This is a genomic window from Pseudochelatococcus lubricantis (genome assembly GCF_011762225.1).
Taxonomy (GTDB): Bacteria; Pseudomonadota; Alphaproteobacteria; order Rhizobiales; family Beijerinckiaceae; genus Pseudochelatococcus; species Pseudochelatococcus lubricantis.
The window spans coordinates 342,129-568,737 of sequence record NZ_JAASQI010000003.1; the positions used below are offsets into that span (position 1 = coordinate 342,129).

General features: G+C 66.3%; 190 protein-coding genes, 1 tRNA gene, 2 pseudogenes and 1 riboswitch (1 of these 194 running past the window's edge). Of the genes and pseudogenes, 104 read left to right on the plus strand and 89 right to left on the minus strand.

Annotated features, from left to right (window positions below):
• The 8 genes from FHS82_RS08420 to FHS82_RS08455 form a co-directional block, all read right to left on the minus strand.
• Positions 1–1,360 carry the 5' portion of a tetratricopeptide repeat protein gene (locus tag FHS82_RS08420; protein WP_166950884.1) on the minus strand. Its footprint begins 1,331 nt before the window's first position, so the window shows 1,360 of its 2,691 coding nt (coding positions 1–1,360); the start codon lies at positions 1,358–1,360; the stop codon falls past the left edge of the window.
• Positions 1,357–2,493 carry an alginate lyase family protein gene (locus FHS82_RS08425; RefSeq protein ID WP_166950887.1) on the minus strand — a complete coding sequence of 379 codons (1,137 nt, stop codon included), beginning with the start codon at positions 2,491–2,493 and terminating at the stop codon, positions 1,357–1,359. Before FHS82_RS08425 ends, FHS82_RS08420 begins: the two co-directional genes overlap by 4 nt.
• Positions 2,486–6,022 (minus strand): right-handed parallel beta-helix repeat-containing protein, encoded by a 3,537-nt coding sequence (locus tag FHS82_RS08430; RefSeq protein WP_166950890.1) that lies wholly within the window; start codon positions 6,020–6,022, stop codon positions 2,486–2,488. The genes FHS82_RS08425 and FHS82_RS08430 overlap by 8 nt, the downstream gene beginning before the upstream one ends.
• The gene (locus FHS82_RS08435; protein ID WP_166950893.1) at positions 6,019–7,449 is read right to left on the minus strand and encodes a mannose-1-phosphate guanylyltransferase/mannose-6-phosphate isomerase; all 1,431 of its coding nucleotides are present in this window, start codon (positions 7,447–7,449) and stop codon (positions 6,019–6,021) included. The genes FHS82_RS08430 and FHS82_RS08435 overlap by 4 nt, the downstream gene beginning before the upstream one ends.
• A 1-nt stretch (position 7,450) precedes the next feature.
• Positions 7,451–8,569 carry a PilZ domain-containing protein gene (locus FHS82_RS08440; RefSeq protein WP_166950896.1) on the minus strand — a complete coding sequence of 373 codons (1,119 nt, stop codon included), beginning with the start codon at positions 8,567–8,569 and terminating at the stop codon, positions 7,451–7,453.
• A gap of 36 nt (positions 8,570–8,605) precedes the next feature.
• Positions 8,606–10,108, minus strand: a complete 1,503-nt coding sequence (locus tag FHS82_RS08445) for a glycosyltransferase (protein ID WP_166950899.1) — start codon at positions 10,106–10,108, stop codon at positions 8,606–8,608.
• Positions 10,092–11,402, minus strand: a complete 1,311-nt coding sequence (locus tag FHS82_RS08450; RefSeq protein ID WP_166950903.1) for a nucleotide sugar dehydrogenase — start codon at positions 11,400–11,402, stop codon at positions 10,092–10,094. Before FHS82_RS08450 ends, FHS82_RS08445 begins: the two co-directional genes overlap by 17 nt.
• Positions 11,403–11,575: 173 nt before the next feature.
• Entirely contained in the window at positions 11,576–12,220 is a 645-nt protein-coding gene (locus FHS82_RS08455; RefSeq protein ID WP_166950906.1) for a Crp/Fnr family transcriptional regulator, read from the minus strand.
• A gap of 470 nt (positions 12,221–12,690) precedes the next feature.
• On the opposite strand from FHS82_RS08455, the gene FHS82_RS08460 reads away from it, so the two are divergent.
• Both FHS82_RS08460 and FHS82_RS08465 read left to right on the plus strand, forming a co-directional pair.
• A complete protein-coding gene (locus FHS82_RS08460; protein ID WP_166950910.1) occupies positions 12,691–13,932 on the plus strand; it encodes an AGE family epimerase/isomerase in 1,242 nt (413 codons plus the stop codon).
• A 192-nt stretch (positions 13,933–14,124) separates the two neighbouring features.
• Complete coding sequence (locus FHS82_RS08465; RefSeq protein ID WP_166950913.1) at positions 14,125–14,901, plus strand: polysaccharide lyase family 7 protein; 777 nt, start codon at positions 14,125–14,127, stop codon at positions 14,899–14,901.
• 320 nt (positions 14,902–15,221) lie between these two features.
• On the opposite strand, the gene FHS82_RS08470 is transcribed toward FHS82_RS08465, so the two are convergent.
• The 4 genes from FHS82_RS08470 to FHS82_RS08485 all read right to left on the minus strand — a co-directional run bounded on the left by FHS82_RS08470 (position 15,222) and on the right by FHS82_RS08485 (position 18,933).
• Positions 15,222–15,884 carry a phosphoribosyltransferase gene (locus FHS82_RS08470; RefSeq protein WP_166950916.1) on the minus strand — a complete coding sequence of 221 codons (663 nt, stop codon included), beginning with the start codon at positions 15,882–15,884 and terminating at the stop codon, positions 15,222–15,224.
• 427 nt (positions 15,885–16,311) lie between these two features.
• Positions 16,312–17,514 carry a 3-oxoadipyl-CoA thiolase gene (gene pcaF, locus FHS82_RS08475; RefSeq protein WP_166950919.1) on the minus strand — a complete coding sequence of 401 codons (1,203 nt, stop codon included), beginning with the start codon at positions 17,512–17,514 and terminating at the stop codon, positions 16,312–16,314.
• Positions 17,515–17,524: 10 nt separating this feature from the next.
• Positions 17,525–18,214 (minus strand): 3-oxoacid CoA-transferase subunit B, encoded by a 690-nt coding sequence (locus FHS82_RS08480; protein WP_166950922.1) that lies wholly within the window; start codon positions 18,212–18,214, stop codon positions 17,525–17,527.
• Complete coding sequence (locus FHS82_RS08485; protein ID WP_166950925.1) at positions 18,211–18,933, minus strand: 3-oxoacid CoA-transferase subunit A; 723 nt, start codon at positions 18,931–18,933, stop codon at positions 18,211–18,213. Before FHS82_RS08485 ends, FHS82_RS08480 begins: the two co-directional genes overlap by 4 nt.
• A gap of 132 nt (positions 18,934–19,065) precedes the next feature.
• Here FHS82_RS08485 and FHS82_RS08490 point away from each other — a divergent pair, with 132 nt between their 5' ends.
• The 3 genes from FHS82_RS08490 to FHS82_RS08500 all read left to right on the plus strand — a co-directional run bounded on the left by FHS82_RS08490 (position 19,066) and on the right by FHS82_RS08500 (position 23,615).
• Positions 19,066–19,827 (plus strand): IclR family transcriptional regulator domain-containing protein, encoded by a 762-nt coding sequence (locus FHS82_RS08490; RefSeq protein ID WP_166950928.1) that lies wholly within the window; start codon positions 19,066–19,068, stop codon positions 19,825–19,827.
• A 213-nt stretch (positions 19,828–20,040) separates the two neighbouring features.
• Positions 20,041–21,729 (plus strand): ABC transporter ATP-binding protein, encoded by a 1,689-nt coding sequence (locus FHS82_RS08495; RefSeq protein ID WP_281351109.1) that lies wholly within the window; start codon positions 20,041–20,043, stop codon positions 21,727–21,729.
• Positions 21,726–23,615 carry an ABC transporter transmembrane domain-containing protein gene (locus FHS82_RS08500; protein ID WP_208394152.1) on the plus strand — a complete coding sequence of 630 codons (1,890 nt, stop codon included), beginning with the start codon at positions 21,726–21,728 and terminating at the stop codon, positions 23,613–23,615. The genes FHS82_RS08495 and FHS82_RS08500 overlap by 4 nt, the downstream gene beginning before the upstream one ends.
• A gap of 148 nt (positions 23,616–23,763) precedes the next feature.
• Here the strand turns inward: FHS82_RS08500 and FHS82_RS08505 are convergent, their stop codons facing one another.
• Both FHS82_RS08505 and cobD read right to left on the minus strand, forming a co-directional pair.
• The gene (locus tag FHS82_RS08505) at positions 23,764–24,282 is read right to left on the minus strand and encodes a tyrosine phosphatase family protein (protein WP_343042532.1); all 519 of its coding nucleotides are present in this window, start codon (positions 24,280–24,282) and stop codon (positions 23,764–23,766) included.
• Complete coding sequence (cobD, locus tag FHS82_RS08510; RefSeq protein WP_343042542.1) at positions 24,279–25,319, minus strand: threonine-phosphate decarboxylase CobD; 1,041 nt, start codon at positions 25,317–25,319, stop codon at positions 24,279–24,281. The genes FHS82_RS08505 and cobD overlap by 4 nt, the downstream gene beginning before the upstream one ends.
• Positions 25,320–25,388: 69 nt before the next feature.
• Between cobD and cbiB the strand changes: the two genes are divergently transcribed.
• A complete protein-coding gene (gene cbiB / locus FHS82_RS08515) occupies positions 25,389–26,366 on the plus strand; it encodes an adenosylcobinamide-phosphate synthase CbiB (RefSeq protein ID WP_166950307.1) in 978 nt (325 codons plus the stop codon).
• Here cbiB and FHS82_RS08520 read toward each other — a convergent pair.
• From FHS82_RS08520 to cobU, 3 genes are read right to left on the minus strand one after another with little or no spacing between them, the layout of a single operon-like run.
• On the minus strand, positions 26,350–27,792 hold the full coding sequence (locus tag FHS82_RS08520) for a cobyric acid synthase (protein WP_166951448.1): 1,443 nt from the start codon (positions 27,790–27,792) through the stop codon (positions 26,350–26,352). The genes cbiB and FHS82_RS08520 overlap by 17 nt on opposite strands.
• A gap of 27 nt (positions 27,793–27,819) precedes the next feature.
• On the minus strand, positions 27,820–28,434 hold the full coding sequence (gene cobO, locus FHS82_RS08525; protein ID WP_166950934.1) for a cob(I)yrinic acid a,c-diamide adenosyltransferase: 615 nt from the start codon (positions 28,432–28,434) through the stop codon (positions 27,820–27,822).
• 31 nt (positions 28,435–28,465) lie between these two features.
• Entirely contained in the window at positions 28,466–28,987 is a 522-nt protein-coding gene (gene cobU / locus FHS82_RS08530) for a bifunctional adenosylcobinamide kinase/adenosylcobinamide-phosphate guanylyltransferase (RefSeq protein WP_208394153.1), read from the minus strand.
• A 196-nt stretch (positions 28,988–29,183) separates the two neighbouring features.
• Positions 29,184–29,491: riboswitch (cobalamin riboswitch) on the plus strand.
• A gap of 39 nt (positions 29,492–29,530) precedes the next feature.
• Here cobU and cobW point away from each other — a divergent pair.
• Genes cobW through FHS82_RS08555 form a run of 6 tightly spaced genes read left to right on the plus strand, consistent with a single transcriptional unit; the run spans position 29,531 to position 37,361 of the window.
• Positions 29,531–30,583 carry a cobalamin biosynthesis protein CobW gene (cobW, locus tag FHS82_RS08535; RefSeq protein ID WP_166950937.1) on the plus strand — a complete coding sequence of 351 codons (1,053 nt, stop codon included), beginning with the start codon at positions 29,531–29,533 and terminating at the stop codon, positions 30,581–30,583.
• A 35-nt stretch (positions 30,584–30,618) separates the two neighbouring features.
• Positions 30,619–33,981 (plus strand): cobaltochelatase subunit CobN, encoded by a 3,363-nt coding sequence (cobN, locus tag FHS82_RS08540; RefSeq protein WP_166950939.1) that lies wholly within the window; start codon positions 30,619–30,621, stop codon positions 33,979–33,981.
• Positions 33,978–35,216 carry a precorrin-3B synthase gene (cobG, locus tag FHS82_RS08545; protein ID WP_166950942.1) on the plus strand — a complete coding sequence of 413 codons (1,239 nt, stop codon included), beginning with the start codon at positions 33,978–33,980 and terminating at the stop codon, positions 35,214–35,216. The genes cobN and cobG overlap by 4 nt, the downstream gene beginning before the upstream one ends.
• A complete protein-coding gene (locus FHS82_RS21110) occupies positions 35,213–35,863 on the plus strand; it encodes a precorrin-8X methylmutase (RefSeq protein WP_246225195.1) in 651 nt (216 codons plus the stop codon). The genes cobG and FHS82_RS21110 overlap by 4 nt, the downstream gene beginning before the upstream one ends.
• Complete coding sequence (locus FHS82_RS21115; protein WP_343042543.1) at positions 35,857–36,603, plus strand: precorrin-2 C(20)-methyltransferase; 747 nt, start codon at positions 35,857–35,859, stop codon at positions 36,601–36,603. Before FHS82_RS21110 ends, FHS82_RS21115 begins: the two co-directional genes overlap by 7 nt.
• Positions 36,600–37,361, plus strand: coding sequence for a precorrin-3B C(17)-methyltransferase (locus tag FHS82_RS08555; RefSeq protein WP_166950947.1), 762 nt, complete (start codon positions 36,600–36,602; stop codon positions 37,359–37,361). Before FHS82_RS21115 ends, FHS82_RS08555 begins: the two co-directional genes overlap by 4 nt.
• Here FHS82_RS08555 and FHS82_RS08560 read toward each other — a convergent pair.
• Positions 37,328–38,149 (minus strand): cobalt-precorrin-6A reductase, encoded by an 822-nt coding sequence (locus FHS82_RS08560; RefSeq protein ID WP_377700214.1) that lies wholly within the window; start codon positions 38,147–38,149, stop codon positions 37,328–37,330. The two genes, FHS82_RS08555 and FHS82_RS08560, sit on opposite strands and share 34 nt — an antisense overlap.
• Here FHS82_RS08560 and cbiE point away from each other — a divergent pair.
• Genes cbiE through cobF form a run of 6 tightly spaced genes read left to right on the plus strand, consistent with a single transcriptional unit; the run spans position 38,148 to position 43,455 of the window.
• A complete protein-coding gene (cbiE, locus tag FHS82_RS08565; RefSeq protein WP_208394154.1) occupies positions 38,148–39,389 on the plus strand; it encodes a precorrin-6y C5,15-methyltransferase (decarboxylating) subunit CbiE in 1,242 nt (413 codons plus the stop codon). The genes FHS82_RS08560 and cbiE overlap by 2 nt on opposite strands.
• The gene (locus FHS82_RS08570) at positions 39,386–39,805 is read left to right on the plus strand and encodes a cobalamin biosynthesis protein (protein WP_343042533.1); all 420 of its coding nucleotides are present in this window, start codon (positions 39,386–39,388) and stop codon (positions 39,803–39,805) included. Before cbiE ends, FHS82_RS08570 begins: the two co-directional genes overlap by 4 nt.
• Positions 39,802–40,581 carry a precorrin-4 C(11)-methyltransferase gene (gene cobM, locus FHS82_RS08575; protein ID WP_166950953.1) on the plus strand — a complete coding sequence of 260 codons (780 nt, stop codon included), beginning with the start codon at positions 39,802–39,804 and terminating at the stop codon, positions 40,579–40,581. The genes FHS82_RS08570 and cobM overlap by 4 nt, the downstream gene beginning before the upstream one ends.
• On the plus strand, positions 40,578–41,903 hold the full coding sequence (locus FHS82_RS08580) for a cobyrinic acid a,c-diamide synthase CobB (RefSeq protein ID WP_166950956.1): 1,326 nt from the start codon (positions 40,578–40,580) through the stop codon (positions 41,901–41,903). Before cobM ends, FHS82_RS08580 begins: the two co-directional genes overlap by 4 nt.
• A 3-nt stretch (positions 41,904–41,906) precedes the next feature.
• The gene (locus tag FHS82_RS08585; protein WP_166950958.1) at positions 41,907–42,674 is read left to right on the plus strand and encodes an adenosylcobinamide-GDP ribazoletransferase; all 768 of its coding nucleotides are present in this window, start codon (positions 41,907–41,909) and stop codon (positions 42,672–42,674) included.
• Between the two features lie 22 nt (positions 42,675–42,696).
• The gene (gene cobF / locus FHS82_RS08590; protein ID WP_166950961.1) at positions 42,697–43,455 is read left to right on the plus strand and encodes a precorrin-6A synthase (deacetylating); all 759 of its coding nucleotides are present in this window, start codon (positions 42,697–42,699) and stop codon (positions 43,453–43,455) included.
• Positions 43,456–43,463: 8 nt separating this feature from the next.
• Here cobF and cobT read toward each other — a convergent pair whose 3' ends face one another.
• A complete protein-coding gene (gene cobT, locus FHS82_RS08595; RefSeq protein WP_343042534.1) occupies positions 43,464–44,468 on the minus strand; it encodes a nicotinate-nucleotide--dimethylbenzimidazole phosphoribosyltransferase in 1,005 nt (334 codons plus the stop codon).
• A gap of 179 nt (positions 44,469–44,647) precedes the next feature.
• Between cobT and bluB the strand changes: the two genes are divergently transcribed.
• Positions 44,648–45,274 carry a 5,6-dimethylbenzimidazole synthase gene (bluB, locus tag FHS82_RS08600; protein ID WP_166950964.1) on the plus strand — a complete coding sequence of 209 codons (627 nt, stop codon included), beginning with the start codon at positions 44,648–44,650 and terminating at the stop codon, positions 45,272–45,274.
• Between the two features lie 240 nt (positions 45,275–45,514).
• On the opposite strand, the gene aztC is transcribed toward bluB, so the two are convergent.
• A complete protein-coding gene (aztC, locus tag FHS82_RS08605; protein WP_166950969.1) occupies positions 45,515–46,468 on the minus strand; it encodes a zinc ABC transporter substrate-binding protein AztC in 954 nt (317 codons plus the stop codon).
• Between aztC and FHS82_RS08610 the strand changes: the two genes are divergently transcribed.
• Entirely contained in the window at positions 46,467–46,673 is a 207-nt protein-coding gene (locus tag FHS82_RS08610; protein WP_166950973.1) for a hypothetical protein, read from the plus strand. The genes aztC and FHS82_RS08610 overlap by 2 nt on opposite strands.
• Positions 46,674–46,760: 87 nt before the next feature.
• A complete protein-coding gene (gene aztD, locus FHS82_RS08615) occupies positions 46,761–47,996 on the plus strand; it encodes a zinc metallochaperone AztD (protein ID WP_166950991.1) in 1,236 nt (411 codons plus the stop codon).
• A gap of 188 nt (positions 47,997–48,184) precedes the next feature.
• Here aztD and FHS82_RS08620 read toward each other — a convergent pair whose 3' ends face one another.
• Together FHS82_RS08620 and FHS82_RS08625 are read right to left on the minus strand one after the other, a co-directional pair.
• Complete coding sequence (locus FHS82_RS08620) at positions 48,185–48,505, minus strand: AzlD domain-containing protein (protein WP_166950995.1); 321 nt, start codon at positions 48,503–48,505, stop codon at positions 48,185–48,187.
• The gene (locus FHS82_RS08625; protein ID WP_166950998.1) at positions 48,502–49,263 is read right to left on the minus strand and encodes an AzlC family ABC transporter permease; all 762 of its coding nucleotides are present in this window, start codon (positions 49,261–49,263) and stop codon (positions 48,502–48,504) included. The genes FHS82_RS08620 and FHS82_RS08625 overlap by 4 nt, the downstream gene beginning before the upstream one ends.
• Positions 49,264–49,373: 110 nt before the next feature.
• Between FHS82_RS08625 and FHS82_RS08630 the strand changes: the two genes are divergently transcribed.
• Positions 49,374–50,204 carry a helix-turn-helix transcriptional regulator gene (locus tag FHS82_RS08630; protein ID WP_166951000.1) on the plus strand — a complete coding sequence of 277 codons (831 nt, stop codon included), beginning with the start codon at positions 49,374–49,376 and terminating at the stop codon, positions 50,202–50,204.
• An 87-nt stretch (positions 50,205–50,291) separates the two neighbouring features.
• On the opposite strand, the gene FHS82_RS08635 is transcribed toward FHS82_RS08630, so the two are convergent.
• Entirely contained in the window at positions 50,292–50,729 is a 438-nt protein-coding gene (locus FHS82_RS08635; protein ID WP_166951003.1) for an Lrp/AsnC family transcriptional regulator, read from the minus strand.
• Positions 50,730–50,862: 133 nt separating this feature from the next.
• Here FHS82_RS08635 and FHS82_RS08640 point away from each other — a divergent pair, with 133 nt between their 5' ends.
• The 3 genes from FHS82_RS08640 to FHS82_RS08650 all read left to right on the plus strand — a co-directional run bounded on the left by FHS82_RS08640 (position 50,863) and on the right by FHS82_RS08650 (position 53,230).
• Positions 50,863–51,810, plus strand: a complete 948-nt coding sequence (locus FHS82_RS08640; RefSeq protein ID WP_166951005.1) for a DMT family transporter — start codon at positions 50,863–50,865, stop codon at positions 51,808–51,810.
• A 147-nt stretch (positions 51,811–51,957) separates the two neighbouring features.
• Entirely contained in the window at positions 51,958–52,812 is an 855-nt protein-coding gene (locus tag FHS82_RS08645; protein WP_166951008.1) for a prephenate dehydrogenase, read from the plus strand.
• Positions 52,813–52,909: 97 nt separating this feature from the next.
• Positions 52,910–53,230, plus strand: a complete 321-nt coding sequence (locus FHS82_RS08650) for a 4a-hydroxytetrahydrobiopterin dehydratase (RefSeq protein WP_166951010.1) — start codon at positions 52,910–52,912, stop codon at positions 53,228–53,230.
• A gap of 13 nt (positions 53,231–53,243) precedes the next feature.
• On the opposite strand, the gene FHS82_RS08655 is transcribed toward FHS82_RS08650, so the two are convergent.
• Positions 53,244–54,875: an MFS transporter gene (locus tag FHS82_RS08655; protein ID WP_166951012.1), complete on the minus strand. Its 1,632-nt coding sequence runs from the start codon at positions 54,873–54,875 to the stop codon at positions 53,244–53,246.
• Positions 54,876–55,338: 463 nt separating this feature from the next.
• Between FHS82_RS08655 and FHS82_RS08660 the strand changes: the two genes are divergently transcribed.
• Entirely contained in the window at positions 55,339–56,406 is a 1,068-nt protein-coding gene (locus tag FHS82_RS08660) for a cytochrome-c peroxidase (RefSeq protein ID WP_166951014.1), read from the plus strand.
• 272 nt (positions 56,407–56,678) lie between these two features.
• Positions 56,679–57,599 carry a PHP domain-containing protein gene (locus FHS82_RS08665; RefSeq protein ID WP_166951016.1) on the plus strand — a complete coding sequence of 307 codons (921 nt, stop codon included), beginning with the start codon at positions 56,679–56,681 and terminating at the stop codon, positions 57,597–57,599.
• A 69-nt stretch (positions 57,600–57,668) separates the two neighbouring features.
• On the opposite strand, the gene FHS82_RS08670 is transcribed toward FHS82_RS08665, so the two are convergent.
• Genes FHS82_RS08670 through FHS82_RS08680 form a run of 3 tightly spaced genes read right to left on the minus strand, consistent with a single transcriptional unit; the run spans position 57,669 to position 60,110 of the window.
• Entirely contained in the window at positions 57,669–58,463 is a 795-nt protein-coding gene (locus FHS82_RS08670; protein ID WP_166951018.1) for an ABC transporter permease, read from the minus strand.
• Between the two features lie 4 nt (positions 58,464–58,467).
• Positions 58,468–59,286: an ABC transporter permease gene (locus tag FHS82_RS08675; protein ID WP_166951020.1), complete on the minus strand. Its 819-nt coding sequence runs from the start codon at positions 59,284–59,286 to the stop codon at positions 58,468–58,470.
• Entirely contained in the window at positions 59,286–60,110 is an 825-nt protein-coding gene (locus FHS82_RS08680; RefSeq protein ID WP_166951023.1) for an ABC transporter ATP-binding protein, read from the minus strand. The genes FHS82_RS08675 and FHS82_RS08680 overlap by 1 nt, the downstream gene beginning before the upstream one ends.
• Before the next feature lie 171 nt (positions 60,111–60,281).
• Between FHS82_RS08680 and FHS82_RS08685 the strand changes: the two genes are divergently transcribed.
• From FHS82_RS08685 to FHS82_RS08695, 3 genes are read left to right on the plus strand one after another with little or no spacing between them, the layout of a single operon-like run.
• Positions 60,282–61,682 carry an LLM class flavin-dependent oxidoreductase gene (locus FHS82_RS08685; RefSeq protein WP_166951026.1) on the plus strand — a complete coding sequence of 467 codons (1,401 nt, stop codon included), beginning with the start codon at positions 60,282–60,284 and terminating at the stop codon, positions 61,680–61,682.
• Positions 61,683–61,688: 6 nt separating this feature from the next.
• Positions 61,689–63,044: an LLM class flavin-dependent oxidoreductase gene (locus FHS82_RS08690; RefSeq protein ID WP_166951028.1), complete on the plus strand. Its 1,356-nt coding sequence runs from the start codon at positions 61,689–61,691 to the stop codon at positions 63,042–63,044.
• 42 nt (positions 63,045–63,086) lie between these two features.
• Positions 63,087–64,154, plus strand: a complete 1,068-nt coding sequence (locus FHS82_RS08695) for an ABC transporter substrate-binding protein (protein ID WP_166951031.1) — start codon at positions 63,087–63,089, stop codon at positions 64,152–64,154.
• A 122-nt stretch (positions 64,155–64,276) separates the two neighbouring features.
• Here the strand turns inward: FHS82_RS08695 and FHS82_RS08700 are convergent, their stop codons facing one another.
• Complete coding sequence (locus FHS82_RS08700) at positions 64,277–64,915, minus strand: TetR/AcrR family transcriptional regulator (RefSeq protein WP_166951033.1); 639 nt, start codon at positions 64,913–64,915, stop codon at positions 64,277–64,279.
• An 80-nt stretch (positions 64,916–64,995) separates the two neighbouring features.
• On the opposite strand from FHS82_RS08700, the gene FHS82_RS08705 reads away from it, so the two are divergent.
• The 9 genes from FHS82_RS08705 to pehA all read left to right on the plus strand — a co-directional run bounded on the left by FHS82_RS08705 (position 64,996) and on the right by pehA (position 74,560).
• Complete coding sequence (locus FHS82_RS08705) at positions 64,996–65,601, plus strand: NAD(P)H-dependent oxidoreductase (RefSeq protein WP_166951036.1); 606 nt, start codon at positions 64,996–64,998, stop codon at positions 65,599–65,601.
• 191 nt (positions 65,602–65,792) lie between these two features.
• Positions 65,793–66,509, plus strand: coding sequence for a GntR family transcriptional regulator (locus FHS82_RS08710; RefSeq protein ID WP_166951039.1), 717 nt, complete (start codon positions 65,793–65,795; stop codon positions 66,507–66,509).
• A gap of 142 nt (positions 66,510–66,651) precedes the next feature.
• On the plus strand, positions 66,652–67,311 hold the full coding sequence (locus tag FHS82_RS08715) for an LbetaH domain-containing protein (RefSeq protein ID WP_166951041.1): 660 nt from the start codon (positions 66,652–66,654) through the stop codon (positions 67,309–67,311).
• 66 nt (positions 67,312–67,377) lie between these two features.
• Complete coding sequence (locus tag FHS82_RS08720) at positions 67,378–68,946, plus strand: ABC transporter substrate-binding protein (protein WP_166951044.1); 1,569 nt, start codon at positions 67,378–67,380, stop codon at positions 68,944–68,946.
• 19 nt (positions 68,947–68,965) lie between these two features.
• Positions 68,966–69,982, plus strand: coding sequence for an ABC transporter ATP-binding protein (locus tag FHS82_RS08725; RefSeq protein WP_343042536.1), 1,017 nt, complete (start codon positions 68,966–68,968; stop codon positions 69,980–69,982).
• Positions 69,969–70,952 carry an ABC transporter ATP-binding protein gene (locus tag FHS82_RS08730; protein ID WP_166951049.1) on the plus strand — a complete coding sequence of 328 codons (984 nt, stop codon included), beginning with the start codon at positions 69,969–69,971 and terminating at the stop codon, positions 70,950–70,952. The genes FHS82_RS08725 and FHS82_RS08730 overlap by 14 nt, the downstream gene beginning before the upstream one ends.
• 78 nt (positions 70,953–71,030) lie before the next feature.
• On the plus strand, positions 71,031–71,963 hold the full coding sequence (locus FHS82_RS08735) for an ABC transporter permease (RefSeq protein WP_208394173.1): 933 nt from the start codon (positions 71,031–71,033) through the stop codon (positions 71,961–71,963).
• 70 nt (positions 71,964–72,033) lie between these two features.
• Positions 72,034–72,849, plus strand: coding sequence for an ABC transporter permease (locus tag FHS82_RS08740; RefSeq protein ID WP_343042544.1), 816 nt, complete (start codon positions 72,034–72,036; stop codon positions 72,847–72,849).
• Between the two features lie 166 nt (positions 72,850–73,015).
• Positions 73,016–74,560 carry a phosphoric/sulfuric ester hydrolase PehA gene (gene pehA, locus FHS82_RS08745; protein WP_166951056.1) on the plus strand — a complete coding sequence of 515 codons (1,545 nt, stop codon included), beginning with the start codon at positions 73,016–73,018 and terminating at the stop codon, positions 74,558–74,560.
• A gap of 96 nt (positions 74,561–74,656) precedes the next feature.
• Here the strand turns inward: pehA and FHS82_RS08750 are convergent, their stop codons facing one another.
• Positions 74,657–75,544: a LysR substrate-binding domain-containing protein gene (locus FHS82_RS08750; RefSeq protein ID WP_246225201.1), complete on the minus strand. Its 888-nt coding sequence runs from the start codon at positions 75,542–75,544 to the stop codon at positions 74,657–74,659.
• Positions 75,545–75,650: 106 nt separating this feature from the next.
• On the opposite strand from FHS82_RS08750, the gene FHS82_RS08755 reads away from it, so the two are divergent.
• The 4 genes from FHS82_RS08755 to FHS82_RS08770 are packed head-to-tail and all read left to right on the plus strand — an operon-like array spanning position 75,651 to position 81,131.
• Positions 75,651–76,607, plus strand: coding sequence for an extracellular solute-binding protein (locus FHS82_RS08755; RefSeq protein ID WP_166951059.1), 957 nt, complete (start codon positions 75,651–75,653; stop codon positions 76,605–76,607).
• Positions 76,604–77,722: an ABC transporter ATP-binding protein gene (locus FHS82_RS08760; protein ID WP_166951062.1), complete on the plus strand. Its 1,119-nt coding sequence runs from the start codon at positions 76,604–76,606 to the stop codon at positions 77,720–77,722. The genes FHS82_RS08755 and FHS82_RS08760 overlap by 4 nt, the downstream gene beginning before the upstream one ends.
• On the plus strand, positions 77,719–79,857 hold the full coding sequence (locus tag FHS82_RS08765; RefSeq protein ID WP_166951064.1) for an ABC transporter permease: 2,139 nt from the start codon (positions 77,719–77,721) through the stop codon (positions 79,855–79,857). The genes FHS82_RS08760 and FHS82_RS08765 overlap by 4 nt, the downstream gene beginning before the upstream one ends.
• Positions 79,854–81,131 (plus strand): aminotransferase class III-fold pyridoxal phosphate-dependent enzyme, encoded by a 1,278-nt coding sequence (locus FHS82_RS08770; protein ID WP_166951065.1) that lies wholly within the window; start codon positions 79,854–79,856, stop codon positions 81,129–81,131. Before FHS82_RS08765 ends, FHS82_RS08770 begins: the two co-directional genes overlap by 4 nt.
• 7 nt (positions 81,132–81,138) lie before the next feature.
• Here the strand turns inward: FHS82_RS08770 and FHS82_RS08775 are convergent, their stop codons facing one another.
• The 5 genes from FHS82_RS08775 to FHS82_RS08795 all read right to left on the minus strand — a co-directional run bounded on the left by FHS82_RS08775 (position 81,139) and on the right by FHS82_RS08795 (position 88,463).
• On the minus strand, positions 81,139–82,581 hold the full coding sequence (locus FHS82_RS08775) for a hypothetical protein (protein WP_166951067.1): 1,443 nt from the start codon (positions 82,579–82,581) through the stop codon (positions 81,139–81,141).
• Positions 82,582–82,638: 57 nt separating this feature from the next.
• Positions 82,639–83,796: an acyl-CoA dehydrogenase family protein gene (locus FHS82_RS08780; protein WP_166951070.1), complete on the minus strand. Its 1,158-nt coding sequence runs from the start codon at positions 83,794–83,796 to the stop codon at positions 82,639–82,641.
• Positions 83,797–83,820: 24 nt separating this feature from the next.
• Positions 83,821–85,083: an acyl-CoA dehydrogenase family protein gene (locus FHS82_RS08785; RefSeq protein ID WP_166951072.1), complete on the minus strand. Its 1,263-nt coding sequence runs from the start codon at positions 85,081–85,083 to the stop codon at positions 83,821–83,823.
• Complete coding sequence (locus tag FHS82_RS08790) at positions 85,083–86,276, minus strand: acetyl-CoA C-acyltransferase (RefSeq protein ID WP_166951075.1); 1,194 nt, start codon at positions 86,274–86,276, stop codon at positions 85,083–85,085. The genes FHS82_RS08785 and FHS82_RS08790 overlap by 1 nt, the downstream gene beginning before the upstream one ends.
• A gap of 108 nt (positions 86,277–86,384) precedes the next feature.
• Positions 86,385–88,463, minus strand: coding sequence for a 3-hydroxyacyl-CoA dehydrogenase NAD-binding domain-containing protein (locus tag FHS82_RS08795; protein WP_166951077.1), 2,079 nt, complete (start codon positions 88,461–88,463; stop codon positions 86,385–86,387).
• 500 nt (positions 88,464–88,963) lie between these two features.
• Here FHS82_RS08795 and FHS82_RS08800 point away from each other — a divergent pair, with 500 nt between their 5' ends.
• The 9 genes from FHS82_RS08800 to FHS82_RS08840 all read left to right on the plus strand — a co-directional run bounded on the left by FHS82_RS08800 (position 88,964) and on the right by FHS82_RS08840 (position 97,393).
• Positions 88,964–90,130: an ABC transporter substrate-binding protein gene (locus FHS82_RS08800; protein ID WP_166951079.1), complete on the plus strand. Its 1,167-nt coding sequence runs from the start codon at positions 88,964–88,966 to the stop codon at positions 90,128–90,130.
• Between the two features lie 147 nt (positions 90,131–90,277).
• A complete protein-coding gene (locus FHS82_RS08805; RefSeq protein ID WP_166951082.1) occupies positions 90,278–91,150 on the plus strand; it encodes a branched-chain amino acid ABC transporter permease in 873 nt (290 codons plus the stop codon).
• Between the two features lie 9 nt (positions 91,151–91,159).
• Positions 91,160–92,152, plus strand: a complete 993-nt coding sequence (locus FHS82_RS08810; RefSeq protein ID WP_166951085.1) for a branched-chain amino acid ABC transporter permease — start codon at positions 91,160–91,162, stop codon at positions 92,150–92,152.
• On the plus strand, positions 92,139–92,849 hold the full coding sequence (locus FHS82_RS08815; protein WP_166951087.1) for an ABC transporter ATP-binding protein: 711 nt from the start codon (positions 92,139–92,141) through the stop codon (positions 92,847–92,849). The genes FHS82_RS08810 and FHS82_RS08815 overlap by 14 nt, the downstream gene beginning before the upstream one ends.
• The gene (locus FHS82_RS08820) at positions 92,842–93,552 is read left to right on the plus strand and encodes an ABC transporter ATP-binding protein (protein WP_166951089.1); all 711 of its coding nucleotides are present in this window, start codon (positions 92,842–92,844) and stop codon (positions 93,550–93,552) included. Before FHS82_RS08815 ends, FHS82_RS08820 begins: the two co-directional genes overlap by 8 nt.
• Positions 93,549–94,607: an NAD(P)H-dependent flavin oxidoreductase gene (locus FHS82_RS08825; protein WP_166951091.1), complete on the plus strand. Its 1,059-nt coding sequence runs from the start codon at positions 93,549–93,551 to the stop codon at positions 94,605–94,607. Before FHS82_RS08820 ends, FHS82_RS08825 begins: the two co-directional genes overlap by 4 nt.
• A complete protein-coding gene (locus FHS82_RS08830) occupies positions 94,604–95,380 on the plus strand; it encodes an enoyl-CoA hydratase/isomerase family protein (protein ID WP_166951093.1) in 777 nt (258 codons plus the stop codon). Before FHS82_RS08825 ends, FHS82_RS08830 begins: the two co-directional genes overlap by 4 nt.
• A 23-nt stretch (positions 95,381–95,403) precedes the next feature.
• Positions 95,404–96,201, plus strand: a complete 798-nt coding sequence (locus FHS82_RS08835) for an IclR family transcriptional regulator (protein WP_166951094.1) — start codon at positions 95,404–95,406, stop codon at positions 96,199–96,201.
• Between the two features lie 49 nt (positions 96,202–96,250).
• Complete coding sequence (locus tag FHS82_RS08840; protein ID WP_166951096.1) at positions 96,251–97,393, plus strand: CaiB/BaiF CoA transferase family protein; 1,143 nt, start codon at positions 96,251–96,253, stop codon at positions 97,391–97,393.
• Between the two features lie 47 nt (positions 97,394–97,440).
• Here the strand turns inward: FHS82_RS08840 and FHS82_RS08845 are convergent, their stop codons facing one another.
• Positions 97,441–98,712, minus strand: coding sequence for a glycerate kinase type-2 family protein (locus FHS82_RS08845; protein ID WP_166951097.1), 1,272 nt, complete (start codon positions 98,710–98,712; stop codon positions 97,441–97,443).
• Positions 98,713–99,397: 685 nt separating this feature from the next.
• Here FHS82_RS08845 and FHS82_RS21120 point away from each other — a divergent pair.
• A pseudogene (locus FHS82_RS21120) lies at positions 99,398–99,696 on the plus strand (conjugal transfer protein TrbE); the annotation flags it as partial.
• 134 nt (positions 99,697–99,830) lie between these two features.
• Here the strand turns inward: FHS82_RS21120 and FHS82_RS08850 are convergent.
• Positions 99,831–101,204 (minus strand): DUF262 domain-containing protein, encoded by a 1,374-nt coding sequence (locus FHS82_RS08850; protein WP_166951099.1) that lies wholly within the window; start codon positions 101,202–101,204, stop codon positions 99,831–99,833.
• Positions 101,205–101,498: 294 nt separating this feature from the next.
• Between FHS82_RS08850 and FHS82_RS08855 the strand changes: the two are divergent.
• Positions 101,499–101,669 (plus strand): annotated as a pseudogene (locus FHS82_RS08855) (DUF2274 domain-containing protein); the annotation flags it as partial.
• Between the two features lie 6 nt (positions 101,670–101,675).
• Here FHS82_RS08855 and FHS82_RS08860 read toward each other — a convergent pair.
• Positions 101,676–102,119 (minus strand): MarR family winged helix-turn-helix transcriptional regulator, encoded by a 444-nt coding sequence (locus FHS82_RS08860; protein WP_166951101.1) that lies wholly within the window; start codon positions 102,117–102,119, stop codon positions 101,676–101,678.
• Positions 102,120–102,237: 118 nt separating this feature from the next.
• On the opposite strand from FHS82_RS08860, the gene FHS82_RS08865 reads away from it, so the two are divergent.
• Positions 102,238–102,663 (plus strand): organic hydroperoxide resistance protein, encoded by a 426-nt coding sequence (locus FHS82_RS08865; protein WP_166951472.1) that lies wholly within the window; start codon positions 102,238–102,240, stop codon positions 102,661–102,663.
• A 137-nt stretch (positions 102,664–102,800) separates the two neighbouring features.
• A complete protein-coding gene (locus tag FHS82_RS08870) occupies positions 102,801–103,298 on the plus strand; it encodes a hypothetical protein (protein ID WP_166951104.1) in 498 nt (165 codons plus the stop codon).
• 228 nt (positions 103,299–103,526) lie between these two features.
• Here FHS82_RS08870 and FHS82_RS08875 read toward each other — a convergent pair.
• Together FHS82_RS08875 and irrA are read right to left on the minus strand one after the other, a co-directional pair.
• Positions 103,527–103,616 (minus strand) — tRNA-Ser (locus FHS82_RS08875).
• Between the two features lie 263 nt (positions 103,617–103,879).
• Positions 103,880–104,299, minus strand: a complete 420-nt coding sequence (gene irrA / locus FHS82_RS08880) for an iron response transcriptional regulator IrrA (protein ID WP_166951475.1) — start codon at positions 104,297–104,299, stop codon at positions 103,880–103,882.
• 355 nt (positions 104,300–104,654) lie between these two features.
• Between irrA and pncA the strand changes: the two genes are divergently transcribed.
• From pncA to FHS82_RS08900, 4 genes are all read left to right on the plus strand, one after another.
• Entirely contained in the window at positions 104,655–105,320 is a 666-nt protein-coding gene (gene pncA, locus FHS82_RS08885) for a bifunctional nicotinamidase/pyrazinamidase (protein ID WP_166951106.1), read from the plus strand.
• A 197-nt stretch (positions 105,321–105,517) separates the two neighbouring features.
• Entirely contained in the window at positions 105,518–106,045 is a 528-nt protein-coding gene (locus FHS82_RS08890) for a SixA phosphatase family protein (protein ID WP_166951108.1), read from the plus strand.
• Between the two features lie 80 nt (positions 106,046–106,125).
• A complete protein-coding gene (locus FHS82_RS08895; RefSeq protein WP_166951111.1) occupies positions 106,126–107,580 on the plus strand; it encodes a YcjX family GTP-binding protein in 1,455 nt (484 codons plus the stop codon).
• A gap of 22 nt (positions 107,581–107,602) precedes the next feature.
• Positions 107,603–108,643, plus strand: coding sequence for a YcjF family protein (locus tag FHS82_RS08900; RefSeq protein WP_166951113.1), 1,041 nt, complete (start codon positions 107,603–107,605; stop codon positions 108,641–108,643).
• A 355-nt stretch (positions 108,644–108,998) separates the two neighbouring features.
• Here the strand turns inward: FHS82_RS08900 and FHS82_RS08905 are convergent, their stop codons facing one another.
• The 3 genes from FHS82_RS08905 to FHS82_RS08915 form a co-directional block, all read right to left on the minus strand.
• Positions 108,999–109,262, minus strand: a complete 264-nt coding sequence (locus FHS82_RS08905; RefSeq protein WP_166951115.1) for a YMGG-like glycine zipper-containing protein — start codon at positions 109,260–109,262, stop codon at positions 108,999–109,001.
• A gap of 182 nt (positions 109,263–109,444) precedes the next feature.
• Positions 109,445–109,834 (minus strand): hypothetical protein, encoded by a 390-nt coding sequence (locus tag FHS82_RS08910; protein ID WP_166951117.1) that lies wholly within the window; start codon positions 109,832–109,834, stop codon positions 109,445–109,447.
• A gap of 768 nt (positions 109,835–110,602) precedes the next feature.
• Entirely contained in the window at positions 110,603–111,094 is a 492-nt protein-coding gene (locus FHS82_RS08915) for a MucR family transcriptional regulator (protein WP_166951119.1), read from the minus strand.
• A 646-nt stretch (positions 111,095–111,740) separates the two neighbouring features.
• Between FHS82_RS08915 and FHS82_RS08920 the strand changes: the two genes are divergently transcribed.
• Positions 111,741–112,040 carry a GNAT family N-acetyltransferase gene (locus FHS82_RS08920; RefSeq protein ID WP_166951121.1) on the plus strand — a complete coding sequence of 100 codons (300 nt, stop codon included), beginning with the start codon at positions 111,741–111,743 and terminating at the stop codon, positions 112,038–112,040.
• A gap of 200 nt (positions 112,041–112,240) precedes the next feature.
• On the plus strand, positions 112,241–113,239 hold the full coding sequence (locus FHS82_RS08925; protein ID WP_166951123.1) for a complex I NDUFA9 subunit family protein: 999 nt from the start codon (positions 112,241–112,243) through the stop codon (positions 113,237–113,239).
• Here the strand turns inward: FHS82_RS08925 and FHS82_RS08930 are convergent, their stop codons facing one another.
• Positions 113,240–113,983: a sulfate transporter family protein gene (locus FHS82_RS08930; protein ID WP_166951125.1), complete on the minus strand. Its 744-nt coding sequence runs from the start codon at positions 113,981–113,983 to the stop codon at positions 113,240–113,242.
• A 780-nt stretch (positions 113,984–114,763) separates the two neighbouring features.
• On the opposite strand from FHS82_RS08930, the gene FHS82_RS08935 reads away from it, so the two are divergent.
• Positions 114,764–116,053: a methyl-accepting chemotaxis protein gene (locus FHS82_RS08935; protein WP_166951127.1), complete on the plus strand. Its 1,290-nt coding sequence runs from the start codon at positions 114,764–114,766 to the stop codon at positions 116,051–116,053.
• A 98-nt stretch (positions 116,054–116,151) separates the two neighbouring features.
• Here FHS82_RS08935 and FHS82_RS08940 read toward each other — a convergent pair whose 3' ends face one another.
• Positions 116,152–117,147, minus strand: coding sequence for a 2-hydroxyacid dehydrogenase (locus tag FHS82_RS08940; protein ID WP_166951130.1), 996 nt, complete (start codon positions 117,145–117,147; stop codon positions 116,152–116,154).
• Positions 117,148–117,459: 312 nt separating this feature from the next.
• Between FHS82_RS08940 and FHS82_RS08945 the strand changes: the two genes are divergently transcribed.
• Positions 117,460–118,011 carry an SH3 domain-containing protein gene (locus tag FHS82_RS08945; RefSeq protein WP_166951132.1) on the plus strand — a complete coding sequence of 184 codons (552 nt, stop codon included), beginning with the start codon at positions 117,460–117,462 and terminating at the stop codon, positions 118,009–118,011.
• Here FHS82_RS08945 and FHS82_RS08950 read toward each other — a convergent pair.
• The 5 genes from FHS82_RS08950 to glpD form a co-directional block, all read right to left on the minus strand.
• Entirely contained in the window at positions 118,001–120,577 is a 2,577-nt protein-coding gene (locus FHS82_RS08950) for a glycosyltransferase (RefSeq protein ID WP_166951135.1), read from the minus strand. The genes FHS82_RS08945 and FHS82_RS08950 overlap by 11 nt on opposite strands.
• Positions 120,578–120,798: 221 nt before the next feature.
• A complete protein-coding gene (locus tag FHS82_RS08955; protein WP_166951138.1) occupies positions 120,799–121,842 on the minus strand; it encodes a glycosyltransferase in 1,044 nt (347 codons plus the stop codon).
• A gap of 344 nt (positions 121,843–122,186) precedes the next feature.
• A complete protein-coding gene (locus FHS82_RS08960) occupies positions 122,187–123,287 on the minus strand; it encodes a glycosyltransferase family 4 protein (protein ID WP_166951140.1) in 1,101 nt (366 codons plus the stop codon).
• 210 nt (positions 123,288–123,497) lie between these two features.
• Positions 123,498–124,145: a hypothetical protein gene (locus tag FHS82_RS08965; protein WP_166951142.1), complete on the minus strand. Its 648-nt coding sequence runs from the start codon at positions 124,143–124,145 to the stop codon at positions 123,498–123,500.
• Positions 124,146–124,756: 611 nt separating this feature from the next.
• Positions 124,757–126,262, minus strand: coding sequence for a glycerol-3-phosphate dehydrogenase (gene glpD / locus FHS82_RS08970; RefSeq protein ID WP_166951144.1), 1,506 nt, complete (start codon positions 126,260–126,262; stop codon positions 124,757–124,759).
• A 447-nt stretch (positions 126,263–126,709) separates the two neighbouring features.
• Here glpD and FHS82_RS08975 point away from each other — a divergent pair, with 447 nt between their 5' ends.
• From FHS82_RS08975 to FHS82_RS08990, 4 genes are all read left to right on the plus strand, one after another.
• Positions 126,710–128,161 (plus strand): efflux transporter outer membrane subunit, encoded by a 1,452-nt coding sequence (locus FHS82_RS08975; RefSeq protein ID WP_208394156.1) that lies wholly within the window; start codon positions 126,710–126,712, stop codon positions 128,159–128,161.
• Between the two features lie 140 nt (positions 128,162–128,301).
• Positions 128,302–129,240, plus strand: coding sequence for an aldo/keto reductase (locus FHS82_RS08980; RefSeq protein ID WP_166951148.1), 939 nt, complete (start codon positions 128,302–128,304; stop codon positions 129,238–129,240).
• Between the two features lie 101 nt (positions 129,241–129,341).
• Positions 129,342–131,216, plus strand: coding sequence for a PHA/PHB synthase family protein (locus FHS82_RS08985; RefSeq protein WP_166951150.1), 1,875 nt, complete (start codon positions 129,342–129,344; stop codon positions 131,214–131,216).
• A 6-nt stretch (positions 131,217–131,222) separates the two neighbouring features.
• Positions 131,223–132,647, plus strand: coding sequence for a bifunctional enoyl-CoA hydratase/phosphate acetyltransferase (locus FHS82_RS08990; RefSeq protein WP_166951152.1), 1,425 nt, complete (start codon positions 131,223–131,225; stop codon positions 132,645–132,647).
• A gap of 113 nt (positions 132,648–132,760) precedes the next feature.
• Here the strand turns inward: FHS82_RS08990 and FHS82_RS08995 are convergent, their stop codons facing one another.
• From FHS82_RS08995 to FHS82_RS09060, 14 genes are all read right to left on the minus strand, one after another.
• Complete coding sequence (locus FHS82_RS08995; protein ID WP_166951154.1) at positions 132,761–133,201, minus strand: cupin domain-containing protein; 441 nt, start codon at positions 133,199–133,201, stop codon at positions 132,761–132,763.
• 49 nt (positions 133,202–133,250) lie between these two features.
• Positions 133,251–134,489: a flavin-dependent oxidoreductase gene (locus FHS82_RS09000; RefSeq protein ID WP_166951156.1), complete on the minus strand. Its 1,239-nt coding sequence runs from the start codon at positions 134,487–134,489 to the stop codon at positions 133,251–133,253.
• Positions 134,486–135,373, minus strand: a complete 888-nt coding sequence (locus tag FHS82_RS09005) for an alpha/beta hydrolase (protein WP_246225203.1) — start codon at positions 135,371–135,373, stop codon at positions 134,486–134,488. The genes FHS82_RS09000 and FHS82_RS09005 overlap by 4 nt, the downstream gene beginning before the upstream one ends.
• Entirely contained in the window at positions 135,370–137,046 is a 1,677-nt protein-coding gene (locus FHS82_RS09010) for a benzoate-CoA ligase family protein (protein WP_166951159.1), read from the minus strand. The genes FHS82_RS09005 and FHS82_RS09010 overlap by 4 nt, the downstream gene beginning before the upstream one ends.
• A gap of 198 nt (positions 137,047–137,244) precedes the next feature.
• Positions 137,245–137,958, minus strand: a complete 714-nt coding sequence (locus tag FHS82_RS09015) for an ABC transporter ATP-binding protein (protein WP_166951161.1) — start codon at positions 137,956–137,958, stop codon at positions 137,245–137,247.
• A 3-nt stretch (positions 137,959–137,961) separates the two neighbouring features.
• Positions 137,962–138,759, minus strand: a complete 798-nt coding sequence (locus tag FHS82_RS09020; RefSeq protein WP_166951163.1) for an ABC transporter ATP-binding protein — start codon at positions 138,757–138,759, stop codon at positions 137,962–137,964.
• Complete coding sequence (locus FHS82_RS09025) at positions 138,752–139,756, minus strand: branched-chain amino acid ABC transporter permease (protein ID WP_166951165.1); 1,005 nt, start codon at positions 139,754–139,756, stop codon at positions 138,752–138,754. Before FHS82_RS09025 ends, FHS82_RS09020 begins: the two co-directional genes overlap by 8 nt.
• Positions 139,753–140,679, minus strand: a complete 927-nt coding sequence (locus FHS82_RS09030; RefSeq protein WP_166951167.1) for a branched-chain amino acid ABC transporter permease — start codon at positions 140,677–140,679, stop codon at positions 139,753–139,755. The genes FHS82_RS09025 and FHS82_RS09030 overlap by 4 nt, the downstream gene beginning before the upstream one ends.
• Before the next feature lie 160 nt (positions 140,680–140,839).
• The gene (locus FHS82_RS09035; protein WP_166951169.1) at positions 140,840–142,027 is read right to left on the minus strand and encodes an ABC transporter substrate-binding protein; all 1,188 of its coding nucleotides are present in this window, start codon (positions 142,025–142,027) and stop codon (positions 140,840–140,842) included.
• Between the two features lie 535 nt (positions 142,028–142,562).
• A complete protein-coding gene (locus tag FHS82_RS09040) occupies positions 142,563–143,063 on the minus strand; it encodes a GNAT family N-acetyltransferase (RefSeq protein ID WP_166951171.1) in 501 nt (166 codons plus the stop codon).
• Positions 143,064–143,126: 63 nt separating this feature from the next.
• Complete coding sequence (locus FHS82_RS09045; protein WP_246225205.1) at positions 143,127–143,993, minus strand: GNAT family N-acetyltransferase; 867 nt, start codon at positions 143,991–143,993, stop codon at positions 143,127–143,129.
• A gap of 55 nt (positions 143,994–144,048) precedes the next feature.
• Positions 144,049–145,371 (minus strand): NAD(P)/FAD-dependent oxidoreductase, encoded by a 1,323-nt coding sequence (locus FHS82_RS09050; protein WP_377700220.1) that lies wholly within the window; start codon positions 145,369–145,371, stop codon positions 144,049–144,051.
• Between the two features lie 25 nt (positions 145,372–145,396).
• The gene (locus FHS82_RS09055) at positions 145,397–146,671 is read right to left on the minus strand and encodes an NAD(P)/FAD-dependent oxidoreductase (protein ID WP_166951175.1); all 1,275 of its coding nucleotides are present in this window, start codon (positions 146,669–146,671) and stop codon (positions 145,397–145,399) included.
• A 162-nt stretch (positions 146,672–146,833) separates the two neighbouring features.
• Positions 146,834–147,877 (minus strand): tartrate dehydrogenase, encoded by a 1,044-nt coding sequence (locus FHS82_RS09060; RefSeq protein WP_166951178.1) that lies wholly within the window; start codon positions 147,875–147,877, stop codon positions 146,834–146,836.
• Between the two features lie 214 nt (positions 147,878–148,091).
• Between FHS82_RS09060 and FHS82_RS09065 the strand changes: the two genes are divergently transcribed.
• On the plus strand, positions 148,092–149,552 hold the full coding sequence (locus FHS82_RS09065; protein ID WP_166951180.1) for an NAD-dependent succinate-semialdehyde dehydrogenase: 1,461 nt from the start codon (positions 148,092–148,094) through the stop codon (positions 149,550–149,552).
• Positions 149,553–149,636: 84 nt separating this feature from the next.
• Here the strand turns inward: FHS82_RS09065 and FHS82_RS09070 are convergent, their stop codons facing one another.
• Entirely contained in the window at positions 149,637–151,100 is a 1,464-nt protein-coding gene (locus FHS82_RS09070; RefSeq protein WP_166951182.1) for an aldehyde dehydrogenase family protein, read from the minus strand.
• A gap of 257 nt (positions 151,101–151,357) precedes the next feature.
• On the opposite strand from FHS82_RS09070, the gene FHS82_RS09075 reads away from it, so the two are divergent.
• Positions 151,358–152,284, plus strand: a complete 927-nt coding sequence (locus tag FHS82_RS09075; protein ID WP_166951185.1) for a 2-hydroxyacid dehydrogenase — start codon at positions 151,358–151,360, stop codon at positions 152,282–152,284.
• A 102-nt stretch (positions 152,285–152,386) separates the two neighbouring features.
• Positions 152,387–152,740 carry a cupin domain-containing protein gene (locus FHS82_RS09080; protein WP_166951187.1) on the plus strand — a complete coding sequence of 118 codons (354 nt, stop codon included), beginning with the start codon at positions 152,387–152,389 and terminating at the stop codon, positions 152,738–152,740.
• Positions 152,741–152,856: 116 nt separating this feature from the next.
• Here FHS82_RS09080 and FHS82_RS09085 read toward each other — a convergent pair whose 3' ends face one another.
• The 3 genes from FHS82_RS09085 to FHS82_RS09095 form a co-directional block, all read right to left on the minus strand.
• Positions 152,857–153,525: a haloacid dehalogenase type II gene (locus tag FHS82_RS09085; protein ID WP_166951189.1), complete on the minus strand. Its 669-nt coding sequence runs from the start codon at positions 153,523–153,525 to the stop codon at positions 152,857–152,859.
• Between the two features lie 170 nt (positions 153,526–153,695).
• The gene (locus tag FHS82_RS09090; RefSeq protein WP_166951191.1) at positions 153,696–155,690 is read right to left on the minus strand and encodes a hydantoinase B/oxoprolinase family protein; all 1,995 of its coding nucleotides are present in this window, start codon (positions 155,688–155,690) and stop codon (positions 153,696–153,698) included.
• 3 nt (positions 155,691–155,693) lie between these two features.
• Complete coding sequence (locus FHS82_RS09095; RefSeq protein ID WP_166951195.1) at positions 155,694–157,745, minus strand: hydantoinase/oxoprolinase family protein; 2,052 nt, start codon at positions 157,743–157,745, stop codon at positions 155,694–155,696.
• A 290-nt stretch (positions 157,746–158,035) separates the two neighbouring features.
• Here FHS82_RS09095 and argE point away from each other — a divergent pair, with 290 nt between their 5' ends.
• The 10 genes from argE (at position 158,036) to FHS82_RS09145 (ending at position 169,774) form a co-directional block, all read left to right on the plus strand.
• A complete protein-coding gene (argE, locus tag FHS82_RS09100; RefSeq protein ID WP_166951197.1) occupies positions 158,036–159,184 on the plus strand; it encodes an acetylornithine deacetylase in 1,149 nt (382 codons plus the stop codon).
• 143 nt (positions 159,185–159,327) lie between these two features.
• Positions 159,328–160,710: an aminotransferase class III-fold pyridoxal phosphate-dependent enzyme gene (locus FHS82_RS09105; protein ID WP_166951200.1), complete on the plus strand. Its 1,383-nt coding sequence runs from the start codon at positions 159,328–159,330 to the stop codon at positions 160,708–160,710.
• A gap of 160 nt (positions 160,711–160,870) precedes the next feature.
• A complete protein-coding gene (locus FHS82_RS09110) occupies positions 160,871–161,362 on the plus strand; it encodes an Lrp/AsnC family transcriptional regulator (protein WP_166951202.1) in 492 nt (163 codons plus the stop codon).
• A 71-nt stretch (positions 161,363–161,433) separates the two neighbouring features.
• Positions 161,434–161,688 carry a hypothetical protein gene (locus FHS82_RS09115; protein WP_166951205.1) on the plus strand — a complete coding sequence of 85 codons (255 nt, stop codon included), beginning with the start codon at positions 161,434–161,436 and terminating at the stop codon, positions 161,686–161,688.
• A gap of 257 nt (positions 161,689–161,945) precedes the next feature.
• A complete protein-coding gene (locus FHS82_RS09120) occupies positions 161,946–162,647 on the plus strand; it encodes an HAD-IA family hydrolase (RefSeq protein ID WP_166951207.1) in 702 nt (233 codons plus the stop codon).
• Positions 162,648–162,732: 85 nt separating this feature from the next.
• Complete coding sequence (locus tag FHS82_RS09125) at positions 162,733–164,343, plus strand: ABC transporter substrate-binding protein (RefSeq protein ID WP_166951214.1); 1,611 nt, start codon at positions 162,733–162,735, stop codon at positions 164,341–164,343.
• 157 nt (positions 164,344–164,500) lie between these two features.
• Positions 164,501–165,454, plus strand: a complete 954-nt coding sequence (locus FHS82_RS09130) for an ABC transporter permease (protein WP_166951220.1) — start codon at positions 164,501–164,503, stop codon at positions 165,452–165,454.
• Complete coding sequence (locus FHS82_RS09135; protein WP_166951226.1) at positions 165,451–166,305, plus strand: ABC transporter permease; 855 nt, start codon at positions 165,451–165,453, stop codon at positions 166,303–166,305. The genes FHS82_RS09130 and FHS82_RS09135 overlap by 4 nt, the downstream gene beginning before the upstream one ends.
• Positions 166,305–167,960 (plus strand): ABC transporter ATP-binding protein, encoded by a 1,656-nt coding sequence (locus FHS82_RS09140; protein ID WP_166951231.1) that lies wholly within the window; start codon positions 166,305–166,307, stop codon positions 167,958–167,960. The genes FHS82_RS09135 and FHS82_RS09140 overlap by 1 nt, the downstream gene beginning before the upstream one ends.
• A gap of 32 nt (positions 167,961–167,992) precedes the next feature.
• A complete protein-coding gene (locus FHS82_RS09145; RefSeq protein ID WP_166951236.1) occupies positions 167,993–169,774 on the plus strand; it encodes a gamma-glutamyltransferase family protein in 1,782 nt (593 codons plus the stop codon).
• Positions 169,775–169,787: 13 nt separating this feature from the next.
• Here FHS82_RS09145 and FHS82_RS09150 read toward each other — a convergent pair whose 3' ends face one another.
• Positions 169,788–171,038: an MFS transporter gene (locus tag FHS82_RS09150; RefSeq protein WP_166951238.1), complete on the minus strand. Its 1,251-nt coding sequence runs from the start codon at positions 171,036–171,038 to the stop codon at positions 169,788–169,790.
• A 307-nt stretch (positions 171,039–171,345) separates the two neighbouring features.
• Between FHS82_RS09150 and ada the strand changes: the two genes are divergently transcribed.
• A complete protein-coding gene (ada, locus tag FHS82_RS09155; RefSeq protein WP_246225207.1) occupies positions 171,346–172,434 on the plus strand; it encodes a bifunctional DNA-binding transcriptional regulator/O6-methylguanine-DNA methyltransferase Ada in 1,089 nt (362 codons plus the stop codon).
• 4 nt (positions 172,435–172,438) lie between these two features.
• Here ada and FHS82_RS09160 read toward each other — a convergent pair whose 3' ends face one another.
• The 4 genes from FHS82_RS09160 to ptsP all read right to left on the minus strand — a co-directional run bounded on the left by FHS82_RS09160 (position 172,439) and on the right by ptsP (position 180,214).
• The gene (locus tag FHS82_RS09160; RefSeq protein WP_166951241.1) at positions 172,439–174,886 is read right to left on the minus strand and encodes a DUF3772 domain-containing protein; all 2,448 of its coding nucleotides are present in this window, start codon (positions 174,884–174,886) and stop codon (positions 172,439–172,441) included.
• 116 nt (positions 174,887–175,002) lie between these two features.
• On the minus strand, positions 175,003–176,739 hold the full coding sequence (locus FHS82_RS09165) for a PTS fructose transporter subunit IIC (protein ID WP_166951244.1): 1,737 nt from the start codon (positions 176,737–176,739) through the stop codon (positions 175,003–175,005).
• Positions 176,736–177,692 carry a 1-phosphofructokinase gene (gene pfkB / locus FHS82_RS09170; protein ID WP_166951246.1) on the minus strand — a complete coding sequence of 319 codons (957 nt, stop codon included), beginning with the start codon at positions 177,690–177,692 and terminating at the stop codon, positions 176,736–176,738. The genes FHS82_RS09165 and pfkB overlap by 4 nt, the downstream gene beginning before the upstream one ends.
• A complete protein-coding gene (ptsP, locus tag FHS82_RS09175) occupies positions 177,689–180,214 on the minus strand; it encodes a phosphoenolpyruvate--protein phosphotransferase (protein WP_166951248.1) in 2,526 nt (841 codons plus the stop codon). Before ptsP ends, pfkB begins: the two co-directional genes overlap by 4 nt.
• 172 nt (positions 180,215–180,386) lie before the next feature.
• Between ptsP and FHS82_RS09180 the strand changes: the two genes are divergently transcribed.
• The 3 genes from FHS82_RS09180 to FHS82_RS09190 all read left to right on the plus strand — a co-directional run bounded on the left by FHS82_RS09180 (position 180,387) and on the right by FHS82_RS09190 (position 183,509).
• Positions 180,387–181,388 (plus strand): LacI family DNA-binding transcriptional regulator, encoded by a 1,002-nt coding sequence (locus FHS82_RS09180; RefSeq protein WP_166951251.1) that lies wholly within the window; start codon positions 180,387–180,389, stop codon positions 181,386–181,388.
• A 171-nt stretch (positions 181,389–181,559) separates the two neighbouring features.
• Positions 181,560–182,081: a class I SAM-dependent methyltransferase gene (locus FHS82_RS09185; RefSeq protein WP_166951254.1), complete on the plus strand. Its 522-nt coding sequence runs from the start codon at positions 181,560–181,562 to the stop codon at positions 182,079–182,081.
• A gap of 297 nt (positions 182,082–182,378) precedes the next feature.
• Positions 182,379–183,509 carry a polyamine ABC transporter substrate-binding protein gene (locus FHS82_RS09190; RefSeq protein WP_166951257.1) on the plus strand — a complete coding sequence of 377 codons (1,131 nt, stop codon included), beginning with the start codon at positions 182,379–182,381 and terminating at the stop codon, positions 183,507–183,509.
• A gap of 59 nt (positions 183,510–183,568) precedes the next feature.
• Here the strand turns inward: FHS82_RS09190 and FHS82_RS09195 are convergent, their stop codons facing one another.
• Positions 183,569–184,000: a cupin domain-containing protein gene (locus FHS82_RS09195; RefSeq protein ID WP_166951260.1), complete on the minus strand. Its 432-nt coding sequence runs from the start codon at positions 183,998–184,000 to the stop codon at positions 183,569–183,571.
• Between the two features lie 118 nt (positions 184,001–184,118).
• Positions 184,119–185,618 (minus strand): CoA-acylating methylmalonate-semialdehyde dehydrogenase, encoded by a 1,500-nt coding sequence (locus FHS82_RS09200; protein ID WP_166951262.1) that lies wholly within the window; start codon positions 185,616–185,618, stop codon positions 184,119–184,121.
• Positions 185,619–185,786: 168 nt separating this feature from the next.
• Between FHS82_RS09200 and FHS82_RS09205 the strand changes: the two genes are divergently transcribed.
• The gene (locus FHS82_RS09205; protein ID WP_166951265.1) at positions 185,787–186,671 is read left to right on the plus strand and encodes a LysR family transcriptional regulator; all 885 of its coding nucleotides are present in this window, start codon (positions 185,787–185,789) and stop codon (positions 186,669–186,671) included.
• A gap of 48 nt (positions 186,672–186,719) precedes the next feature.
• On the opposite strand, the gene FHS82_RS09210 is transcribed toward FHS82_RS09205, so the two are convergent.
• The 9 genes from FHS82_RS09210 to FHS82_RS09250 form a co-directional block, all read right to left on the minus strand.
• Positions 186,720–187,745 carry an ABC transporter permease gene (locus FHS82_RS09210; RefSeq protein ID WP_166951268.1) on the minus strand — a complete coding sequence of 342 codons (1,026 nt, stop codon included), beginning with the start codon at positions 187,743–187,745 and terminating at the stop codon, positions 186,720–186,722.
• Positions 187,746–187,786: 41 nt separating this feature from the next.
• Entirely contained in the window at positions 187,787–189,322 is a 1,536-nt protein-coding gene (locus FHS82_RS09215) for a sugar ABC transporter ATP-binding protein (RefSeq protein ID WP_166951271.1), read from the minus strand.
• 60 nt (positions 189,323–189,382) lie between these two features.
• A complete protein-coding gene (locus FHS82_RS09220) occupies positions 189,383–190,312 on the minus strand; it encodes a sugar ABC transporter substrate-binding protein (RefSeq protein WP_166951274.1) in 930 nt (309 codons plus the stop codon).
• Between the two features lie 263 nt (positions 190,313–190,575).
• Positions 190,576–192,327, minus strand: coding sequence for an L-arabinonate dehydratase (gene araD / locus FHS82_RS09225; RefSeq protein ID WP_166951275.1), 1,752 nt, complete (start codon positions 192,325–192,327; stop codon positions 190,576–190,578).
• A 13-nt stretch (positions 192,328–192,340) separates the two neighbouring features.
• A complete protein-coding gene (locus tag FHS82_RS09230) occupies positions 192,341–193,468 on the minus strand; it encodes a Gfo/Idh/MocA family protein (RefSeq protein WP_166951277.1) in 1,128 nt (375 codons plus the stop codon).
• Between the two features lie 15 nt (positions 193,469–193,483).
• On the minus strand, positions 193,484–194,479 hold the full coding sequence (iolG, locus tag FHS82_RS09235) for an inositol 2-dehydrogenase (RefSeq protein ID WP_166951281.1): 996 nt from the start codon (positions 194,477–194,479) through the stop codon (positions 193,484–193,486).
• Positions 194,480–194,530: 51 nt separating this feature from the next.
• Positions 194,531–195,520, minus strand: a complete 990-nt coding sequence (locus FHS82_RS09240) for a hydroxyacid dehydrogenase (RefSeq protein ID WP_166951283.1) — start codon at positions 195,518–195,520, stop codon at positions 194,531–194,533.
• A 1-nt stretch (position 195,521) separates the two neighbouring features.
• On the minus strand, positions 195,522–196,340 hold the full coding sequence (locus FHS82_RS09245; RefSeq protein WP_166951285.1) for an HpcH/HpaI aldolase family protein: 819 nt from the start codon (positions 196,338–196,340) through the stop codon (positions 195,522–195,524).
• Between the two features lie 11 nt (positions 196,341–196,351).
• On the minus strand, positions 196,352–197,788 hold the full coding sequence (locus tag FHS82_RS09250) for an NAD-dependent succinate-semialdehyde dehydrogenase (RefSeq protein ID WP_166951287.1): 1,437 nt from the start codon (positions 197,786–197,788) through the stop codon (positions 196,352–196,354).
• Positions 197,789–198,161: 373 nt separating this feature from the next.
• Between FHS82_RS09250 and FHS82_RS09255 the strand changes: the two genes are divergently transcribed.
• From FHS82_RS09255 to FHS82_RS09285, 7 genes are all read left to right on the plus strand, one after another.
• Complete coding sequence (locus tag FHS82_RS09255; protein ID WP_166951290.1) at positions 198,162–199,073, plus strand: MurR/RpiR family transcriptional regulator; 912 nt, start codon at positions 198,162–198,164, stop codon at positions 199,071–199,073.
• Between the two features lie 137 nt (positions 199,074–199,210).
• On the plus strand, positions 199,211–201,052 hold the full coding sequence (gene iolD / locus FHS82_RS09260) for a 3D-(3,5/4)-trihydroxycyclohexane-1,2-dione acylhydrolase (decyclizing) (RefSeq protein WP_166951293.1): 1,842 nt from the start codon (positions 199,211–199,213) through the stop codon (positions 201,050–201,052).
• Between the two features lie 81 nt (positions 201,053–201,133).
• A complete protein-coding gene (gene iolE, locus FHS82_RS09265; protein ID WP_166951296.1) occupies positions 201,134–202,048 on the plus strand; it encodes a myo-inosose-2 dehydratase in 915 nt (304 codons plus the stop codon).
• The gene (locus FHS82_RS09270; protein ID WP_166951299.1) at positions 202,045–202,854 is read left to right on the plus strand and encodes an SDR family oxidoreductase; all 810 of its coding nucleotides are present in this window, start codon (positions 202,045–202,047) and stop codon (positions 202,852–202,854) included. Before iolE ends, FHS82_RS09270 begins: the two co-directional genes overlap by 4 nt.
• 17 nt (positions 202,855–202,871) lie before the next feature.
• Positions 202,872–204,074, plus strand: a complete 1,203-nt coding sequence (locus FHS82_RS09275; RefSeq protein WP_166951302.1) for an MFS transporter — start codon at positions 202,872–202,874, stop codon at positions 204,072–204,074.
• 21 nt (positions 204,075–204,095) lie between these two features.
• Positions 204,096–205,148, plus strand: a complete 1,053-nt coding sequence (locus FHS82_RS09280; RefSeq protein WP_166951306.1) for a sugar phosphate isomerase/epimerase family protein — start codon at positions 204,096–204,098, stop codon at positions 205,146–205,148.
• 18 nt (positions 205,149–205,166) lie between these two features.
• On the plus strand, positions 205,167–206,336 hold the full coding sequence (locus tag FHS82_RS09285; RefSeq protein ID WP_246225208.1) for a Gfo/Idh/MocA family protein: 1,170 nt from the start codon (positions 205,167–205,169) through the stop codon (positions 206,334–206,336).
• A gap of 36 nt (positions 206,337–206,372) precedes the next feature.
• Here FHS82_RS09285 and FHS82_RS09290 read toward each other — a convergent pair whose 3' ends face one another.
• Positions 206,373–207,134, minus strand: coding sequence for a N5-glutamine methyltransferase family protein (locus FHS82_RS09290; RefSeq protein WP_246225210.1), 762 nt, complete (start codon positions 207,132–207,134; stop codon positions 206,373–206,375).
• A 247-nt stretch (positions 207,135–207,381) separates the two neighbouring features.
• Here FHS82_RS09290 and asnB point away from each other — a divergent pair, with 247 nt between their 5' ends.
• The 9 genes from asnB (at position 207,382) to FHS82_RS09335 (ending at position 219,494) form a co-directional block, all read left to right on the plus strand.
• The gene (gene asnB / locus FHS82_RS09295) at positions 207,382–209,397 is read left to right on the plus strand and encodes an asparagine synthase (glutamine-hydrolyzing) (protein ID WP_166951309.1); all 2,016 of its coding nucleotides are present in this window, start codon (positions 207,382–207,384) and stop codon (positions 209,395–209,397) included.
• Positions 209,327–209,608, plus strand: coding sequence for an acyl carrier protein (locus FHS82_RS09300; protein ID WP_166951312.1), 282 nt, complete (start codon positions 209,327–209,329; stop codon positions 209,606–209,608). Before asnB ends, FHS82_RS09300 begins: the two co-directional genes overlap by 71 nt.
• A 12-nt stretch (positions 209,609–209,620) precedes the next feature.
• Positions 209,621–211,192: a class I adenylate-forming enzyme family protein gene (locus FHS82_RS09305; RefSeq protein WP_166951315.1), complete on the plus strand. Its 1,572-nt coding sequence runs from the start codon at positions 209,621–209,623 to the stop codon at positions 211,190–211,192.
• Positions 211,189–212,181 (plus strand): NAD(+) synthase, encoded by a 993-nt coding sequence (gene nadE, locus FHS82_RS09310; RefSeq protein ID WP_166951318.1) that lies wholly within the window; start codon positions 211,189–211,191, stop codon positions 212,179–212,181. The genes FHS82_RS09305 and nadE overlap by 4 nt, the downstream gene beginning before the upstream one ends.
• Before the next feature lie 63 nt (positions 212,182–212,244).
• Positions 212,245–213,258, plus strand: a complete 1,014-nt coding sequence (locus FHS82_RS09315) for a thioesterase domain-containing protein (protein ID WP_208394158.1) — start codon at positions 212,245–212,247, stop codon at positions 213,256–213,258.
• Positions 213,259–213,278: 20 nt separating this feature from the next.
• Complete coding sequence (locus FHS82_RS09320; protein WP_166951324.1) at positions 213,279–214,667, plus strand: GumC family protein; 1,389 nt, start codon at positions 213,279–213,281, stop codon at positions 214,665–214,667.
• Positions 214,664–216,127 carry an O-antigen ligase family protein gene (locus FHS82_RS09325; protein WP_166951327.1) on the plus strand — a complete coding sequence of 488 codons (1,464 nt, stop codon included), beginning with the start codon at positions 214,664–214,666 and terminating at the stop codon, positions 216,125–216,127. The genes FHS82_RS09320 and FHS82_RS09325 overlap by 4 nt, the downstream gene beginning before the upstream one ends.
• Positions 216,124–217,251, plus strand: coding sequence for a glycosyltransferase family 2 protein (locus tag FHS82_RS09330; RefSeq protein ID WP_166951330.1), 1,128 nt, complete (start codon positions 216,124–216,126; stop codon positions 217,249–217,251). Before FHS82_RS09325 ends, FHS82_RS09330 begins: the two co-directional genes overlap by 4 nt.
• Complete coding sequence (locus FHS82_RS09335; RefSeq protein ID WP_166951333.1) at positions 217,248–219,494, plus strand: family 16 glycosylhydrolase; 2,247 nt, start codon at positions 217,248–217,250, stop codon at positions 219,492–219,494. The genes FHS82_RS09330 and FHS82_RS09335 overlap by 4 nt, the downstream gene beginning before the upstream one ends.
• A gap of 9 nt (positions 219,495–219,503) precedes the next feature.
• On the opposite strand, the gene FHS82_RS09340 is transcribed toward FHS82_RS09335, so the two are convergent.
• The 5 genes from FHS82_RS09340 to FHS82_RS09360 all read right to left on the minus strand — a co-directional run bounded on the left by FHS82_RS09340 (position 219,504) and on the right by FHS82_RS09360 (position 223,886).
• Positions 219,504–219,731, minus strand: coding sequence for a hypothetical protein (locus tag FHS82_RS09340; protein WP_166951336.1), 228 nt, complete (start codon positions 219,729–219,731; stop codon positions 219,504–219,506).
• A gap of 139 nt (positions 219,732–219,870) precedes the next feature.
• Entirely contained in the window at positions 219,871–220,968 is a 1,098-nt protein-coding gene (locus FHS82_RS09345) for a polysaccharide deacetylase family protein (RefSeq protein WP_166951339.1), read from the minus strand.
• A gap of 25 nt (positions 220,969–220,993) precedes the next feature.
• A complete protein-coding gene (locus FHS82_RS09350; protein ID WP_166951341.1) occupies positions 220,994–222,271 on the minus strand; it encodes a polysaccharide biosynthesis/export family protein in 1,278 nt (425 codons plus the stop codon).
• 53 nt (positions 222,272–222,324) lie between these two features.
• A complete protein-coding gene (locus FHS82_RS09355; RefSeq protein ID WP_246225213.1) occupies positions 222,325–223,191 on the minus strand; it encodes a glycosyltransferase in 867 nt (288 codons plus the stop codon).
• On the minus strand, positions 223,191–223,886 hold the full coding sequence (locus FHS82_RS09360; RefSeq protein WP_166951344.1) for a sugar transferase: 696 nt from the start codon (positions 223,884–223,886) through the stop codon (positions 223,191–223,193). The genes FHS82_RS09355 and FHS82_RS09360 overlap by 1 nt, the downstream gene beginning before the upstream one ends.
• Positions 223,887–224,709: 823 nt before the next feature.
• Here FHS82_RS09360 and FHS82_RS21430 point away from each other — a divergent pair.
• Complete coding sequence (locus tag FHS82_RS21430; RefSeq protein WP_166951347.1) at positions 224,710–225,231, plus strand: LuxR C-terminal-related transcriptional regulator; 522 nt, start codon at positions 224,710–224,712, stop codon at positions 225,229–225,231.
• 284 nt (positions 225,232–225,515) lie between these two features.
• Positions 225,516–226,568 carry a UDP-glucose 4-epimerase GalE gene (gene galE / locus FHS82_RS09370; RefSeq protein ID WP_166951349.1) on the plus strand — a complete coding sequence of 351 codons (1,053 nt, stop codon included), beginning with the start codon at positions 225,516–225,518 and terminating at the stop codon, positions 226,566–226,568.
• The last annotated feature ends 41 nt before the right edge of the window (positions 226,569–226,609 follow it).

Sequence of the window (226,609 nt, forward strand, 5' to 3'; positions counted from 1 at the left end):
GATTCGGGAGGCTGCCATGGGCATACATGCGCGCGATGCGCAGCATCGCCTCGCCGATGCCGTTGTCGGCGGCAGCGAACAGCCGCTCGACCGCCTCCCCCGTCCCCACCGCTTCGCCCAGGCGGCCGTCGAGCGACAGCGCGGCCAGCGCGAGGCCGGCGCGCGGGTCCGTGGCTTCCGCCCGGCGCAAGGCGTCCGCGAGCGCACCGGCGACATCCGCCGGCAGCACCTGTCGCGCGGCGCGCAGCCACGCATCGAGGGCCAGCCCGGCGCTGACGTTGCCGGTCAGCGCCGCGTCGCGCAGCAGGGGCAGCAGCACGGGCGCGACCTGCGGCGCGGCTTCCCTGTCCAGCGCGCGGCCGGCGAGTTTCGTCAGCGCCTCGGGATCGGCGGCGATCGGCTCCAGCGCCCGCCCTATGCGTGCCTGACGTTCCGCCGTATCGCCCCGGAAGGCGAGCGCGGCGGCGAGGTCGAGCGTGTGCAGTTCGAGCCCCGCGCGGCTGTTGCCCGCCTCTGCGGCGCGCGCCAGCCACAGGCGTTTCTCGTCCGTCTGCGCCGTGCGGCCGAGGGCGAGCGCGGCATCGACGCTGCCGGCGTCCGCCGCCTTCCGCAGCATGTCCAGTGCCCGCGCCGGATCGGTAGCGACGTTCTCGCCGCGCTGCAGATGCCCGGCGTAGCGAACCATGGCCGGCAAGCTGCCGGCCTCCGCCGCGCGGTGCAGCCAGTCCAGCGCCGCAATCGGATCGGCGGGGACGAGCCTGCCCTCGCGATGGATGTTGGCGAGTGCCAGCATGGCGCGCGGCGAGCCGGCCTCCGCCCGCGCCCGCAGGGGCGGCAGCGCCGCCTTCTCGCCGCTTTCCGCAAGGTCGGTCAGCGCCCCGACGCTGCCCATCACCGCCGCCGATTCCAGCAGCTGGCGCGCTTCGCCCGGATCGTGCCCCGCACCCTGACCGGCGGCGAGCGCCAGCACGTGGGCGGCCTCGCCGTTGCCCTGAAACATGAGCCTGCGCAGCAGTCCCTCAAGCTCGCGGAAGCCCGGCCCCGACGCGGCCAGCCGCAGCCGCGCCAGCGCGACCGCCGTTTCGGCGGTGCGGTCGCCGCGCGCGAAGGCGGCGCCGTAGGCCGCCTTCGCGGCCTCGCGGTCCGGGCGGCGCAGCGGGTTGTCCGGTCCGGTCATCAGCCCCGCGAGCAGCATCGCGCCCAGCTGGCGCCTGTCGGCGGCCGCATTGCTCGCCGACAGGCGTTCCACGGTCTGCCGCTCGGCGGCATAACGCTCCGCAAGCGCCGCATCGCCGGCAATGGCCACGCCGTGCGGCAGGGCGAGTATCAGGCTCAGGATGAAAAGGCAGGCGCGGATCATGGTCGCCCCCAGAAGCAGGTGGCGTTGCCGCCGATGAACTCGTCGACGAGCGGCCGCTCGCGGGCGATGCGGCGCTCGAACAGGCCGCGCAGCCGCGCGGTGGACAGGTCCTCGTCGGCCCCGTCCATATCCGCAGGATTTACGTCCGCGCGGTTCACGACGGCCTCCAGCCAGGCCATGTAGTGGCGGCCATGGCCGCGCCTCGTGAGAAAGCCGAGATCCGGCTTGAGATAGTCGTTCTCCGGCCCGGGGATGTAGTTTTCGGCGCTGTAGGCGACCACCGTCAGCGGCGCGGACAGGCCGTTCAGCAGCCCCCCTGCGAGCGCCGCGAAGCCGCGCCCTTCGGCGGAGGCGCTTTCATAGAGGTTCAGGCCCCGCCCGCGCGCGGCTTCAGCGATGACCGTGAGGCTGGAGAGAGTCTGGCGCTGATACCACAGCGCCCGCGCACCCCTGCGCGCCTCAAGCGGCAGCGTGCCGTCGGCGCGGGCATCGTCGAGGGTGGCCGCGTAGCGCACGATGCCCTTGTCCAGGAGTTGCCGGTCGTCGATGATCGCGCCCCATGCCGCCAGCACGCTGTCGGCGAGGATGCGGTGGTTGTTGCGGTCGACCTCGCCGTCGAACAGCCTGTCGACGCGCCTCACCAGCGGATCGAGCCATCCGCGCAGCAGATCCGCGTCCGCCGCATCGAGCGAGGGCAGCAGGATCGCATAGGCGACGGTCAGCGGCAGGAGCTGGCGCTTCAACGAATAGTAGGCGTCGTGGACGGTCTGCGTGTCGTTGAAGGCGCCGCTGGCTGCCCATTTGCGCATCAAATCCCGCAGCATGGCCGTGGCGCGGGCGTCGCCGGCGAGCGAACGGCCGGACAGCACCATCACCGCCCACGAAAAATCTTCCGCCGACCGGTCGCTGCCATAGCCCTCCGTCGCGGAAAGCCCGGCGACCGGCTGCAGCGTGGGCCAGCCGGTATCGACCGGAATGGCGAGGCAGAACCGGCGGAACTCCGCGAATTTCGGCGTCTTCAGCTCGGCCGACCTTGCCGCCACGTCGAACAGGCCGTTCCAGCGCGCCTGTTGGGCGGCGCCCGCGCCGGGAAACAGGAGCAGGCCGGCAATCAGAAGCAGGATCCTAGCCATCGCGCGATCCTTTCGCGGTGCTCGCGTCCGTGCAGGCTGGCACCGGCTCCTCCGCCTGCGGCCATGCACCGAAGCGGCAGGTGGCGGAGGGGCGCGGCGGCTGGCAGACGCGGCTGACGAGCATGTCCGACCTGTCGCCGATCTGGAGCAGGAAGGGCGTGAGCGGCAACAGGTCGCCCGTGAAGATGCGTCCACGCTGGCCCTCGAACCGGTTGCCGTCGAGGATCAGTTCGGAAACGTCGGTGACATCGATGGCGCTGCGGTTGGCGATGAAGGCATTGCCCGTGAGCGCCGCCGTCGACACCGGCTGGACGTCGCCCGCCTCGCTGTCGCCGTCCGGCACGGAGCGCGGGGCCGCGGCATAGATGCGCGCGCCACTGTCCTTGTTGTCGGCGATGCGGTTGTCGTAGAGGCCGACGAAGCTGCTGTTGCGCACCCGCACGCCGGCCCGGCGGTTGCCGGAGATGTCGTTCGCCACCGCGAGGTTGCAGCCGCTCTCATAGATGGCGAGGCCGTCGCCCGCGTTGCGCAGCGCCGAATTCGCCACGATGACGTTGTCCCTGCTGGCGCGTTCGAGCACGATTCCGGACCCTGCGTTGGCGAGGGCGACGTTGCCGACGACGAGCGTGTCGCGCACATCGCGGGACACGAAAATACCGTGCTTTTCCTGCGTGCCGTGGGCGGTGTTGAAGGCCAGCAGCATGCCGCGAGAACCGTCGTGGGGGTTGACGCCGTAGGCGGCGCTGTCGCGGAACTCGTTGCCGACGACGTCCATGCCCCCGGCCTCGCGGCTGTAGAGACCGTAGCGCAGGTTCTCGAAACTGTTGTCGACGATCCGGCCGGTGGATGCGGCCGGGCCGCCCGCGAACGACAGCCCGGCCGTCCTGCCCTGATCGTAGCCCAGCATCGCGAGGCGGCTGCCGGCGATGCGGATGTCGCCGCCGCCCCATGCCGTGATGTAGGGGCGGAAACGGGCGCGGTTGTCGCCCGTCGCGGCGATGGGCTCACCGGTCGCCTCGTCGTGGCTGGCGATCTCCGCATCCTGCACGATGAGCCGGCCCGCGACCGCGATGAAGGCGCCCGCGTCGGCGCTGAGGCGGTACCGGGCGAATTCCGCGCCCGACATGACCAGCGTCGCGCCGGGCAGCACGACCACCGGCGCGCGGACCAGCACGCGGTCGCCGGTGATGCGCAGCATGTCGCGGGCACTCGCTTCCGGCAGATCGCGTGCGATCTGCCCCAGCGTGAGCGTGCCGGATTCGACCGCGAGATAAAAGGGCCAGGCGGTATTCGCCGGCGCGTCGGCCTGCTGCCCGCCGATGCCCCCGAGGGCGTCGGGGTCGAGCGGGCTGAAGCGTATGCTGGCGGCGCGGGCGCTGCCGCCGCCCGGATAGGGCACGGCCGCGCGCTGGCTCGCAGCGTTCAGCGCGGCGATGTCGGGCATGCGGATGTCATGGGCGATCGCCGTGACAGGCGCCGGCGCCCGCACCACATGCCCGCCGGACACGAAGCGGATGTCGCGCGGCCGGTAGGCGCGGGAGGCGGCCTTGAGCGGCTCGGCCGGCGTCTTGTCCAGCCAGCCGAAGCGGTCGAGCGCGCCGGCGCGCCGTTCCGCCACCTGGCGCATCGCCGCCACGCGCGGGCGATAGGCAAGGGTACGCACCTCGGCGACGAAGCGTTCGAGATCGCCGTCCTTCTCGTGGGCGGCGACGGCCGTCTCGGCGAGGACCGCGTCACGAACGGCAGGGAGCGGCGCGAGCGCGGCCTGCGCGCGTGCTGCATCCAGCGCCCCCTTTCCGAGCAGCCTGCGGGCGATGCGGGCATGCGCCTCGCTGCGGGCCTGACCGTCCGTGACGCCCTGCAATATCGCGTTGGCGCGCGCTTGCTCGCCGACGCCGGCGAAGGCCACGGCGATATCGGCGCGCTCCTGCGGGGCCGGGCTGTCGCCGAGGCTGTCAAGCGCCAGTTCGAGGGCGTGGATCGCGCCGTCCCGGTTTGCCTCGCCGAGCCGCGCGGCGAGTGCCGCGAAGGTGCGGGCACGTGCGGCCGCGTCCGGGATAGCTGCCGCGACCTCCCCCGCCTCGCCGAACCGGCCGGCATTCGCAAGGGCGCGGCCGATGGCCTCGCTGACGCGCACGCGGTCTTCGTCAGTGAAAACGGGATCGAGGAGCGCCGTGGCGCCGCCTATATCGCCCGTCTTCGCGAGGGCACGGGCGATGCCGGCGCGGGCGAAGGAGGCGTCCTGCGGGCGCGTCGCCAGGTCCAGCATCCCGCGGGCCTCACCGATGTCGCCGGCCTCCGCGAGGCGCCGCGCCAGGCGTGAGAAGGCGTAGGAGCGGTCGTCCGCGTTGTCGATGGTCTCCGAGAGCGCCCTCGCCTCGTCGAAGCGCGAGAAGTCGGCGAACGCGACGGCCAGCGCCGCCGCCGCCTTCGTTTCCTGCGCGGGAACGCGCGTTGCCGCGAGCACGCCGAGGCCGGCGTCCCGGTATCCCAGCTCGTTCAGCTTCCGCGCGATGGCGGCGGCCGTGCTGGCGCGCGCTCCCGGGCGCACTGTCAGCGCGGCGATGTCGGCGGCGCGCAGCGGCGCATCCCTGTCGAGCATGAGGCTCACGATGCGCGCGACAGCGTCGTCCTGCGCCTTGTCGCCGTCCATGGATTTCGCCGCCCGCAGCGCCGTTGCCTCGTCGCCCTCGGCGAGCGCGCCGTCGAAGATGCGCTTCAACGCCTCCTGCCTGCGCGGTTCGTTCTGGCTCATGGCCTGCGCGGCGAACAACGCCTCGGCCGGGCGCTTTTCCGCGAGATGCTTCGCCGATGCCGCCGCCAGTTCGCCGTCGTCGGGCGCCGCCCCGGCAGGCTGCAGCCGGGCGCGGGCGATCCGCCGGAAAATGTCGGCCCGCGCGCGCGCGGCGGACATCGCGTCGGTCGCCGCCGTGAGCAGCGCCGCCGGCGGATTCGCTGCGTCAAAGACGAAGACGGCGCCGCCGAGGGCTCCATCGCGGGTCTGCGGCCTGTCGATGCGGCGGGCGTCCTCGATGGCGCGCGCGGCGAGACGCTCCGCCTCGCCGTTCTGCCCGAGCGCGCGCATGCGGCGTGCGAGGGCGGTCCAGCCCGCGGCGCGGTACGCCGGATCTCCGATCGCGAGCAGCACGGCCTTCGTCTCGATCTCCGCATCGAGGGTCTCGTCTGTCTTCGAGACCGCATCGATCAGCGCCTCGACGAAAGCGAGGCGCAGGATGTCGGCGGTCACCGCCTGCGCGGCGAGTGCCGCCGCCGCCCGTGCCGCGCCGGCCGAGTTCGCCTTGTCCGCGAGCGCGGTCAACACGTCGAACGCTTCTATCGCCGGCCGCAGCAGCGCCGCGCGCCGGCGGGGATTCGTCTCCCCGTCGAGCGCCAGCACGCCGTCGCGCACGATCGCCGCCGCCCTGTCGGCCTCGCCGTCCAGCGACGCCGTCGCAGGCGCGGAGAGGACGGCGCCCGCCACGAGCGCCGCTCCGAGGAGACTGCGGTTCAGCCGGCGCCGGCGGGTCAAGATACGTTCCTCCGGGCAGGATAGTGTATCTCTCGCGAGGTGCGGGGCAGGAAGCTGCAGACGAGCAGACTGGCCTCGGCATCGTCGAGATTGGCGAAGGTCAGCGGCTCGGCATTCGGCCACGCGAAGCTCTGGCCGGCGGAAAGCACCGCCTTTCCGGTTCCGGAGCGGATGGCGACGTTGCCCTCCAGCACCAGGATGTGCCGCGCTTCCGCCTCGCCGTCGCCGGCGATGTCGAGCACGCGGCCCGCACCGACCGAAATCCGCGCCACGCTGCCGTAGTCCCCGGTGTCGACGACGCGGGAGCTGCCGCAGGCGCGCACGTCGAGGGCATGGCGGTCGGCGGCGGCGTGGCCTTCCGTCGTCAGCCGCTGGGCGATGAGCTTGACGTCCTGCGACAGCGCGCGGGAGGCGACCAGCACGGCATCCTCGGTCTCGACGACCACGACGTTGGAGAGGCCGACCACGGCGACCACGCGGCGCCCGGCACGGACATACGAGCGGCGCACGCCGGCGAGCATGACCTCGCCCATGACGACGTTCTCGTCCCTGTCCTGCACGCTCGTGCGCCACAGCGCCTCGAAGGAGCCGAGATCGTCCCAGGCGGGCGCGACGGGGATGACGCCGAGCCGGGACGACTTCTCCATCACGGCGTTGTCGATGGAAACCGACTCCGCCCGCGCGAAAGCCTCGCCGAGGCGCACGGCGCCGTTTTCCCGTCCGGCGGTGAGCAGCGCTTCCCGCACGGCGGCGAGCACGGCAGGCGCGTGGATTTCCATCTCGGCCACGATGGTGCTGGCGCGGAACATGAACATGCCGCTGTTCCAGCTATGGCGCCCGTCCTCCACCAGCGCGCGGGCGTGCTCGATGTCCGGCTTCTCGACGAAGGCCTCGACGGGATGCACGGCGCCGATCCGGGTGCTGCCGGAGCGGATGTAGCCGAAGCCGGTTTCCGGCGCCGTGGGCGTGATGCCGAAAAGTACGATGCCGCCGTCGAGCGCGAACGCCAGTCCCGCCTCGACGGCAGAGACGAGCAGGCCGGGCTTGCCGACGCTGTGGTCGCTCGGCGCGACCAGAATGACCGGATCGGCATCCTCCTCCAGCATGACGAGCGCCGCCGCCGCGATGGCCGGCGCGGTGGAGCGGATGGCCGGTTCCACGACGATGCGCGGAGAGCCGGCGCCGAAGTCCAGGCCCTCCAGATCCACCTGCACGCGCTCCTCATGGTCGCGGTTCGTCAGGATCACAGGGCGGCCGAAGGAAGCGCCCGAGAAGCGCTCCAGCGTCTCCTGGAAGAGCGACCTGTCGCCGACCAGCTTCTGGAACTGCTTCGGCTCGAAGCGCCGCGACAGCGGCCAGAGGCGGGTGCCCGAACCGCCGCACAGGATGACGGGCCTGATGGGGATGTTCTTGTTCACACCATGCATCTCACCGACTCCTGTCCGGCAGCGTCGCGGCGACCGACGTGCTCTGCTCCCTGAATGACGCGACGACGCGGCCGATCGTGCTGTCGCTGAAAAGGTCGAAACGTACGGTCACGGGCTGGCCCAGCATGTCGGCCGTCAGCTCGCGCCCGGTGTCGATGACCACGGTGGAAGGGCTGCGCGGCAGCTCCGTCTGGCCGTCGCCCTTGCCCGGCAACCAGAGGATGCCGGCGTTGTCGACACGGCTGCCGTCGGCGAACTCGACCGCCGCGCTGCGCAGGCCGTAAAGGCTCATCAGCCTGTCGTCCGGAACGGTCGCCGTGACGACGATCGGCGCGTCGGCGCGCATCAGCGTGACGACCGTATCGCCAGCGCGGACGAAATCGCCGCCCGCAAGCTTCTGCTCCACCTGTATGCAGTCGCAGGGTGACTGCACCGTGATCGGGTCGCCTTCCGGCGGCGCGATCGTCATCAGCGGCTCGCCGAGCTGTAGCCGGCGGCGGGGATTGAGATAGTCGATGCGGCCGACGGCGGGCGACGCGAGATTGATGATCTTCGCCGCCACGGCGGCGCTCTCGGCACGCACCACGAAGAGCCTGTCGTAGACGTTCGTCCACAGGAAGGCCGCGAGCGCTATGCCGAGCGCCGCCACCGCGCCGGTGGTGACGACACGTCGCCCGATGTTCGTCAGGCGCCCCAGCGGCCCGGGCGTGGGTGGCGGCGGCACGTCGCGTGCACGGACGGTTTCGTTGCGGCGCGCGACGTCGAGCACATCGCCGACCGCGACGACCTCGCCCGCCAGCACCGCGTCGGTGATGTAGCGCAGCAGGCTCGCCTGACGCTCGTCGAGGCCGGTGAAGGCAAGGCTCGCACGCTGCTTCTCCGGGGAAGCGTTGACGACGACCGCGTGGACGCTGAGGCCGAACTGGTAGCCATGGAACGGCAGCGCCAGCGATGCATCCACAACGTCACCGGGAGCGAGGGGGAAATCGCCGGCGATGTCGAAACCCGCCATCGACCATTCCGGCACATCATAGGTGCGCCCCTGGATGACGGCGAACATGGGCAGCCGGTAGCGCGGATGCTGCCGATTCAACTCCGCTTCAAACAATACAGAACCCATGTTTCTGTCTCCATAAGCATAATGGCATTGTAAATTTCACAGAACTGAAAAAGATGTGATGCCCATCAACAAGGAACAGACCACGACAAGCAGAAGAACGCTGACCGCATGATAGAGCTTCGACTCCATCAGCCGGAATCGCGCGAGACGGGTTATCTTCCCCTTGGCGAGTGTTGTTTTCTGGCGCGTCCATTTCTGCTTGTCGAGGCGGAAGAAGACATAAACCTTCATCAGCGAGCCGTATATCTGGTTGAAATACAACAAGATCGGGAAAAATATCGACACGCGCCGCCGCGCCGAAAGCAGAAGCAACGTCAGGACATAGCGGGAGGACAGTATCCATATCGCGTAAACCACGATGGCGAACGGCGATATGAACAAGGTCGCCAGCAGCGCGATCGTCACGCCGATCAGGCACGTCCACATCGACATGCGCTGGTCTAGGATCGCCCACCAGGTGAAGAGGCCGATCCGGCGCGGGCCGAGCGCCAGCGCCCGGCCGTTCGTGCGCAGCATGTTGCCGTACCAGCGCACCATCAACTGCGACGCGGAGTCGATGAAGCTGTCGGAGGGCGGATCTTCCACGGTCTCGACCATGACGTCCGGCAGGTAAAGCATGTAGTAGCCGTTGCGCAGCAGGTAGAACCAGCTCGACTTGTCGTCGCCGGTCAGGAACTTGAAACGGCCGAGACGGTGATGATCGATGTAGTCCAGTTCCACCTGCGCAACGAAGCGCGGGTCGCAGATGATCGAGGCGCGGAACATCGACATGCGCCCCGTGAGCGTCAGCACGCGCCGCGACAGCCCCATCGACGACATCAGGATATGGCGCTGCGCGAAACGCAGGTCGTACCAGTGGACGAACAGGCGTGAGCCGTTGACGCGCGCCATCTCGTCCGTGGTCAGCGCGCCGACCTTCTGATCGTGGAAGAAGGGCGCGCAGCGCGCGACGAGATCAGGCGGCACGATGCTGTCGCCGTCGATCACCGCCACCATGGCGTCGTCGGGCGGCGAAAGCCGGGCGATGGCACGGAAGCCGAAGGCGAGCGCGTCGCGCTTGCCGGTGCCGGCGATGCGCACGATGAGCAGGTCGACGCGGTCCTCCGGCTTCACCATCCTGTGGTAGAGCTGCTTGATCAGCCGCTGGTCCACCATGTCGACGATCGAGGCGACCACGACTGAGGGGCCGGGCGCGTTGAGCGCGGCGAGAAACGCCGCGCGATAGACTTCGATCGTCGTCTCCGTCGGGATGCGGAAGGAGGTCACGAGGAGGTAGGACGGGACGGAGCCCGCCTCGCCCGCTTCCGCCGCCCGCCGCTTCATCGCCGGATACACCCGGAAACGGTAGATGAGGCTGCGGATGAAATGGAGCAGCCCCCAGCCGTAGCGCCACGCCCCGATCGCGCCGATCGCCAGACCGGTCCGCGTATCGATGATGGCGTAGGCTTCGTTCGGCAACGACGTCGCGACCGCCGCAAGCGCGAGCACCGCGAGGACGTGCACCCAGGGCCGTTCCGAGATATCACCAGCAGATGCCATGGTAGTTTCCCTGGGTCCGGCGCGATCCCTCGACCCGCACGAGGTCGATGATTGGCGTCGTCGGCGCGACCTTGCGGATCGATCCGTTCATCTCCGCGCGGTTGCCGACGACGATGACGTCGGATTCGCTGATGACCGTATCGATGTCCTCCTTGAGCAGCCCGGCGAGGTGCGGCAGGCGGGCCTTGATGAAGGAGGCATTGGCGCCGGTCAGGCGCGCCAGACGGATGTTCGGGTCGTAGATGTTCAGTTCGTAGCCACGGCCATAGAGGCGTTCGGCAAGCTCCACCAGCGGGCTTTCGCGCAGGTCGTCCGTGTCCGGCTTGAAGGACAGGCCGACGATGCCGATGCGGCGCTGGCCGCGCTCCACGATCATATTGTAGGCGCGGTTGATCTGCGCCTCGTTGGCGGAGAGCGTGGCCTCCAGCAACGGTGCCGGCGTGCCCTGCCGGCGGGAAAGGCTGATCAGCGCCCGCAAGTCCTTGGGCAGGCAGGAACCGCCGAAGGCGAAGCCGGGCATCAGATAGGCGCGGGAAATATTCAGCCGGTCGTCGCTGCACAGGATGTTGAGCGCGATATGGCTGTCGATGCCGGCCGTGCTGAGGACGTTGCCCATCTCGTTGGAGAAGCTGATCTTCACAGCGTGCCAGGCGTTGTTGGCGTATTTGATGCCTTCCGCCGTGCGGATATCGACGATGAACTTCGGCCGCGCCAGATGCTCGTGAATCTCCTGCAGACGCTCCAGCGTAGTGCCGTCGCGGTAGCCGAAGACGATGACGCCGGGATCGTAGTAATCCTTGATCGCGGTGCTTTCGCGCAGGAATTCCGGCAGGTAGGCGATGCCGAAACCTTCGCCTGCCTTGAGGCCGGAGGCGGCTTCCAACGCCGGCACGACGATCTCGTCCGTGGTGCCTGGCAGGCAGGTCGAACGCACGACGATGGAATGGAACACATTCTTGGTGCGGATCGCGGCGCCGATTTCCTCCGACACGCGCTTCAGATATTCCGTGTTGAGACTGCCATCGGACCGCGAGGGCGTGCCGACGCAGATCAGCGACAGTTCGCTTTCCGCGATGGCGGCGCCGGCATCCGACGTCGCCTTCAGGCGGCCGCTCGTGACGGCCGCCCGGATCAGATCCGGCAGGCCCGGCTCGATGATGGGCGATTCACCCGCCAGCAGTGGTCTGATCTTGTTGGGATCAGGATCGACCGCAACAACGTGATGTCCTTCCTGCGCAAGACAGGCAGCGGATACTGCGCCAACATAGCCAGCGCCAAAGATGCTGATCTTCATGTGCTACCCCCAGAAATAAAAATCTAGGACGATAACTACAAAATAGATTTTTTTTCATCATTAATGTAAGTTAATTATCTTTTATCTTTAGTCTGATTTCCGTAAATTAACGCTGAAACACCTTCATATGTTGCAAAAATGCCAAACGTTGTTTGACGTAAAGGGGGCTTATATTAATATGTTGCCATCTCCGAAAGTGCTTCCGTGTCGCTGACGAAGATCGTGCCGCGCCGCGTCGTCAATATCTGCATCTTGCCCAGCTCATTGATGACGCGGTTGAAATGGATTGGCGTCACGCCCACCGCATCCGCCAGAAGAGACTGCGTGATCGGAATGGGGACCGGCAAGGACTCCTCGCCGCTTTCGCGCAGGCGTTGAACCAGTTCCCGCAGCAGGATGGCGACGCGCCGCCGGGCGTCGCAACGGCCGAGACTGGTGATCCAGTCGCGCATGATCGCTTCTTGCCGACTCGCCATCAGCCACAGCGCCTGGTTGACCTCGGGATAGTCCTTCACCAGCGCGAGCATGGGGCTATACTCGATGCGGTCGATGCGCACCGGCGTTACCGCCGCGACAGCATAGTCTAGCGGCGCGACGTTATAGAAATTGGTGTTGCAGGCGTCGCCGGGCATTAGAAACATAATAATCTGCCGCCCGCCGTCGCTCAGCAGGCGGTAGCGCATCGCAATGCCGTCGCCCACCACCGCGAACTGCCGGCTGACTGAACCCACCGCCTGTATCTCTGCGCCCTTCGGGAAGTAGATGCTCTTCACCGGGAGGTCGCCAAGGGAATCGCGGCGGATGTCAAAGGGTTGCATCAACCCTTGCAGGCGGCTGATAAACGGTGAAATACATGCGCACATCTTAAAGCCTCCGGTTACAGCGCATGCTCCTGACCCTCGAACCGGCGACACGACGACGATTATCGGCGACGATGCTATCGCAGCCCTTCTTCTGCTTCCGCAGAGCAGCGTCGAACGTTTTCTCCCAACAATCTCTGTTATTTAGGGTTCGAAAGCTGCCAGTCAGTTCATCTGAAAACCAACCCGGAGTTAACAATGGGCCGGCTTCTCTACACGTTCTGTGAGCAGCTTTATTCTAGATAAGCACGTTCAGGCAGGTGCATTCAAGATTATAATTAACTTTTTTTAATAAAATATTGTGACGAATTATTTCAAGAATGTTGCTTAACATATGTTAATGACTGAATACATAATGTGTAAGTATGTTGTTATAGAGAGATATGCCATAGACGCAAGCAACTGGCTGTCGCGGGAGTTGAGATCACATGAATGTTACCTACAGTGACATGAAACCCGACACGGCGTCCGTTGCCAACGGCTCTCTCATTGCCGGTGAAGAACTGCGGGATACAACAGAGCTGAAGGAAACGCTTGGCCTTTACCGCAAGGTTCTGTTCGAGCAGATCCTGCCGCTTTGGTCGACCGTCGGCGCCGACCATGCGCGCGGCGGCTACGCCGAGACGCTGTCCGCCCGCGGCCGGGGCGCGCCCGGCCCGCGGCGGGTGCGTGTCACCGCGCGCCAGGTCTACGCGATGTGCGAGGCGGCCGAACTGGGCTGGAACAGGTTGGCCGCGGAGGCCGGCGTCCGCCATGGCTGCCGCTTCCTCGCGCTCCACACCAGCGCCGGCGGTTTCCTGTTCCATACGCTCGCCGCCGACGACAGCGTGTCCGATATCGGCTTCGACCTCTACGACCAGGCCTTCCTGCTCTTTGCCCATGCGCATGCCTGGCGCCTGCTGCGCGATCCCGATATCGTGGAGCGCGCGCGGCTGCTGCGGCAGTCGGTCGTGGAACGCTTCGCCCACGCTGATGGCGGCTTCGTCGACCGCCTCGACAAGCCCTTCCCGCTGCGCTCCAACCCGCACATGCATCTTCTGGAGGCGTCGCTCGCCTGGCTTCCGCTCGATCCCGATCCCCGCTGGCGCGAACTCGCGGACACGGTCGTGGCGCTGTTCCTGTCGCGTTTCGTCGACAGGGAGCGCGGAATACTGCGCGAGACATTCGGCGCGGACTGGACGCCCGTCGAGGACGCCGGGCGGTGCCGTGTCGAGCCCGGACACAACTACGAATGGGCGTGGCTGCTGATGCGCTGGGAAGCGCTGACCGGCGGCGACGCCGGCGCGTTCCCTCTGGGCATGGTCGGCTTTGCCGAGACGCACGGCTACGACCCGTTGCGCCGGGTCGCGGTCAACGAGGTGTGGTCGGACGGTTCGGCTTCCGACGGCAAGGCCCGCCTCTGGCCGCAGACCGAGCGCCTCAAGGCCTGGCTCGCCGTGGCACGGCGCTCGCAGGGGCCGGACAGGTGGCGCGCGGAGAAATTCGCGCTCGATGCCGCCGGCACCCTGATGTCCTATCTGCAAACGCCGGTGGCCGGGTTGTGGCACGACGTGATGCTGGAGGACGGCAGCTTCGCCGCCGGCGATGCGCCCGGCAGTTCCCTCTATCACATCATCTGCGCGATCGGCGAACTGCAGCGCTATGTCGATAGCAGGGAAGAATATGCCTGAATTGGCCTAAATGTAAGGAAATTAAACTTTCTTGCTTTCAAACGAAAAAATGAAAAGCCAAATTGACAGATAATACATTATTTGTCATGCAAATATAATATTTATATGATATAATACAACGTGCGATTCTTTATTTGAATTGCACAGCGAAGATGTAACGCTGTGTTACTTCCCGAAAAGGGGTGAATATATATGAGCTTGATTCCCGACGTGGCGCCCGGCGTCAACTTCGATCTTACCGACTGGAAAATCACATTGCCCGTCAACAGCAAGGGCTCCGCCAGCGGCAAGGCTTATGAGGTCAAGAACCTCGTCAACTATGAGAACTCCAAATACTTCTATACCGCCGACGACGGTGCGATGGTGTTCTACGCGCCGGTCAAGGGTGCGACCACCAGCGGCTCCAAATATGTGCGCTCGGAACTGCGTGAAATGGACAACGGCCGCGTTGCCGGCTGGACGACCGACGAGGGCGGCCATATGGCTGCGACGCTGGAAGTCGATCAGGCGCCGATCAAGACCAACGGCGATGCCGGCCGGCTGATCGTCGGTCAGGTCCACGGCGAGGACGACGAGCTTGTCCGGATCTACTGGGACAACGAGGATATTTATTTCATCAACGACCGTGCCGGTTCCAAGAACAAGGAAACGAAGTTCCAGCTTCGGGACGAGAACGGGGATACCCCCGACGTGTCGCTGAACGAGCGCTTCTCCTACCGGATCGACGTCTCCGGCGATGTGCTCGACGTGCGCGTCTACGCCGACGGCAAGGAATACAAGTCCATCACCAAGATCAACAAGGTGTGGCAAGACGACGAGCTTTACTTCAAGGCCGGCGCCTATCTCGGCGTCAACTCGGATTCCGGCCGCGGCGCGGGGCAGGTTTCCTTCTACCAGCTCGACATCAGCCATGATGCCAACAAGATCCCGGAACTGATCGGCGTTCCCGAGGGCGACTTTCCCGCCTGATACCCAAGCCCGATGAGCGTGGCTCATCGGCAACCGGCCACGCCCGTGCAGTGTCCAGAGGCTGTTAGAGCGCGTTCCGATCAAATTGAATCATTTGATCGATCAGAATTCGCTCAAAATCAAAGATTTAGATCATGTAAGCGTTTCGTTGAAATGCTGACATGATCTAGTGACTATTTATACGTTTCGTTGAAACGCAAAAATGGGCTATGTTTTTGTTTCTAAACACTTTCGGATACAAAAACGGCGCCCGTTCTTGCCGGAATTGTTTTAAGCAAAGCCTGCACGGGACCGCCGCGTTCGCGGTTCCGGGGTTCGTTTCAGCCGGCGGCCGCGGGCGGCGCGGCGGGGTGCTCGGCAAGCAATCTGATGACCTCCTCGTCGGACACCTGGTCGAAGTTTCTGTAGAAATAGCCGATTGCGCCGAAATCCTCGTGATCTTCCAGGCAGACGACCTCGTCCGCCTCGGAGCGCAGCTGTGCCAGCACGTCCGTCGGCGCGACCGGCACGGCCAGCACGACCATGGCGGGATGGCGCGCCTGCACGGCCTGCAGCGCAGCGCGCGTAGTCGCCCCCGTCGCGATGCCGTCGTCGACGACGATGGCTGTGCGTCCCCTTGTTTCCGCGCGCGTGCGCCGGCCGAGATAGCGTTCGCGGCGGCGCACGATTTCCGCCAGCTCGCGGTCGCGCACCTCGTTGAACTCCCGCTCGCTCACGCCGTTCGCGAGGATGACGTCTTCGTTACGCACGGTCAGGGGCGCCGGGCCGTCCACCACAGCGCCCATGGCGAGTTCGGGCTGGAAGGGCGTGCCGATCTTGCGCACGAGAATAAGGTCGAGCGGCGCGTCGAGCGCGGTGGCTATTTCGGCGGCGACGGGCACGCCTCCGCGCGGCAGGGCCAGCACGACCGGCTTTTGCGCCTTGAAGCGCGCTAGCGCCCGGGCGAGTTTCCGGCCGGCGTCGATGCGATCGATGAACGGCATGGCGGTATCCGGGTTATGCGCCACCGGGCGCGAGAGCTGCGAGATGGGCCCTGAACCGGTCGGCGGCGAGCGCGATCACCGCTTCCATATCGGCGGAGATGGCCCTCTCCTGTTCGCATCTTCAAGATATAGCGCCCCGGAACGGCATACCTTGACCGGCATCAACTGCCGTTGCGCGCCCTATTCCACCCGGTTCCCGGCATTCAGCCTGTCGAGGAAACTGTCGCACTTACATCATCGAGTACAGATGACCTGTTCCATTTGATCGAAGTAGCACGGAATCGAAACCGCCCCAAAAAGGGGCGGCAAGATGGTTTGCAGCATCAGGGGAGCTTCCGTTTCGTCGGCGCCCTCCCGCCGCTCGGGTGCGCGGCGGGGGAGCCTGTTCATGGGCGCGGCTTCGCCATTGACCGGTGGACGGTGATGGTCACACCCGCTCCAGAGCGATGGCAATGCCCTGCCCCACGCCGATGCACATGGTGGACAGCGAGCGCCGGCCGCCGTTGAGCGACAGCTCCAGCGCCGCCGTGCCGGTGATGCGCGCGCCGGACATGCCGAGCGGATGGCCGAGCGCGATGGCGCCGCCGTTCGGGTTCACCCGCACGTCGTCGTCGGCGATGCCGAGGTCGCGCAGCGTCGCGAGCCCCTGGCTGGCGAACGCCTCGTTCAGCTCGATCACATCGAAATCCGCCACGGAAAGGCCGAGCCGCGCCAGCAGCTTCTTCGAGGCCGGCGCCGGGCCGATGCCCATGATGCGCGGCGGCACACCCGCCGTGGCGCCGCCCAGAACGCGCGCGACGGGCGTAAGGCCATACCGGGCCGCCGCCTCCGCGCTGGCGATGATCAGCGCTGCTGCCCCGTCGTTCACACCGGAGGCGTTGCCCGCCGTCACCGAGCCGCCCTTGCGGAACGGCGTAGACAGCTTCGCCAACGCCTCCAGCGTCGTGGCGCGCGGATGCTCGTCCTTCGCCACCACGATCGGCTCGCCCTTGCGCTGCGGGATCGTCACCGGCACGATTTCCCTCGCCAGGCGGCCGTTCTCCTGCGCCGCCGCCGCCTTGGCCTGCGAGCGCACCGCGAACGCATCCTGATCCACGCGGCTCACCGAAAAGTCCTCCGCGACGTTCTCGCCGGTCTCGGGCATGGAATCGACGCCGTACTGCGCTTTCATCAACGGGTTGACGAAGCGCCAGCCGATGGTGGTGTCGTGGATTTCCGCGTGGCGGGAAAAAGCGGTCTCGGCCTTCGGCAGCACGAAGGGCGCGCGCGACATGCTTTCCACGCCGCCGGCGATCAGCAGTTCCGCCTCGCCCGCCTTGATGGCCCGGGCCGCCGCTGTCACCGCATCCATGCCGGAGCCGCAGAGCCGGTTTATGGTGGTGCCGGGCACGGCGACCGGCAGCCCCGCCAGCAGCAGCGCCATGCGGGCGACGTTGCGGTTGTCCTCGCCCGCCTGGTTGGCGCAGCCGAAGATGACGTCGTCGACGGCTTCCCAGTCCACCTGCGGGTGGCGCTCGACCAGCGCCCTGAGCGGGACAGCCCCGAGATCGTCGGCGCGCACAGTGGACAGCGCCCCGCCGAAACGGCCGATGGGCGTGCGGATGTAGTCACAGATAAATGCCTCGCTCATCGCGATCTCCTCAAAATTCCGGTACGATCAGATCAGCCACCGTCCCGTCGACGGCAAGTTCCGCGCCGGTCAGCGACTGCAGCTCCTCAAGGCCGATGGCCGGCAGCTTCTCGCGCAGCATAAAGCGGCCGTTCTCGATGTCGATCACCGCGAGGCTCGTATAGACGCGCGTCACGCAGCCCACGCCGGTCAGCGGCAGGGCGCAGCGCTCCACGAGCTTGGGCTCGCCCTTCTTCGTGACGTGTTCGGTCAGGACCGCCACGCGCTTGGCGCCGTGCACGAGGTCCATCGCGCCGCCCACGGCGGGCACGCCCCTGGCGCCGACGCTCCAGTTCGCGAGGTCGCCGTTCTGCGCCACCTGATAGGCGCCGAGGATGGCGACGTCCAGATGCCCGCCACGCACCATGGCGAAGCTGTCGGCGTGGTGGAAGAAGGCCGCGCCGGGCTTCAGCGTCACGGCCTTCTTGCCGGCGTTGATCAGGTCCCAGTCCTCCTGCCCCTCCGGCGGCGCCTCGCCGAAGTTCAGGATGCCGTTCTCGGTGTGGAAGATCGCCTCGCGGCCCGGCGGCTGGTAGCGGGCAACCGCCTCCGGCAGGCCGATGCCGAGGTTCACATAGGCGCCGTCGGCGATGTCCTGCGCCGCGCGCCAGGCGATCTGCGCGTTGGAAAGCTTGATGTCGTCGTGTGTCGTTCCGGTCATGGGTAGGTCGCTCCGGCGCGGTTGAGCAGTTCTTCCTGTTGCGGTTCCGGCACCTCGACCACGCGGTTCACGAAGATGCCGGGCGTGACGACGTGTTCCGGGTCGATCCCGCCAGCCGGCACGACCTGCGCCGCCTGGACGATCGTCTCGCGCGCCGCCATGCACATCAGCGGATTGAAGTTGCGCGCCGCCTTGTTGTAGGTGAGGTTGCCGTGCCGGTCGGCGACATGCGCCTTGATCAGCGCGAAATCGGCCTTGAGCCAGCGCTCCTGCACGTAGGGGCGCCCCTCGAACTCCGCCACCGGCTTGCCCTGCGCGAGCTGCGTGCCGTAGGAGGTCGGCGTGTAGAAGGCCGGGATGCCCGCCCCGCCCGCGCGGATGCGCTCGGCGAGCGTGCCCTGCGGCACCAGCTCCAGCTCTATCTCGCCCGCGAGATACTTTTCGGTGAAGACCCGCGGGTCGGCCGAACGGGGAAAGGAGCAGACGAGCTTGGCCACCATCCCCGCCTCGATCAGTGCTGCGAGGCCGACATGGCCATTGCCGGCGTTGTTGTTGACGACCGTGAGCCCCTTCGGACTGCCGGTCTGCCTGTGGCGGTCGATCAGGGCGTGCATCAGCTCGATCGGCGCGCCCGAACCGCCGAAGCCGCCGATCATCACCACAGCCCCGTCGCCGATGCCGGCCACGGCCTCGGCGACGCTCTCGATTGTCTTGTCCATCCGAACTCCTCCGCGCCGCCCGGGCCAGACGCCGGGCGGTTGCCGGCAACAAGGATTAGGCGCGGCCGGACTGGACGGCAATGCCATTCGTGCGATATACGTTATTTGTTCGTATATCGCACAGAGCCCGCCATGACCATCAGCCAGCGCGACACCATGGGCGGCCTCGCCAAGGGGCTTGCCGTCATCGAGACCTTCACGACGGACCTGCCCCGCCAGTCCATCGCCGGGGTTGCGGCGGCGAGCGGCCTTGACAGGGCCACGGCGCGCCGCTGCCTGCTGACGCTGGTTCAGCTCGGCTACGCGGACTATGACGGGAAGTTCTTCACGCTCACGCCGCGCGTGCTGCGGCTGGGCACCGCGTGCCTTGCGGCGATGCCGCTGCCGCAGGTCGTGCAGCCGTGGCTCGACAGGCTCTCCGACGAACTCGGGGAAAGCACCTCCGTTTCGATTCTCGACGGGGACGAGATCGTCTATGTCGCCCGCGCGGCGCAGCGGAAGGTGATGTCGATCTCGCTGATGCCCGGTTCGCGCCTTCCCGCCTATTGCACCTCGATGGGCCGGGTGCTGCTCGCCGCGCTGCCGGAGGACGAGGCGCGGCGGCGGCTCGCGGCCCGGCCGCTCCCGGCCCGCACGCCGCTGACCGCGACCGGTATCGCGGAAGTGATGGCACGGGTCGCTTTGGCGCGCGAGCAGGGCTATGCCGCCATCGATCAGGAGGTGGAAATGGGGCTGCGCTCCCTCGCCGTTCCGCTGCTCAACGCGCGCGGCATCACCGTGGCGGCCGTCAACCTCGGCCTGCCCGCCCTCGCCGAGGGCGTCGACGGCCTCGTGACACGCTACCTGCCGGCCCTGCGGCGCCTTCAGGCCGAAATCCGGAAAGTCCTGCGCTGACAACGGAGGCGGCGCGGGAAGACGCCGCCCCGCCCCACTTGACGAGCGTGCCGGGACGATCGTACGTGATGAAACGGCAGCGGCGTCGTTGGCGCATGGGTTCCGTGGATTTCATGGGCTCCGTGGATTTCAGGAAGAGGCGGCAAGATCACGAACCGGGTCGCACCATGGCTTGAGCTTCTGGCTCCCTATCGGGGGGCAGCGCTGCTGCTTCTGCTTTGTCAGGTCGGGCAGTCCGTCGCCGTCCTGCTGTTGCCGAGCCTCAGCGCCGACATCATCGATCGCGGCATCCTCAGCGGCGACCACGCCTACATCCTGCGCATGAGCGTCGTGATGCTGGGCGCGGCGGCGGTACAGATCCTGTTCGCCACCGGTACGGCATGGCTCGGCGCGCGCATCGCCATCGGCTTCGGCCGGGATCTGCGCTCGGCGGTATTCGCCCGCGTGCAGAATTTCTCGCTCACGGAGCTGCGCGCCTTCGGCGCACCATCGCTCATCACGCGCACCACCAACGACGTGCAGCAGTTGCAGGCCATGCTGGTGATGCTGTTGACGATGGTGATGACCGCGCCGATCATGGGCGTCGGCGCGGTCGTCATGGCGATCCGTCAGGACACGCATCTCTCGCTGTTGCTGCTGGTGAGCGTGCCCGTGCTCGGGATCGTCGTCGGCGTGCTGACGGTGCGCAGCGTGCCGCTGTTCTCCCGCATGCAGGTGCAGATCGACCGGGTGAACCAGATCCTGCGCGAGCAGATCACGGGGCTGCGCGTCATCCGCGCCTTCGTGCGCGACACGCATGAGCGCGAGCGCTTCGCCGGCGCCAACGACGCGCTGACCGACACCGCGTTGCGGGTCGGGCGGCTGATGGCGCTCAACATGCCGGCGGCCAACATCGTCATGCAGCTTTCCAGCATCGCGATGGTGTGGTTCGCGGCGCACCGCATCGCCGCCGGCGCCATGGAGGTCGGCTCGCTGGTCGCCTTCATCTCCTACATCGCGCAGGTGCTGATATCGGTGATGATCGCGTCGATGCTGTTCGCCATGGCGCCGCGCGCGCTCGTCAGCGGGCGGCGCATCCGCGAGGTGTTGCAGACCGTGCCGTCGGTGGCCGAGCCAGCCGTGCCGAAGCCGCTCGCCGCGCCCGCGCTGCAGCGGGGCGAGATCGCGTTCGTCGACGTAAGCTTCGCCTATCCGGGAGCGCAGGCGCCGGTGCTCCGGGATGTCAGCTTCCGGATCGGTCCAGGCGAGACAGTCGCGGTGATCGGCGCCACCGGCGCCGGCAAGAGCACGCTCGTCAATCTCATTCCCCGCCTGTTCGACGTCAGCGCCGGCAGCGTGCTGGTCAACGGGGTCGACGTGCGCGATCTCGAACTCGCGACGCTCTGGAGCCTGATCGGCCTGGTGCCGCAGGAGAGCTTCCTCTTCTCGGGCACCGTCGCGGACAATCTGCGCTATGGCCGCGCGGAGGCTGACGACGGCGACCTCTGGCACGCGCTGGAGATCGCGCAGGCGAAGGACTTCGTGGCCGCGCTGCCGCAGGGCCTGCAGGCCCCCGTGGCGCAGGGCGGCGGCAATTTCTCCGGCGGCCAGCGGCAGCGCCTCACCATCGCGCGGGCGCTGGTGCGCCGGCCGTCCATCTATCTCTTCGACGACAGCTTCTCCGCGCTCGACTACACGACCGACGCCCGGCTGCGCGCGGCGCTGGCGCGGGAGACAGGCCCGGAAGCGGCGACGCTGATCGTCGGCCAGCGCGTCAGCTCGCTACGGCACGCGAACCGCATTCTCGTGCTCGACCGCGGCACGATCATCGGCACGGGAAGCCACGATGAGCTGATGGCCGATTGCGCGGCCTATCGCGAGATCGTCGCCTCGCAGCAGCGCGCCGGCGAGGCCTCGTCGTGACGGCGGCCGGACGCCACACGGACCTGTCGCGCGCCACCACCCCGGGGGCCGATGCCGCGCCCGGGCAGCGGATGGGGCCGCGCATGGGCCCCGGCGCAGCCGCGCAGGCAGGCGCGGGCGCGCGGGCGCAGGATTTCGCCGGCTCGATCCGCCGTCTCGGCCGCCTCCTGCTCGATGGCGACCGGCTGAGGCTCGCCGTCATCCTCGCCTGCACCGCCGTCAGCGTCCTGTTCGGCGTGCTGGGTCCGTGGCTGCTGGGGCGCGCGACCGATCTCGTCGTCAACGCCATCTCCGCCTCGGCGGAAATCGACTTCCTCCGTCTGGCGCAACTGCTCGGCATCACCACGTTGCTACAGATCGCGGCGGCGGCGGCCAACTGGCGGCAGGCGTGGCTCACGAACGCCGTGGTGCAGAAACTGAGCCGGGCGCTGCGCCAGCAGGCGGAGGAAAAGCTCGGCCGGCTGCCGCTCGCGTGGTTCGACCGCCAGCCCCACGGCGAGGTGCTGAGCCGTGTCACCAACGACATCGACAACGTCAGCCAAAGCCTGCAGCAGCTTCTCAGCCAGTTACTGATGTCTGTGCTGCATGTGATCGGCGTGCTCGCGATGATGCTTGTGCTCTCGCCGCTGCTCACGCTCGCCGCCGTGACCAGCCTCACCGTGTCGCTGGTGATCGCCCGCTGGCTGGCGCGCCTGTCGCAGCCGCATTTCGTGGCCCAATGGCGCTGGACCGGCGTGCTGAACGGCGAGGTCGAGGAAAACTACACCGGCCACACGCTGATGAAGGTGTTCGGGCACCGGCAGCAGGCGCGCGAGCGGTTCGAAACAAGTAACGGGGCGCTGCGCGACAACGCCTTCCTTGCGCAGTTCCTGTCCGGCGTGATCCAGCCGGCGATCATGTTCATGGGCAACCTGACGTTCATCGCCGTTGTCATCGGCGGTGCGCTGCGGGTGGCCGCGGGCGCGCTGACCATCGGCGCGCTGCAATCCTTCATCCAGTATACGCGCCAGCTCAACCAGCCCATGTCGCAGGTTTCCGGCATGGCCTCCATCCTGCAATCGGCCGCCGCCTCGGCAGAGCGCGTCTTCGAGCTTCTGGACGCGCCGGAACTCGCCCCCGATCCCGCTACACCCGCGGAGATCGAGGGCGCGAAGGGGCATGTCGTGTTCGATCGCGTCCGTTTCCGCTACGATCCGTCCGTGCCGCTTTTCGAGAACGTCAGCCTGGAGGCGTTGCCGGGCCAGACCGTGGCCATCGTCGGACCGACCGGCGCCGGCAAGACGACGCTGGTCAACCTGCTGATGCGCTTCTACGAGATCGACGCCGGCACCATCACGCTCGACGGCGTCGACATCCGCGCCATGAGCCGGGAGGGCCTGCGCCGGCACTTCGGCATGGTGTTGCAGGACGCCTGGCTGTTCAGCGGCACGATCCGAGAGAACATCGCCTACGGCCGGGAGGGCGCCACCGAGGACGAGATTCTCGAAGCCGCGCGCACCTGCCATGTCGATGATTTCGTCCGCACGCTGCCGCAGGGCTACGACACGTCCATCGACGAGAACGGCAGCGGCCTCAGCGTCGGTCAGCGCCAGCTTCTCACGATCGCCCGCGCCTTTCTCGCGAAGCCCGTCGTGCTCATTCTCGACGAGGCCACCAGTTCCGTCGATACCCGCACGGAGCTGCTGGTGCAGCGGGCAATGGCGCGGCTGCGGAGCGGCCGTACCAGCTTCGTGATCGCGCACCGCCTCTCGACCATCCGCGACGCGGATCTGATCGTCTACATGGAAAACGGCGACGTCCTTGAACAGGGCACGCACGACGCGCTCATCGCCCGCCGTGGTCATTACTGGCGGCTCGACCGGTCACAGACGCAGCCGGTCGACTGATCCACGGCATCCGCCTTCTCCTAAAGCGTTTTCAAGCAAAGTGGATACCAGTTTTCGTGAAGAAAGCGCGTAATATCAAAAACTTATAGAATTTCGGCGTTTCAATGAAATGTCGAAATGCTATAGCGCCGCTTCGGCGCGGATTTGCTCATGCATCGTGTGGAAACGTGAAGGGCTCGCCCTCGAAGGCGTCCACGCCGCGCCCGATGGCGCGGATGGCGGCGGTCATGCGGCCGTTCCGTTGCAGCAGCGCATCCGCGAGTTCCACCAGCCGCGCGTTCGGTGTCGCCGCCGGCGCGCGCCGGCGCAACGCCATCGCAAGCTCCGCCTCGTCGCGGCCAGGCTGCAGCGCCGCCGCGACGATGAAGGCGGCGGTGGGCGAGCGGCTGATGCCGGCATAGCAGTTGATCACCAGCGCCCCCCGGCCCGCCCACTGTCGCGCGAAATCCAGCAGGGCGGCGACATCGCCTTCCGTCGGCGCGACGAGCCCCGGCCGCTCCTCCGCGATGTCGTGGAAGACGAGCCTCAGCACCTGTCCGGACCCACGATCAGCCTCGCGGGACGCGGCGGCATCCGGCGAGGCCATCGAGACCCGATACACCGCCCCCGAATGCCGCAGCGTCTCGGACAATCGCGATAGCGGCGTTACGTGGATCAACGGCGTCATATGGACCGCGTCCCCTCCCGCCATGCGCGCAGGGCGTCCGCCAGCCGCAAGAAGGCCGAGTCGTCTGCGGGAAGGCCGAGACGCAGGGCGCGCGGCCGCGCCTCGAAGGCACGCACGAGGATGCCGCGCCGCCCCAGCGCGGTGAATATCTCCTGCGCCGGAACGTCGTCCAGATAGCGGAACAGGCTGGTGCCGCCGGCGACCGGCAGGCCGGTCTCCGCCAGCAGCGTGTCGAGGCGCTGCGCCTCGCCGCCGAGGCGCGCGCGCATCTCCGCCTGCCAGTCCGCGTCGCCCAGCGCCGCGAGGCCGTATTCCAGCGCCGGGCTGGAGACGGCCCACGGCCCAAGGCGTGCCGAAAGCCGCCGCGCAAGCTCACGCGGCGCGAGGGCGAAGCCGAGCCGCACACCGGCGAGGCCGAAGAACTTGCCGAAGGAGCGCAGCGCGACGATTCCCGCCGCCTCCACGTCGCCCGCGACGCTCGCCCCCGACGGGCCGACATCCATGAACGCCTCGTCCACGACCAGCAGCCCGCCGCGCGCCGAAAGCCGCCTGCCCAGCGCGGCGAGGTCCTCGCGCGCCGCCACCCGCCCGTCGGGATTATTGGGGTTGACGACGATGGCGAGGTCCGCCGTCTCCAGCTCCGCGAGCGTCTCCGCTTCCGTCACCGCGTGGCCGGCGAGGCGCGCCGCGCGGGCGTGTTCCGCGTAGGAGGTCGACAGCACGGCCGCGCGGCCCGGCGGCACAAGCCCCGCGACCAGCGGCAGCAGCAGTTGCGTGCCCGCCGCCGGCACGGTCTGCGCGGCACCCGGCGCGCCGTAGGCAGTGGCGGCCAACGCCGCGAGTTCCCGGCAGCGGGCTTCCTCCGGCAGGCGCGCGAACACCTCGGCGCCGAGCGCCCGGAGCGGATAATGATGCGGGTTGATGCCGGTCGACAGGTCGAGCCACGGCGCGGGCGTATCGGGGAACAGCGCCCGCGCCCGCGCGAGGTTGCCGCCGTGGTCGGCCACGGCATCGGCAAACGCGGCCGTTTCCTTTATGCCGGGCGAGTGCCCGTCGATCGGCTGATTCTCCGCGATCGGCGGGCGCGCCGGTGGTTGGAGCGTCACGTGCAAGTCTCCCTGTTCATTCTCGCCTTCCTGTCGCTCGCCATCGAGGCCGCCGCCGGCTATCCGGATCGCCTCTACCGCGCCATCGGCCATCCGGTGACGTGGATCGGCGCACTGATAAGCCTGCTCGACCGGCATCTCAACCATGACGGTGCCGCGCCCGGCATCCGCAAGGCGGCCGGCGTCGCCGCGCTGCTGGCGCTCATCGCGGTGAGCGGCGCCGCAGGTTTCACCGTCCAGCGCCTGTGCGGCGACGGCGTGGGCCTGCTCGTCACCGCGCTCGCCGCCAGTACGCTCCTCGCCCAGCGGAGCCTGCACGGCCACGTCGCCGCAGTCGCCGACGCGCTCGACCGCGAGGGCCTTGCCGGCGGACGCCGGGCCGTGGCGCACATCGTCGGCCGCGATCCCGAAAGCCTCGACGAGGCCGCCGTGGCGCGTGCCGCCATCGAGAGCCTCGCCGAGAATTTTTCGGACGGCGTCATCGCGCCCGCCTTCTGGCTCGCCGCCGCCGGGCTGCCGGGGGCAGCCGTCTACAAGGCGATCAACACCGCCGACAGCATGATCGGCCACCGCACCCCGCGCCACGGCGCCTTCGGCTGGGCCTCCGCCCGGCTGGACGATCTCGTCAACCTGCCCGCCTCGCGCCTCACGGCACTGCTCCTCGTCGCGGCCGCCGCCCTCTCGCCCGGCGCCTCGGCCCGCGATGCATGGCGGGCTGTGCTGCGCGACGCCCGCCACCACCGTTCACCCAACGCTGGCTGGCCGGAGGCCGCGATGGCCGGCGCGCTCGGCGTGTCTCTGGCAGGGCCGCGCCACTACGGCGGCGTGCGCGTGGAAGACGCGCGGATGAACGCCGGCGGCAGGCAGCACGCCACAGCCGGCGACATCCGCCGCGCGCTTGCCCTCTATCGCCTCGCGGATGCGCTGTTCATCGCTGCCCTCGCGCTGGCCGCCGCGCTGCTCATGCTGCATGGCTGAGCAGCCCGTCGATGTCGAGATGCGCCTCCAGATGCGCCGCGAGCCCGTCGAGCACCCGCTCGACGCCCGCCGCGTAGTCCTCGCCGGCGCTCGTGCCGCCAAGCCGTGCCAGCCATGCGGCGCGCTGGGCATCGTGCGCGAACAGCCCATGCACATAGCTGCCGAAGATGCGCCCGTCCGCCGACACCGCTCCGTCCGGGCGCCCGTCGTCCAGACGCGCGAAGGGCCGCGTGGCGTCGGGCCCCTCGCTCACGCCCATATGCATCTCGTAACCGCCGAGCCGCACGCCGTCGCGGCTTTCACCGGCCACGAGGCCGAGCTGCTTCTGCGGCGCGAGACGGGTGGCGACGTCGAGCAGGCCCAGCCCCGCGATCCGTTCCGGCGGCCCCTCGATTCCCGGATCGTCAATGACGCGCCCGAGCATCTGGTAGCCGCCGCATAGGCCGAGCACGAAGCCGCCCCGGCGCGCATGGGCGGCGATATCGATGTCGAAGCCCGCCGCGCGCAGCGCCCGCAACCCGGCGACCGTGGCCTTCGACCCGGGCAGCAGCACCAGCCGCGCGTCGCCGGGAATGGCGGAACCGGGAAACACGCGCACGAGATCGACGTCCGGCTCCGCCTCCAGCGGGTCGAGGTCGTCAAAATTGGAGACGTGCGGCAGGATCGGCACGGCGATCCTGATGCGCCCGCCGCCGGCCCGTGCGCCCTCGCCCCGCTCCAGCGCAAGCGCATCCTCCGCCGGCAGCCGCCGCGCATCGGCGAAGTGGGGCACGAGCCCGAACGCCCGCCAGCCGGTGCGCGCCGCGATCAGGTCCATGCCCGCCGCGAACAGCGCCGGATCGCCGCGAAACCGATTGACGATGAAGCCCCGGATCAGCGCGGCATCCGCCGGATCAAGCACCGCCCGCGTGCCGACGAGGCTTGCGATGACGCCACCCCGGTCGATATCGCCGATCAACACCACCGGCGTTTCCGTGGCCGCAGCGAAGCCCATGTTGGCGATGTCGTTCGCGCGCAGGTTGACCTCGGAAGCACTGCCCGCCCCCTCCACCAGCACGATGTCCGCCTCGCCCGCCAGCCGCCGGAAGCTGTCGAGCACATAGGGCAGCAACGTCGCCTTGAGCCCCTGATAGCGCCGCGCGTCGGCGCTGGCGAACACCTGCCCCTGCACGATGACCTGCGAGCCGGTCTCGCTCTGCGGCTTCAGCAACACCGGATTCATGTGGACGCCCGGCGGCACGCGGGCGGCGCGCGCCTGCAGCGCCTGCGCGCGGCCGATCTCGCCGCCGTCGGCCGTCACCGCCGCGTTGTTCGACATGTTCTGCGGCTTGAACGGCCTCACGCTCAGTCCGCGATTGGCAAGCGCCCGCGCCAGCCCGGCGACGATGAGCGATTTGCCCACGTCCGACCCCGTGCCCTGAAACATCAACGCGCGGGCCTGCCTCGCCATCCGTCAGAACTCGATTCCTGGCTGCGCTTTCACACCGGCGGCGAAATGGTGCTTGACGGCGCCCATCTCCGTCACCAGATCGGCAGCCGCTATCAGCTCGGGCTTGGCGTTGCGTCCCGTCACGACGACATGCAGATCGTCCCGCCGGTTCCGCAGCGTGTCGACCACCTCGGCGAGGTCCAGATAGTCGTAGCGAAGCGCGATGTTCAGTTCATCCAGAACGACAAGGCTGAGCGCGGGATCGCCGATGAGTTCGCGCGCCTTGTCCCACGCCCGGCGCGCGGCGGTGATGTCGCGCTCCAGGTCCTGCGTTTCCCAGGTGAAGCCCTCGCCCATCGTATGCCAGACGACGCGCTCGCCGAACGCGGAGAACGCCTCGCGCTCGCCCGTCTGCCACACGCCCTTGATGAACTGTACCACGCCGACCCGCCTGCCGTGTCCCAGCATGCGCAGCGCCAGCCCGAAGGCCGCTGTCGACTTGCCCTTGCCGGGTCCGGTGTTGACGATCAGCAGCCCCTTTTCCACCGTCTTTGCGGCGACTTCCGCATCCTGCACCGCCTTGCGGTTCTGCATCCGTGCCTTGTGGCGCTGCGCCCGTTCCTCGCTGATATCCGTCATTCCCACCTCGTCCGATCCGTCATGCCGCCACTCATTTCACCTGCATCGCGAGCCCAGCAACCATGAACACCACGCGATCCGCCCGCGCCGCGACCATCTGGTTGAGCCGTCCGGCGGCATCGCGGAAGCGGCGTGCCAGAGCGTTGTCCGGCACGATGCCGAGGCCCACCTCGTTGGAGACCACGACCCACGGCCCGCGCGGGCGGCCGAGCGCCTCCGCGAGCCCCTGGCTTGCCGTCTCCACATCCGGTCCGTCCGGCGACAGCATGACGTTGGTCAGCCACAAAGTCAGGCAGTCCACCAGCACCGGCATGCCTTCCGGCGTGGCGGCCAGTGCCCCGGCGACGTCGAGCGGCGCCTCCCGGGTGTTCCAGCCCGCCGGCCGCCTGGCCGCATGGGCGGCGATACGCGCATGCATCTCCTCGTCGTAGGCCTGCGCGGTCGCGATATAGCGCCACGGCGCGGGCTGCTCCATGATCAGCCGTTCCGCGTGGCTGCTCTTGCCGGAGCGCGCGCCACCCAGCACGAATGTCAGAGACGAACGGTGCGCCAAGAAACTACCCGATCCTTAGAGAAACTACCCGATCCTTAGAGAAACTGCCCGATCCGCAAAGAAACTGCCCCAGTCCGAAACCAGCCGCCGGAGCCTGAAACAGAGGGGCGCGCCCGGGCCGATTCTCCGGGAGCATAGGGCCGAACCCGCTTGCAACCAACGCAAATTTGCGCCGTTGACAGGCTCCGCTCCCCGGCCCTAGATGACGTATGACGGTCTTTCCCCGCATGAGCAATGCCGGGGAAAGCTAAGAGGGAATGCGGTGCGCAAACGTTCGTCCGCCGGACTTTCGTTTGTTATGCCGCAGCTGTTCCCGCAACTGTAGCCGGATAGCTCTTCCGCGTTGAGCGCTCTCCGATCGGAAAGCGCTCAAAGCACACAATCGCGGAGCCTGTTACGATTTCGCAAAATCGGAACACGCTCCCACGCCACTGAGTACTCGGGAAGGCGGTGGACGAGCGAGAATCCGGGAGCCAGGAGACCTGCCGTCACCCGATTCACTCTGACCGTCCGGCGGGAGAACCGGACAGGGAGCGCATTTCGATGGCTGATTCCGCCCTTTCCGCCACTCGCGGCCGCGTGCCTTGCACCATCATCACCGGCTTCCTCGGTGCGGGCAAGACGACCCTCATCCGCAACCTGCTCGAACAGACCGGCGGCAGCCGCCTCGCCATCGTCGTCAACGAATTCGGCGATGTGGGTATCGACGGCGAAATCCTGCGCAGCTGCGGCGTCGAGAACTGCCCGCAGGACAACATCGTCGAACTCGCCAACGGCTGCATCTGCTGCACCGTCGCCGACGACTTCGCCCCCGCTCTCGACCGCATTCTGGCGCTGGAGCCGAAGGTCGATCATATCCTGATCGAGACCTCCGGCCTGGCGCTGCCCAAGCCGCTGGTGCAGGCGTTCCAGTGGCCGGCGATTCGCGGGCGCGTCACGGTTGACGGCGTCATCGCCGTCGTCGACGGCCCCGCTCTCGCCGAAGGCCGTGTCGCCGCCGATCCCGCCGCGCTGGAGACGCAGCGTGCCGCCGATGCCTCCATCGACCACGACGATCCCGTCGAGGAAGTGTTCGAGGATCAGATCGCCTGCGCCGATCTCGTCATCGTTTCCAAGACCGACCTGCTCGGTGAGGCGGATCGCGCCCGTGTCGAGGAAACCCTGCGCCCGCACCTGCCGCCGGCGGTCAGGATCGTGGCCGGCGTCAACGGCAAGGTCGATGCTGCCGTGGCGCTGGGACTGGGGCTCGGCGTCGAGGACGACATCGAAAACCGCCGCACGCATCACGACGACGAGGCAGACCACGAGCACGACGAGTTCGACAGCTTCGTTGTCGAACTGCCCGCCGTCGCCCGGCCGGAAGATCTGGCGCGGCGCATCAGTGCCGCTGTCGAGGCCGAGAACATCCTGCGCCTCAAGGGCTTCGCCCACGTCGAGGGCAAGCCGCTGCGCCTGCTCGTGCAGGCGGCGGGTCCGCGTGTCGACCACTATTTCGACCGCCCGTGGAGCGCGGACGAAACGCCGCGCACGCGCCTCGTCGTCATCGGCCTCAAGGGCATCGACCGCGCGGCGATCGAGCGAATCCTCGCCGCATGAGCGCCCCGCGCCAGTGATCCGCGAAAGCACGGACCATGCATCTGCTCGCCACCACCACCGCCTCGCTGGATGACCTGATCGAGCCTGTCGATCTCGGCCAATCCCCGGCGCCGCTGGCGGCGCTGTCCTTCACGGACAGCGATCTCGCCGGCCTCGCCGCGGCCTGGCGGGAAGACCGGCGGCGGGCGGAAGACGCCATCCCGGACCTGCGGCTCGCGCATCTGCGCGACCTGCGCCATCCGATGTCCGTCGATCTGTGGATAGACCGCGTCGCGCGCCACGCGCGCGTCATCGTGGCGCGCGTGCTCGGGGGTTACGACTGGTGGCGCTATGGCTGCGACCGGCTGGCCGCCGTCGCCCGCCGCGACGCCATCGCCCTCGCGCTGCTGCCCGGCGAATGTCGCGCCGACGACGAGCGGCTCGCCGCGCTGTCAACCATCGGGACGGAAGAACGCGCCGCGCTGCTGGACTGTTTCCGCGAGGGCGGGCCGGACAATCTGCGCGCGGCCGTGCATCGCATGGCGGCGCTTGCCGGCGCGGCGGTGGTGCCGGAAGCGGCACGGCCCGTCGCGAAGGCGGGCTTCTACCTGCCCGGCGAAGGCATCGTGCCCCTCGCCCGGTTCCGTGAGACGCCGGATGCCGCGGCCTGCGTGCCGATCGTCTTCTACCGCTCGCTGCTGCTCGCTGCCGACGTCGCTCCCGTCGACGCCCTGTTCCATGCCCTGCGCGCGCAAGGCATCGCCGCCGTCCCGCTGTTCGTGCGCAGCCTTCGCGATCCGGAGGCGGTCGCCGCCATCGAGGCGGCGGCGAACAGTCTGCATCCGGCCGCCCTCGTCACCACCACCGCCTTCGCCCTCGGCGATCACGGCGGCGGCCAGCCGCTGTTCGATCGTCTCGGCGTGCCGGTGTTCCAGGCCATCGTCGCCACCACCGGCCGCGAAGCCTGGCGAGACGGTCAGCGCGGCCTTGCACCCGCAGACCTCGCCATGCACGTCGTGCTGCCGGAACTCGACGGGCGCATCATGGCCGGCGCGATCTCCTTCAAGGATGTCGGCGGCGCCGACGATGCCCTCGCCTTCACCGCCCGCGTCAACCGGCCCGAGCCCGCACTCGTCGAACAGACGGCACGCCGCATCGCCGCCCATATCCGCCTGCAGGGCACGCCGCGCCGGGAGCGGCACATCCTCATCCTCCTGCCGGATTATCCCAACGCACCCGGCCGCGCGGGCTACGCCGTGGGGCTGGACGTGCCGGCCAGCGTGCTCGCCATCCTCCACGATCTGCGCGAGGCCGGCTATGCGGTGGACGACATCCCGCCCACACCGCGCGACCTGATGCGGCGGCTGGAGACGGCCCGCGAGGCCTGGCCGCCGGGGATGTACAGCGCCTTTCTGGACAGGCAGACACCAGAAATTCGCGAGGCGATGGCGCGGGAGTGGGGCCCGCCCGACGGCGACGCGCCGGACGGCACCTTCGCCTTCCGCCATGCGCATTTCGGCGCGGCGACGGTGGCCTTCGCGCCCGATCGGGGCCGCGAGGCGGACCGACGGGCGGATTATCACGACCCGGTCCGCGCCCCCCGCCACGCGCTGCTGGCCTTCGGCGGATGGCTGCAGGAGGCGCTCGGCTGCCATGCGATCATCCATGTCGGCGCGCACGGCACGCTCGAATGGCTGCCCGGCAAGACGGTGGCGCTCGGCCCTTCCTGCTTTCCGGCGGCGGTCACGGGGGGCATCCCCGTGCTGTATCCCTTCATCGTCAGCAATCCGGGCGAGGCCGCGCAGGCGAAGCGGCGCATCGGCGCGGTTACGCTCGGCCACCTCACCCCGCCTTTGTCCATGGCCGGGTTGAGCGAGGAATATCAGGCACTTGAGCGTCTCGTCGACGAATACGCCCAGGCCGAGGGCCTCGACCGCCGCCGCCGGGAGCGACTCGCGCAGCTCATCGTCGACAGCGCGAAAAAATCCGGCCTTGCCGTGGAAGCCGGCGTCGCGGAAGGTGACGACGAGGCCTCCGCGTTGCGGCGCATCGATGCATGGCTTTGCGATATCAAGGATTTCTCCATCAAGGACGGCCTGCACATTTACGGCCGCGCGCCGGCGGGCGAAGCCGATCCGCAGCGGCTGCGCAGCGCGGATAACGAACGGGCGGCGCTGCTCGCCGCGCTCGACGGGCGCCATGTTCCCCCGGGTCCGTCCGGGGCGCCGTCACGCGGGCGCGCCGATGTGCTGCCCACCGGGCGCAATCTCTTCACCAGCGATCCGCGCACGCTGCCAACCCCGACCGCGCAGGCGCTGGGCGAACGGGCGGCGGATGAAATCGTGCGTATCTATTTGCAGGATAACGGCGAATGGCCGCGCACGCTGGTCATGGACCTGTGGGGCAGCGCCAGCCTGCGCACCGGCGGCGAGGAAATCGCCCAAGGCCTCGCGCTGATGGGCTGCCGCCCGCAATGGGACGCCGCGACCGGCCGCGTCACCGGCATCGAGGTGCTGCCGCCCGCCCGCCTGGGCCGCCCACGGGTCGACGTCACATGGCGCATCTCCGGCCTGTTCCGCGACATGTTCGCGGCCCAGATCGCGCTTCTCGACGCCGCCACGCGCGCCGTGGCACTGCGGGCGGACGAGGGCCGCGACAACCCCCTCGCGGCGGAAGCGCGGCGAAGCGATGGCGTACCTGGCCGGATTTTCGGTTCAGTGCCAGGAAGTTACGGAGCCGGCACGGAAGAGCGGCTGGCCAGCGGAGACTGGCGCGACCGAACCGAGCTGGGGCAGGCCTACCTCGACGCGGCATCCCACGTTTTCGGCGGCGCGGAGGGAGAGGGCAAGCCCGCCCCGGGCGCCTTCGCCGAGCGGGTGGCGGCCGCGCAGATGCTGGTGCACGCGGCTGACGATGCTGGCCGCGACATTCTGGAAGGCTCGGCCGATGTGGCCTTCATCGGCGGTTTTTCCGCCGCCGTAGCGGCGCTCGGCGGCAAGGCCGATCTCGTGGTGCTCGACACGCGCGACCCCGCCCGCCCCCGCGCCCGCTCGCTGCTGGAGGCGGTGACGCTCACCGCGCGCGCCCGCGCCGTCAACCCGCGCTTCATCGCCGGCCAGATGCGCCACGGCCCGCGCGGCGCGGCCGAACTGCTGGAAACGGTGGACCGGCTGGCGGGTTTCGCGGAAACCACGAACCTCATTCCGGACGACCTGATCGAAGCACTTTACGACGCCTATCTCGCCGATGAGACGGTGCGCGGCTTCCTGTTGCGGGAAAATCCGGCGGCCGCGCAAGTCATGGCGCAGCGCTTCCGCGCGTTGATTCAGCGCGGCCTCTGGCATCCGCGCCGCAACAGCGTGGGCGAGAGCCTGAGCCGCCTCACGGAAGAGGCACAGCTGCGGGAGCTTCCGGCATGAATGCGGCCGTGCTCTCCGGCTCCCCCGAACCGTGGCGGCGGCGTGGCGCCTGCCCCTCGCTCGCGCGCCCCATGCAGACGGGCGACGGCCTGCTGGCGCGCCTCAATCCGGCCGGCGGGGAATTGTCGGCGGCGCAGCTTGCGGGCATCGCGCAAGCCGCCCTCGCGCACGGCAATGGCCTCGTCGAGATCACAGCGCGCGCCAGCCTGCAGGTCCGTGGCCTGACGGACGCAGGCGCAGCGGCATTCGCCGGGGCCATCGCCGCGCTCGGCCTGCCAATGCGGGACGGCCCGCCGGTGGAAACCGGGCCGCTCGCCGGTCTCGACGCCTCGGCCCTTGTCGATCCCCGGCCGCTTGCACGCGAGTTGCAGGACCGCGCGGCGGCGGTGCGTCTGGCGGAAAAGCTGGGGCCGAAAGTCTCCGTCTCCATTGATGACGGCGGCATGCTGCCGCCCGGCGCAACCGGCGCGGATATCGGTCTGGAGGCCCGCGCGACGGAAAGCGGCCACCCCTGTTGGCGCATGCGGACGCGGGGCCGGCAGATCGAGGGTCTGGAGCCGGGGCGCGCCGCAACGCTCACGCTGTCGCTTCTGCAAGCCATCGCCGCGAAAGGGCGAACGGCCCGCGCCCGCGATCTGGCCGACAGCGATCTTGCAGCCATCGCCGGCGACTTCGTCAGCGACGGCGCGTGTGAGGAGCGTCCGTCGCCGCCGCCCGTCGGTGTCTTTCCGCTGGCCGGCGGCCTGTCCGCGCACGGCGTCGCCCTGCCGTTCGGCCAGACCCGCGCCGAAAATCTGCTGGCCGTTGCGCAGGCGGCGGATGCCGCTATCCCGATGCGTCTGGCGCCCGGAGGCGTGCTCGCCATCGGCCTGCCGGACATCGAGGCCGTCCGGTGGCTGGAAGCCGCCGGGAGGCACGGTCTCGTCGTCGGGCCTCACGACCCGCGCCTCTTCATCCATGCCTGCGCCGGCGCGCCCGCCTGCGCGGCGGCGCATCTCGACACGAAGGCGCTGGCTGAGGCCATCGCCCGCCAGCCCGGCCTTGCCGGAGATGACGTTCGCGTGCATCTGTTCGGCTGCGAGAAACGATGCGCCCGCCCGGCAGGCGCGGTCGTCACGCTGACCGGCCATGCCGACGGTTGCGACATCGCGGCCAACGGCATTCCACTGGGCGACAGCAGGAAGGCAACGCTTCTCGACATGGCTTCACTCCACAGGACGACGGCACCCGCATGAGCGTACCCACGACCGGCGATTTTCCCGACTATCTCAAGGACGGCGACGCCATTTACGAGCGCTCGTTCCGCATCATCCGGGAAGAGGCGGACCTCTCGCGCTTTTCCGACGAGGAGGCGGAAACCGCGGTGCGCATGATCCACGCCTGCGGACTGGTGGAAGCGGCGGCGCATTTCGTCTTCTCGCCGGGCGTGGTCGCGGCCGCGCGCCGGGCGCTGCAGGCGGGGGCGCCGATTTTCTGCGATGCGGAAATGGTGGCCCACGGCATCACCCGCGCCCGCCTGCCCGCCGGCAACGACGTGATTTGCACCCTGCGCGATCCGCGCACGGCGGAACACGCCCGCGCCATCGGCAACACCCGCTCTGCCGCCGCCATAGATCTGTGGGGGGAGCGGCTCGCTGGCGCCGTCGTCGCTATTGGCAACGCACCGACGGCGCTGTTTCACCTGCTCGACAGGATCAGTGCCGGCGGCGCGAGGCCTGCGGCCATTGTCGGCATTCCCGTGGGTTTCGTCGGCGCGGCGGAGTCGAAACAGGCGCTGGCCAGCAACCGCCAGGGCATTCCCTTCATCACCATGGCCGGCCGCATGGGTGGCAGCGCCATGACGGCGGCAGCGGTCAACGCCCTGAGCAGGAGCGGATCGTGAGCGGAAAACTGATCGGCGTCGGCACGGGCCCCGGCGACCCGGAACTCCTGACGTTGAAAGCCGTGCGGGTCCTAAACGAAGCCGATGTCGTGGCGCATTTCGCCAAGCGCCGGGAGGACCACCTGCGCGGCAGCCGCAGCAATGCGCGGCGCGCGGCGGCGGTCCATCTGCGCCCCGGTGTTACCGAGCTTCCCCTGCTCTATCCCGTCACGACCGAGATCGACAGGGCGCATCCCGACTACACCGCCGCGATCACGGGATTTTATGACCAGTCGGCGGACGACATCGCCGCCCACCTCGACGAAGGGCGGACGGTCGCCGTGCTGAGCGAGGGCGACCCGTTCCTCTACGGATCGTACATGCATCTGCATGTACGCCTTGCGCATCGCTACTCGACGGAAGTGGTGGCTGGCATTTCCGCGATGTCCGGCTGCTGGTCGGCGGCGGGATTGCCGTTCGTGCAGGGCGACGACGTGCTGACGGTGCTGCCCGGCACGCTGCCGGAGGCCGAGCTGACGCGGCGGCTGGCGGACACGCAGGCCGCCGTCATCATGAAAGTGGGGCGCAACATGCCCGCCGTCCGCCGCGCCCTCGCCCGAACCGGCACGCTGGAAAAGGCGCTTTATGTCGAGCGCGGCACCATGAGCAACGGCATGACGATGCCGCTCAGCGAGAAGGCCGACGACGACGCGCCCTACTTCTCGCTGATCCTCGTGCCCGGCTGGGAGAGGCGGCGATGAGCGGAAAGCTGCACGTCATCGGCATCGGCCCCGGCCACCCGGACCAGATCACGCCCGAGGCGCAGGAGGCCATCGCCGTCTCGACGGACCTTTTCGGCTACGGCCCCTATCTCGACCGTCTGCCACCCGCCGCCGGCCAGCAGCGGCATGCGTCGGACAACCGCGAGGAACTGGCGCGGGCGAGAGCGGCCCTCGATCTCGCGGCATCGGGAAAACGGGTGGCAGTGATATCGGGGGGCGATGCGGGCGTGTTCGCCATGGCGGCGGCGGTCTGCGAGGCGGTCGAGCACGGTCCCGCCGCGTGGCGCGCGCTCGACATCGCGGTCGTTCCCGGCCTCACCGCCATGCTCGCGGTTGCGGCGCGGGCGGGGGCGCCGCTGGGGCACGATTTCTGCGCGCTCTCGCTGTCCGACAACCTGAAGCCGTGGCCGGTGATCGCCGGGCGATTGCGCGCCGCCGCGGCTGCCGGCTTCGTCATCGCGCTTTACAATCCGATCAGCCGCGCCCGGCCCTGGCAGCTCGGGGAGGCGTTCGCGATCCTGCGGGAGCAACTGCCGCCGGCGACGCCCGTCATCTTCGGGCGCGCGGTGGGGCGGGCAGCGGAGCGCGTCACGATCACGGCCCTCGCCAGCGCCGATCCCGCCCTTGCCGACATGGCGACCTGCGTGATCGTGGGCTCGCCCGGAACGCGGGTCGTCGAGCGCCCGGGCCTGCCGCCCCTGGTCTATTCGCCGCGGTCGTCGGGAGCGGACATATGAGGCAGCAGCACGCGCAGCGCCGGGAGTGCCGCATCGGCATCGGGCACGGTCATGTCGGGCGCATGTCCGGCCGCGTCAACGGACGGGCGTTGCACCATGACGACCGGCAGATCGAGCCCGCGCGCCGCCGCGATCTTGCCATAGGTCGCCGCGCCGCCGCTGTTCTTGGCGACGATGACCGTCACCCCGTGCGTCTCAAACAGGCGCCGCTCCTCCGCCTCCGCGAAGGGGCCGCGTGCCAGCACGGCTGTCGCGCCGGGCGGCAGCGCGTCCTGCGCAACGGGCTCGATGCTGCGGACAATATAGCGATGCTGCGGTGCCCGCCGGAACGGCGCGACCTCCTGCCGGCCGATGGCAAGGAACACCGTCTGCGGCGCCTCGCCCAGCGCGGCGGCGGCGCCGGCCATGTCGGGCACCTCGATCCAGCGGTCGCCAGACTCGCGCGGCCAGGCCGGGCGATCGATGGCGAGCAGCGGCACGTCCGCGAGGCGGGCGGCGAGAATGGCATGGGCGGACATGCGCGCCGCGAAGGGATGGGTCGCGTCGATCAGCACGCGCACGCCATGGCGGCGCAGATGGTCCGACAGCCCTTCCACGCCCCCGAAACCACCGGTGCGGACATGCAGCCGCCCGCCCTGCGGCAGTTGCGGCTGCGCGGTGCGCCCGGCGAGCGACAGCGTGACCGCGAGCGCCGGCCAGGTGTCCAGCTGTTGCGCCAGTTGCCGCGCCTCGCCCGTGCCGCCAAGGATGAGGATGGGGACCTGTTTGCGATGATCGGCCGTCATCATGGCATCTAATGGTCTCCGCTCGCCCGCAGCAATGGAAAAGTGGCTTGCCGTGGTCGGCATCGGCGAGGACGGCGTGGCGGGCCTCGGCCAGGAGGCGCGCGGGCTGATCGCCGGCGCCGCCCATGTGTTCGGCGGCGCGCGGCATCTCGCGCTGGCGCAATCCCTCATCCGCGGCGCGGTACATCCGTGGCCGGCGCCCTTCGACACCGCCGCGCGGGCCGTGCTGGAGCTGCGGGGGCAGGCGGTCTGCGTGCTGGCATCCGGCGATCCGTTTCTGTACGGCGTCGGTGCGACGCTGTCGCGCCATGTCCCGCCCGGCGAAATGCGCGTCGTCCCGGCGCCGTCGGCCTTCAGCCTGGCGGCGGCGCGCCTCGGCTGGGCGCTGCAGGATGTCGGGACCGTTTCGCTGCACGGGCGGCCGATCACGCTCATCCTGCCGCTGCTGCATCCGGGGCGGCGCGTTCTCGCCCTCACTTCGGACGGGCAGGCGCCCGCCGCCATCGCGGCCCTGCTGACGGAAGCGGGCTTCGGCGCATCGGACTTCCACGTGCTCGAAGCGCTGGGCGGCGCGGAGGAAGCCGTGCGCGCCAGCCGCGCGGATGCCGTCGGCGATGCGGTTTTCCACCCGCTCAATGTCGTGGCCGTCATGGTTATCGCCGGAGAGGCAGCGCGCATTCTGCCGCGCGCGCCGGGACTGGATGACGGCCTGTTCGCCCATGACGGCCAGATCACCAGGCGTGAGGTACGCGCGCTCACGCTGTCCGCGCTTCAGCCCCGGCGCGGGGAACTGCTGTGGGATATCGGCGCGGGCGCGGGTTCCGTCGCCATCGAATGGATGCTGGCGGACCCTTCCCTGCGCGCCGTCGCCATCGAGGAGAACGAGACGCGCGCCGCCCGCATCCGCGAGAACGCCGCCCGCCTCGGCGTTCCGGGCCTGCGGATCGTTACCGGCGCCGCGCCCGCCGCGCTCGACGGTCTGCCGCAGCCGGATGCCGTCTTCATCGGCGGCGGAGGAACCGACGCGGGTGTCGTGCCGGGCGCCATCGAGGCGCTGCCGCACGGCGGCAGGATGGTCGCGAATGCGGTGACGCTGGCGATGGAAACGCTGCTGCTGGATCTGCATCGGCGGCACGGCGGCGAGCTGACACGCATCGCCCTCGCCCGCGCCGCGCCGCTCGGCGGCATGACCGGCTGGCGGCCCGCGATGCCCGTCACGCAATGGCGATGGGTGAAACCGTGAGCGCCGCACGGACGGAAAAAGCGGCGGGCATCGGCTGCCGAAGGGACGCGCCGCTTGCGGACGTGCTCGCGGCCATCGACGCGGCTCTCGCCGTTCAGCAACTCAGTCGCGGCGATCTCGATGCGCTGGCCACCATCGCGCCGAAGCGACATGAGCCCGCCATCTCGGCGGCGGCGGAAACGCTGGGCGTGCCGCTCGTCATCGTCTCCGCCGCCGCCGCGCGGGACGCCTCCGGCCGCTGCCTGACGCTGAGCGCCGCCTCGCTTGCCGCCACCGGTGTCGCCTGCGTATCCGAGGCGGCAGCGCTTGCCGCCATCGGGCCGCGCGGACGGCTCGCGCATCCACGCGCCATCCGCGGGGCCGCCGCCTGTGCGATTGCCACCACACCGCCATCTGTTCGGGAGGCACGGTCATGACCGTTCATTTCATCGGCGCGGGTCCGGGCGCCGCCGATCTCATCACCGTGCGCGGTCGGGACCTGATCGCGCGCTGCCCTGTCTGCCTTCACGCGGGCTCGCTGGTGCCACCTGCCCTGCTGGACTACTGCCCCGAAGGCGCGCGCATCGTCGATACCGCGCCGCTGACCCTTGACGAGATCGAGGCGGAATACGCGCGCGCCCATGCCGCCGGGCACGACGTGGCGCGGCTGCATTCGGGCGATCTTTCCGTGTGGAGCGCGGTGGCCGAGCAGATTCGGCGGCTTGAGGCGCGCGGCATTCCCTATACGCTCACGCCCGGCGTACCTGCCTTCGCGGCGGCGGCTGCAGCGCTGGGGCGCGAACTGACTTTGCCGGGCATCGTCCAGAGCCTCGTGCTGACCCGCGTTTCCGGCCGTGCATCACCGGTGCCGGCGGGCGAGACGCTGGAGGCCTTCGCCCGCACCGGCGCGACGCTCGCCATTCACCTCGCCATCCATCGCCTCGCCGACATCGCGGCGGCGCTCACGCCCGTCTGCGGCGCGGATTGCCCGGTGGCCGTGGTGGTGCGCGCCTCGTGGCCGGACGAGCGGATCATCCGCGCGACGCTCGCCACCGTCGTGGACGCCGTCGCTGCCGATCCCGTGGAACGCACGGCGCTCATCCTCGTGGGGCGCGGTCTGGCGGCGGGCGACTTTCAGGACAGCGCGCTTTACAGCGCGGATTATCAACGGCGTTTCAGGGGGCGCGACGGCAAGGGGAGCCACAGCTTGTGACCACGAAAGGCATCATCATCGGCGCGGCGCGTTCGGGCGCGGGCAAGACGAGCGTCACCATCGGCCTGATGCGCGCGTTAGGGCGGCGCGGCCTTGCCGTGCGCGGGGCAAAATCCGGCCCGGACTACATCGACCCCGGCTTCCACCATGCGGCGACCGGCGCGCCGGGCGTCAATCTGGATAGCTGGGCGATGGCTCCCGGCTTCCTCGACCATCTGGCGCACGCGCAGATCGGGGGCGCTGACGTGCTGGTCGTCGAAAGCGCCATGGGTCTGTTCGACGGCATCGCATCCGACGCCGGGCGCAGCGGCGCGGCGGCGGATCTCGCACGCCGGTTCGGGTTGCCGACGCTGCTCGTGCTCGACATCTCGGGCCAGTCGCAGACGGCCGCCGCCATCGCGCGCGGCTTCGCGGCCCATGATGCGGAGGTGCGCATAGGCGGCATCGTGCTCAACCAGGTCGCGAGCGAGCGGCACGAACGGCTGGCGCGCCAGGCCATCGAGGCGCTCGGGCTGCCGGTCGTCGGCGCGGTCTATCGCAATGCGGACATGGCCCTGCCGGAACGTCACCTCGGCCTCGTGCAGGCCAGCGAACACGCGGCGCTCGAAGCGTTCATCGAGCGGCTGGCGGACAGGATGGAAGCCTCGCTCGACCTCGACGCCGTGCTCGCCATGGCGGCTCCCCTGTCGCCGGCGCCGGGCAGTGCGGCGTTGGCGCTGCCGCCGCCCGGCCAGCGGATCGCCGTCGCGCTCGACGGCGCCTTCAGCTTCATTTATCCGCATGTCACGCGGCTGTGGCGAGAGGCGGGCGCGGAAGTCCTGCCTTTTTCGCCGCTTGCGGATCAGGGGCCGGACGCCTCCTGCGACATCTGCTGGCTACCCGGCGGCTATCCCGAGCTGCATGCGGGAAACCTCTCGGCCGCGCGCATCTTCCGCGACACCCTCGCCCGCTTCGCTGAAACCCGCCCGGTGCATGGCGAATGCGGCGGCTTCATGGTGCTTGGGCAGGCACTGGAGGATGCGGACGGCGTCACCCATCCGATGACGGGGCTGTTGAGCCATGTGACGAGCTTCGCGAAGCGCAAGATGAATCTGGGCTATCGGCAGGCGGCGCTGCTCGCCGACAGTCCCATCGGCCGCAAGGGAGACAGCGTGCGCGGACACGAATTCCACTACTCCCGCGTCATCGCCACCGGAAGCGACGCCACCCTCGCCGACCTGTTCGACGGACAGGGCAACAGCCTCGGCCCTTCCGGCGCGCGGCGCGGGCTGGTGAGCGGCACGTTCTTCCACGCCATCGCGCGTCATTCCGCAGGGACCTGAAGCGTGAAAGCCGATTGCCCCGCGCCGCTGGCCGATTTCCTGCACTGCGTGGGCTTCTACACCCGCATTCCCGTGCCGACCCTGCCGCAGACGGACCGCTCCTTCGCGGCCCGGCAATGGGCGGCGCCGCTCGCCGGGCTGGTGCCGGGCGCGGCGGGCACGGGCGTGCTGTGGCTGGCGCTCGCCGTGCACCTGCCGATCGAGGCCGCTGCCGCGATTGCGCTGGCCGGCACGGTGCTTGTCACCGGTGCGCTCCACGAGGACGGCCTGGCGGATGTCGCGGACGGTTTCGGCGGCGGGCATGACCGCGAGCGCAAGCTTGCGATCATGAAGGACAGCCGCATCGGCACCTATGGCGTGCTGGCGCTGGTGCTCGGTTGCCTGGCCCGCTGGTCGGCGCTCGTGGCGCTGGCGTCCGCCGGCATGGCTGCCGCCGCGCCGGCCCTTGTCGCCGCTCACGTCGCGTCGCGCGCCCTGATGCCCGCCTTCATGAACGCCGTGCCGCCCGCCCGCGCCACGGGCCTGTCGGCCGGCATGGGGCGTGTCGGCGGGAAAACCGCCGCCGCCGCCCTGGCGATAGGCGCGGTGGCATTGCTTCCCGGCGGCCTTTCCTTCACGCTCGCGGCGTCGATGCTCCTCGCCCTATGGTTTCTGGCGCTCAAGCGCCTGTGCGAGCGCCAGATCGGTGGCCAGACGGGCGACGTGGTGGGCGCGCTGCAGCAGGGAGCGGAGATCGTCCTGCTGCTGTCCGCCTGCGTCTTCCTGTCCTGAGAAGCGTCCCGGAGCCATATCCATGCGCCATATCGTCGTCATCGGCATCGGCAGCGGCAATCCCGAGCACATGACCGTGCAGGGCATCAACGCCCTGAACCGCGCCGATATCGTGCTGATCCCGCAGAAGGGCGAAGAAAAGGCGGAACTGGCCAGCCTGCGCCGCGCGATCTGCGCCCGCTACCTCACCAATCCGCGAACGCGCCTCGTGCCTTTCGACCTGCCCGTGCGCGACGCCGCGCGTGCCGATTATCGGGAGGGCGTCGACGACTGGCACGCCGCCATCGCCGCAACCTACCGCACGCTGCTCGCCGCGCATCTGGCGGAAGACGGCACGGCGGCCCTGCTGGTGTGGGGCGACCCGTCACTCTACGACAGTACCCTGCGCATCATCGAGCGCCTGCGGGCGGGCGCGGATTTCGCCATCGACCACACCGTCATTCCCGGCATCGCCAGCCCGCAGGCGCTCGCGGCCAGCTTCCGCATGCCGCTCAACACCATCGGCGGCGCGGTTCATGTTACCACCGGACGCAGGCTGGCGCGGGAGGGGTTTCCGGACAACGCCGACACGGCGCTCGTGATGCTCGACGGCGACATGAGTTTCCGCCATCTCGCGGGCGATGACTTCGATATCTTCTGGGGCGCATATCTCGGCATGGCGGACGAGACCGTCATCAGCGGCCGGCTCGCCGATGTCGCGGAAACAATCGCCGCGACCCGCGCCGGGCTGCGCGGGCGCAACGGCTGGATCATGGATATCTATCTGCTGCGACGGCGCTGAACGCCGCGTCAGTCTTCGGATATGCCCGCTTCGGCGAAGGTGGCCATCTGGTTGTGGCATGCGAGCGCGGCGCGCAGGATGCCCAGCGCCAGCGCCCCGCCGGAGCCTTCGCCCAGACGCAGGTCGAGGTCCAGAATGGCCTGCTTGCCGAGCGCCGCCAGAAGACGGCGGTGGCCGGGTTCGGCGGAGACGTGGCCAGCAAGGCAATGATCGAGCAACCGGCGGTCCAGCCCATGCAGCACCGATGCGGCGGCAGTACAGATGAACCCGTCGAGCAGCACCGGGATGCGTGCGGCCCGCGCCGCGAGAATCGCGCCGCAAATGGCCGCCTGTTCGCGCCCGCCGAAAGCCGCGAGGACGTGCAGCGGCTCAAGCCCCCGATGCCGCGCGAGGCCCTTTTCGACGACGTCCGCCTTGCGTCGCACGCCCTCGGCGTCCGCCCCCGTGCCGGGTCCGACCCACTCCGCCGCCGGGCCGCCGAAGAGCGCCGCCGCCAGCGCGGCCGCAACGGTACTGTTGCCGATACCCATCTCGCCGAGAATGAGCACATCCGCACCGGCATCGACAGCCGCGGCACCCCGGTTGAGCGCGGATAGCGTCTCGCCCTCCGTCATCGCGAATCCGGCGGTGAAATCGGCCGTGGGGCGGTCGAGATCGAGCGGGATCACTTCCATGTGCGCATCGGCCGCGTGGCAAAGCCGGTTTATCGCCGCGCCGCCCGCGCGGAAGTTGGCGACCATCTGCGCCGTCACTTCCTGCGGATACGGACTGACGCCCTGCGCGCAGACGCCGTGATTGCCGGCGAAGATCAGCGCCTGTGCTTGCCCTATCTGTGGGCACGGGTTCGCCCGCCAGCCGGCCATGAACAGCGCCAGCTCCTCCAGCCGCCCGAGCGAGCCTGCAGACTTCGTCAGCCTGCGCTGGCGCAGCGCCGCCGCGTCGCATGCCGCCTCGTCGAAACCGGGAAGCGCCGACGTCAGCGATGCGATATCGGACAGCGTGGCGAAAGGCACCCTGTCACGTCCGCCGCATCGCGGCGGCAACGCGCCTGATTCGGTAAGAAACACCGTCGCCTGTCCTCATCTGGCGCGTGGCGCGCCTCTTGTTCTTCGGCCCGCCGCAAAGCATAAGGAGAGGGATCGGGAAAGAAAATTGGGAACCTCGCAACAGCCCGGCGAAAAGGCACAGTGCAATGACCGTTTTTTCCGCTGACGACGCCGGGACGCTGCTTCGCATCCTGCGCTGGCGGCGCGACGTCCGTCATTTCCATCCGGATCCGATTCCCGAGCCGGTGCTCGACAGGCTATGCGCGGCAATGGACTGCTCCCCATCTGTCGGCAATGCGCGGCCGTGGCGGGTGATCCGTGTCGAGGACCCTGCCCTGCGTGCCGCCTTGCGCGCCAATTTCGAAGCCGCCAATGCGGAGGCCCGCGAAAGCTATCGTGGCGCACGCGCCGAAGCCTACGGACGGCTCAAGCTCGCCGGACTCGACAAGGCGCCGGTGCTGCTGGCGGTCTTCACCGATATGGCGCCAGAAGCGGGTGAGCGCCTCGGGCGCGCAACCATGTCCGAGACGCTGCGCCAGTCCACCGCCATGGCGATCCATACGCTATGGCTTGCCGCGCGGGTGGAAAATCTGGGCCTCGGGATGGTCTCGATACTGGAGCCGCAGAAGGTGAAGGCGCTGTTCGGCGCGCCCGATTGCTGGGAGTTCTCGGCGCTTCTGTGCATCGGCCGGTCCGAATTCGATGATGACACGCCACTTCTGCATCGCACGGGCTGGCAGGAGAACAGTGCCACCTGCTGGCAGCGGCGTTAAAGAGATTCCGGAAAAATGGAGACTATTCTAGTATAATTTGATACATTAACAATAATATATATAAAATCCGATGCGTTTTTAATATAATTTGCTTCAGGCCCATTCCGACTATATTGGATAAGCTTATTAAACTGAACTCTCTCAAAATTAGAAACCTGAAAACCATCCCGCCTCAATCTGAACAGGATAGTTTCCAGGATCTGTCCTGCAACGCTCGGGAGCCGTGCGGGTCGTGTCCGTTCAGCTTGCGGGAATGGCCGCCTTCAGCGTCCGGATGTTGTAGCGGAACAGGTCGACATAGGTGGAGGCCGGGCCGTCCTTGCCCGAAAGCGCGTCCGAATAGAGCGTGCCGCCCACCTTCAGGCCCGTTTCCGTCGCTATCTGCTCGATAAGCCTCGGGTTGGTGATGTTTTCGAGGAAGATGGCGGAAGCCTTGTCCTCCTTCACCTGCTCGATGAGTTTCGCCACGTCCGAAGCTGACGCTTCCGACTCTGTCGAAACCCCTTCCGGCGCGATGAATCTCAGCCCGTAGTCGCGCTCGAAGTATCCGAAGGCGTCATGCGACGTGATGATGGTACGCCGGCCGGCCGGGATCGCGCCGATGGCGTCCCGCACCTCCTTGTCGAGATCGGCAAGCCTCGCGGTGTAGGCCGCGGCATTGGCCGTGTAGATCGGACATCCCGCCTTGTCCGCCTTGCAGAAGGCATCCGCGATGTTCTTCACATAAATTTCGGCGTTGCGGACCGATTGCCAGGCGTGCGGATCGAACTCGCCGTGATGATGATGGCCAGCGTGGTCATGGCCCTCATGCCCCCCGGCCTCATGGTGGTGTTCGTCCTCGCTCGCCTTCAGCGGCGTGATGCCCTGGCTCACCTCCACGACAGATGCCTTCGCGCCGCTCGCCTCAACGAGCCGCCCGATGAAACCCTCGAAACCGAGACCGTTGACGAGGATGACGTCTGCGCGCTGCAGCGCGGCGGCGTCGGCAGGGCGTGGCTCGTAGACATGGGCATCACCGTCCGGGCCGACGAGCGTCGTGATGGCCACGCGGTCCCCGCCGACATTCCGGGCAAAATCGCCGATGATCGAGAAACTCGCCACGATATCCAGTTCGGCCGCCGAGACAGTCGTCGAGAAACCGGCGGAAAACGTGAGCAGGCCGGCACAGGTCGCAACGCGCAACATCCTGAACATGAAGGAACTCCTTTCGTTCGTCAGGCTGTCCGGTGGCGGCTCGATCAAGGCCGGCGCAGCTGAAGGCGAGATCGTCGAAACGCAGGCAAACGTCGGTCGTCGCAGCTTTGCAAACGGGCAACCCGGCAAGGGATTGACAACTCCTGCATATGTAATGTTATTACACACGTCAATGAAAAGTTATGTAATAACGTTTCAAATATGATGCGCGACCGCAGTCTCCGCCAGGGAGCGTCCGGAGCCGCCGCCGCGCAAGGTGTTTCAACAGCTCATGATGGAAGGATCGAACCCGATGAATCCGAAAAGCAATCGCGCGCGCCTGCTGGCTGCCGCAGCCGCCGGCGTCGTGCTGGCCGGCCAGATGGCGTTTGCCGGCGAGACGGGCGAGACGAGGGAAGCGTGGCGGCTGTTTGTCGCCGACCACACCCGACCCGTCGTCCGCGTGCTCGATTTCGATGACGGCAAGGAACTCGCCCGCTACGACATCAAGGGATACGCGACGCTCACCGCCAGTGCGTCCGGGCAAACTGTATTCGCCACGCAGTCGGATTCGGACATCGTGCACGTCATCGGTACCGGCATCGCGCTCTCCGACCACGGCGAGCATCGCGATCTCGATGTCTCCGACCCTGCCCTCCTGCCGGTGACGTTCGCGGGCAAACGGCCCTTCCACGTCGTGCCTCACGACGACCATCTGATCCTGTTCTACGACCGGGGCGGCAAGGCGGAGATCATCGACGAGGCGGCGCTTCTCGACGGCACGGCAAAGGTGCGCGAGATCGACACGACGGCCCCGCACCACGGTGTCGCGGTGACGATGGGTCGGTTCGTGCTCGTCTCGGTGCCCGACACGAGTGCCGAAACGAAGCCGGATACGTTGCCGCCGCGCATCGGCCTGCGGGTCATCGACGGGAGCGGCAAGCAGGTCGGCGACATCGCGAAATGCACCGATCTGCATGGGGAAGCCACGTCGGCCCGGCTCGTGGCCGTGGGCTGCAAGGAGGGCGTGCTGGTCGCCCGCCCCGGCAAGGAAGGGCCGGAACTCAAGCTGCTGCCGTATCCGGAGACGCTGCCGAAAGGCTACGTCGGCACCCTGCTCGGCGGCAAGGCGCTGCAGTTCTTTCTCGGCAACTACGGCGAAGACAAGGTCGTGCTGATCGATCCCGACAGCGACGAGCCCTATCGCCTCGTCGAACTGCCGACGCGGCGTGTGGACTTCATTCTCGATCCGGCAGACGTGCGCAACGCCTATATCCTCACCGAGGACGGCGACCTGCATGTGCTCGATGTCGTCAAGGGCGAGATCGTCCGCAAGGCAAAGGTCACCGAGCCCTACAGCAAGGATGGCCACTGGCGGGATCCGCGCCCGCGTCTTGCCGTGGCGGATGGCCAGATCGCCATCACGGATCCCCGGCACGCGCTCGTCCGGATCGTCGATTCCGGAACGCTGAAGGAGAGCCGCACGATCCCGGTCGACGGGCAGCCCTTCTCCATCGTCGCCGTCGGCGGGTCCGGCGCGTCGCACTGATAGGGATATCCGTCCCGTTGGGGGCGGCGCGATCCCGGCGTTTCCGTTCCGGATTGGTCACCGTCGGACAAGGGTCGCGTCCGCGCGGAATGCATTCAACCTGAATCGGAAGTCGCTGAAGAAATCAAATCTGGAAGCCGTCCTGTCTTGATGTAAGCAGGGCAGCTTCCAGACACCGGCCGTTCCCGTCACATGAGCAGCGCCTGCAGGACCAGGAATGCGGCGACGCCGGCGACGATGGTCGCGAAAAGGCTGCGGGAAACGGCGCCGGCAGCCGCCGCGACGATGGTGGCCACGAGGGAGATGCTGATCCCCGACGGCGTCATTGCCGGCCGGCCGACGACCTCGGCGGTGACGAGGGCCGCCATGATCGCCGAAGGAACGAAGCCGAGCCAGTCGAGCAGCACGGCGGGCATGCGCATCCGCGACAGGAAAACGATGGGCAGCGCGCGGACCAGCAGCGTCAGGGCGGCGCAGACCGCTATGGTGGATAATATTTCGCCATTCATGATTCTCTCCCGCCGGAGCGGCCTAGACGCAGCAGCACGGTCGCAACTGTCGCTGCCAGAACCGTTGCGGCGAGAATCGCGACGCTGGGATCGATCCTGCCGACGCTCACAGCGGTGGCGGCGACGGCGACCGCGATGGTGAGCGTTTCGAGCTTGCGGTTGCGGCTCGCGAACCAGATCATCATCAGCAGGCCGATGAACATGGTGACAAGGCTGAAGCCGAGGCCACTGGTGAGGGCAGGCGGCAGCGACGAGGCCAGCAACGCGCCGGCGATGTTGGCGACAATCCAGTTGATCCACGCCGAAAGGTTGAGGCCCAGCAGCCAGGCGAAGGGCAGCGCGCCGTGACGCCGGCCGTACTGGGCCGCCACGCCGAAGGTTTCGTCCGTCAGCAGCGCGCCGCCGATGACCTTCTCGAAGGTCCGCGCGTTGCCGAAATAGATCGCCATGGCGCTGCTCATCAGCAGATAGCGCATGTTGACCAGCAGCACGGCCAGCACGATCGGCAGCATGCCGTCGCCGGTGCCGTGCATCGAATAGAACAGAAACTGGGCCGAACCGGCATAGAGCAGGCCGGCCAGCGCACAGATCTCCCCGAGCGAAAAGCCCGCGAGCGTGCCGATCGCGCCGGCGGCAAAGCCGATGCTCCAGTAGCCCAGAACCGTCGGCCCACAGGCGACAACGCCTTTGCGGAACAGGGCGGCGGCACTATATTTTTCGTTTCCGACGTCATATGTCGAACTGTTTTGCGTAACCATGCTTCCCAACCTCGCGCGGAGAGCGTTTGTTACCGCGCCAACAATTCAGGAATATTGGAAAATCCTGCGCCTGCACGGCGCGGCGGACATGAGGCCTATTCGGAAAAGGCATGATGGGACGAAACGACATGCGGCTGTGGCGCGATTCGAGCCTCTTCGGCGGGCTCGAACTCCTGCGCGCTTCGTGTTTCGACCATCGCTATTCGCCTCATTTCCATGACGAGTTCGTGGTCGCCGCTTTCAGGCGCGGCGCACAGCGGCATCGGGTGGCGCGGCACGAGGGCGTCGCCCACGCGGGTACGGTGATGATCATCCATCCCGGTGAGGTACATAGCGCCGAGGCGGCGGAGCGGAACGGCATCTGGGAGCACTGTGCCTTCTATCCCTCCACGGATACGATGGAAACGATCGCCGCCGACATGCTGGGCGGTCGCGGCGCGCTGGATTTCGGGCGCGCGACTCTGCGAACCGAGCCCGGTCTCGCGCGCAGCCTGCTCGCCGCTCATCGCGTCGTCGAAGCGACGCCGGATGCGGTGGAGAAGCAGAGCGCGGTTTATGAGGCGCTCGCCTTGCTGATCCGGCGCTATGGCCAGCGGGCGGGCCGGGCCTCGCGCCCGCAGTCGCCCGCTGCGGACATGAGCCGCGCCGTCGCCTTCATGAACGACTGCCACGACCGCAGGCTGACGGTGGACGAAATCGCCCGGGTCGCGGGCCTCAGCGAATACCATTTCATGCGCGCGTTCCGGGCGCAGTCCGGCCTCACCGTCCACCGCTATCTGACGCAGGTGCGGCTCGGCCGTGCCAAGGCGCTGCTGGAACGCGGCGTGGGCCCGGCGGAGGCCGCCGTAGCCGTCGGCTTTTTCGACCAGAGCCATCTCACCAATCAGTTCCGCAACTGGTTCGGCGTGACGCCCCGCGCCTTCGCGCTGGCGTGCTGCTAGAGCGTATTCCGATCAGAATTCGCTCAAAATAAGGAATCTGGAATCTGTCCTGTTTCAACGTAAACAGGACAGATTCCAGATGTGAGGTTACGCCAAAGGCGGCAGGCGGCGCATGACAGGCTGCGTCTTGACGATGGCGGTGTTTGTCTCCGCCTTGTCCGCAATCCGGTCGAGGATCGCGTCGAGCTGTTCGATGGAGCGGACATGCAGGCGGGCGATGAAGCAATCGTCGCCGGTAACCTTGTCGCATTCGGTAACTTCCGGAACCTCCACGATGAGTTGCTGGACGACGTGCAGCTTGCCCGGCAGCGGCCGGATGCGCACGATGGCCTGCAGCGTGTAACCGATCCGGGCAGGATCCACCTCGACGGTGAAGCCGCGAATGACGCCCTGCTCCTCAAGCCGCTTCAACCGTTCAGACGTACTTGGAGACGACAGGCCCACATGCCCGGCAAGGTCCTTGAGCGACATGCGCGCATCGCTTGCCAGAAGCGCGATGATGCGGCGGTCCAGATCGTCCGGCATTTCGTTCTCTCAGGCAACGTCCGCGTGCAGCCTAACAAGATTAGGAGTGATGACCATATCACCTTTCCCTGCATATAGATACCGGCCGTTTTGCCCGTTATAGTGAGGTATGTATCGGGAGGGAGCGGCAGCGATGAACGAGAAGATGCGCGGCACGGTGGAAATGACCGCCGCCATGGTAATTTCGGGGACCATCGGCCTGTTCGTCGTCCTTTCCGGCCAGCCGGTCGCGGATGTGGTGTTCTGGCGCTGTGTTTTCGCCGCCGCGACCTTGCTGGCGATCTGCGCGGGCATGGGGCTGTTCCGGCCGGGCACCATGTCCGGGCGCCAGATCGGCCTTGCCGTCCTCGGCGGTATCGCGATCGTGACCAACTGGCTGTTGCTGTTCGCCGCCTTTCCCCGTGCCTCAATCTCCATCGCGACGGCCGTCTACAACACGCAACCCTTCATGCTGGTGACGATGGGGGCGCTGTTCCTTTCCGAGCGGCTGACGCTATCCGGGCTTCTCTGGCTCGCGGTCGCCTTCTGCGGGATGCTGGCGATCGTCTGGGCGAAACCCGGCGCCGGCTATGGCGGAGAGGATTATCTCACCGGCATCCTCTTCTCGCTGGGCGCCGCCTTCTGCTATGCGCTGGCCGCGGTCATCATCAGAAAGCTCCGCGGCATTCCCCCGCATCTGATTGCGCTCATTCAGGTGTCGGTCGGCATCCTGATGCTTGCTCCTTTCGCCAGCTTTTCGCCCCTGCCCGCCGATCCCGCGGCGTGGGCGTTCCTGATCGCGCTCGGCGTGGTCCATACGGGCCTGATGTACATCCTGCTCTACGGGGCGATCCAGAAGTTGCCGACCAACCTCACCGGAGCGCTGTCCTTCATCTATCCGGTCATGGCGATCGTCGTCGATTTCCTCGCCTTCGGCCATCGTCTGCATCCGCTGCAACTGGCCGGCGCCACGGCCATCCTGCTCTCCGCTGCCGGTACCACGCTCGGATGGTCCCTCGACTGGCGCAGCCGCAGAGGCGTGGCGGCCGTTTCGCGCGAATCCCGAAACCGGCGGTTGACATCGCGGGCGAACCGGCAGTAGGTGAACGCATGAACAAGGCCCGCAACAACACCGTCTATTACGTGCCGCACAGGTAGCGGCGGGAAGGCTTGTTCACTTTTCCAACCGCTGTTCAGGCCAGCGGTTGGACGAGACGACCTCTGGCGTGCATCTCCAGGAGGTCGCTTCATGCACCCGTCGCAGTTCGCAGTTCTCCCGGCCCTGGGTCTGATCGGTTTCGGGGCGTTCGGCCGCCTCATGGCCGAGCATCTGCATCCGTATTTCCGCCTGCGCTGCCACGATCCCAGATACAGTCCCGGCGACCGGATGGCGGGCGACATCGGGCGCTTCGTGGGGCTCGCGGAAGCCGCCCGCTGTCCCTTCGTCGTGCTCGCCGTTCCCGTCGCCGCCCTCGCGGAGGCTGTCGAGGGCATCGCCCCGCATCTGTCGCGGGGAACGCTGGTGCTCGACGTGGGATCCGTCAAGACGCTTCCCGCTCGCATCATGGCGAAGGGATTGCCCGATCATGTCGCCATCGTCGGGACGCATCCGCTTTTCGGGCCGCAGAGTGCGAGGAACGGCATCGCCGGCCTCAAGGTTGCCGTGTGTCCCGTTCGCGGCCACCGCGGTGGCGGCGTATACGCCTTCCTGCGCAAGCGGCTTGGCCTCGAAGTGATCGTGACCACGCCGGAAGCGCACGACCGCGAGGCAGCCACCGTGCAAGGGCTGACGCACCTGATCGCGAAGGTGCTCGTGCAGATGGAGCCCCTGCCCTCCCGGATGACGACACGCAGCTTCGACCTGCTCATGGAGAGCATCGGTATGGTCCGCCACGATGCACCGGAAGTGTTCGACGCCATCGAGCGGCTGAATCCGTTCGTTCCGGAGGTGCGGGAGAGGTTCTTCAGACTGGCGGCAGCCCTCGACAGCGACATGGCGTACCGTGACATGGCGTACCGTGACATGGCGTCCGGCGAACTGGCGTCCGGCGAACTGGCGCAAGAGCGGCGCGGAGCGCTCGAAACGCCGTCCGTTGCCGGGTGACGAAGCCCTCGACGGCAGATGCTCCCACGGTTCATAATTGGCGCAGCCGGGGCGGAACGTCCGATCCCGGACCTCAGGAACGACGAGAGGACAAGCCATGACAGCTTCCCCCCTGCCTCTGAGGCCCGGGCAGGTCGCCGGGCTGGCAGAGACCTTGCCGCTGTGGCGGGTGACCGACGACGGCAAGGCTATCCGGCGTGAACTCAGGTTCCGCGATTTCAGGCAGGCCTTCGACCTCATGTCCGCGATCGCCGCCGCGGCCGACGAGCAGGATCATCATCCCGACTGGTCCAACAGCTACAACCGCGTCGCCATTCGCCTGACGACCCATGACGCGGGTGGCATCAGCGCGCGCGACATCCGTCTGGCGGAAGCCATAGACGCCGCAGCCGCCAGTTTCGGCGCAAAACCCGCGTAGATGCGGCCCGGTCTCAATGGGTATGGAACTGGTCCTTGAGCGGCGTGTCGTCGAAGGCGGGGACCACGTGGTACTCCAGCATGCGATGAACGCGCGGGCGTTCCTCGCCCCGGTGCAACGCCTGCAGGCGCTCGGCGACAGCGGCGTCGGCCTGCGTGCGGCGCATGTTGTGGCGCACGTAGTCCACCCACGTCGGCACGTGATAGCTTTCGGTCCAGACATCGGGATTTTCCAGATCGCGCAGCAGCGCCCATTGCTGCGCGCCGTCGCGCAGGCGGATACGGCGGCGGTCCGCCATGGCGGCCAGAAAATCCGGGACGTTGGAACGGTCGACCTCATAGTCGATCATCACCATGATGGGGCCGCTCTGGGGCTTCACTACAAGGCGCAGTTCGGGCTCGCGGAACTGGTTGAGGGGATTGAGATCGAGCGAGCCGAATTCGGCCAGCCCGAAACGCAGCCCCATCAGCGCGCCGGCGACCAGGACCACCGTGGCATAGAGCAGCGCCTGCGCCGGCCCGTAGAATTCGGCCACGGCACCCCAGACCCAACTACCGATGGCCATGCCGCCGAAGGTCGCCGTCTGATACAACGACAGCGACCTGCCCACGACCCAGCGCGGCGTCGACAGTTGCATGGACGTGTTGAACAGCGACAGCGCCAGCACCCAGCACGCGCCCGCCGGCAGCAGGAACAGGCAGCCAAGCCACACGGATTTGCTCAGCGCCAGCCCGACGACGCTCAGCGCGAACATCACGAAAGCCCAGCGCACGATATGCTCGGTGCTGAACCGCTCCCGCAGGCGCGCGTTCGCCAGCGCGCCGCCGATGGCACCCAGCCCGAAGCAGCCGAGCATCAGGCCATAGGTCAGCGCACCGCCGCCGACGAGATCGCGCACCACCAGCGGCAGCAGCGCCAGCACCACGATGGCCGCGAAGCCGAAGACGAGGCCGCGTGCCATGACACGCAGCAGGTTGGGCGTCATCAGCACATAGCGCATGCCCGCCCCGATGGCGCTGACGAACTCCTCGCGCGGCAGGGTATCGGGGGTTTCCCGGTGTTTCCAGCGCGCCAGCGCCGCGATCAGCGGCAAATAGCTGCAGGCATTGATGGCGAAGGCGAAGGCGCCGCCGGCCACGGCAACGATCACGCCGCCGACAGCCGGGCCGACACTGCGCATCAGGTTGAAGCCCATGCTGTTCAGTGCGACGGCGGACGGCAGGTCGGCGCGCGGTACGAGATCGCCCATGGAAGCCTGCCACGAGGGATTGTGCAGCGCCGTGCCGCAACCGATGAGAAAGGTGAAGGTCAGCAGCAGCCACGGTGTCAACAATCCGCTGAACGCACAGACCGCGAGCGCGATCGACACTGCCATCATCGTGGCCTGGGCGATGAGCATGATGCGCCGCCGGTCGAAGCTGTCCGCAAGCGCGCCGCCTACCAGCGAAAACAGCATGATCGGCAGCGTCGTCGACGCCTGCACGAGCGCCACCATGCTGCTGGAGTCGGAGATCATCGTCATGACCCAGCCCGCCCCGACGGCCTGGATGAGCCCGCCGAGATTGGACGCCAGCGTGGCCGTCCACAGATTCCGGAAATCGCCATGCCGAAACGGCGCCAATACCGATAACCTCGTCTGCAGCATGTCGTCCCCGTATTCTTGTTTGCAGCGGCGCTGGCACACCGGATGTCGCCCGGCCGGGCGCGGATGGGACAATGCGCAAACGAAAGGCCGCGCGCAAGATGGAGATACCCGCCCGCGCCATGCACAGGGAGACGGGCTCCCCGTAACTGTCTGACAGCACTTCCGGTTACGGCATCTGTGACGAAACGGCGACGGACAGCAGACGGCCCCTATAGAATCGTTTTCCGAAAAGGCCGGTGCAGGAAGCCTTATGTTTCTCTATGCCTTTGTTTTCGAACAATATTTATCAAATAAACAGAGTCCTATCTATTTTGAAACAGCAGTATTGCGTCATTCCGCCGCGGATACCGAGCGACTGGAAGCAATATGTCGCAGGAGGTTAAAGCGGTGTTTTTTGACCTAACGCAATTCCCCGGCAGCAGAATAAATTTATTTTATAATAATTCAATTGGGGAGAGCTATCATGCGCACCCGTATAGTATTTTTGCTGTCTTTCACTTTCCTGACCGGCGTTCCCGCATTTGCTGAGGAGCCCATCGTGGAAGACGAGCTGCGCGCCACGGCGCAGAGCCTGTTCCAGCCCATTCCGACGGCCGAGGAAGTGATTGCGGCGCGCAAGGTCAGCAAGGATCAGATACAGCTCGGCCAGTGGCTGTTCTTCGAGCCGCGTCTGTCGTCGAGCCAGATCATCACGTGCAACACCTGCCATAGCGTGGGCACCGGCGGCGCGGACAACATTCCGACCTCGATCGGCCATGGCTGGCAGGCCGGCCCACGCAATTCGCCCACGGTGCTCAACGCGGTCTTCAACGTCGCCCAGTTCTGGGACGGCCGCGCCGACGACCTGGCCGCCCAGGCCAAGGGGCCGGTGCAGGCCAGCGTGGAGATGAACAACACGCCCGGCAAGGTGGAAACCGCGCTGAAGAGTATCCCGGAATATGGAGAGCTGTTCAGGAAAGCCTTCCCCGGGCAGGATGAGCCGGTAACCTTCGACAACATGGCCCGCGCCCTTGAGGCGTTCGAGGTCACGCTGGTCACGCCCAATTCGCGCTTCGACCGGTTTCTCAAGGGTGAATCCTCGCTCGACGCGCAGGAGATGGCTGGCCTCGACCTGTTCATCAACAAGGGCTGTGTCTCCTGCCACGGTGGCCAGAACATTGGCGGGGAAGGCTACTTCCCGTTCGGCGTCGTGGAGAAACCCGGCGGCAACATCCTGCCCGCCGGCGACAAGGGCCGCTTCGCGGTGACCGAGACGGCGACGGACGAATATGTCTTCCGCGCCGGTCCGCTGCGCAACATCGCGCTCACCGCGCCCTATTTCCACAGCGGCCAGGTGTGGGATCTCGAACAGGCCGTGGCCATCATGGGCGTCAGCCAGCTCGGCGAGGAGTTGAACGACACCGAGGTCAAGGCGATCACCGCCTTCCTGCGCACCCTGACCGGCGAGCAGCCGCAAGTTCTCTATCCGACATTGCCGCCGAGCACGCAGGACACGCCGCGCCCCATCCAACCGGCCAGCCGCCCGGGCTGAGCCGCGCCGCACACAGAGCCGCCGTCAAGAACCCGCCGATGGTTTCGGCGGGTTTTTTCGCGATCCGACGCTGCCACGGCGATTCCCGCCGGGGACCGGGCGCGCCAACCGCATGACGGCGCGTGGGGGAGAAGTTTGTGGCGGAGAAGTTTCATGCTTGCTCACGCCCGGCAGAAGCCATTGTCACAGACTTCCGGCCTCTGGCAGCTATGCTGCCGGTGAGAAACCTGACGGCGATGACGGATTCTCACCGAGCCGCAAAGGAACGCGCGATGACCACTCTTCCCTTGTTCACAGCGCCCGGCCGCTTTCTGCGGGGCAATCTGCATACGCACACGACACGCTCCGACGGCAAACTGCCGACCGAGCAGGTGATTGGCCTCTATCGTGACGCGGGCTACGACTTTCTCGCGATCACGGATCACTTTCTGGCCCGATACGACTGGCCGCTCGTCGATACGCGCAGCTTTCGGGACCAGCGGTTCACGACCCTGCTGGGCGCGGAACTCCATGCGCCGCGAACGGAAATGAGCGACCTGTGGCACATCGTGGCGGTCGGCCTGCCGCCCGACTTCGCGCCCCCGACGCCGGAGGAAACGGGTCCCGCGCTGGCGCGGCGGGCGCGGGAGGCCGGCGCCTTCGTGGGCATGCCGCACCCGGCCTGGTACAGCCTCTCGCTCGCCGACGCCGAAACGCTCGACGCCGCTCACGCCGTCGAAATCTACAACCATGGCTGCCAGCAGATGCACGACAAGGGCGATGGCGCCTATCTGCTGGACGGCATGCTCGACAAGGGGCACCGCCTGCTCGCCTATGCCTGTGACGACGCGCATTTCCGCTCGCCCGATTTCGGTGGCGCGTGGATCGAGCTGAAGGCGGGCGCGAACGAGCCGGACGACATTCTGGAAGCGCTGAAAGCCGGCCAGTTCTACTCGACCCAGGGTCCCCGCATCGAGGCCATCGCCGTAACCGGCGATTCGATCGAGGTTTCCTGCTCGCCTGTCAAAGGGGTTCTCGCGGTCGGCTGCGGCTTCAAGATGAGCTACAAGTTCGCGGACTCCATGACGCGGGCGGTCCTGCCCCTCGAACCGCTGACTGCCAGCCCTTGGTTCCGGATCGTGATCACCGGTGAGGACGGCAGGCGGGCATGGTCGAACCCCGTCTGGATGGCCTCCCTCGCCACACCCGTCTGAACCGCGCCCGCGCGACGGGCCCCGCGCCCGTCGTCTGGGGCGGTTCCATGCCGTCATCGGCAACCGGCATCATCCGTCTCTCCAGCGTAGAAGACGGGCTTCCACGGTTTCGGCGATCTTGTTCAGGCTGTACCCGATAAGGCCGAGCAGGAGCACGCCCAGCATGACGACGTCCATCTCAAAGTGCTCGCGCCCCGAGATGATCAGTCCGCCAAGTCCGGGCCCCACCGCCATGAAGTATTCAGCACCGACTGTCGCCAGCCATGAATAGATCAGGGCGAGGTGAATGCCCGTCATGATCGAGGGAAGTGCCGACGGCAGGCGGGCGCGCAGGAATATCTGCCGCCGGGTGAAGCAGAGGGAGCGCCCCACCTCGATGATTTGAGGCGAGATGGACTGCATGCCCTCGATCGTGTTCAGCGCCACCGGCAGAAAGGCTGCGAGCGTGACGAAGGCGATCTTCGCGCTCTCCGCGAAGCCGAACCACACGGAGATGATCGGGATCCAGGCAAGCACCGCGATCTGCTTGAGGCCGTGGAAGGTGGGGCCGATAAAGCGGTCGGCGATCTTCGAAATGCCGAGAAGCGTGCCGAAGGCGACGCCGGCGATGCTGCCCATGACGAAGCCGGCGATATCGCGGCCCAGACTGGCGGCGATATGCACGAGCAGATCGCCCTCCGTCAATTCCTTCCAGCCCGCGGCGACGATATCCTGCAAGGGGGGAAGGAAGCGGCGGTCGATCAGGCTGAACTCGCTCGATACCTGCCAGAGAATCAGCAGCAGGATCGGCAATCGCCATCCGCGCGGGATGTTGAGCGATTTGCGGCCGGCGTGACGATCGGGGGCGTTGAGTGTGTCGGTCATCGGTTCAGTCGGTCAGTTTCCAGCGCTGCAGCCGGACTTCGATGCGGGCCAGGATATGGTCCATGACGAAACCGACAAGGCCAATGAGGATCATCGAAAAGATCATGGTGTCGAGCCAGAACATCTGGCGCGCCCAGTTGAGCTGATAACCGAGCCCTTCCGACGAGGCGAGCAGCTCGACGGCGACGAGAGCGGTCCACGCCTTGGTCAGGCCATAGCGGATGCCGGTGAACACCGGCGGAACCGTGGCGGGGAGAATGACGAGGCGCAGGCGCTGGAGCTTGTTGAAGCGGAAAATTCTGGCGACCTCAAGGTATCCGGGCGGTATGGAGCGCAACGCCGCGGACGAGTTCATCACGATGGGTATGAACGCCGCCTTGGCGATGATGACGATCTTGAGTGCCTCGCCGAGGCCGAGAAAGAGCATCAGCAGCGGGATCCATCCGATGGTGGGAACCTGCGAAATCGCCGTGAAAAGTGGCCGGACGTGATCGTCGAGCCAGTGCCAGAAACCCATGGCGAACCCGAGGACGAGGCCAGCCACGGCGCCGGCGATGAAGCCGGCCGTGACGCGGCCGGCACTGAAGCTGATCTGCTTCAGAAGATCTCCGCCGACGATGGCATCGACCGCCGCGTCCCAGACGTAAGCCGGATACGGCAGGATCTGTTCGGGCATCAGCTCGTAGGTCGAGGCCAGATGCCACAGCAGGACCAGAACTGCCGGGAACGCGAGCGGTATCGCAAACGCTGTCACGACACGCTGCACGCGCTCCAGCCACGGAACCGAGGGCGTGGATATCGGCGAAGATACAATATCGGTCATCAGGCGGGCACCTTGATGTCGCGGGCTTTTCCCGTCACCGGCCTGGGGCCGCGAATGACATCCAGCTCGTCGAGTATCTGGTTGCGGAAGTAGATAAGATCGGGAGAACGCCTGTCGCGCGGATATGCCAGCGGAATGTCGATAACTCTGGCGATGCGCCCCGGCCGCGGCGACATGACAACGACGCGGTTGCCGAGCAGGACGGCCTCATCGACATCGTGCGTGACCAGCAGCGCGGTGAGGTGTTCGTGCTCCCAGATGTGTTGCAGCTCGTCCTGCAGGTGGGCACGGGTGAAGGCGTCGAGGGCACCGAAGGGCTCGTCGAGGAGCAGAAGCCCGGGACGGTTGACGATCCCCCGGGCGATGGCGACCCGTTGCGCCATGCCGCCGGAAAGCTGCCGGGGATAGGCTTTGGCGAAGTCGGTCAGCGAGACGAGTTCAAGATGTTCCCGTACGAGCCGCTCTCTGGTCCTGGCATCGGCAGATGCGTTCTCAAGGCCGAGGGCGACATTCTGCTCGACGGTGAGCCACGGAAAGAGCCTGGCCTCCTGAAAGACGAGACCGCGATTCAGGCTGGGTTCCTCCACAGGCTTGCCATCGTGGATGACGGTCCCCTCCCCGGTTTCAAGTCCGGCAACGATGCGTAGCAGGGTCGACTTGCCGCAGCCGCTGGCGCCGACGATCGTGACGAAGCTGCCCTGTTCGACATCGAGGTTGATGTCGAGAAGCGCCTGCAGGCGTCTGTCGTTGACCCGGAAGACTTTGTTGAGATGCCTGATCGACAGGTATCCGGGCCGGGCGGAGGGATCTGGCGAGCCTGGCATGACAATCTCCCCTGTCGGTGTGCTGGGACCCTGGTGTCACCGATTGATTTCATCACGGATGGTAGGCTTGATATTTCATAATGTCTATAGATAATATCGTGATTTCCGGGATGACGGCGGTTCGGGAACCGTCTGGTCGAGGTAACGAGGTAACCCGGATGGAGTTCGATCATGACTGATGGAAATGGAACGGGCCTTCGAGCGGGCCGACAATTGAGTCTCGGGGCGTTTCTGCTGGAGTCGGGGCACCACATCGCTGCCTGGCGCGATCCCGCGTCGCCGCGGGCCGCCGGCCTCGATTTCAGGCACTACGTGCGCGCGGCCAAAGCGGCGGAAGCAGCGAAGTTCGATCTGGTTTTTCTGGCGGATTCCGCATCCATCCGGGGTTTTGACAGCCCGTCGTTTCCCTTCGAGGAACGCGGCGTCCGGCTTGAGCCGTTGACGCTCCTGTCGGCGCTGGCGGCGGTGACGGAAAGGATCGGTCTGGTCGGCACCGCGTCGACGACATATAATGATCCATTCAACATCGCGCGCCGGTTCGCCTCTCTCGATCTCCTGAGCGGCGGGCGTGCGGGATGGAACCTTGTCACGTCCTCGAACGAGTCCGACCCGGGCAACTTCGGGCAGCACGGACCGGTTCCGCATGCGGAGAGGTACCGCCGGGCGGCGGAGTTCGCCGAGGTCGTCGACGGACTGTGGGGCAGCCTCGATGCATCGGCCTTGCGCTACGACAAGGCTTCCGGCGTTCTTTTCGACAAGGAGGGCCTCCACCCGCTGCACCATGAGGGGCATTATTTCAACGTGCGCGGGCCGCTCAACGTGCCGCCCTCGCCGCAGGGGCGGCCGGTGCTGGTGCAGGCGGGCTCCTCCGACGACGGGCGCGAGACGGCGGCCCGTACGGCCGAAGCCGTGTTTGTCGCCTACCAGAGCTTTTCCGAGGCGCGGGACTATTATGGCGACGTGAAGGGCAGGCTCGGAAAGTACGGCCGCCATCCCGATGAACTGAAAATCCTGCCCGGCGTCTTTCCTGTCGTCGGACGCACCGAGGCGGAGGCCCGGGAAAAATTCGAATCCCTGCAGAATCTGGTCGATCCGGTGGTCGGCCTGGGGCTTCTGAAGACCGTTGCGGGCGGGATCGATCTGTCGGCCTATCCGCTGGACGGGCCGCTGCCGGAGGTTCCCGAAACCAACTCCGGCAAGAGCCGCCAGAAGCTGCTGCTCGAACTCGCGCGCCGCGAGAATTATTCCATCCGGCAGCTTTATCTGCATATCGCCGGCGCGCGCGGGCATTGGCAACTGGTCGGCACCGCTGCCGAAATCGCCGATCAGCTTGAGTATTACTTCCGCAACGAGGCGGCGGACGGCTTCAATGTCATGGCACCGCAACTGGAGTGGGGCCTCGACGACTTCATCGAACTGGTGATCCCCGAACTGCGCAGGCGCGGACTGTTCCGGACCGAATACGGTGGCCGGACGTTGCGGGACCATCTCGGCCTTGCCCGCCCGTCGGGGCGGCGGCGGTTCGCGCCGATCGCGGCAGGATCGTCCTATTCCGAAGCGGCAGCGGAGTAACAGAACATGACGAACAGAGACGGCAAAAAGATTTCGCTCGGCGCGTTCCTCCATCCTTCGGGCCATCATGTGGCCGCGTGGCGGCATCCGGATGCGCAGCCGGACGCGGGCGTCAATCTGGCGAATTACACGCGGCTGGCGAGGCTTGCCGAATCCGCAAGCTTCGATCTGATCTTCTTCGCCGATCAGGCGGCGCTTCCGTCGGAGAACTACGACTATATCAGCCGCACAACGCGAGCCACGCTTCTTGAGCCACTGACGCTGCTGTCGGCGCTGGCGGCGGTGACGGAGCGAATCGGGCTTGTGGCGACGGTGTCGACTAGTTTCAACGAGCCATACAATCTGGCGCGCTATTTCGCATCGCTCGATCATATCAGCGGCGGCCGTGCGGGCTGGAATCTCGTCACCTCCGGCACGCGGCTCGAAGGCGAGAACTTCAGCAATCCGCCGGGCTACAGCCAGCATGACGAGCGTTATGCACGGGCACGCGAATACGCGGAAGTCGTGCAGAAGCTGTGGGACAGCTGGGAAGTCGACGCCATTCTCGGCGACAAGGCAAGTGGCCGGTTCGTCGATCGCAGCAAGGTTCACCGCATCGACCACAGCGGGCAATACTACAGCGTCGACGGGCCGCTGTCGGTGGCGCGGTCGCCTCAGGGCCGTCCCGTGTTGATTCAGGCCGGCTCCTCCGCGTCGGGCCGGGAGCTTGCCGCGCTGACGGCAGAAGCCGTGTTCACGGCCCAGCGGACGTTGGCCGAGGCGCAGGAATTCTACGGCGACGTGAAGGAAAAGGCGCGCTCCTACGGGCGTGACGAGGACGACATCAAGATTCTCCCCGGCATATTTCCCGTGATCGGCCGCACTGAATCCGAAGCGCGGGAGAAGTTCCAGGTTCTGCAGGATCTGGTTCATCCGGTCGTCGGACTGAACTACATCCAGTCGCATCTGGGCGGGATCGACCTGTCCGGATATCCGCTCGACGGCCCGTTGCCGGACATCGCGCCCGAGACGGAGGCGAACCGCAGCCGGCGGGTGCTGCTGCTCGATCTGGCGAGAAAGCGCAACCTGACGATCCGCGAGCTTTATCTGGAGATAGCCGGCGCGCGCGGACATTGGCAGCTGGTCGGCACGCCGAACGAAATCGCGGATGCGCTGGAGAGCTACTTCCACGAGCGCGGAGCCGACGGCTTCAACATCATGCCGCCATCACCTCATGGTCTCGACGATTTCATCGAACTGGTCGTGCCCGAGTTGCGGCGCCGCGGCCTGTTCCGGGAGGCCTACGAGGGCCGGACCCTGCGGGACCATCTCGGCCTGAAAACGCCGCCGAACCGCATCGCGGCGGCAGCGACAGCCGCCTGAACCGACGTTGATGGCGTTTTCATGAGCGAAAGGAAAATGACAATGGATCGCAGGCAGTTTCTCGGAGGCGTGGCAGGGGCGACGCTGGTGGCGGTGACGGGCGCGGTGCACGCGCAGAACCCGCTGGTGGTCAGGATCGGATTCGCGAGCATCGGTGTCGATAACCGGCCGTTCTCCCAGGGCAGCTCGCTGTCGGTCTCGCATTCACTCGGCCTCGCGGAGAAGGAATTCAGCGATACGCCGAACGTCAAGATCGAGTGGTACTTCTTCCGGGGCGCAGGCCCGGCGGTGAACGAGGCCGTGGTCAACCGGCAGCTCGACCTGTACACGCAGGGAGACCTGCCCTCCATCGTGGGCCGCGCAAACGGGATCAAGAGCAAGATCCTGCTGGTCAGCAGCACGCGCACGCCGGTTTATCTGGCCGTGCCCACGGGATCGGACATCACGAAGATCGAGCAGTTACGCGGCAAGCGGGTAGCCGTGTTTCTGGGAACGAACGGGCATCTGTCCGTCGCCGAAGTGTTTGCCGCACATGGCCTGAAGTGGAGCGACGTGAATATCGTCAATCTGGATAACGCATCGACGAATGCAGCATTGGCGACCAAGGATATCGATGGGGCATTCGGCAGCGTGACATTCCTGCAGCTTGAAGATCAGGGGCTCGTGAAGGTTGTTTACAACAGCAACGACGATACGCCCTCGGCTGCCCGCATAGGGTCGATTTTCGTCACCAGCGAATTCGAGCAGGCACAGCCGGAAATCGTTGCCCGCCTGGTGAAGGCGTTCACCCGTGGTGCGCATTTCGCGTCCCTGGAGGAGAACCGGCAGGCCATCCTCGACGAATGGGAAAAGTCGGGGACGGCACGTTCGATTCTCGAACGGGACATTCAGGGCGTCAGCCTGAAAGCGCGCCACTCGCCGTTGCTCGATCCGTTCACACGCGCGCTTTATGCAAGGAAGGCGGAGAAGTCGAAGGAGTTCGGGCTTATCCGCCGGGCGGTCGAAACCGAAAGCTGGTTCGAGCCGAAATACCTGGAAGCCGCGATCAAGGAACTGGGGCTTGAAGGAGTCTGGACACCCTTCGATCCGGACGGAAAGCCGCTCGGCTGAACCCCTGCCGACAGGTTTCCCACCGGGGGCCGCAGGATGAGGGCCATCGGTCACAGGTTTCGGCGACGGGGAGGAGCCGCTTCGTGTCAGTCATGAAAGCCTGCCGTCATGCGGGCAGGCGTTCACGGCAGGCGAGGTGTCTGCCCGGCGTTCCGGTTGACCATGGCAACGATGATTTCGAAAAGCTCCTCCTGCGCCTGCTGCGGCGTGATCTCGCCGGTCGCCGCAGCTTCGGACAAGGCGTCGGCCGCCCCGAGCATCGCCCAGAATCTCGCCGGCGCGATGTCCTGTCGCCCGGCGAACGGCGCAAGCACGCCTCGGCACTTCCGGATGAAGGCCAACCGGTATTCCCGCTTGATCCGCTCCAGCTCCGGGGCGCCCGCCAGCGCGGCGAGTACGCCGGATATCTCGCGGCCCTGCGTGAGCACGCAGTTCACGTAGGAAGAGGCGATGACGGCGGCCTTGCCTTCCAGGGTCGGTACGCTCCTCTCAAGCGCCGCGTCGATGACGGCCGTCTGGCGTACGTCGAAATCCTCATAGAGCGCCGCCAGCAAGCCATTGCGCGTGCCGAAGTGGTCGTACACGACGGGCTTGGTGACGCCCGCCTGCTCGGCGAGCCGCCCCAGCGTCAAGGCGTCCGTGCCCTCGTCCCGGACCAGACGCCAGGAGACATCCAGCAGCTGTCGCAGCCGTTCTTCCCGCGGCAGGCGACGACGGGATGGCGAAGGGAGTTCCGGCATTTTCCGCGGTGCGCTTGACATATCTATATACCAAAGGTAGGTTACCGAAAGTATATAAGACTCACCCGCCAAACGCAACCAGCCAGCCGGAGCCTCTGCATATGCGCGCGCTCATCGTTGTCTCGCATCCTGATCCCAACTCCCTGACGCACGCCGTTGCCGCGCGGATAGCAGAGGGCGTCGTCTCCTCCGGCACCTCGCATTCCTGCGAAATCGCGGACCTCACCGCCGAAAAATTCGACCCGCGCTTCATCCGCGCCGATATCGCCCTTCATCTCCGGGAAGCGCCGCCACCGCCAGACGTCGCCGCCGAACAGGCGAGAATCGAGCGCGCGGATGCGCTCGTGCTGGTCTATCCCGTCTATTGGTGGTCGATGCCCGGACTGCTCAAGGGCTGGATCGACCGGGTATTCACCAACGGCTGGGCCTATGACGATGGCCCCGGCGGACTGGTGAAAAAGCTGCATCGCCTGCAGGTTCATCTGGTCGCCCTTGGCGGCGCCAACCAGCACACCTATGTGCGGCACGGTTATTTCGATGCCATGAAGGCGCAGATAGAACACGGCATTTTCGGCTACTGCGGCGCACCCGTCGCGAGGTCGGAGTTCCTGCTTCCGTCGGACTCCGGTTTTCCGGAGTCCTCTCTCGATACCGCACACACGATCGGACGTGCCATCTTCGGCGTCGAACCGGAAAGCCGGACATAGCGCGCAGATGGCCACTAGAATCTGTCCTGTTTACGTTGAAACAGGACAGATTCTGGTTTCCTTATGTTGAGCGAATTCTGATCGCTCAGATGATTCCATCTGATCGGAACGCGCTCCAACAACCTCTAAGGTGTTGACAGGCAAGTACCTGCTCTCCAAAACACCCTGGTCTGCTTACCGATGGAGACGGGATGAAACCCCAGTGGCAAAAAGTCTATGACGCGCTCGCCAGCGACATCGGGGCCGGCATCTACAGCCCGGGGGAGCGTCTGCCGTCGGAGCACGATCTTTCGGCTTCTCTCGGCGTCAGCCGCAACACCGTCCGCCGGGCGTTCCTCTCCCTTTCGCAGGACGGCTTTATCCGCATCGTCAACGGACGCGGCAGCTATGTCACGCCGCACGGTGTCACCTACGAGATCGACGCGACCTCCCGCTTCAGGCAAACGCTTGAATCGCTGGGCATCAAGCGGGATCAGACCGTCATCGAGAACACCGTCGTGGCGGCAGATGGGGACGTCGCGGCGGCGCTCGGTCTGTCGCCGGGCGATGATGCCGTCCGGCACGTTTCCGTCATATGGGGTGACGGCACGCCTTTCCTGCTGTCGCGGCGCTACTTCCCGGCAAGCCTCGTTCCGCATCTCGCGGAAGAGATAGCCCGCGAACATTCCTTCACGCGCGTCCTGCAACTGCACAATCTCGGCGACCTCCACCGCGACACCACCACCGTGTCGACGCGCCTGCCCGATCAGGAGGAGGCAAGGCTGCTGTCCTGCCCCCTCAACGCACCCGTGCTGGAAGTGTTGGCGCTGGGGCGCCTGGCGGACGGGCGCATCGCGGAATGGCAGAATGCGCTCATGCCCGGATCGCTCGTCCGGCTCACCTTCAAAAGCGCGTTGCAAGCGCTCTGATGGCCGCTGCTCGGACAAAGCTGTAGGTACAGCCGTCATTCTCTCTACATAATATTCGTCTACCACGAGGCACGCCGCGATTGCGGCCCTGCGGAGACAAGGCATCGGTATCGGATCGCTCCGCGCAACTTCCGGATTTGCCATGCGTGAGGATTCTATTGAGAACGGCAGCGATGCTCCTGCGGCCGTCAAGGAACTGGGCGAGACGCCGCTGATTCACCCGGGCGCCTCCATCACGCGCTCCACCCTCGGCCGCTATGTGGAGATTGGCGAGGGCAGCGTGCTGAACGAGGTCGATTTCGGCGACTACAGCTACACCGCCGCCTGGGCCGATATCGCCTATACGACGGTGGGCAAGTTCTGCTCCATCGCCGCGATGACGCGCATCAACCCCGGCAACCACGCCACGTGGCGTGCCAGCCAGCATCATTTCACCTATCGCTCGCGCATGTATGGCTTGGGCGACAGCGACGACGCTGCGTTCTTCGACTGGCGGCGCGACCACCATGTCACGCTCGGGCACGACGTGTGGCTGGGACATGGCGCCATCGTGCTTCCCGGCAATGATGTCGGCATCGGTGCCGTCGTCGCGGCCGGGGCCGTGGTGAGCAAGCCGGTCGACCCCTATACCATCGTCGCCGGCGTACCCGCCCGCCCAATCAAGCGGCGTTTTCCGCCAACGGTTGCCGAGCGCCTGATGGCGCTTGCCTGGTGGGACTGGCCGCACGAGCGGCTGAAATCGGCGCTGCAGGATTTCCGCGACCTTCCCATCGAAGCCTTCATCGAGAAATACGGCGCGTGACGGGCGGCGCAACGCCCCGTCCCGCGCTTTCAACCCATTGGCCAGTCTTCCCATAGGGAAACGATCATGACCTTCATCAACCGACGTCAAGCACTGCAGGGGCTTGCGCTCACCGGCGCCGCCGCTGCCCTTCCCTTCCCGCGCGCGCTGGCGCAGGGACAGGATCCCCGGCCGGAGCTTCGCATTGCGGTGCAGGGCCTTGCCCCGACCCTGGAGCCGGTCAACGCCATCAGCAATGTCGGCAACCGCGTCACGAACGCCCTGTTCGACACGCTGATCCGCCGCGACTTCTTCAGCAACGACAGTGGTTCGGGCACGGAACTGGTGCCCGCCATCGCCAAGAGCTGGAAGCGTGAGGACGAGCGTACGGTCGTCGTCTCCATCGCCGACAACGTCAGGTTCCACAACGGCGACGCCGTGAGCGCGGCGGACGTCGCCTACAGCCTGTCGGCGGAACGGCTGTGGGGCGACAAGCCCCTCGTGCCGCGCGGCCCGCTGTTCTCCGCCGCCTTCGAGAGCGTGGAGGCCATCGACGGCCGAACCGTCCGCTTCCGCACGAAGGCGCCGGATTTCTCGCTGGAGAAGCGGCTCGCCTCGTGGATCGCGTGGGTCGTGCCGGAGAAGCTCTATCGCGCGCTCGGGCCGGAACAGTTCGGTCTCAAGCCGGTCGGCACCGGGCCGTATAAGCTGGTCGAGTTCCACCCGGGCGACCGCGTGGTGCTGGAGGCGTTCGACGACTATTATCTCGGCAAGCCCACGGCCCGGCGCATCACCTTTCAGGTGGTGCCGGAGGTTGCGACCCGCGCGGCCGGGCTCATCAGCGGCGAGTACGACATCGCCTGCGCACTGACCCCTGACAACCTCGTCCAGCTCGAAGGCCAGCCTGATGTCGAGGCGCGCTCGTCGGTGATCGAGAACGTGCATCTGCTCGTCTATCAGGGCGATGCGAGGTGGCTGTCGGACAAGCGCATCCGTCAGGCCCTCAATCTCGCCATCGACCGCAAGCTGATCGTCGACGCCCTCTGGGCCGGCAAGGCCGTCATTCCCAACGGTTTCCAGATTCCGGCCTACGGCGCGGATTTCGATCCCGGGCGCCCGCCCTTCCGGTACGATCCGGAAAAGGCTCGCGCGCTCGTCAAGGAAGCGGGATACGACGGGGAGCCGATCAGCTACCGCACCCTCAACGACTACTACGTCAACTCGGTCGCTGCCGCGCAGATGATGCAGGAGATGTGGAAGGCGATCGGCCTCAACGTCCGGCTCGACATCCTCGAAAACTGGGGACAGGTGCTGGCCCCCGGCATGCAGATCCGCAACTGGTCGAACGGCTTCCAGTTCCCGGATGCCTCCATCCCGCTCACCAGCGACTGGGGGCCGAACGGCTCGCCGCAGCAGACCCATGGCTGGAAGGCGTCGGCGGAGTACAATGCGCTTGCCGCGAAGGTCCGCAGCCTTGCGCCGGGCGAGGAACGCCACAAGCTGTTCCAGCAACTGGCCGACCTGTGGGAAGAGGAAGCGCCGGGCGCCGTTCTCTACCGGCCCGTGGAGATCTACGGCGTGCGCAAGACCATCGGCTGGAAGCCGGTTTCGTTCGAGTTCATGGACCTGCGTCCCTACAACCTGCGTTTTGCGTGAGATGAGAGACGGGTCGCGGGTGCCGCCGGCCGACCTGTCGGCGGTGGAGGATGGCCGGCTCGCGGTGCGCGATCTCACGATCGCCGCCCGCGACAGCGGCGGCATCCTCGTCTCGGGAGTGGCATTTTCTGTCGTTCCGGGCGAGACGGTTGCGCTGGTGGGCGAGAGCGGCTCCGGCAAGAGCCTCACCATCCTGGCCATGCTGGGGCTGCTGCCGGGAGGCGTGGTACAAACCGCCGGCGACGTGCGGCTCGGCGGCAGCGACATCACCGGCTTCGCGGGCGACAGTATCCGTCTGCGCGGCCGCGTGATCGCCGCGATCTTTCAGGACCCGCAGGCATCGCTCGACCCGCGCTGGACCGTGGGGCGATACCTGCGGGACCAGCTGTTCCGCCATCGCCGCCTGAGGGGCGCCGCGGCGGACCGGGAGGCTGCCGCCCTGCTCGACGGGGTTGGCTTGCCGCAGCCGGAACGGCTGATGAAGAGCTATCCGCACGAACTTTCCGGCGGCATGGCACAGCGTGTAATGATCGCTGGTGCGCTGGCAGCCCGCCCGCGTTTCCTGCTCGCGGACGAACCGACCACAGCCCTCGACGTGACGACGCAGGCGCAGATTCTCGACCTCCTCGCCGATCTTCAGAAGCGGGAGGGACTGGGCGTGCTGCTGGTGACGCATGACCTGGGCGTCGTGGCCGAGATCGCGCATCGCGTCGTCGTGCTCTACGGCGGGCGGATCATGGAGACGGGCGACGCCGCCCGCGTGCTCGGCCATCCCCGTCACCCCTATACGGCCGCCCTGCTCGCGGCCATGCCTGATATCACTGACGACATGCCGCCGGTAGCCATTCCGGGCCACCCCGGGGAAAGACCCGCCAGCGGTTGCCCGTTTCATCCCCGCTGCGGTCTTGCGACCTCTGCCTGCGAGACGGCTCCGCCATCGCTGCGCGAAATCGGCCCGGAACAGGGCGTCGCCTGCTACCATCCGCTGCCTTCCGCCGCCATGACGCAGGGGTTGATCCGCTATGCCGTTGGTTGAGGCCCAGGGAGTGACGAAGCATTTTCGCGTCGGCGGAAGCGCGTTCGCCACGATCTCCCGCGCGACCGTCAAGGCGGTGGCGGGAGCCGATCTTGCTGTCGACCGGGGTGAAACGCTGGCCGTCGTCGGTGAGAGCGGCTGCGGCAAGAGCACCCTCGGCCGCCTGCTGCTCGGCCTGATGCCGCCCTCGTCCGGCAGGGTCATGTTCGACGGGCACGATCTCGCGGGGCTGGGCAGTCCCGCACTGCGCCGCCTGCGCGCACGCATGCAACTCGTCTTCCAGAACCCGCTGCAGGCGCTCGATCCGCGCATGAGCGTCGGCGAGCAGATCGTCGAGCCGACCGTGATCCATCCGGCGGCGGGCAATCGCCTGCCGGTGGCTGACCTGCTGGCGCAGGTGGGCCTCGACCCCGCCCTTGCCGGTCGCTTTCCGCATCAGCTTTCCGGCGGGCAGCGCCAGCGTGTGGTGATCGCGCGGGCCATGGCGACGCAGCCGGACTTCATCGTCTTCGACGAACCGGTATCCGCGCTCGATGTTTCCGTCCAGGCCCAGATCATCCGCCTGATCCGTGACCTGCAGACGGCGCGCGGCTTCGCCTCGGTGTTCATCTCGCACGATCTGCGCGTGGTGCGTCACGTCGCCGACCGCGTCGCCGTCATGTATCTCGGCCGCATCGTCGAGGAAGGGCCGGTACGCGCCGTCTTCGCCGAACCGCTCCATCCGTACACGCAGGCGTTGATTGCCGCCGTGCCGCGTCTGGCGCCGGGCATGCGGCGTGTCCGCGTCGTCCTGAAGGGCGAGCCGCCCAATCCGGCCGCGATCCCGTCCGGCTGTCCGTTCCATCCCCGCTGCCCGGTCGCGGAGTACGACTGCCGGACACACGCACCTGCGCGTGTCGCCGCCGGCCCCGCGCGAAGCGTCGCCTGCATCCGCGTCGCCAGCGGGTCGACGTTCCTCCCGGCTGCCTGAGGAGCCATATCCATGGACACGCTCCCCCTCCAGCACGACGGCAGGCCCGGTCCTCACCTCGGCCGGCGCCTCGCCGCGCTGGCGCGTTTCTGCCTCCTCAAGCTGGCGCGCACGCTCGCCACCTTGTGGATCGTCGTCACCTTCACCTTCGTCATTCTGCGGCTCACGGGGGACCCCGCGCTCTCGTTGCTGCCGGACAACGCGCCGCCCGACATCGCCGCCGCGTTCCGCAGCCGCTGGGGGCTGGATCGGCCCGTCTGGACGCAATACGCGCTCTATTTCCGCAACATGCTCGACGGCAATCTCGGCTATTCCCTCGCCAACGGCCGGGATGCGGTGGCGGTGGTGCTGGAGCGCGTTCCCGCCACGCTGCGGCTCACCGTCAGCGCCTTCGCGCTCACCCTCGCCGTCGGCTTGCCGGTCGGCGTATTCGCCGCGCTGCGGCATGGCCGTATGGCGGACCGGGCGCTGATGATGCTCGCGACCGTGAAGTACAGCTTGCCCAACTTCGTCATCGGCATCGGGCTTATCTACGCCTTTGCCATCTGGCTGCGGCTGCTGCCGAGTTCCGGCAGCGCCACGGCCGCGCACTTGATCCTGCCCGTCGTCACTCTCGGCCTCAGCGGGGCCGCCGTCATCGCGCGTTTCACCCGCTCCGCCGCGCTCGAAACGCTTGGCCAGCCCTATGTAAGGGCGGCGATGGCGGCGGGCGAGACGCGCACGCAGGCGATCGTCCGGCATGTTCTGCCGAACGCCGCCGTCCCCATCCTGACCGTGATCGGCTTCACCATCGGCGGGCTCGTGGGCGGCTCGATCATCGTCGAGCAGGTATTCGCATGGCCCGGCATCGGGCGGCTGCTGGTCGACGCCGTCGCCGTGCGCGATCTCGCGGTGGCGCAGGTGATCGTCATTCTCCTCGCCGTTGCCATGGTCACGGCGAACCTCGCCATCGATCTAGCCTACGGCCTCGTCAATCCCCGGTTCTGGAACAACGACGATGACATCCGCTGAAACCGCCGCCGGTACCGCGCCCGGGACAGTTGCGGCGAACCGGCGCCGGAAACGTTCCGCATTCCGCTCCATGCCGTTCAGCGTCTGTCTCGGCGCATGCTGGATGGCCCTGATGTTCGCTGCCGCCATCGCCGCGCCTTGGCTCGCGCCCTACGGCTATGCGGAGCAGCAGCCGCTGCTGCGCCTGAAGCCTCCGGCTCTGTTCGGCTACGAAACGCCCTTCTGGCTCGGCTCGGACCACCTCGGGCGCGACGTGCTGAGCCGCGTCATTCACGCCATCCGCCTCTCCATCGTGATCGCAGTCGCGGGTACCCTGATCGGCGCATGCGTCGGCACGGCGGTCGGCATGCTGGCGGCGCGGCTGAGGGGCTGGTGGGAGGAGGCGTTGATGATGCTGGTGGATGTGCAGGCATCGCTGCCCTTCATGATCTTCGCGCTGACGATCGTCGCCTTCTTCGGCAACAATTTCTGGCTGCTCGTCATCATCGTCGGCCTCGCCGGCTGGGAGCGCTACGCGCGGCTCGTGCGCGGGCTGGTGGTGGAGGCGGAGACCACCGGCTACGCGGCCGCGCTCCGGGCCGTCGGCGCGGATTCCTGGCGCATTTACCGCCACCACATCCTGCGCAACATCACGGGTGCGCTGCTCGTGCAGATGACATTGAACTTTCCCGAAACCATCATGATCGAGACGGGCCTGAGCTTCCTGGGGCTCGGCGTGCAGCCGCCGTTGACGTCGCTCGGCCTGCTCATCAGCGAGAGCCGCAACTACATCGCCATCGCCTGGTGGATCGCGCTTGCCCCGAGCATCGTGGCCGCGTTCACGACGCTCTCGGTCTGCGTCGTGGGCGACTGGCTGCGCGACGTCAGCGATGTCCGGTTGCGCTGACCGGCGGCACCGCTGTCATCCGTGTGTCGCAGCCATTCCTTAGAGCGCGTTCCTATCAAGTAACTTCATTTGATCGGAACGCGCTCAATATCAAACAGTTAGATTATTCCTTCGTTTTCATGGAACGATGAGATGATCTACCTCCCTGCGTGAAGGAGAAATCGCTATGGCGCGCAAAAATGTCCTGTTGATCGTGGTCGACCAGTGGCGGGCCGATTTCGTGCCCCATCTCATGCGGGCAGCCGGCCGGGAGCCGTTCCTGCGGACGCCGAACCTCGACCGCCTGTGCCGGGAGGGCGTCACCTTCCGCAACCACGTCACCACCTGCGTGCCGTGCGGCCCGGCCCGCGCCAGCCTGCTGACCGGCCTCTACCTGATGAACCACCGCGCCGTGCAGAACACGGTGCCGCTCGACGCGCGCCATTTCAATCTCGGCAAGGCGCTGCGCGGCATCGGCTACGATCCCGCGCTCGTCGGCTACACCACCACGACGCCCGATCCCCGCGCCACCTCGCCGCGCGATCCGCGCTTCCTCGGTCTCGGCGACCTCATGGACGGCTTCCGTTCCGTCGGCGCGTTCGAGCCCAGCATGGACGGCTATTTTGGCTGGGTGGCGCAGCAGGGCTTCACGCTGCCGGAGAAGCGGGAGGACATCTGGCTGCCCGATGGCGTCGACGCCGTGCCGGGCGCGACCGCCCTGCCCTCGCGCATCCCGCATGAGTTCTCGGATTCGGCCTATTTCACCGAGCGCGCGCTCACCTACCTCAAGGGGCGCAACGGCAAGCCGTTCTTCCTGCATCTCGGCTATTACCGCCCGCATCCGCCCTTCGTGGCCTCCGCTCCCTATCACGCCATGTATGCGCCGCAGGACATGCCGGCGCCCGTGCGGGCCGAGAGCCCTGAGCGCGAGGCCGCGCAGCATCCGCTGCTGAAATTCTATATCGACAGCATCTCGCGCGGCTCGTTCTTCCATGGGGCCGAGGGATCGGGCGCCACGCTGGACGAGGCGGACATCCGCCAGATGCGCGCCACCTATTGCGGCCTGATGACGGAGATCGACGACTGTCTCGGCGAGGTGTTCGCCTATCTCGATGAAACCGGCCAGTGGGACGACACCCTGATCATCTTCACCAGCGATCACGGCGAGCAGCTTGGCGACCATCACCTCCTCGGCAAGATCGGCTACTTCGACGAGAGCTTCCGCATTCCGCTCGTGATCAGGGACCCGGGGATGCGCGAACGCGCCGGTGCCGTCGACGCGGCCTTCACGGAGAGCATCGACGTGATGCCGACCATCCTGCAATGGCTCGGCGGCGACATTCCGCCCGCCTGCGATGGCCGCTCGCTGTTGCCGCTCGTCGCGGGCGAGCGCCCCGCGGACTGGCGCACGGAGATGCATTACGAATACGACTATCGCGACATCTTCTATTCCCGCCCGCAGGATCAGCTCGGCGTCGGCATGAACGAAAGCAGCCTCTGCGTGGTGCAGGACGAGGACTACAAATACGTCCACTTCGCTGCCCTGCCGCCGCTGTTCTTCGATCTCAAGGACGATCCGCACGAGTTCGTCAACCGCGCCGACGACCCCGCCTATGCCATGCGCGTGCGCGACTATGCCCAGAAGGCCCTGTCGTGGCGGCTCGTCCATGCCGACCGTACGCTCACCCGCTATCGCGCCAGTCCCCAAGGCCTGCACATGCAGGAAAATTAGAGCAAGCCTCGGCTCAGGTTGAATGCATCTTGCTTCAGGAAGGCGCGATCGCCTCGCGCCGCCACCCGATGCGGCGGAGGATGCCGCCTTGCCGTGTCACCCCGCCATCACGGCGCTTGCCACGTTCATGAATTCGCGGATCGCGCCCTTCTCGCCAAACCTGGGCAGCGCGACGGCGTATTCGCCCGCCGCGAACCCGACGCCGTCAAGCGGAATGCCGCGCAGGCGGCTGTCGAAGCCGAGTTCGCGGCTCAGGACGATGCCGACGCCGAGGCCCGCCGCCGCCGCCTCCTTCACCGCCTCGCGGCTGCCCAGCACCAGATATGGGGACACGGCTTGCGAGGCCTCGCTCAACGCGCGCTCGAAAAGATGGCGCGTCATGGAACCTTCCTCACGCAAGATGAAGCGCTGGCCGCCAAGCTCGCCGATGGAGACGCTTTCGCGCTCCCACCACGGGTGCCCCTCGTTGACCAGCAGAAGTACCTCCTGATCGACAAGATACCGGCACATGAACGCGGGATGAGGCTCCGTCAGCGTGACCAGCGCCACGTCGGCGCGGCTGCTGGCCACGAGATCCAACAGGCGGTTCGAGTTCTCCAGCCGGATCTCGATATGAACGCCGGGCAGTTGCGTCAGGAAACGTTCCAGAATCGGCATCGCCATACAGGGCGAGCATACGCCCAGCGTGAGATATCCCAGACGTAGCGAGCGCCCGCTTTCCACGCTTGCCTCGATATCCTCGATGGTGAGCATGACGTCGCGCACTTTCGGCAGCAGATGCATGGCGTTCGCCGTCAGCTCGATCGCCCCGCCGCTGCGGACGAAAAGGCGCGCGCCCACGCTCTCCTCAAGCGATTTTATGTGCTGGGTAATCGCCGGCTGGCTGACGCCCAGTACCTGCGCGGCGCCCGAAAACGTTCCCGTCACCGCGACAGCGTGAAATGCCCGTAGCTGCGCAAAGTTCATCGGATGTGCTTTCGTCATAAGTTTTACTTCATAATGATGTCATGACATTAAGTGATAGTTATATGGCTTTCAACCATTCCCTGCGCGATTCCGCGAGGAACGACGGGAGAAGAAAGAGGCTATCATGGCATTCGACAAGGGTTTTATCGCGCTGGCGGTTGCATCGCTGGCAATGTCCGCTACGTCCGCTGTCGCGAAGGAGCTTGTGCTCTATAACGCCTCGGACAGCGTCAACACCGCTCTGGTAACGGCGTTCAAGGCGAAGCATCCGGATATCGAGGTCAAGTTCGTATCCGGCTCCACCGGGCCCATCGTGGAGCGGGCCATCGCGGAGAAGGCCAATCCGCAGGCGGACGTCGTCTATCTCGTCAACAACATCGCGCTGGAGCAGCTCGTTGACGCCGGCGTGTTCGAGCCTTACGAGCCGAAGAATTCGCTGATCGGCGAGCAGTTCCGGCATCCGGACCACTTCTATAACAAGCACTTCGCCACGACGATGTGCATGATCGTCAACACGGAGCGTCTGGCCGAGAAGAAGCTGCCGATGCCCGCGGCGTGGGAAGACCTGATCAAGCCGGTCTATGACAACGAAATCTCGCTTCCGTCTCCGCTGAAGTCGGGCACGGGCGGCGCCATCCTGACGACGTTCGTCGACGCTTTCGGCTGGCCGTTCGTTGAAAACCTCAACGAAAACGTCTTCCGCTATTCCGATGGCGGCTCCGGCGGCGCGGATCTGGCGGCGTCCGGCGAGGTCACCATCGGCCTAAGCTTCGATACGACGTGCTTCGAGCGCAAGTCGTCCGGCCGTCCGGTCGAGGTCGTGTATGGCCGCATCACGCCGAACGTCACCGAGGGCGGCGGACTGGTCGCCGGCGCCCCGCACCCGGAAGAAGCCCGGCTTTTCCTTGACTTCATGGCCGGCAAGGATGCCGCCGAGGTACTGGGCAAGGTCGTCGGCGCGACCGCCGTGCCCGGCTACGGCCTCGTCGACCTGAACACCATCACGTTGTGGAACATGCGCCGTCCCGTCAATATCGATGAGTTCCGCGCGGAGTTCACCGCCCGTATCCTGAAGCAATGAGCAGTCTGGCATTTGAAACGCCCGAGCGGCTGGTCCCCGTTGCGGACCAGCCGCATATTCGCGTGAGCGGCGTCGGCAAGCGCTTCTCCGGCAACGTTGCCGTGGACGGCGTGAGCCTCGACCTCGCCAGGGGCGAATTCGTGACGCTGCTTGGTGCCTCAGGCTGCGGCAAGACCACCTTGCTGCGGATCATCGCCGGTTTCGTGGCCGCCGATACGGGGCGGGTCCACTGCGGCGGCAGGGATGTCACCGGGCAGCCGCCGGCGCAGCGACGCATGGGTCTCGTCTTCCAGTCCTATGCGCTGTTCCCCACGAAAACCGTTGCGCAGAACATCGGCTTTTCCAGCCATATCCGCTCCGTGCCCCGGGTCGAGGCGCAGGCGCGGGTGCGGGAACTCGCCGCGCTGGTCGAGCTTGACCAGTTGCTTGACCGTTATCCCCACGAACTTTCCGGCGGGCAGCAGCAGCGCGTCGCGCTGGCACGGGCGCTTGCCTGCGATCCCGAGGTGCTGCTGCTGGACGAGCCGATGTCGGCGCTCGACGCGCGCATCCGCGCGAAGCTGCGGATCGATCTGCGCAGGCTTGTCAGCCGTCTGGGCATCACGACGCTTTATGTCACGCACGATCAGGAAGAGGCGTTTGCGCTGTCCGACCGTGTCGCCGTCATGTCGCGGGGACGGATCGAGCAAATCGGCACGCCAGCGGAAATCTATCATCGGCCCGCCACACGCTTCATTGCAGAATTCGTCGGCATGTCCAATCTGGTGACCGGCAGGGCGACGGAACACGGCGTTGCCGTCGACGGCGGCTTCTGGCCGGCGAACTTGCCGCGCACGATAGAAAAAGGGCGGACTGTCACGCTGCTCTATCGCCCCGAGCACCTGGGCCTGGTGGCGCCTGCCCGGGCCGCAGTCGCGGCCGGCATGCCCGGCCGGGTCGAGATGACGACGTTCTGCGGCGCTCACGTCCGCGTGCAGGTCCGGCTGGAAACAGGAGAGGACGTGGTCGCCGACGTGCCTTCCGCCCTGCATGCGGACTACAGGAAGGGCCAGCCCGTCTGTGTCGTGCCGGACGCCGACAACGCCTGGATCCTGCCGGACGGGAGCCGCCCATGACATTGACGGCAAGGAACCTCCCGGCTGTCGCGCTCTCCGCCCTGGTGGCAGCGGTGCTCGTGCTTTTCATTGCCTATCCGCTTGCCACCGTGCTGGTGGAAAGCTTCGTTGTCCGCGGGCCGATGACGCCCGAACGGATGGCCACCGTGACGCGCGAAGCGCTCGACACCCTGCCCGCCGGGGAGCGTGACGCAACGGTTGCGCGTTGGGCCGCCGCGGCGACGGAGAAGGAGCGGGTGGACGCGACCGCCGCCGCGTTCGGGCTTCTGGATATCCCGGTCGCGTGGGACAGGAAGGCGGCCTACAATGTCCAGAAGCGCAATGCGGATGCCGCGGTCGCCGCGCTGCCGCCCGGCGAGGCCGGTGCCTTTCGCGAGACCTGGCCCCTCGCTCATGTCATGCTGCACAAGCGCGCCGCGCTGGCGTTCAAGGTTAAGGACGCGCTGGGGCAGAAGAAGTTCGACGAGTTACGCAACGGCACGGAACGGCGGCTCGGCATCGACCATTACCTTGAGGTCGCACGCAAGGCTCACCTGCGTTTCGCCGCCTTCAACAGCCTTGTCCTCGCGGCCTGCGCGGCGGTGACCACGACTGTGCTGGCGTTCGCGCTGGCCTATGGCGTCAACTACGGCGGCGTCCGCAGGCCGCAGTTCACCCGTGCCGTGCTGCTGACGCCGCTGGTTGCGCCGCCGGTGCTCATCGCGACCGCCATGCTCATGCTTTTCGGACGGCGCGGTCTCGTGACGCACAGCCTTCTGGACCAGGGGCTGGGCCTCATCGACGCCGAGCACGCGAATCTGTATGGCTTCGGGGGCATATTGCTGGCCCAGACGCTTTCCTTCATGCCTGCGGCTTTCATCGTGTTCGACAACGTCATGCGCAAGCACGATGCCGATCTGGACGAGGCCGCGGTCAATCTGGGCGCCCGCCCATGGCAGAGTTTCACGCAGGTGACGCTCTCCATGAACTGGCCGGCCCTCAAGCGCGCCTTCATGTTGGTTTTCATTCTCAGCCTAACGGATTTCGGCAACCCGGCGCTGCTCGGGCGCGACATGCCGGTATTGGCGGGCGTGATCTACGACCAGATCACCGCCTATCAGAACACGCCGCTGGCGGCGGCCATCTGCATCTGGCTGCTGGCCCCGTCGTTGCTGCTCTATCTGGCGCTTGAGGCGGTCGGCCGCCGGAAGCGCTACGCCAGCGGCGGCGGCGGCCGCAAGTCGGAGATCGCCCTTCCCGGCGTCTGGCGCGCGGGCCTGTCGTCTCTCGCCGCGGTCGTGATGCTGGTGATCCTGACGATCTACGCGACGATGGCGCTCGGCGCGGTGACGCGCGTCTGGGGCGTGGACTGGAGTGTCACGCTCGGCTACTTCACGCCGGAAGGCGTGAACGTCGGCCTTGGCGGCTCGGGATATGGCAGCTCGGATCGCGGCCTTGGCCTTGTCTGGGACAGCCTTGCCATCGCCGGCATGGCCGCGCCGCTCGGCGGGCTGCTCGGCATTCTGGTGGGCTACGTGATCGAGAAGCTGCGCCCGCCCGGCGCCGATCTCATCTTCTTCATCGCCATCGCGCCCGCCATCGTGCCGGGGATCATCTTCGGCATCGGCTACATCGTCGCCTTTAATTTTCCATTCGGCATCAGGGAGCTGGCGCTGACGGGAACCTCGGCGATCCTCGTCATCAACATTCTGTTCTCGAACCTCTTCGTCGGCGTCCTGGCGGCACGCGCGGCACTGCAGGGGCTCGACCCCGCGGTGGACGAGGCGGCGGAAAGCCTTGGCGCCGGCCTCGCGTCGCGGTTCTTCGGCGTCACCCTGCCCATGCTCAAGCCTGCGCTGCTGCTCGGCACGCTCTATGTCTTCATCGATGGCCTGACCACGCTTTCCTCGGTCATCTTTCTCGTTTCCGGCAATCACAAGCTTGCTTCCGTCGCCATCTTCAACCATGCAGCCTCAGGCGACTTCGGCTATGCCGGCGCGAAGAGCCTGGTACTGCTCGCTCTGGCGCTCGCGGCCATCGCGTTGATCCGGCTGATCGAGCAGCAGCCGCGCTACGCACGGCAATGGAAACGCATGACGCGCACATTAGCGGCGCGGTCGCGCGGCTTTACGGCGCAGGCGGAGAACACACCATGACAGAGACACTGACGGCGCGCGACAGCCGCGCCTTCTTCCATCAAAGCGGGTCGTCGCCGTGTCGGTCGGCCCTGCGGGCCGCGCATGGAATCTGGCTTGAGGAAACGGACGGCCATCGCCTGATCGACCTGCACGGCAACACGGCGCATCATATCGGCTACGCCCATCCGGTGCTCGCCGCCGCCCTCAAGGCGCAGATCGACGAACTGCCGTTCAGCCCCAGGCGCTTCACGAACGCACCTGCCGTCGCGCTGGCGGAAAAGCTGCTCGCGCTCTGGCCGGGGGCGGCGGCGAAAGTGCTCTTCGCGAACAGCGGTTCGGACGCCATCGAAATCGCCCTGAAGCTCGCCCGCGTGGCGACCGGGCGGCATGAAACCGTTTCGCTGCGCGGCAGCTATCACGGGCACGGCTTTGGCGCCTTCGGCCTGTCCCGACCGGACATCGATCCCCGCCTCGGCCCCATGCTGGCGGGGCGCCATCACGTGACGCCCTATTGGGCGGCGGGCGGCGCAGCGCGGATGCTGGCCGAGATCGAGCAGATCCTGTCCACGTCGCAGGAGGGTATCGCCTGCGTGATCGCCGAACCCATCAGGAGCAATTGTCACCTGCCGCCGGAGGGGCTCTGGCTTGAGGTGCGGCGCCTGTGCGACCGGCACGGCGCGCTGCTGATCTTCGACGAAATTCCCTCGGGCCTGGGCAAGACCGGAAAGTTTTTCGCTTTCGAGCATGTCGGCGCGGTCCCTGACGCGATCGTTCTCGGCAAGGCACTCGGCGGCGCCATGCTGCCGATTGCCGCCGTCATCGCGGACACGAGGCTCGATGTGGCCCCGGAACTCGACCTCGGCCATTATACGCACGAAAAGAACCCGCTGACCGCCCGGGCAGCCCTGACCACTCTTGAGATCATCGAAAGCGAGGGTCTCGTCGACCGCGCCGCCAGAGGCGAGGAACAGCTTGCCCGACTGGTGGCGGCTTCGTCGCAGACTGCGCCGGGGATCGCGGGCGTGCGCGGCAGGGGCCTGCTGCAGGCCGTCATGCTCGATCCCGCGGCCCTCGGCTTCGAGCCGGGCGAGCGGTTCGCCGACCTCATGCTGGATGCGCTGCGGCAGCAGGGTGTCTCCACCGTGTTCAAGGACGACAGGAGCATAGGCTTCTCGCCGCCGCTGATCATAACGGATGCGGAACTCGCCGATGTCGTGGACCGCATCGGGCGGGCGGCCAATGCGGTTTCCGCGCTGACGGGCCGGCAGGTTCCGGCCCTGGACGAGGGCTGAGCCGCCGCTACAACGGCAGGAGCAGCAGGATGGCAACCCAGATCAGGCTGGCCGCCAGCGTAAAGCGGCCGTTCCAGCGCAGGCCGACCTCTGCCGGCGAGCGGCCGATCGCGTTGGCCACGATGACGAGCGTCGAGACCATCGGCCCCGCCCCGACAATGCAGGCCCAGCCGCCCGCGAGCGCGAGCACGACCGCCGTCAGCGGCAGGCCGGGGAGTTCGAGCCGCGCCATCACCGTGGCCAGGATCGATGCGGAAATCATCGGGTTGATGCCGATGAAACCCAGAACGATCACCGCGGACGCAAGCACCCCCAGAATCGCGCCCGGCGGCAGCGCCGTCGAGGCGAATGCGTGCTCGATGAGTTCGCGCGGCGCAAGATCGGCAAGCAGGATGCCGAGCAGGCCGGAGGCGGAAAAGATGCCGATCTCGTTCGCGTAGTCGGGCCAGCGGGCGACGCCGTCGTTGCGCAGGACGCGGGCGGCGAAGCGCGGGGGCGACACGCCGCCGTTTTCCCGGCCGATGGCCAGCAGCCAGCAGAAGGCGTAGATCGGGACGACATTGATCAGGATGGCCTGAAACGGCAGGTGAGTGAAGGTCTCAACGATCATCGTCAGGCACGACAGGGCCACGATGTGCGCCAGCATCCACAGCAACGCCCGTCCGCCTTCCGGGTCCGGCGCGCGGACGAAGGGGCGTGATGCGCGCGGGCTTTCGAGATGATCGAACAGCAATCCCAGCAGGGCGAAGCCGACCGTCGCCGCGATGCCCCAGGGCGCGACGTCGATCCACGCGACCTGCGGCGTCGCCGCGAGCAGCAGGTTGATCGCCAGCCCCAGCGGAGACCACAGCGCGACGCAGGCGAAGCCGCGCATTACCGCCAACGTCATGCGCCGCTGCCGCAACTCGACGATGGCCGGGTCGCCGTTGCCCGCCTCAAGCGTGTTGGCCCGCCGCGTCATGTCGATGAGCAGCGCTAGGCCGCCGATGTTCAGCAGGATGCCGAAGATATGCCCGCCGAGCGTCAGCGACGCATAGCGCCGCGCCGGCGGCTGGTTGACGAGCAGCCGCCCCGCCAGAAACGTCGTCCGCGACGCGCCCGCCGCCGCCCGCAGCAGCGCGAGCATGGCCAGAAACGCGGGCAGCAGCGTCGTCGGCCCCATGGCACGGACCAGCGTCCCGATGCCGCCGTCCCTGAACAGCGTGAACGCGACAAGGCCGACGCAGACCAGCAGCAGCACCCGCACGACGGGCAGGAGATGCCGCCAGCACAGGATCAGATAGCCGCAGAGAAACGCGGCCGCGACGACGGCTCCGGCGTCCCATCCGAACAACGCCCTCGCGTCTGCGCCCGGCAGCATGAGCAGCATGCAAAGCGACGCGGCGGCACGCGGGCCGAAGCCGCCGGCGGATATCATTTCGGAAAAGCGTTGCGGCCGGTCGGCGGTCACTGTCGGAAACCTCGGGCAAGCCCCGCGGGAGCGGGCGCGGCGGGAAGCGGGCGCCGTTCAGCCCGCCTGCACGAGGCCTTCCGACTGCGCCACCCGCCGCAAATGGTGCGTCGTATCCCCGAACTGGGTTTCGAGCAATGCCAGCCGGCGGAAATAGTGCGCGCCGAGATATTCCATGGTCATCCCGATGCCGCCGTGCAACTGGACGGCTTTCTGACCCACGAGCCGCGCCGAACGGTTGATCTGCACCTTCGCCGACGACAGCGCCAGACTGCGAGCGCCGGCATCCGGCTCGTCCAGCATCATGGCGGCGAAATACGACATGGAACGGGCCTGCTCGGTGGCAATCAGGATATCCACGGTCTGGTGCTGCAGGGCCTGGAAGGAGCCGATGGTCGCGCCGAACTGTCTGCGCGTCTTCAGGTAGTCGACGGTCAGCGCCTGCAGCGCTTCCATGATGCCGACCGCCTCCGCCGCGACGGCGGCAATGGCGACGCCGTTCACCCATTCGATCACCGCAAGCCCGGCGTCGCGCTCTCCGATCAGGGCATCGGCAGGAACCGTCACGCCGGCAAGAAACACGTTCCCTGCCCGCCCGCCATCATGAGTCGGGTAGGCTTCGACGGAGAGGCCGGGCGCGTCGGCCGGCACCAGAAACAGGCTGATGCCTTCCTCGTCGCGCCGCGCCCCCGCGGTGCGGGCGCTCACGACAAACCACCGGGCCGTGTCGGCACTAAGCACGACGCTCTTGTGGCCGTCGAGGCGGTAGCTGCCGTCCGGCTGCCGGACGGCCTGCGTGGCCACGTCGTGCAGGTCGTAGCGGGCGCGCGGCTCCGTGTGGGCGAAGGCGAGGCGCAGTGTGCCGTCGATAATGCCGGGAATGATGCTCTGGCGCTGCGCGTCGGTGCCCGCGCGCCGCAGCACGCCGCCGCCCAGCAGCACGGTGGGCAGATAAGGCTCCGGCGCAAGGCCGCGACCCAGCGCCTCCATCACGATCTGGGTTTCGACGGGGCCGCCGTTGAAGCCGCCGTCCGCCTCGCTGAAGGGCAGGCCGAGCAGCCCCAGTTCCGCCAGCCGCTGCCAGCCTTCCTCGCGGAAGCCGCCGGGAGCGGCGCGGTGGGCGGTGATCTGTTCAAGCGTGCCGTAATTGTCGGCGACCAGACGGTCGACCGTTTCCTTCAGCAGATTCTGCTCGTCCGTGAGATCGAAATCCATGATCAGTCCTCGCAAATCCGCAAATCAAAGGCCCAGGATCGCCTTGGCGATGACATTGCGCTGCACCTCGTTCGAGCCGCCGTAGATGGAAACCTTGCGGTTGTTGAAGTAGACGGGAGCTGCCGTTTCCGCCCAGGTGAAGTCGTCCCGAGTGAAATCGTCCAGAGTGAAATCGCCCTCACGCGCGACATCACCTTCCGGCGCCAGATCGCCTTCGTGAACATTGCGCAGCAGCTCCGGCCGGCTGGCGGCCAAGGCATTGGGCCCCGCGAGTTCGAGCAGCAGCTCGGTCGTGGCCTGCTGCAGCTCCGATCCCTTGATCTTGAGAATCGAGGACGCGGGATCGGGCCTGGTGTTGTCGCGCCGGCTGCGCGCCGAGACGACACGCATCTGGGTGATTTCCAGCGCCTTCAGTTCGATCTCGACCTGAGCGACGCGGGCACGGAAGTCCGCGTCGTCCCACATCACCCCCTCGCCCGCCGGCGTTTCGCGCGCCAGCCGCTTGACCCGCGCGATCCGCTCCTTCGACATGCCGATGCGCGCGATGCCGGTGCGTTCGTTGGCCAGCAGGAACTTGGCGTAATCCCAGCCCTTGTTCTCCTCGCCCACCAGGCAGTCGACAGGGACGCGGACGTTGTCGAGGAACACCTCGTTGACCTCGTGACGGCCGTCGATGGTGATGATCGGGCGCACGGAAACACCCGGCAGGGACATGTCGATGAGAATGAACGAAATGCCCGCCTGCTTCTTCACGGTCGGGTCCGTGCGCGCGAGGCAGAACATCCAGTTGGCGTATTGGCCGAGCGTCGTCCAGGTCTTCTGGCCGTTGATGATGTAATGGTCGCCGTCACGCTCCGCCCGCGTCTTGAGCGAGGCGAGATCCGAGCCGGCGTCGGGCTCGGAAAAGCCCTGGCACCACCAGTCGTCGAGCCGCGCGATTCGGGGCAGCAGGCGTTCCTTCTGCTCCGTCGATCCGAAGGTGGCGATGACCGGCCCCACCATGAAGCAATTGAACTGCAGCGGCAGCGGCACCGCCGCCTGCATCAGCTCCTCCATGAAGATGTAGCTCTGGATCGCGGTCCACGGCTGCCCGCCGTATTCCACCGGCCAGTGCGGCACGGCCCACCCCCTGTCGTAGAGGATGCGCTGCGAGGTAATGTAATCCTCGCGCGACAGTGAACGCCCCTGCGAGACCTTGTTGCGGATCTCCTGCGGGATTTCAGTGCGGAAAAACGAACGGACTTCCTCGCGAAAGGCCGTTTCCTCGGGTGTGAAGCGCAGATCCATCAGATCGTTCCGTTTGTTATCTCAAGCAATCCCGCAGCGCCCATTCCGCCTGCGATGCACATCGTGACGACGACATGGCGGACACCCTGCCGGCGCCCCTCCAGCAGGGCGTGGCCGACGAGCCGGGCGCCGCTCATGCCAAAGGGGTGGCCGACGGCAATCGCGCCGCCGTTGACATTGACGCGCGCCGGCTCAAGGCCGAGCCTGTCGATGCAGTAGAGCGACTGCGACGCGAACGCCTCGTTCAGTTCCCACAATCCGATGTCGGAGACCTTGAGGCCGTTGCGTTCCAGCAGACGCGGCACGGCGAACACCGGCCCGATGCCCATCTCGTCCGGCTCGCATCCGGCGGTCGCGTAGCCGCGGAAGATGCCGAGCGGCTCAAGCCCCCGTCGCGCCGCCTCCTGCGCCGACATCAGGACGCACGCGGAGGCACCGTCCGACAACTGGCTGGCGTTGCCGGCGGTGATGAACCGGTCGTCACCGCGCACCGGCTTCAGCCGGGCCAGTGCCTCCACCGTGGTGTCGGGGCGGTTGCCCTCGTCCTTCGCGAGTGTCACCACCTCGTGGCGCGTCTCGCCGGTTTCCTTATCCGTCACCGCGCGGGTAACGGTGATCGGCACGATCTCGTCGTCGAACAGGCCCATGTGCTGTGCCGACGCGGTGCGGCGCTGGCTCTCGACGGAGAACGCATCCTGCGCCTCGCGGCTGATTCCATAGCGCTCGGCCACGTTGTCGGCGGTCTCTATCATCGAGGTGTAGATTTCAGGTTTGTTCGCCAGCAGCCAGTCGTTCAGGAACAGCTCCCGCTTCACCTGAGGCTGGACCAGCGAGATCGATTCGACACCGCCCGCGATGGCGACGGGAACGCCGTCCAGCGCGATGCGCCGGGCCGCCGCAGCGATCGCTTCCAGGCCGGAGGCGCAGAAGCGGCTGACGGTGACGCCGCTGGCCGTGACCGGCAATCCCGCGACGAGGCCGGCGTGGCGGGCGACGTTGCCGCCCGTCGCGGCTTCGGGATAGCCGCAGCCGAGCACCACTTCCTCCACCTCCTCCGGCGCGGCGCCGGAGCGCGCGAGGGCGTAGCGGATGGCGTGCGCAGCCAGATCGGCGCCCTTCGTCAGATTGAGGCTGCCGCGATGCGCCTTGCCGATCGGCGTGCGCGCGGTCGAGACAATTACAGCTTCCGTCATGATGAACCCTTCGGGTGATTCGACGCCGGTCCGGAATCCGGCCGGCGAGAGACCGACCTCAGCCGGCGGATCGGTGTTCGTCTGGAAAGCGCGGCAGCGCGGATGGGCTTATGCCCCTTCCGCCCACTGCCGGAAGGTGAGGCCGGCCTCCGCGAGTTCCGCAAGCAGCGGCGCGGGACGCAGGGTCTCATCCCCCTCCCTGTCCGCGAAGGCGGTGAGCTGCCCGGCGATCACGCCGAGGCCGACGGCGTCCGCCCAGTACATCGGCCCGCCGCGCCACGCCGGCCAGTTGTAGCCGTTGACCCAGATCACATCGATGTCGCCGGGACGGGCCGCGATCTTCTCGGCGAGGATGCGCGCGCCCTCGTTGACCATGGGATAAAGCAGGCGGGCGACGATTTCCTCCGTGCTGAACGACCGGCGCTCGACGCCCTCGCGCTGCGCTATCTCGGCGATCAAGGCCTCGACCTCCGGATCGCGCTCGCCCTTGCGCGCGTTTTCGGGATAGCGGTAGAAGCCGCGGCCCGATTTCTGGCCGAAGCGGCCCAGTTCGCACAGGGTGTCCGCCACCGGCGCGCGCGTGCCCTGTGCCTTGCGCGTGCGCCAGCCGATATCGAGGCCGGCGAGGTCGCCCATCGCCAGCGGCCCCATCCTGAAGCCGAAGCCCGTGATGGCGTCGTCGATCTCGTGCGGCAAGGCGCCGGCGAGCAGCAGCCGCTCCGTCGCCGCCGTGCGCCGCGCGAGCATACGGTTGCCGACGAAGCCGAAACAGACGCCGACGGTGACGGCAACCTTGCCGAGCTTGCGCCCGAGATCGCCGCACGTCGCCACGACATCGGCGGCGGTCGCCTCTGGCCGCACGATTTCCAGCAGGCGCATCACATTGGCCGGACTGAAGAAATGCAGGCCGATGACATCCTGCGGCCGTTGCGTGGCGGCGGCGATGGCGTTGACGTCCAGGTAGGAGGTATTCGTGGCGAGGATGGCGCCCGGTTTGGCGATCCTGTCAAGGCTCGCGAAGATCTCCTGCTTGACGCCCATATCCTCGAAAGCCGCCTCGACGACGATATCGGCGTCCGCCACCGCGTCGTAGCCCACCGCGCCGTCGATGAGGGCGGTGCGCCTGTCCGCCTCCTCCCGCGACAGGGAGCCGCGCCCCACCGACGATTCATAGAGCGCCGCGACGCGGCCGATGCCGCGCCTCAGCGCATCCTCGGCGACCTCCACCACCGTGACCGGAATGCCGGCGTTGGCAAAACACATGGCGATGCCGCCGCCCATGGTGCCGGCGCCGATGACCGCCGCGCGGGCAATCTCCCGGCGCGGCGTCTCGCGGCCGATACCGGGAACCTGCCCGGCCTTGCGCTCGGCAAAGAACGAGTAGCGCAGCGCCTGCGCGCGCGGATCGTCGACGAGGGTGCGGAACCGGCTGCGTTCGAGCGCCAGCCCTTCCGCGAACGGAAGCTCGAAAACGCCGCGCACGGCCTCCATGAGCGCCGCCACGTTGGGGGCATCGGGCTGACGGCGCAACGCCTCGCGCGCCCGCTCCTCGAAGTCTTCCCGCGCCTGTTCCGTCAGCGTCGCCGATGCGTCGCCGGTGCGCCGCCACGCACCCGCCCTGGCCAGCGCCAGCGCCTTGTCGCGTGCGGTTTCCAGCAGATCGCCGGGCGCGACGACGTCGACGAATCCCAGTTCGAGCGCCCGCGCAGCCTCGACCGGCTCGCCGTCGAGCATCAGCGCGAAGGCGGCCGCCGGGGCGATCAGCCTTGGCAGGCGCTGTGTGCCGCCCGCGCCGGGAATGAGGCCCAGCTTGACTTCCGGCAGGCCCAGCCGTGCGCTGGCGGAAGCGACCCGGGCGTGGCCCGCGAGCGCGACTTCCAGGCCGCCGCCCAGCGCCAGGCCATTGATGGCCGCGACCACGGGCTTCGCGCTGTTCTCGATCGCATCGAGAACCTCCGGCAGGGCGGGCGGCAACGGCGGCTTGCCGAACTCGCTGATATCGGCGCCGGCGATGAAGACCTTCCCCTCGCCCGTGATGATGATGGCCTCGACGGCGGCGTCGTCCTGCGCGCGCGTGATGAGATCGAGAAGCTGTTCGCGAACCGCCTGGCCAAGCGCGTTGACCGGTGGATTGCTGATGCGCAGCACGGCCACCCCGCCTGCCACGTCGGAATGGATTTTCGGCATGATCTCTCCCTCATCTTCCGCAAGCACGATGTTCTGCACTGCAGAATTAAATTCTTCATTTCGATCTATATCATTGAGGGCAGCACAGAGTGTCAAGCGATTTCGATGAACGGCGCGCCCGACATCCTGATTAAAATAATTCTGCAATGCAGAATGTTGTATCGCATTATTGACACGGATATGGCGTTGTGGCATCCATGCACACGCTTCGCCGGCCGGCGTGCGACCTTGCAATCCATCTTGCAGGCGCCGCTTTTAAAAGGGGCGAAGTGCATCTCGACAGGACCTGGGGCGCGTAGTCGCGGCCGGATCCCGGCATGCCGGGCGCATGCGGGGATTTCGGCGGATGGCATATTCCGCGCCATCGCCCGGCGTTCTGGACAATCAGGAACGCGGATGCCCCTACCGGGACTTTCGCCAAGAAAATCAGGGCAATCGTCCCTGTTCACTGACAAAAGGTCCGCGCCCGATCCGGTCGGGTGCCCATGGGGAGGACTTTCATGATCCGCAAGAGTATCGTGTCGTTGTCGCTCGCGCTGGCGATGGCGGTGGGGACGGCGGCTGCTTCCGCCGAGGAACTCCTGATCGGCGCGCACATGCCGCTGACGGGGTCGCTCGCGCGCTCGGGCCAGACCTTTACCGAAGGCATGCAGATTGCCGTCCGGCAGTTCAACGAGAGGTCGGACAAGTACAAGTTCAAGGTCGAGGTGATCGACGACGAGAGCACGCCGGCGAAGGCGGTCTCGGCGGTTGAGAAGCTCGTGAACGACGGCGCGGTGGCTGTCATCGGCGGCTATGGCTCCAACATCATCGGCCCGGCGTCGGCCGCTTCCAACAACCTCGGCAAGGTGTACATCACCGCCGGCGCCGTGAGCGACGAGCTGACCGCCCGCGGACTGAAGACGTTCTTCCGGATCAACAACAACGCCGGCTACCAGCGCGGCGTCGAAAACCTGGTCGCCGAGTTGAAGCCTTCGGCCGTGTCCATCATCGCCTCCACGCGCGAGGCGCCTGCCTTGCTGGCGAAGGGGCTGGAGCAGTCGCTCGCGGAAAAGGGCGTCAAGGTCACCGTCCACAGCTTCGATCCCGCCATCACGGACTTCAAGCCGATCATCAACAAGGTGAAACTGCGCGACAAGGCGGACATGATCGTCATGTCCGCCTATGAGAACGACTATGTCGGCATCATCCGCGCTGCGAAGGTTCTGAAGCCCGACGTCAAGCTCATCGTCGGCGTGTGGTCACTCGCGACGCCGAAGATGTACAGCGAGTTCCCGGACCTCATGAACAATGTGGTCGGCACGTCGTTCGTGCCCTTCCCGGTCGAGGTCAACGACCCCGAGGGCAAGCGTTTCGCGGACCTTTACCGGGAAGTGTACAACAAGGACATCGAGTATCTCGCCACGCTCAGCTTCGTGGAAACCACGATCCTGCTGGAGGCCATCTCCCGCGCGGCGGAGGCAGGCACGCTCGACAAGGGCGGCCTCCCCGACGAGATGCGCAAGACCGACCGGCAGACGCTGCTCGGCCGTGTCAAGTTCGACGAGACGGGCGACAACCCCTTCTTCTCGCTGAGCATGGGCCAGCACCGCGACGGCAAGATCGTCCTCGTATCGCCGCAGGCCAACGCGAACGGCTCCATCGTCTACCCCGGCCTGCCCTGGTAAGAGCGGCCCGCGCATGAACGCCGGCACGCCGTGCGGCCACCGTCCGCGCGGCTGAGGCGGGCAGTTCCAGAAACAGCATGTCGGGCGCGGGGCCGGACCGGCGACGGTTCGACACCTCCGATCGTTCGCCCGATCTCAGGAGCCGAAATGATAGAACTCGTTCTTCAGGCGATATTTTCCGGAATCCTCGTCGGCAGCGTGTATGCGCTCGTGGCGCTGGGCCTCGCCATTGCGTTCGGAACCATGCGCATCATCAATCTGGCGCATGGCGAACTGGTGCTGCTCGCCGCATATACCGCCTATTTCGTCGAGACGAACACGGGGCTCAATCCATATGCCGCGATACCGCTGGCGCTTGTGCTGGTAGGCGGCCTGAGCGCGGTATTGTTCCTGATGATCAACCGGATCCGCGAACATCGGGAGCTGAACTCGCTGATTCTGACCTTCGCGGTCGGCATCATCATTACCAACGCCATCCTGCTCGCTTTCGCCAGCGATGTGCGCACGACGACCTCGCCCCTGCTGCAGGACGCCGTCTCCATCGGCCCGCTGTTCGCCATGAACGGCGAGGTCGTCGCCTTCGCCGTCAGCCTGCTGCTGATGGGGGGCCTGTGGTGGTGGCTGAAGGGAAGCTGGTACGGACAGGCGGTGCGCGCCGTTTCGTCGAACCGCGACGCCGCCCGGCTGATGGGCATCAACCCCGTGCGCACGGAATACGTCGCCTTCATCGCGGCAGGCGTTCTCGCCAGCGTCGCCGGCGTCGCGCTCTACACCATGAGCGTCGTGCAGCCGTCCATCGGCCATGCGTTCACGGTCAAGGCCTTCATCGTCACCGTGCTGGCGGGTGTGGGCTCCATTCCGGGCGTGTTCCTCGGCGCCATCCTGCTCGGCGTCACGGAGGCGCTGACCGTCACCCTCGCGAGTTCCGCGCTGCAGGAGCTTGCCGGCATGGCGCTGTTCCTGCTCGTCCTCTTTTTCCTGCCGACCGGTCTGTTCGGCGCGCGCGCCCGTCGGGGTTAGGAAACATCGATGTCATCACACGTTCCATCCGTTTCCCGGCCGTCTTCCTGGCCCTCGTCCATCGTGTTCGTCGGCATCGCTCTCGTCCTCGCCGCACTGCCGCTCGCGGCCGGTGCCGGCAACTACTTCCTGGGGCTGCTGATCTCCGCCCTCATCCTGGCGGGCATCTCGCTGGCGTGGGCGCTGCTCGGCAACCTCGGCGGCATGGTGTCCTTCGGGCATGCGGCATTCTTCGGCGTCGGCTCCTATGCCTCGGCGCTGCTGTCGGCGAAGCTCGGCCTGCCGGTGCTGCTGAGCGTACCGCTGGCTGGCGTGATCGCCGTCGGCGCGTCGCTACTGATGATACCGGCGCTGCGGCTTTCGGGGCCCTATTTTGCCCTCGCCATCCTCGCCTATTCGCAGATCTTCCGCATCCTCGCCACGGAGTTGTCCTGGCTGACGGGCGGCGCTGCCGGCTTTCAAGCCATTCCCCAGCTTCCGACGGTCCTTGGGCTCGATCTTGCCAGCCGCAGCGGCAGCTACGTCCTGCTGGTGGTGGTCGTGGCGCTGTGCGCGCTCGTCTATGCGCTCGTGCGCCGGAGCCTCGTCGGCACGGCCCTGCGGGCGATCGCCGACAGCGAGGACGCAACCCGCGTCGTCGGCGTGAACAGCATGCTGCTGAAAGCGTGGATGCTGGCGCTGTCCGCCTTCATCACCGGCGTGTTCGGCGCGCTAAACGCGCACATCATCGGCTTTCTGGAACCCGATTACGCCTTCTCCGGCGTGTGGAGCGTGCTGCCGATCATCGCGGCCATCTTCGGCGGCTACCGGACGACCTTCGGGCCGATCGGCGGCGCGGTGATCATTTACCTGTTCGATCAGGTGGTCGCGAAATCCATCATTGCCGTCGGGCACCAGATCCTGCTCGGTTTCCTGCTCGCCGCCATGATCCTGCTGGCGCCCAACGGGCTGCTGGGGCTGGCGGAACGTTTCCTGAAGGGGCGGCGCGATGCTGAAGCTTGAAGGCGTTACCGTTCGTTTCGGCGGTCTCACCGCCCTGCGCGACGTGTCGTTCTCCCTTGCGGAGGGGGAGATTCTCGGGCTGGTCGGACCTAACGGCGCCGGCAAGACGACACTGTTCAACACCATCTCCGGCCTCATTCAGCCGCAGGGACGCATCCTGCTGAAGGGTGTGGACGTCAACCGCCTGCCGTTGCACAAGCGCGCGCGGGCGGGCATCGGCCGCACGTTCCAGATTCCGCAGCCGATGCACCATCTGACCGTGCGGGAGAATCTCGTCGTCGCGCAGGCGTTCGGCGCGGGGCGTCACGATCCCGGCCGGATCGACGAAATCCTCTCGTTCATGGAACTGGCCCGGCAGGCCGAGCGCAACGCTGCGACGGAACTCGCGCTGCAGGAGCTGAAGCGGCTTGAGATCGCCAAGGCGCTGGCCATCGAGCCCAAGCTGCTGCTGCTCGACGAGGTGCTCGCCGGCCTCGAAAGCCAGGCCAAGCGCCAGTTCATGCTCAAGCTGAAAGAGCTTCATTCGCACTTCGGCCTCACCATCGTGATCGTGGAACACGATATCGAGACGATCATGAACCTCTGCACGCGCGCGGTCGTGCTGAATTTCGGCCAGCTCATCGCCAACGGCACGCCGGAGGAAGTGTTCCGCGACCCGGCGGTGATCGAAAGTTACACGGGAGCCGCCCATGCTTGAAATCAGACACCTGCGCTCCGGCTACGGCCGCGTCACGGTGCTGTGGGACGTCTCGCTGACGTTCCGTGAAGGCACGTTGACCACGATCGTCGGGCCGAACGGAGCGGGCAAGACCACGCTGCTCAAGACGCTCGCCGGGCTCATCCCCTACGAGGGCGACATCCGGCTGGGCGGAGAGCCGCTGCGTGGCAAGGCCTGGGACCTCGCCGAACGCGGCATCATCCTCGTGCCGGAGGGGCGCATGGTTTTCCGCGACATGTCCGTGGAGGAAAACCTCAGCCTCGGCGCCTATCCGCGCCGCTGCCGGGCGGCGTTCGCCAGCAATCTCGAACGGGTCTACTCGCTGTTTCCGCGCCTGAAGGAGCGCCACGGCCAGCTCGCCGGATCGCTTTCCGGCGGCGAGGCGCAGATGCTCGCCATCGGGCGGGGGTTGATGTCGATGCCACGCATCCTGCTGATCGACGAACCCTCCCTCGGCCTGGCGCCGGTGATCGTGAAGGAGGTGTTCGACATCATCCGCCGCCTGAAGGAGGAAGCGATCACCATCGTTCTCGTCGAGCAGAACACGCATATCGCGGTCGGCGTCGCCGACGACGTGCATCTGATGCGGTCGGGCCGCGTGCTGCTCAGCGAGCCGGCGGCGAACGTCGACCTCGACCGGCTGCACGATCTGTATCTGGCGCGGGAGGCTCAATCGGCATGACGGGGCCCTCTTCTCTTCCCCACGCCGCCGGCAGCCGGTTGCCCGCCGCGCTGCGCGGCCGCCTGTCGCTGCCCGTGATCGCCTCGCCCATGTTCATCGTGTCGAACCCGGACCTTGTGATCGCCCAGTGCCTCGCCGGCATCGTCGGCTCGTTCCCGGCCCTCAACGCGCGGCCGACCGAGACGCTCGACGGCTGGATCGTCCGGATCACGGAGGCGCTGGAGGCGGCGCGGGCGGCCGATCCCGCCCGCCCGGTTGCCCCCTTCGCCGTCAACCAGATCGTGCACGGCTCGAACAGCCGTCTGGAGCACGATCTTGAGGTCTGCGTGCGCCGCCGGGTGCCGATCATCATCACCTCGTTGCGCCCGCCCGGCGACCTCGTGCGGCAGGTTCACGCCTACGGCGGTCTGGTTTTTCACGACGTCACCACCGTCCGCCACGCCGAGAAGGCGCTTGAGGAAGGCGTCGACGGTCTCATCCTCGTCTGCGCGGGCGCGGGCGGTCATGCGGGCACGCTCAGCCCCTTCGCCCTCGTCGGCGAGGTGCGCCGCTTCTACGACGGGCCGCTCGCCCTGTCGGGGGCAATCACCTCCGGCGCGGCCATTCTGGCGGCGCAGGCCATGGGCGCCGATCTCGCCTACATGGGTACGCGCTTCATCGCCACCCGCGAGGCCAACGCGGCCGATGACTACAAGGCGATGATCACCCGGTCGAGTGCGCAGGACATCGTCTACACGCCGTTCTTCACCGGCGTTCCGGGCAATTATCTGCGGCCCAGCATCGTCGCGCAGGGTCTCGACCCCGATGACCTGCCCGCTTCCGACAAGAGCCGGATGGACTTCGGTCCCGGCCGCAGCGCCAAGGCGTGGCGTGACATCTGGGGCGCGGGACAGGGTGTCGGCACGATAGACGACGTCCCGCCCGCCGCCGATGTCGTGGCGCGGCTGCGGCGCGAGTACGCGGCGGCGCTCCGGCAGGTGCACGGCGCCGCGGCCTCCTATGTCGATGCCGCCGATCATCCGGCCGGCAACGGAGAATTTCAGGAGCCTTCATGACAGCTACCGTTCTCGCCAGCGCTCCCGCGAGCGGCGTCCGCCTGCTCACCATCTCCCGTCCGGAGCGCCGCAACGCGCTCGACCGCTCAACCTATGCCCTGCTCGGCGCGTCGCTGGCGGAGGCTGACCGTGATGCGTCGGTTGCCGCCATCGTCCTCACCGGAGCCGGCAATTGCTTCACCAGCGGCAACGACATCGCGGATTTCCGGACCGACGACACGCAGGACGCGGAAGCGCCGACGGAGCCGGCTGCCGCCGTTTCCAGTCCCGGCCTGTCGTTCCTGCGCGATCTCGTCGGCGTGTCGAAGCCGGTCATCGCGGCGGTAGAGGGTTTCGCTGTCGGAATCGGCACGACGTTGCTCCTGCATTGCGATCTCGCCTATGCGGGGCAAGGCGCGCGGTTCCGGCTGCCGTTCGTGCGCCTGGGCCTCTGCCCGGAAGGATCGTCCACCTATCTGCTGCCGTTGCTCGCCGGGCAGAAGCTGGCGTCGGAACTGCTGCTGATCGGGGACGAGTTCCCGGCCCGGGTCGCGGCGCAGGCGGGCATCGTCAACGCCGTCACCGAGGACGGGCAATCGCTGGAAACCGCCATCGAGAAAGCCGCACGCATCGCCGCACTCTCCCCGGAGGCTGTCCTGGCAACCAAGAAACTGTTGAGACGCGGATACGCAACCGCTATCTCTGAAACGCTCGAAGAGGAAGCGCGCCATTTCCATGCCTTGCGGCGGAGCGAAGCGGCACAGCAAGCTTTCAGGGCATTTCTGTCACGATGAGAACCTCTCTTTCCGCGACCAACATGACTGAACCCGACGACATCGACGCCCCGGAAACAAAGGGCGACAGGCATTTCGTCACCGCGCTGGCGCGCGGCCTCGACGTGATCGCGTGCTTTCGCCGCGGTGAGACGTTTCTGGGCAACAACGATATCGCCGAACGCTGCAAGCTGCCGCGCTCCACGGTCTCGCGGCTGACCTATACGCTGACGAAGCTCGGCTATCTGCATTACAAGGAGGATATCGGCAAGTACCGTCTGGGTACAGCGCTGATGGCCATCGGCTCGACGGCGCTCGGCGGCCTCGATGTGCGCCGCGTCGCCCGCGAATCGCTGACCGATCTCGCCAATTTCTCCAATGCCTCGGTCGGTCTGGGCGTGCGCGAGCGCCTGACGATGCGCTACGTGGAAAGCATGCGCGGCCCCGCCGCCATCTCGTTGAACATCGACGTCGGCTACCGGCATTCGATCGCCCGCAGCTCGATGGGGCGCGCCTATATCGCGGTGTGCTCCGAGCGCGAGCGGCGGCAGATATTCGAGGAACTGCAGGATTACGATCCTGAAACATGGCCGCGCAAGCGGGAAGGCATTGAACGGGCGCTGCAGGAGTACCAGGAACTCGGTTGCTGCTGCTCCTTCGGCGACTGGCTGAAGGAAGTCAGCGCCATCGCGGTCGGCTTTCGTCCGGGCGGCGGGTTGCCGCCGATGGCGATCAACTGCGGCGGCCCCACCATCCTGGTACCGCGCGAATTTCTGCTGAGCGAGGTGCGCCCGCGCCTGATCGAGGTTGCCCGCAACCTCGAAGGCGTAATGGGCGCCTGACGGCAGCCCGAAAGCAGCGGCCACAACATATATTCAAGGAAACGCCACGATGACGCATTCACCAGCCCTTCCGCTCAATGGCATCCGGGTGCTCGATATGTCGCGCGTGCTCGCCGGGCCCTGGTGCAGCATGATCCTCGGCGACCTTGGCGCGGACGTGACCAAGATCGAGCATCCCGTGCGCGGCGACGACACGCGCGACTGGGGCCTGCGGACGGGCGAGACGACGACGGCGTATTTCGACAGCGTGAACCGCAACAAGACGTCCATCAGCATCGATCTCGCCACGCCCGAAGGCCGCGACACGGTGCTGGCGCTCGCCGCGCAGGCCGACGTGGTCGTGCAGAACTTCAAGACAGGCGGCGCCGACAGGCTCGGACTGGGATACGAGGCGCTGCGCGCCGTCAACCCGCGCATCGTCTATTGCACCATCTCGGGCTATCCTTCGGACGGCCCCGAGGCGGAGCGCCCGGGCTACGATCTCGTCGTGCAGGGCGAAGCCGGACTGATGGCCATGAACGGGGAGCCGGATCAGGAACGCCTTAAGTTCGGCGTCGCCATCGTCGATATCACGACCGGCCAATACGCGGCGCAGGCGGTTCTAGCCGCCCTGTACGAGCGCGAGAAAACCGGCCGCGGGCGGCATATCTCGCTCAACCTCTTCGATTGCGGCACGTCGCTGACGTCCTACTACGGACTTGAGGCGCTGGCCATGCAGAAGGACCCGCCCCGCTACGGCAACGCCCATCCCTCCATCATGCCCTACGGCGTCTTTTCCGCCGCCGACGGCCCGATCGTCATCACCGTCGGCAACAACGCCCAGTTCCAGCGGTTCTGCGATCACGTCATCCACCGGCCGGACATCGCCGCCGATCCGCGTTTCGCCACCAATCTCGACCGCGCCCGAAACCGCGAGGAACTCGCCCCGCTGCTCAAGGCGGAAATCGCCAGCCACACCCGTGGGGAACTGACCGGGCGGCTGCGCGCGCAGGGCATCCCCTGCGGAGAGGTGCTCGGGCTTCTGGAGGCGTTGACGTCTCCCCGGGCCGAAAACGCCGGCGTTGTCGCCAGCCGGGACAATCCGGACGGCACGGTCTCCCGCGTGCTGGCGCCTCCCTTCCGCCTCGACGGCAAGCGGGTGCCCGTCAGACACATGCCGCCGCCGCTGTCGCGGGAAGATCACGGGATCTGAGAGAGCCGGGCGGATCAAGAGACGCGACGATCCGCCGGTTTTCGGCCTCAGCCTGCGATGAGGATCGCGCGCAGGTCGTTGACGTTCGTCAGTGTCGGCCCTGTCACGACGAGGTCGCCGACCGCCTCGAAAAGGCTGTAGCTGTCGTGCCGTGCCAGAACGGCGGCGGGGTCGAGCCCGGCGGCGAGCGCGCGCTGCCATGAATCGGGCGCAACGATCGCACCGGCGGCATCCTCCGTGCCATCGATGCCGTCGGTGTCGCCGGCAAGCGCCCAGATGCCGGGATCGCCCTTCAGGGCAATCAGCATACCCAGCAGAAACGCGGTGTTGCGGCCGCCCCGGCCCGCAGGCCCGTTGCCGATACTCACCGTCGTTTCCCCGCCCGAGAGCAGCACGGCGGGTGGCGCCGCCGGCTCGCCGTGGCGTCGCACGGACCGGGCGATGCCGGCCATGGCGGTCCCCAGTTCACGCGCTTCGCCCTCCAGCGCGTCGCCCAGAATGACCGGCGTCAGGCCCTCCGCGCGCGCTGCCTCCGCCGCCGCGCGCAACGCCAGAACGGGCGTTGCGATGAGCCGGTAATCCAGCCGCCCGCCCTCCCGTGGCGTGCCGCCGCCGCTTCCGGCGAGCAAAGGCACCAGATGCGCCGGCAGATCGCCCGCCACACGCGCCACGAACGCGCCGATATCCGGCTCTTCTGCACCCACAGGCACTGTTGGCCCCGAGGCGATGGTGAGCGGATCGTCGCCGGGCACGTCGGAAATGGCGAGCGTCACCAACCGCGCCGGCGCAGCTGCCGCGGCAAGCTTGCCGCCCTTGATGGCGGAAAGGCGGCGGCGCACGGCATTCATCAGGCCGATATCGGCGCCGGAAGCCAGCAGCAGGCGGTTGACCGCGCGCTTGTCGGCGAGCGTCACGCCCTCCACCGGCAACGCCAGCAGGGACGAGCCGCCCCCCGAAATCAGCGCGAGGACGAGATCGTCCGGACCCAGACCCTGCACAGCCGCAAGAATACGCCGCGCGGCACGTTCGCTATTCTCGTCCGGCACCGGATGCGCGGCCTCGACAACCTCGACCTGCCGCGTCGCCGCGGCGTGGCCGTAGCGCGTCACCACGACGCCGCTCAACGGCACATCGGGCCATGCCTCCTCGACGGCCTGCGCCATCAGGGCAGACGCCTTGCCCGCGCCGACCACCACGCAACGGCCCTTCGGACGCTCCGGCAGATGCGCGGCCAGAACACGCCGCGGATCGGCGCTGGAGACACCGGCATCGAAAAGCCTGCGAAGGACGCGGCGCGCCCGTGTGTCGGTCCATTCCATGAAAACTCCCCCTCTCTTGCCTGCATTTGCCGGCAGTATTCTCCGGTTCTCGATGTCCCATTCGCCGGTATATGTGGCATCCATAATCAAAATCGATGCCGTCGGCCGACGTATTCTGCCCGCCCGCCAGAGAAACGGCTGGCCGCCAAGGTCCGCCGTTCACCCTCCACCTGCCTGCGCCAGGTCGGGATGCTGGCTACAGAATGGCCATTTCTTTCCCCGGCCAGGTGGCAGATACATCGAATCGCTCTTTGCGCACTGTATCGAACGGTGTAAGCGTTTGACAGAACAGCCGCAATGAGAACCGGCGCGACTATCGGCGGCAACCAGCAGATGGCGGACAGTTCCCGACGGAGATAATCACGGCAAGATTTCCATAAGGTTTTGATATGCTTTCGGACTTTTGAGCCTTCTCGGCAATTGGTGGGTTCGGGCGTCCTTAGCGGGAGACTGGGGGCTATCTCTGACTATAGAGTGCTGCTTTCGTGCGCATCGCGCCCGCAACCGCGAAGTTCATCTTGAAGCGAAGCGCGTCGGTTGCCGACGCACTTTGCTCACAAATATTAATCCTTCACTGCGGTGCCTCGCCATCAGGTTCCAGGAACTAGCCGGAATCTTCGCCGCTGAGAACATACCGAACGGGAAGTCGCCGGCCCTCTTCGCGGGCATGACGCCATCTGGCTTGGCTCTCCCCGGACACGCCTATACGAACGCCCCACAATCGCCAGTCTCGACGCTCAATCTCACCCACCTGATTCCGCTTTCAGCGGTTTGGGCGGGACCGGAACAGGGTGAGCATTTCAGCGCGCTCCCGCTATTTTCGGCGAGATCGAAGGCTCGACCCGGTTCCGCTTTAGCCGCCACGTCGGCAACGTGGGCCAGACTCTCGTCGTCGGCCCGACGGTGGGGGCAAGTTGGTGCTGCTCGCCCTCATGGCACCGCAGAGCCGCCGCGCAGGTCTTAGCTTTCGATTTCGGCGGCAGTAATATCTCACCTACTATCATCGAAAACTGCCCGACGCGGCTCCCGCTGTCGAAGGAGTAGGCCATCAAACTGCAGCCCACCGCCGAATATTGACGGTTTTGCCAAATCCATACAGGCCAAACCGTGCTCTAAACTCACTGCGAACTATGATTCATACCTCCTTTTTTTAAATTACAAAGACGGTGAACTAACTGTGCATTTTCAGGAATTGTACGTCCGCCTCTCCAATACGCTAAATCATGATCAAGAGCCGCGTCGTCAATCATCGATATCTTTTGATTACAAATTCTGCATGTTTGATCTGCATCAAACATTTCTTTCTTTAGTTGGCGGGAAAACAGCCGTTTATCTGTGGGAGTGACCTTTTCGGACATGATTTCAGCGAGACGTTTATTCCAAGTATCAAAAGTATAAAATAAACGAGTTGTTTCACCAGTAGCTCGCCGAACTCTATCAACCCACAGTTCATCACTGCTTATCATGTCAAGATATTCTTCATATATTGCGTCTGAATTCTTCGTAATTGATGCCAAATCATACTTAGCAAAAGAAGTTGCGATGACTTGAAAAATTGCAGCATTTGGTCGAGTTGACCACTCACCCGAACTTTTTGAATTTAGTTTCGCAACATCGCTTTTAAGCCTGTATGATGCATCCCCGAATACAGTTAAACATGCTTTCATACATTTTGAAAAAATTTTTCTATACTCTTCTATCTTTTCTATGTTTGCATTCCGATATACATCTAAAAATTCATTTAAAAATTTCTTTAAGCCTTTTTCGCATTTATAGTGCGTTCTTTCATAAAAAGCAAGAAAACGCAAAACAAGCGCGCGATCTTGCATCCTGTCTTTACTTCCTTTCTGATTTAAACTTTTCTTCATATCTGAATTATCTGACAGTTCCTTTAGCAGATTGTTTAGAGGCCCCCTATATAAGCAATTGCGTATTTCCATATCGTTTAATTTCACACTGCCAGTATTAATCCTTTCGAATACAATAAAATGCATATCGCCGGATGTGCTTGCCATCTCAAACGATCTAAGAAGCGAGTCTTCTAATTTATTTTGATATTCATATCCTATATCTCTAAAATACTTTCCTGATATATTTGGTATTAACTCCATTTCTTGTAGTTTAAATTCGTTATCGAGAAACTTAAAAACTGTAGTTAGGCGCTGCAAACCATCAATAACCTCATATTTACCATCTTCTCTCTTTGCAAGGTAAATTACTGGAACTGGAATATCTATCAAGAAAGATTCTATGAGTTTTGATGCTCTGTTCTTGTCCCACACGTAATTTCTTTGCCACTCTGGGTCGACTATTATGCGTCCATTCTTATGCCATCTATGAAGTTCGGACAGGCTTCTGTCCGCTTTTTCAAGTATAAATTTTCTATCTCCTGAAATAACCAAACTTCCTTCATCTGAACCGTCGAATTCTTCTTTATCATTATCTATTTCATCAAGATAATTTTCAGATTCAGTTAATGTCTTTTTCGTCATTTCTGAAGTTCCATCCTGCATTTTCGCTTGCCCATTCAAATTCTATAGAAAGTACTCTATAGATTTTACTTTTATCAAAAATAGAGGCTGTCTCTCTCGTTTTATTAAACTTGCCGACTCCAGAGTGAGGAAAATGTATCAGTTCTTATAAGCCTCTGACACAATTTTCCACACAGCTGACCTCATGCGTGCCGGCAAGGTGGTGTGGAGCGGCCTCGCCGCTGGCCGCCCACTGCTCGGCTCCATTTCCAACCTGTTAGGCGACTGCAACTTTTAGAGAATTCCATCCAGATCGCTTATACTGAGGCGCCGGCCCGCGAGAGCGGCCAGCCTGCCGCCGATCCCGTCAGGCTCATCGTGCCGATGCCGGAACGGTTCATCGCCATGGACCGCGGCTTCGCCAAGGCGCGGCGGGGCGCATCATATCCCGCAGTGTGTCGTGCTCCGCCGTTGCCCGAACGCTGACCCGCCTTACAATGCGCTTTCCTTACCCGTCAGCGCCTGATGCAAACGCCGAACCTCCCGGTTAAGGGCGATCATCTCTTCCGCCGCCATCCCGGCGTGGGCGAAAAGTGCTTCGCCAAGGCAGCGGCTTTCGGTCCGGAGATCGCGGCCGCGCGCTGTCAGCGCCACCAGAACCCCACGTTCATCATCCTGCCGCCGCGTCCTCGTGACCAGCCCGGCCGCCTCCAGCCGCTTGACCAGCGGTGTGATCGTGCTTGGCTCCAGATCCAGCCGGGTCGCGATCGCGCCGATACTGCGGCCGTCTTCCTCCCACAACACGTTCAGCACCAGATACTGCGGATAGGTGATCCCCAGCTGATCCAGCAGCGGCTTGTAGAGGCGGTTGATCGCCATGGAAGTCGCATAGAGCGAGAAGCACAGCTGATCTTCAAGGGTCGGATTATAGCTCATGGCTGTGCTTATCACGGAATTTGTTATCGCGACAACAAAAAGCTGGACATGCCGCACCGATGCCTATACAAAGAAAATTATCGCAGCAATGTTTATCCTGATAAATAAGGAAATGACCATGTCAGTCCAGGTTCTCTACAGCACCAAGGCCACAGCAGCCGGGGGCCGCGACGGCCAGGCCCGTAGTGAGGATGGCCGTCTTGAAGTCGGACTCTCCACCCCTCAGGAACTGGGTGGCGCCGGTGGCGCGGGCACCAATCCCGAACAGCTCTTCGCAGCCGGTTACGCCGCCTGCTTTCTCGGCGCGCTCAAACTCGTGGCACAACGGCAGAAAGTGAAGATCCCTGCCGAGACCGCAATCACAGCGACGGTGGGCATCGGGCCGCGCTCCGAGGGCGGTTTCGGCATCACAGCCGATCTTGAGATCAGCCTGCCAGGCATTGCGCGCGAGGAGGCGCAGAGGCTGGTCGAGGCGGCGCATCAGACCTGCCCTTATTCGAATGCCACCCGCAACAATGTCGCTGTCGGCCTGACCGTCCTGTGAAGCCGATCTCGCAGGCGCAGTCTGAGAGAACCTGAGCTGCGATGGTCAGTAACGGGCCATCGCAGGCGCCGGATACAGCCGGGGCCGCCTAGCAGGCCACAGTCAGCCATTCATTGATAACAGTAAAGGAAGCAAAGATGTTCGGGATCTCTCCCCTGGGCTGGGTGCATACGCTTGGAAGCCTGCCAGCCATCCCGCTCGCAATCTGGATGCTGGCCCGCCATGGGCGGATCGTGCCCCGATCCACGGCAGGTGCGGCCTATTTCATTTCTATGCTGATCGGCGGACTTACCGTTTTCCTGGTTGCGAAGCAGCCGGCGAGTAACGTCGCTGCGGCTGTAACCCTGGTGTTGCTCGTTGCCGGTTTCACCGTTGGTCGCCTGTCGGGACTGGGGCGTGCGGCCCGCTATCTGGAGACCATCCTCCTGACCGTGACCGTCTTTCTGCTGCTGGTGCCATCGGTGTCCGAAACGCTGAGGCGCGTGCCGGAGGGGAACCCGATCGCGGCTGCTCCCGGCTCGCCGATCCTGTTGGGGGCGCTCGGCACACTGTTCGCGATGCTGATCGTCGCGCTGGTTGCGCAGGTCATATATCTGCGCAGGACAGACCGGCGAGCCAACACCCTTACGGGCTGACTTGTGAAGCGGTCTTCGGTTCAGATAGTCCGGGTTGCCGCCAGCGCCCGGACGCGAGGGCTGCTCGACCCGGAGCGGATCGCGGGACCGACTGTGCTGCGGGACTACGCCCAGGCCATGCATCTCGAATCGAAGCCATGACCGCAAGTTGTACACATCAGCCCCTGACCGGCGGACGCTGATAGCTACGAAACGAGAGAAATCCGCGTTCCCGGTTTTATACCGAAATGGCGGATGGGGTGGGATTCGAACCCACGGACGGCTTGCACCGTCGCCGGTTTTCAAGACCGGTGCCTTAAACCGCTCGGCCACCCATCCGCTGATTCATCAAACCCGGGAATGGGGTGCTTTTTTCCGGTTAGGTTTGATGCATAAACAAAGAGATAGAACAAAATGGCGATTCAGATGCAATGCATTTTGCTCCAGCGTCGCGACGGTAGTGGAGTGCTCTTCAGGAATCAAGAGAGGGAAGCCAGACGGCATCGCAGGAAGCAGGCTTTTCACCAGCCTGATCCGGCGCTGTCCGCGCAGCACCTGACTGAAGCAGCATCTGGCTGAAAAGACGTACCGCGCTGGCGGAATTATGCCTTGCGGCGGAGCCGGACGATGACGTCGACGCGCGCGACTTCCATGCCTTCCGGAAGGTCGGGCAGATCCGCGACCGAAAGCCCGGAGTCCGGAATGTCCACGAGGTCGTCATCCCCTTCGATGAAGAAATGATGATGGTCCGAGACGTTGGTGTCGAAATATGTCTTCGAGCCGTCGACCGCCAGCTCGCGCAGCAGACCCGCCTCGGTGAACTGATGCAGTGTGTTGTAGACCGTCGCGAGCGACACCGGCACGCGCGCCCGCGTCGCCTCCTCATAGAGCATTTCCGCCGTCACGTGGCGGTCGCCCTTCGCGAACAGAAGCCAGCCGAGCGAGATGCGCTGGCGGGTGGGGCGAAGACCGACGCGACGCAGCTCCTCGCGAAGCTGATGGACCGGGCACCCTTTGTGCATGCCCTGCGGCACGTTCGCGGCAACGAGCACCTCCGGCACCGGCGCTTCCTTCTCCGCCTGCCTCACCGTGATCGCCCTCACCTGTACATTGGCCATTCTCGTCAACTTCCGCTCGTCATCCAACAGAAACATACTTTATCATAAGAATGGTTTGCAATCAGTGCAAGCCGTTGCGCGACAAGGCGACCCGTTTCCCGCCTGCATTGGCCGCATGGCTTCGCCGCGGTTCCAGACCGGAATCCGCCATCATTATCCCGGCAACGGCGCGCCAACGCAAATCACGCTTTCGCCATAACGCTCCGGAAACCGCGCCACGTGCTTGATCGACCGTCCGGCTCGACATAAATATTGCGCGATGTCGTGGCACCTTACGGGAAGCATCATGGCGGCGAACCGGTCTGAACCCCTGTTGCTCGTGGTAGACGTGCAGAACGACTTTACGGCCGGCGGCAGCCTCGCTGTCAGCGACGGCGAAGCCGTAATCCCCGTCATCAACCGCGTTGCCCGGCATTTTGCCCACGTCGTCCTGACGCAGGACTGGCATCCGGTGGGGCACATCTCCTTCGCCTCGTCCCATCCCGGCAGGATGCCCTTCGACCGAATCGACATGCCCTACGGGCCGCAGACCCTGTGGCCCGACCATTGCGTGCAGGGCACACCAGGCGCTGCCTTCCATCCGGACCTCGACATTCCCCACGCGCAGCTCATCATCCGCAAGGGCTACCAGCCGGATGTCGACAGCTATTCGACGTTCTTCGCCGCAGACCGCACCACACCCACCGGGCTTGCCGGCTACCTGCACGAGCGCGGAATCAAGAAACTGATGCTGGCCGGCCTCGCCACGGATTTCTGCGTTGCCTGGAGCGCCATCGACGCCCGCAGGCTCGGTTTCGAGGTCGACGTGCTGGAGGAAGGCTGCCGCGGCATCGACATCGGCGGCTCGCTCGAAAAGGCCTGGCGGGACATGGCCGCAGCAGGCGTCGCGCGGCTGCCACCCGGCTCCACCGTTCCCGCCGCATGAGAGAATGCCGACGGATGACGACAAAGCGCGATCACACGGAAATATCCTGCAGTGGATGCGACATAATTTACATCTTGCCGCATGAAACGGAGAGCGGTTAACTGAATCGTCACTTCGTGCCGAAATACTGTACGCATTCGGCTTCGCCAGCCTTCGCCGCATCTACCCGCCCGCGCACACTGGATTGGTCCTGAAACATGTCCCGACGCCTCATTCTGCTTCGTCACACCAAATCGGACTGGCCGGATGGCATCGCCGATCACGAGCGCCCGTTGGGGCGGCGCGGCCTTGCCGATGCCCCGCGTATCGGCAGCTATATCGAAACGCACGGGCTGATTCCCGATTTCGCGGTCGTCTCGACGGCGCGGCGTACACGCGAGACGTGGGATCTGGTGGAGCAGGAGTTCAGCCGCTCCGTGCCGACCCGTTTCGACCGCCGCATCTACGAGGCCAAGCCCGGGGCGCTGCTCTATGTCGCACGCGAGACCGAGCCGTCCGTCGGCACGCTGCTGCTCGTCGGCCATAATCCGGGCTTCGAGGACCTCGCGCGCTTCCTGATCGGCAGCGGCAGCGAGGAGGCACGCGAGCGGCTTGCGCAGAAATACCCGACGGGTGGGCTTGCGGTGATCGATTTCGACATCGGCGACTGGCGCGACATCGAGACACGTTCGGGCTCCCTCAACCGCTTCGTCACCCCGCGCAGCCTTGCGGATGAAGAAGACTGAGCTTATGTCTGCGGCCGACACCTGTTTCGCTTTGCGGGCGGGCTGACAGAGAGGCAACAGACAGACAAACCGCCGGGCGCATGGCCGTGACAGTCACTTCGTCGTTCGACAGCGCGCTCGACATGCTGCGCAATCTAGGTGCGTTCGCGGCCAACGCCGTTGCGCCGCGCGTGCGTCTGGGCGTAACGGGGCTGTCGCGGTCCGGCAAGACCGTGTTCACCACCGCGCTGGTGCATCATCTCATCGGGGTGACGCCGATGCCGGTGTTTCGCGCCTCGGCCGAAGGCCGCATCCGGCGCGCAATCCTCGACGACCAGCCGGACGACGCCGTGCCGCGTTTCCCCTACGAGGAACATCTCGCCACGCTCGGCGAGCCGCTGCGCCGCTGGCCGGAATCGACGACCCGCATCGCCGAGCTGCGCGTCGCCATCGACTACGAGCGCCGCGCCGGCTGGCGCACCGGGCCGGCCAGCCTCGCCGTGGATATCGTGGACTATCCAGGTGAGTGGCTCGTCGACCTCGCGCTCATCGACAAGAGCTTCGCGGAATGGTCGCGGGAAACGCTGGCCATGAGCCGGGCGGAGGACCGTGCCATGATTGCCGCGCCCTGGCACGTGGCGCTGGCAGCGGTCGACCCGCAAAAGCCCGCCAGCGAGACCGAGATCGCGCGGCTTGCCGATCTGTTCAAGGCCTATCTCTCGGCCCTGCGCGAGGGCCCGGAGCGCGTCGCCACCACGCCGCCGGGGCGGTTTCTCATGCCCGGCGATCTCGCGGGCTCACCCGCCCTCACCTTCTCCCCGCTCGATCTCGCACCGGGCGCCGCGCCGGCGCCGCGTAGCGTGCATGCGCAGATGGAACGGCGCTACGACGCCTACCGCACACATGTTGTGCGGCCGTTCTTCCGGGATCACTTCGCGCAGCTAGACCGGCAGATCGTGCTCGTCGACGTGCTTTCGGCGCTGGATTCGGGGCCGCGCGCCGTCGCCGAGCTGGAGGAGGCGCTCGATCAGGTGCTCATCGCCTTCCGCGCGGGCAGCAATACGTTGCTGAGCAGCCTGGTCGCGCCACGCATTGACAAGGTGCTGTTCGCCGCCACCAAGGCAGACCACCTGCACCGCAGCGACCATACGCGGCTGGAGGCGATCCTGCGGCTTCTCGTCGACCGCGCCTTGCGCCGCACCCGAGGCGCCGGCGCGCGCGTCGAGACCCTTGCGCTGGCCTCGGTGCGTGCCACGCGGGAGGCAAGCGTGCGCTCGGGCCGCGACACTCTCCCCGCCATCGTCGGCACGCCGGAAGCGGGTGAGCGAATCGGGGACGAGCTTTTCGACGGTCAGACGGAGGCCGCAATTTTCCCGGGCGAACTGCCGGAGGATCCGCAGGCCGTGTTCAGCGGCGCCATCACGCCCGGCGCACTGCGCTTTCCGCGTTTTCGGCCGCCGCTCCGCATTCCCGATGCCGCCGGCCGGTTGCCGCCACTACCCCACATCCGCCTCGATCGCGCGCTGGAATTCCTGATCGGCGATCGGCTTTCGTAAATTCCTGCCCGGCTATGTTGCGATGACCAAAGCACCCCGCGCCTTCCGCCTCGACGCTCACACCGGCCAGGAAACACCCGCGCCGGACGCCGGCGAAATCCGTGAAACGCTGCTGTCGCAGGGCGACGTGCTGATGGAGGAACCCGAGAAGCCCGAGGGGGCGGAACCGGTTGCGCCGCCGCCGGCGCGCGGATGGCGCACGCCCTGGCTCGGCCTGCTGCTGTCGGCGCTGGGTGGGCTCGCGACCCTGTGGATCGTGCTCGGAATCGAGCAGATGGTGTCACGGCTTATCGTCTCCGCGCCGGCGCTGGGATGGTTCGCGCTGGCGCTGGCGCTCGTCGCGTTGATCGCCTTCGCCGCTGTCGTCATCCGGGAGGCGTGGGGCGTGTTCCGCGAGAGGCGAATCGAATCGCTACGCCGCAAGGCCGTGACAGCCCGTGAAACCGATGACGAGGCCGCCGCCGCCGCCGTGGTGCGGGATCTCGTTTCGCTCTACGATTCGCGCCCCGAGACAGCCCGCGCCCGCGCCAACCTCGCCGCGCCCGGCGCTGACGCGATCATCGATGCAGCAGACCGCCTGACCATCGCGGAACAGGAACTGCTCGCGCCGCTGGACCGCGCCGCTCGGCGCATCGTCGCCAATCAGGCCAAACAGGTGTCGATGGTGACCGCCGTCAGCCCGCGCGCCATCGTTGACGTCGCCTTCGTCCTCTACGCCTCCGCGAAGATGGTGCGCCAGATCGCGGCGCTTTACGGCGGGCGACCTGGCCTGTTCGGCTTTGTGCGCCTGTCCGGCAACGTGCTGTCGCATCTTGCGGTGACGGGGGGAATCGCGGTCGGCGACGATGTCATTCAGCAGGTGGTGGGGCTCGGCCTCGCCGCACGCCTTTCCGCGAAGCTGGGCGAGGGCGTGCTGAACGGCCTGCTCACGGCCCGTGTGGGCCTTGCCGCCATCGAGGTTTGCCGCCCGCTGCCCTTCATGTCCGTGGAACCGCCCCGCTTCGGCGACGTCGCATCCGGACTTTTCGACCGCAACAGGCCAAAAGAGGAACAGGCCGACTGAAGCGTTTTCAAGCAAAGTGGATACCGGTTTGCGTGAAGAAAGCGCGTAATATCAAAAACTTATAGCATTTCGGCGTTTCAATGAAATGTCGAAATTCTATAGACACTTTCAGCATCAAGCCACTGCTCTATCCAATTGTTGACGCATCGGAGTTATGCAGAAGCGGCACCCAACTTCCGGCTTGATGCGACCAGAGCGCCTGGCGAAAACTCACGAAAATCGATTGGCCGATGATTTTGGCCTGCAGCAGGGGCCGATTCCCTGTTTTCTGCCCTGACCATTCGCCGGCACCTTCCCGGGGATTGAAGCCTCATGCGGCCGGAAGGAACTCCGGCCGCATGAGCGGTAAGCCCGGTCAGTTGCAGCGCTGATAGCGACGGCCGCGATACCAGTATTCCTCGCAACGCGGCGCCGTCGCGGCACCGATGATCGCACCGCCGGCCGCGCCGATCGCGCCGCCAGCCAGCGCGCCGCCTGCCCTGCCGGTGGCAAGGCCGCCAACGAGCGCGCCCGTGCCGCCGCCGATCAGCGCACCGCCAACCGCGCGATCCGTGGGGTTGGTCGTGTTGCAGGCCGCAAGCCCGAGCGCCATCATAGAAACGATCAGAATCTTTTTCATGCTGCATCCTCCAAAAACAATTCTCAGCCCCTCACCATGCCATCGCCCGGGGCGTCCGGCGCCTGTCATACATCATGTGAACGACAGGCGCGAGACCAAGGGGCAAGGCACCCCGGGGCATCATCAGGCCGGGCACGGCCGTCCTGCAGGACGCGCGACACCCGGTGCGCCACCGGCAAGCGTCACGCGCCGGGCGCGGGCCTCGCCGCGGGACCGGAAGTCGGCGCGGAAGGCGTGCCAGCGCGGTAACGCTTCGACAACAGGTTGACGTCCTGCCCGATGCTGTCGAGCAGATCGATCAACCAGACGTTGTCCTTGCCGACCGTGTCGGAGATGCTCTGGCGGATGATCTCGATCTTGGCCGCAACCTCGAATTCGTTGCGCGCGGCAAGGCCACCGACGGCACGTTCAATGGACTTCAGTTCGCGCAGCAGCTCGTCCCGGAGAGAACGCTGGTCGTCCGCATTGATGAGCGGGGAATCGAGCATGCCGCGCAGAGCCGCCCAGCGCAACCCGAAGGAAGACACCGAGTTCTGCTGTTCAGGCTCGGAATGCGAGGTAAGAGAAGTCATTCTGATGCTCCGGTTTTCAATACAGCCCATAGGAAAAGGCGTATTCAGGTCGAATTATGTTCGGATAAGGTCAGACATTGGCATCATCGCGGCAATCGCACCACTTCCGAGTGAATGAACGGGAAATGACCTGAACAAACTTTTAATGAAAGACCCTTGCACGACGATTTTCCACGCGCCGGCGACATGCGCCCATCTCATAACTGCCGTTTCACCGCAGCGTGCACCGCTGGCGCGACGGGCTGAAAAGCCTGTTCATATCGCCGCTCCATGTTTCCCGTTTATATTCCAAAGCTATCAAAAACTGTTTTCTGGATTATCGCTCCAGATTGGGGACGTTTTGCTAAGGCACCACCGCGATTCAGTCATCCAAGCAGGCATAAGCTAGTTTATAGGCTGTATCCACTTTTCGAAACCATGCTTCGGAATTACCGCGCCGTGAAAACCGCTGAAAGGCACACATCGGCTGCAGGCGCGCAGCTCGTTCAGCATTCACGGCAGATGATTCGCATGCCGGATGCAACCGGAGGAAGCATACCGTCACACAAACGCACGGGATCGACAGAAGTTCCCGTGCATCGAAAAAATGGAAACACGATTCGTCTTGTCGTCACGCGGCAATAACCGGACGCGCGCGTGAGACTGTATAGCGGCGATGGCGCGCCGCAGCCTGGATTGAGAAAAAAGCCGCGCGGATGGGTGCACCCGCGCGGCATTACACTGCAGTCATCCGCATTCGCGGCGCATCGACCACCCCGATTTCCGACATCAGTCGGCGGCAGCGGCCTTGCGGCGCGACCTCTTCGCGGGCGCTGCTGCAGTCGGCGCGGGCTGGACTGCATCACGCTTGCGCTGCTGCCCGAGCCCCATTTCCTTTGCAAGCTGGGAGCGGGCAAGAGCATAGTTGGGCGCAACCATAGGATAGTCAGGCGCAAGGCCCCACTTTTCCCTGTATTGCTCGGGCGTCAAGTCGTATTGCGTCCGCAGATGGCGCTTGAGCGACTTGAATTTCTTCCCGTCTTCCAGGCAAACAATATAGTCCGGCGTGATGGATTTCTTGATGGCAACCGCCGGCTTCGGCGGTTCTGCTGCTACCTCGCTGGCGCTCACCGACACGCGCCGCAGCGCCGAGTGCACTTCGTTGATGAGAGCCGGCAATTCCACCGCCGCGACAGAGTTGTTTGCGACATAGGCAGAAACAATGTCGGCAGCGAGCTCGACATAGTTCACCTTATCTGCTTGCTGTGCGTCGTCAGTCACTTCTGAGCCTCAATAAAAAGAGAATAAATCACCCCGTTTCCAAGACTTCTTAGTTCATAAGTTTTAATCGTGCAACACCAAAATATACCCATTTGAGGCAATTCGCGGAGGTTTTCGAACATTTTCCGCCTCCGCCGGTCTCTCCGCACGATTTTGCAACGCAGCGAAACGGCTCTACGGTGGCATTTACTTTCATACCCGACAAAATTGTCACCTGATCCCCTTCATATCAGCCTGCCACATCGCTGTCGGCGCTGTCGATCGGGACTATCATTGTCCGACTGTTTCATGAACTCGCGTTAATGTATGAACGAACCATGGCGACATCAACCGTTATGGCTTAATTTTACTCTGTATTTTATGCTATTGCATCCGTCCCCATGAAACGGACGATGTCCCCCATACACGAATCTGTGAATAACTATGCCTTTACGGCACACATCTTGTATAGCAAGACGCTAAACTGAAGCTCAAGCGTAACCAAAACAGGCCTGGTTCTGTGCCAAGCCCCTGCCCAAACCGCTGATGACGGGGAACTTTTGTCATGGCGGCGCGGTTTCGATTGGAATACGCTGCGCGGGTCGCGTTTGCGCCCGGACGGGGCGGATATCTTAATCGCAGATGCTTCCGACATGGAGTTATGGTCATGACACAAGCCGTTGCTGATAATAAAGACGCCCGTCGCTTCGAACTGCCTGTCGACGGCCATGTCGCCTTCATCGATTACCGGATTGAAACTGCCGGAGACGACGCCGACAACCCGGTATACGTGCTCGAACACACCGAGGTGCCGGAAGAGCTGGGCGGCCGGGGCGTGGGCAGCCAGCTCGCCGCCGGCGCGCTCGATATCATCCGCCAGTCGGGCGGGCGTGTGCGCTCTGAATGCTCGTTCATCTCGCGCTATCTCAGCCGCCACAGCGACTACAGCGATATCGTCGCCCCCTGAACGGGCCGGCATGAGATTGCGGAGGCGGCGTTTTTCACTCCCCGGCGCCGCCGGCCGGCAGATTTGAATCATTCCGGCGATCTGTACAGAAGCGCTGCAATTGGGTATGCAACACGCATTGTGTGGCAGGCGGGGACCATGGCTCCCGCCCATTTGTCAGTGGCGCCGCCGGCGGCCGGCGGAATTGCGGGAGAGGACCGATGACAACCGGTACGGCTTTGCCTTCATCGCAACTCGTGACGATCTTCGGAGGGTCCGGCTTCCTTGGCCGCCATGTGGTGCGGGCGCTGGCGCGCCGCGGATACCGTATCCGTGTCGCGGTACGCCGGCCGGACCTCGTCGGCCACCTCCAGCCACTCGGCGTGGTGGGGCAGATCACCGCAGTCCAGGCCAACGTCCGCTTCCGCGATTCCGTTACCCGGGCGGCGGCCGGCTCTGATGTGGTCATCAACCTCGTGGGCATCCTGCAGGAGACCGGGCGCCAGAATTTTTCGCCCGTCCAGCACCAGGGAGCGCAGGCCATCGCGGAGGCAGCCGTGGCCCAGGGCGCGCGGCTGATCCATGTCTCGGCCATCGGTGCTGACAAGGCATCGCCGTCTCTCTATGCGCGCACCAAGGCGCTGGGCGAGGAGGCGGTGCTCACCGCCGTGCCTGACGCCGTGATCTTCCGCCCATCCATCGTTTTCGGCCAGGAGGACGGCTTCTTCAACCGTTTCGCGGCGCTGGCGCGGGCTTTCCCGGTGTTGCCGCTCGTCGGCGCGGAAACGAAGTTCCAGCCGGTTTTCGTGGGTGACGTGGCCGAGGCCATCGCCCGGGCAGTCGACGGCACGGTGCGTGGCGGCGTCTACGAACTCGGCGGCCCCGAAGTGCGGACGCTCCGTCAGCTTGTGGACGAGGTGCAGGCGATCACCGGCCGCAACCGGCCCGTGATCGCGCTGCCTTTCGGCATTGCCCGCCTTCAGGCTGCGGTGATCGAAACTCTGGACAAGCTCACCTTCGGGCTGCTGCCGGATCTCATCGTCATCACGCGCGATCAGGTGAAGCTGCTGGCGCTCGACAATGTCGTCTCCGGGGCGGCGAAGGCGGAAGGGCGCACGCTTGAGGGAATCGGCATCATCCCGACCGCCCATCAGGCGATCCTGCCCGGTTATCTGTGGCGTTTCCGCAAGTCAGGCCAGTTCGACGAGGTGCGGGTCTGATCAGCCCCGTGCCGCCGTGCCGCGGGCAACGGCCTTGTGGATCCGTACCATCAGCGCTGCACCGAAGAGGGGCGTGACAAGGTTCACCACCGGCACCATGACCACGAGCGCCGTCACCAGCCCGCCGAGCAGCACCGTCCCGCTGTGCCGGCGGCGCAATTCCTTCGCCTCCGCCACGGGCAGATAGCGCGTGGCGGCGAGTTCAAAATACTCCCGGCCGAACAGATAGGCGTTCGCCCCCACAAAGGCGAACAGGTTGACGACGGGCACCAGCAGCAGCATCAGCGCGAGCAAGTTGACGCCAGCGGAAATCGCGGCGAAGCGCAGACCCGCGAGCAACGCCTGCCCCACCGGCATTGCCTTTCCCGGCGTGCCGTAAGGGTCGCAGCGCCTCTCGACGATCTCCGCCACATCGTCGAGGAAGTAGCTCGCGACGATGGCCGAGACGGGCGGGATGAGGAACACGAGACCGACAAACACTCCCACCCCTGCGAGCACAACCGCAAGCGTGCCGACAAGCGGGTAGTTCGCCAGCCAGACCCATTGCTCCGAAAGCCACCGGATAAGCTGCGCGAGCCCTGTGCCTATCGCCAGCAGGAGCAGCAGCGTCAGCCCGAGCGAACGCCACAGCACCCTGCGCAGCGGCGGCGAAAACACATCGCGCGCCGCCTCCACTGCCGCCTTCAGCACAAGGCCAATTTCGGGCGGCTCCCGCCGCTGTTCAGGAATAACGTCGTTCGCCATTCGTCCAGAATCATTTGACCGACAGGGTTGCACTCAACGGACGATAACGGCGCAGGGCCAATCCTCGCAACGAGTCACACCCGTCAAGAGCCGGTATAAGCAGATTTTGCCCGTCCGATCAATGGACGCCTCGGGTTACTTCTTCGCAGGCCGTGCAGGCCGTCACGCCGGGCTCGACAAAATTGTCGCGCACTGTTTATTTATGACGCATAATGCCGTATGAAACGACACGGCGGGAAGCGCGGCTTGTCGTGTGACAATCCGAGGAAAATCTTCCCCTCCGGCATGGCGAGTTCTTGCATTTATGGGGCAACGGTGGATTTAAGCTATATGCATATAAAAATTACAGACAAGTTGAATATTTGCAATTGGCGACACACTGTTTCGCTTTATCGTTTAGTTAATTTTAATTTACCAAACAAATTCAGATATATTTCTACGGTAAATAAAAATTATTTGCAAAATAACATATTAAATTACTTATAAAATTTATAATTAATGCTAGTAATAATTTACTATAATTATCTTTGATGAGCAATGTCTGAAATGAACACTTTAATCGGCAAGCACCCTCCCCCCAATCCTGGAAAAGCGGCCTTGACTGACACTATTCGCGCCATTCTCTCAGCGGAAACATCCCCCGAAGCCGCCCTCCAATCGCTGGTCGGAGCGGACGTTCCTGCTGAAACGATAATCGAGGCGCTGCTTGAAGCGTCCGTGGCCTTGTCCCGGCATCATGGCCTGTGGTCCTCACTCCGGTCCGACGGGATATCCGGCGAAATGGCCGGACGCCTTCAGGCGTCGCTTGCTGTCCTTCTGCATTTTGCATGCGCGCGAGCGGTGGAAATCGCGCTCGCGGGCTATGCGGAGGAGAACGATCTGAACAATCTGCGCCGGCTCGCAGCCACTGTCGTCGATATCAATGGCGTGGCAAGCGAAATCGTTTCGCTGACGCATAACTCGCACAGGGCCAGTCTTGGCGCGCGCTCCGTTGCGGCGGCGGCCACGGAACTCGTCGCGTCGATCAACGTTATCGAGCAATCCAGCAATCAGGTGCTGCAGGAGGTGCGCGATGTAAGCCGGACGGCGACCGACGTCCGCGATAATGTCGACAACCTGCGCGCGGCCATGTCGGATATAACCGCCACGACGGACGAGACCCAGGCGACGGTGAAGGGCGTCGAAGGAGCGTTCGTGCAGATCGCCAATACGCTGGGCGCGATCGACGCCATCGCCCGGCAGACGAACCTGCTGGCGCTCAACGCGACCATCGAGGCGGCGCGCGCGGGCGAAGCCGGCCGCGGCTTCGCCGTCGTCGCTTCGGAGGTGAAAGCCCTCGCCGGGCAGACGGCCAACGCCACGAGGGATATCGGGCAGAGCATCGCCGGCATGCGAGCCGTCATCGGCACGTTGACCGATACGCTTGCGCGGTCGCAAAAGGCAGTGCACTTCGGGCGGGCAGCCATCGATGGCGTCGCCGAGACGGTTGAGCGAACGTCGACAACGGTCGCGTCCGTCATCGATCATATGGGGGAGATCGCGCACGTCCTCTCGCAGCAGAGCGAAGCCAGCAGCGAGATCGCGACCACCATCGAGGCCGAGGCGCGGCTTACGACGGAGAATGAGGCGTCGCTCGACCGCATGGCCGGCAAGCTGCAGCTCGGCAATGACCATCTCTCCGCCAGCGCGCAAAACTGGTTTCAGGCCTCGTCGACGCAGGCCCTTTGCGAGATGGCCAAGATCGACCACGTGCTGTTCAAGAAGCGTGTCATCGACAGCCTCACCGGCCGGCAGGCGTGGCGATCTGGCGACGTGCCCGATCACAACGGCTGCCGTCTCGGCAAATGGTACAACGGCTTGAACAACGATTGCATTTGCAGCCTGCCCGCGTTCAGAAACCTCGTGGAGCCGCACAGGCGCGTGCATGAGGCCGCCCGCACCGCACTGGCGTGCCATGAAACCGGCCGCACGGACGAAGCCATCCGCCAGCTTTCGGAAATGGATCAGGCCAGCCAGGAAGTCATCCAGCTGCTGGACGACTTGTCGGCAACCATCAAGGAACGCTGCTGAGGCGACTCGACGGCGGACTTTCCGGCGGGCTGGACAGGACGACCGGCCGGGGCCGGGAGCGGGCTCGACTTCCGGCCCGACGTACGAGCCGAAAGGCGCTACACCATGCTCGGCAGAACGCGGTTCGGCGCGCGGTGACCGTCCAGGAACGCCTTGATGTTGACGATGACTTTCTCGCCCATCTCGGTGCGCCCTTCCAGCGTCGCGGAGCCCATGTGCGGCAGCAGGACGACGGCATTGTTGCGGGCGAGTTTCACGAGGCGCGGATCGATGGCGGGCTCTTCCTCGAACACGTCGAGCCCTGCCCCGCCCAGTTCCCGCGCCTCCAGCATCTGGATGAGCCCTTCCTCATCGATGATTTCGCCGCGCGCCGTGTTGATCAGGATGGCGTCGCGCTTGAGGAGCCGCAGCCGGCGCGCCGAAAGCAGATGATAGGTCGCGGGCGTGTGCGGGCAGTTGACGGACACGATGTCCATGCGTGCCAGCATCTGGTCGAGCGATTCCCAGTAGGTCGCCTCCAGCTCGGCCTCGATCTCGGGCGCCACGTGGCGGCGATTGTGATAGTGAATCGACAGCCCGAACGACTTCGCCCGACGCGCCAGCGCCTGCCCGATGCGCCCCATGCCGACGATACCCAGGCGCTTGCCGGTGATGCGCCGCCCCAGCATCCACGTGGGCGCCCAGCCGGCCCACTGCTCCGCGCCGATCAGCTTCTGCGCGCCTTCCGGCAGCCGCCGCGCCACGGCGAGGATCAGCGCCATGGTCATGTCGGCGGTGTCCTCGGTCAGCACGCCGGGCGTGTTGGTCACGGTGATTCCCTGTGCCAGCGCCGCGCCGACATCGATGTTGTCCACACCGTTGCCGAAATTGGCGATCAGCCGCAACTGCGGCCCCGCCTGCGCGATCAGTTCGGCGTCGACCCTGTCCGTTATGGTCGGCACGAGCACGTCTGCGATCTTGACCGCCTCGACGAGTTGCTCGGCGGTCAGCGGCTTGTCATCCATATTGAGGCGGGCGTCGAACAACTCGCGCATGCGCGTTTCAACGCTTTCCGGCAGGGTGCGGGTAACGACGACAAGGGGCTTCTTCTTCATGGACGAAAGTTCCGATCCCGGCGCTCGATTTCACGCCACGTTAAGAACCAGGGAGGCACAACTGCAAGAGGTATCACACAATCCCGATGCAAGATCGACTCCGACGAACCCCGCTTCAACCGAAAACATGATATCGCACCGTATCACAATACAGCCCGATCACGACTTTGCGCAGAAGCCGCATCCCGCATGCAGCAGCAGCCGGTTCTCTGTTAGAGCATGATGGCCGGCCAATGCAACAGCAGCCGGCGCCCGTCCCCGCCGAAGCCGCATCGTGAGTCCGATCAGAAAAGTCCGCACGGAAAGTCCGCCATGTCCAAGACCGTCGCCCCGTCCGCCCTCGCAGCCCTTGTCGTCCTTGCCCTTTTACCGGGCGTGGCGGCCCATGCCCAGCAGCAGCCGGCTGCCGGGCAAACGATCGGCTCGAACAGCAAACTGCCGGTGCCACGCTATGTGAGCCTGAAATCGGACAGGGTCAATCTGCGCGCCGGCCCGGCCAAGGACCATCGCACGTTGTGGGTGTTCCAGCGCGCGGGACTGCCGGTGGAGATCACGGCGGAGTTCGCGACATGGCGACGCATCCGCGACTCGGAGGGCGCGGAAGGATGGGTTCTGCACAGCCTTCTCTCGGGCCGGCGCACCGCGCTCGTCACGCCCTGGGACAAGGACAAGGGTAAGGAGCCCACCCCGCTGCTCGCCCGCGCTTCCGACAGCGCCAACATGAAAGCCCGGCTGGAGCCGGGCGTGATCGTCAGCATAGAGACCTGCGACGGCACCTGGTGTCATGTCACCATCCGCAATCTGGACGGGTATATACAGCAGGGGCGCCTGTGGGGGGTCTACCCCGACGAGATCATCGAGTAGGCTGCACCGTCTGCACGCTCTGCGCGCGCCGTTCCGCCGCCTCGTCCTCGCTGTCGAGGTGATGGCCGACGGCGGCAAGAGCCGACGAGTGCTGGCGCAGTACGAGGCGCGCAGCGCGCAACACCTCCTCTGCCTCGGCCGACAGCGCCTCGCCGTTGGCCGCCCCCTGCGCGGGGCCGCGCGCCGGCACCTTGTCGAGCACCGCGCCGATGCGCGTATCAAGCGCCTCGATGCGCGCATCGATTTCCCGGAGGCGCTCGGTGGTTTCGTGCCGCAGATCGCTGAGCGCCTGATGGATGGCGTCCACCTTCTGATCGACAGGACGCACGCGCCCCTCGATCCGCGCCCAGATTCGCCGCCAGACAGGCCGCACGGTCCACGAGATCGAACGGCGCAGGCTGTTGCGCAGGCTCGCATCCCGCAGCTCGACATGCAGCGCGGGCGCGGGGGCATGGACGACCTGAGCCGATTCGACAGGGTGCGCCGGCGCATCCGCAGCACCGACGCCCGCGCCCAGCAGGCCGGTGTAGGTGATGCCGGCGTTGTCGTGCATGATCTGGCGCACGGGCTCGGGCACATTCACCCCGTGCAGCTCGACGCCCTTGAGGAAGTAGTCCCAGAAATGGGGGTTATGTACCCACTGTACCTCCCGCAGCAGCAGATCGGCATATCTGTCCGGGTGCTTGCGCAGCAGGATGGCGTCATTGAGGAAGAATTTCGAGCGGACTTCAAGCGACTCGCGCTCGACGGAACGCGGATGTGGCGGATGATAAACCCACGCACCGCGCGAGAACGGAACCTCGCCGACCTCCTGAAGACGCCAGCCGAGATCGGTATCCTCGCGAAAGTGCGGCTTCTCCAGCGCGATGTCGAAGCCGTTGATGGCGTGGAAGACATCGGCACGGACGAACAGGTTCGCCGTCATGAAGCCGATGCCCTCGAAGCCGTCGTTGGTAACGCCTCGCCAGTTGGGATCGCCGGCGCGGCCGGACGTGATCAACCCTTCGAGCCCGACGATATCGGAGGTGGAGAAGCACTCGTGAGCGTTGGCGAGCCAGCCCTCATGCGGCTCGCAGTCGTCATCCGTGAACGCGATCACACGCCCGCGCGCGAGCGCCGCGCCGGTGTTGCGCGCCGTCACCGCACCCTTGCGGTCGGTGTGGATATAGAGCAGGTCAAAACCGAAATCCCTGTCGCGGTCCGGCCACGGCTCCGCGCTCTGGTCGACCATGATGACCTCGAAATCGCGCCATGTCTGCAGCGCGAGATAGCCCGCGAGCTTCGTCAGCAGCGTATGGCGCTCGTAGGTCGGCACGATCACGGAGAAAAACGGCGGCTCTCGCCCCTCCCGCTTGGGCACGGCCCAGCGGGCGAGCAGCGCGCCGAGGCTGTCGGATATACGTTCCCAGGAATAGAAGCGGTCAGCCTGCACCCGCGCCCCCTCGCCGAGCGCCGCCATGTCGGCGGGATTGTCGAGCAGGGTGCGGATGGTCTGGGCGAAATTCTCCGCGTGCGCGATGGCGAAGGCCCGCTCCGACGTCTCGATGCCGCGCGCGCCGATTTCGGTGGAGACGATCGGCAGTCCGGCCGCCATGAAATCCAGCATCTTGATATTGGTGCCGGACCCGCTGAACATCGGGTTGACCGCGACGTTCGACGCCTGCAGCCACGCGATCTTGTCTTCCTCGGAAATCTGTCCCGTCACGCGGACGTTGGCGGGCAGAGTCATGTCCTCCAGCCCATCGCCGACACCGCCGGCGATGACGAACAGCACGCCCGGCAACGCGGGCGCCAGCGCCTCGGCGATGAACCGCGCCGCGGCGACGTTGGGGCCATACTTGCTGCCGAGGAAGAACGCCACCGGACGCCCTTCCGCGCCGAGCCGCTGGCGGACGGCGTGTTTTTCCTCGATCGACGGCGGCACGATCTGGCGCGTGAACGTGCCGTTGGGGACGACGCGGATGCGTCCCGCGCTGACGCCATAGAGATTCGCGAAGGCTTCCCTGTCCTCGTGGGAGCAGGCCAGAATGAGATCCGCTGCGCGGCAGACCGCACTCTCCACCTCGACAACGCCCCGCGCCACCGCCGACCCCGCGCCGCCGTCGTCGAGCAGTTCGGTGCGCAGCAGACCTTCGACGTTGTGCGCGTCATAGACGATGAGCTGCCTGTCAGGCTGCAGGACGTCGCGCACGAGGGGATAAATCCACGGGTGAGAAAAGACGACAACATCCGCCTCGCGTGCGGCGCGGCGCGCCGCCTCGACATAATCGGGCGACAGATGCGCCATGGTGTGAAAGGCGGTGTCGATGACGCCCTTGCCGCCAAGGTCCTGCGCGCGCCTGTCGGAGGCGGTGAAATGCGCCTCTGTCAGCGGCACCAGCTCTTCAAGCAGGGTCGGTGTGAGTTGCTGCTTGCGCGCGCCGGGTCCACGCCAGTCATAAGTGCCGACGTAATGCGCCCGATGACCGTGGCCAAGACCGTGGTAAAGACCGAGAAGGCGGAGCCGCCCTCCCCCGACCGGCGGATCGATGGGCTGCATATCCAGTACAGTCGTCCGCAACGTCATTGCCGCAGCCCTTTCGCTCGGTTACTCTCGCCGCTCCAACACACGAAAGGTTCTAATTTCCGCGCTTGTTCAAGGCCACGATAATAATAGTGCGTGACACTCATGGGGCGGTTTTTATTTTCTTTCACCCTTGCCGTCAACGGTGAGGACAGCATGGGTGTTAAGCGCTCATCACAGAAAAAAGACAGCTTTTCTGGCCGTTTGCCGCCATGGAGACTCGCTTACACTGAATCGATCAGGGCGGAAACCTGTTCGGCGAAATTGTGTTCGCTGAACCGGGCGGCGTTCCTGTAGCCGGCCCGCCTGAGCGTGTCGCACAGGTCGTCATCATCGAGCAGCTTGCGGATGCCCGTCGCGATCTCCTCGATATTATAGGGATCGTCGATAAGATAGGCGGAATCCGCCACCACCTCCGGCAGCGAGGCGACGTTGGACGTCAGCACGGGACAGCCGAAGGTCTGCGCCTCAAGCGGCGGGATGCCGAAGCCTTCGTTGAGAGACGGGAACAGCAGCGCGCGGGCGTTCCTGATGAGGCACAGCTTTTCAAGCTCGGTGATATAGCCCACGTAACGGACGGAATCGCGCCGCTGCGGACGCCCGGCATCCTCACCGCTGTTCCGCTTTGCGAAATACTGTTCAAGATGCCGGTCCCGGACATACTCCTGATCGACAATGCCGCCGAGAACCAGCGGCACGTCCAGCCCCTTCGCTGCGATCGTGTAGGCGGAGACGAGACGGTCGATATTCTTGCGTGCCTCTATGGCGCCGACATAGAAACAGTACTGGCCTGCCAGCAGCCCGAACTTCTCCAGCACAGACTGCTGGACGACAGGCAGTGCGCTGAGGCCGATCAGGTATTTGTCCGCCGGGACCGGCTGATACACCACCTTTACGCGGTCCGCAGCCGACGGAAAAAACTTGAGGAGCTGGTTCCGCGAGTACTCCGAAACAGCCAGGATGGCATCCGAATGGTCGTTGAGCGCTTTCAGGCGCTTGTAAAACAGGCCAGGGTCTTCCCGGTGCATGGACGCGGACAAGGGAATCAGATCGTGCAGCGTCTGCACGATCTTGATTTTTTTTCCGCGACTCTCGACGCTCATGGGAGACGTGGTGAAAAACACGCCGCCGTCCAGTTCAGCGGGAAGGTGCAGCGGAAACGGCCGCCTCAGGAGCGGTAGACGGTCGTGGACGGCCATGAGCCGGTAGCCGTCGGGGATGTTGTAGAAAAAATCGACGTCATCGAGATATCTGATGGCTTCTTCCACCACGATATCCCGCGGATTCTCGACAAGGGCAGCCCTGGGGCGCCCAAGGAAGCGTCTCTCGATATATTTCCTGAGCCACTTGACCTTTGAAATAGGCCCCGATGCGTGGACCGGATTGTCGAATTCCTTGAATATGCTTGCGGTAAGCGCCTCGCAAGGACCGTTATGGGAGGCATTGCTTAATATACCGGTCTCGAAGCCCTTCGATTTGACAGCGTGGATCAGGGCCTTTGCAAACAGATATATGCCACGCTGTTCTTTATCCCGAAAACACTGCCCGGCGAAAAGGACTTTCCTTGTCATAAAAACTCTCGCGTGATCGGGCGCGCCCGAAAAAATGTGTTTCAGGCGGATGCAGCCGACGGGCGGGCGTCCGCTCCCGATCCATCCGTTTCCGGCGCGTCGCCCGACGGCCTCCGGAACGGCAGTCCGAGCGCCGTGGCCAGCGCCACGGCCACTTTTTCCCAGGTAACCTCGGCGGCAACCTGCTTGCCCTTCTGCCCCATGGTCCCGGCGAGCGCCGGGTTTGCCGCGAGCTGATCGATCCGCGCCGCGATCGCCGCCGGATCGGCCTCCGTGACGAAGCCGGTCACGCCGTCCTCGACCACACGCGAAGGCTCGCCGCTGTCGGCGCAGGTGAGGACGGGTTTGCCGCTCAGGAACGCCTCGTAAGTGATCAACCCCAGGTCCTCGTTGCGGGGCATGAACAGGACGGCCAGCGAGTCGCGATAGTAGCCGATCAGATCCTCGTCGCTCACCCAGCCCGTGAAGCGAATGCGCGGATCGCCGGCCGCGCGCTCCTTGAAACGCTCCGCGTCCTCGCCCGTGCCGGAAATGATCAGTTCCACCGGCGCCTTGACGTGGCGCATCGCGTCGATGGCAAGATCGACCCGCTTCCAGCGGTGCAGGCGCCCCGGCATGAACAGATGGCGGAACGGCCCCTCGCGGAAACCCGACAGGCTGGTGGGATGCCGGATGACCTCGGCGTCCAGACCGTTGAACTGACGCAGGCGCTGCGCCACCTCCTCGCCGATGGCGAAGATCTTGCGCGTCCGCGGCGCGCGCAGCGCCGCCGTATCGAGCGTATGGATCAGCGCGCGCTGTTCGAACAGTTCCTCGGAACCCTTGCCGAACTCGACCTCGAACATGTCGTAGAACACGCGCATCGTGTGCTGCAGGTAGCAGACGTGATTCGGATGACGCACGAGGTAGGACGGCGCCTTCGACGTGATCACACCGTCATACGCGCTCAGGTCGAGATCGTAGAAGCGCAGGTACGATTCCTTGACGGCGTCGAAGTCGGACTCGTTGGAGGGGGTGTAGAGCAGCGTGACGTCGAGATCGAGTGCCTGCAGCGCATCCCGCAGTCCCACGAAAAAGCGTTCCGCACCGCCCGTCTCGCCCGACCCCGATCCCGCCGCGACGATCGCTACTTTCGGCTTCATGGCCGCTCCTGTCTCTTGTCTGCACCCGTCCGCCCCACGCTCCGGGTGCCGCCTCGCGCATGTCTTGCCGGCATGCGAGCGGCGAAGAAGGCTCCGACGGCGCTGTCCGCATGCCGGGGCAGCAGCGTCGGGGATGCCCGCAAAGTCATTCTCTGGCTGATCCGGATATAGTGCGGAAACGATGGAGGCCCATCCTCGCACTTGCACGCCTTACCTTGATGGGACATCTCCGCCCAAATGTCTTTCAAGTTCACTAATTTTCTGCGTCAGGACCTCGATCTGCCGGCTGAATTGCGCCTCGGACTCCGTCTTTGCCTTGTGCTCTTCTTCAAGACGGCGCTCCAGCTGCTGCGCCTTGCGCTCCGCCGTATCGACGCGCGCCGCCAGCCGCCGCACCTCGCTCGCAAGACGGGGAATGCTGCGCGCGAGACTTGCCAGCGCCACGATCTTGCGGCCGAGCCTGGAGCGGCGGATGCGGTCCAGAAAGCGCTCGCGCCGGAGGCCCGAGATGCGCGCGCCCCGCGCCTGCGCCTCATCGGTGGCGGCGAGAGCGTCGATAAGGTCTATCCGGCTGATCTGCCCGAGCCGCAACTGCTGCAGGAAGCGCGCCGCATCCTCGCCGGCCGGCTCACGCCCGAGCAGGGAGAGGTACGCGGCCCGCATGAACACCACATCATAATGCGCCAGGATTTCCGTCGCGGTGTAGCGAAGCTGGGCGGGATCGAGGGGCGGCGGAGCGACTTCCGCACCATTGCCTCCGACGATCCGGGCGTCGGCCCGCGCCTTGCGGGCCTCCACATCGGCACGCACCCGCTGCATCAGCGCATCGAGATCGTCCAGCCGCACCAATTCACTCACGTCGCCATATCTCCAGAACAACGAGGCCGCTCCTCTGGGAAGCAACCCTGGCCTCTTCAGACGCTGCACCAGCAACGATGCATACCAATCATCGTCGGGACCACCGCAAGGTCTCCGGAGCGCGCGGCGATGCGGTGAACACCCGCAAGGCCGGCTAGCCCGACCCCCTGCAGGATAGCGCCTCTTACCCTACATCGAGAATCATAACAACCTGTCAATTCGACGATCCGATGGCAGGATAGCCGGACGTTCGGCAACGTCTTCCCAAGGCCGGATTCGCCTGTCGCCACGGGCTCGTCAGGCGCGCGTCGTTCGCGGATACGAGAACGCGCGCGGACCGATCCGCGTCAGTTTCCCGCTTACACGAGACAGGGCGGCGAGACAATACCTCTGTACAATCGCCCCAGTGATCCGCCGTCAGGGCCGCAGCTCTCCAATGTTTAGCAAAAGCTTAATTCACTAATTTCTACATGATAATTATCAGAATTTCTATGTGCAATTCCGTTGAATAAAACTCAATGATCATATACGGCTGTTTTTGGATTTCATATTTTTCTACACATTCATTCATTTGCGTGAACGGCTTCGTCGTGCCGTTATCCTGCGCGTGGTCAGGCGTTCGACGTGGCGCCTCCCGCCGTCCGCAGGAAGTCCTCCAAAGCTGCCGTCTCCTGCGCTGTGAAGCGCAGGCCGAGCTTCGTGCGACGCCACAGCACGTCCTCGGCCGTCAATGCCCATTCGTTTTCGACGAGATGGCGCACCTCGTTCTCACCGAGGTCCGCGCCGATGATGCGCCCCAGCGAGCCGCTCGCGACGATGGGCAGCGCCAGCATTCCGTAGTGGCGCGCCAACCGTTTCAGCGTGGTCTCCGCCACGGCGGGAGCGCGCGCCTTCAGCGTCTTCATCAGTGCCGGCAGGCCATCGACGGGGAAATTTCCGCCCGGCAGAGCGCTTGCCGCCGTCCAGGCCGGCGCGCGTTTGCCGAGCACCGCCTCCACCTTGTCCATCGCCGCCTCGGCCAGCCTGCGATAGGTGGTGATCTTGCCGCCGTAGACGTGGATTGCGACGCCCGATGTGCTGTCGCCTTCCTGCTCCAGCACATAGTCGCGGGTCGCCGCCTGCGCGGAGGAGGCATGGTCGTCGTAGAGGGGGCGCACGCCCGCGTAAGTCCACACCACGTCTGCCGGCGTCACGGCCTTGCGGAAATAGCCGCTCACCGCCTCGCAGAGATAGGCGGTCTCTTCCGGCGTGATGCGCACGGCGGCGGGGTTTCCGGCATAGTCGCGGTCCGTGGTGCCGATCAGCGTGAAGTCGCTTTCATAGGGAATCGCGAAGACGATGCGGCCATCGGCATTCTGAAAGATGTAGCAACGGTCGTGGTCGAAGAGCTTCGGCACGACGATATGGCTGCCCTGCACCAGCCGCACGTGCGGTGCGCCGGTGGCGCCGTCAAGCAGGCGCCGCACGCCTTCCACCCACGGCCCGGCCGCGTTGATCACCATGGCGGCCGACAGGTTCCTGTCCGCGCCCGTCGTCCCGTCGCGCAGGTCGACACGGAAACGGCCGCCCTCGCGCCGGATGCCCGTCACGCGCGTGCGCGTGTGGATGCGCGCGCCCCTGTTGCTGGCATCGCGGGCGTTAAGCGCGACGAGGCGGGCATCCTGCACCCAGGCGTCGGAATACTCGAACGCCCGGACGAATCCGTTCCGCAACGGCTTGCCTGCCTCGTCCTGCCGCAGGTCGAGCACGCGGGTCGGCGGCAGCAGTTTGCGGCCGCCGATGTGATCGTAGATGAACAGGCCGAGACGCAGCAGCCACGCCGGGCGCAGCGCGCCGTGGTGGGGCAGCACGAAGCGTAGCGGCCAGACGATGTGCGGCGCCATGCGCCACAATATCTCTCGCTCCGTGAGCGCCTCACGCACCAGGCGGAACTCGTAGTATTCCAGATACCGCAGCCCGCCATGAATCAGCTTGGTGGAGGCCGACGACGTACCGCTCGCCAGATCGGCCTGCTCCGCCAGCACGACGTCGAAGCCCCGGCCGGCGGCGTCGCGCGCGATACCGCAGCCGTTGATGCCACCGCCGATGACGAGAATATCGCAATCGTTTCCGGACATTTCTTACGCTCTCCGACCCTGCGCAGGTCGGACGCAGCCGCTCCCGCGCGCGAAACCCGCCACAAAGCGCCTCTGCGACGCAGAACATGGCGAGATTCTTACACCCTGGGCATGTAGCATCTTTGACAGACGGTGGCTTTGAAACATTACGAATACGACAGAATCCGTTGCATCGAATCCGCACCTATCCGGCACGGCAGGCTTTATGCCCCCTTATCGACGCGGCCGGGATGGAAACGATCACAATCTCATGCCAATGATCGCTCACGCAAATTTCATGCGGTTCGGCTTCCGGCGGCGTGCTGCACGGAAGAATGGCGTCTTGCAAAGGTACTTCTGGCCATGGTCCGCAAACTGATATCCGGGAACGGCGGCCACGGCGCGCGGACGCATGCAGCCCCCCTTTTCCCGAGGCCCCTGCTGCGCCGACTCGCTTCGCGAGGTGGCATGGCGCTCATGCTTTGCGGCGCGCTCGGCGCCTGTTCCGTCGGGCCGGACTATGAAAAGCCGCCGCTGGCCGTGCCGGCGAAATGGAGCAATAACGCAGGCGCGACAACGGCGAAGCCCGCTGAGTTCGGGCAGTGGTGGAAGCGCCTGAACGACCCGACACTGAACAACATCGTCGAGCAGGCGGCTTCCGGCAATCTCGACGTCGCCTCCGCCAAGGCCCGCATCCGCGAGGCGCGCGCGACCTACGACCAGGCGGTGGGCGGCTTGTTCCCCTCGGTCAGCGGCACCTCCTCCGCCACGCGCGGCAAGAGCGGCGGGGCGGGTTCCTCCGGCAGCGTGTCGAACACCCTGCGCGCGGGCCTCGACGCCAGCTGGGAGGTCGACCTCTTCGGCGCCAACCGTCGCACCGTCGAAGCGGCCCGCTATGGGCTCGACGCCGCGGAAGAGGACTTGCGCGCCACGCTGGTGACGCTGGTCGGCGACATCGCCACCAACTATATCGATGTGCGCAGCTATCAGGCCCGGCTTGCGCTCGCGCGCAGAACGGCGGCCACGCAGAGCGAGACCGCCGCCCTCACGCGGGCGCAGTTCAACGCGGGCGCGGCTTCCGGCGTCGATCTCGCCAACGCCACCGGACAGGTCGCGACCACGGAGGCCGGCATCCCGACGCTGGAGGCCTCGCTGGCGCAGTCCATGCACCGCCTCGGCGTGCTGACGGGACAGGCGCCGACGGCGCTCTCCGCCCTGTTGCGCAAGGGCGGCGCGGTGCCCGCACCCCGGCTGCCGCTGCCTGTCGGCGTGCCCGCCGACGTCCTGCTCTCCCGTCCGGACGTGCGCCTCGCAGAACGCCAGCTCGCGCAGGCGACGGCGCGCATCGGCGCGGCGGAGGCGGACCGCTATCCCGCCATCAGTCTCACCGGCAGCGTCTCGACATCCGGTGTGCGGCTCGGCGACCTCGCGAAGAATTCGTCGATAAGCTGGTCGTTCGGGCCCAGCCTGAGCGTGCCGGTGTTCAACGCCGGCCAGTTGCAGGCGGCGGTCGAGGCAGCTCAGGCGCAGCGCGACCAGCAGTTCCTCAACCTGCGCGCTACGGTGCTGACAGCGCTGGAGGAAGTGGAGAACGCCGTCGTCGCGCTGGCGCAGGAGCGCGTGCGCCATGAGAAGCTGGCGCAGTCGGTGGCAAGCTACCGCGAATCCGCGCGGCTCGCCCGCACCCTGTTCGAGAGCGGCTCGACGAGCTTCATCGAGGTGCTCGATGCCGAGCGTTCGCTGTATTCGGCGGAGGACTCCCTCATCCAGAGCCGTGTGAACATCACCACGCAGTACATCGCCCTCAACAAGGCGCTCGGCGGCGGGTGGAACGGCGCGGTGAACGCCGGAAAGCCCGAGATCGTCGACAGGATGGGCCCACGTCCCGCCGCCTTCCTGCGCGGCGACGGCAAGAACTGAGGCGGGCGGGGTGAATTCGGTTTTGTATATATACATATAGCCAATTCTATATATCATATCGGCTGAAGCCTCGGCGAGCCCCGCCCCGCGAACGTGCAACCGCGCGATGCATTCTCGCGCCCAACCGGATGGAAGCCTTCATGACCCGCCGCCTCGGACAAACCGACATCGAAATCGCGCCGCTCGTCTTCGGCGGCAATGTTCTCGGCTGGACGGCCGACGAGCCCACGTCCTTCACGCTGCTCGACGCCTTCGTCGCCGAGGGTTTCACCGCCATCGACACGGCGGACGTGTATTCGCGCTGGGCGCCAGGCAACGACAGCGAGAGTGAGCGCATCATCGGGCGCTGGCTGAAGGCGCGCGGCAATCGCGACAGGGTGCACATCTTCACCAAGGTGGGATCGGACGTCGGACAAGGCAAAAAAGACCTTTCAGCCAAATGGATAGAGCATGCAATTGAAGCGTCTCTTCAACGCTTGCAGACCGACTACATCGACCTCTACCAGAGCCATTGGCCGGATCCCACCGTGTCGCAGGAGGAAACGCTCGCCGCCTACGACCGCCTGATCAAGGCTGGCAAGGTGCGCTTCATCGGCGCCTCGAACTACGATGCCGCGCTGTTGTCGGAAGCCCTTACGACCTCGAAGGAAAAGGGTCTGCCGCGCTACCAGACCCTGCAGAACGAGTACAACCTTCACAAGCGGGACGCCTTCGAGGGTGAGGTGCAGGATCTCGTGCTGCGGGAAGGGCTTGGCGTTATTTCCTACTACGCGCTGGCAGCCGGCTTCCTCACGGGCAAGTATCGCACGGAGGCCGATCTCAAGGGCGCGCGCGGCGAAAGCGTCCGGCGCTATCTCAACGAGCGCGGCCTGCGCATCCTGGCGGCTCTCGACACCGTGGCGGAACGGACGGGCGCGGCCCATTCGGAAATCGCGGTGGCGTGGGTCATCGCCCAGCCGGGCATCACCGCCCCCATCTCCTCCGCCACATCGCTCGCGCAGCTCGCGAGCCTGATACGCGGTGCGCGGCTCACCCTGGCGCGGGAGGATATCGAGCTGCTGACCGACGCGGGGCGCTGAGACGCCTTCCGAAACGCTGCCTTGACCAAAAGAGGGCTAGTCGGCGCGCGGCATGCGATGTAAAAGGCGCACTTGCATGCCGCAGGAGGGTTTCAGTCACGATGGCCAAGCCGACCGAAACGGAGACCAGCACCGCTTCTCCTTCCAAACTGCCTGTTGCCGCAGACACCGGCCACGCGACAGCGGCGGCCTCTCCCGCGCCGAAGCCGGAGCTGGAGTTGTTCTCGCTGCCGAGTGCCGAGGAAGTGGTGGGACAGGAAGGCTTCAAGGCTTTCGACCGCATGCGGGAGGCGCTGACCGCGCAGTTTTCCGGTGGCCTGTCCCCGGCGGCGCTGTCGCTGGCTTATTACGACTGGGCGATTCACCTCTCGCACGCGCCGGGAAAGCGGACGGAACTGGCCTACAAGGCTGTCCGCAAGGGCGTGCGCTTCCTGAACTACCTGACGGCGAGTGTCGTCGAGCCGTCGACGCCCCCCTGCATCGCGCCATTGCCGGGCGACAACCGGTTTACCAGCGAGGCGTGGCAGCACGCGCCTTTCAATTTCATCGCGCAGGCCTTCCTGCTTCAGCAGCAGTGGTGGCACAATATCACCCACGAGGTGCCGGGCGTCACCCCGCACCACGAGGACGTCATCAGCTTCTGCGCCCGCCAGATTCTCGATGTCGCCGCTCCCTCGAACAACCCGTTCACGAATCCGGAAGTGATCAACAAGGCGTTGGAAACCGGCGGCGCTAACTTTGTGGAAGGCTGGTGGAACTGGCTTGAGGACACGAGCCGCACCATCACCGGCCAGCCGCCTGTGGGTTCGGAGAATTTCGTCGTCGGCCGCGATGTTGCGGTGACGCCGGGCAAGGTGGTCTATCGCAACCACCTGATCGAGCTGATCCAGTATTCGCCCACGACGGAAAACGTCCACGCCGAGCCGGTGCTGATCGTGCCGGCGTGGATCATGAAGTATTACATTCTCGATCTGTCGCCGCACAATTCCCTGATCCGCTATCTGGTGGAGCAGGGATACACGGTCTTCTGCATTTCGTGGCGCAACCCGAATGCCGACGACCGCAATCTTTCTCTCAACGATTACGGCAGGCTCGGCGTGAATGCCGCGCTCGACGCGGTGGCGGCCATCGTCCCCGGCCGCAAGGTGCATGCCACGGGCTATTGTCTCGGCGGCACGCTGCTTGCCCTCGTTGCCGCCGCCATGGCCCGCACGGGCGACGGTCGGCTCGCCACCATGACGTTGCTCGCCGCGCAGACCGACTTCACGGAGCCGGGAGAACTCGCCCTCTTCATCGATCACAGCCAGGTGCATTTCCTGGAAAGTATCATGTGGAACCGCGGCTATCTCGACTCCAGCCAGATGGCCAGCGCCTTCCAGTTGCTGCGCTCGAACGACCTGATCTGGTCGCGGCTCGTGCGCGACTACATGCTCGGCGAGCGCACCTCGCTGATCGACCTGATGGCATGGAACGCCGACTCGACGCGCATGCCCTACCGGATGCATACCGAGTACCTCAAGCGGCTCTACCTCGACAACGAACTGGCCGCCGGCCGCCTTCTCGTCAACGGCCAGCCGGCCGCGCTGCAGAACATCCGCACGCCGCTCTTCGTCGTCGGCACGGAGCGCGATCACGTTGCGCCGTGGCAGTCCGTCTACAAAATTCATTATATCACCGACACCGAAGTGACCTTCCTGCTCACCAGCGGCGGGCATAACGCCGGCATCGTCAGCGAGCCCGGCAAGGCACGGCGGCGCTACCGCATCGCCCGCAAAACGGCCGTCGACACCTGCCTCAGCCCGCAGGAATGGTTCGCGGCGGCGGCGCAGCGTCAGGGTTCGTGGTGGCCCGCGTGGGTGGAATGGCTCGACAGCCACTCGTCGCCGGAGCGCGTCGCCCCGCCCGCCATCGGCGCGCCGGAGCACGGCTTCCCCGTCCTTGAGGATGCCCCCGGCACCTATGTCCTGCAAAGGTGAGACCTCATGACCAGCGCACAAGGGAACGGCCAGACGCCGCGGAACGGCCACGTTCTGCGTAACCGCACTTTCGACGAAATCGCGGTGGGTGATGAAGCATCGCTGACGCGCACCGTGGGGCGCGACGATATAGACCTGTTCGCCGCCGTTTCGGGAGACGTCAACCCCGCCCACCTCGACAGCGCCTTCGCAGCCACAGGGCTGTTCGGCCACGTGGTCGCGCACGGCATGTGGACGGCGGCGCTGATCTCGGCGCTGCTCGGCACGCGGCTCCCCGGCCCGGGCACGGTCTATCTCGGCCAGAACCTGCGGTTCGTGAAGCCGGTGAGCCTCGGCGACACCATCACCGCGACCGTGGTGGTGACCGAGAAGCGGCCCGACAAGCACTTCGTCATTCTCGACACGCGCTGCTTCAACCAGCATGGCGACGAGGTGCTGACCGGCACGGCGACGGTCATCGCGCCCGACCGCAAGGTGGAATGGCCTCAGAAGCCGTTGCCGGAAATTTCGGTGCAGCGGCACGACCTGTTCGAGAGCTTCGTCGCGCGCGCGAAGCAGGGAACGGCGCTGCGCACCGCCATCGTGCATCCGTGCACGGCGGATTCGCTCGCCGCCGCGGTGGAGGTGCGCGCGGAAGGGATCATCGAGCCCGTGCTTGTCGGACCGGAGGCGCGCATCCGCCAGATCGCGGAAGCCGCCGGCATCGTGCTCGACGGCCTGCCGATCGAGTCCGCGCCCCACAGCCACGCCGCCGCCGCCCGGGCCGTGGAACTCGTGGCCGCCGGCAGGGTGGATGCGCTGATGAAGGGCAGCCTGCATACCGACGAGTTGCTTACCGTCGTGCTGGCGCACGGCAGCAACCTGCGGACGGAACGGCGCGTCAGCCACGTCTACGCCATGGACGTGCCCGCCTACGACAAGCCGCTGATCGTCACCGACGCCGCCATCAACATCCGGCCGACGCTCGCGCACAAGCGCGACATCTGCCAGAACGCCATCGACTTCCTGCATTCCGTCGGTGTGGAGGAACCGCTGGTGGCGGCACTGGCAGCCGTCGAGAAGGTCAACGACAAGATGCCGGCCACGCTGGAGGCGGCGGCGCTGACCGTGATGGCGCTGCGCGGGCAGATCGTCGGCGGCAAGGTTGACGGGCCGCTCGCGTTCGACAACGCCATCAACCGCGACGCCGCGAGCGCCAAGGGCATCGTCTCCCCCGTCGCAGGACAGGCGGACATTCTGCTGGTGCCCGATCTCGAAGCCGGCAACATGCTGGCGCGGCAACTCGTCTATTTCGCCCATGCGGACGCCGCCGGGCTCGTGCTCGGCGCGCGGGTGCCGATCATCCTGACAAGCCGCGCGGATTCGCTGCGCGCACGAATCGCCTCCGCGGCACTCGCCAAGCTGACATTCACGCATTCCATCGCGCGATAGAGCCTGTCAGCGCTTCACGGAAACGGTTTGCGTTTTCCGGTGCGACGCCAGCGTGCCTCCGTTGAAAGCGGAAGCACGCCGGCGTTTACTTTTGGTGGAAGGGCTCAGCCGCGTCACGCAGGCGGCAGGAAATTCACCTCGTGCCGGGCGGCGATGCGCACGACTTCTTCGGGGTCGGCAACGTTGTGGATTTGCGTGAACAGTTCCCACAGCCGGGCCGTCGGTGAAACCCAGAACAGGGCCTTCGCCGTCTGCCCCGACTTGTTGAAGATGCCATGCGGAACGTTGCGGGGCAGCCGGATCAGGTCGCCGGCGGTCGCGGCCGCCGGTTGACCGTCGAGCACGATGTCGTAGCGGCCCTCCAGCACGTAGATGAACTCGTCCTGCGTGGTATGAATGTGCGGCGGCACGAAAGTGCCGGCCGGAAACGTCGCATGCCAGGAGAACGACTCGTCCGTCCGGGTCTTGGGCACGTAGGTCTGGCCCAGAATGTTCCACACGATATCGTCGATGGACTCGTCCGCCTTCGTCACGCCTGCTGTCAGTATCGTCATGTCTGTCTCCGTGCTGGGGTTGAGGTGAGGAAAACTTGTCCGGCGCCGCTCACTTGGCGCGGTTGACCTGCGTTCTGTCGAAGCCGGCCGTCGTCGCGTAGCCGCGCACGATGGCGCGCCGCTCCTCCAGGCTGATGAGGGTGTCGAGATCGTCGCAGCCCTCGGGCGCACGGCGTTCCACCTCGTCGATGACACCCTCGGGGCCGCCCTGGCGGTTGAGCCGCACGATCTCCGCCGTCGCGGGCAGGCGCGCTTCGGCATATGACACCAGCGCCTCACGCGGATCGGTGGCCGCCGCCAGCGCATCCGCGAGCACGCGCGCGTCGATGATGGCCTGGCTCGCGCCGTTCGAACCCACGGGATACATGGGATGGGCGGCGTCACCCAGCAGCGTCACGCGGCCCTGCGTCCAGAAGGGCAGCGGATCGCGGTCGCACATGGGATATTTATAGAAGGCAGGCGTCGCACGCACGAGCGCCTCAAGGTCGGTGACCGCCACACCGAAACGGCGCACATGCGGCATCAGCTCCTCGTGGGTGCCCTGCTGGTTCCAGTCCTCGCGCGGCGGTGTCGGGGTGCCGTCGCTCGCAGTGCGGTAGTTGACGACCCAGTTGATGAGAACCTTGCCGGGCGTGGCGCTCCTCGCGATCGGATAGAGCACCAGCTTGTAGGTGAAGCCGCCGGCGATCAGCATCGTACGCCCGTCGAGGAAGGCGTCGCTCTCCACGGCACCGCGCCACATCAACACGCCGTTCCAGCGAATGCCGGCCTCACCCGGATGCAGTTGCCGGCGAATGGCCGAATGAATGCCATCTGCGGCGATCAACACGTCAGCGCGCGCCGAGGGAATGGCGGCAGAGGGCGCGAAATGGGCGGTAACCCCTTCCGCATCCTGCGAGAAGCCCGTGCAGGGCTGGCCGACATGCACAGCGTCCGCGCCCAGCCGCGCGACGACCGCATCATAAAGCAACTTCTGCAGATGTCCCCGATGGATCGAGAACTGCGGCACGTCGTAGCCCGCATCGATGCCGCGCGGCTCGCGCCAGATCTCCTGTCCGGTCCGCGTGGTGTAGATCAGCTCGCGCGTGCGAATGCCTACGCTGTCGAGCGCAGGCAGAAGACCCAGTTCGGCAAGCTGGCTGATGGCATGCGGCAACACGTTGATGCCCACGCCCAGTTCGCGTATCTGCGATGCGGCCTCGTGTACCTCGCACTCGATGCCGCGCGCGTGCAACATCAGGGCTGTCGTCAACCCGCCAATGCCGCCTCCGATGATGAGAGCTTTCATGTCTGGTTCCCCGTTATTGAAGGCTGATCGTTTGCCGCCAGCCAGTTGAAGGGCGCGCCCGCCGGATCGAGCAGCGCCTCGATAACGTCGAAGTGGTGCCGGCCCGCGATCTCGACGGCTTCCGTCCAGGCGCCGAGCCCGTGCCAGATATTGGCGAGCAGCAGGTTCTGGCGCCGGAACTCAGGCAGTTCGCCGCCACCCGCGCAGCACATCAGCCGCGCCCCCGGCCGGGGTGCGAGCAGCGCCGGGCTTTCGGTAGCAGCTTCGCCGGCGTCGAGCCGCAGGGCGGCATTCATGTGGGTGTTGACGAGCGGCCGCAAGTCGTGCACGCCGCTGATCGACAACACGCGCGTAATGCGCGCGGCCGTTGCGGGAGCAATCGGCGCATCCGCGCACAGCATGCGCGTGACGAGATGCCCGCCCGCCGAGTGGCCGCAAAGGCGGATAGGCCCTTCGCAAGTCCCGGCCAGATGATCGACGAAACGGGCGATCTCGCGGGTGATGCCGGCGATGCGCGCCCCCGGGCAGAGCGTGTAGCTCGGCAAGGCGACACGGAAGCCCGCCGCGACGAGCGCCGCCGCGAGATGCGACCACACGGACTTGTCGAAGGCCCTCCAGTATCCGCCATGCACGAAAACGGCGGTGCCACGGGCCGTCCGCCCCTCGGGAAGGAAGAGATCGTAGCGGTGGCGGGGGCCGTCGGCATAGGCGATGTCGAGCTGCGCGCGCCCGCTCGCCGCCATGCCGGCGCGAAACGTTTCCGCCTGTTCCTGCCAGCGCGCCGCCCAACGCGGTGCGTCGCCGATGGCAAGCACATTGTCGTAGGCCGCATCGATATCCGCAAGGGGGCCGCCGCCCGGTTGCCAGAGCGGGGCGTTCGTCATTCCCGCGTATCCTTCGCGGTTTCGGCTGCAAGCTTGCGCAGCGAGAAACGTTGCAGCTTGCCCGATTCCGTTTTCGGCAGCGTGTCGACGAATTCGATGGCGCGCGGATACTTGTAGGGAGCGAGATCCTGTTTGACGTGGTCCTGCAGGGTCTTGCGCAGCGTGTCGTCGCCGACATGGCCCTCGCGCAGGACGACGTAGGCCTTGACGACGCTGCCGCGTTCGGGATCCGGCGCGGCGACGACGCCGCATTCCAGCACGGCCTCGTGTGCCAGCAGGCTCGCCTCGACTTCCGGCCCACCGATATTGTAGCCGGCGGAGACGATCATGTCGTCGCTGCGCGCCTGGTACCGGAAGTAGCCGTCCTCGTCGCGAATGTAGGTATCCCCGGTAATGTTCCAGCCGTGCTGGACGTAGTTCACCTGGCGCGGATCGTCGAGATAGCGGCAGCCGATGGGGCCGCGCACCGCGAGGCGGCCGGGCGTACCGTTCGGCACGGGGCCGCCCGCGTCGTCGACCACCTGCGCCTCATAGCCCGGAACGGGCTTGCCGGTGCAGCCGGGGCGAACGCCCTCCTCGCGCGCGGAGATGAAGATGTGCAGCAGCTCGGTGCTGCCGATGCCGTCGAGCAGCGTCAGGCCGGTCGCTTCCTTCCATGCATTGAAGGTCGGCAGCGGCAACGCCTCACCGGCGGAGACACACTTGCGCAGCGACGACAGGTCGTATTCCCCGATCCGGGCGAGGATCGCGCGGTAAGCGGTGGGCGCGGTGAAGCAGACGGTCGGCCGGTACTCGCCGATCGCACGCGCCAGGTCGTCGGGCGCGGTCTTCGCCGGCAGCACGGTGGAGGCGCCGATGCGGAAGGGAAACAGCACCAGCCCGCCGAGGCCGAAGGTGAACGCCAGCGGCGGGGAGCCGATGAAGCTGTCGTCCGGATCGGCGCGCAGGATCTCCTTCGCGTAGCAGTCGCAGATGACAAGCAGGTCGCGCTGGTAATGGATGGTGGCCTTCGGCACGCCGGTGGTGCCGGAGGTGAAGCCGAGCAGGCAGGGATCGTCGGCGAAAGTGTTCACGGCCTCGAATGCATCCGGGACGCCATCGAGCAGGCTGCCGAGTTCGCCGCCCAGGTTGCCCGACCACGTCACCACCCGCTTGAGAAAGGCATTGCCGCTCGCCGCCGCGGCCAGTTCCGTGATCAGCGTTTCGTCGGAGAACGCCAGCGCGATCTGCGCCTTGTCGATGATCGGCACGAGTTCCTTAGCGCGCAGCAGCGGCATGGTGGCGACGACGATGCCGCCCGCCTTGATGACGGCGAGGTAGAGCGCCACCATGGTAGGCGTGTTGGCCGCGCGCAGCAGCACCCGGTTGCCCGGCACGAGGCCGAGCTTGCCCACGAGCACGTTGGCCAGACGGTTGATGATGCGCGCGAGGTCGTCGTAGCTCCAGTGGACGCCCGGCCCGCGGACGGCGAGCCGCCCTCCCCGGCCCTCGCGCACATGCTTGTCGACGATTTCGGCGACGGCATTGAGGCGCTCGGGATAGTTCAGCCGGTCGAGATTGATGAATGCCGGCTGCAGTTCCGGCGGCGGCAGACGGTCGAGAACGAAGGTATCGACATGAGACGTGGGGCGGGAAGTGGCGCGCCCGCCCGGCGCGGCATCGGCTTGTGACATCTCAATCTCCTCTGGTATCTGTCGGCCATGCGGCCCGGGCGCCCGTCGCGCACCCCCTGCTCCGCATCGCTCCCCGTTTCACGCTTTCCCCGCTCCGTTCCACGATCTGCCGGGCAGTTGCGGTCATCCCCTGCGTCGCCATTTTATTTTATAGTTGAAGCATTTCGACATGACTGTGCTCCGCTCTCCCGCCATGGGTCATACTTGCAGGAACTGCTCCTTGATCTTCGGTGTGCAGCGCAGCTCGTCGCTGGTGCCCGTCCAGACGATGCGGCCCTTCTCGATCACGACGTGGCGGTCGGCGAAGCGGCTCAACGCATCGACATTCTTGTCGATGACGAGGATGGCCTCGCCCGCGTCCCGGATGGCGCGCAGGCAGGCCCAGATTTCATCCCGGATCAGCGGCGCGAGGCCCTCGGTCGCCTCGTCCAGCACAACGAGGCGCGGATTCGTCATCAATGCCCTGCCGATGGCGAGCATCTGCTGCTCGCCGCCGGAGAGCTGGTTGCCCATGTTGCGCCGCCGCTCCTTGAGGCGCGGGAACAGGGCGTAGACCTTCTCCAGCGTCCAGCGCGGCGCGCGCCCCGCGCCGCCATTGGCCGCGCCGCGCGCGGTCGCGACCAGGTTTTCCTCCACGCTGAGCGTGGGAAATATCTGCCGCCCCTCCGGCACCAGCCCGAGACCCCGCCGCGCGATCTGGAACGGCGGCTTGCCGGCGACGTCCTCACCATCGATGAGGATGCGCCCCGCCTTCGGCGGCAGCAGGCCGAAGATCGACTTGATCGTCGTCGTCTTTCCCATGCCGTTGCGTCCGAGCAGCGTCACGACCTCGCCCGCGTTGACGCTGAACGCGACGCCGAACAGGATGCGGGAATCGCCGTAGGCGTTTTCCAGCCCTTCGATTCTCAACATCGCCTATCTCCCCCCGCCTGCTGCAGCGGCTTCCGGTGCCTTGTCCGCCTGTTCGTCGCCAAGGTATGCGGCGCGCACCTCCGGATGCGCCCGCACCTCGGCGGGCGGCCCGGAAGCGATGACCTTGCCGTAAACCAGCACGCTGATACGATCCGCGAGCGAGAAGACGGCATCCATGTCGTGCTCGATGAGGATCAGCGTGTGCGTCTGTTTCAATGCGCGCATCAGCTCGACCAGTACCGCGGATTCCTCGTGGCTGGTGCCCGCAAGCGGTTCGTCGAGCAGCAGCATCCGCGCGCCGGTGGCAAGCGCCACCGCGATTTCGAGCTGGCGCTTCTCGCCGTGCGACAGCGTGCCCGCCCGCCGATGGGCGCGGTCCTCCAGGCCGAGACGCGCGAGCACGGCCATGGCTTCGTCGTTCAGCTTCCGGTCGCGCGCGACGGGGGCGAAGAACCGGAAGCTCGATCCCGACCGCGCCTGCACGGCAATGGCGACGTTTTCCAGCGCCGTGAAGCCGTCGAGCAGCGCCGTGATCTGGAAGGAGCGTGCCAGCCCCCGCCGCACCCGCTGATGCATGGGCAGGCGCGTGATATCCTCCCCGGCGAAGACGACCTTGCCGCCGTTGCTCGGCAACCGGCCGGAAAGCTGGTGAATGAGCGTCGTCTTGCCGGCGCCATTGGGGCCGATGATGACGTGCAGCTCCCGCTCGGGAATATCGAGACTGACGTTGTCCGTCACGACGAGCGCGCCGTAGGTCTTCGACAGGTTGCGGACGGAAAGCAGGGCGCCGGTTTCAGCCATGATGCGCGCCCCCCAGCAGCCGCTTCACAAGCCCGCCCACGCCGCCCTTGCTGAACAGCACGACGAGCAGCAAAATCAGGCCGAAGCCGAGCTTCCAGTGCTGCGAGAACGACGACAGCCATTCCTCCAGCAGGATGAAGGCGGCGGCGCCCGCGATCGGCCCGGCGAGCGTCCCCATGCCGCCGAGCACCACCATGACGATCAGCTCGCCCGAACGCTGCCAGCTCATGTAGGCGGGCGAGACGAACTCCACCTGGTTGGCAAGCAGCACGCCCGCCAGCGCCGCGATCGAGCCGGCGATGACATAGGCCGTGAGCTGATACGGAGAGGGCGAGAAGCCGATGGCCTGCATGCGGACCGCGTTATCGCGCGTGCCGCGCAGCACCCGCCCGAAGCGCGAGGCGATCAGCATGCGCGCCAGCAGGAACGCCCCCACCAGTACCGCGAGTACCGTATAGAACATCACGAGATTATTTTCGAGCAGCGGCATCCCCAGCACGGTCGAGCGGGCGGGAAGCGTATAGCCGTCGTCACCGCCAAAAGCCGACAGCGAGATCATCAGGAAGTACAGCATCTGCCCGAAGGCCAGCGTGATCATGATGAAATAGACCCCGCGCGTGCGCAGGCTGATCGCCCCCGTCACCAGCGCGAACAACGCGGCGACCGCTACCGCGACGAGGCTCTGCACCAGCAGATCGTTCACGCCATAGGCATTCAGGATTGCGACCGCATAGGCGCCGATGCCGACGAACGCGGCGTGGCCGAAGGATACCAGCGCCCCGAAGCCCAGGATGAGATCGAGCGACAGCGCGGCCAAGGCGAAGATCATGATGCGCGTCGCGACCACCAGCACGAAGGCATCGCCCGTGACGAGGGTCAGCAGCGGCAACGCGGCAAGGATGGCGAACATGGCGAGCGCGGCGAAGCCCGCCGTGCGGAACGACACCCTGACTTCCGCGAGATGGGCCGGCGCGATGTTGGTCGTCGAGCTGTTCATCGCACCGCCCCCCGCACAGGAAACAGGCCCATGGGCCGGAAGAGCAGCACCGCCGCCATCAGGATGTAGATCAGCATCGGTGCCAGCGCGCGCCCGGTTTGCGAGGCCGCCGAGGGATCGAGCATCGTGCGCAGCAGGATCGGCCCGAAGGTGCGCCCCACCGTATCGACCACACCGACGAGGATGGCGGCGATAAACGCCCCGCGCACAGACCCGACGCCGCCGATGACGATGACGACGAAGGTGAGGATCAGCACGGAATCGCCCATACCCGGCTCAACGGACAGGATCGGCGCGACCAGCGCCCCCGCGAGCCCCGCCAGCATCGCACCGAGGCCAAAGACGACCGTGAACAGCCGGCGGATGTCGACACCCAGCGCCGAGACCATCGGCGCGTTGGACGCCCCCGCCCGCAGCAGCATGCCGACCCGGGTGAAGTTGACCAGTACATACAGGCCCGCCGCCGTCGCGAGCCCCGCCGCGATGATGACGAGGCGGTACAGCGGATAGCGCACGTTGCCGAACAACTGCACCGATCCGGTCAGCGCCTCCGGCACGGGCACGCTGAGGGGCGCCGCCCCCCAGATGACCTTGACGCTTTCGTTGAGGATGAGGATCAGGCCGAACGTCGCCAGCACCTGATCGAGATGGTCGCGCTCGTACAGCCGGCGGAACACCAGCAGTTCCAGAACGATGCCAAGCAGAAGCGCGGCCGGCAGCGCCAGCAGCAGCCCGAGCACGAAGGAGCCGGTGAGCGCCACGAAGGTCGCGGCGAAATAGGCGCCGACCATGTAAAGAACGCCGTGCGACAGGTTGATCAGATCCATGATGCCAAAGATCAGCGTCAACCCTGCTGCCACAAGGAACAGCATGATGCCGAACTGCACGCCGTTAAGCGCCTGAAGCAGAAAGAGATTCAACATTTCGGATAACAGGCCTCTCATCATGGCCCTGCTGCCAGCGCAATCTGTGGGCTGGAAGGGCGAGACGCGAACGCCGGTTCGTCTGCAGCGCGCTGCGCGAATACAGGCAACCCGGCAGCCGGGGCACGGCATCAGCCGCAGCCCGGCACCCGAAATACCGTTACATCTTGCAGCGGGATGCGTAGTTATCCTGATAATCGTCGAATATCTTCTCAACGACCTCGGTTGCATACTTTCCGTCCGGCCGCTTGACCACCTTCACCAGATAGAAATCCTGGATCGGGAAATGGTTGGGGCCGAACCGGAAATCGCCGCGCAGGGACTCGAACGGTGTTTTTTCGAGCGCCTCCCGCAGCTTGGCCTTGTCGGTTACGTTGCCGCCGGTGGCTTTCACGGCCGCATCGATGAGCAGCGCGGCGTCGTAGGCCTGAATGGCGTAAGTCGCGGGAACGTTGCCGAACTTCGCCTCGTACGCCTTCACGAAGTCGCGCGACTGCGCATTGTCGTAGTTCTGCGCCCAGTTCGCGCCGCCGAGGAAGCCGAGAGCGGCGTCCTGCTGGGCGGGCAGCGTGCTCTCATCCACGGTAAAGGCAGACAGGAACGGAATGCCTTCGAGGCCGGCCTGCCGGTACTGCTTCACGAGATTGACGCCCATGCCCCCCGGCATGAACGCATAGACGGCATCGGGCTGATCGGCGGCGATCTGCGCCAGCTCCGCCGAAAAATCGAGCTGCCCCAGCGGTGTGAAGATCTCGTTTGTCACCTCACCCTTGTAGGAGTGCTTGAAGCCTGCGAGCGCATCCTTGCCGGCCTGATAGTTGGGCGCTATCAGGAACAGGCGCTTGTAGCCCTGGTTCTCGGCATACTTGCCAAGCACTTCGTGGATCTGGTCATTCTGGTAGGAAGTGACGAAGAGATCGGGATTGCATTCGGCGCCCGCGAGGTTGGACGTGCCCGCATTGGTGCTGATGAGGAATGCGCCGCCTGCGGTGACGGGTTTGACGATCGCGCCGAGGACGTTGGAAAAGATCGGCCCGACGACGAAATCCACCTTCTCCCGCTCGACAAGCTCGCGCGCCTTGCTGACCGCCACGTCCGGCTTCTGCTCATCGTCGACGACGATGATCTCCGCATCGAGCCCGCCGAACTTGTTCCCCAGCTTCTCGGCCGCCAGCAGGAAGCCGTCGCGCGATTGCTCGCCGAGCACGGCAGCAGGGCCGCTCAGCGTGTAGAGCAGGCCGATCTTGATCTTGCCCTCCGCTGCCCAGGCAGCCGGGGACACAATGCATGATGTGGCTACACAGGCGGAGGCAACCAGCCCCGCAGTCCTTTTCCGGATTGACAACATTCCCGTTCCCCTGACTGGGGACGACCTCCGGCTGAGACCGGAATACCGTTGGCACCGCCCGGGTGCCGGAAAGCCGCCCTCGTTCTCTTCTGGCTTGGTGCGCACACCGTCCGGAAACCCCACCCGCGGCGGCGGCGCTGTTTTTTCGAGGCTCTCTTTGTGCCCTTAGAAATTATTTTACACATAAACCATTTGGCCGCAACAGCCCATTTCCTGCCATTGCGCGATTTCCGCCCAAAGCTGCGCCATACTGTGCACGATGTTGCTTCAACGGCCGCCGCCGACGCATGAGATGGTATGCAACCATATGGAATATCGACGTTTCCTGTTGCATAGCATAAATGCATTGTCTCGTTCCGGCGGCGGATTTTCCGCTTCGTCGACACGGCCGACGGCCCGCGCCAGCAGCAGATTTGCATCATATGCGGCGGGGTACAAGCGCAGGGTTTCCAGCACCCCTCATCCGGAGGGACCGGGCGGCAGCGCTTATACCGCGACATCCACGCCTGCCGTCAGTTGAAGGTTCTCGCCGCCGTCATTCCGGACGGGTGATGGTGGAGGCAGGCGCGGTTCGTTGCCTGAACGGCGTTCGCGGCAACTTCAGCGTCATGTAGGATTGCGGTTCATCGGTGACGGTGAAGCCGAGACGGGCGTAGACGCCATGGGCATCCACAGTGCGCAGCAGCCAGTTGCCGACATTCGCGAGATCGGGATGGCCGACCGCCCGGCGCGCCAGTTCGACGCCCAGTCCCTGGCCGCGATGGCGCGATGTGATGAACACATCCCGCAGGTAGGCGAACATGGCGCCGTCCGTCACCACGCGGCAGAACCCCACCAGAGTGCCCGCGGCGTCATAGGCGCCGAAGGGAAGCGAACAGCGCACGGCCTGCGTGAGGCGCCCGATTTCGAGATCGCGCGCCCAGTAGGCCTCCTGCCGCATCGCCTCGTGCAGTATCTCTATATCCAGATACTGCCGGTCGGTGCTAATCCGGTAATCGCCGAAATTCCACGTATAGACGTCCGTTTCATAAGGCATGAGCTGCATTGTCGTCCCCGCGGTCTTGCGCACTCACGGCTTGTGGAAAGGAGTGCGCGGGCCTCACCCGAGCGCCTGGCTGGCGAGCGCGTAGGTGATCGCCTTTCCTGCCGCCACGCCCGGAGCCGGGTTGCGGCGCATGGCGAGGCCGCTGTCGACGCGGACAAGCCCCCAGCCCGCCAGTGCGGCGGAAAGGCCGCTCGTTTCGGGAACATCGAGGCGGATGAAATCACCGGGCGCGTCGTGGCATAGCCCCCCGATCAGCGCCAGCGCATCTTCATGTCGCGTTGCAACAACGGGGCCGACGACGAGCCCCCGGCCGAACGCACGGCGCACGGCAAAGCCCGTGACGCTGCCATGGCGCTCCAAGACGTTCACCTGCCCGCATGCAAACAGGGCGCCGATCAGCGCCGCGCGCATGGCGCCGAACGCCTGCGCGTCGAGCGCCGCGATCGCCGCCATGTCGCCGGTGCAGGCCGGACGAAGCCCCTCGCCCACCGGCGCGAAATCGTCCGGCGGCGATACGTTGCCCTGATGCTGGAAGATGGTGCCCGTAGCGGTGAAGCCCAGCTTCTCGTAGAGCGGGCGGCCATCCGGCGTGGCGACGAGGCGCAGTTCCCGCCCGGCCGCAAGGGCCATCGCCGCTTCCATGACCTTGCGGCCCACGCCGCGCCCGCGCATGGCGGCGTCGACGATGATCATGTTGACCGTGGCCACGCTCTCGCCGAACGGCGTCACGCAGGTCGTGCCGACAACCGCCTCGCCGGAAAGCGCCACCTTGCCCGATCCGAGTTGCAGGACGAAGCGCCAGTCCTCCAGCCGGTGCGGCCAGCCCGCCGCGCGAGAGAGCCGCAGCGCCTCCGGCAGGTGCGCTTCCGTCATATCGGCGATGCGAAGGAGGTCGGCAGTGGAATCGGCGGTCGTGGACATGGTGGCCATCTGCTCGGGTTGCCTGTGTTCTCGGTCCGGATAAGAAATCGCCGGATCAGAAATCGCCGGGTCTGGCGCGGCCGGCGGCGAATCGGTCGAGGCGGAACTGCATCGGGTCCTCGCTGGTCCGGCTGCCCGTCACCAGCTCGGCCATGAAGGCGCCCGCGCCCGTGCCGAGCCCGAAGCCGTGGCCGCTGAAGCCGGCGGCGACGTAGAAGCCGGGCAGCGCGTCAACCGCCGACATCACGGGAATGCCGTCCGGCGTACTGTCGACATACCCCGCCCAGGTGCTGCCGACTGGTACGTCCGCCAGCGGCGGCAACAGGCGGCGCGCCCGCTCCAGAATGGTCGCCACCGCGCGCCCGTCCGGCTTGGGGTCGAGAATGCGGGTATGCTCCATCGGCGTTGGCGCGTCCATGCGCCACAGACGGCGGCTTTCGTGACCCGCGCGCCAGCCCTGCAGCGACCCCAGCGACAACACGCGCCGGTTCTTGACGAACATCGGGATGAAGTGCCGCGCATAATGCAGCGCCTGCGGCGTCGGATCGACGGCGGCATAGCCTGATATCGCCAGCGTACGGCCGCCGTCGCCGCGCTCCGTCAACGAGATCATGGACGTGTGCATGGCGGGTGGCAACGCGCCGCCGCCGGGTTCCAGCCGCACGATCGGCACCCGCACCGTCGCCTGCGGCATGTCGATGCCGTGCTGCAGGCAGAAGGATGAGGCCCACGCGCCCCCGGCCAATACGACAGTGGAGGTGCGGATGACGCCCTTTTCCGTAATGACGCCGCTCACGCGCCCGGCCGTGCGCTCCAGCCCCCGCGCGGCGCAGCCCTGCACGACATGCCCGCCCAGCTTCATGACGCCGCGCGCGATGACGGGCGCGGCCCGCGCCGTGTCGGCGATGCCGTCGTGGGGCGAGAACACGCCGCCCTTCCATGTCCGCCCGGTGGCGCTGCCGCGCGCGGTCGCCGCCGCGCTGTCGAGCATAAAGGTCTCGACATCGCGCGTGACGGCGAAGTCGCGCCACCGTGCCCACCTGTCCAGTTCTTCCTCGTCGTTGGACAGGTACAGCAGGCCGCAGCGGCGGAAGCCCACGCTTTCGCCGATATCTTCCGCCAGCGCGTCCCACAGCGCCAGGCTGCGGACCGCCATCGGCAGCTCGCGCGCATCGCGGTTCTGCTGGCGGCACCAGCCCCAGTTGCGGCTGGACTGCTCGGCGCCGACAAGGCCCTTTTCCAGCACGCAGACGGATATCCCGCGCCGTGCCAGATGATAGGCGGTGCAGACGCCGATGATGCCCCCGCCGATCACCACGACATCGGCCGTTTCGGGCAGGCGGTTCGGGGTGTCGACCCCGATCAGCGGCACGGACAGCATGCTTTCCCTCCTGCCGCGCACGTCACTGGATGCGATCCAGAAAACGGTAATACGCCCCGACGATCGGCAGGAACCACGGCTTGCCGAAGTAGCCGGGAATGGCGTTCCAGGGCAATCCCTTCATGGGGTTGCGGTCGCCCTGGCCGAGAATTGTCTCGGCGAGAATCGTGCCCATCAGCGACGACATCTGAGCCCCGTGACCGGAATAGCCCATCGCGAACAGCAGGCCTTCGGCCTCCCCGGCGCGCGGAAAGCGATCCTGCGTCATGTCGACGAGGCCGCCCCAGCAGTAGTCGATGCCGACGTTCGCCAGATGGGGAAAGTAGCGCACCATGGATTCGCGCAGTATTTCGCCCGCCCGGGCATCCGCCTTCGCGTCGGAGCCGCTGAACTGCGCGCGGCCGCCGAAGATCAGCCGATTGTCGGGAGACAGGCGGAAATAGTTGCCGATGTTGAGCGAGGTGACATAGGTGCGCAGACCCGGCAGCGTCGCCGCCGCCTCCGCCTCGCTCAGCGGACGGGTGGCGACGATGAAGCTGCCCATGGGCACGATGCGCCGGCGGAACCAGCCGAACGGGCCGGAGGTGTAGGCCCCCGTCGCCAGAATGACCTTGTTCGCCGTTAGCTCGCCGCGCGGCGTCGTCAACGCCCAGCCTTCGCCCGCCCGCTTGCGCGCGGTGACGGGCGCCCGCTCGAAAACCTGCGCGCCGTGGCGGGCGGCGGCATCGGCGAGCCCGTTGACGTAACGGCCCATGTGCACCATGGCGCTCTTCTTCTGCAGCATGCCGCCGAAGAAGGCGTCCGAGCCGATCTCGCGCGCCAGATCGCCGCGCGACAGCAGTTCGGTATCCGGATCGACGCTGCCGTGCAGCACTTCGTAGTTTCTGGCGATGCTCTCGTAATGGGCTGGCTTCGAGGCGAGCTTCAGCTTGCCGGAGCGCCGAAAGTCGCAGTCGATCCTCTCCTCCTGCACGATGTGCCCGATGAGATCGACGGAAGCGTCGAACGCTTTGTAGAGCGCCGCCGCCCGCTCCGCGCCCAGATGCTCCTTAGCGGCGATGAAGCTGTGTGCGATGCCGTTGTTGAGATGGCCGCCGTTGCGGCCGGAGCCGCCGTAACCCACGTGCTGCGCCTCCAGCACGGCGACGCTGCGGCCGGCCTTCGCCAGCACGCGAGCCGCCGCCAGCCCCGTGAAGCCACCGCCTATGACGGCGACGTCGAACTGACCCGCGACCGGCCCCTTCGCTCCGGCGTCGAACGGCGGAGCGGTATCATGCCAGTACGATTTGAGCTGCATTGCGTTCAACCTTTCCTGCAACCGGCCCCGTCCGTGTCGGCTGCGGTCATTTCCTGCGCGAACCAGAGTACGCGCCCCGCATCGCGATGATTGCCGCAATGCCTCCCGGAATCGCAGAATGTTGTGTTTCGGGAGGCGGGTTCGGCATGGCGTTGCGGAAGGTCAATCCAGCGCGTTCAACACGGCGGCTGTGATCTCCTCCGTGCGGTGCCGGCCGGGAACCGCGCCGATGCCGGCGGCCGTCGTCCGCTCGATGGCGGCGATCACGCGCTCCGCCGCTTCCGTCTCGCCCAGATGCTCCAGCAACATCGCCCCGGACCAGATGGCCGCGACGGGATTGGCGATGCCGAGGTGGGCGATGTCCGGCGCGGAGCCGTGGACCGGCTCGAACATGGACGGCGCCGTGCGCGCGGGATTGATGTTGGCGGAGGCCGCAAAGCCGAGCCCGCCCTGGATGGCCGCGCCGAGATCGGTGAGGATGTCGCCAAACAGGTTCGATGCCACCACGACGTCCAGCGTTTCCGGCGCCATCACGAAACGGGCGGCGATGGCGTCGATGTGGTAGCTCGTGACCTCTACATCGGGATACTCCGCCGCGAGTTCCCGTGTCACCTCGTCCCAGAACACCATCGAGTATTTCTGCGCGTTCGACTTGGTGACGGACGCGAGCCTGCCGCGCCGCCGCCGCGCCTGCTCGAAGCCGAAGCGCAGGATGCGCTCGACGCCGCGGCGCGTGAAGATGGCGGTCTCCACGGCGACCTCGGCATCCGTGCCCTGATGCACGCGCCCGCCGGCGCCGCTGTACTCGCCCTCGGTGTTCTCGCGAATGCAGAGGATGTCGAAGCCTTCCTTGCGCAGCGGCCCCTCCACGCCCGGCAGCAGGCGGTGCGGGCGGATGTTGGCGTACTGGTCGAAGGCCTTGCGGATCGGCAACAGCAGCCCGTGCAGCGACACCGAGTCCGGCACCTTCGCCGGCCAGCCCACCGCCCCGAGCAGGATGGCGTCGAACCGGCGCAGGGTCTCTATGCCGTCCTCCGGCATCATGCGGCCGGTTTCGAGATACCTGTCGCACGACCAGTCGAAAATTTCGCTATCGAGCCCGAAACCGCCCTGTCCGGCGGCCCGCTGCAGCACCTGCCACGCGGCTTCGGTCACGGCCACGCCAATCCCGTCTCCGGGCACGAGTGCGACAGAATGGGTCTTCATCCGTTGTTTCCCTGTGGTTACGGCGGTTACGCGACCGCGGCGAGCGCCGCGGGAGGCGCTTTCGGTTGTGATTCCAGCATGGCACGCGCCATCGTGCGGAATCGTCCGAACATGCCGCGTTCTCGAAATAATGTGCGGCGGGAGGCCGTTAAAATGGCGTCATCTCTCCTCCCGCGCCGTTAACGTTGCAGGCAGCAGGATGAAGGGACAATCCATGGACATGTTGAAAGACAAATCGTTGTTCGTCGAGGCCGCGCTGGTGGGCGGCCAGTGGATCGCCGCCGGCGAGGGAGAGACGGTCGCGGTCTCGAACCCGGCGACCGGCCGGCAGCTCGGCGTCGTGCCCGCCCTTGGCACGGCGCAGACGCGCGCCGCCATCGCGGCCGCCGCCCGCGCCTTTCCGGCCTGGCGGCGTCGCACCAGTGCCGAGCGTGCCGCCGTCCTGGAGCGCTGGCACGCGCTCGTCGCGGAAAACGCCGACGACCTGGCCCGCATCCTGACGCTGGAACAGGGCAAGCCGCTGGCGGAGGCGCGCGGGGAAATCGGCTATGGCAACAGCTTCATCAAGTGGTTCGCGGAGGAAGCGCGCCGCGTCGGCGGACAGACGATTCCCTCCCCCACCGCTGACCGGCGAATCGTGGTCACCAAAGAGCCGGTGGGCGTTTGCGCCATCATCACCCCGTGGAATTTCCCCACCGCGATGATTACCCGCAAGGTGGCGCCCGCGCTCGCGGCGGGCTGCACGGTGGTGATCAAGCCGTCGGAGTTCACGCCCTACTCGGCGCTGGCGCTGGCCGTGCTGGCGGAACGCGCCGGCGTGCCCGCGGGCGTCATCAACGTCGTTACCGGCCTGCCGCAGGAGATCGGCTCGGAACTCACCGCGAGCCCGTTGGTGCGCAAGCTTTCCTTCACCGGCTCCACGCGGGTCGGCTCCTTCCTGATGCGCGAATGCGCCGGCACGGTGAAGCGGCTGAGCCTCGAACTCGGCGGCAACGCGCCCCTGATCGTGTTCGACGATGCCGATCTCGATCTGGCCGTCGAAGGGGCAATGGCCTCGAAGTTCCGCAATGGTGGCCAGACCTGCGTCTGCGCCAACCGCATTCTGGTGCAGGCCGGCGTCTACGACGCCTTCAGCGAGAAGCTTGCCGCCCGCGCTTCCGCGCTGAAGGTCGGCGACGGCCTCGATGCCGCGACGGACATCGGCCCCATGATCAATACGGCGGCGGTCACCAAGATTCGCCAGCACATCGCCGATGCGCTGGAAAAGGGAGCCTCCATCGCCTCGAACGCAGCGGAACCGCCGCAGGGCGAGCAGTATGTCGTGCCCGTCGTGCTGCGCAACGCCACCACCGACATGCTGCTGGCGCAGGAGGAAACCTTCGGCCCCGTGGCGCCGCTTTTCCGCTTCGAGACCGAGGAGGAGGCCGTCGCCGTCGCCAACGGCACGCCCTTCGGCCTCGCCTCCTACTTCTTCACGCGCGATCTCGCCCGCGCGTGGCGGGTGTCGGAGGCGCTGGAGTTCGGTATGGTGGGGCTGAACACGGGCATGATATCGACCGAGGTCGCCCCCTTCGGCGGCGTGAAGCAGTCGGGTCTTGGCCGCGAGGGCGCACAGGTCGGCATCGAGGAATATCTGGAGCTGAAGACGCTGCACATCGGCGGGCTGTCGGCATAAGCCCACCCGCGCTCAAAACAAGCAAAGGAGAATCTGTCCTGTTTCACCGTAAACAGGACAGATTCCAGACCTTGCGCTGCGATATCAAAGCGCGATCAGCACGCTTTTCTGACGGCGGTTCGCCTTGTAGGCCTCGCGGCCCAGATCCTTGCCGACACCGGAGTTCCTGTAGCCGCCCGTCGGCAGGATGTGGTCGCGGCTGCGTCCGTAGCGGTTGACCCACACGGTGCCCGCCTCGATCTGCTTCGTGATGCGCAGCGCGCGCGACAGATCGCGCGTGAACAGGCCCGAGGCCAGCCCGTAGGTGGGATGGTTGGCGAGCGCCAGCGCCTCCTCCTCGCTGTCGAAGATCTGCACGGTCAGCACCGGGCCGAAGATCTCCTCGGTCACGGCGGGGGATGTCTCCGTCACGCCGGTCAGCACCGTGGGCTGGAAATAGTAGCCGTCCCCGTCGAAGCGCCGTCCACCGACGATCACCTCGGCCCCCTGCGCGACGGCGGCGGCAACGATGCTCTCGATGCGGTTGAGCTGCCGTTCGGAGATGATCGGGGAATAGGTCGCCGCCTCGTCCCACGTCGCCTGCGGTTTGGCGTGGGCCATTGCGCGGCTTAGCGCCTCGGTCAGCGCGGGTGCCACGGAGCGCTCCACCAGCAGGCGGGAACCCGCGACGCAGACCTGCCCGGCGTTGTAGGTGATGCCGCGCGCGATGCAATCGGCGGCGAGCGCGAGGTCGGCGTCCGCGAAGACGATCTGCGGGCTCTTGCCGCCCAACTCCAGCGTCATGGGCTTGACGCCGCCCCGCGAGACGTTGGCCATGATCGCCTGCCCGGCGGCCGTGGAACCGGTGAAGCTGATCTTGGCGATGTCCGGGTGGCCTGTGATGGCGTTGCCGGTGGTCGGCCCGTCACCCAGCACCACGTTGACGACGCCCGCCGGCACCCCGGCCTGCTCGGCGAGTTCCACCAGCTGGAGCGTGGCGAATGGCGTCATTTCGGATGGCTTCAGCACCACGGCGTTGCCCGCCGCCAACGCCGGCGCGAGCTTCCACACCGCGATCGACAGTGGAAAGTTCCACGGCGTGATCGCGCCGACGACGCCGTAAGGCTCCGTCAGGATCATGCCGAGATGGTCGCTGGCGGTGGGGACGACGTCGCCCCCTTCCTTGTCAGCCAGTTCCGCGAAGAAACGGATCTGCTCCGCGCTGACGGCGACGTCCGCCGTCACGGCCTGCCCCACGGGGCGGGTGGAGGCGACGGCCTCCAGCCGGGCGAGCCGGGTGGCATGCTGCTCGACCAGCGCCGCCCAGCGATGCAGGACATTGACCCGGTCGCGCGGGCGCACATCGGCCCAGCCGCTTGCCTTCAGCGCCGCGCGGGCCGTCTGCACCGCCTCGTCCACCACCGTGGCGTCGGCGACGGGGCAGTCCGCGAAGGCGCGGCCGTCGCTGGGGCGGCGCAGCGCGAGCCCCCCTTCGGTTGCGCGGTAGCGGCCGCCGATGTAATGACCGTGAGGCAGGGCGAGGGCTGCGGGATCGAAACTCAGCGTCATCGGGCGTCTTTCAGCATGGAGATGCGAGCGGGGCGGCGGCAGGCGCGCGGCCGGAAGGCGGGCTCTCTTTCGGCCCTTCCGTCATCGTAGATGCGGAAAGCAGCAAAATCTGCGCAAGCCAGCCCCCAAAACAAACGATCCGTGTGTTCTCGCCCCTCCTTTCAGCGGTTCTTTCCGGCACGGACGGACAAGTCTGTCCGCCAATGTCGGCACTGCCGCCGGGACGTCACCGTTCAGGCATCGACCGGAGAGGGACCATGACCTTTTTCTGCAACACGGACGCCGGGCGCGGCGACCTTTTCCGCCGCCTGTTCGGCGAGGCCCTGCCCGACCTGCCCTTCGCCGTTCCTGGTGATGACGTCGATGCCGCCGAGGTGCGCTACCTGCTCACCTGGACGGCGCCTCCGAACCTGCGCGACGCCTATCCGGCGCTTGAGGTGCTGTTTTCGACGGGCGCGGGCGTCGACCAGTTCCGTTTCGACGACCTGCCGCCGCAGACGCAGCTCGTGCGCATGATCGAGCCGGGCATCACAGCCATGATGCAGGAATACGTGGTCATGGGGGTGCTGGCCCTGCACCGCGGCTTGCCGGCCTATCTGGGTCAGCAGGCGCGGGAGGAATGGAAGGTCCTGCCCGCCGTCCCTGCCGCCGGGCGGCGCGTGGGCGTCATGGGGCTCGGCGAACTCGGCAAGGCGGTGCTGGAGGCCCTGCGTCCGTTCGACTTTCCGCTGGCCGGCTGGAGCCGCTCGGCACGCGACATCCCGGGCGTCGTCTGCCACAGCGGCGCAAGCGGCTTGCAGGACTTTCTCGCCGCCACGGACATCCTCATCTGCCTGCTGCCGCTGACGGACGAGACTCGCGGCATCCTCTCGGCTGATCTCTTCGCCCGCCTGCCGCAGGGCGCGGGGCTGGTGCACGCGGGACGCGGACAGCAGCTCGACGCGGCGGCGCTGATCGCCGCGCTCGACAGCGGCCATCTGGAAGCTGCCGTGATCGACGTCTGCGATCCGGAACCCCTGCCGCCCGGCCATCCCCTCTGGCACCATCCGCGCATTCTGCTGACGCCGCACGTGGCGAGCCAGACCAACGCGGAAACCGCCGCGCAGGTCGTCATCGACAACATCCGCCGCCATCGCCGTGGCGAGCCCATGGTCGGGCTCGTCACGCGCGAGCGCGGCTACTGATACCGGCGCCCCCGGTTTCCGACCGCCCGCGTGCGGGTTTTGCTTAAGCGCCGCAAGGGGTTGACCGCCACTCGGCATGACTTCTCAACAAGGAACGACACCATGAGCCTGCTTGTATCTATCGACCCTGACAACCTCGGCGAGGCGAAGGAAACGAAAGCCGCGCCGGACCGACTGCTCGCCGGCGATCCGTCATTCAGAACGTGGGAGCTGGACGACTCGCGCAGCGGCGAAGTGTCCACCGGCATCTGGGAAGCAACGCCGGGGACGACGCGCTCCATCAAGGGTGAAACCTTCGAATTCTGCCATATCCTCAGCGGCGTCGTCGAGATCACGCCGGAAGGCGGGGCTCCCGTTGTCTACCGCGCCGGAGACAGCTTCGTGATGAAGCCCGGCCTCGTCAGCACCTGGCGCACGATCGAGACGGTGCGCAAGATTTTCGTCGTCGTCGGCTGAACATCGCAGCAGAAAGGCGGCCTCGGGCAATCGCCGAAGGCCGCCTTTTCGGCATCGCGCCGCGCGGGGTTGCGCAAAACCCGCACGCGAGCGGTCAAGTACCGGGAGCGCCGGTATCAGAGGCCCACGACACCCGGCAGGCCGCGAATGTCCCGAATCTCGGTATAGCCGTAATAGGGGTTTTCCGGCTCGTGCCGCCGGTTGACCCAGACCTTGTTCGTGATGCCGAGATCGTGCGCCGACATCAGGTCATAGCGGAACGACGACGAAACGTGCAGGATGTCCTCCGGCGCGCAGCCAAGGGTGTCGAACATGTATTCGAACGCCTGGAAGCGCGGCTTGTAGGCGTTGGCCTGCTGCGCCGTCAGCACCTTGTGGAAGGGCGCGCCCAGCTTTTCGACGTTCGACATGATCTGCTCGTCCATCGCGTTGGAGAGGATCACCAGCGGGAACTCCCTCGCGACCCGCGCGAGCCCTTCCGGCACGTCCGCATGCGGCCCCCAGGTTGGCACGGCCCGATAGAACTGCGCCGCCTCTTCCTCGACGAATGGCACCTGATTGCGTTTGCAGGCGCGCTCCACCGCGTTGCGCAGAACCTGATCGTAAGGCTTCCAGTCTCCCAGTATCTCGTCCAGGCGATAGGCGGCGAAATTCCTGATGAAGGCCTGCATCCGCGGCTCTTCGAGGCGCGCACCGTAGATTTCGCGCGCCTTCTCGGCCATCTGGAAGTTGGTCAGGGTTCCATAACAATCGAAGGTAATATACTTCGGCCGAAAGACGGTCATTGAAACATCTCCTCTGGTTTTGCGCCTGCAACTGGCTGGCGGTTCGCGACCAGCCGGCGGCGGCATCCTGTCATTCTAGGGGCATCCGGCTGCGCGGGTTGCTGCCGCCCGCCCCCGCGAACGCATGAAATTGCGTTTTGCCGCAGGCGGGACAGCAGGCTGTGCCGCCGTCAGGCGGAAGCCGCCGCCGGCAGGCCGTATTGCGCGCGCAGCCTCGCGAAGATTGCGGCCATCTGCTCCCGCACCGCGCCGTCCTGCCCCGCCTGCGCGACGGTGTCGAAGATGCGGTGCTTCAGGAAGAAGCGCCAGCCGACGGGCACGGAAGCCAGAAATTCCGTCAGCAAATCGTACCGCTCGCGCGTCCACACGCTTTCAAAAGCCACCCGCTCCCGGCCGAACGTGAACATGCCGCTGGCGGCGGTACCGGTTGCGGCACGCAGAGCCGCCGTCGCGGCCTCGTCCACCTGCGCCCGCACGCCCTCGCCGGCGATCGCCACACCGTAGTCGGCCCGTGCGCTCCCCGGCGAGACATAGCCGCAGCGCACGTCCGCCAGCACGGCCTCCGGCGCGCGCCGGAACGGATCGCCATAGCCGCCCGCGCCGGGACCGATAACGCGGATGACGTCGCCGGGGTCGCAATGCACCACGTCGGTGTTGCCCAGTTCCGCCTCTCCCGCCGTGCCGGGGTTTCTGACGAAGTGCGACACGACGCCCGCGTGCGCCCCCTGCACACCCCACGAGGGCATCAGCGAACGGTTGCGGTTGCGCGCCGTCACCACCGTCTCGGGCGACGACACCCGGAATTCCATCACCGCAGACAGCCCGCCGCGATAGCGCCCCGGCGCGCCCGTATCGGGATGGAGGCCGTAGCGCAGGAAATGCACGGGCACCTCCGCCTCGCTGATTTCCACGGGCGTGTTGCGCAGGAAGCCCGTCGCACCGCCCGCGCCGTCGCTGCCGTCGCAGAACGGGGTGCCGCCGCCGCCGCCGCCGACCGGACCGATCGACGCCATCACGGGCCGCCCGGCGCGGTCGGCGGTCTTGACGTTCAGGATCGCGTTGCCGCCCGGCGACGCCGCCGGCATCAGGTGTGGCAACGCCTGCGCGAAGGCGCCCACGGTCACGATCTGCGTCATGGCGCAGGTCAGCGAGCGCATGCCCACAGCCGCCGGCCGTTGCGCGTTGACGACGGTGCCCTCCGGCAGAATGGCCCGCGCCGGGCGCAGGGTGCCCGCGTTCAGCAGGATGTCGTTGTTCAGCGTGTAGAGCACATAGGTGAGCCCCACCATGACGAGCGGATGGCGCTCGCGCCCACCCGTCGGCATGTTCAGTGAGGAGGCGAGTTGCGGGTCGCTGCCGGTGTAGTCCAGCTCGGCCTCGTCGCCCCGGATGCGCAGCGTCAGCGCCACCCGGCAGGGCCTGCCGCCGACGGAGTCCTCGTCGGCATAATCGGCGAAGAAGTAATCGCCGTCCGGCACCTTGCGCAGCACTGCCCGCGCCTGCCTGTCGGCGTAGTCCAGCAGCATGCCGACACCCTCGATGAAGGCATCGAAACCGAAGCGGCGGATGATCTCCCGGATCTTGCGCTCGCCCACGTTGACGCAGGCAAGCTGGGCATGCAGGTCCCCGCCGTTCTGGTCCGGCGAGCGCACGTTGGCGCGCAGCACCTCCACGACGAAGTCGTTGAGCACCCCGCCCGCCACCAGCTTGACCGGGGGAATGCGCACCCCCTCCTGCTCGATCTCCGTCAGCGAGCGCGACAGCGACGCCGGCACCGCGCCGCCCACATCGGTGTTGTGAATGTGCCCGACGACGAAGCACGCGATGCGGCCCTCGTGGAACACCGGCTTCCAGATGTGGAGATCCGGCGAGTGCGTGGCGACGAAACCGCTGTAGGGATCGTTGGTGACGCAGATGTCGCCTTCCGCATAGCTGTCGAACATGTCGAGCAGCGGGCGATAGTCGATGCCGCTGTACCACGGCGCGCCAAAATGGCGCGGGCTCGTGAAGGCGAGGCCCTCCCGCGTGACGATCTGGCAGGAGAAATCCTCGGTTTCCTTCACGAAGGCCGAATGCGCCGTGCGCATCAGCGTGAAGGCCATCGCATCGGCCGCCGCGGCACAGAAGTTTGCCAGAACCTGAAGGTTGCGCTCATCGACGGCCATGACTCAAGCTTCCTTCCGCTGCGGCGTGATCAGGAGGTTGCCGAAGCCGTCGACGTTGACGCTGAACCCCGGCGGGATGACGGTGGTGGTGTCGTCCTGCGCCACGATGGCGGGCGCGCCGAAGCAATGGCCCGCGCGCAACTGCATCCGCGCATAGACAGGCGTCTCAAGCTGCACGCCGTCGAACCACGCGGCAACCGTCTTCAGCGGCACGGCCGCGTCCGTGGCGGCGGGCAGCGGCAGCAGCGGAGGCTTGGGCGTGTGCCCCGCGACCACCAGCCGCAGGTTCACGAGTTGCACGGCGCCGTGCGCGTCCGCATGGCCGAAAAGGCGTTCGTGCTCGGCATGAAATGCCGCGACGATGGCCCGTGTGTCGCCATTCTCCAGCCAGGCAGGCTCAAGCTGCGTCTCGATCTCGTAGGACTGGCCCTGGTAGCGCATGTCGGCGGAAACGGTGAGCCGCGCCTCGCCCGTGTAGCCTTGGCCGTCGCGAAGCCAGCCGAGCGCCCTCTCGCGCAGCGCGGCATAGGGCGCGGCGAGGCCCGCGACGCCGGCGTCGTCCACGTTGATGTAGAGGGTGCGGATGAAGTCGTTCTTCAGGTCCGCGATCAGCCCGCCCAGCGCCGAAACGACCCCCGGCGTCGGCGGCACCACGACGCCCTTGATGTCGAGTTCGCGCGCAAGAAAGCAGGCCAGCATCGCGCCCGCCCCGCCGAAGGCGAACAGGTGGAACTCGCGCGGATCGATGCCGAAACGCGAGATGAGGCCGCTGACCTCCGCATACATGCCCGACACCGAAACCGCGACGATGTTGCCCGCTACCTCCTCCACCGAAACGCCGAGCGCCTGTGCGAGAGGCGCGATGGCTGTGCGCGCCGCCGCCCGGTTGACTACGACGGCGTCGTAGCCGAGCGGCGCATGTCCCAGCAGGTTGCTCGCCGCCATCGCGTCCGTGACGGTGGGGCGCACGCCGCCGCGCCCGTAGCAGGCCGGCCCCGGCGTGGAGCCGGCGCTGTCCGGCCCCACCCGCAGCACATTCATCTCGTCGACCCAGGCCACGGAGCCCCCGCCCTGCCCCACCGAACTGACCGAAACCGAGGGCACGTAAATCTGGAAATCGCCGATCAGTTCGCCCACGCCGTATTGCGGTTGCCCGTCGACGATCACGGCGACGTCCGCGCTGGTGCCACCGATATCGAGGCTCAGCACTTTCGGGAAGCCGCTGGCGGCGGCGATGTAGCCCGCACCGATCACGCCCGATGCCGTGCCGGAAAGGATCATCTGCACGCATTCGGCTCGCGCCTGATCGATGCTCATCACACCGCCGTTGGACTTGGTGATGTGCAGCGGGCACGCCACGCCCCGCTCGCGCAGCACGCGCTCGAAGGAATCGAGATAACGAGCCACGCGCGGCTGCACATAGCCGCTGATGGTGGCGGTGATGGTGCGCTCGTATTCGCGGATGATCGGCCATGTCTCGCTGGAGCAGAACACGGGCAGCTCCGGCGCGACCTCCCCGATCAAGGCCTTGACGGCCTTCTCGTTTTCCGGGTTACGATAGGAATGGAGGAAGGAGATGACGATACCCGCGCAGCCCGCCGCCCGTGCGCTCTCGATCGCGGCCAGCACATCCGCGCGCTGCGGCGCGAGCAGCACCTGCCCGCGCGCATCCATGCGCTCCGCGATGCCGAAGACGCGGTAGCGTGGCACGAGCGGCGCGGGGCGCGCCGAGTAGAGATCGTGGATGCGCGGAATTTTCAGCCGCCCGAGCTGCAGCACGTCCTCGAAACAGCGTGTCGTGAACAGGGCGATATCGTCGCCGTTGCGCTGGATGACCGCGTTCACGCCGACGGTGGTGCCGTGCGTGAAATAGGTGATGCCACTGGCCGCGATGCCATGGCGCGCCTCAAGCGCCTCAAGCCCGGCGACAATCTCCGCGCCGGGCGCGTCGGGCCGCGAAAACACCTTCAGCGTCGCGATGGAGGCGTCGGCTTCGTTGAACACCGCGAAATCGGTGAACGACCCGCCCACATCCACGCCAACACGATATCCCATTTAAACCCGCCTCCGGACGATTGTCTTTTCCCGTTTCCGGAGTGCCACACCCGCCCGTCGCCGGGCCAATTCCATCTTGAGCGGACGACCAAACCGCAGGTTATGCGGCGCGGCGAAAGATCGTGCCGCATTTTTCCGATGGAACAGCGCACGAGATAGGCAGGGAATGATGATTTTGGCCGCTTATTCGAAAGGTTCTTCGCCGTGCTTTCCGGTCAAATTGAATGGTTTCCGAACGCCGGACATCGGGAACGATTGTCCGGCGGCGGTTCGGGCAAGGGAGGGCAGACATGCAGGCGAGCGCCATTCTTTCCGATCTCGTGGGCTTCCCCTCGGTCTGTGGCACGCCGAACGGGCCGATCGTCGACTATGTGCGCGGCTATCTGGCCTTCCACGGCATCCCGAGCCAGATCGTCAGCGGACCGGAGGGCGACCGCTTCAATCTCTTCGCCACCATCGGCCCGGCGGACCAGCCGGGCTACATCCTTTCCGGCCACATGGACGTGGTGTCGGCGGAGGGGCAGGCGTGGAGCACCGACCCCTTCCGGCTGAGCCTCGACAACGGCCGCTACTTCGGGCGAGGCGCGACGGACATGAAGGGCTTTCTCGCCTGCGTGCTGGCGACGGTGCCCGAATACGCGGCCATGGACCTCGCCCGGCCCGTCCACATCGCCTTTTCCTACGACGAGGAAAGCGGCTGCCGTGGCGTCAAGCACCTGTTGCGCAGTCTGGGGCCGCTGTGCCATCCGCCCGCCGGCTGCATCGTCGGCGAGCCGAGCGACATGCGCCCCGTGCTCTCGCACAAGGGCAAGATATCGCTCGCTCTCTCGTTTCAGGGCCGGGCCGGGCATTCGTCCAACCCGGCGCAGGGCGAGAACGCCATCTATCCGGCCGCGGAGCTGATCGGCTTCGTGCGCGCGCAGGCCGACAGGCTGGCGCAGGAAGGACCGTTCGACGCCACGTTCGAGCCCGCCTTCTCCACCATGCAGGTCGGCACGGTGCTCGGCGGTACGGCGGTGAACATCATCCCCGACCGCTGCGTCGTGGAACTGGAAATCCGCGCCATCCCCGGCCACGATCCGGTGCAGGCAGGCGCGACGGTGCTGGCCTTCGCCGACAGCCTTGCGGAAGCCGCCCATGCGCGCGGCGGTACGCTCCAGATCCGGCACGAGGAAACCAGCAGCTATCCGCCGCTGGCGCCGAATCCCGACCCGGCGCTTGCCGAGCTGCTCACGCGGCTCACCGGCCTCGCGCCGCAGCAGTCCGTCAGCTATGGCACGGAAGCCGGGCTGTACCAGCAGGCCGGCATTCCGGCCATCATCTGCGGGCCGGGCTCCATCACCCGCGCGCACCGTGCCAACGAATACATTCTGGACAGCGAACTCGACGCCTGCACCGCCATGCTGCGCGGCCTAGGCATCCATCTGCAACGCCACTGACCAGCGCGCCGCACCAACTGGCAGCATATTATGCCGCAAGTCCCGCCAAAATGCATCGCAACCGCTTCCAGTGACGCCCGACAAAGAGCCAACTGCCTGCAGGATCAGCGAAGTATATCGAAGCAAGCTAACGGAGTCCCTGCATGATCTCGAACTCACTCATCGAACTTGACCGGCGCCATCTCGTGCATCCGGTTACCGCCTACCGGGAGCACGAGAAGCGCGGTGCCACGGTGCTGACGTCGGCCTCCGGCATTCACGTGCAGGACAGTACCGGCAAGCGCTATCTCGACGGCTTCGCCGGCCTGTGGTGCGTCAACGCCGGTTACGGCCAGCAGTCCATCGTGGACGCAGCCGCAAAGCAGATGGCCGAACTGCCTTATGCAACCGGCTATTTCGGCTTCTCGAACGAGCCCGCCATCCTGCTCGCCAGCCAACTGGCGGAACTGGCGCCCGGCACGCTGAACCATGTCTATTTCGCGCTGGGCGGCTCGGATTCCGTCGACAGCGCCGTCCGCTTCACGCAATACTACTGCAACGCCATCGGCAAGCCGGAGAAACGGCACTTCATCTCGCTGGAGATGGGTTATCACGGATCGAGCACGACCGGCGCCGGTCTCACCGCCCTGCCCGCCTTCCATGCGGGCTTCAACGTGCCGCTTCCCAATCAGCACAAGATTCCGTCGCATTATTCCTATCGCAACCCGGTCGGCGAGGACCCGCAGGCCATCATCGCCGCCTCCGTGCAGGCCCTGCGCGACAAGGTGACCGCGCTCGGCGGGCCGGATCATGTCGCCGCCTTCATCTGCGAGCCGGTGCAGGGCTCGGGCGGCGTTCTGGTGCCGCCGAAGGGCTGGCTGCCCGCCATGCAGGCCGCCTGCCGCGAACTGGACATCCTGTTCATCATCGACGAGGTCATCACCGGATTCGGGCGGATCGGCCCGTTGTTCGGCAGCGAGGTGGAGAGCCTCGAACCCGATCTCATGACGGTGGCAAAGGGCCTCACCTCCGGCTACGCGCCGATGGGCGCCGTATTCCTCAGCGACAGGATCTACGACACCATCGCCGACCATGCCGGGAAAAACGCTGTGGGGCATGGCTTTACCTACTCCGCCCACCCCGTCAGCGCTGCCGTGGGCCTCGCGACGCTTCGTCTTTACACCGAGGGCGGCCTGCTCGAAAGCGGCCAGCACGCCGGCGCGCGGCTGATGTCGCGCCTTGCCGAACTCGCTGGCCATCCGCTGGTGGGCGAGGTGCGCGGCATCTCGATGCTGGCCGGTATAGAGGTCGTCGCCAGCAAGGAAACGCGGGAGCTGTTCGCGCCCGATGTCGCGATCGGCGCGCGCCTCGCGACCGCCAGCCTCGATAACGGTGTCATTTTCCGCGCCTTCGCCAACGGCACCATCGGCCTCGCACCCAGCCTGAACTACACGCCGGACGACATTGACGAGCTGGTGGCGCGTGTGAAAAAGTCTCTCGACGATGTGCTCGAACAGCCGGAAGTGCGTTCGGCTCTGGTGTCCTGAAGCTGAAATTCGCCCAGGTTTTATATCAGCTGAGGAGTGAACCTGGAAATCGCGACACTGGCGTGACGCGAAATAATGTGCTGTATTTTCTGGCCCGGACGACAGTCCGGGCCAGAGGGAACGATTCACAGCACAAGCGTTACGCCGAAAGCGCATCTCGATGAGATTACCCAAGCTCGACCGTATAGATCTCAAGATTCTGTCGGAACTGCAGAAAAACGGACGCATCACCAACGTCAAGCTCGCGGACGCCGTGGGCCTTTCGCCCAGCCCCTGCCTCATGCGGGTTCGCAGGCTGGAAAAAGCCGGCTACATCGGCGGCTATGGCGCCACCATCAATATGGCGAAGCTTGGCGAGGTGATCTCGGTCTTTACCGAAATAACACTTTCAGATCATCGGCATGGCGATTTCTTCCGTTTCGAGTCGGCGATCCGGAATCTCGATGAGGTGGTGGAGTGCCATCTGGTCAGCGGCGGCTATGATTATCTGCTGAAGTTCGTCGCGCGTGGCATCGTCCATTACCAGGAAACAATCGAACAGTTGCTGCAACGCGATATCGGCATCGACAAATACTTCAGTTATGTCGTGATCAAATCGCCCTTCATCAAAGCGCACTACCCGCTGACCGCGCTTTTCGACGAGTCCCACTGACACACCCGGCCGTCGATGCAGCAAGGCCGCTCACGTTGCCGCGCCCTGCATCGAATTTTTGCACGGTGCCCATGGCCGCGCCAGATGCGGCGGCATGCGTGATTGCGGGCGGTTATCGACTCCAAACCGCAGGTTATGCCGCGGCGACGCCCCGTGAAAGACGACGGTTCTGCGTGATCCGGCAGATTCCCGCGCCGCTGGCCGACCTCGCCGGCGGGCTGCGCGTTTCTGCCGCGACGGCATTCTTTTTCGGAAATATCTGCCGCAAGGGGGTGGCATTTCAGTGCATCTGCCAGTGCCGGGCCTTGCAGAATCGACATTGGTAGAAGGCAGCAGGAATTCTCGTTTCAAGCGCCAGCTCAACAGGTTACGCCCAAAATACGCATGAGGGGATGCGAGGGGAGTAAAAATTCGTTCCTGGCATAACAATTGCTTGATGTCGTCATAAGAGCGAGCGGCAACGGCAGGATTTTCCGCCGCCGTGATACGTGAACAATTATCCATGCCAGATCGTGTGTCTTGCGCACGGGTGCGCCCGTCATGGCGATCGCGTTTCTAATCTTCCTTCCGGAGAGGAATAACAGTGTCAAAGCCTCTATCTGCATTCAAGGTCATGACATTCGACGTCGTCGGCACGCTGATCGACTTCGAAAACGGACTGACGGGTAGCCTCGCCGCCATCGCGGCGGAAAATGGCAAGGCGTTCGACGCCGAAACCGCGCTGACGCTCTATCGCAACGCGCGCTACGAGCCGGAGGCACTGCGTTTTCCCGATGACCTGCCGCGCGTCTACGGCCGCATCGCGCCCGTACTCGGCCTGCCCGCCGACGCGGCGACGGGCGAGCGGCTGCGCAACGACGTGCGGCTATGGAAGGGCTTCCCCGACAGCCGCGCGGCGCTGGCCGCGCTCGCCGCGCGCTACAGGCTCGTCGCCATGACGAACGCGCAGCGCTGGGCCTTTTCGCTGTTCGAGAAGGAACTGGGCAGCCCCTTCCACGCCAGCTTCACGGTCGACGACACCGGTGTCGAGAAGCCGGACCCGGCATTCTTCGAGCAGGTACTGGCGGACCTCGCCGCCCGGGGCTACGGCAAGGACGACGTGCTGCACGTGGCGCAGAGCCAGTACCACGACATCGGCGTGTCGCGCGCGCTCGGCATCGCCAATTGCTGGATCGAGCGCCGTCACGCGCAGGCCGGTTACGGCGGCACCATCGCGCCGCAGGCGTTCACCCAGCCGGACTATCATTTCACCAGCATGGCGGCGTTGGCGGAAGCCGCCCTGTGATCGCGGGCCGACAGCACCGCCACCTGACGAGAAGTGCGACAAACGCAACTGACAGCTTCCAATCAACGACAGACGGGGAATTCAGATGACCAACAATATCACGAACTGGACGAAAGCCGACGATGCGCGCGTGCTCGATGCCATCCGGCGCGGCGCCTCGCGGCGCGAGCTTCTTGCCTTCCTGATGGCGGGCGGGGTGTCGCTCGCGGCCGGCGGCGCGGTGCTGGGCAGCGCGGGCCGCGCCCATGCCGCCACGCCGCGCAAGGGCGGCAAGGTGCGCGCCGCAGGATGGACCACGTCGACCGCCGATACGCTCGACCCCGCCATCGCCTCGCACTCCACGGACTACGTGCGCCTGTGCAGTTTCTACAACCGCCTCACCTTCCTCGACGCGGACCTGGCGCCGCAAATGGAACTCGCCGAAAGTATCGAGACCGGCGACGCGAAGACCTGGACCGTGAAGCTGCGCTCCGGCGTCACGTTCCACAGCGGCAAGACGCTCGACGCGAACGACGTCGTCTTCTCGCTCAAGCGCCACCTCGACCCCGCCGTCGGCTCCAAGGTCAACGCCATCGCCAAGCAGATGACGGAGATCAAGGCCGTCGATCCGACCACGGTCACGATCACGCTGGCCTCGCCCAACGCGGACCTGCCTACGTTGCTCGGCATCCACCAGTTCATGATCATCGCCGACGGCACCAAGGACTTCACCACCGCCAACGGCACCGGGCCTTTCCTCTGCAAGGAATTCAAGCCGGGCGTGCGCTCCATCGCGGTGCGCAATCCCAACTACTGGAGGTCCAGCGGGCCGTGGGTCGACGAGATCGAGTTCATCGGCATTCCGGACGACAACGCGCGCGTCAACGCCCTGCTCTCCGGCGATGTGCAGATCGTCGGCTCGATGAACCCGCGCGCCATCCGCCAGATCGAGGCGCAACCCGGCTTCGAGATGATGATCACGCCCTCGGGCGGCTACACAAACCTCAACATGCGGCTGGACATGTCTCCCGGCGATGCGGAAGGCTTCGTCACCGGTATCCGCCATCTGATCAACCGCGAGCAGATCCTGAAGGCCGTGGCGCGGGGCATCGGCGATATCGCCAACGACCAGCCCCTGCCGCTCACCAACCGCTATCATAACGCCGCGCTGAAGCCGGCCGCGTTCGATCCGGAAAAGGCGAAGTTCCACCTGTCGAAATCCGGCCTGCTGAACCAGACCATTCCGGTCGTCGCCTCGGACGCCGCGACGCTGTCCGTGGAAATGGCCTCGGTGCTGCAGCAGGAGGGCGCGAGGATCGGCATGAAGTTCGACATCAAGCGCGTGCCGGCGGATGGCTACTGGTCTAACTACTGGCTGAAAGCGCCGATGCACTTCGGCAACATCAACGCGCGCCCGACCGCGGACTCCTACTTCTCGCTGCTCTATGCCAGCGACGCAGCCTGGAACGAGAGCCGGTTCAAGAGCGCCGCATTCGATGAGCTGCTGGTCAAGGCGCGCGGCGAGCTGGATGAGGCGAAGCGCAAGGAACTCTACGGCGAGATGCAGGTTATGGTCGCGCAGCAGGCGGGCACCGTCATCCCGCTGTTCATGGCCAACCTCGATGCGCTAAACAGCAAGGTGCGGGGCATGAAGCCCAACCCGCTGGGCAACCTGATGGGATTCGCCTTCCCCGAGTACATCTGGCTTGCCGAATGATGCCGCGCCGCGGGCACGGCCGGCCGCCGGCGCCCGCGGCACGCCGCACACGACGCGGACGGCCGCCATGCCGCATCTGCCCGGACGGGCGCGCTCCCGACCCGGGCCGACGGCGTGGCGCCGGCCGCCGCCCCGAGGGGCCGACAGGGGAACATCCATGAGCAATACGATGACCGCGATGGTGCTTCACCGTCTGTGGGTCTCCTTTCTGACGTTTATATTCGTATCCTTTGTTGTCTTCGCCATCACGAACATGCTGCCCGGCGACATCGCGGAGATCATGCTGGGTCAGGCCGCGACGCCGGAAGCGGTCGCGGGCCTGCGCGAGGCCATGCATCTCGACGAGCCGGCGATCCTGCGGTTCCTGCGCTGGCTGGGCGGGCTCTTCGTCGGCGATCTCGGCACGTCGCTGGTCAACCGCCTGCCGGTGTCGGAGATGATTTCGGGAAGGCTCGGCAACTCCCTGAAGCTCGCGGCCGTCACCACGCTGCTGTCCGTGCCCGTCGCGCTGCTGCTCGGCATCGCCTCGGCCATCTGGCGCAACTCGTGGTTCGACAGGGTCGTCAGCACCCTGTCCATCGCGGTGATCTCCGTGCCAGAGTTCATGGTGGCGACGGGCGCCGTGCTGGTTTTCGCGGTCTATCTCCAGTGGCTGCCGGCGCTGTCCTTCGCCAACGAGGTGACTTCCTTCACGCAGATGCTGCGCGTCTATGCAATGCCGGTCGTGGCGTTGTCCTTCGTGATTTCGGCGCAGATGATCCGCATGACGCGCGCGGCGGTGATCGATACGCTGCGGACGCCCTATGTGGAGATGGCGCTGCTCAAGGGCGCCTCCCGGTCGCGCATCGTGCTGCGCCATGCCCTGCCCAACGCGCTCGGACCCATCGCCAACGCCGTCGCGCTGAGCCTGTCCTATCTGCTCGGCGGCGTGATCATCGTCGAGACGATCTTCAACTACCCCGGTCTGTCCAAGCTGATGCTGGACGCAGTCGCCACGCGCGACATGCCGCTGATCCAGTCCTGCGCGATGATCTTCTGCTTGAGCTATCTGCTGCTGATCACCATCGCGGACGTTATCGCCATCGTTTCGAACCCGAGGTTGCGCAAATGACTGAGGACATCGCTTCCCGCCGCGCGGCGCGCGGGCGGCTCGGCTGGCGCATCAACGCCGTGGGGCTCATCGGCCTCGCCGTCGTCGTCTTCTGGGCGTTCGTGGCGATCTTCGGGCCGATGCTCGCGCCCTATCCGGTGAGCGAGATCGTCGACTTCGACTACTTCGGCGGGATGTCGGCGCAGTTCTGGCTGGGCACCGACTACCTCGGCCGGGACATGCTGACGCGCATCCTGTACGGCGCACGCTACACGGTGGGCATCTCGCTCGCGGCCGTCATGCTGGCCTGTTTCATCGGCGTGACGATGGGCATGGTGGCGGCGACCGTCGGCGGATGGTTCGACGCGGTGCTGAGCCGCGCGATCGACGCGCTCGGCTGCGTTCCGAACCTGCTGCTCAGCCTCGTCATCGTCGCCGCCGTCGGCTCGTCCATTCCGGTGCTGATCCTGACGCTGGCCGCCATCTACTCGTGCGGCGCCTTCCGCTTCGCGCGGGCGCTCGCCGTCAACGTCAACACGGCGGACTACGTCAAGGTGGCGCGGGCGCGCGGCGAGCGCCTGCCCTACCTGATCCGCGAGGAGATCTTTCCCAACATCATCGGCCCGGTCATGGCCGATTTCGGCCTGCGCTTCGTCTTCATCGTGCTGCTGCTTTCCGGCCTGAGCTTCCTCGGTCTCGGCGTGCAGCCGCCCAACGCCGACTGGGGCGGGCTGGTGCGGGAGAACATTTCCGGCCTCGCGCTCGGCGCGCCGGCGGTGCTGATGCCCTCCATAGCCATCGCCAGCCTCACGATCAGCGTGAACATGCTGATCGATAACCTCCCCACCCGCATCCGCGACCGGAGTGAGTGATGAAGAACCTCGTTGAAGTGATGAATCTGCATGTCGGGGCGGTGACGGACAGCGGGCGCAAGGTCGAGATCATCCGGGGCATTTCCTTCAGCATCGCGCCGGACGAGATCGTGGCGCTGATCGGGGAATCGGGCTCGGGCAAGACCACGACGGCGCTCACCCTGATGGGCTACACGCGGGACGGCTGCGCGATCACCGGCGGCCACGTCTTCGTCGACGGCTACGAGGTTTCGGCACAGACGGAGCACGAGCGGGCAAACCTGCGCGGCAAGCTCGTAAGCTATGTGCCGCAAAGCGCGGCGGCCGCCTTCAACCCCTCGCAGACGATCCTGACGCAGGTCATCGAGATCGCGCAGATCCACAAGCTCGGCAGCCGGGACGAGGCGCGGCGGAAGGCGATCGAGCTGTTCCGCGCGCTCGCCCTGCCCAACCCGGAAACCATCGGCGACCGTTATCCGCATCAGGTTTCGGGCGGGCAGCTTCAGCGCCTCGCGGCGGCCATGGCGCTCATCGGCGAGCCGAAGGTCGTCATCTTCGACGAACCGACGACGGCGCTCGACGTCACCACCCAGATCGAGGTGCTGCGCGCCTTCAAGAAGGTGATGCAAGGCAAGCGGATCGCCGGTGTCTATGTCTCCCACGACCTCGCCGTGGTGGCGCAGATCGCCGACCGCATCCTCGTGCTGCGCAACGGTGAGGTGCAGGAGGCGGGCGATACCCGGCAGATCCTCCATGCGCCCGCGCATCCCTACACGAAAACCCTGATCGCCGCTTATGAGCCGGTGCGCCACGACCGCGCGGCCGCCGACAGCGCCGACGCGCCGGTGCTCGAAGCGCGGAACCTCAGCGCCGGCTACGGCGCACCGGGGCAGGACGGTCTGCCCGTCATGCTGGCGGTGAACGACGTAAGCTTCACCCTGAAGCGCGGCAGCAATCTGGGCGTGATCGGGGAATCGGGCTGCGGCAAGAGCACGCTCGCGCGCGTGATCGCCGGCCTGCTGCCACCCGCGCGCGGCGAGGTGCTGTTCAACGGCAAGGCGCTGCCCGGGCTCGCCAGCAAGCGCAGCAAGGAGGAATTGCGCCATGTGCAGATCGTGTTCCAGCTCGCCGACACGGCGCTGAACCCCGCGCGCTCCGTCAGCGACATTCTGGGACGGCCGCTGACCTTTTACCACGGCACGCGCGGCGCGGCGCGCAACAGGCGCATCGATGAGCTGATGGACATGGTCCGCCTGCCGCGCGCGCTGAAGAACCGCCTGCCGGGGGAACTGTCCGGCGGGCAGAAGCAGCGCGTCAACTTCGCCCGCGCGCTGGCGGCCGACCCGTCCGTGGTGCTCTGCGACGAGATTACCTCGGCGCTCGACACCGTGGTGGCGGCGGCCGTGACGGAGCTGCTTCAGGAGCTTCAGCGGGAACTCGGCCTGTCGTACATCTTCATCAGCCACGACCTCAACACCGTGCGCGCCATCTGCGACGAGGTCGTCGTCATGTACGGCGGGCGCAAGGTGGAGCAGCTGCTGCCAGGCCAGCTTGACGGCGGCGCGCGGCATCCCTATTCGCAGCTCCTGATATCGTCCGTACCGCAGCTTGATCCGGGCTGGCTGGACAATCTGAAGCAGAATGCGAAGATCGTGGAACAATTCGCCCACGAATGACGCCTCCGCATCGGCGGGAAAGGGAAAGCGCAATGGCCACATTCACCACTCGCCCCGAAATCCTCGGCCGTTTCGGCGTGGTGACATCGACGCACTGGATCGCGTCGGCTGTCGGCATGAGCATTCTCGAACGCGGCGGCAATGCCTTCGACGCCGCCATCGCCACCGGCCTGACACTGCAGGTGGTGGAGCCGCATCTGAACGGCCCCGGCGGCGATCTGCCCGCCATCTTCTACTCCCGCAAGCGCGACAGGGTGGAGGTTCTCTGCGCGCAGGGCACCGCCCCCGCCGGCGCCACCATGGACCACTACCGCGCGCAGGGATTGTCGCTGATTCCCGGCGACGGCCTGCTCGCCACCGTGATTCCGGGCTCCTTCGACGGATGGATGCTGATGCTGCGCGACTACGGCACCATGACCGTGCGCGACGTGCTGGAGCCCGCCATCTATTATGCCGGCCAGGGCCATCCCGTGCTGCCGCAGGTCAGCGCCGCCATTGCGCAACTGGGCGACTTCTTCCGGCGGGAATGGCCGACCTCTTACGAAACGTGGCTGCCTGGCGGCAACGCGCCCGCGCCGCGATCCGACTTCCGCAATCCGGCGCTCGCGGCCACGTGGCGGCGCATCGTCGCCGAGGCCGAGGCCCGGCCCGGACGCGAGGCGGGCATCGAGGCCGCGCGAGACGCCTTCTATCGCGGCTTCGTCGCCGAGGCGATACAGGCCTATCTGGCCACCGCCGAGGTCATGGACGCGAGCGGCGCGCGTCATAAGGGCGTTCTGAACGCTGACGATCTCGCCGGCTGGCGCGCGACCGTCGAGGCGCCGCAAACCTACGACTACCACGGCTGGACGGTGGCGAAGACCGGCCCGTGGGGCCAGGGGCCGGTGCTGTTGCAGGCGCTCGCGCTGTTGAAGGGCATCGATCTCGCGGATATGGATCCCGCCGGCGAACGCTTCATCCACACGGTTGTCGAGGCGATGAAGCTCGCCTTCGCCGACCGCGAGGTCTATTACGGCGATCCCGCCTTCGCGGACGTGCCGCTCGACCGCCTGCTGTCCGACACCTACAACGACGAGCGCCGCCGGCTGATCGCGGATGACGCCTCCCTGCTGCTGCGGCCGGGCCGCCTGCCCGGCTTCGAGGAACAGCACGCGCACACCACGCGGATGCTGGCGCAGATGGAGGGCGGCGCGGTTTACGAGCCGACCATGGCGCATCTGACGGCGCGACGCGGCGACACCGTCCATCTCGATGTCATCGACCGGGACGGCAACATGGTGTCGGCCACTCCCTCCGGCGGCTGGCTGCAATCCTCGCCGGTGGTGCCGGGGCTCGGCTTCTGCCTCAATTCCCGCGCGCAGATGTTCTGGCTGGAGCCGGGGTTGCCCACGTCGCTCGCGCCCGGCAAGCGGCCGCGCACCACGCTCACGCCCTCGCTCGCGCTATATGACGGACGGCCGACGCTCGCCTTCGGCACGCCCGGCGGCGATCAGCAGGACCAGTGGCAGCTCGCCTTCTTCCTGCGCTACGTGCACGGGCATTTCGACCTTCAGCAGACGATCGACATGCCGCTGTTCCACACGGCGCATTTCCCGGCCTCCTTCCATCCGCGCACCTGCAAGCCGGGCGATCTGACGATCGAGGAAACGGCGGGTGCCGACGTTCTTGCGGCGCTGCGGGCGCGCGGCCATGGGCTCAATGTCGCGCCGGCATGGAGCATCGGCCGCGTCACGGCTGCGCGCCGGGACGCCGACGGCCTGTTGCGCGCAGCCGCCACACCCCGCCTGATGCAAGCCTATGCCATCGGGCGATAAGGTGCCGGCGGCATCAATGCCGCGGCCCGACATCCGGCACAGCTCCCGCGCCGATGCCATCCTCGGCGGCCGGGCGGCCGGGCGAAGTCTTCCTGGCAATGCGATATCCGAGGAAAACCAGCATCAGCGCCGACAGCCCGACGATGTAGCCGAGCAGACCGTGCGGCCCCACGATCTGCATCAGCGCGCTCGCCAGCAGCGGCCCGGCACTGGCGCCCGCCGCCCACAGGAAAAGCAGCGCCGCGGAAAGCGACACCGCCTGATCCTGCTCGATATGCCGGTAGGCGTGGGTGACGGAAATCGCATAGATCGGCATGCTGCCCGCGCCCACGAGCGTGAACAGGCCTGTCATGACCCACAACAGATGGGGCACGTCGTGATGCACGGCCCACAGCGTCGCCGCCGACGCGGCAAGGGCGAGGCCGACGGAGGCGAGCATGACGTTGCGCGTATCGATGCGATCGGCGAACAGACCCATCGGCCATTGCATCACGAGCGCCCCCACCTGCGAGGCCACCGTCAGCAGGATGGCACCCTCCCTGTCGAGGCCGATCATGATACCGTAGGCAGGCGCCACATAGCTCAGCGCTCCGCCGACGAGACCCACGTAAAGACAGCCTCCCACGGCGGTCGGCGCATCGCGCCACAGTGCGCGCAGGTTGACGGAAACGAGCGGCGGCGTGTCGGGACTGCGCGCCTTGGTCAGCGCCACCGGCACCAGCGCCAGCGAGAAGGCGATGCTCGCCAGCATGAACATGCTCTCCATCCGCAGGGCCAGATAGCCGACAGCAACCTGCGACAGAATCAGCGCCAGCCGGTTCAGCATCTGGTAAAGGCCGAATATGCGGCCGCGCCGGGCGGGCTCCGCCTGGCCGCTGATCCAGCTTTCGATGCAGACGAAATGGCCCGCCGAGGCCGCCCCCACCACGAACCGCAGCACGGTCCACAGATCGACGGGCGTCAGCGCGAGGCAAAGCGTCACGGCCGCCTGCACCGCCGCGAAGACCGCAAAGGCGCGGATGTGGCCCACACGGCGGATCAGCGCGGGAATCGTGAAACAGCCGACCAGAAACCCCGCCGAATAACCCGCGCCCACGAGGCCGATCATGAAGGGCGCGCGGTCCGCCAGCGCCATGTAGAGGGGCACGTAGGTATGGATGGCGGTGCCGGCGACCTGCAGGATGAGCGCGCCCGTGATGATCGGCGCGAGCGCCGCCGCTCCCTGCGGATAGCGGGAGGCCGCCGCCGGGGCCGAGGCGGTCACGACCGCACCGGCACGGAACGAATGCTGCCGGAATAAACTGCTACGGAATGCCCCCGCCCAATCACGTTTTCGCCCTCTGCTGTCCGCCGTGCCCCGCGTGACAGGCCGGGACGGTTCATTCGCTTTGGGGAAGATGATGGCACGGCAGCCGTTTAATTTACTTCCAATCTCGGCGGCACTATAAGCACAATATGCTTGTGCCGCCGATCGACGGTCCCGCCGTCCGGATTCGAGAGCAAGGACCGGAGTGCGCCAGCGCGGCGACGGCCGCATTGTCGTGACAGGACACAATGCAAGGAAAAGCAGGATGACCCCTGTCAGGATGAGACCCGCCACGCAACGGGCGGCCGTGACGGAGCGGGACCCGCGCTGGCCCGCCGTCGTCGGCCGTGACGGAGCCGCCGACGGCACGTTCGTCTACGCGGTCAGGACAACCGGCGTCTACTGCCGCCCCTCCTGCCCGTCGCGCACGGCCAACCCCGGAAACGTCAGCTTCTACGCCACCTGCGCCGATGCCGAGGCAGCGGGCTACCGCCCCTGCCGGCGCTGCCGCCCGGATGGGCCGTCGCCGGCCGAGGCCGAGGCCGCGGTGGTTGCCCGCGCCTGCCGGCTGATCGAGGAAGCCGAGGAGCCGCCGAAGCTGGAAGCGCTCGCGGCCGCCGTGGGCGTGAGCGCTTTCCACTTCCATCGCCTGTTCAGGGCCGCCACCGGCCTGACGCCGAAGGCCTACGGGGCTGCGCGGCGGGCGGAGCGGGTGCGGCAGGGGCTTGCCAACGACAGGACCAGCGTGACGGGCGCGATCTACGACGCCGGCTTCAATTCGAGCAGCCGTTTCTATGAACGATCCGACGAGGTGCTGGGCATGACGCCGACCGCGTTCAGGCAAGGTGGCAGGGACGCCGACATCCGTTTTGCCGTTGGCGAGTGCTCCCTCGGGGCGATTCTCGTCGCCTGCAGCGGCAGGGGCATCTGCGCCATCACGCTGGGAGACGATCCCGACGCGCTGGTGCGCGACCTTCAGGACCGCTTCCCCAATGCCAACCTGATCGGCGGCGACGGCGCGTTCGAGCAGCTCGTCGCCCGGGTGGTCGGCTTCGTCGAGGCGCCGCGCCTCGGCCTCGACCTGCCGCTCGACATACGCGGCACCGCCTTCCAGCAGCGCGTCTGGCAGGCGCTGCGCGACATTCCGCCCGGCGAGACGGCGAGCTACGCGGAGATTGCCCGGCGCATCGGCAAGCCCGCTGCCGTGCGGGCCGTCGCGCAAGCCTGCGGCGCCAACGCCATCGCGGTCGCCATTCCCTGCCACCGCGTGGTGAGGACCGACGGCGCGCTCTCCGGCTACCGCTGGGGCGTGGAGCGCAAGCGCGCCCTCATCGAGAGGGAAGCGGGCGCCTGAAAAGTCAGGAGGCGTCCGGACTTTCCGGCGGCAGTTTCGGCGCCCCTACAGGCGTCACAGCCGGAGCGGCGCCGCCGACGTGCCACGTTTCAGGCGCAAGCGGCCGCGGCGGGACGTAGCCCAGCGCGCGCAACTGCTTCAGCACGGCGAGATTGAGCTGGCTGGTGACGGTCAGCGATTCCTGGATATTGCCGATGAAGCACAGCATGTCGAACCGCATCTTGGTGTCCGTGAACTCCATCAGGAAGGCGACGGGCTCGGGGTGCTTCATGACGGACGGATGCGCCTTCGCGCAATCCGTCATCACGCGGCGCACCTCGTCCTCGTCGGAGTCGTAGGCGACGCCGACCGAAATCGTGATGCGCCCCGTCCGGCCGCTGTGCAGCCAGTTCTTGACGACGCCCGACACGAGGTTGGAATTCGGCACGATGACGGAGGCACGGTCGAATGTCTCGATCTCGGTCGCGCGCACGTTGATGCGCCTGACATAGCCCTGGTCCGAGCCGACGACGACCCAGTCCCCCACCCGGATCGGGCGCTCCCACAGCAGGATGAGGCCGGAGACGAAGTTGTTCACCACCGATTGCAGGCCGAAGCCGACACCGACCGACAGCGCGCCGGCGACGAGCGAAATGCGGCTGAGGCTGAGGCCGAGCTGCGTGCTGGCCAGCGCCACGGCGAGGAAGAAGCCGACATAGCCGACCGCCGTGCGGATGGAATTGCGGATGCCTGCGTCGAAGCCCGTCGTTGGCAGATACTTGTTCTCCAGCCAGCGCTGCAGCGCGTGCGTCACCGCCATCATGACCGCGAAAGTCAGCGCGGCGGTCATGATGTCGATGGGCGAGATCGAGATCTCGCCGATGCTGAAGCCCACCCGCACCGCGTGGAACGACGTGTAGAGATCGTTCGTTTCCATGCCCCACGGCGCGATGATCAGCAACACGACGACGCCGAGCAGCACGATCTTGAGGATGCCGGCCGTGATCACGCTGAGCTGCTCCACGGCGCGGCGGCGCAGCCCGATGTTCGTCTGCAGGAAAAGCGACGCGCGGGAATGGCGCCCCGGCAGCTTCTCGACAAGCTCCTCGACGAAGACGCGCAGCAGGAAATAAAGCCCCAGCACGCTCAGGATCCAGACAATCTGGCCGACGATGAACGACGCGAAGGCGATGTAGCCGATCGTCACCGCCAGCACGATCGCAAGCACCGCCAGCCACGAGATGGCGACCACGATGCCCTGATAATCCGCTTCCGGCGATACATACGGGCCGAAGTCGTCGGTGTCCGACGGCTCCGGCCGCTTCAGCCCCCGCAGCGCCCAGACCATCAACCCCGCGACCGTGAGCGCCCAGACGCCGTCCGTGAGCACGACGAGCGGCAGGCCAGCCCCAATGGCCGCCACCACCGCCTGGGCGACCGTGCCGGTGAGGATGACGATGGTGCCCAGGTTGGTGACGCTGGACAGATGACGGGCGGTTTCATCGTCAACCTCGAACAGCCGCCAGGCCGTCAGATCGGGGGCGAAGAGCGCATCGGAGAGCGCACGCATGAACACGAGGAAGACGATGCCGAACAGAAACCACGAGATGACGGGCGCGATGCGCCCGCCGAGCAGGTTTTCCGACTGGAGCGCCAGGTAAAGCACGAGGTTGGCGCCCGCCATGGGAACCGACCGCGCGAGCGTGATCCCCAGCGCCTTAAGCACCTTCTCCAGCCGGCTCGGCTCCGTTATGTCCGGATCGCGCCATGTCAGGCGCGGCAGCACCCGCAGCCGCAGCCAGTGCAGCAGCACGCCGACGACGGCCGCCGCGACGACATAACCCAGCCCGCCCTCCTGAAAGCGGCGCAGCAGGTCCGCGCCCCAGTTTCCGAACGCCCGGTTCATGACGTAAAGATCGCCAGGCAGTGCCTCGCCCGCCATCCGCCATAGCGAAGGGTTCCAGAGGCTGGAACTGCGCGCGAACAGGGATCGGGCGAAGGCCGTGCGCCGCAGGTCGCTGATCCGTGTCGATATCTGGTTCGCCTGCACCATCAATGTTTCGGCGAGCTTGACGCCGGCGTTCAGTTCGGCGAGCGCGGCGCTTTTGTCCGCGCGTTCGCTGGCGATGTTCTCGCTTTCCGGTTGCGCGCCTTGCTCCGGCTTGGCGCCGAGCTGCTCAAGCTGCGCATTCAGCGCCGCGGCTCGCGGCGTCAGTTCGTCGATGATCGCGAGAATATCGACACGAGCGTCCTCGACGGACTGGCGCAGGCGCGACAGGTCGGCATCGGTTCGTCCGTCGGCCTCCAGCTCCTTGTCCGTCTGCTCCAGCGCGGACCGCAGCGTATCGAGCCTCTGGTTCAGGGGCACGGGATCCGTCGCCGTCAGCGCCGGCGACACGCTCACCCCGATGAAAAGAATGCAACCGATCAGCAGGAGAAGGAAACCGGAAAAGACGGTGGCGGTACGCGGCATGACGAATGGCTGTCCTTGTGGGTCGTTCCGGCCGGTGTTCGGCCTGCCGGAACGCGAAGCAGGCGGGATCATAGAGCGAACCGCCCGGCGTGAACACCTCCTGCCCGCACGGCCTCTCACGCGGCTGCGACGACCGGTTTCTTGACGAAGCCGAGCAGCAGGGCGCTCACCACGGTGCCGGCCACCAGCGCGGCGACGTAGCCGCCGAGATGCGTCACAGCGCCGGGCACGGCCAGCACGAAGGCGCCGCCATGGGGCACCTTCAGCTCCGCGTTCACCGCCATCGAGAGCGCGCCCGCCACCGCCGAACCCGCGATCAACGAGGGAATGACGCGCAGCGGATCACGCGCGCAGAAGGGAATGGCGCCCTCGGTGACGAAGGCAAGGCCAAGCACGGCGGCCGCCCCGCCCGCCTCGCGTTCCTCCTTCGTGAAGCGGTTCGGAAAGAGGCGCGTCGCCAGCGCGAGGGCGAGCGGCGGCGTCATGCCCCCGATCATCGTCGCCGCCATGGGTGCGTAGATATGGCTCGATATCAAGGCGGTGGAAAAGGCGTAGCTCGCCTTGTTGACCGGCCCGCCCATGTCGACCGCCATCATCCCGGCGAGCAGCATGCCGAGCAGGACGGCGCTGCTGCCCTGCATGCCGCGCAGCCAGTCCGTCAGGAAGGCGAGAAGCGCCGCGACGGGCGCGCCGACGACATAGATCATCAGCAGGCCGGTGAGCAGCGCGCCGAGCAGCGGCAGGATCAGCACCGGCTTCAGCCCCTGCAGGGTCTTCGGCAGCCGGATCAGCCGGTTGAGGCCCGCGACGCCGTAGCCGGCAATGAAGCCCGCCGCGATACCGCCGAGAAAGCCCGCGCCCAGATTCGCCGCGAGCAGCCCGCCGATCATGCCCGGCGCGATGCCCGGCCGGTCGGCGATGGAATAGGCGATATAGCCGGCGAGCGCCGGCACGATCAGCGTGAAGGCGCCGGTCGCGCCGATGGTGAAAAGCGCATGCGCCAGCGTGCCGCCCTGCGATTCGTCGGTGGCGTAAATGCCGCCAAAGGCGAAGGCGAGCGCGATCAGCAGACCGCCCGCCACCACGAAGGGCAGCATGAAGGAAACACCGGTCATCAGATGCTTATAGGGCCCGCCGCTGCCCGTGGAGGCGGCGGTGCCTTCCGCGACAACCTCATCCGCGCTGCCCGTCTGCATCTGCGCGTCCGTGAACGCCCGCGCGATCAGCGCCCTGGCGTCCGTGATCGCGGGCTTCGTGCCAGAAGCGAAAACCCGCTTGCCGGCGAAACGCCCGCGATCCACCTCCCGGTCGGCGGCAATCAACACGATGTCGGCGGCGGCGATCTCCGCGTCCGTCAGCGGCGTGCCGGCGCCCACCGATCCCTGCGTCTCGACGCGGATGTCGTAGCCGAGCGCCCGCGCCGCCTGCGTCAGCCCCTCCGCGGCCATGAAGGTGTGAGCGATACCCGTCGGGCAGGAGGTGACAGCGACGATGCGGCGGCTGTCCCGCGCCGGTTCCCCGGTCGCTTGCTCCGGCTTTTCCGCCGGCTGTGCCGCGCCGCCGAGGCGGTCGAGAATCGCACCGGGGTCGGTCAGCACGTCGGCGATGCTGCCGCGAACGCGCGGCAGCGCGGCGAAACGGGGATCGTCGGCCGCCCTGTCGCCGATGGAGAGCCAGACGTCGGCGGGCTCCATGCCGCTCGGATCGAGCGTGCGCAGCACGGCATCGCCGCGGCGCACCTCGACGTCCATCTCCTGCCCGCGCGTCCGGGCGGCGGTCCGCAGCGCCTCGGCCGCCAGAACCGCCGCGACACTGTCGTCCGCGCTATCGATGGTGGTCCAGATTTTCCTCATGGCGCCCCTTCCTCCGTCGCCACACTCTCGATGCCCGTGCGTGCCGCCAGCGCCTCGACTGCCTCGCGCCCCGGCAGGTTCGGGCCGGCGAGCCCGAGCTTGCCGACGGCAAACGCCGTGCCGAGCCGGGCGATGCGCTCGATGTCGCCGCCCTCCCGCAGGGCGGCGACGATGCCGGCAACCATGGCATCGCCCGCGCCAACCGTGCTGCCGATGCCGGTCACAGGCGGCGGCAGCGCCCGGAGGATCCCGCCCGCCGTGACGAAAAGCGCGCCCTCCGCGCCCATGGAGACGACGACGAGCGCGATGCCGGTGCGGCAGAGCGCCACTGCCGCCGCCGCGACGTCGGACAGGCTTTCGCAGCTCTTGCCCGTCAGTTCGGTGAGTTCCGCGAGGTTGGGCTTGATTGCGTAGGGCCGCACGGTGCCCGCGAGCGCCGCCGCCAGCGCCGGACCGCTCGTGTCGAGGATGGCACAGGTGCCGGTGGCCGCGAGCCCCGCCAGCACGGTGGCATAATGGTCCGCCGCCGTGCCGGGCGGCAGGCTGCCGCCGACCACCGTCAGCGCGGAACGGGTGGCAAGCGCGGCGATCTCCGCCTCGACGCGGCCGAGCGCCTCCGGCGTCGCGGTGAAGCCCGGCAGGTTGATGTCGGTCGTTTCCTCGCGGTCAACGAGCTTGATGTTGGTGCGCGTCGCGCCGGCGATGCGCACGAAGCGGTCCTCAAGGCCCTTGCGGTGCAGCAGCGCCTCGAAAACCTCCGGATTCTCGGCGCCGAGCAGCCCGGTGACGACGGCGCGCACGCCCCAGTCGGCAAGGCAGGAAGCCACATTGAAACCCTTGCCGCCTGCGTCGAGACGCACGGACGAGGCCCGGTTCACGACGCCGCGCGTCAGCCTGTCGAGTGTCACGGTCTGATCGATGGCGGGGTTGAGCGTGACGGTGATGATGCTCATGATGCCTCTCCCTGGATACCGGCGTCGAGTGCGCGCACCTCCGCCGCGTTGTCCAGCGCCAGCGCGCGGGCCGCCAGCGCCGCGAAATCTGCCTGCCGGCCGGCCCGCAGCCGCGCCTTCACTGCCGGGATATCGCGCGGCGTCATCGATAGTTCCGCGACGCCGAGGCCCGCGAGCAGGGTTGCGCCGAACGGATCGCCGGCGATGCCGCCGCAGACGCCGACCCAGCGGCGATGCGCCGCCGCCCCCTTCACCGTGGCATCGATCAGCCGCAAGACGGCGGGATGCAGGCTGTCGGCCTCGCCCGCCAGCTCCGGATTCTGCCGGTCGATGGCCAGCGTATACTGGGTGAGATCGTTGGTGCCGATGGAGAAGAAATCGACATGCGCGGCGAGCAGATCGGCCTGCACCGCCGCCGCCGGCACCTCGATCATGATGCCGAGCGGCACGGCGGGCGCGTCGAGTGCGGCACGGATGCGCTCGCAGTGCTGGCGGAGCGCGGTTACCTCGGCGATGGCGGTGATCATCGGGAACATGATCCAGAGGTCGCCGCCCTCGCGCGCGGCACGATAGAGCGCCCTGAGCTGCGGCTCCAGCAGGTCGGGCCGGCGCAGCAGCAGCCGCGCGCCCCGCACGCCGAGGAAGGGATTGTCCTCGCGCGGCAGCGCGAGATGCGCAACCTGCTTGTCGCCGCCAATGTCGAGCGCGCGCACGATCAGCGGCCGCCCCTCCAGCGCCTCGATCATGCCGCGATAGGTCTCGAACTGCTCGTCCTCCGAAGGCGTGTCGCCACGTTCGAGAAACAGGAACTCGGTGCGCATCAGGCCCACGCCCTCCGCGCCCTGGCCCAGCGCGAGCGGCACCTGCGCCGGGCGGTTGACGTTGGCGCCAACGGCGAGCACATGGCCGTCAACGGTGCGGGCAGGCAGCTGCCGCTCGGCCTCCTGTGCCGCGCGCTTGCCGGCGAGCGCGGCGATCCAGTCCCGCGCCGAGCGGATGTCCTCCTCCGCCGGATCGGGATAGATGAGACCCGCGTCGCCGTCGACGATCATCAGCGTGCCGGGCTGCGCATCGAGCAGCGCGGAGCCGGCCGCCACGGCGGCGGGCAGGCCGAGCGTTCGCGCCAGGATCGCGGTATGCGAAGTCGGCCCGCCGTGCGCCGTCGCGAGGCCTGCGACGCGGCCGGGATCGAGGGCCGCCGTATCGGACGGCGACAGATCGGGCGCGACGATGATCGTCTCGCCTTCCGGCAGATCGGCGATGGAGCCGGCGTCCAGGGCGGGGTCGATCTGGCCTAGCACGCGCCGGCCGACATCGCGCAGATCCGCCGCGCGTGCCGCCAGCACCGGGTTGCCGAGCGCGGCGAGGCTGTTCGCCATGTCCTCGACGGCCTTGTGCCACGACCAGGCGACGCCGTGGCCGGCGACCATCGACTGGCAGGTGAGCGTAATGAGATCGGTGTCGTCGAGCAGGCCGGCCTGCGCCCGGAAGATCGCCGCGTCGTCTGCCCCCAACCGCCGGCCGGTGTCGTCGACCAGCGCCTTCATCTGCAGGCGGGTGCGCGTGATCGCCATGTCGAGCAGGGCCGCGCCCTCGCCGAGGCTCACGGGGATGTCGGGCACCGCCGCCGCGCGGGCGGAAAGCCGGTACACGCGGCCGATAGCGAGGCCGGGGCTTGCCGGCATCGCGACGAGGGGCACGAGTGCCGTCGCCGGCTTCCAGCCGCGCGCGTTGGCCTTCATCCTGCGCGCGGCGCGCTCGGCCTGCTCCTTCTCGCCCGGCGTAAGACCGTCGAGGACGGCACGGAACCGCGCCAGCGCGGCTTCCGCATTATCGCCGGCAGCGGTGGAGACGACAATGCTGTCGCCCGCCTTCAGTCCCAGCCGCAGCAGCGCCACGAGATTGCGCGCATCCGCGCTTTCGCCGCCGTGGCGGATGCGCAGCGGCGCACCGATCGCCTTCGCGGCGTCGACCCAGGCGCTCGCGGGCCGCGCATGCAGCCCGGCCGGATAAGCCACCGTCCACTCAATCCGCGCCGGCAGGTCGGAGGCTGGCGGCGCGGCAGTGGCGGCAGGTCCGGCGTCGTCCAGCAGCGCCCGGGCAATGTCGCCCGCGTCCGTGGTGGTGCAGAGCCGTTCGAGCAAGGCCTCGTCCTGAATGAGGCCCGTCAGGCGACGCAGGATGGCGATATGCCCGTCCGAACGGGCGGCGATGCCGACGACCAGACGCACCGTCTGGCCGGGATTCCATTCGAGCCCTTCCGGGATCTGCAGCACGGCGATGCCATCGCGCCGCACCAGATGCCGGTCCTCGCCCAGCCCGTGCGGAATGGCGACCCCTGACCCGAGATATGTGTTGGCGACCGCCTCGCGGCCAATCATGCTTTCGCCGTAGCCGGGCTCCACACAGCCGCCGCCGACGAGAAGCTGGGCCGCCTCCCCGATGGCCGACGCCTTGTCGGCGGGCCGCGCCCCGAGCCGTATCAGCTCGCGCGGCAGGAACGATGCAGCGTTGACAGTCATGGCGGCGTCTTCTCCCCGGGCTCGTTATATTATCGGATTTTGCTACCTTATCCTGACAAGAAAACGTTTTCTCATTTCGATGTCAACCAGCTATCGTGCCGGCTATGAAGAAAGGCCATAAGGTGCTAACTGATTCCTGAGGCGATCCGGGAAGGACGAGGAAACGTTTTCCATGGCGAAGGTAGGCATCAAGCTGGTAGCCGCGATGGCCGGCGTTTCCCCCGCCACCGTGTCGCGCGCGCTCTCCGGCAAACCGGTCGATGCCGAGATGCGCGCGCGGGTGGAGGAAGCGGTGCGGGCGACGGGCTATCGCCCCAATCTCGCGGCGCGGCGCCTGCGCTCGCGCGAGAGCGGCACCATCGGCCTCATCGTGGCGGACATCCGCAACCCCTTCTTCACCGCCGTAAGCCGCGCGGTGGAGGACGTGGCCTTCGCCCACGGTCTGCGCGTCATCCTCTGCAACACGGACGAGAACCCGGAAAAGGAAGCGATGTACCTGCGCCTGATGGAGGAGGAGCGGGTGACCGGCGTGATCTTCGCGCCCACGCGCCACACCGCGCCGAAAGTCGCGGTCAGCCGCCACGCCTTTCCGGTCGTGCTCATCGACCGCTCCGCGCCGACCGTGCTGCACGACGCGGTGGTGCTGGATAACGCCCGGGCAGCGGCGGCGCTCGTCGAGCATCTGCACGGGCGCGGCTACAGGCGGATCGTGGGCCTGTTCGGCGCGGCGAGCACCACCGGGGTGGAACGGCGCGGCGGCTACGAGGCGGCCATGCGCCGGCTGGGCCTCGTGCCGGCTGCGACCTTTCTGGACCACGGCGGAACCGCGACGGAACAGTGTGTCGCGGACCTCCTCGCCACGCCGGAGCGCCCGGAAGCCATCCTCGCCAGCAACGGGCTGATGCTGCTCGGCGTGGCGCGCGCCCTGCTGCGGGCCGGCATCCACATTCCGGCGGATATCGGCCTTGCGGGTTTCGACAACGAGCCGTGGACGGAGCTGGTGGGCGCCGGCATCACGGTGATGGAGCAGCCCGTCGAGGAGATCGGCCGCAACGCCATGGCGATGCTGTTCGACCGCGGCGCCAATCCGGCCGCCGCCGCACGCCGGATCGTGCTGCAGGCGACCTGCATCGTTCGCGGCTCCACGCCCGGCCCCGGCTCCCCGCAGCCGTGACGAAGGAGGAACCGCGATGACGCCCGGCCGCCTGCCTCAGAAGCCCCCGCGGCAGCATGACGGTTGCGGAGGGACGCTTTGCCGGTATGGTATCCGGGCGGCAAGGCCGGCCGGCTTTCAGAACCACGCCGTCACTATCATGCCGTCACCGTCAAGCGACAGGTTTGCGCGATGCCATACTCCTATTCCGAGCATAAGGACTGGATGCTCGACAAGTATCTGGCGATCCGCCCGGCTGGCGTCATCGACATCGGCGCAGGCGCCGGAACATATGCGAAGCTGATGCGCCCGCATTTCAGCTCGCACTGGACCGGCATCGAAGCCTGGGCCCCTTATATCGAACGGTTTGACCTGCGGTCGAAGTACGATCTGTTGATCGTCGCCGACGTCCTGTACCTCGACTTCGGCAGCATCGTTCCGCGCCCGACGTTCGCCATTGCCGGCGATGTGCTGGAGCATATACCGAAGGACGTGGCAAAGCGCCAGATCGCCCGGCTCAAGGGGTGGGTGAAGGACATCCTCATCTCCATCCCCCTCGGCGAGATGCCGCAGGACAGCGTCGACGGCAACTGGTTCGAGCGTCACCTCGCCACGTGGGAGCACGACGAAATGCTGGCCGTGCTGGGCGTCGGTCTCGCCGACTCGATCAGGGGAAAAGCCCTCGGTGCCTATCACTGGTCGTCCGGCGCGTGACCAGGACGAAATGCAGGCCATTGCCCGGCTACCGCTTGATATCGGCGGGCCGCGCTCCCACGTGTGGAAAGACGGCACGGCGGCCCCCGCCCCGTTTCAGCATGCCGTGCCGTCCCACCTCCCCGCTCCGGCCCGCAAGGCGGCATGCGGGCGACTGTTGTGTTGGCCCGCGCAAATTCTCGACAAGCCTTTATATCATTGCCAAGCTCGGCAAATAAGGTATCCGGATCGTTCCATCAGTGTCGAAGCAACACGTCAGTGTGGCTGGAACTTTCGCAAGACGGGAGAAAGCCGGATATGATCCGCACCATTGCCTCACTCTTCAATGCCAAAGCTGCAACCAGGCTTGCCGCCGGCGCCTCGCTCGCCCTCCTCATGCTCGCCGGCCCCGCCGCCGCCCAGCAGAAGACGGTGCACGTCTACAACTGGTCGGACTATATCGACCCCGACACCCTCGATGCGTTCACCAGGGAAACCGGCATCAAGGTCGTTTACGACACCTATGACAACAACGAGATCGTCGAGACCAAGCTGCTCACCGGCAAATCCGGCTACGACGTCGTCGGGCCGTCGGGACCGTTCCTGCAGCGGCTGATCAAGGCCGGCGTGTTCCAGAAGATGGAGCCGGAAAAGATCCCCAACACGAAGAACCTGTGGCCGGAGATCGCCGAGCGCCTTGCGGTGTTCGACCCCGGCAACCAGTTCGCCATCAACTACATGTGGGGCACCACCGGCATCGGCGTGAACGTCGCCAAGGTGCGCGAGCGCCTCGGTGCCGACGCCGTGCTCAACACCTGGGACCTCGCGCTGAAGCCGGAAGTGGCGGAAAAGCTCAAGGACTGCGGTATCTATGTGCTGGATTCGCCGGAGGACATGTTTCCCACGGTGCTGAACTACCTCGGCCTCAATCCCGATTCCAAGGACGCGAAGGACCTGCAGAAGGCCGCCGACGTTCTCATCGCGGCACGGCCCTTCATCCAGAAGTTCCACTCGTCGGAATACATTAACGCGCTCGCCAACGGCGACATATGCGTCGCGGTCGGCTACTCGGGCGACATCCTGCAGGCGGCAACCCGCGCGAAGGAAGCGGGGAACGGTGTCGAGATCAATTACGTCTTACCGCACGAGGGCGCCATGATATGGTTCGACAACCTCGCCATTCCCGCCGATGCACCGCATCCGGAGGAGGCGCGCGCCTTCCTCGACTTCCTGAACCGGCCGGAGATCGCGGCGAAGAACGCGAGCTTCGTCTCCTTCGCCAGCGGCAACCTCGCCGCCCGTCCTCTCGTCGCGCCAGCCGTGCGCGACAACCCGGGCATCTATCCCGACGACGAGACGCTGAAGCGCCTGTTCACCAACACCGCCTATGACGACCGCACCCAGCGCACCGTCACGCGGCTGTGGACGCGCGTCAAGACCGGCCGTTGAATCGGACATCCTTTCCGCACTCCCTGCCGGCCTGACATCGCGTCACGCCGGCAGCGGCATCAGGCGGGAACGAGGCCGTGCCGGAGCATGATTTCCTTGATTCTGGCGAGATCGGGCTTGCCCGGCACGTTCACTTCAGCCGCGATTTCCTCGAAATAGCGTCTGCCGATCAGGCCCGGCGTCAGCACCACGAGCGACCGCGCCGTCTCGTCATGCAGGTTCTCGTGCGTGTGCGTGCTGCCCCGGGGAACGAACAGGCTTTCCCCCGTCCTCAGCTCATGACGCTGCCCGTCGAGTGTCGAGGTGGTGATCCCGTCCAAGGCGTAGATCATCTCATCGACGTCCTGGTGAAAGTGCGGCGCCGGGACACGGGCGTTCGGCGGAATGACGAACTCGAAGGCAACAAGGCTGCCGGACCCCGTGGTTTCATCGACTACGAAACGGAGTTCCAGAGCCCCTATCCGTACCACATCGCGATCATGCGCAATCATCGGGCGCCTCCCACACGCAGGGTGGCTCACCCTACGCGGAGCAAGACACGCTTGCAAGGCGAAACAGCGGCGGGGCGCTTGCGCTTTCCGCCCCACCGTGTCAATATGTTGCGGTTTCTTACCCCAGCGTGGGCATGACGAACTCGCTGCCGGCGCGGATGCCGGTCGGCCAGCGCGAGGTGATGGTTTTCAGGCGCGTGTAGAAGCGCACGCCCTCCGGCCCGTGCATGTGATGATCGCCGAACAGCGACGCCTTCCAGCCGCCGAAGGAATGGAACGCCATCGGCACGGGGATCGGCACGTTGATGCCGACCATGCCCACCTTGATCGCATGCGCGAACTCGCGCGCCGCATCGCCGTCGCGCGTGAAGATCGCCGTGCCGTTGCCGAACTCGTGCTCGTTGATCCATCGCGCCGCCGTGGCGTAACTGTCCGCACGCGCCACCGCCAGCACGGGACCGAAGATCTCTTCCTTGTAGATTTTCATGTCCGTGGTGACGTTGTCGAATAGCGTGCCGCCGATGAAATAGCCGTTCTCGAAGCCCTGCAGCGTCAGCCCACGCCCGTCGACGACGAGCTTCGCGCCCTCCGCCTCACCGGCATCGATGTAGCCGCGCACCTTTTCGAGATGCTGCTTCGTGACGAGCGGGCCCATCTCCGCCTCGGGATCGGTGCCGGGACCGATCTTCAGCGCCCGCACGCGCGGTTCGAGCCGCTCGATGAGCGCGTCCGCCGTTTTCTCGCCCACCGGCACCGCGACCGAAACCGCCATGCAGCGCTCGCCGGCCGAGCCGTAGGCCGCGCCCATCAGCGCGTCGACAGCCTGGTCGAGATCGGCGTCGGGCATGACGATCATGTGGTTCTTCGCGCCGCCCAACGCCTGCGCGCGCTTGCCGGTCTTCGCCGCCGTCTCGTAGATGTAGCGCGCGATGGGCGTCGAGCCGACGAAGCTGATCGCCTGGATGTCCGGATCGTGGAGCAGCGCGTCGACCGCCTCCTTGTCGCCCTGCACGACGTTGAAGACGCCGTCCGGCAGGCCGGCTTCCGTCAGCCACTTCGCCAGCAGCAGCGAGGCGGAAGGGTCGCGCTCCGAAGGCTTCAGGATGAAGCAGTTGCCGCAGGCGAGCGCCACGGGGAACATCCACATCGGCACCATCGCCGGGAAGTTGAAGGGCGTGATGCCGGCGACGACGCCGAGCGGCTGGCGTACCGAATGGCTGTCGACACGGGTGCCGACGTTCTCGGTGATCTCGCCCTTGAGAAGCTGGGGAATGCCGGTGGCGAACTCCACCACCTCGATGCCGCGCTGGATTTCGCCCTTGGCATCGGACAACACCTTGCCGTGCTCGGCGGTGATGACGGCGGCGAGTTCGTCGATGCGCTCTTCCAGGATACGCAGGAAGCGGTTGAGGATGCGCGCGCGGCGCAACGGCGTGGTGTCGGACCAGCTCTCGCTTGCCTTGACCGCGATCTCCACAACCGCGCGCACCTCGGCGGCGGAGGCCAGCGCCACGCGCCCGGTTTCCTCGCCGGTCGCCGGGTTGAAGGAGGGTGCGGTGCGACCGCTGGTGCCGGCGACCTCGCGTCCGCCGATGTAGTGATTGATGCCTCTTGCCATGACGATAACCTCCACGATTGTCCCTGCTTCCCGGACGGATGCCAGGCGATACGGATGCCAGGCGACGTTGACGAACCGGCTATTGTCATCCAATGTCGTTCGCCGCACATCAATACCGTTGTTTCATCATTCATTGTGCGAAATTTATAGCAGCAGGTATCGGCGGCCATGGACTGGGACCATCTGCGCATCTTCCTCGCGGTGACGAGGCACGGTCAGTTGCTGGCTGCCGCGCGCAGCCTCGGCCTCAACCACGCCACCGTCGCGCGCCGCCTCGATGCCCTTGAGCGTTCGTTGGGCACGCCCCTCTTCGACCGCAGGCCGGCTGGCTGTGTGCCGACGCAGGCTGGCGAGCGGCTTCTGCCGGTCGCCGAACGGATAGAGTTCGAACTGCTTGGCGTATCGGAGAGCCTTCGGGACGAGGAGGCCGACGTTTCGGGAACCGTCAGGATCGGCGCGCCGGACGGGCTCGGCAACTATTTCCTCGCCTCCGAGCTGGGAGCGCTGACGCGGCGCCACCCGAACCTCGTCGTGGAACTCGTCCCCCTGCCCAGAACCTTCTCGCTGTCGCGGCGCGAGGCGGATCTCGCCATTGTTCTGGACCCGCCCGCCGAGGGGCGCCTGCTCGTGTCGCGCCTGACCGACTACACGCTCAGCGTCTATGCGGCGCGCATGTACCTGGAACGCGCCGGCACGCCGATATCCGTCGAAGCACTGGGCGATCACACGGTCGTCACGGGCGTCGAGGACCTTGCCTATGCCTCGGCGCTGGATTACTCCGCCGCGCTGGAGAAACAGGCCGGACGCAAGTTCCGCTGCGCCAGCGTCATGGGCCAGATAGAGGCGGTCAGGTCCGGCGCCGGCATCGGCGTCCTGCACGACTTCGCCGCCGGCGCCATTGAGGGCATGGAGCGCATTTTCCCGGAGGTCGGCTTCCGTCGCAGCTACTATCTGCTTTGCCATCCGGACACTGTCACCGTCAAAAGAATTGCGGTGCTGCGTGAGTTCATCTCCCGCCGCTTCCGCGAGGAACGGCAGCGGTTCGTCCAATAGGCTGATCCGCGCCTCTCCCGGGCAACCCCCATCCGCGACGGCACGGGTTCAGGCCTTCTTCGTCCGCTTCTTCTGGCGATAGACGTCGGCGATGACGGCGGCCACGATGATGATGCCCTTGACGATCTCCTGATAGTAGGCGTCGATGCGCAAGAAGGTGAAGCCGGAGGTCATGAGGCCCAGGATCAGCATGCCGATCACGGTGCCGGTGATCCGCCCCGCGCCACCGGCGAGCGAGGTGCCGCCGATGACGGCCGCGGCGATGGCATCGAGTTCGTACATCATGCCCATGCCGGCCTGCGCCGTCTGCGCGCGGGCGGCGGTGACCACGCCCGCCAGACCCGCGAGCAGCCCGGCGATGGCATAGACCTTCAGGAGATGGGTCTTGACGTTGATGCCCGACACACGCGCCGCCTGCGGATTGGCGCCGATGGCATAGGTGAACTTGCCGTAGCGCGTGTAGCGCAAGCCGATGTGAAACAGCAGCGCGATCGCGAGAAAGATCACGACAGGCCAGATGCCCGAGCCGATGGCGGCGAATTCCGGCGTGGGGAAGGAAATCGGCTGGCCCTTGGTGTACCACTTGGCGATGCCGCGCGCCGTGACCATCATGCCGAGCGTGGCGATGAAGGGCGGAATGCCGGTGTAGGCGATGAGTGCGCCGTTGATGAGGCCGGCCAGCAGGCCGCAGCCGAGCCCGATCAGCACCGGCACGATAACGGGCATGTCCGTGAGCCACGGATAGACGGCCCGGTCGTAGGTCGCAATCTGCGCGAAGCTCATCGAGATCATTGCCGACATGGCGACGACGGAGCCGGACGAGAGGTCGATGCCGCCGGTGATGATGACCTGCGTCACGCCCACGGCGATGATGCCGATCACGCTCACCTGCAGGATCATGATGGTCAGACGCTGCGGGTTGAGCAGAAAGCTCTGGCCCTGCAGAATCCAGCCCAGCACCTCGAAGATCAGGGCGACGCCAATCAGCACCGACAGGATGTTCAGCTCGGGCGGCAAGCGCTTTCGGGTCTTCTCGCCGGCTGCAAGAGCCGTATCAGTTTGTTGTATGGACATTCCTGTTTCGCTCCCTGATTTTATCGTTGTCCGCCGCGCCGCTATTTGGCCGCCAGTTCCATGATCCGGACCTGGTCAGCCTCCGCGCGGTCGAGAATTCCGGTTGCGTGCCCCTCGTGCATCACCATGATCCTGTCCGACATGCCGAGCACTTCGGGCAGCTCCGAACTGATCATGATGATGGCGACGCCCTGCCCCGCCAGCCGGCTGATGAGACGGTGGATTTCGGCCTTCGCGCCGACATCGATGCCGCGCGTCGGCTCGTCGAGGATCAGGATGGACGGCTTGATCAGCAGCCAGCGCGCGATCAGCGCCTTCTGCTGGTTGCCGCCGGAGAGGTTCTCGATGCGCTCGTGCAGGTTCGGCGTCTTGATGCGCAGCAGGCCTTTCATGTCCTCGCACAGCCTGTTGACCGCGGGCTGATCGACGAAGCCGCCGCGCACGTGCGTGTTGTGCAGAACGGCGATCTGCATGTTCTCCAGCACGCTGAGGATGAGGAAGCAGCCGGTTTCCTTGCGGTCCTCGGTGAGGAACGCCATGCCGTTGCGCATCGCGTCGCCGGGGCTGCGGATGGCCGTTTCTTTCCCCCGGATGCGGATGGTGCCGGAGGTGGCGGGCGTCACGCCGAACAGCGCTTCGGCCACGTTGGACCGGCCGGAGCCGACGAGCCCCGCGATGCCGAGGATCTCGCCCGCGCGTACCTCGAAGCTGATGTCGTGGAACACGCCGTTGACGGCGAGTTTATCGACGGAGAGCACGACATCGCCGATCTTCGCTTCCTCCTTGGGAAACATGTCCGTGATCTCGCGCCCGACCATCATGCGGATGATGTCGTCGCGGGTGACATCGGCGCTTGCGTGCGTCGCGACGTAGCGGCCGTCCCGGAAAACCGAGAACTCGTCGGCGATCTCGAACAGCTCGTTCATCTTGTGCGTGATGTAGACGATGCCCTTGCCCTGCGCGCGCAGGTTGCGGATGATGTCGAACAGATGCTCGACCTCGTGCTCGGTCAGGGCGCTGGTCGGTTCGTCCATGATGAGCACATCGCTCTGGTAGCTCACCGCCTTGGCGATCTCGACCATCTGCCGCGCGGCGACGGTGAGCTTCTGCACCTCCACATCCGGATCGATCCCGATGTGGAGACGGTCGAACAGCTCGCGGGTCATCCGGCTCATGCGGCGGTGGTCGACGAGGCCGAAGCGGTTCGTCGGCTCGCGGCGGATCCAGATATTCTCCGCCACCGTCATGAAGGGCATCAGGTTGAGTTCCTGATGGATCATGGCGATGCCGCGCTCCAGTGCGTCGAGCGGCGAGTCCAGCGCGATTTTCTCGCCGCGCAGGTGAAGGCTGCCCCTGTCCGGCGTATAGATGCCGGCGATGATCTTCATCAGCGTGGATTTGCCGGCGCCGTTCTCGCCCATCAGCGCGTGGACCGTGCCGCGCTTCAGCCGGAACTGCACGTCGTCCAGCGCGACGACACCGGGAAATTCCTTCCTGATGCCCTCGACGACGAGCAGGTCGTCTCCCCGGCCATGCGTGTAGCTCTCGATCGCCGCCTGCGTTCTATTCGAGATCATGATGACTTCCTCCCCTTCGGTCCCGCGCAGCGCGGGACCGCCTCCCGGTGCGTGCGGGCATCAGTTGCGGGCGAGGTAATCCTTCAGATTGTCCGACGTCACGAGTTCGAACGGAACGTAGTTCTTCTGCCCGACGCTCTGGCCATCGGCGAGCTTGAGCACGATGTCGAGGGCGCCGCGGCCCTGATCGCGCGCGTTCTGGAAAACGGTCACGTCGAGGTCGCCGTTCTGGATGGCGAGCAGGGCATCGCGGGTGGCGTCCACGCCGCCGATGACGACGTCCTTCATCGGGACGCCGGCCGACTTCAGCGCCTGAATGGCCCCGAGCGCCATTTCGTCGTTGTTGGCGATGACCGCATCCGGCTTCAACCCGGAGGTGATCCAGTTGGTCATGATGTCCATGCCCGGCGTGCGCATCCAGTTGCCGGTCTGCTCGTCGAGCACCTTGATGCCCTTGCATTCATCCGTTGCCAGCACGTCGTGGACGGCCTTGGTGCGGCCGCGCTGGCCGGTGGTGCCGAGCTGGCCCATCAGCACGACGGCCTCGCCCTTGCCGCCGAGGCGCCGGCAGATTTCCTGCGCCTGCAGTGTGCCGGCCTGCACTTCGTCCGATCCCACCCACGCCTGGTTCTTCGGCAGGTTGTCCACGCCCGTCGGTGCCATGTTGACGAAGACCAGCGGAACGCCGGCGCGCGCGGCGGCCGCCGAGATCGCCGGGCCGGAATCCGCGTCGACCAGCATCACGATGACGCCGTCCACACCGGAGGCCAGAAAATTCTCGATCTGGCTCTGCTGGCGGGAGATGTCACCCTGCGCGTCTTCGGCCTGCACCGCCACCCCGTCCAGCGTCTTGGCGTAATCCTGCATGTTGTGACGCAGCACCGTCAGGAAGTTATCGTCGAACAGCGACATGCTGATGCCGATGTTCTTCGCCTGCGCAATCCCCGCCGACAGAGCGACGATCGCAACACCCATCAGAAACTTCTTCATTGTGTATCCTCCCGTTTATCAGCCTTCGTTCTTTTGGCAGTGACTGATTTTTGCCTGCGGCCGGCGTTCCGCGCCTGTCCCGCTTCACGATACGCGGGCGACGGTCCGGAAACCGCTCTTGCCAGACCCGCCTTCCCGATAGGGCCCGCAAGGTGTGTGCCCTGAACATATCCGAATTCAGGACCGACTTACAACAAAAATTGCAAAATTATATTTCCTGCAATTTTTTCTTTCAAAAACCCCGTAACCTGCTGGTAAACCATTCAGAAAATGGCCGGCTCGCCCGTTTCCGGCCCGAAACCGGTCTCCAGAAAATCGAAGTCGCATCCCTTGTCGGCCTGCTGGATGTGGCGCGAGAACATGAAGCCGTAGCCACGGCCGAAGCGCGGGGGCTGCGGTACGAGGGCCGCCCGGCGCTGCGTGAGTTCCGCGTCGCCGACCTCAAGGCGGATGCTGCGGTTCGGCACGTCGACGGTGATGAGGTCGCCCGTGCGCACCAGTGCCAGCGTGCCGCCGATATACGCCTCCGGCGACACGTGCAGGATGCAGGCGCCATAGCTCGTGCCGCTCATGCGGGCGTCCGACAGCCGCACCATGTCCCGCACGCCCTGCCGCACGAGCTTGCGCGGAATGGGCAGCATGCCCCACTCCGGCATGCCCGGCCCGCCCTGCGGACCGGCGTTGCGCAGCACGAGGATGTGATCCTCCGTCACATCGAGATCGTCGCTGTCGATCACCGCTTTCATCGCGGGATAGTCGTCGAAGACGAGCGCCGGCCCCGTATGCTTCAGGAAACGTTGCGCACAGGCGCTCGGCTTGATGACACAGCCGTTCTCGGCCAGATTGCCCCTCAGCACGGCCAGCGCCCCTTCGGCATAGATCGGCCGTTCGAGCGGGCGGATGACGTCGTCGTTATAGACTTCCGCATCCGCAACGTTCTCGCCGAGCCGGCGGCCGTTCACGGTCATCTCACCGAGGGAGAGATGCGGCGTTATCTGCTTCATCAGTGCCCGCAGACCGCCGGCATAGTAGAAATCCTCCATCAGGTAGGTATCGCCGCTCGGCCTGATGTTGGCGATGACGGGCACCTTGCGGCTCGCGGCATCGAAGTCGTCGAGCGAGATGGCGTGCCCGGCGCGGCGCGCCATGGCGATGACGTGGATGACCGCGTTCGTGGAGCATCCCATGGCCATCGCCACGGCAATTGCGTTGAGATAGGCGTTACGGGTCTGGATCGCGTCGGGCCTCAGGTCCTCGCGCACCATCTCCACGATGCGTCGCCCGGCGGCGGCGCACATGCGGATGTGGTTCGCATCCGCCGCCGGAATGGAAGAGGCTCCCGGCAGCGTCATGCCGATGGCCTCAGCGATGGCCGTCATGGTGGCGGCGGTGCCCATCGTCATGCAATGGCCGTGGCTGCGCGCGATTCCGCCTTCGATGGCGAGCCAGTCCTCATCGCCGATATTGCCCGCGCGCCGCTCGTCCCAGTATTTCCAGGCGTCCGAGCCGGAGCCCAGCACCTTGCCCTTCCAGTTGCCGCGCAGCATGGGGCCGGCGGGCACGTAGATGGCCGGCAGGCCGGCGCTGGTCGCGCCCATGAGCAGGCCCGGCGTGGTCTTGTCGCAGCCGCCCATCAGCACCACGCCGTCGACGGGATGCGAGCGGATCAGCTCCTCCGCCTCCATGGCGAGCATGTTGCGGTAGAGCATCGTCGTCGGCTTGACGAAGTTCTCCGACAGGGACAGCGCAGGCAGCTCGATGGGGAAGCCGCCAGCCTGCAGGACACCGCGCTTGATATCCTCCACCCGCATCTTGAAATGTGCGTGGCAGGGATTGATGTCCGACCACGTGTTCAGAATGGCGATGACCGGCTTGCCCGCCCAGTCCTCCGGCGCGTAGCCCATCTGCATCACGCGGGAGCGGTGACCGAAGCCGCGCAGGTCGTCGGGCGCGAACCAGCGGGCGCTGCGCAGGGCGGCGGGCGGTCTGGATACGGGCGGCTTTTTCTCCGTCATCTCACGTCTTCTTTCAGGAAACGGCCTGCCACGACCGGCCGGCGGATGAACGGAGGGCGGCGTCGATCACCTTCTGGATCTCCCACGCCTCGCGGAAATCCGGCCCGGCGGCCGCACCGTCGCCGGCGATGGCACGCAGGAACGCGGCCACCTCGATGACCTTGAGATCGTTGAAGCCGAGCTGGTGGCCCGGCGCCACGCAGAAGCGGCCGTAGGGTTCGTGCTGGGGTCCGGCCTCGATGCGTGTGAAGCCTGCCTGACGCGCGTCCCCTCCCGCGCGGTAGAAGTGCAGCTCGTTGAAACGCTCCTGCGTGAAGACGAGCGCGCCCTTGCTGCCGGCAACCTCGAAGGCGAGATGCATCTTGCGCCCTGTGGCCACCCAGTTGGCCTCGATATGGCCGCCGCAGCCGCGCGCGAAGCGCAGCGTAAGGCGGGCGATGTCGTCGACCTCCACCGCCCGCCGTTCAGACACGCCGGACGCGGCCGGGCGGCTGGCGATGGCCGTTTCCAGATCGGCGTTGACATGCGTGATGTCGCCGAGCAGGAAACGCGCCATGGCAATGGCGTGGCTGCCGAGGTCGGCGATCGCCCCGCCTCCGCCGGCGGGGTCCAGACGCCAGGTCCATGACGCTTCAGGATCGGCCATGTAGTCTTCGGCATGGATGCCGCGAAATGACGTGATCTCGCCGAGTTCCCCGGCCGCGATCATGTCCCGCGCCAGCCGGATCAGCGGGTTTTGCAGATAGTTGAAACCCGCCTGCGTGACGACGCCCGCCGCGGTCGCGGCCTCCACCATGTCGCGCGCCGCCGCAGCGTCAGGTGCGAGCGGTTTTTCGCAATGGATGTGCTTGCCCGCCTGCGCGGCCGCCAGCGCGATTTCACGATGCAACGCATTGGGCGCCGTGATCGACACGATGGCGACAGCCGGGTCGTTGACGAGATCGCGCCAGTCCGCCGTCGCGCGGCGGAAGCCGAACTGTTCCTGCGCCTGCCGCGCCGCCGCCTCGTTGACGTCCGCGACGACCTGCAGTACCGGCACGGCGCTTTCGGGAAAGTAGGAAGCAACGGACCCGTAGGCGAAGGCGTGCGCCTTGCCCATGAAGCCCGTGCCAATGATTCCGACACCAATTTCATTGCGCATTTGCTTCATCCCCGATCAGAGCGCCACCGTCTTGCCGGTCAGCAGCGATTCAAGCGCGCGGTCGGCGAGCAGCAGCGCCTGCCTGCCGTCGTGAGGGCCCACGGGCATTGGCTTGCTGTTCGCAAGCGCATCCACGAACGCCGCCATTTCTCCCTTGTAGGCATCCGCATAGCGTTCCAGGAAGAAGTTCAGCAGCGGCTCTCGCGCGTCCGTCGCCTCGCGCGTCCAGCGCCGCACGGTGGTCGGCCGCAGGTTGTCGTTGAACAGCGCGCCCTGCGAGCCGAAGATTTCGAAGCGCTGGTCATAGCCGTAGACGGCCTCGCGGCAGTTGTTGATGTGGCACTGGCGGCCGGATGCGGTGCGCATCTGCACCATCACCGTGTCGTAGTCGTCGGCGGTCTCCATCAGCGCGCGGTCGACCACGCGGCTGCCGATGGCGGAAATCTCCACCGGCTCCTCGCCCAGGAACCAGCGCGCCATGTCGAAATCGTGGATGGTCATGTCGCGGAAGATGCCGCCCGACGAGCCCAGGTAGCTTGCCGGCGGCAGGCCGGGATCGCGGCTGGAAATGACGACCTGACGCACCTCGCCGATTTCGCCGGCGTCGATGGCGTTGCGCAGTTCGCGCGCGCTCGGGTCGAAACGCCGGTTGAAGGCCAGCATCACGCGGCCGTCGAGGCGCGCGATCTCGGCCACGGCTTCATCGACCCGGGCCAGATCGAGGTCGATGGGTTTTTCGCACAGCACGGCCTTTCCCCGCCGCACCGCGTGCAGCAGCAGGTCGACATGCGTATCGGTCGGCGTGCCGATGACGACCGCGTCGACATCGGCACGCTCGATGGTCTCCACGGGGTCGAGCGAGGCTTCGCTCGACAATTGCGCGGCAAGGTCGGCCGCTGCCGTTCCGAACGGATCGGCGATGGCGACGAGCGTCGCGGCCGGGTTTTCAGCGACGTTTCTGGCATGAATCCGGCCGATACGGCCGGCGCCGAGAACGGCAATACGCACCATTTGCATCTCTCCCCAAGAATAGCTTTGTCGTTATCGGCGGATCGGGCCGCTTCAGGCGCGTTCGGCTTCCCGCGGTCCGAACGCGATGGCACTGCGGTTGACGACCAGCGAGGGATCCAGGCGGCCGTTAAAGAAGGCGATGATATTGTCCGCCGCCGAAATGGCCATCCGTTCCGCGCATTCCTGCGTCAAGCCGGCCGAATGCGGGCTTAGAACCACCCTGTCCGAAGCCAGCAGAGGGTTCGCGGCGGCGGGCGGTTCGCTTGCGAAAACATCGAGCCCGGCTCCGCCCACGTGGCCGCTCGCCAGCGCGGCCGCAAGCGCGTGCTCGTCGATCAGCCCGCCACGGGCGGTGTTGATCACGAGGGCGCCCCGTTTCAGGAGCGCGAGTTCCCGCGCGCCAAGCAGCGGCTTGTTGCCGGAAAGCGGCACATGCACCGTCACCACATCCGCCACGCCCAGGGCGGCCGCCAGCTCCGTGGCGGCCAGATAGCCTTCCGCGGCGATGTGACCGGCATCGACGAAGGGATCGTGCACGCGCACGCTCATGCCGAAGGCGGCGGAAAGACGCGCAACCGCGCGGCCGATCCGCCCGAAGCCGACGACGAGCACGGACTTGCCCAACAGCTCGGTGGCCTGCAGGCTGTTGCGGAACGACCACTGCCCCGCCCGAGTCGCGGCATCGTAGGCGACGGTGCGATGCGCGACGGACAGCATCAGCATCAGCGTATGTTCCGCCACCGAGGCCGAATTCACGTCGCCGACGATGGCGAGCGGGATGCCGCGCTCATTGAGCGCCTCCACGTCGACCGCATCGTAGCCGACGCCGTGCCGCGAGACGATCTTCAGCCCCGGCGCCTGCGCGATCAGTGCCCCCGGCAGCGGCTGGGTGCGGATGAGGATGGCGTCGGCCGCGCCGACAAAAGGCGCGAAGGCTTCCGTCGATACCTCGTCGACAACCTCGAAAGTGATGCCCGGCGCCTGGCGCAGCCGCTCGACGCCCGAAGCGTGAATGCGGCCGGCAACGAGAACATGCGGCATGTCAGTATCCTCCCTGCGCCTGCTTCCCGCCGGCCGTTTCACCCTCGCCGACGCTTCGGCGGAAGGCGGCAAGACTTTCCCCGGCCGCGCCCGCGAGCAGCCGCACGTCGTTGGAGATGGTCACGAGATCGAAGCCCCAGCCCACGGCCTTGCTCGCGTAAGCAGCGGAGCCATTGTGCAGCCCGGCGCGGATGCCGGCGGAATGGGCGGTGTCAAGAATGTGCCGGATGGCGTCCACGACCTCGGGCTCCTCACGGTCGAAGCCGGTGCGGTACTTGCGCCCCGTCAGCCCCAGCGTCAGATCGGCCGGGCCGATATAGACGCCGTCGAGCCCCGGCGTGGCGACGATCGCCTCCAGATTGTTGACGGCTTCGCCGGTCTCGATCATGGCGAAGCAGAGGATTTCCCGGTCGGCGTGCTGGCCGTAGTCCGCGCCGGCGGCGAACAGCGCCCGCGTCGGGCCGAAGGAGCGCACGCCGACCGGCGGATAGCGCACGTAGGAGACGAGCCGCGCCGCCTCCTCCGGCGTATTGATCATGGGGCAGATGATGCCGTGGGCGCCGGCGTCCAGCACCTTCATGATATCGCCGGGGTCGAGCCACGGCACCCGCGCCATCAGGGCGGCGTCGCTCGCGCGCATCGCCTGCAACATGGCGCCCGCCGCCTCCAGCCCGACGAAGCCGTGCTGCAGGTCGATCGTGACCGAGTCATAGCCCTGTGCCGCCATGATTTCCGCGACGAAGGGCGAGGCGATGGACAGCCAGCCGTTGGCGACCGCCTGGCCGGCCGCCCATTTTTCCCGAACCGGATTCCTGAACATGGGCGTATCCTTCAGAAAGCGACCTGCGACAGCTTGATATTCAGGAAGTCGTGGATGCCCTCGCTGCCCCCTTCCCGGCCCATGCCGCTCAGCTTGATGCCGCCGAACGGCGCCTCCGCCGCCGCCAGCGCGAAGCTGTTGACGCCGACCATGCCGGCCTCGATGCCGGCCACGGCTTCGCGCGCACGCGCCGCGCTCTGCGTGAAGACATAGGCCGCAAGGCCGAAGCCGCCTGCATTGGCGCGGGCATAGACCTCGTCCGCGCTACCGAAGGGCGTGATCGCCGCGATGGGGCCGAAGTTCTCTTCCGCCAGCGCTTTCGCGTCGTCCGGCACGTCCTTCAACACAGTCGGCTCGAAGAAGTAGCCGCCGCTGCCGTCCTGCAGGCGCTTGCCGCCCGTGAGCAGCTTCGCACCGCGCTTCTGCGCGTCCGCGACGACGGCCTCGATGGCCTCCAGCCGGCGCAGGTTGATGATGGGGCCCATCTCGGACGTTTCGTCAAGGCCATGCCCGACTTTCAGGGCCGCCGCGCGCCGCGCGAACTCGTCCGTGAACCGTTCGTAGAGGGACTCGTGGATATAGAAACGGTCCGGACTGACGCAAACCTGCCCGGCATTGGCGTATTTCGTCGGCACAGCAAGATCGAGCAGCCTGTCGAAATCGGCATCGTCGAAGGCGACGAGCGGTGCGTTGCCGCCGAGTTCCATGCTGAGCCGCTTCACCGTCTCCGCCGAGTCGCGGATCATCTGCTGACCCACCGCGGTGGACCCGGTCAGCGTGATCTTGCGGACATCAGGAGATTCGACAAGGGTTTGATATGTTGTGGACGTCGGTCCAGCGACGAGGCCGACCACGCCCGCCGGAATGCCCGCTTCGCGTATGCAATCGATGATGACCATGGCGCTGCCCGGCGTCTCGCTGGAGGGGCGCACGATGACGGAACAGCCGGCGGCGAGCGCCGGCGCGACCTTGCGGGCCACCAGAACAGCCGGAAAATTCCATGCCGTGAAAGCAGCCACGATGCCCACGGGCTCGTGGTGGACCTCGATGCGCCCGCCCGGCGCGCGGCTTTCGACGATACGCCCGTAGATACGGCGCGCCTCTTCCGCGTACCAGCGGAACTGGTCCGTCGACAGCCCCCATTCCCGGCGCGACTGGGCAAGCGGCTTGCCCGTCTCCAGCGTGATGATGCGCTCGGCCTCTTCAGCGCGCGCGATCATGCGGTCCGCCACGGCATGCAGCGCATCGGCCCGCGCCCACGCCGGCGTCGACCGCCAGACCTGCAGCCCCGCCCCGGCGGCGGCGATCGCCTCCTGAACATCGGCCACGCCCGCCGCCGGCACGGAGCCGATGACGGTCCCCTTGCCGGGATCCTGCACCTCGATGACGCCCTCGCCGCCCACGGAGCGCCAGCCGCCGTCGATGAAAAGCCCGAAATTTTCATACATGCGTATTTCCTCACCCTGGGGCTGGCGTTCCGACGCCATCCACGCTGCAACTTTTGTTGCGTTTATTCGTTATGTCGCTAGAGTCGATGCAAAGTGCTTTCCCAACCAGCTTGAATCGGGGGCAAAAACGGTGGACTTCGGGATCGTCAGCCACCCGCCAAAGGGGTGCCATTCCTGATGCGTCGTCGCGATAGCGCTTTGCAATAAAAATTGTCCATTGATTTATTTCGCAACAATTATTCTATGTCAAGCCATTTCATGCAATAAATCGTGCACGGGACATCCGTAACCCGCGACGGCGTCCGGCTTCGTCCGGTTCCCCTCCCTTCCGGCGCATTCCCGTCGTGCGTCGCCGAGCATGAAGAGCAGAACCATGGCCAGGAAAGACAAGAACATCGCGAACCAGGTGCCCGGCAACTACGAGGGGGTCGTCAACCTGATCACGCAGGAATACGCGAATCTCTCGGCCGGCTTCCAGCAAATCGCCCGTTTTCTCACGCAAAATCCCAACAGCGTCGCGCTGGAATCGATCAACACGCTCGCGGCCAAGTGCGGCACCCATCCGTCGAGCCTCGTGCGTTTTGCGCAGCATTTCGGCTTTTCCGGTTTCAAACACCTGCAATCGGTGTTCCAGACCCGCATCGCTACCGCCGCGCCGGGCTTTCAGGAGCGCATCCGGGCGCTGGAGAGCGAGTTGTCCCGGTATTCGAGCGCCGGCAACCTCGAACATTTCCATGCGCTCGTCGTGCGCGACATCGCCGCCCTGCAGGATCTGCTGGAGACCGTGAGCGGGGAGAATCTCGAACAGGCGGCGAAGCTGCTCGCCGGGGCTGACACCGTCTATATCGCAGGGCAATTGCGGTCCGAGCCGATCGCCTCGCTGCTGCGCTATCTGCTCACCATGCTGCACCGGCGCGTGGTGCTGCTCGATCCCTCGGGCGGGCTCGCGACCGAAATGGCGGCGACGATGACGCAGCGGGACGTGCTCGTCGCCATCGCCTTCCGGCACTATGCGAAGGAGGTGGTTACCATCGCCGAATCGGCAGCCGCGCGCGCGGTGCCGCTGGTGGCGCTGACGGACAGCCAGTTGTCGCCGCTCGCCAAGGATGCCGATGTGCTGTTCACCATCGCGGAAGACGAATACACTTTCTCCCGCTCGCTGGCCGCACCCATGTGCCTCATCCAGTCCATCGCCACCGCGACGGCCATCCGCCTGCAGCCGAATGCCGCGCAGACGCCGCGCATTCCCACGGTGACCGAGGGCATCATGCGCAAGAAGAGATAAAAACCCATATATATCAATGCATTCATAAAACATTATTGTGAACTGCAATTTTTCTTGCGATTGAATAATATCTGCAATATAAATTTCATAGCACAGACGTCGGAAAGGCGTCGGCAGTCCTGGGAGGGACCCACTCCATGTCAACGGTTCGTCTCACCACGGCGCAGGCCCTGGTGCGCTATCTCTGCGCGCAGCACACGCTGGTCGACGGAGAAAAAGTTCCCCTGTTTCCCGGCGTTTTCGCCATCTTCGGCCACGGAAACGTCACCTGCCTTTCGGAGGCGCTGGAGGCGGTGCAGGACAAGCTGCCGACGTGGCGCGCGCAGAACGAGCAATCCATGGCGCTCGCTGCCATCGGCTTCGCGAAGGCGCAGCGCCGCCGGCAGATCATGGTCGCCACCTCGTCCATCGGCCCCGGCGCGCTGAACATGGTGACGGCGGCTGGCCTCGCGCACGCAAACCGCCTGCCGGTGCTGCTGCTCGCCGGCGATACGTTCGTCAACCGGCGGCCCGACCCGGTGATGCAGCAGGTCGAGCACTTCGGCAACCCCACCGTCAACGTCAACGACGCCTTCAAGGCCGTGACCCGCTACTGGGACCGCATCGTCCATCCCGAGCAGATCGTCTCCTCCCTGCCCCAGGCGGTGGCAACGCTGCTCGACCCTGCCGACTGCGGCCCCGCCTTCATCGCCCTGCCGCAGGACGTGCAGGAAATCGCCTGGGACTATCCCGAAGCGTTCTTCGCCGAGACCGTCCACGCCATTCCCCGCCCGCGTCCGGATCGGGAGCGTCTCGCACAGGCCATCGACCTGCTGAAATCCGCGAAGCGGCCGCTGATCATCTCGGGCGGCGGCGTCCGCTATTCCGGCGCGGAGAAGGCGCTGGCGGACTTTGCCGCGCGCCACGGCATTCCCCTCTGCGAGACTATCGCCGGCAAGGGCGCGGTCGCTCACGATCATCCCGCCCATGTCGGCCCTGTCGGTATCCTCGGCTCCACCTCCGCCAACGCGCTCGCGGCAGAGGCCGATGTCGTGATCGCGGTGGGCACCCGCCTGATGGATTTCGTCACCGGATCGTGGTCGGTCTTCGCGCCGGATGCCCGCTTCCTGTCGATCAACACCGCGCGATGGGACGCGACCAAGCATCGGGCTCTCGCGGTCGTGGGCGATGCACTCGAAACAATCGCCGAGCTTGAGGCCGCCATCGGTGGCTGGACGGCGGACGGCGGCTGGACGCAAAAGGGCCGGGACGAGTTCGCCCGCTGGAATGCGGCACTCGACGATTTCCAGCGTCCGACCAACACGCCTGTCCCCACCTACGCGCAAGTCGTCGGCGTCGTGAATACGCATGCGGGTGAGCGCGACCTGCTGATCACCGCCGCCGGCGGCCTGCCGGGAGAAGCGGTGAAGAACTGGCGCGTGAAGGAGCCGAATACCTTCGATTGCGAGTTCGGTTTTTCCTGCATGGGTTACGAGATCGCCGCCGGCTGGGGCGCGGCCATGGCCGACCCGAGCCGCACGCCCGTCGTGATGATCGGCGACGGCACGTACATGATGATGAACTCCGAAATCTATTCGTCCGTTCTGTCGGGACACAAGTTCATCCTCATCGTCTGCGACAACGGCGGTTACGCCGTCATCAACCGCCTCCAGAACGCCAAAGGCGTGACGTCGTTCAACAATCTGCTCAAGGATTGCCGCGTCAAGGAGCTGTTCGGGGTCGATTTCGCGGCTCACGCACGTTCCATGGGCGCGCTGACGCGCCACGTCGAAAGCCTCGCGGAACTCGGCGAAGCCCTGGAATGGGCGAAGACGACCGACCGCACCACGGTGCTGACCATCGTCACGGACGCCTTCACCTGGACTCCCGGCGATGCGTGGTGGGATGTCGGCGTGCCGCAGGTCAGCCCGCATGAAAGCGTCCGCGAGGCGTCGCGCCAGCAGACCGAGGCGCGCACGCGGCAGCGCGTCGGCGTCTGACCCCGCCTTTCCTCTCCAGCCGTCCCGCGCAGCCGCGATGCGAAATCGCGCCCGCGAACTGCGCTTACAGGAACTGCATCCATGAAAGCCAAACTCGCCATCGCCCCCATCGCCTGGTCCAACGACGATCTGCCGGAACTCGGCGGCGACACGCCCCTCGAAACCTGTCTGCGGGAAAGCCGCGCCGCTGGCTTCTCCGGCGTGGAGACGGGCGGCAAGTTTCCGAAGACCATCGCCGCGCTGCGCGATGAACTGACCGCGCACGACCTGCAACTCGCATCAGGCTGGTACTCCGGCACCGTCCTCGACGCGCCCGACGACCTGTCGCAGGAAAAGGACAAGGTGGCCGGCCAGCTCGCGCTGTTCAGCGCGCTCGGCGCCGCGTGCCTCGCTTATGGCGAGACGGCGGGCACGATCCAGAACCGGCGCGAGGCGCCTCTCAACACGCGCCGCAGGTTGTCCGAAGATGAAATCCGCGTCTACGGCCGCCGCCTGACGCGCTTCGCCGAGCATTGCGCGGACGCTGGCGTGCCGCTGGCCTTTCACCATCACATGGGCACGGCCATCGAATCCGAGCACGACGTCGACCTGCTGATGCAGCACACGGGCGAGGCCGTCGGCCTGCTCTACGACGCCGGCCATCTCGCCTTCGCCGGCGGCGACGTGCTGCGTGTGATCGAAAAGCACGGCAGCCGTATCGTCCACGTGCACGCCAAGGACGTGCGCCTGCCGGTGATCGACAGCCTCGACAGGGGCCGGGATTCGTTCCTCGACGCGGTGCTCGCGGGTGCGTTCACGGTTCCGGGTGACGGATCTCTCGATTTCGGCGCCATCGTCCGGCGCATCGCCGATACCGGATATGAGGGCTGGTTCGTGGTCGAGGCGGAGCAGGATCCCGCCAAGGCGCCGCCGGCCGAATATGCCGTCAAGGGCTACGAGGCCCTTTCCCGGGCGCTGACCGGCGCCGGCTACACCATCGAGGGGCATGCAGCATGAGCGCGCTGGAAGGAAAGATCGCCGTCGTCACCGGCGGTACCCAGGGGCTTGGCGCGGCCATCGCCACGCTCTTCGCCGACCGCGGCGCGCAGGGCATCGTCATCTGCGGCCGCTCGCGGGACAAGGGCGAGGCGAAGGCCGAGGCCATCGGCCGGCAGACCGGCGCGCGTGTCGTGTTCCAGCAGGCCGATCTCGGCAACGTCGAGGATTGCCGCGCCGTCATCGCCCGCGCGGACAGCGAATTCGGCCGCGTCGACGCGCTCGTCAACGCCGCCGCGCTGACGGATCGGGGCACGATCCTCGACACCTCGCCCGAGCTGTTCGACGCCATGTTCGCCGTCAACGTGCGCGGGCCGTTCTTCCTGATGCAGGAGGCGCTGAAGCTGATGCGCCGGGAACAGACGGAAGGCACCGTCGTCAACATCTGCTCGATGTCGGCGGAGGCCGGCCAGCCCTTCATCGCGGCCTATTGCAGCTCGAAGGGAGCGCTGGCGACCCTGACCCGCAACACGGCCTATGCGGTGCTGCGCAACCGCATCCGCGTCAACGCCCTCAACATCGGCTGGATGGCGTCGGACGGCGAGGACCGCATCCAGCGCGAATATCACGGCGCGGCGGACAACTGGCTGGAAGAAGCCGCCGCAGCCCAGCCTTTCGGCCGACTGATCGATCCGCGCGAGGTGGCGCGGGCCGTGGCCTTCCTGTCCAGCGCGGAATCGGGCCTGATGACCGGCAGCGTCGTCAACTACGACCAGTCCGTCTGGGCCGCCTACGACTCCGCGCCGGCCCCCGCCGCGCCCCTCTAGAATCGTCGGGGCGCATCATGACGCGGAACGCCGAACCGGACGGAACGAGAAGGCCGCACGTCCTTTCCCGGCTCGCGCCCCTGTGCGCGGCGATGTTCTGCAGCTACCTCGCGATCAGCATTCCCCTGCCGGTCATCGCCGTTCACGTGCACGAGGGGCTCGGCCTCGGCACCGTCATGGCCGGGCTGGCGGTCGGTGTGCAGCCGCTCGCCAATCTGGCCGCGCGCCCCTGGGCAGGGCGCGCGGCGGACAGGGCCGGCGCGAAGCGCACGCTGATGCTGGGCCTTGGCCTTGCCTGCGCCGCCAATCTCGTCGCGCTCGCCAGCACCGCGGGCGGCATCGCTCCTGCCACGGCGCTCGCGGTTCTGCTCGTCGGGCGCGCGGTGCTCGGCGTGGGCGAGAGCCTGCTGATCACGGGCATCCTGACATGGGCGGTCGGCCGCGCGGGGCACGGCCATGCCGGGCAGGCCATGTCGTGGAACGGCGTTGCACAATACAGTGCCCTGGCGGTGGGCGCGCCCATCGGCATGGCGTTGTTCGGCGCCGCGGGCTTTCCCGCCGTCGCGATCGCCGCCGCGTGCGCGCCGCTCGCGGGGCTGGCAATCGTTGGCGCGCTTCCCGCCTGGCCGGTCTCGGGCGGTGTCCGCCTGCCACTGCACGGCGTCGTGGCGCGCATCTGGTTCCCGGGCATGCTGCTCGGATTTGCAGGGCTGGGGTTTGCGGCGCTCACCACCTTTTCCTCATTGATGTTCGCGGCGCGCGGCTGGCCCGGCGGCGGCCTTGCCCTGACGGCGTTCGGCATCGCTTTTGCCGGCGCTCGCCTTGTCGTCGGGCACCTGCCCGACAGGCTGGGCGGGCGGCGCGTGGCGGCCGCCGCGATGAGCGTGGAGGCCGCCGGACAAATGATCCTGTGGCTTGCCCCCTCACCCGCCGTCGCCCTGGCCGGCGCCGCCGTCACCGGGCTCGGCTGCTCGCTGATCTTCCCCTCGCTCGGCATCGAGGCATTGACGGCGGTGGCGCCGCAGGACAGGGGCACCGCGCTGGGCGCCTTCGCCGCGTTTCAGGACCTCGCCCTCGGGCTTGCCGGTCCCCTGCTCGGCGGCCTGATGCTCGTCGGCGACGAAGCGACGGCGTTTCTCGTCGGCTTCGTCGCGGCCGTCGCCGGCGCCACGATCTGCGGCGCGATCCGGCGCCGGCTCGCCTTCCCTCATCCGACCTGAACATGCCAAGGAGTTGGCGCAATGCGTACTCTAAAAGGTCCCGGTGTCTTTCTGGCCCAGTTCGCCGGCGACGAGCCCCCTTTCAACACGCTGGACGGCCTTGCCGGCTGGGCAGCGGAGAAGGGCTTCGAGGGCGTGCAGATCCCGACCTGGGACAGCCGGGTCATCGATCTGGAACTGGCAGCCGAAAGCCAGACCTATGTCGACGACATCAAGGGCAAACTTGCCAGCCACGGCCTCGCCGTCACCGACCTCGCAAGCCATTTGCAGGGGCAGCTCGTCGCCCTGCATCCCGCGTTCGACCTGCCGGCCGATTCCTTCGCGCCGAAAGCGGTGCACCGCAACCCCGCCGCCCGGCAGGAATGGGCGGTGCGGCAGTTGCGCCTCGCGGCCACGGCCTCACGCCGCTTCGGCCTGGACCGCCACGTCACCTTCAGCGGCACCCTGCTGTGGCCCTATCTCTATCCCTATCCGCAATGGCCGGACGGGCTGATCGCGGACGGGTTCGAGGAGCTGGCGCGGCGGTGGCGGCCCATCCTCGACCATTTCGACGCCGAAGGCGTCGACCTGTGCTACGAAATCCACCCGACGGAGGACCTGCACGACGGCCTGACTTTCGAGATGTTCCTGGAGCGTGTCGGCAACCACGCCCGCTGCAACATCATGTACGATCCGAGCCACCTCGTGCTGCAGTCCATCGACTATCTCGCCTACATCGACCACTATCACGAGCGCATTCGCGCCTTCCACGTGAAGGATGCGGAGTTCCGCCCCAACGGCAAGACGGGCGCCTATGGCGGCTATCAGCCGTGGATATCGCGGGCCGGCCGTTTCCGCTCGCCGGGCGACGGGCAGGTCGATTTCGGCGCGATCTTCTCGAAGCTCACAGCCCATGACTTCGACGGCTGGGCCGTGCTGGAGTGGGAATGCGCCCTGAAACACCCCGAGGACGGGGCGCGCGAAGGCGCGCAGTTCATCAGGAACCACATCATCCGCGTCGCGGACCGGCCCTTCGACGATTTCGTCAAGGCCGACGCCGACCGCGCCCTCAACCGCCGCATTCTCGGCCTCTGATTTTCCGGGAGACACTCAATGACAACCTCGGCAATCCCCGCCCGGCGTCTGCGCCTCGGCATGATCGGCGGCGGCGAAGGGGCCTATATCGGCGGCATCCATCGCTATGCGGCACGGCTCGACAACCATTACGACCTCGTCGCCGGCGCGTTCGACGCCGACGCCGCCCGCGGCCATCGCTTTGCCGCCCGCAACTACATCGCGCCCGACCGCTCCTATGACGACGTGCACGCGCTCGTCGCGGGCGAGAAGGCACGGCCGGACCCCGTCGACGTCGTCGCCATCTGCACGCCCAACCATACCCACTTTCCCATCGCGAAGGCACTGCTGGAAGCCGGTTTTCACATCATCTGCGAGAAGCCGATGACGACCACGCTCCAGGACGCGATCGCCCTGCACGAACTGGCGCAAGCGACGGGGCTCTTCGTCGGCGTGACCTATACCTATAGCGGCTATCCGGCCATTCATCACGCGCGGTCGCTGGTGGCGGCGGGCGAAATCGGCGCTGTGCGCGTGGTGCAGGTGGAATACCCGCTGGAATGGATGGCGACCGGCATCGAGCTGCAGGGCAACGCGCAGGCCGCCTGGCGGACGGACCCGAAGAAATCGGGCCGCGGCGGCGCCATCGGTGACATCGGCACGCATGCCTATCATCTGGCGGGATTCGTCACCGGGCTGAAGGTCGCATCCCTGTTCGCGGACCTTGCGACCTTTGTCGAGGGACGCGCGCTGGACGACAACGCCCATGTGCTGCTGCGCTACGAAGGCGGCGCGCGCGGGCTGCTGTGGGCCTCGCAGGTGGCCATCGGCCAGTCGAACAGCCTGCGCCTGCGCGTCTATGGCGAGAAGGGCAGCCTGATCTGGCAGCAGGAGCATCCCAACGAGCTGCTGCTGACGCCCCTTAACGGCTCCCCCGCCGTCATCAAGCGCGGGCGGGAGGATCTGGCGCCGGACGCCAGAGCCCGCACCCGCACGCCGCCAGGCCACCCGGAAGGCTATATCGAGGCGTTCGCGAACCTCTACACCGGCTATGCCGACGCCATCCGCGCCCGCAACGCGGGGAGCGAAGCGGCGGGCGATCGGGCGAGCATCCCGACATCGGCAGACGGCCTCAAGGGCGTCGCCTTCGTCGATGCCGTCGTCGACAGTCACCTGTCCGGCCAGTGGCTGACGCCGGCTTTCGTCTGACAGGCACGGCGCCGCCGGCGGACATCCGGGCCGGGCTCAGCCGGCTGCGTGTCCGCCGCGCCATCGGGCCGCCGCTACCCTCGGCGCGCCGTTCTGGTCGCACGCGAAAACCGCCGGCTCGAAACCGCGCCGGCGGGCGATCAGCGCCGCGACCTGCCGCTCCTGTCCGTGCCCGAATTCGAACAGCAGCCAGCCGCCCGGCACGAGAAAATCCGGCGCCTCGCGTATGAGCCGCTGATGGATCGCAAGGCCGTAGGGACCGCCGTCGAAAGCCTCGCGCGGCTCCTGCTCCAGAAGTTGCGCCTTCTCGCTGTCGAGCCGGCCAGTGGATATGTAGGGCGGGTTCGCGACGATGAGGTCGACCCGGCCTTCCAGCCCCTGCCCGTCAAACGCCGAAAACAGATCGCCGCACGACACGGTCACGCGGTCGCCGAGCCCGTGGCGGAGGACGTTGCGGCGCGTCACAGCGGCGGCGGCCTCCAGCAGATCGCTCGCCCGGATCCTGATATCCGCGTTCCGCGTCGCCAGTGCGAGGGCGATGGCGCCGCAGCCGCAGCAGAGATCCAGCACGGTCCGGATACCGGGTTCCGCCTCCATCCGGGTGAGCGCCTCCTGCACCAGCAGCTCGGTCTCCAGCCGCGGCGTCACCACGCCCGGCCCCACTTCCAGCGCCACATCCATGAAGACGGCGTCGGCATCCGCGCAAGGCCCCTCGGGCGGCGGCGCCTTGCGGTCCCGCCACGCCGCCGAGGGGCCGGAGCCGGCGCGGACTCCATCGTGCCCGGATAGCATGCTCATCATGACGCATCCCTCGCTAAGGACATTTGCGGTTGGCGACAAGTAGTACAAGGCTGCGGCGCCTTCGAAAATCATCTCTCCGGGCTAGTCCCAGGTGATGATTGCACCCTTCGCCGCAGTCGCACACGATGCAGGCGAAACAGGGCGCAGGAAATGTCGGGTTTTCGGCAGGGACGCCGCGTTTTTCGCGCCGCGCCGAGATGCCATCCGAACGAGCCCACGCCATCACAGGGACCGGAGGCCAGCCATGTGTGGAATCGTCGGTTGCTTCGCAGACCGGGCATTCCTTCGGAACGGTTCGGACGTGCTGGCACGCATGGTCGAGGCAATCGGACATCGCGGGCCCGACAGCGCGGGCGTCAGCCTCGGGGAAAGGGCCGCCCTCGGCCATGCCCGGCTGGCGATCATCGGCCTCGCGGACGGCGCGCAGCCCATGGCGATCGACGAGCCGCCGCTCTGGATCAGCTTCAACGGCGAGATATTCAACCACGTGGAGCTTCGCGAGGAACTGACGGCGCGCGGTCACCGCTTCCGCACGGCCTCCGATACAGAAGTCATCCTGCATCTCTACGCGGAAACCGGCGCGGATTGCGTCAACCGCCTCAACGGCGATTTCGCCTTTGCTCTGTGGGATGCCCGGCGGCAGCGCATGATGCTCGCGCGGGACCGGATGGGCGTGCGCCCGCTGTTCTACACCTGGCACAACGGCGCGCTGCTCTTCGCATCGGAGATCAAGGCGCTTCTGCAGGTGCCAGGAACATCCGTCGGGATCGATCAGGTTGCGCTCGACCAGATCTTCACCCTCTGGGCGCCGATCCCTCCCCGCACACCGTTCCGGGACATCCTCGAACTGCCGCCCGCGCATGTCATGCTGATAGACGGCGACGGCATGCGCATCCGGCGCTACTGGCAGCTGGCGTTCCCCGATCGTGACGAACAGCCGGACACGCGCTCCGAAGCCGACCTCGCGCGGGAGGCGCGCGCTCTGCTCGACGACGCGACGCGCATCCGCCTGCGCGCGGATGTGCCCGTCGGCTCGTATCTGTCGGGCGGCCTCGATTCCGCCATCGTCAGCGCGCTCGCGGCCCGCCACGCCGCCGCCGGCCTGCGGACCTTCTCCATCACCTTCGCCAGCGCGGAGCATGACGAGAGCGCGCAGCAGGCGGAGATGGTCCGCGCGCTCGGCAGCCGCCATTCCGCCGTTTCCTGCGACGAGGCCGACATCGCCGCCGTCTTTCCGGAGGTGGTGTGGCACACCGAGCGGCCCGTCATCCGCACCGCGCCGGCGCCCATGTATCTGCTGTCCCGGCTGGTCCGCAACGAAGGCTACAAGGTCGTGCTGACCGGAGAAGGCGCCGATGAGGTGTTCGCCGGCTACGACATCTTCAAGGAAGCCGCCGTGCGGCGCTTCTGCGCCCGCCAGCCGTCCTCCACGCGGCGGACGAAGCTTTTGGGCAGGCTCTATCCCTATCTTCACGGCCTGCAGCAATTGAATGCCGAGACGCGGGCCGCCTGCTTCGGTATTGGCAGCGACGCGCTTGACGACCCGCTGTTCTCGCACCGGTTGCGGCTGCGCAGCACGGCGGGCGCGAAGATGTTCTTCTCGGCGGACCTTCGCGACGCGCTCGCCGGCTACGACGCGACGGAGGAGATGGCGAGCCTGCTTCCCCGCGACTTCCGACGGTGGCACCCGTTGCATCAGGCGCAATATATCGAAGCGACGTGGCTGCTGCCCGGCTACATCCTGTCCAGTCAGGGCGACAGGATGGCGATGGCGCACGGCGTGGAAGGCCGCTTTCCGTTTCTCGACCATCGCGTCGTGGAATTCGCCGCCCGCGTGCCGCCCGGGCTGCAGCTCAGAACCCTCCGGGAGAAGCATCTGCTGCGGCTCGCCGCTGCCGACCTGCTGCCTCCGGCCATCGCGGCGCGGCCGAAGCAGCCCTACCGGGCGCCGGACAGCCGATCGTTCGCCGGCCCGTCGACGCCGGACTACGTGGCCGAGATGCTGTCGCCGCGCTACGTGCGCGAGGTCGGGCTTTTCAACCCGGCGTCCGTCGAGCGGCTCGCCATGAAGTCGCAAAACCTGCAGACGCAGGGCTTCCGGGACAACGCAGCCTTCGTCGGCATTCTCTCCACCCAGCTATGGCACGCCATTTTCACAGGCGCCACCTCCAAACCGGGGAGTATCGGACATGCAGACACCAGACGAACAGATCCGCGCGTTCATCGTCGAGAATTTCCTCTTTGGCGACACTCAGCGTGACATCGGCACGGCCGACTCGTTCATCGAGAACGACCTTGTCGACTCCACCGGCATTCTCGAACTCGTGGCCTTCGTGGAAGACACCTTCGGGATCACGGTCGACGATGCCGAGATCGTGCCTGCCAATTTCGACTCGATCGGCAAGGTCCGCGACTACGTGCTCCGCAAGAACCGCATGGCCGGCAGCGCGGCCGATGCCGACGCGGCCTGAAGGGAGACGGCGATGCGCATCGAGGATTTCCTGCGGGCGAGCGCGCGCGCCGACGGCGGCAAAACCGCCCTGATCACGCGCGAAACCAGCCTGACCTATCCCATGCTCGACGACCTGTCGGACCGTCTGGCGGGCGCGCTGGCGGCACGGGGCGTTGAGCGGGACGATCGCGTCGCGATCTTTATGGACAATTGCTGGCAGGCGGCGGTGGCGATCTTCGCCGTGCTGAAAGCGGGCGCCGTATTCAGCCCGATCAATCCTTCCACGAAGGCGGACAAGCTCGCCTACGTGCTGCGCAACTGCCGCGCGCGCGCCGTGATCACCCAGGCGAAGCTTATGCCGGTGGCGGCCCAGGCAATATCGGATTGTCGAAGCGTATGCCTGACCGTCGTCGCCGGCGACGCGGCGGCCGGCGCCCAGCCGCCGGCCGCCGCTACAGAGGGCGCCGCCGGCGTGCTGGCCTTCGAGGACGCCGTGGCCGCGGAAGCCCGTCCGCCGGCGCATCGCGGCATCGACTGCGATCTCGCCATGCTGATTTACACGTCCGGCTCCACCGGTCGCCCGAAGGGCGTCATGATGACCCACAGGAACGTCGAGGCGGCGGCGACATCGATCGTAACCTATCTCGAAGGCACGCCCAACGACGTCATCCTCAACGTGCTGCCCATAGCCTTCGACTACGGGCTTTACCAGCTCATCATGGCGGTCAAGCTCGGCGCGACGCTCGTCCTCGAAAAATCCTTCGCCTTCCCGCAGGAAATCTTCGGGGCGATGCAGCGCCACCGGGTGACGGGACTGCCGCTGGTGCCCACCATGGCAGCCATGATCGTGCGGTCGACGGCGCTGGCGCCGGGCATGTTTCCCGACCTGCGCTACATCACCAACACGGCGGCCGCGCTGCCGCCGGCGCACATCGCGCGGCTGCGGGAACTGTTCCCGCACGTGCGGCTCTACTCGATGTACGGCCTCACGGAATGCAAGCGCTGCACCTATCTGCCCCCGGGGGAACTGGACGCGCGGCCTGGCTCGGTGGGCATCGCCATACCCGGCACGGAAGCCTTCGTGGTGGATGAGGCGGGCAGGCAGGTGCCTCCCGGCGTCGAGGGCGAGCTTGTCATCCGCGGCCCGCACGTGATGCAGGGCTACTGGGAGGACGAGGAGGCAACCCGGCGGGCGCTGCGGCCAGGGCCCCATCCGTGGGAGAAGGTGCTCTACACCGGCGACCTGTTCAGGACGGACGCACAGGGCTTCCTGTATTTCGTCGCCCGCAAGGACGACATCATCAAGACGCGCGGCGAGAAGGTCGCGCCCCGGGAGGTGGAGACCGTGCTCCACGCCTGTCCCGGCATCGCGGAGGCGGTGGTCGTCGGCATGCCCGATCCGCTGCTCGGACAGGCGGTCTGCGCCATCGTCGTCGCCAGCGATCCGTCGCTGACCGCCCGCGACGTCATCCGGCACTGCGCGGCCCATCTGGAGGACTTCATGGTGCCGCGCACCGTCGCCTTTCGCGACGCCCTGCCCACGACCGACACCGGCAAGACCAGCCGGCGGCTCGCCGCGGAAACACTGGAGATCGCATCATGAGCATGACCGCCCCCCACGGCGCCCGCGGCCTCTCGCTGGCGATCGACCCCGCGATGGAGACGGCGCGGATCGCCGACACGCTGCGGCGGCAGGTGCGGCAGGACCTGCGCAAGCGCGGCATCGTGCTCGGCCTGTCGGGTGGCATCGATTCCAGCGTCTGCGCCGCCTTGGCCACGCGCGCGGTCGGTGCCGCAAACGTGTTCTGCGTGCTGATGCCGGAAAGGGATTCCGATCCCGAGAGCCTCGAACTCGGGCAACTCGTCGCCGACACCTACGGCCTCGCCAGCGCTGTCGAGGACATCGGCCCCATGCTCGACGCCATGGGATGCTACGCGCGGCGCGACGCAGCCATCCGGCAGGTCGTTCCCGAGTACGGCCCCGGCTGGTCATGCAAGATAGCCATCTCCGACGCGCTGGCCGGCGGATACGCGATCTCGTGGCTGGTGGTTCAGGACCCGGAGGGGCACATCCGCAAGCTGCGCATGCCGCCGGCCGTGTATCTCGCCATCGTCGCCGCCACCAACATGAAGCAGCGCACGCGCAAGCAGATCGAGTACTACCACGCCGACCGCCTCGGCCACGCGGTTCTGGGCACGCCGAACCGGCTGGAATACGATCAGGGCTTTTTCGTCCGCAACGGAGACGGCGCCGCCGACGTCAAGCCCATCGCGCATCTCTACAAGACACAGGTCTATGCCCTCGCCGCCCATCTCGGCGTGCCGGAGAGAATCCGCCGCCGCCCGCCGACGACTGACACATGGCCGATGGCCCAGTCGCAGGACGAATTCTATTTCGCCCTGCCCTACGACCGCATGGATCTGTGCCTCTACGGTCTCGATCAGGGTGTTCAGAGAACCGCCGTGGCCGAAGCGGCCGGCCTGACGGAGGAGCAGGTCGACCTGGTCTGGCAAGACATCGTTTCAAAACGCAAGGCCACCCGCAACCTGCACAGGGAGCCGCTGCTGGTCGAGCCGGTCCTCGACCCATAGCGCTCACAGGCGGCTCGGAGGGACGTCATTCGGAGGGATGAAACCATGCGGGCTTTGGAAAAAATGGAAGAAACCCGGGAAAAAACGGAAGAAACCCGGCGAAACGCGGACGAAGCCCGGCTCCGCCGGCTGGAAAAGCTGCGCTTCTGGCGGCGGGCCTGCGCCGACTCCAGCACGCTGACGACGCCTTACAACCTGTCCGCCGACGGCAATCCGCTCTTCTTCTTTCACGGAGACTTCGACACCGGCGGCCTCTACGTGCGCCGGCTCGCCGCCCTGTCCGGCCAGCCGATCGTCGCCGTCGCGCCGCAGGGGCTGCACGACGATCCGCTGCCTCCGTCCATCGAGGACATGGCCGCCGCGCGGCTGCCGGAAATCCTGCGCGTCCGCCCCCACGGCCCATATCGGCTCGGAGGCTACTGCAACGGCGCGCTCGTCGCATACGAGACGGCGCGTCTCCTTGAAGCGCGCGGCGAGGCGGTGGAAGTCCTCATCCTGCTGGAGCCTTCCTCGCTCAACACGCGCCCCGCCTACGTCGCCGCGCACAGATGGATCGCGCGCCTTCTCGACCCCACCGGCGCGGGCTCCGAGACGTCCCGCAGGCGGATCGGCTCGGCGATGTGGGCGGTGTGGTCGCTCGGACGCATCCTGAAGATGTCGCCCTCGGAAATCGCCGGGCTGGCGCGATACATCCACGACCGCCGGGCGAAACGGCGTCAGCGGCTGCGGGACACGTCGCACGAGACGGACGGCGAACGGCTCCTGCAGGAAAAGGCCGCCCGCCTGACCAACGCCCACTATCGCGCCAGCGCGGCGCACGTGCCCGGGCCCGTCGATTTTCCCGTCGTCGCCATGTCGACCGGCCGCGACGGCGGCGGGCGCGTGAGCGATCTCTACGACGCCGTGTCGTGGCAGGCGGTCTGCCGGCGCTTCAGCCACCTGCGCCTGCCGGGGCATCACTCGACCTGCCTCAGCGAAGGCGTCGACACCCTCGCCGGGCACCTCTCGACAATTCTCGCGCCAGACGCAACCGCCGCCGCGCCTGTCCCGCGCACGGCACAGCCCGCATCCGACTGATGAATGCCGGAGAACGTGTCATGGACCAACGTGTCATGGACCAGCTCGTCGCCTACGAATATCGCGACAAGGTGGCGTTGCCGCAGCCTCCGGAAAGCCGCGTGCGGCGTGATGCGCGCTTTTCGCTGTGGCGCTTCCTGGCGGGCTTCTGCATCGTGTTGGTGCTGGCCGCCTGCGCCTGGCCGCACCTGCCACGGGTCTACGTGGCGATGGAGACCCTCGTGCTCCGCCCCACCGGCCTCAACGGGCCAGTGGACCCCACCGCCGCCATGCGCCAGCCGCTGGATGAGAGCGCGGTGCTGTCCGAACTCGACATGCTGAGGCTCGACGGCCTCGTCGACCATGTCATCGCCCGGCACGGCCTCGATGCCGACCCCGAGTTCGCGCCCTCGCGGGGGCCGGCGGAACTGCTGGTCCGGGCGGCGGACAGGTGGCCCGGCATATTCCCGCGGCCGCAACGCGCCGAGAACCGGGAGCGCGACACCGCCGAGCTGCGTCGCAACGTGCGCGACCATTTCGTGATCGACCGCGACCGGCGCTCCTACACCTTCCGCGTGGGCTTCCGGTCGAGCGATCCCCACAAGGCGGCCGCCGTGGCGGCGACGATCGTGCAACAGTTCGTGGACATGCAGGTGGAGCGCAAGCGGGCCATCCTGGAGAACGTCACTGCTCATCAGGCCGAGCGTGAGCACGCCCTGCGCGACCGCGCCGGGGCAGCGCGGCGGGAGATCCTGGAGTTCCGGATCGCGACCGGCCTCATCGATCAGGGCGCGCGCGCCTCGCTGGAAGCGCAGCTCGCCGCCCTCAGCGCGGAAGCGGCGGCCACCCACGCGCGCGCCATCGAGGCGACGACGCGCGCGCAGATGCTCGCCAGCATGCAGGAACAGGGAACGCTGGACGGCGCGCCGGAGGTGCTGTCCTCGCCCATCGTCCAGCAGCTCAACCAGTCCCTCTCGGCGGCGTTCGCGCGGCCGACGATCTTCCCGGCGGAGGTCAACGCGATCAAGGAGCAAATCGCCGCCAGCCGCGACCGCATCCTCGTGGCCGCGCAGGCCGAGGCCGCCAACTGGATCAAGCGGCGATCGCTGATAGAGGACGAGCTGCGCGACATACGGGAGCGCCTCGTGGAGTTGAACAAGAACCAGTTTCGCCTCGATGCGATGATGCAGGAAGCGGCCAATGCCGACGCCGCCTTTCTCGAAGCGCTGACGAGCCTGCGGTCGATGGCGGCGCCGAACGGGCTGCAGCCCGATGTCGAGGTCGTTTCCCCGGCCACGGTTCCCGACCGGCCCGCCTTCCCGTCGCCCATCCCGTTCGGCGCCGGCGTCCTCGTGCTGGGCGTGCTGGCGGGGGCTGCCCTGAACCCGAGACCGCTTCTGCGCGGTGTGCAGCGGCTGGTGACGGGATGAGCACGTCCGGCCCCCTCCGGAAACGGGAACCCACGGCCAGCGGCGACGTTGCCCGCGCCGGTTTCCCGCCGTTCGCCGCCGTCGTGGCCATCGCGCTGGCGAGCGGCGTCTGGCTGCTGGCGGTCGCGGCCTTCGGCCCCACAGTCCCGGCCGTCCTTCTCGCCCCCGGCGTGCTGCTGGCCGCGGCCGCCGGCGCCACCCTCTTCGGCGCCGCCGCCCTGTGCTTTCCGCGCGCCATCGCCGGCCTCGTCGTGCTCGTGGCGTTCGGGTTGAGCATCTCCTTCCGGATACGGGAGCAGGGAGAGACGGGGCTCGATCTGCAAAACGGCATCAAGCTCATGGTGTGGCTTCTGCTGCCGGTCATCGCGCTTCTGAACGCGCGGCGCATCGCGTTCTGCCTGCGCGATCCGCTCGTGGCGACCATGGCGCTCTATGCGGCCATCGCAGTGGCGTCGACCGCGTGGTCTCCGATCCCGGCCTATACGGGGGCGTCGGCGCTGGGCCTGTCGAGCTATCTGCTGCTGGCCTGCCTTGCCGCCGCGACGTCGGGCGAGGCGGCCTTGCTGCGGCTGCTGATCTTCACGCTGGTCACCTACGCCCTGCTGACGCTCGCTTCCGCCGTCCTGCTTCCGCAGATGGCGTGGATGCTGCCGGCGGGCGGCGGCGATACGACGCTGCGCCTGCAGGGGCTGTCCGGCCATCCCAACGTGTTGGGTGAACAGATGGCCGTGCTGGTGACGCTGTCGGTCATCGCGCGGCGCGAGGGCGTGATCGGACGCCCGGCGTTTCTCGTCGGAATCGCGTCGGGCTTTCCGATCCTGATCGGCACGGAAAGCCGGACGACGCTGTTCGCCGTCATCGTCTCGTGGGGCATCGTCGCGGCGCGCCAGCGGAAGTTGCTGCTGCCCGTCGTCTGCGCCGTGGGCCTGCTCGCCGCCATGGCGATACTGAGCGTCGCGCTTGGCTACGAGCCCGTCCCGAAGGACCTGCTGGCGACAGTCAGCCGCTCCGGCTCCCTCTCCGAGCTGACGACGCTGACCGGGCGCACAGACCTCTGGGAGGTCGCCGTGGAGCTGATCGGCGCGCGCCCGCTGCACGGCTGGGGCTTCAACGGCACGGAGGCGCTGTTCGTCGCCAACGTCGGACGCGGCTTCGTCGGCGACCCCGTGAACGCGCACAACATGTATCTTCAGTCCGCGCTGTCGCTGGGCCTCGTCGGCTCCCTGCCCGGTTTCGCGGTGCTCGCGATCCTGATCGGCCGGATGATCCGGGTGCCGGACCCGACGCGCGACCAGTTCGTGCTGCTGGTGCTCTTCATCGGCCTTGCGGAGGTCGGCATATTCGCGACGCCGACGCTTCTGACGCTCGTCTTCTTCATGTTTCTGGCGTTCGAGGCGCTCAATGCGCCCTCGCCCGCCATGCGTTCGCCATTCCGCCGGACAGGAGACGCCATGCCATGACCACGCAACCGGAAAAGTTGGGCACCCGGCCGACTCCCGCCTGCTCTCCCGGCGGAGTCGATGCCTTCATGGTCGTCCGCAACGAGATGGAGCGGCTGCCGGACATTCTGGACCATCACCGCAGGCTGGGGGTGGAGCGCTTCTTTATCACCGACAATGCATCGGAAGACGGCACCGCCGCCTATCTGCTGCGGCAACCGGACTGCTGCACCCACTACACGACGGATTCGTTCCGCGACGCGGGATGCGGCATGGACTGGATCAACGAACTCGTGCGCCGTCACGGGCAGGACCGCTGGTGCCTGTTCATCGATGCCGACGAGTTGTTCGTCTATCCCCATGCCGACACCGTCAGCCTGCCCGATTTCTGCCGCTTCCTCGCCGCCACCGGCGCGCAGGGCGTGTTCGCGATCATGGTGGACATGTACTCGCCCGGCCCGATCGGGGAAGCGCGCTATCGCCCGGGCACGCGCCTCGTCGAAGCCTGCCCGCTCTACGACACGGACTACCGGCTGCGGCGAAAGCTCACCTCGCCGTTCTCGCCGTCTTTCCAGAATGTCGAGGCGCACGGCGGGCCGCGCCACCGGGTATTCTATCCGGAATTCAGCGACAAGGGCCTGCTCGGCACGACGCTCGCACGGGCGTTGCGCGTCCTGCGTCACAGCAGGCTCGGCGGCGCCCTCGGCCTCGAACGCACCAGCCTCGGCATCTATCCGCCCGAGATCACCAAGATCCCGCTTATTCACGCCGGGCCGGACCGTTATTGGGCCACCAACCACCGCTCGACGCCGCTCGCCATCGCGCCGGTCACCGGCGCCCTTCTGCATTTCAAGCTGCTGTCGAGCTTCTCGGAGCGGGCCTACACGGAGATCAGGCGCAAGGAACACTGGGGCGGGGCCACCGAATACGCTCGCTACGCCGCGCTTCTGGAGCAGCAGGCGGACATCCGCTTCGTCTACGAAGGCAGCCGTCGCTATCACGCGCCGGACGACCTGCTGCGCGACGGAATCATCAGGTCCTCGCGGGCGTTCGACGACTATGCGTCGACGTGGCGGGAGGAAGAAAGCGGCCTCCCGCAGGCGGCGATGGGACCATCGCCGCCTGCGGGAGGAGTCCCGGCATGATGAAAGCCGCCCTGTCCACCGCGCCCCTGCCCGATGCCGCGCCGCCCTCCGCCTCCCCGGCCGCCGCGGAGGTGGTGCGCACGCCACGTGCCTACCGCTTCCTGCGCCGGCATCCGGCGTTTGCCTGGCTCGGCCGGCCGGCCGTCTACGCGATGGGCGCCATCGTGCTGACCGGCCTCGGCGCGGGCACCACCATCATCGCGCCGCGCCTGCTCGACCCCGCCTCTTTCGGCGCTTTCACGCTGCTCACGAGCCTGTTCGGCTACGCCGGCGGCGCCGACCTCGGCCTGTCGCAGCTGGCCGACCGGCGGATCGCGGGGCGGGCCGACGGCGCGGCGCATGCCGCTGCCATCATGCGGGCGCGCTGGGTGGTGGGTGGGCTCGTGCTGGCGCTACTGCTACCGCTGACGATGCTGATATCGGCGTCCAGCGGCGCACTTTCGCCGTTCGACAGCCTGCTCGCTGCCACCGGCGGCGTGGCCGGCATGATCGCCAACGGACCCGTGACGCTTTTCCGGGCGGCCACGCGCATCTGGGACTTCACCTTCACCGCCCTGCTGCTGCACGCGGGCATGACCTTTCCCCGCCTCATGGGCATTCTGCTGGGCGGGGTCACCGGCTGTTTCGCCGCTCTTGCCGTGTGGTACGGCGCGTGCATGCTGTTGCTCGCCCGCCCGGCCGCACGGCCGGCGGAAGCCCCGGAGCGGACGCTGCCGATCGTGCGCGCGGCGCTGCCGCTGTTCGCCTTTCAGGCGGCATGGCTCGTCTATCTCACGGCGAACAGGTGGATTTCGTCGCTCGTCTCGACGCCGTACGAACTCGGCCTTTTCTCTTTCGGCGCGTCGCTCGCCACGGTGGGCATGTCCCTGCTCGGCACCTTCTCGCAGGTCCGCTATCCCGCGTTGATGACACGCATGCGCGCATCCGCGCCCGACCAGGCTTCCGCACTGCTGGAGCGGGAGATGATGTTCGTCGCCCTTGCCATGATCGCGCTCGCCGTTCTGGCCCGCCTGCTGGCGCCGCCGCTGGTGCCACTGGCTTTTCCCGGCTACGGCGGGGCGGCTCCGGCCACGGTCACGCTCGCGGTTTCCTGCGTGCCCCTCGGCGTGTTGGCATGGACCATGCCCATGGTCATCATGGAAGCGCGCACGCCGGTGCGGGAGGCAGCGGCGGTCTTCCTGCCCGCCTTCTCCGTCATGGGGCTGGCGATGCTGGCGGGGCACAGGGCAGGCGGCATAGACGGGCAGGCATGGGGATATGCGCTCGCGGCCCTTTTCCTGCTCCTGGCCGTGCTGGTGTTGATGCGCCGTCTGCGCATGCTGACCCGGGCTGCGGTTTTCCGCGTCGCCGCCCTTCAGGCGACGGCGATCCTCACCCTCGCCGCCCTCGCCATCCTGGCGCCGGCTGCGGCAGGGCCTGCCCGCCCCATCGCCACGGAACACTGGCCGGTGGTCTTCGAGGAGACGTTCGATACGCTCAGCCTGCGCCAGGACGATTCCGGCATCTGGGAGCCCCACTATCCCTGGGGCGGACGTTCCAACGAGGGCAACAGGGAGATGCAATACTACATCGACCCCCGGCCCGGCGGGGACGCTCCGGCCGTACAGGCGCTCGCGCCCTACACGGTCTCCGGCGGCATTCTCGCCATCCGCGCGATCCAGGTTCCCGAGGCCCTGCGGGCGCAAACGCGCGGTTACGCCTATGCGGCCGGGCTGCTGACCACGGTGCGCAGCTTCGCGTTCAGATACGGCAAGGTCGAAATCCGCGCACGGGTGCCGAAGGGGCGCGGGTTGTGGCCGGCGTTCTGGCTGCTGCCCGCCGACCGGACGTGGCCGCCGGAAATCGATGTGTTCGAGGTGATCGGCCACGACACGGCAACCTTGCACGTGACGGCCCACAGCGGCATTTCCCCGCCGGCGCCCGGCCGCTCGCGCCAGTCGGGAGCGGCCATCGCCGTCCCGGATCTGTCGCAGGATTTCCACGTCTACGGCGTGATCTGGACGCCGGAGCGGATCGTCTGGACGCTCGACGGCGCAAGCGTGTTCGAGACGCGCACGCCGCGCGACCTTCACAAGCCGATGTTTCTCGTGTTGAACCTTGCCGTTGGCGGGCGCTGGCCCGGCGCGCCCGACGGGACGACGGCATTTCCGGCTTCGCTGCTGGTGGACTGGATCCGCGTGCGCGCCATGCCGGAGGACAGCGCGCCAACCGTCAGCGACCAGGCGGGAGCGCGGCTGAAATGAACTCTGCCGTCAAGAGATGCCGGTTCCAGGGTCGTTCCGCAGGCGCGGGGATGGAACGGCGGACGGGGAGGTGCGCACGCGCCGGGAGCGGGCGGCCGCCCGGACAACCGCCACCGCACCGGCAAGCGCGCTGCCGCCCAGCGGGGCGCTGGCAAGCGCGACCCAGAAGCCCTTCTCCCAGAGCAGGACCGGGGCGGCCGTTCCGCCGATCAGGAGTGCAGCAAGTATTGCAGGCATGCCCGTCTCCACGCTACTGCGTCAACCACAAGATTGATACCATCTCCCGGTTGAGGCAATAGCCGTCAAATACGGCAAAAATTGATGTACCGGCAATGAAAACGGGGAAGGCGGGCGTGAAAGCCGGGTCTGTCGGGCGTTATCCGCCGGCGACGGTCGCTGCGTGAAGCCGCTGCGCCAGATCGCCGGCAAGGAACGGCACCCCGGACAGCAGCGCACGCAACGCCGCGTCCGTCTGGTGACGACCGTTCATCGACAGGCGCGGCAGGGCGTGGCAATGCGCGCGGTGCGCGGGCCACAGATGCCCCGGCCGCGTCGTGACAGCCGTCGTGAAGCCCGCCGCGCGGGCGAGGACATGCTCCCGCACGCCCACGGCCTCCCTGTCGCCATGGGGATAGGCCAGATGCCTGACGGGCCGCCGCAGACGACCGGCAATGACGCGCCGGCTCTCTCCCAGTTCTTCCAGCACGGTCTCCGCCGTTTCCCGCGACAGAACCGGATGGCTCATGGAATGGGCGCCGATGGTGACCAGCGGATCGCGGGCCAGCGCCGCGATATCCTCCCAGTCCGCGCACAACTCCCGGGATGTCGCGGCGGGATCCCTGCCCTCGCGCTCCGCGAGCGACATGACGAAGCCGCGCAGCTCTTTCCCGCCGGCGGCCCTGAGACGCCGGGCAACGCCGGCGAACGCCGCCGCCTTCTGCGCGGGCGTTGCCGTCTGCAGCGACAGGACATCCTCGCCCACCCGGAAAACAACACTGTCGGCCCCGGCGATGGCGCGCTCCAGATCGATCCACCAGAGCACGCCGCGCCCGTCGGCGAACCGGGGCACCACGTAAAGGGTCCACGGCACGTTGCGGCGTCTGAGGATTGGCCATGCGTGCTCGACGTTGTCGCGATATCCGTCATCGAAGGTGATGACGGCAAAGGGCCGCCCCCTTCTCGAAGCATCCAGTCTTTCCGGCACCTCATCCATCGAAACGCATTCGAACCCGGCGTGTGCGAGCGCTTCAAGCGTCGCCTCCAGAAACGCGGGCGTGACCTCAAGGGAACGGTTGGGCCGGAATTGCCCTTGCGCCACGGCATGGGCGCCGCCCCCGGGCGCATCCGGGCGAACGTGATGGAAGGTGAGAATGAGGCCGCACCCCTGCGCGAACGGCCGCAGCCAGCGGTCGGCGCGCGATGAGGCGATGGCCGAAAAGCCGCCGGCGAAAATGGCGTGGCGCAAATCTCCCATCCGCAAATCTCCCACTGGTCAGGCATCAGTCCTGCGGCGCGACGACGACGCGATTGAGCCGCGCCGACACCTCCAGCACGTCTCCGGGCTGCATCGGCGTATCCTCCGACACCTGCAGATGCTCCTCCGCGCTGCCGTTGCGCCGGACGATGGTGAGGTTTGGCCCCGTGCCGTCCCGCGCGTACATCTGGCTGCGCATGGCGCCCGCGTAGAGAAGTTGCTCCGCCGTGGCCCGCACCTGCGACCTGGCGCGCTCCAGTTCCGCCAGAGCGCCGATCAACTCACCCGCCAGCCCCTGCTGGCGCTCGCTCTCGATCCGGCCGAGCGCCAGACGCTGTTCCTCAAGCTGCCGGCGGGCCGCCGAAAGCCGTGCGCGCGCGTCGATCTGCTGTCCGCGCAAGAAGGCGAGCGCACGCCGCTCCTCGTCGAGCCGGTTATTCGTCGTCACGCCCCGCGCGCTGTTGGCGGCCGCGCGTTCCGTGGCACCGATCTGCATGGCGAGGCTTTCGTCCTGCCTCGTGACGAGTTCCTCCAGCGGCTTGATCTCCTGCTCCGCCTGCGCCACGACGCGCCGGAGGTAGTCGAGCTGGCGGCGGTGGGTTTCGAGCCGCAGGTTCGTCCCGGTGCGTTCGAGCTGCGTCAGCTTGTCGATGGTCGCCTTCGGCAGCGGCGCGCTGTTGAGTACGGAAAAATCGATGTCGGTGCGGCCTTCCATGGCCGCCTGCAGAGCGAGCACGCGCGCCTGCCGGGTGACGAGATCGACCCAGAGCGAGTCGTAGCGCCCCTGTATTTCCGGCGTGGCGAGAAGAGGGTTTTCCGCCTGAAACCGCAAGACATTATACCCCCCCGCCAACGCAATCGCATGGCGCACCGTCAGCCCCGGACGAAACGGATGAGCCCCCGGCCGCGTGATGTCGCCGCTGATGTAGAACGGCCGGAGTTCGGTCAGTTCCACCGTCACATGAGGCCCGCGAAAATATCCTTCCGCCTCCAGCCTGCGTGCGATTTCCTCGCGTAGCCCGGCGATGCTGAGACCGGCGGCGCGCACTTCGCCCAGAAAGGGAACGGCGACATTGCCATCGATGTTCACAGCCGCGCGGCGGTTGAAATCGGCGACGCCGTACAGGACGATCTCGACAACGTCTCCGGCGTCCAGCAGATATTCGGCCCGTGCCCGCGCGGGCGGCAGCGACAGCACCGAGATGAACAGCACGGTCGCGACAGTGCCACGGTACAAAACCGGCAGGATACCACCGATGATTATTCTGACGGCACACGTCCTGATGATCAGCATGCAACGCATGGTGGCGCCTCCCGGTATTCGGCCGCTCGCGTATCCACGGTCACTAACAGCCTCTAATGGCGCGCGAAGGCATAGAGCCTCCCCCGCATGCCTCCCGTAACAAGCCGAAAGACAAGATAAAGGCTCGCGCTCAGTGCAAATTCACGCATGTTGAGAAAGCCGGAACGATACAACTCCCGACGAAAATCCAGTTCATGCAGCGCATAGCGCAGCCCGCCGCGCCGACGCCGCTGGTCCATGCCGGCCCGGAAACGCAGCAGTACCTTCGGAATGACGTGAAACCGCGCCCCCGCCTGCGCAAGCCGCACGAACAGGTCATAGTCTTCCAACAGCCCGAAGCGGGTGCGATAGCCGCCAAGCTTGCGCAGCAGCTCGGTGCGCACGCAAATCGTCGGATGCACCAGCACGTTGCGCCACCGCAGCGCCTGCAGGACGGCGTCGTGGCTGACAGGCGAAATCTTGAGCGATGACGGCGTGCCGTCGTCGAAGAACTCCTCCGCCCATGCGGAGACGCAATCGGTGTCGGCATGCGCATGCAAATAGGCCATCTGCACCGCCACCCTGTCGTGCATGCAGAGGTCGTCGCTGTCCATGCGCATGGTGTAATCGCCACCGCAATGCGCAAGGCCCGCGTTCATCGCCGCCGCAAGCCCTTCGTTGTGCGGCAGGCGCACCGGCGTGAACACGGTCGGGCCATTCTCGAAGAAGGCGCGAAACCGCGCGATCACCGCCTCCTGCGCCCGATCGATCGGGCCATCCACGACGAAGACGATCTGATGCGGCGGCAACGTCTGGGCCCGCAGGCTGGAGAGGCTCGCCTCCAGATTGGCGGCGGACTCGCGCGCGTAGGTCGACATCAGGATGCTGACGGAAGCCACCGGCCGGGCCGTATGGTCGCCACTGTTGCCGCCCGCAGCCATTATCTGGCCCCCCGGCGCGATACGACGACCCCGATGGTGCGATACAGGATGAACAGATCGAGCAATACATGGTGGTTCAGGATATAGTGCTTATCGAGCGCCACCCGCTCGTTATAGCCGACGTCGTTGCGCCCGCTCACCTGCCACAACCCGGTTATACCCGGGCGTACGCTCATGTAAAGCGGCGCTACCGGGCCGTAATGCTTCATTTCAGCTTGCGTGACAGGTCGTGGTCCGACAAGGCTCATGTCTCCGGACAGTACATTGAACAATTGCGGCAGTTCATCGAGGCTCGACTGACGCAGAAACCGGCCGACAGATGTGATCCGTGGATCGAAGGCCAGTTTCTGTTCGCGCTCCCACTCCCGGGCAGCTTCCGGATGATAAGACAAGTATTCGCCCAGGCAGGCCTCCGCGTCGAGGATCATGGTACGAAACTTCCAACAACCGAACATTTGGCCGCCGCGCCCCACGCGGGAGTGACGATAGAATACCGGCCCTCCGTCTGTCGCCACAAGCAGGCCGACAACGAAAAGCAATGGAAATGCCAGAAAAATCAGCGTGATACTTCCGATAAGATCGAAGGCGCGTTTTATCGCGTCCCGAAAGTTGCCCAGCGCCCGCGTTCGATGCTTGTCGCCAACCGAGATGGAATAATCCGCGTTCCCGGGAATCTTGTTGATGCGATGAGCCATGGCCATCTCCTCACGCCACACAAACGTGCCCAGCATGCTCGGCAAAGCGGGATCCGCTATCCGATTGACAGCTCTGTCATTCTTTTGCTCACGCCGTGGGCGCGGCAAAGAATGCCTCTCACGCATTGATACTGAAATAGCCGGTTGTGGTTCAACTATCATGGAGGGTTAACCCTGAAGAGGTATAGATGAACGTCTTGCTTCACCAACCGATAAGTTCTATGGCATTTCTGACGCCCCGTCTGAGCCTGACCGGGCAGGTTTCAAGAGAACTTTATTCGACAACGTCCAAAGACCGGAACTGCGAACATGATTCAAAGTAAGCGCGGCGTTGCCAGAGACTGACACCTTCTGGAAACCGCAAACAGCCATATTTCGTTTCGTGTTTAATTGATGAATTTCATCAAAAACTCACTAAGAAATTATAATATAACATTATAAATAATAAATTATATTTATAAAATTTATTATGTAAATAAGTATAAAAATATTAAATTAATTAAAAATTACATAAATATTCAATTATAAATTTAAAATTTACAAATATATATTTATTTATTTTTCGATATATCGTTCATGCTCAATTTTTTTCTTTTTATGTCAACAAATTTACATATAATAAAACTTGGTAAAGCGATTGATCATTATTTGCATGAAAATGTTTGACATGCATCCTGTTCTGTAAATAGGATGCAGTGTCATCCTCCTAGTAGCCGCAAATGACGTGATCTGAGGGGGATAGCTGATCGCTTCAGACGTGTCGAGCACAACTCCGTCTGACAATAAGACCCATCGCGTGTGAAAATACGTGTGAGGTGCATAAATGAAACTCTCAGGTGCAACTTCAGTTCCGGAGAATGCGGGGCTGTTGCAGATGGGCTTCCATTCGCCGAAGGAGGAAGAAAACTCCGGGCTGGTTGTCATCGCAATGTCTTCGGAGGCAGCCTCCGATACAAAAGAAGCAACACAGGCAAGAAACGAAGAGGAATATTCGACTATCAATACTTTGAACGACAAACTATTGATACAGCATATTTCCGCGCATGCGCCGGCAGGAGACACAAGCCACGACGCCCATAGCGACGCGGAGCTGCAAAAAATCCTCAGGGAAAGCGGCATTTCGCACGAAAATGTCGATACGCGGTCCCTGCTTTCTCCACGCGAGATTGCCGTTCTGGAACTTTTGTCCGAAGGACAGTCAAACAAGTATATCGCAAGAGAACTCGATATAGCAGAACCGACTGTCAAATGCCACGTCAAGTCTATCTTGCGAAAACTAAACGTCCGCAACCGTTTTGAAGCTGCAATGTGGGTTTTGCGGGCCAGAGGGCAGCTGCTGATCTGAAAAGACGCATCGTTGCTGCGAAGCATGTATTTCAAATCCGATATTCTCGTTAAAGTTGTATTTCATTAATAAAAGTCGCGCTTATTTCTGTGTATTCAATATTTCGATATAACCATCATTGCACCATAAATACAGCCTGATGCACCGGAAGCCTGGCGACGGCGGAACTGCCGGCTATCCGGCAGGCCATTCCGTATTGCGGGGCTCCCGGGCGTCCGCGAGCCCCCCTCCCTCTGTTCGGCCCGTTCTCCGGAGTGCTTATGGAGAAATATGGCATGTCAACGATGTCGAACATTCTTGTGACAGGCGGTGCCGGCTTCATCGGCGCTCACATCTGCGAAGCACTGGTGCGGGCGGGGTTGAGGCCCGTCATCTACGACAACCTGACCAATTCCAGCAGCGCCGTGATCGAGCGGCTGGAACGGCTCGCCGGTCTGCGGCCCCTGTTCATCCATGCCGACATCCGCGATGCGAGGCAGCTCGACACGGCCTTTGCACACACCACGTTCGCCGCGGTCATCCACCTTGCCGCCTTGAAGGCCGTGGGCGACTCCGTAGCGCAGCCCCTGCAGTATTATGACGTGAACGTGGCCGGCACCCTCGCCCTGCTCGCCGCGATGCGCCGCGCCAACGTGCGCACGCTGGTGTTTTCATCCTCCGCGACGGTTTACGGCGAAGCCGCGACCGTGCCGATACGCGAAGACTTTCCGCGCAGGCCCGCGAACCCCTATGGGCGAACGAAGGTCGCCGCGGAGGACATTCTCACCGATCTCGCGCATGCCGAACCGGGCTGGCGGATCGCCCTGCTACGGTACTTCAACCCGATAGGCGCCCACGAAAGCGGCCTGATCGGCGAGGACCCTCGTGGTGTGCCCGGCAATCTGCTCCCCTACATCGCGCAGGTGGCCGTTGGAAACCGGAATGAGCTGAACGTATTCGGAACCGACTATCCGACCCGGGACGGCACCGGCGTGCGCGACTATATCCACGTCATGGATCTGGCAGAAGGGCATGTTGCCGCGCTGGAGCATCTCGCGACGACGGGCCGTTTCATCGCCGCGAATCTGGGCACGGGGTATGGCCTCAGCGTGCTGGAAGTCGTGCATGCTTTCGAGCGCGCGAGCAACAGGCACATTCCGCTTCGCTTCGTGGCGCGGCGGCAAGGGGACGTCGCTGAATGCTACGCCGATCCCGCTTTCGCCAACCGCCTGCTGGGCTGGAAGGCCGAGCGCGACATCGACAGGATGTGCGCGGATGCATGGCGCTGGCAGAGCCTCAACCCTCTAGGTCGTAGTGAGGAATTAACAAAGGGGATTCCCAACTTCGGGAGATCGTGATTCAAGGCTACATTTTGGAGCTCAGCCAGATGAACGATCAG

Coding starts and splice junctions, on each gene's coding strand:
- FHS82_RS08665 (WP_166951016.1), top strand. CDS start 56,679: ATGACCACTCTTCCCTTGTTCACAGCGCCCGGCCGCTTTCTGCGGGGC.
- FHS82_RS08905 (WP_166951115.1), bottom strand. CDS start 109,262: ATGAAAAAGATTCTGATCGTTTCTATGATGGCGCTCGGGCTTGCGGCC.
- FHS82_RS08820 (WP_166951089.1), top strand. CDS start 92,842: ATGCTTGAAATCAGACACCTGCGCTCCGGCTACGGCCGCGTCACGGTG.
- FHS82_RS08850 (WP_166951099.1), bottom strand. CDS start 101,204: ATGACGAAAAAGACATTAACTGAATCTGAAAATTATCTTGATGAAATA.
- FHS82_RS08865 (WP_166951472.1), top strand. CDS start 102,238: ATGTCAGTCCAGGTTCTCTACAGCACCAAGGCCACAGCAGCCGGGGGC.
- FHS82_RS08610 (WP_166950973.1), top strand. CDS start 46,467: ATGAAGGAACTCCTTTCGTTCGTCAGGCTGTCCGGTGGCGGCTCGATC.
- FHS82_RS08790 (WP_166951075.1), bottom strand. CDS start 86,276: ATGACGGAAGCTGTAATTGTCTCGACCGCGCGCACGCCGATCGGCAAG.
- FHS82_RS08805 (WP_166951082.1), top strand. CDS start 90,278: ATGATAGAACTCGTTCTTCAGGCGATATTTTCCGGAATCCTCGTCGGC.
- FHS82_RS09245 (WP_166951285.1), bottom strand. CDS start 196,340: ATGTTCAGGAATCCGGTTCGGGAAAAATGGGCGGCCGGCCAGGCGGTC.
- cobF (WP_166950961.1), top strand. CDS start 42,697: ATGCGCCATATCGTCGTCATCGGCATCGGCAGCGGCAATCCCGAGCAC.
- FHS82_RS09205 (WP_166951265.1), top strand. CDS start 185,787: ATGGACTGGGACCATCTGCGCATCTTCCTCGCGGTGACGAGGCACGGT.
- FHS82_RS09300 (WP_166951312.1), top strand. CDS start 209,327: ATGCAGACACCAGACGAACAGATCCGCGCGTTCATCGTCGAGAATTTC.
- FHS82_RS09030 (WP_166951167.1), bottom strand. CDS start 140,679: ATGTTGAATCTCTTTCTGCTTCAGGCGCTTAACGGCGTGCAGTTCGGC.
- FHS82_RS09115 (WP_166951205.1), top strand. CDS start 161,434: ATGGCCGCGCCAGATGCGGCGGCATGCGTGATTGCGGGCGGTTATCGA.
- iolG (WP_166951281.1), bottom strand. CDS start 194,479: ATGGTGCGTATTGCCGTTCTCGGCGCCGGCCGTATCGGCCGGATTCAT.
- FHS82_RS08455 (WP_166950906.1), bottom strand. CDS start 12,220: ATGCAACCCTTTGACATCCGCCGCGATTCCCTTGGCGACCTCCCGGTG.
- FHS82_RS09035 (WP_166951169.1), bottom strand. CDS start 142,027: ATGTTGTCAATCCGGAAAAGGACTGCGGGGCTGGTTGCCTCCGCCTGT.
- FHS82_RS08945 (WP_166951132.1), top strand. CDS start 117,460: ATGTCCAAGACCGTCGCCCCGTCCGCCCTCGCAGCCCTTGTCGTCCTT.
- FHS82_RS08505 (WP_343042532.1), bottom strand. CDS start 24,282: ATGACGCCGTTGATCCACGTAACGCCGCTATCGCGATTGTCCGAGACG.
- glpD (WP_166951144.1), bottom strand. CDS start 126,262: ATGTCCGGAAACGATTGCGATATTCTCGTCATCGGCGGTGGCATCAAC.
- FHS82_RS09335 (WP_166951333.1), top strand. CDS start 217,248: ATGATGAAAGCCGCCCTGTCCACCGCGCCCCTGCCCGATGCCGCGCCG.
- bluB (WP_166950964.1), top strand. CDS start 44,648: ATGACCGTTTTTTCCGCTGACGACGCCGGGACGCTGCTTCGCATCCTG.
- FHS82_RS08675 (WP_166951020.1), bottom strand. CDS start 59,286: ATGACCGATATTGTATCTTCGCCGATATCCACGCCCTCGGTTCCGTGG.
- FHS82_RS08465 (WP_166950913.1), top strand. CDS start 14,125: ATGAGCTTGATTCCCGACGTGGCGCCCGGCGTCAACTTCGATCTTACC.
- FHS82_RS08700 (WP_166951033.1), bottom strand. CDS start 64,915: ATGTCAAGCGCACCGCGGAAAATGCCGGAACTCCCTTCGCCATCCCGT.
- FHS82_RS09070 (WP_166951182.1), bottom strand. CDS start 151,100: ATGACGCTGAGTTTCGATCCCGCAGCCCTCGCCCTGCCTCACGGTCAT.
- FHS82_RS08890 (WP_166951108.1), top strand. CDS start 105,518: ATGTCCCGACGCCTCATTCTGCTTCGTCACACCAAATCGGACTGGCCG.
- FHS82_RS08825 (WP_166951091.1), top strand. CDS start 93,549: ATGACGGGGCCCTCTTCTCTTCCCCACGCCGCCGGCAGCCGGTTGCCC.
- FHS82_RS08645 (WP_166951008.1), top strand. CDS start 51,958: ATGCACCCGTCGCAGTTCGCAGTTCTCCCGGCCCTGGGTCTGATCGGT.
- FHS82_RS08485 (WP_166950925.1), bottom strand. CDS start 18,933: ATGGACAAGACAATCGAGAGCGTCGCCGAGGCCGTGGCCGGCATCGGC.
- FHS82_RS09085 (WP_166951189.1), bottom strand. CDS start 153,525: ATGACCGTCTTTCGGCCGAAGTATATTACCTTCGATTGTTATGGAACC.
- FHS82_RS08800 (WP_166951079.1), top strand. CDS start 88,964: ATGATCCGCAAGAGTATCGTGTCGTTGTCGCTCGCGCTGGCGATGGCG.
- FHS82_RS09180 (WP_166951251.1), top strand. CDS start 180,387: ATGGCGAAGGTAGGCATCAAGCTGGTAGCCGCGATGGCCGGCGTTTCC.
- FHS82_RS08720 (WP_166951044.1), top strand. CDS start 67,378: ATGACCTTCATCAACCGACGTCAAGCACTGCAGGGGCTTGCGCTCACC.
- aztC (WP_166950969.1), bottom strand. CDS start 46,468: ATGTTCAGGATGTTGCGCGTTGCGACCTGTGCCGGCCTGCTCACGTTT.
- FHS82_RS08985 (WP_166951150.1), top strand. CDS start 129,342: ATGGCCAAGCCGACCGAAACGGAGACCAGCACCGCTTCTCCTTCCAAA.
- FHS82_RS09285 (WP_246225208.1), top strand. CDS start 205,167: ATGACAACCTCGGCAATCCCCGCCCGGCGTCTGCGCCTCGGCATGATC.
- FHS82_RS09080 (WP_166951187.1), top strand. CDS start 152,387: ATGAGCCTGCTTGTATCTATCGACCCTGACAACCTCGGCGAGGCGAAG.
- ada (WP_246225207.1), top strand. CDS start 171,346: ATGACCCCTGTCAGGATGAGACCCGCCACGCAACGGGCGGCCGTGACG.
- FHS82_RS08750 (WP_246225201.1), bottom strand. CDS start 75,544: ATGACGAAAGCACATCCGATGAACTTTGCGCAGCTACGGGCATTTCAC.
- FHS82_RS09105 (WP_166951200.1), top strand. CDS start 159,328: ATGATCTCGAACTCACTCATCGAACTTGACCGGCGCCATCTCGTGCAT.
- FHS82_RS09355 (WP_246225213.1), bottom strand. CDS start 223,191: ATGGCTGCGGGCGGCAACAGTGGCGACCATACGGCCCGGCCGGTGGCT.
- cobG (WP_166950942.1), top strand. CDS start 33,978: ATGAATGCGGCCGTGCTCTCCGGCTCCCCCGAACCGTGGCGGCGGCGT.
- FHS82_RS09220 (WP_166951274.1), bottom strand. CDS start 190,312: ATGAAGAAGTTTCTGATGGGTGTTGCGATCGTCGCTCTGTCGGCGGGG.
- FHS82_RS09270 (WP_166951299.1), top strand. CDS start 202,045: ATGAGCGCGCTGGAAGGAAAGATCGCCGTCGTCACCGGCGGTACCCAG.
- FHS82_RS08975 (WP_208394156.1), top strand. CDS start 126,710: ATGGCGCTCATGCTTTGCGGCGCGCTCGGCGCCTGTTCCGTCGGGCCG.
- FHS82_RS08990 (WP_166951152.1), top strand. CDS start 131,223: ATGACCAGCGCACAAGGGAACGGCCAGACGCCGCGGAACGGCCACGTT.
- FHS82_RS08830 (WP_166951093.1), top strand. CDS start 94,604: ATGACAGCTACCGTTCTCGCCAGCGCTCCCGCGAGCGGCGTCCGCCTG.
- FHS82_RS09320 (WP_166951324.1), top strand. CDS start 213,279: ATGGACCAACGTGTCATGGACCAGCTCGTCGCCTACGAATATCGCGAC.
- FHS82_RS09240 (WP_166951283.1), bottom strand. CDS start 195,520: ATGCCGCATGTTCTCGTTGCCGGCCGCATTCACGCTTCGGGCGTCGAG.
- FHS82_RS08755 (WP_166951059.1), top strand. CDS start 75,651: ATGGCATTCGACAAGGGTTTTATCGCGCTGGCGGTTGCATCGCTGGCA.
- FHS82_RS09005 (WP_246225203.1), bottom strand. CDS start 135,373: ATGACGAACGCCCCGCTCTGGCAACCGGGCGGCGGCCCCCTTGCGGAT.
- FHS82_RS08435 (WP_166950893.1), bottom strand. CDS start 7,449: ATGCATGGTGTGAACAAGAACATCCCCATCAGGCCCGTCATCCTGTGC.
- FHS82_RS08785 (WP_166951072.1), bottom strand. CDS start 85,083: ATGGATCTGCGCTTCACACCCGAGGAAACGGCCTTTCGCGAGGAAGTC.
- cobM (WP_166950953.1), top strand. CDS start 39,802: ATGACCGTTCATTTCATCGGCGCGGGTCCGGGCGCCGCCGATCTCATC.
- FHS82_RS08765 (WP_166951064.1), top strand. CDS start 77,719: ATGACATTGACGGCAAGGAACCTCCCGGCTGTCGCGCTCTCCGCCCTG.
- FHS82_RS09145 (WP_166951236.1), top strand. CDS start 167,993: ATGGCCACATTCACCACTCGCCCCGAAATCCTCGGCCGTTTCGGCGTG.
- FHS82_RS08640 (WP_166951005.1), top strand. CDS start 50,863: ATGAACGAGAAGATGCGCGGCACGGTGGAAATGACCGCCGCCATGGTA.
- FHS82_RS08440 (WP_166950896.1), bottom strand. CDS start 8,569: ATGGGTTCTGTATTGTTTGAAGCGGAGTTGAATCGGCAGCATCCGCGC.
- FHS82_RS21110 (WP_246225195.1), top strand. CDS start 35,213: ATGAGCGTACCCACGACCGGCGATTTTCCCGACTATCTCAAGGACGGC.
- FHS82_RS08815 (WP_166951087.1), top strand. CDS start 92,139: ATGCTGAAGCTTGAAGGCGTTACCGTTCGTTTCGGCGGTCTCACCGCC.
- FHS82_RS09165 (WP_166951244.1), bottom strand. CDS start 176,739: ATGAGGAAAATCTGGACCACCATCGATAGCGCGGACGACAGTGTCGCG.
- FHS82_RS08960 (WP_166951140.1), bottom strand. CDS start 123,287: ATGAAGCCGAAAGTAGCGATCGTCGCGGCGGGATCGGGGTCGGGCGAG.
- cobW (WP_166950937.1), top strand. CDS start 29,531: ATGGCTGATTCCGCCCTTTCCGCCACTCGCGGCCGCGTGCCTTGCACC.
- FHS82_RS08760 (WP_166951062.1), top strand. CDS start 76,604: ATGAGCAGTCTGGCATTTGAAACGCCCGAGCGGCTGGTCCCCGTTGCG.
- FHS82_RS09255 (WP_166951290.1), top strand. CDS start 198,162: ATGGCCAGGAAAGACAAGAACATCGCGAACCAGGTGCCCGGCAACTAC.
- FHS82_RS09350 (WP_166951341.1), bottom strand. CDS start 222,271: ATGCGTTGCATGCTGATCATCAGGACGTGTGCCGTCAGAATAATCATC.
- FHS82_RS08840 (WP_166951096.1), top strand. CDS start 96,251: ATGACGCATTCACCAGCCCTTCCGCTCAATGGCATCCGGGTGCTCGAT.
- FHS82_RS08710 (WP_166951039.1), top strand. CDS start 65,793: ATGAAACCCCAGTGGCAAAAAGTCTATGACGCGCTCGCCAGCGACATC.
- FHS82_RS09135 (WP_166951226.1), top strand. CDS start 165,451: ATGACTGAGGACATCGCTTCCCGCCGCGCGGCGCGCGGGCGGCTCGGC.
- FHS82_RS09015 (WP_166951161.1), bottom strand. CDS start 137,958: ATGTTGAGAATCGAAGGGCTGGAAAACGCCTACGGCGATTCCCGCATC.
- FHS82_RS08520 (WP_166951448.1), bottom strand. CDS start 27,792: ATGTTTCAGGGCACGGGGTCGGACGTGGGCAAATCGCTCATCGTCGCC.
- FHS82_RS08560 (WP_377700214.1), bottom strand. CDS start 38,149: ATGATGACGGCCGATCATCGCAAACAGGTCCCCATCCTCATCCTTGGC.
- FHS82_RS09025 (WP_166951165.1), bottom strand. CDS start 139,756: ATGAACAGCTCGACGACCAACATCGCGCCGGCCCATCTCGCGGAAGTC.
- FHS82_RS08635 (WP_166951003.1), bottom strand. CDS start 50,729: ATGCCGGACGATCTGGACCGCCGCATCATCGCGCTTCTGGCAAGCGAT.
- FHS82_RS09330 (WP_166951330.1), top strand. CDS start 216,124: ATGACCACGCAACCGGAAAAGTTGGGCACCCGGCCGACTCCCGCCTGC.
- araD (WP_166951275.1), bottom strand. CDS start 192,327: ATGACGGAGAAAAAGCCGCCCGTATCCAGACCGCCCGCCGCCCTGCGC.
- FHS82_RS09195 (WP_166951260.1), bottom strand. CDS start 184,000: ATGATTGCGCATGATCGCGATGTGGTACGGATAGGGGCTCTGGAACTC.
- FHS82_RS08470 (WP_166950916.1), bottom strand. CDS start 15,884: ATGCCGTTCATCGATCGCATCGACGCCGGCCGGAAACTCGCCCGGGCG.
- FHS82_RS09210 (WP_166951268.1), bottom strand. CDS start 187,745: ATGTCCATACAACAAACTGATACGGCTCTTGCAGCCGGCGAGAAGACC.
- FHS82_RS08695 (WP_166951031.1), top strand. CDS start 63,087: ATGGATCGCAGGCAGTTTCTCGGAGGCGTGGCAGGGGCGACGCTGGTG.
- FHS82_RS08685 (WP_166951026.1), top strand. CDS start 60,282: ATGACTGATGGAAATGGAACGGGCCTTCGAGCGGGCCGACAATTGAGT.
- FHS82_RS09055 (WP_166951175.1), bottom strand. CDS start 146,671: ATGCAGCTCAAATCGTACTGGCATGATACCGCTCCGCCGTTCGACGCC.
- FHS82_RS09045 (WP_246225205.1), bottom strand. CDS start 143,993: ATGTCCACGACCGCCGATTCCACTGCCGACCTCCTTCGCATCGCCGAT.
- nadE (WP_166951318.1), top strand. CDS start 211,189: ATGAGCATGACCGCCCCCCACGGCGCCCGCGGCCTCTCGCTGGCGATC.
- pcaF (WP_166950919.1), bottom strand. CDS start 17,514: ATGAGCGAGGCATTTATCTGTGACTACATCCGCACGCCCATCGGCCGT.
- pfkB (WP_166951246.1), bottom strand. CDS start 177,692: ATGAGCATCATCACCGTCACGCTCAACCCCGCCATCGATCAGACCGTG.
- FHS82_RS08995 (WP_166951154.1), bottom strand. CDS start 133,201: ATGACGATACTGACAGCAGGCGTGACGAAGGCGGACGAGTCCATCGAC.
- FHS82_RS09345 (WP_166951339.1), bottom strand. CDS start 220,968: ATGGGAGATTTGCGCCACGCCATTTTCGCCGGCGGCTTTTCGGCCATC.
- FHS82_RS09185 (WP_166951254.1), top strand. CDS start 181,560: ATGCCATACTCCTATTCCGAGCATAAGGACTGGATGCTCGACAAGTAT.
- FHS82_RS09360 (WP_166951344.1), bottom strand. CDS start 223,886: ATGGCTCATCGCATCAACAAGATTCCCGGGAACGCGGATTATTCCATC.
- FHS82_RS09315 (WP_208394158.1), top strand. CDS start 212,245: ATGGAAGAAACCCGGGAAAAAACGGAAGAAACCCGGCGAAACGCGGAC.
- FHS82_RS09065 (WP_166951180.1), top strand. CDS start 148,092: ATGGACATGTTGAAAGACAAATCGTTGTTCGTCGAGGCCGCGCTGGTG.
- asnB (WP_166951309.1), top strand. CDS start 207,382: ATGTGTGGAATCGTCGGTTGCTTCGCAGACCGGGCATTCCTTCGGAAC.
- FHS82_RS08490 (WP_166950928.1), top strand. CDS start 19,066: ATGACCATCAGCCAGCGCGACACCATGGGCGGCCTCGCCAAGGGGCTT.
- FHS82_RS08810 (WP_166951085.1), top strand. CDS start 91,160: ATGTCATCACACGTTCCATCCGTTTCCCGGCCGTCTTCCTGGCCCTCG.
- FHS82_RS09160 (WP_166951241.1), bottom strand. CDS start 174,886: ATGCCGCGTACCGCCACCGTCTTTTCCGGTTTCCTTCTCCTGCTGATC.
- FHS82_RS08630 (WP_166951000.1), top strand. CDS start 49,374: ATGATGGGACGAAACGACATGCGGCTGTGGCGCGATTCGAGCCTCTTC.
- FHS82_RS08715 (WP_166951041.1), top strand. CDS start 66,652: ATGCGTGAGGATTCTATTGAGAACGGCAGCGATGCTCCTGCGGCCGTC.
- pehA (WP_166951056.1), top strand. CDS start 73,016: ATGGCGCGCAAAAATGTCCTGTTGATCGTGGTCGACCAGTGGCGGGCC.
- cobO (WP_166950934.1), bottom strand. CDS start 28,434: ATGACGGATATCAGCGAGGAACGGGCGCAGCGCCACAAGGCACGGATG.
- irrA (WP_166951475.1), bottom strand. CDS start 104,299: ATGCACAAAGGGTGCCCGGTCCATCAGCTTCGCGAGGAGCTGCGTCGC.
- FHS82_RS09000 (WP_166951156.1), bottom strand. CDS start 134,489: ATGAAAGCTCTCATCATCGGAGGCGGCATTGGCGGGTTGACGACAGCC.
- FHS82_RS08795 (WP_166951077.1), bottom strand. CDS start 88,463: ATGCCGAAAATCCATTCCGACGTGGCAGGCGGGGTGGCCGTGCTGCGC.
- FHS82_RS09060 (WP_166951178.1), bottom strand. CDS start 147,877: ATGAAGACCCATTCTGTCGCACTCGTGCCCGGAGACGGGATTGGCGTG.
- FHS82_RS09275 (WP_166951302.1), top strand. CDS start 202,872: ATGACGCGGAACGCCGAACCGGACGGAACGAGAAGGCCGCACGTCCTT.
- FHS82_RS09095 (WP_166951195.1), bottom strand. CDS start 157,745: ATGGGATATCGTGTTGGCGTGGATGTGGGCGGGTCGTTCACCGATTTC.
- FHS82_RS08980 (WP_166951148.1), top strand. CDS start 128,302: ATGACCCGCCGCCTCGGACAAACCGACATCGAAATCGCGCCGCTCGTC.
- FHS82_RS09325 (WP_166951327.1), top strand. CDS start 214,664: ATGAGCACGTCCGGCCCCCTCCGGAAACGGGAACCCACGGCCAGCGGC.
- ptsP (WP_166951248.1), bottom strand. CDS start 180,214: ATGACTGTCAACGCTGCATCGTTCCTGCCGCGCGAGCTGATACGGCTC.
- FHS82_RS08655 (WP_166951012.1), bottom strand. CDS start 54,875: ATGCTGCAGACGAGGTTATCGGTATTGGCGCCGTTTCGGCATGGCGAT.
- FHS82_RS08770 (WP_166951065.1), top strand. CDS start 79,854: ATGACAGAGACACTGACGGCGCGCGACAGCCGCGCCTTCTTCCATCAA.
- galE (WP_166951349.1), top strand. CDS start 225,516: ATGTCGAACATTCTTGTGACAGGCGGTGCCGGCTTCATCGGCGCTCAC.
- FHS82_RS08670 (WP_166951018.1), bottom strand. CDS start 58,463: ATGACCGACACACTCAACGCCCCCGATCGTCACGCCGGCCGCAAATCG.
- FHS82_RS08620 (WP_166950995.1), bottom strand. CDS start 48,505: ATGAATGGCGAAATATTATCCACCATAGCGGTCTGCGCCGCCCTGACG.
- FHS82_RS08935 (WP_166951127.1), top strand. CDS start 114,764: ATGGCCGGACGCCTTCAGGCGTCGCTTGCTGTCCTTCTGCATTTTGCA.
- FHS82_RS08835 (WP_166951094.1), top strand. CDS start 95,404: ATGACTGAACCCGACGACATCGACGCCCCGGAAACAAAGGGCGACAGG.
- FHS82_RS08870 (WP_166951104.1), top strand. CDS start 102,801: ATGTTCGGGATCTCTCCCCTGGGCTGGGTGCATACGCTTGGAAGCCTG.
- FHS82_RS08730 (WP_166951049.1), top strand. CDS start 69,969: ATGCCGTTGGTTGAGGCCCAGGGAGTGACGAAGCATTTTCGCGTCGGC.
- pncA (WP_166951106.1), top strand. CDS start 104,655: ATGTCGTGGCACCTTACGGGAAGCATCATGGCGGCGAACCGGTCTGAA.
- FHS82_RS08895 (WP_166951111.1), top strand. CDS start 106,126: ATGGCCGTGACAGTCACTTCGTCGTTCGACAGCGCGCTCGACATGCTG.
- FHS82_RS09090 (WP_166951191.1), bottom strand. CDS start 155,690: ATGGCCGTCGATGAGCGCAACCTTCAGGTTCTGGCAAACTTCTGTGCC.
- FHS82_RS09140 (WP_166951231.1), top strand. CDS start 166,305: ATGAAGAACCTCGTTGAAGTGATGAATCTGCATGTCGGGGCGGTGACG.
- iolD (WP_166951293.1), top strand. CDS start 199,211: ATGTCAACGGTTCGTCTCACCACGGCGCAGGCCCTGGTGCGCTATCTC.
- FHS82_RS09305 (WP_166951315.1), top strand. CDS start 209,621: ATGCGCATCGAGGATTTCCTGCGGGCGAGCGCGCGCGCCGACGGCGGC.
- FHS82_RS08920 (WP_166951121.1), top strand. CDS start 111,741: ATGACACAAGCCGTTGCTGATAATAAAGACGCCCGTCGCTTCGAACTG.
- FHS82_RS08680 (WP_166951023.1), bottom strand. CDS start 60,110: ATGCCAGGCTCGCCAGATCCCTCCGCCCGGCCCGGATACCTGTCGATC.
- FHS82_RS08450 (WP_166950903.1), bottom strand. CDS start 11,402: ATGAAGATCAGCATCTTTGGCGCTGGCTATGTTGGCGCAGTATCCGCT.
- FHS82_RS09130 (WP_166951220.1), top strand. CDS start 164,501: ATGAGCAATACGATGACCGCGATGGTGCTTCACCGTCTGTGGGTCTCC.
- aztD (WP_166950991.1), top strand. CDS start 46,761: ATGAATCCGAAAAGCAATCGCGCGCGCCTGCTGGCTGCCGCAGCCGCC.
- FHS82_RS09230 (WP_166951277.1), bottom strand. CDS start 193,468: ATGCGCAATGAAATTGGTGTCGGAATCATTGGCACGGGCTTCATGGGC.
- FHS82_RS08460 (WP_166950910.1), top strand. CDS start 12,691: ATGAATGTTACCTACAGTGACATGAAACCCGACACGGCGTCCGTTGCC.
- FHS82_RS08650 (WP_166951010.1), top strand. CDS start 52,910: ATGACAGCTTCCCCCCTGCCTCTGAGGCCCGGGCAGGTCGCCGGGCTG.
- FHS82_RS08925 (WP_166951123.1), top strand. CDS start 112,241: ATGACAACCGGTACGGCTTTGCCTTCATCGCAACTCGTGACGATCTTC.
- cobN (WP_166950939.1), top strand. CDS start 30,619: ATGCATCTGCTCGCCACCACCACCGCCTCGCTGGATGACCTGATCGAG.
- FHS82_RS09340 (WP_166951336.1), bottom strand. CDS start 219,731: ATGCCTGCAATACTTGCTGCACTCCTGATCGGCGGAACGGCCGCCCCG.
- FHS82_RS08860 (WP_166951101.1), bottom strand. CDS start 102,119: ATGAGCTATAATCCGACCCTTGAAGATCAGCTGTGCTTCTCGCTCTAT.
- FHS82_RS09250 (WP_166951287.1), bottom strand. CDS start 197,788: ATGTATGAAAATTTCGGGCTTTTCATCGACGGCGGCTGGCGCTCCGTG.
- FHS82_RS09190 (WP_166951257.1), top strand. CDS start 182,379: ATGATCCGCACCATTGCCTCACTCTTCAATGCCAAAGCTGCAACCAGG.
- FHS82_RS08480 (WP_166950922.1), bottom strand. CDS start 18,214: ATGACCGGAACGACACACGACGACATCAAGCTTTCCAACGCGCAGATC.
- FHS82_RS08625 (WP_166950998.1), bottom strand. CDS start 49,263: ATGGTTACGCAAAACAGTTCGACATATGACGTCGGAAACGAAAAATAT.
- FHS82_RS09020 (WP_166951163.1), bottom strand. CDS start 138,759: ATGGCTGAAACCGGCGCCCTGCTTTCCGTCCGCAACCTGTCGAAGACC.
- FHS82_RS08445 (WP_166950899.1), bottom strand. CDS start 10,108: ATGGCATCTGCTGGTGATATCTCGGAACGGCCCTGGGTGCACGTCCTC.
- cbiE (WP_208394154.1), top strand. CDS start 38,148: ATGGCATCTAATGGTCTCCGCTCGCCCGCAGCAATGGAAAAGTGGCTT.
- FHS82_RS08425 (WP_166950887.1), bottom strand. CDS start 2,493: ATGGCTAGGATCCTGCTTCTGATTGCCGGCCTGCTCCTGTTTCCCGGC.
- FHS82_RS08660 (WP_166951014.1), top strand. CDS start 55,339: ATGCGCACCCGTATAGTATTTTTGCTGTCTTTCACTTTCCTGACCGGC.
- FHS82_RS08555 (WP_166950947.1), top strand. CDS start 36,600: ATGAGCGGAAAGCTGCACGTCATCGGCATCGGCCCCGGCCACCCGGAC.
- FHS82_RS21430 (WP_166951347.1), top strand. CDS start 224,710: ATGAAACTCTCAGGTGCAACTTCAGTTCCGGAGAATGCGGGGCTGTTG.
- FHS82_RS08690 (WP_166951028.1), top strand. CDS start 61,689: ATGACGAACAGAGACGGCAAAAAGATTTCGCTCGGCGCGTTCCTCCAT.
- FHS82_RS08740 (WP_343042544.1), top strand. CDS start 72,034: ATGCCGTTCAGCGTCTGTCTCGGCGCATGCTGGATGGCCCTGATGTTC.
- FHS82_RS08910 (WP_166951117.1), bottom strand. CDS start 109,834: ATGACTTCTCTTACCTCGCATTCCGAGCCTGAACAGCAGAACTCGGTG.
- FHS82_RS08780 (WP_166951070.1), bottom strand. CDS start 83,796: ATGGATTTCGATCTCACGGACGAGCAGAATCTGCTGAAGGAAACGGTC.
- FHS82_RS08940 (WP_166951130.1), bottom strand. CDS start 117,147: ATGAAGAAGAAGCCCCTTGTCGTCGTTACCCGCACCCTGCCGGAAAGC.
- FHS82_RS08845 (WP_166951097.1), bottom strand. CDS start 98,712: ATGGAATGGACCGACACACGGGCGCGCCGCGTCCTTCGCAGGCTTTTC.
- FHS82_RS08930 (WP_166951125.1), bottom strand. CDS start 113,983: ATGGCGAACGACGTTATTCCTGAACAGCGGCGGGAGCCGCCCGAAATT.
- argE (WP_166951197.1), top strand. CDS start 158,036: ATGCAGGCGAGCGCCATTCTTTCCGATCTCGTGGGCTTCCCCTCGGTC.
- FHS82_RS09010 (WP_166951159.1), bottom strand. CDS start 137,046: ATGTCACAAGCCGATGCCGCGCCGGGCGGGCGCGCCACTTCCCGCCCC.
- FHS82_RS09075 (WP_166951185.1), top strand. CDS start 151,358: ATGACCTTTTTCTGCAACACGGACGCCGGGCGCGGCGACCTTTTCCGC.
- iolE (WP_166951296.1), top strand. CDS start 201,134: ATGAAAGCCAAACTCGCCATCGCCCCCATCGCCTGGTCCAACGACGAT.
- FHS82_RS08900 (WP_166951113.1), top strand. CDS start 107,603: ATGACCAAAGCACCCCGCGCCTTCCGCCTCGACGCTCACACCGGCCAG.
- FHS82_RS09110 (WP_166951202.1), top strand. CDS start 160,871: ATGAGATTACCCAAGCTCGACCGTATAGATCTCAAGATTCTGTCGGAA.
- FHS82_RS09200 (WP_166951262.1), bottom strand. CDS start 185,618: ATGGCAAGAGGCATCAATCACTACATCGGCGGACGCGAGGTCGCCGGC.
- FHS82_RS09290 (WP_246225210.1), bottom strand. CDS start 207,134: ATGAGCATGCTATCCGGGCACGATGGAGTCCGCGCCGGCTCCGGCCCC.
- FHS82_RS08705 (WP_166951036.1), top strand. CDS start 64,996: ATGCGCGCGCTCATCGTTGTCTCGCATCCTGATCCCAACTCCCTGACG.
- FHS82_RS09215 (WP_166951271.1), bottom strand. CDS start 189,322: ATGATCTCGAATAGAACGCAGGCGGCGATCGAGAGCTACACGCATGGC.
- FHS82_RS09280 (WP_166951306.1), top strand. CDS start 204,096: ATGCGTACTCTAAAAGGTCCCGGTGTCTTTCTGGCCCAGTTCGCCGGC.
- FHS82_RS08950 (WP_166951135.1), bottom strand. CDS start 120,577: ATGACGTTGCGGACGACTGTACTGGATATGCAGCCCATCGATCCGCCG.
- FHS82_RS09125 (WP_166951214.1), top strand. CDS start 162,733: ATGACCAACAATATCACGAACTGGACGAAAGCCGACGATGCGCGCGTG.
- FHS82_RS09040 (WP_166951171.1), bottom strand. CDS start 143,063: ATGCCTTATGAAACGGACGTCTATACGTGGAATTTCGGCGATTACCGG.